The following is a 230,686-nucleotide window of genomic DNA, read 5'->3' as shown; positions in this document are numbered from 1 at the left end:
GATAGAAAAGGTGCGGCTAAATTAGGCAATAGTTTAGAAAATGCATTACAAGCATTAGGGCATTGCACGTTGTGTAATAACTTTTCTGAAACGCCTATCTGCCCTTTATGTGCCTCTGACAAACGTGAGCAATCGCAATTATGCGTGATTGAAATGCCTACTGATTTGATGATGATGGAACAAACGCACTCTTATAGCGGCATGTATTTTGTACTGATGGGTCGATTATCGCCATTGGATGGCATTGGTCCAAAAGAAATTAATTTGGATAAATTAATTAAACGCGCACAAGATGGTGTAATTAGCGAAGTGATTCTAGCGACAAATTACACGGTAGAAGGCGAGGCAACTGCGCATTATATTAGCGAGTTGCTTAAAACACGTGGCATTACAGTAAGCCGCATTGCGCGTGGCTTGCCAATGGGTGGTGAGATTGAATATGTAGATAGCGGAACGCTGTCGATGGCGCTACTTGGCAGAAAACAGCTTTAACTTAACACTTTTTTGTTCTTAAAATCTTTAATTCAAATAGTTAACCAGTTTTCTAGTTAACTATTTTTTAGTACAAACTTAACGTTAATGATGTAGTTTTAAACTAAAAACCAAGCTTAAGATTAATTTTGAATTAGCTTTAGATGACTTAAAGCTTAGCTTTCAAAAGCGATTAAGTCTAATAAATCCATAGGTTTACGCAACATCACATCCGCACCCCAATCTTGCGGTTTATCAGTCACATCGATATATCCAAACAAAGCAACCGCCGTTTGCATGCCAGCAGCTCTCCCCGCTTGAATGTCGCGCTCCGCATCGCCTATGTAAATACAATTTTCTGGATTAACATGCATCTGTTCACAAGCCATTAAAAGTGTCGCTGGAGATGGCTTTGGTTGCGGCGCATCATCTCCACTTACTACGCAAGCCGCCCGCTTATTCAAACCCATACTTTTAATTAAAGGCTGTGTAAATCGGCGCGGTTTATTCGTGACGATTCCCCATTTGATGGATTTATTTTCAATCACTTGCAATAAATCTGCAATGCCTTCTAAAAAAACAGGGCTACGCAAAAATACGCTGTCATAAATACTTAGATACTCATCACGCAATGCTAAAAAACAGCTATCAGCAGGCGTAATGCCGAAACCCAAACCAATCAACCCGCGTGAACCGTGTGATGCGAAAGGTCGAATGACTGTATCGCTTAAAGTTGATTTGCCATGTCTAGCAAGCTGAATGTTCAGCGCATGACCAAGGTCTGGTGCGGTATCGACAAGCGTACCGTCTAAATCAAACAAAACTGTGTGAATCAATTCAATAACCTATTTAGTTTTAATGGTGTACATCATGTAATTAACAGAAACATCATCATCTAACCAATAGCGTTTTGTGATGGGGTTATAACTCATGCCAATTTGGTGTTGCAACGTGAGATCCGTATTTCTAATATAGCCAGCCAGTTCAGAAGGCTTAAGAAATTTAGCATAATCATGCGTGCCTTTTGGTAACATATTCAACACATACTCTGCTCCAATAACAGCAAACACGTAGGCTTTTGCATTGCGGTTAATGGTAGAGAAAAACACATGTCCGCCAGGCTTAACCAGTTTTGCGCAGGCTTGCACAATACTGGCCGGGTTTGGCACGTGCTCCAACATTTCAAGGCAAGTAATCACATCAAAACTCGCAGGCACTTCTTCTGCCAATTGCTCAACCGCCACTAGTCTATAATTGACATTTATACCTGTTTCCAAGCTGTGCAATTGCGCGACTTTAAGCGCTTTTTCGCCTAAATCGATCCCAGTAACAATCGCGCCCTTTTCTGCCATTGATTCACTTAAGATACCGCCGCCACAACCTACATCCAATACTGTTTTTCCTGCTAAAGAAACCGCTTGGTCAACGTAGTTCAAACGTAAAGGGTTAATGTCGTGCAAAGGCTTAAACTCACTGGTCTTATCCCACCATTTATGGGCTAATTCACTAAATTTATTTAGTTCGGCAGTATCGTAATTAGACATAAAAATTCGCTTATTTAATTAATGACTCAAGATTAATGGACAGTTATGAGTTAAGTAAAGATTCTTGCGAAGTCGCTTTAAATTCTGCCACTTTGTTTTGCCACTTAGCAACAATCTCTATCAACTCTTGCGGCTCAGCGTGACTGTAGACACCTTCACTACTGTTCGGTTTGTAATACTTTAAATCGCCATTCACCCAAACGTGACTCACTTGTTCACGACCTGCCACATAAACTAAATGCGATATAGGGTCAAAGCATGGTTGCATGTTGATATCACTTAACTTCACCGCCGTTAAATCAGCCAGTTTACCAATCTCAATCGAGCCAATCTGTTCATCTAATCCCAATGCTTTTGCGCCATTAATGGTTGCCATTTCTAAAGCTTGATAAGCTGAAATAGCCGTCGCATCATGGTTAGAGCCTTTTGCCAGCAAAGCTGCAAGTCGCATCTCTGCAAACAGATCCAATCGATTATTGCTGGCTGCACTATCCGTGCCTAATCCAATGTTAATACCCTGCACTGCGCAATCGGCAATCGGTGCAATGCCAGAACCTAATTTGAGGTTTGAAGTAGGACAATGCGCAATACTGCAGCCATTTTCCGCCAATAATTGTATTTCAATATCGTTTAAATGCACACAATGAGCAAAAGTTGTTGCTGCATCTAACAGACCAAGCTTGGCCAAACGTGCTAACGGACGCATGCCGTAAGCTTGTTCACTTTGCGTAATTTCCGCTAAAGTTTCATGCAAATGTGTGTGCAACCCGATATTAAGCTGCGCACTTAAGGTATTAATTTGCTCGAATGTTGCGTCGCTTACCGTGTAAGGCGCATGTGGCGCAAAACTGAATGTAATAAGCGATTCATTTTTAAAAGAATCGCGCGCTTGTGTGCCTTTGTCTATATAACTTTCAGCACCATTCGCATATTTGGTAGCAAACTCCAGCACCACCAACCCCAAATTAGCACGCATGCCAATTTTAATACTTGCCTCTGCCGCCGCTTCTGGATAAAAATACATATCACTAAATGTTGTTATACCGCCACTTAGCATTTCCGCACATGCTAATAGCGTACCGTCGTAAACAAAACTGGCTGACAACAGCTTTTGTTCCGCAGGCCAAATATGCTGTTCTAGCCATGGCATTAACGGTAAATCATCGGCTAATCCACGCATTAAGTTCATTGCAGCATGCGCATGTAAATTGATCAAACCTGGCATCAATATATGTTCACCTAGTTGAACACGCTCTTGAGGTTCATATTGTTGATTAGCTTCATTAAAACCACAAATATCAATGATTTTTCCAGACAGGATTACTACAGCTTGATTTTCTAATAGCTTATTACGCGGAATAATTGGTAGCAACCAGCGTGCTTCAATAATTAAATCAACAGATTGTTTCATGCGACTATTATAACGACAAATTTTCCCGATAAATTGATCACATTAAATTAACTGACAACTAATGGCAGTCTATAAATATCAATTTTTTATAAATACTAAGCAATAATATCAGGCAATAAAAAGCCCCGCATTGCGGGGCTTTTTACTTAATTAAAATTTAATTAATGTGCTCTAAGTTTAAGAATTAAATCTTAGTTGCAACCAACTTCTTTTTTACCTTCAGCTTGAATCGTAACACGACGGTTAGGATTTAAGCAAGAAACTAAAGATTTAGTTTTCTTGTTGCCAACGCACTGAACAACTGGCTCTGACTCGCCTTTACCGATTGTTTGGATAATAGACTGATCAACACCTTGTGCAGTCAAGTATTCTTTAACTTGTGCAGCACGACGCTCTGATAGTTTTTGGTTGTAAGCATCTGTACCAATACGATCAGTGTGACCAGTTACAATCACTGCATTGATAACAGGGTTTGCTTTGATTTTTGCAGCAGCTTCATCTAAAGCAGCCTTGCCTTCATCATTGATATTTGCTTTATCAAAACCGAATAATTTTTCTGCTTCAACAGTAATTGTTTCAGTTTGTGGTACACAAGCTGCAACTGGTTCTGGTGCTGGTTCTGCTGCAGCAATTGGAGCTGGTTCTGGAGCTGCATCAGCAACAACTACTGCTGGAGCACCGAAACGGAAAATAGCACCTACGTTGAACAATGTGTTGCCAATTGTTTTGTCTGCATCAAAATTGTTTGTTGATGATTTAGCATCTAATCTGCTCCACTGATGACGTAAATCAGCCTGTAAACCAAACTTATCATTAAATAGATACTGAGCACCCAAACCCACATTAGCTAGTAAAGATGTTTTAGTTTTGTCGCCAATACCTACACCTGAGTAGTCTACGTTGTTACGAGCTGCGCCAACACCAGCAAGTAAGAATGGACGGAATTTTTCACGACTGAACATATACAATGCGTCTAAACCCAATGTAGTTTGTTTGTATTTACCGCTAGCACCAGCAATACCAGTATCTTCATCAGCACGGTTATAACCTAAACGACCTTGTAAATCCCAGCTTGGGCTTAATTCTTTACCAATGCTGATAAAGCCACCATGTACACCATTGTCGGCTTCTAAGTCGCTATCTGGGTGTAAATAAGTAACACCTGGTACTGCATACCAAGCACCACGGTATAAATCTTCTGCAGAAACTGCTAGAGCAGTTAAACTAAGTGTAGCTGCAACAGCTAGACCAACTAAATTCTTTTTCATTATTAAACTCCTAGTTAAAAACAAACATACTGACGTCCACACACGAACTATACTTAAACCACCTTAACTATGCAACGCTAAAGGCATGCTTAACTACACGCTAACTTTGATTTTGTTGTGTTCTTGCAACATTGCTTGCACATTTACTACTTTACTTTGCATTAAGCTGCTCTTTCGAACGCCTTCCGTGCATACGCCGCCTCTAAAACCAATATAGGATGGGCTGATAGTAGCCAAAGCTCCTACATGTTGTGGTTTTAATGATCCAGCTAAACCAGATTTTAAGTCATTTTTTTGACAAATTTGTGTAAACATTTGTAAAGTCGATAAAGTGCAAATTTCCAGCAAATTTTTCTGCTTTTCATGGGTGTCAATCATGGCGCCATAAAAGCCATGACTTTTTAGCTTTTCAAGCAAAGTTAAATCAATAGGCTGATCTGCGAAAAATACGGCTATAAACTTAACCTGTTTGGATGAAGTAATATTAGCCATTAGCTCAGCATCCAAAATAGAACCTACCTCACTCAATAAACTAGACACGGATATTTTAATAATATCGACGCCTATTTTGATTCTTGCATCAACGGCTTTTATCAGCTCTGTTATATTTGCATGTGATTCACCCACTGTGGCGCTGGTAAATGGCAAATTTTGTATGCGAGTTAACTGTTTAGATTGATGAATTTTTTGTAAAATTTCTCGACTAGTATTTATATCCAGCGCGCCTAAAGCGCCAATATTCGGATCTTTTAAATCAATAATATCCACGCCACACGCTAATGTAATTAAAGCCTCTTCAACATTCTTAACGCTAATCAGTAGCTGTGTCATTTGTCTTTTCTAGTATTTGACTGCGCGTAAAATTGGCTTACTTTCTCCACCAACCAACCCCAAGCCTGCAGTTCATTTTCACCTGCGGTTTTGTCGATTGCAATTTGCAGATATTGCATTTCGGCTTGTATTTTTACTGTTGGCAACATGTGCAAGCGGCTCACTAAAACCGCAAGCTCTATTACCGCTGCCTGCGCGCGATTAAAACCATTAAACACTTGATGATGTTGTGTGTATATTCTCTGCATCACCAGCTGCGGTCTAACAGCATCGTCACGCACTTCAATTAACGCCAACTCTACATGTTCAAGACAGTTTTTCAGTCTAAAACCATTCACCTTATTAGCAGGCAATAATTGCCAAGCTTGTCGATTAGTTAGCGCGGCAGCGAAAACGCGCACATCGTCGGTTAAATTCATTACAGCATGCTTAGTGGCTAATATATTGCTTAAAGTTGTCGATGGTTTGTAAGGGGAAATGACCACATTTTCGCCTTCATAGCGTACACCAAAAGGCGTCACATGCGGTTCCGCCTCTGGGTTAATCGTGGTGATAATGGTTTCGAAAATCATTATTTGGACTTTTTTGTTTTTCCTAGTATTTATTTTTATATTTTTTGTTGTAACTCTTTGTTGTCTTTTAATTTTTCTTGGCGTTTTTCTTTTAAAGAAGCTTCGCGGTGACTTTTTCTGTCATCTGCTTTTTCTACCAAACTCGAAATACCCCAATTAAGCGCTTCATCCTGCACATAACGCTTTTTCAATTGCCAAGCAATTTGCGCTCTTGCCAGTTCCACACCCAAATAAAATGCATGCGAGGCATCATTTTGCACGCCTAAATTAGGGTAAAACGCGAACGGGTCAATATCCTGCTGTAACCCATCGCGATTATAGACATGTACGCCCGCTTCACTCACCATAATCCTGAAACTAGGATCTTTGATTTGTGCAGCAATTTCGCCAATTTCTTCTTTATTATAAGGAAAAGGTTTTCTATCATGCAGTCCAAGCAAACCATTGCTGTAGCCACGCGGCAATCTGTCATCCAGTTTTGCGCGATACATCACGCGGCGCGCATTATCCGCTTCGGCAATTGCATTAACTGCATGCGCGCTCACAGAAGTAGCTAAAACCGCTTGAATATTCAATTCACTAATCAAGCCAAACAAAATCGCATTAATACCGGTGGTATCTGCGTCGGTTAATTCCGTTAAATTGCCAACGCCCATCATTATTTGAATGTGCGGATATTTTTTACGCAGTTTGTGATAGCGCACAATCGAATCAGCCAAGCCAAAATGAATGGGATCTAAAATCGCATCTGCAATAAACGGTTTATTGTGTTTAAGACAATGTTCAATCGCACGATAAAGCGACGCCATATTGCCCGGCTTGGCAGGAATCAGAATCGGTGTAGCCGCAACTTCATCGGCAATCCAAAGTGTGTGTTCAGTCAAACTTAACAGGTAATCTGCGCCAGATTTTCCAGCCAATAACAAATCATCGGCATGCATAGAATCAACACTCACTTTAAGTCCAACTGATTTAAGCGTTTGAATCGCATCTTTTAAATGCAGAAATGATTTGCCTGGCAAACAACCCAAATCAATCACATTCGCGCCCTGTGCTTGAAATCGCAGCGCTTTTTTTAATATCGCATCTACGCTTAAATCAGGCGCATCCACGATTTCGGCAAAAATTTGCACTGAATATTGAGTTAAGTCTGGTGCAATACCTTTGTTGCCAAAGTATTGCGGTAAATCTTTTAAATCCGCTGGTCCGCGCTCAATCGGCACGCCATATTGCGCTTGCAGTGCGGTCAAATCGCCTTGACATAATCCGGGCAAAATTACTTTGTCTGCATTACCAATATCTTTTAATCTGCGCGCGATTAAGTCTGGCGTCATCAAGGCAGCAACCGAAACGCCAATTTGCTCAATGCGATATTTGAATTGTGGCGTTTTGGTATCCGTTTGGATAGTTTGCAAGACTTTATTCAAGCTTTTTTCCGCCAGTTTTCCGGTGACAAAAAGTAGATTCTCTGGCTTGCTGGGTTTCATTTAAACGCTAGATTATTTGATTGAAACCGCATTCAAACGCTTATAAATAGACTCTTCAAGCGACTCAATGCTATCCACCACTTGTGTTAATTCAAATTGCGACAACTTGGCAACATTGTCTAAATCAATTTGACGTGGAAAAACTTTGACGATATTTTCGCGTGGTGCTTCAGATTCTATAAATGCATCACCTAGCGCTGGAATGGTATCGCAAGCAAACACAATACTCGTTACACGCGTTTTTCCCGCTTGCGCATATAGGTTCGTGACTAAACTATCGGAAAAACCATAGGCCATTTTGGCAACCGTATTAGATGTTGCTGGCGCAATCACGAGTGTGTGATATTGACCTTGATAGAAAAATTCAACGGGAATACTGCTAGCAGTTTTATCTTGAAAAACACGATGACCTGATGCTTCTAATTGCGTCTGAAAACCATATTGCTTAATAATTTCGGCAGCAGCTTTGCTTAAGAAAATATCAACAGGCGTTAAATTTTGATTTTTGAACGCCTGTAAAACATCTAAGCATTCCCGTAGATAATGACCAGAACCTGTAATCGCCCAAGCTAATCGCCTTATTTGCATTGATTAAGTTTGCATTTAGGCAAAAGGATGCTCAATAATAATCGTCTCATCGCGCTCTGGGCCTGTTGATACGATGGCAATCGGCACACCACATAAAGCTTCCAAGCGTTTAAGATAATGTTGCGCATTTTTAGGCAAGCCATCCCAAGTTTTGACGCCAAATGTATTGGCTTGCCAGCCATCAACTGTTTCATAAATCGGCTTGCAACGCGCGACATCATCTGCACCAACTGGCAGCATATCCACTAATTTTCCATCTAACTCATAGCCAGTACAAATATCTAAAGTTTCAATACCATCTAAAACATCCAGTTTGGTGATACATAAACCGGTTAAACCATTAATTCGCGCAGAACGACGCAGTGCCGCAGCGTCAAACCAGCCACAGCGACGTTTACGTTTAGTCACAGTGCCAATTTCTTGACCTTTATTGGACATTTGATAACCTGGTACACCTTCGGTTTCAATATCCAATTCACTTGGGAAAGGACCGCCACCCACACGTGTGGTGTAAGCTTTGGTGATGCCGAGCACATAATGCAACATATTAGCACCGACACCAGTACCCGCAGAAGCTTGTCCCGCAATACAGTTGCTTGAAGTTACATAAGGATAAGTGCCATGATCGATGTCAAGCAATGTGCCTTGCGCACCTTCAAATAGTAGATTTTCGCCTCTAGCATTTGCTGTGTATAGCTCAGCTGAAATATCTGCAATCATCGGTTTTAATGCAACCGCATGCGCCATACTTGCATCATATTGCTGATTAAAATCAACCGCTTGCGAACCAAGATAGTTGGTTAATACAAAGTTGTGGTAATCCATTACTTCGCGCAATTTTTCTGCAAAACGCTCTGGATAAAATAAATCATAAACGCGCAACGCACGGCGAGCTACTTTGTCTTCGTAAGTTGGGCCAATACCTTTGCCTGTTGTGCCGATTTTAATCGTACGTTTTGCTTCACGCGCTGTATCTAAAGCCACGTGATGACTTAAAATCAGCGGGCAGCCTGGACTAACTTTTAAGCGGCTTTTAACTTCTAAACCATCTTTTTCCAAGGCAACAATCTCGCTCAACAAATGTCCAGCATCCAACACAACGCCGTTGCCGATATAGCAGTTCACACCTGCACGTACGATGCCTGACGGCACAAGATTCAGTTTGTATACGCGTTGATCACTACCTTGTCCGACAACCAATGTATGGCCGGCATTATGTCCACCTTGAAAGCGCACTACGCCTTGCGCATGGTCAGTCAGCCAATCAACAATCTTACCTTTACCTTCATCGCCCCATTGTGTGCCGATCACAACCACGTTTTTTGCAGGATTTTTTACACTATTTTGCGCCATAACTTTAACTTAACTATTTTCTACTGAAATATGAATGAGGTAATTACTGTAAAGGCTGAACTTGTTTTAAGGGTTCAATTTGCCATTGATTACTGCTGTAAACCAACTGCTTATCGCAACTCATCTCAACAATATTACTGGTTGAATTTGGTAATGTCTGTATCACGATTTGACCGTCTGCACGCAATGTTTCAATCGCACTCAGCAACATTTTATCTTCGCCAGCTGGAGCAAGAATCGCTTTTGAGGTAACTGCGGGAGTTAATGCCGTGACCGCACCGCGCAAATCCAAACTAAAACCTGTCGCGGGACGAGCACGACCAAAAACCAGTCCGACTTCATCATAACGTCCGCCCAATGCAATCGGCCCTGTATAACCTTTTGCATAGGCCGCAAACACAATACCGCTGTGATAATGATAACCACGCAGCTCGCTTAAATCGAACGATACATTCACATTTAAATCATTTAATTGGCTTGCGACAATACGTAAATCTGCTAATGCTTTGCTTATCGCGGGCAATTTTGGCAATTGCTGTTCTGCTTTTTGCAGCACGCTCACATCACCATTCAAATCGGTTAAATCCATTAATGCCTGCTTGACTCTGCTATCTAAATTAACCGCTAACAACGCTACGCCGGCTTTGTCCTTACTTTGCAAAGCTGCATACAAAGCTTGCTCTAAATTGGCGTTTATATCTCCCGCTTTAACCAAGCTTTCAAATATCGCCACATGGCTAAAATCAATGTGCAGTTCTTTCAAACCTAATGTTTGTAAGGCTTTAATCATCAAGCGATGGATTTCGATATCGCTCTCAATGCCTGCATGACCAAACAGTTCCGCGCCTAATTGTAGTGGCTCACGCGTATGCGCCAAACCATCTGGTTTAGTGCGCAAAACCGTACCTGCATAACAAAGTCGAGAAACCCCTTGATGATTGAGCATATGTGCATCAATACGTGCAGCTTGCGGCGTCATATCTGCACGGATGCCCATTAGGCGACCAGTTAACTGATCCACTACTTTAAATGTCGCTAAATCCAGATCATGGCCCGTGCCAGTGATTAACGATTCTAAATATTCAAGAGTCGGCGGGATGATATATTGGTAACCGTGCACCTTGAATAAATCCAATAGTTGACGGCGTAAAGACTCTAATCGCGCTGCCTCAGCGGGCAACACATCTTCAATATATTCGGGGAGTAACCAATTTCGCATAGCTAATATTATACAAGATAAACGATTGAATTGATTTTGGACTTGGCAAATTGGGCTAAGAGACTAATTAAAAATCTAACTTATGTAGAAAAATTTAGCCGCTGAAAAACAAAAGCGATTAGCGACTTAAATAAATCAGCAACAATCCGCCCAAAATGGAAAACAAACCAATAAAACGCAGTTGACCATTATTAAACTCAATCATACGTTTAAAAGTTTCGCGCCAAGATTGTGGCGCTATTAAAGGCAACACACCTTCTAAAACCAGCATCAACCCTAGCGCCATCAATAAAGTTGTGTTCATTTAAGTGTTAACTTAACGCTAAAATTATAGTAATAATTAAATTGATAATTGATTTACTAATTGCCTGCTAATTATTTACCACCAGCACTGCGCATATATTTAAAGAAATCAGATTTAGGATCTAAGACCATGACATCTGATTTACTTTTGAAGCTGTTTTTGTAGGCTTCTTGGCTACGATAAAATGCATAGAATTCAGGATTTTTGCCATAAGCATTAGAGTAAATTTCTGCCGCTTTTGCATCGCCCTCACCTTTCATTTTCTGTGCATCTCTAAAGGCTTCCGCAATAATTACTTCACGTTGTTTATCTGCATCAGCACGAATTTTTTCAGATGCAGCAGAACCTTCAGAACGTAGCTGATTGGCAATACGTTTACGTTCTGCAATCATACGGTCGAACACAGATTTGCTGATTTCTTCAGAATAATCAACCCGTTTCAAACGCACATCGACCACTTCAATACCAATTTGACGCGCTTCGGCATCGGCACGTTTGCGCAAATTATCCATAATCGCAGTACGTTCGCCAGCAATCACATCATGCACGGTACGCTTACCAAATTCTGCACGAAATCCAGCATTAACGACTTTAGAAAGTCTATCTTCAGCAGCAGCTTCGCCACCTTCTTTGATAGAAACATAATATTTAGCTGGGTCAATAATGCGCCATTTCACAAATGAATCGACCATCATGTATTTGTTTTCGCTGGTATTGAATTTAGCAGGTTCTTCCCAATCCAAAGTGATGATGCGTTTATCAAATTTCTTCAAATCGTCAACAAGCGGCACTTTAAAATAAAGTCCTGGCTCTTTTTTAACCGACACGATTTCACCTAATCGGAAAACCAACGCATATTCACGTTGATCTACTGTAAAAAAAGACATGCTCAGTATGACCAGCGCTGCAAACAAGCCAATTAAAAATGTACCTATATTTTTCATCTTAATATTCTCTTAACTTTTAAATTTAATCATTCACGCGCTCTATCTAAACAATTGCGCATTTTTATTGATTAACGACCTTGACGATCGCGCGTTAATTCATGCGAGTCATCAACAACACTGGCTTGATTATCTTTAGTCTCCACATTAATTGTTACTGGAGTTGTTGCGGATGGCGCAGTAGTTGACATGAGTTTATCTAACGGCAAATACAATAAACTATTACCGCCTGGCTGATCCACAATCACTTTACTGGTGCTAGACATAATTTGCTCTTGCGCATCCAAATACAAACGCTGGCGCGTCACTTCTGGCGCTTTTGCGTATTGCGTTAAAATTTGTTCAAAACGGCTGGCATTACCGATTGCTTCATTTTGAACTTTTAATTGGTAACCAGCAGCTTCTGCACTTAAGCGCGACGCATTACCACGTGCCTTTGGAATCACATCATTTGCGTAAGCTTGGCCTTCGTTAATAAAACGCTGATAATCTTGATTGGCGCGGTTCACATCCTCAAATGCTTCTTGCACTTGCTCTGGCGGTTGCGCACTTTGTAAGGATACGCTGGTGATTTTTACGCCAGTTTGATAACTGTCTAAAATCGATTGCATACGTTCTGAAGTATCAGCCAAACCTTTTTGCAGCAAATCGTCCAACTTGTTTTTACCGACAACTTCGCGAATAGCCGTTTCTGCAGCAGACATTACCGCCGCATCTGTATCGCGATTATTGAATAGATAATCTTTGGCGTTTTTAAGGTTATATTGCACGGCAAATTGCAGATTAATAATATTTTCATCTTCGGTCAGCATCAAGGCTTCTTTAGGTTGCTTGGTTTTGCCACCAACACCTTCGCCATTGCTTCTATAACCCACTTCTAAACGACGCACTTGCTCCATGTTAACCACTGTAACCGACTCAAATGGATACGGCCAATGCCAGCGCGGACCAGTTTCCGTGGTTTCATTATATTTACCAAAACGTTGTACAACACCAAGTGAACCTTGATCGACAATGTAAAAACCAGTCGCTAACCAAATGGCAGCAATCACTGCGACGACTGGCAACACAGGGACATCAAAGTCTTTTTTTGTCGATGGCGTATTATTATTGCCGCTGCCTTTTTTACCAAAAAGATTACTTACTTTTTGGTTTAAATCACCCAATATCTTGTCTAAATCAGGCGGGCCTTCGTTATTATTTTGGCCAAATCCAGGAAACTTAATCATTCATTACTCCACATACATTTAAATATTATTGCAAAAGACAACATTGCATTTAGAAATACGAATACGCATTCACACTTATTAAAACTAGCGTTAAACGTAAGCACTTTCTTCTGTGCTCTGGCGCCTTAAACGTTGCTGATGCTCAGTTAATGCTAATTTCAAATAATCGATTCCAGCGCCGCTAAACGCTGAAATACTCACTTTTGAAATGTTACCATATTCATCGCGAATCAAATCTGCTGGCATATCTAGCTTATCGATTTGATTTAACACTAAAATTTGTGGCACTTTTGATGCGCCGATTTCTTGCAGAACTAAATTAACTTGTGCAATCTGCGCATCGCGATTCGTGCTGGCAACATCAACGATATGCAATAGCAAATCCGCTTGCACCGCTTCTTCTAAAGTTGCGCCGAATGCCTCAATCAGTGTCGTTGGTAAATGTTTGATAAAACCAACCGTATCGGAAATTACCAATGAGCCGCCACCTGAATGGTAATCTTCACCCAGATACATTTTGCGTGAAGTAGTATCCAACGTGGCAAACAACTGATCTGCCGCATAAACGCCAGATTGAGTTAACCGATTAAATAACGTAGATTTTCCTGCATTGGTATAACCGACTAACGAAACCGTCATTAAGCTAGAACGTTTACGTGCACGCCGTTGCATGCCACGTTGTAATTTGAGCTTATCCAGCTTTTCGCGCAATTGTTTAACGCGTACGCGTAACATACGACGATCTAACTCCAACTGTGTTTCACCAGGACCACCACGAACGCCAATCCCGCCTTTTTGCCGCTCTAAGTGCGTCCAGCCGCGTACAAGCCTAGTAGATAAATGCTCTAGTTGAGCAAGCTCAATCTGTAATTTACCTTCATGACTTTGCGCACGTTGCGCAAAAATATCTAGAATTAGACCCGTTCTATCAAGCACTTTGGCTTGCAATAAACGTTCTAAATTACGCTGTTGAGAAGGACTTAAATCATGATTAAAAGCCACCAAAGTTGTTTCACTGGCTTCTAATATCTGCTTTAATTCATCGGCTTTTCCGCTGCCAATAAACAATTTTGCATCGGGAATGCTGCGCTTGCCTTCAACCGTGGCGCGCACTTGCATTTTTGCAGAGACAACTAACTGACGCAGTTCATGCAAACTTTCTGCATAATCTGGTTCGCCGAAATCGATACTCACTAAAACAACGCCACCATCTGATGGCGCTGTTAGAGTCGTTGGATTTGCTAGGGTATTTTCGCCGTAACCGGAGGGTTTAATTGCCAAACTTTACTCTTCTGTCTGATCTGGTAGCGCCATGCTCACCGCACGTGCTGGTACAATCGTAGAGATTGCGTGTTTGTACACCATTTGGGTAACAGTGTTTTTTAATAGGATCACGTATTGGTCGAATGAATCTACTTGGCCTTGTAATTTAATACCATTTACCAAGTAAATTGAAACTTGTACATGCTCTTTTCTGAGGGCATTTAAAAATGGATCCTGCAGCATTTGTCCTTTGTTATTCATATTTTGCTCCTTTTAGTTGTAATAATGTGGAGTAGCTTTGAGAAAAAGCTAAAACTGCCATGCGTATGATTAGTATTGTGACTTTTTGTTCGCATTTCAATAGCAAAAACGCACAATTTTGCGTAAATCGTTAAAGCATTCATTTAATGCTACTTTAATAACGTTAACATTACTTTCAATGATTTAATTTAAAATGTTACTTATTCTAGCTAAGGTCTCTTTTTGGCCCAACAACGCCATTACTTGGTCAATACTTGGCGATTGTGCAATGCCCGTCAGCATTACACGCAATGGCATGGCTATTTTAGGAAACTTGAGTTGATTTTCGGTCACAACTTCATTAATCGCGTGATGAATCGCTTCCGCAGACCATTCGATTTTAGCCAACTTTTCAGCCAGTACTTTTAAGATAGGTTGAATCTCAAGCGTAATATGTTTTTCAACATCTGCTGCATTTGCTTGTGGTAGCACATAAAAATAAGCAATATCCGCAGCTAATTGATTCAAATTATTCGCGCGCTCACGATATAAGTTTAATACCGCTTTTAAATCTGGCGTTGCTAAAACATTAACATTTAGCTTTGCTAGCCGGGCTTTTATATCGACAGCAAGCGCACCTATATTAGACTCTTTAATGTAATGTGCATTTAACCAATTGAGTTTTTCGGTATTAAATTGCGCGGCAGATGGCGTAATGTGATCCAAATCAAACCATTCGCAAAATTGTTGCATATTGAATATTTCCGCATCGCCATGACTCCAACCAAGACGCGCCAGATAATTCAAAATCGCTTCTTTTAAATAGCCATCTTCATGGTATTGCATCACGCTCACTGCACCATGACGCTTAGAGAGTTTTTGGCCATCATCGCCCAATATCATCGACAAATGCGCATATTGCGGAACCGTTGCCCCTAAAGCATTCAGCATATTGATTTGACGCGGCGTATTGTTCACGTGGTCATCACCGCGAATCACTTGCGTGATACCCATTTCATAATCGTCTACCACTACGCAAAAATTATAGGTTGGCGTGCCATCGGCACGCGCAATAATCAAATCATCCAATTCACTATTGGCGATTTCAATTTTGCCTTTCACTAAATCGTCCCAAGCAACAACGCCTGTTTGCGGATTTTTAAAACGCACGACTGGTGGAATATTCGTTGGGATTGTAGGTAAATTTTTACCTCCTTCTGGCCGCCATTTACCATCATAACGCGGCTTTAAGCCTTGCTGCATTTGGCTTTCGCGTAAAACTTCCAACTCTTCTTTACTGCTATAACAGTAATAAGCAGTGCCTTTATCTAACATACTTTGAATCACTTTTTTATAAGTATCCATGCGTTGCATCTGATAAAAAGGACCTTCATCGTAATCTAAACCCAGCCAATGCATGCCATCTAAAATCGCTTGCACCGCTTCTGGCGTGCTGCGTTCTACATCCGTATCTTCAATACGTAAGATAAATTGGCCAGCATTTTTTTTAGCATAAGCCCAAGAAAATAGCGCAGTGCGCGCACCGCCAATATGTAAAAAACCAGTGGGGCTTGGGGCAAAACGAGTACGAACGTTCATGTGTTGAATTATTTGATTGAAAAACGCTATTCTATCATGCAACCAAGTTGCTCTTTTTAAAGGCTGTTTTTTGATTTTTATATTAGATTACTTTTTCACTAGTTTTTAATGGTTAACTTTTAAATAACTCTTGATTATTCAATGATTTATTATTATATTTTAATTAAATATATTAGAATAATGCTCTAAAGATACAATTAACACCTGCAAGCTAAATGAAAAATTTTATCGGACAATTATTTGGTAACGCCATTAGCAAAAAGCCCCAAGCACCATTTGCCTGGGTTGATGACCTTGCTGAAATGGAAGATATTGCCGCATTAAAGTTTAGCTATCAACAACTTGCAGTGATTATCGCGCAAATGCAATCCGATGAAACGATGGATTATGGCGCGCTACTCGATTTAATGATTACGCTTGAAGATGTTAATTTCGCGCGCTTGGAAAAGATATCGTCGCAATTTGTGCAGGTAGAGAATTTAAAGCCTGAACTGGAAGTCAATATTTCAGAAGCGTGCTACAGCTATTGCCGCCAATCCTATATTGCACATCTAAAAATCATAGAAAAAGTCATTAACCCCAGCAAGTTTAAGTTAGAAAATAATATGCCCGTGATCATCATCGGCAGAGCAATATTTGCTGCAATGAATATGATGAAATGGCGTATGTTGACGCAAGCAAATCCACCGACAAAAATGTGGATTCAGATTTACATGTTGTACCGGATTGCTAGTCAGCAAGCATTATTATATATTCCAGTTGCGCTATTTAAGCTATCACCTTCCACTACGTTGTCTGCGTATTTTGTACAAATATGCATGTTAGGGCAGCTGGTACAAACCAATCTAAATAAGCAGCAAGTGGATATTGCTTATCGCGTATTGGCGGCTTGGTTAACACGCGCGCATATCAGTAAAAACGATACGCCTGAACAATATTTATTTTATATCGACCTAGAAAAGGATGTCGCAGCCAAACGCATGCGTAACTTTGAAGCGAATGAACAATGTCGTTATTGGGAATTAGATGAGCTAGAAAAACAAATCACCACTGCGTTGACTGTGACTGATCGCGGTGAAATTCCAGATAGTTTAAAACTAGCAAAAATTGATCATGCGAAAAGATTGAATAGCACTTTAAACATTATATTTGCAGAGTGGACTAAAACACATTATGTGAGACAGCGGCGTAAAGAAGAACGGCAAGCGACATCAAAAACGGCTAAAGTCAATTCAGGCATTTTGAATATCTGCAATCAAGTATTGCAAGCTAATCAAATTAACAGCGGTTTACGTTTATCACGTGACGGGAAATCGTTTGATGAACGATTGCGTGGCCATACTGTTTTAACGCAATCTACTGGCTTAGGATTAAATAGTGGTTCGCTGGATACATGGATTGTGACGGATGAAAGTCCGCATGGTTTGGGCACAAGAGTGAATAAATATGCCAATATTTTAGCTAGACCAGACAAATTAATTGGCTTGCTGATGGATGATGATCCAAGCGAAATCGTCATCGGCATTATCAGGGGCGTAAAGCCAACAACTGGCAATCAGCTTAAAGTTGGCATCGAAATCATGTCACGCTACCCGAATTGGGTGCAATTACGACAGTTAAGCCCGGATGAATCTTTTTCAGATACCGTGTCAGAAATGATGACTGCAAAACAGTCAAGCCCAATCGACATCGGATTATTTTCAGGGATTTACTTGCCGATTGAAGCAGGATTATCCAGTATATCGACTTTGATATTGCCCAAAATCCACTATCGACCTAACACACCTTATGCGGTGAATATTTCTGGCTCACCTAAACATCTTAAATTAGGTGAGCCGATTGAATCACGCGACGATTGGGTAAAAGTCGCTTTCCCGTTTTAGCTTTGTCTTTACTGACTATTTAACCGTTTCAGCTGTATTAGCTGGTTTTGTAGTTGATTCTGCACTGGCATCTACTTGAGCATCACCGCGCCAATCGCCACCCAACACTTTAAATAATTCAACCGTTGCTAAACTACTCGCTTGTCTCGCTTGTACTTTTGCTAAAGCAGCATCATTGTGTACACGTTGCGCATCTAATACTTCTAAATAAGCAGAATAACCAGCTTTATAGCGATTTTCAGCGACAGTTAACGCTTTTTTTGCAGAAACTTCGCTTGCTGCCAAACTTTGCTCGCGTTCTACATTTAAGCGTCTTGTCACCAGCGCATCATTCACTTCTCTAAACGCATTTTGAATAGTTGTTTGATATTGCGCTAAAGCTTGTTTTTGAATCGCAGTCGCTTGATCAACACGGGCTCTACGTCTGCCAGCATCGAAAATAGGCAAATCTAATCCCAAACCAAGTGTCCAAATGCGTGCGCCTGATTTCAATATATCACCAAGCTCTAAACTTTCACCGCCGTAACTACCGGTTAAGCTAATACTTGGATACAAAGCTGCTTTGGCAACGCCAATTTGTGCATTTTGCGCAATTAATGTTTGCTCTGCCTGACGAATATCCGGACGATTTTCAAGCAATGCAGAAGGCAAACCTGCAGGCGGAACTGGTGGAATTGGTAACGCTAACACTGCAGTTTGATTAGTTTCATCCAATTTCAAATCCAACACACCAGTTAACACGGCTAATTGATGCAAAGTTAATGCACGTAAACGGTTCAATTCGATTAATTGTGCATCTAAATTCGTCACACCGACTTCTGCTTGGCTGACTTCTAAACTACTTGCAATACCACCAGCAAGGCGGCGCTGCGTTAAACTTAATGATTCAGTGCGACTACGTAAGCTATCTTTCGTCACTGCAATTTGCGCTTCGATACCGCGCAATTGCAAATAATTACTGCTCACTAAACCAATCAATGAAAGTTCAACAGTCTGTTTTGAATAGCGTGAAGCTAATGCAGCAGCAGTGGCTGACTCTTTTGCGCGCCGCACTTTTCCCCAAAAATCTATTTCATAATTGGTGCTTAATCCAACATTGTAATTGTTACGAATTGGCGAAATAAATACAGGGAAAGCACCTAATTCAGTTACTTTGCTACGTGTCGCTGCACCAGACAAATTCACTTCTGGAAATAACGATGCCCCTACTTCACGCATACTGGCATCGGCTTCTTCAATACGCGCAACGGCCAATTGAATATCCGTGTTGTTTTTTAAACTTAACTCCACTAATTCATTCAATTTTTCGTCTTGGTAATGTTTCCACCATTGTTTAATTTCTGCATTAGACGCATCAGCACTCGCGCCCGATTCTGTTTCACTAAATGTAGCAGGCAAATTCGTTTCGCTGCGTTTGTAGTCTGGCCCCAGCAATGCGCATGAAGACAATAGTAGTAATAACAATAAACTTAGTTTTTTCATACAGTTTTTACCTAATTTTTATACTTAATTGACAGAGCTTATTAACTAAGCCTTGCTGATGTTATTCGATTTTTTGTACTCATCACACGGTTTCCTTAGAGTGATCTACTAAGTTTTTGTCATGATGTTTTCTATCCACATGCGTATTACTTAACCATGTAAAGAATAGTGGAATAAATATTGTCGCCACAAACGTTGCTAACATCATGCCACCGAACACACCCGTACCCATACTGCGACGCGCTGCAGCACCTGCACCAGTAGCAATAACCAGCGGTACGATACCTAATACGAATGCCATCGATGTCATCACGATCGGTCTAAACCTTAAACGTGCGGCTTCAATCGCAGCTTGTGCCACAGGCATGCCCTCTTCCATTTTTTGGCTGGCAAATTCTACGATCAAAATCGCATTTTTCGCCGCCAATCCAACCAGCGTAATGAGTCCGATCTGGAAGTAAATGTCATTCGGCATACCTCGCACCAGCACAGCTAACAGCGCACCAGCCAAGGCAAATGGCACCGCCATAATCACAGCTAGAGGCAATGCCCAAGTTTCAAATTGCGCCGCAAGAATCAAGAACACCATAATGATGGCAAAGCCGAAAGCTAAAATCGCAGCTGAGCCAGTCCGTTTTTCTTGATATGCTTGGCCAGTCCATGCAATTTGATAGTTCTCAGGCAAGTTTTCCGCCGCGATTTTTTCCACCATTTTAATCGTGTCACCAGAACTCACGCCAGGCGCGCCACCACCCATCACTTTGGCAGAAAGCAACCCGTTGTAACGCTCTAGTTGTTCAGCGCCAACGATACTGCTCACTTTACTTAACGCTGATAAAGGTACCATTTTTCCTGTATTAGATCGCACATAGACTTTGCCTAAATCTTCGGCTTTCATGCGATATTCAGCCTCTGCTTGCAATTGCACGCGATAAGTACGACCAGACTTATTGAAGTCATTCACATATAAAGAACCCATCGTACTTTGCAGCGTTGCATAGATGTCTGCCACTGGCACGCCTTGCGAAATCGCTTTTGCTTCATCGACTTCTACAAATAACTGCGGCACAGTTGGGCGGAAAAATGAGTTAATGCCAGTTAATCGCGGCTCTTTACGCAAAGCGTCCATAAAGTTATTAACGACGGTTGATAGACGCAATGGATCGGAGTCACCACGACTTTGTAGGTATAACTCAAAACCACCAGAACTACCTAAACCACGAATTGCAGGCGGGTTAAACGCAATCGCCATACCATCTGGCTGTTGCATACCGATTCCAAATAATTTACCAACAATGTCATCCGCTGTAGTTGTGCGTTTATCCCAATCGGTCATACGCACAAACATCGTGGCTGCACTGGTTTTATTACCACCACCAATCAAGTCAAAACCATACACAGAAAATTCGTGTGCAGCCGCAGAGTCTTTATGAATTTCAGTACGCACTGCTTCCGTGGTTTTAGTGGTGCGACTCAAAGTTGCACCATCTGGCATAATCACCGCAGTAACGACATAACCTTGATCTTCTGCTGGTACAAAACTACCTGGTACGGATCTGAGCAGAATCGCCACGAGGGCAATGATGCCAACAAAAACAACTGTACCAATAATTTTGTGATGCAAAGTTAAGTTAACTGTACTCGTATAAAAATTCGTTAACTTCTCAAAACCACGATTAAACGGTCTGAAGAATTTAGATTCTTCATGTACAGATTTCAGTAAGATTGCACACAATGCAGGCGTTAATGTTAAGGCAACAATACCTGAAATGACCACAGCCACCGCGACAGTAACCGCGAACTGACGATACATTTCACCTGCAATACCGCCCAAGAAGGCCACGGGTACAAATACCGCACAAAGCACCAGCACGATTGCCACAACAGCGCCTGAAACCTGTTCCATGGATTTAACTGCCGCTTTAATCGGCGACAATTTCTCTTCTGACATCAGTCGCTCAACGTTTTCTAGCACTACAATCGCATCATCAACCACGATTCCGATGGAAAGTACCATCGCGAATAAGGTGAGAGTATTGATGGAGAATCCAAATATCCACAAACCAGCAAACGTTCCGACTAATGAAATCGGCACCGCAATTAACGGAATTAAAGTAGCACGCCAGCTTTGTAAAAATACAAACACTACAAGCACAACTAATACTAAGGCCTCAGCTAGCGTCTTAAGTACTTCCTTTATCGATGCTTTAACAAAGTCGCTAGTGTCATAAGGCGTTTCCCAATCTACACCTTCTGGAAAGCGTTGTTTTAGCTCATCCATTTTGTCTTTAACGGCTTGCGCAGTATCAAGTGCATTGGCACCTGTTTGCAAGAAGATAGGAATACCCACGCCTGGCAAGCCATCTAGCGCTGTACGCACGTTATAGGTTTGCGAACCCAACTCAATACGTGCAACATCTTTTAAGTAAAGCACACCACGTGGACCTTCAGCGCGAATAATAATGTTACCGAATTCACTTGGGTCAATTAAACGGCCTTTAGCCGTAACGGTATAAACCAACTGTTGCGAATCAGGTGACGGCTCTTGACCGATTTTACCTGCCGCGTACTGGGCATTTTGTGATTGTATAGCATTGGCAATATCCGTAGTCGTCACGCCCAACTGCGCCATGCGATCTGGTTTTAACCAAATACGCATAGAGTAATCTTGCGCACCGAAAATAATCGCGTCACCTACGCCGTTAATACGTTTAAGCTCATCTAATACATTAAGCGTAGCGTAGTTACTTAAATACAGTGGATCATATTTCTTCTGCTTATCGGTCAACATGACTACAAGCAAAATGTCGTTTGACCGTTTTTGTACGACTAAACCAGTACGACGCACTTCATCGGGCAAGCGCGGCAACGCAATATTCACACGATTGCTCACGTTAAATGTTGCCTGATTCACATCGGTGCCGATTTCAAAAGTAGCAGTAATCGTTAATGTACCGCTTGAGTCAGCACTAGAGTTAAAGTACAGCAAACCTTCAACTCCGCTTAATTGTTCTTCAATTGGTGCTGCAACGGTTTTAGATAATGTATCGGCACTGGCACCTGGGTAGGTTGCAGTAATCAACACAGTGGGCGGTGCAATCTGCGGGTATTGCGCAATCGGCAATTTAAGCGCTGCAGCTAAACCTGCCAACACAATGATGATGGACAGAACTGAGGCAAAAATAGGCCTTGTGATAAAAAATTTGGTCATGGTTTTATATGCTCAGATGAATGATTAGCCAATTTTTACTTTAGATTTAGCCGTAGACTTAGAGGTCGACTTATCTGTAGCGGAAGCAGGTTCTTGAGTTGATTGAGTAGGCTGAACAAAAACTTTCGGTTGCACTGCAGCTCCAGGGCGTAATTTAATCAAGTTATCAACAATGACTTTATCGTTAGCATTTAAGCCATCTAAGATAATCCAATCCTTACCATGCCACTCACCCACAACTACAGGTGTTGCTGTTGCTTCATTTTTGGCATTAATCACATATACAAACTTGCCTAAGTCGCCTGATAGTACAGAAGTTTGTGGCACCAAAAACACGCCTTCACGCTCACCAGTTGTTACGCGAGCGCGTACAAATTGGCCTGGCAATAAAGCTTTATCCTCATTATTAAAAGTCGCACGTAATTCTTGTGTACCTAAAGTTGGATCAATTGAATTTGCAGTAAAATTTAACTTACCTTTCTGTGCGTATTCAGTACCGTTAGGCAATATTAACGTGACATCCGTCACGCTATTAGAATTGACATGTCCACCCAAACTGGCAAGCTCTGTTGTAGACAAACTAAAACGCGCCCATATTGGTGACAACTGCACAATCGTAGTTAATAAACTAGTATTTGCAGTCACTAACGCACCTTCTGAAAACTGGAAACGACCAGCGATACCTGAAACAGGAGCGGTTACTTTCGTGTAAGAAAGATTCAGCTCTGCTTCTTTAATATTAGCTTGCGATTGCATCATGTCGGCTTGCGAAATGCTCACATCCGATGTTGCATTATCATATTCACGCTGACTCACCGACTGGGTTTCTAGCAACTCTTTTAAACGATTAGACTCACGTGAAGTTTGTGTAATACGCGCACCCTGACCCGCCGCTTGTGCTTTGGCTTGTGCTAATGCAATTTGGAATGGCTCAGGATCAATGATAAATAATACTTGACCGGCTTTTACTGACTCTCCCTCTTCAAACATTTTCTTCAGGATAATTCCGCCAACACGCGGCCTAACTTCAATTTCCCTAGCACCTTCAGTCTGCGCAACAGACTCTACGCTCATTGGTACATTGGTAGGTTGTACGCTTACATAACTAACCGGCATTGCTGGTGGCGCACTCGCTGCTGCATCTGGTTTTTTACCACAGCCCTGCAAAGTGATTGCGACGGTTGCGATGATAATTAGACCTGCGCTTGTCAGTTTTGATTTTTTAAAGTTACTTAATTTCAAGTCACTTTGTTTTAAATTACCTGTGTTTAAGCTACGTAGCTGCGACAAAAAATGCATGATTGAGAACCCTGTTTAAAGTATTTTTTTATCACAATTAATAATTAACCATGATGTCGATAATGATAATAGTTATTTATTTATCATTCTATTTGTTGTATATTATATACAAACAAGAATGTATGTAAACATTTTTTTGTTAAATCATGATGGATGTGAGTATTTAGTTTCGGTTTAGATATCTCAAATATACATCTATTATTAAATAAAATTTTAAATAAATGTTAGATTAAATTAAGCGCTTAAATTATGGTAAGAAAAACGAAAGAAGACGCAGAACTCACTCGGCAACGTATTATTGATGCTGCCAAAGAGGTTTTTTTAAAACGTGGCGTCAGTCGCTCTACACTTGAGCACATTGCGTTACAAGCAGATGTAACGCGTGGTGCTGTTTACTGGCATTTTAAAAATAAAACTGAAATTTTTCATGCCATCCGAGATCGGGTATTTTTACCTTTAATCGACCGCATGGACGACACACTTGCTACACCTAGCAAAACAGATGACCCGCTTACCCAGATTGAAAACACCTTGTGCGATACTATCAATGAACTCAATGAGAACATTGAAATGCGACAAATTTATGAAATTATGATGATTAAGTGCGAATATGTGGATGAATTTGCCACAGTGTTACAACAAACTTTAAGTAACTGTTCAAACATCACAGAGAAAATCCAATTTGCTTATGAACGTGCTAAAGAACAAAACCTTTTAGCTGTAACGCATACACCACATGCACTGGCACTTGATACACACTTATTTTTCAGCGGTTTACTACATATGTGGGTAAAAGATGCAGACGGCAGCCGGTTCCGATTCCAAGCCAAAGAACTAATTCAATCACATATTAATTTAAAACGTAAATTAAGTTAGATTTAAAACTTAAAGCTTTAAACTTAAAAAGCTTACGCCGTACTCACTTCGTCAATTGTTTAATTGCTTTTAGTTAAAGTTACTTGTACTATTATTTTAACCAATGTCTATAGCCCAATTGGAACAACCTTGCAGATATTTACAGGCGAAATTTACGGCAAACAAACCGCCGCTAAAGTAGTAATGTACAACGTATTAAAAGTGACTCCATCAAAGGGAGTTTCTGACGAAATCATCACCTTACAAAACATCGACAACCCATTAAGTTTGTTTGAAACTACAGCTCAAAAACTAGCCGCCTCAGGCTACATACGCATCAGCCAGACACCTTATATTGACTTAGAAGCTGCCACACCTAAACGCCGCAAAGCCGTTAAAAAGCCAATCCGTTGCCCGCTTACTTTTGATTTTTTGGAAGAGAGAGCTGATAGCCAAAGACCTGCCCCTATATTGCCTGATTTATTTAGTTAGTTAGTTAACCAGATCCTACTATTTAAAAAGATAAGCTAATTTGGCATATCGCAGATATTTAATAAAGAAAATGATGGTATTAATTAAATTAAATTTAATCGCAGACAAAATAAACATTTTTTTGTAGTAAAGATTTGCTACAGCGCTATTTGATTCTATTAACCTGCTGAATTTTCTACACAGTATCAACCAGTTTTTTTCAGATCGAGTCCAATTTCTACTTGTTAACTGATCCTTTCGATTATCTCTATTCCACACAGCGACATCTTGATCTACATGCACACATTTGTGTTTGCTAACTATTCTAAACATCAAATCAACATCTTCATAAGTAGTCATATTTAAATCAAATTTAATTTCTGTTAATACACTTCTTTTTATTAAAACAGCATTTAGATGAATGTATCTATTTAGCATTACAGAAGCAATTTCCGCCGGCCCTCTGCATACTCCAAGAGAAGTACCATTAAGCCCAATCATCCTTGTATTACCATAGACCATATCTATATCTTTGGATTGTTCAAATGCGTTCTTAAGAATACTTAATTTATCCTGCAGATAATAATCATCGTCGTCTAAAAAGCTAACATACTCACCTTTTGAGAGTTCGATACCACAGTTTCTTGTTGCAGAGGCGGATAAAAATTGATTGGTTCTGTGGATTTTTATTTCCACATTCTCAGGGATCGATATTTTCAGAGTTAGTGGTGTGAGCGACTGATTGTCAATGATAATAATTTCAAGCAACTCATATTGTTGAGACAATATACTTTGCATTGCTCTATTTAGCAGCTCCAGCCTATCTCGGGTGACGATGATGACTGAAATCATTTTGCTAGCATTATTCATAACCCCCTAACATTTAGCTAAATAGCTATATTTTTTACTACTACGTTGGTGGCCCGCCCCATAAATCATGTCCATCCGCACTATAAATCTCAACCTCTACAAAATCACCAGGTGTTAAACCTTCTGCATCTTCCAAATACACCACACCATCAATCTCTGGTGCATCTGCTTTTGTACGCCCTATCGCCTGAAAACTACCATCTTCCAGCTCGTTAATCTCATCGACTAATACGGTTTGCATGCTGCCAATCTTGGTCTGTAGTTTTGCAGCGCTAATGCGCTCTTGCACTTCCATAAACCGTGCTAGGCGCTCTTCTTTGACTTCTTGCGGCACGTGGTCTGGCAGGTCATTGGCTTTTGCACCATCTACTGCTGAATAGGTAAAGCAACCTACCCTATCCAATTGTGCTTCTTCTAAAAAGTCGAGTAGCATTTTGAAGTCATCTTCTGTTTCGCCCGGGAAACCTGCGATAAAGGTACTACGCACGGTAATATCTGGGCAGATTTCGCGCCATGCTTTAATACGCGCTAAATTGTTTTCAGCATGTGCTGGACGCTTCATGGCTTTTAAAATACGCGGGCTGGCGTGTTGAAATGGCACATCTAAGTACGGCAAAATCAAGCCATCAGCCATCAGCGGTATCACTTCATCCACATGTGGATACGGGTATACATAGTGCAAGCGCGTCCAAACACCCAACTCGCTTAAGCTTTGGCAAAGCTCAGTCATACGCGTTTTAACTGGACGACCATTCCAAAAGCCAGGGCGATACTTAACATCCACGCCATAAGCGCTGGTATCTTGTGAAATCACTAAAATCTCTGAAACACCTGCATTCACTAAATTTTCAGCTTCATTCAGCACTTCACCAATTGGGCGGCTGACTAAATCGCCACGCATGCTTGGAATAATGCAGAAACTGCATCGATGATTACAACCTTCTGAAATTTTCAGGTAAGCATAATGGCTAGGCGTTAAACGCACGCCTTGAGGCGGCACTAAATCCGTATATGGATCGTGCAATTTTGGTAAATTAGCATGCACATGCGTCATTACTTCTTCAAGTGCATGCGGGCCTGTGACGGCTAAAACACTTGGATGTGCGGCTTCTACCACGCCTTTTTTTGCGCCTAAACAGCCAGTGACAATCACTTTGCCATTTTTGTGAATCGCTTCACCAATTGCATCTAGCGACTCTTGCACGGCAGAATCAATAAAGCCGCAAGTATTCACCACCACTAAATCAGAGTCTTCATAACTTGCTGATATCTCATAACCTTCTGCGCGAAGTTGAGTGAGAATGCGTTCTGCGTCAGAGCCGGCTTTAGGACAACCAAGCGATACAAAGCCAACTTTTGGCGTAACGTTTAATGCAGATGTTTTCATACGTTTGTTTTCATCAATAGTTTTACTCTAAAAAATAACCGACTAGCCAAATCGATGCGACACCGCAAGTGATAAGGACAAGTTGAGAAATTGTGGCACGTAGTTCGGTACGCTTATGCAAGCTAGGAATTAAATCGGCAACCGCTACATAAAGCATGCTAGCAGCAGCCAATCCTAAAATGGTCGGAATCCAAGTTTGTATATGTGTTAAGGCAAAATAAGCGACAAAACCGCCAACAACGGTAGCTAAACTGGACACTAAGTTAAAAACAAAAGCCTGTTTTTTGCTATAGCCAGAATGCAACAGAATCAAAAAATCGCCCACTTCTTGCGGAATTTCATGCGCAATGATGGCTATTGCCGTGACAATACCAACTTTCACATCCACCATAAAAGCAGACGCAATTAAAATACCATCCACAAAGTTATGAAATGTATCGCCTATCATAATCATTAAACCGCTACGACCATGATCATGCTGCGCGTGATGATGGTGTGCTGTAATAGAGGGTTGCTTTATTGTGACCGTTTTATATTTTGTTGCTGGCGAGTTGCTTGCTAATGAACCATTTGCAAGCATAGTTTCAGTTTGTATTCCGGCATCGGGACAATCATCCGCAGTATGTACCGCATGCACTTCACAATGGTCACCATGACAATGCCGCCAAATAACTAACTTTTCTAAAGCAAAAAATAGCAATATACCCAACAAGACCGTCACCGTGATATGTTTGGGGCTAATGGCAACTTCAATCGCTTCTGGCAAAATCTCTAAAAACACTGCACCTAACATCGCGCCGATTGCATAACTAATCAACATAGGAACAGCGGTTTTACTGATGTTAAGCGCAACCAAAGCTGCACCAGCGACACTTAACATACCGCCAAGCAAGCTAAATAATAATATCCAAAGTAAAACGGAAAAGTCAGGAATGGTCATGCGAACTTATAGATTCAAGAATAAACGGTATTATAGCGTAAGACACTGTTTTAACTGTTATTCCGAAGTGCTCATTAATGCAACTTTATTGCATTAATCTAACTTAACGATAAAAATCAGTTAAATTTTTAAGTTAACCAAATCAGCGTTGCCATGCGCCCCGTCTGATTATCGCGCCGGAATGAGAAAAAGCGTTGCTCATCGGTAAATGTACAATACGCTTCTTGCTGACCGCCGCCATAAACCTGGTTAACGCCTGCACGATTAAGACGTTGATTAGCAAGCTTGTAAATATCCGCTAACCATTTTTCGCCGTTTTCATTGTTAATAAGCGGTTTAAAAGCAAATTCAGCTTGTGCATCTTTTGCAATAAATTGCGCTCTTACTTCACTTCCAACTTCAAACGCTTGTGGGCCAATCGCAGGGCCAAGCCAAGCCATTAATTGATTAGAATCCACTGGAATTTTTCGCACGGTTTCTTCTATCACACCATCACACAGACTTCGCCAACCCGCATGAACGCTCGAGACAGCGGTGCCGGCTTTATCGCACAACAAGATTGGCAAACAATCGGCTGTCATGACTACGCAAACGGTATTGTGGCGCGTGGTAAAACTGGCATCTGAGGCTGGTACGCAATCAGTATTGGCTGCATCTACCACATTAATACCATGAGTTTGATTCATCCAAACGGGCTCAGACGGCACAAATTGGCTCAATAATTGACGATTATGCGCAACATGCAAAGGATCATCCTGCACATGGCTACCTAAATTCAGATTGTTGTATGGCGCCAAACTGATGCCGCCATGTCGAGTGGTTTGCAAGGTATGCACATTGGCAGGTGCGGGCCAATCAGGAATAATAAAATCACTTTTTTTTAGCATATTTTAAATCCCAATTTTTTCATTTTTCTTTAAACCTACTTAATTATCTTCCAACTCGTCATCATCAAAATCTTCAAAGTCATCATCATCGGCCTCGCCTTCATAGTAATCACCGTCTTGATAGCTAAAGTCAAATGACTCTTCATCTTCTAGCGGCGCATCTTCATGCCGCATGGCTTCTAGCAGAACTTTCATATCATCTGCCAGCTCAATCTGCCACTCCATAAACGTCTCTGTTTTAGGATGGATTAAACCCAGCTTTACCGCATGCAAAGCTTGGCGACTAAAATCGCTCACTGCATCACGCAATGTTTGTGTCATCAATTTATGCGGAATGATATTGCCAATTCCGTAAACTGGATCGCCCAACATCGGCGCTTTTAAAAATTGCATGTGTACGCGAATTTGATGCGTGCGACCAGTTTCTAATTGACAGCGTAAGTAAGTGTGTACGCCAAAACGTTCCAGCACTTCATAATGTGTAATGGCTGGCTTGCCAGTACGTGAAATCGCCATTTTTGTACGCGCATGCGAATGGCGGCCAATCGGCTGATTAATGGTGCCATTGCGCCATAATTGTCCCCACACGATGGCTCTGTATTCACGTTTAACTGTTCGCGCCTGCAATTGCCGCACCAAGCTGGTTTGCGCCTCCAGCGTCTTTGCAACGACTAATAAACCACTAGTATCTTTGTCTAGACGATGCACAATGCCGGCACGCGGCACATCACTCAACTGCGGCAAATGGTACAACAGCGCATTCAAAAGCGTGCCACTCCAATTACCAGCCGCTGGGTGTACGACCAAACCAGCAGGCTTGTTAATCACCAAAATGGTGTCATCCTCATACACAATATCCAGCGGAATATTTTCAGGTAGAAAAGCTTGCTCTTGTGGATTAGCTTGCGCAGCAACGTTAACTTGCTCGCCGCCCCACACTTTAGTTTTAGAGGTGACTATTTCACCATTCAATGTCACTAAACCGGCTTTGATCCAAGTTTGTAAGCGAGAGCGCGAATGCGCTGGCAACATTTGTTGCAAAGCAATATCCAATCGCTCACCGCCCAAATTCATGGGAATACTCAGAATTTCGACAGAATTTTCTAAAGTTTGATTGGGCGTTTTTTGTTGTAACTCTTTTTTTGGCATCAGTTTTTACATCAGTTTATTAATGGCTTAAGTTATAATCAACTTAAGTTTATTGTAGGTTTTAAATTGTGAATCGTATTTTACCGCTTTTATGCAAAACCATTGCGGCTTTATTGCTGCCTTTAATACTAACCAGTTGCGCCATTTTTGGTGACCCAACCGAATTAGATGAAACAAAAGGTTGGCAAGCCGACCGCATCTATGCGGAAGGCGAACAAAAAATGATCGATAAAGATTATGATGCGGCCTTAAAGTATTTCCAGATTTTAGACTCTAGATTTCCAAATGGAAAATATGCGACACAAGCGCAATTAGAAATTGCTTACGCTTATTATAAAAAGCAAGATCCCGTTTCTACTGTAGCGGCGGCAGATCGCTTTATTAAACTGCATCCGAATCATCCAAATATTGATTATGCGTATTACATTAAAGGCCTAGCCAGTTTTAATGAGCGCGGGGTACTAGAGAAATATACCGCGCAAGAAATTAGTGATCGCGATCCAAAAACGCTTAAAGTGTCTTTTGCTGCATTAAAAGAATTAGTCGATCGCTATCCAAAAAGCCGTTATTACAATGATGCAACGCAACGGATGATTTATTTAGTTAACACATTGGCGCAACATGAATTGCACGTAGCGCGCTATTACATGAAGCGCACGGCTTACCTAGCAGCATTAAATCGCGCTAAATATGTACTGGAATACTACCCAAACTCTAGCTCGGTTGAAGAAGCATTAGTCATCAGTATTAGCGCTTACGACTACATGGATTTGAATGACTTAAAAGCGGATACCTTACGTATATTGCAAACCAACTATCCTCAAAACCCAATGGTATTAGGCAAAGTCAGTAACGATGAACGCGTTTGGTGGAAGTTTTGGGAAAGTCTTTACTAAGACAGTTAACCTTAAGAATAGTGACGAAAACTAATTTAATTAACTGGTTAATTTGTTATAAGCGCATTTGATCAATGTTGATCAAATGCGCTTAATAAATTACATTAGATTAATGTCTTAACGTTTTTTATCTTCTTCGTCTTTTTTCGCTTTTAATTCAGCACGTTGCGCCGTTTTACGGCGACGCATGCTCACAATACCTTCACCAGCTTTACGTTTCTCAGGCTCGGCAAATGGGTTATCACCTTGTTTAAACTGTACGCGTAATGGCGTGCCGGTTAACTGAAAAGTTTTACGATAAACACCTTCTAAATAGCGCTTATAGCTGTCTTTAATATCATCTACATGACTACCATGCACCACGACAATCGGTGGGTTCATACCGCCTTGGTGGGCGTATTTCAATTTTGGTCTGGTTCCACGGCTAATAGGTGGCTGGTGTTGCGCGATGGCGTCAATCAAAACCCTTGTCAGCTGTGGTGTGGCTAATTTAGCCATTGCCGCTTTGAACGCGCCATCCACGGATACAAATAATTCTGGTAAGCCCTTTTTGCGCAGCGCCGAAATGTAGTGGAATTTAGCAAAATCTAAAAACACCAATTTTCGATCAATTTCTTTTTTGATGAACTCGCGCTCATCTTCTGGCAAACCGTCCCATTTATTCACTGCAACCACTAATGCGCGACCAGCATCTAATATATAAGCGGCTACGTGAGCATCTTGTTCAGTAATGCCTTCTTGCGCATCTACGACTAAAATCGCCACATTAGCGTCTTCAATCGCTTGCATGGTTTTAACAACGGAGAATTTCTCAACTGCTTCAAATACGCGCCCGCGCTTACGAACGCCTGCTGTGTCAATAATGGTATAAGTTTTACCATTTTTTTCTAGGTCGATTTCAATTGAATCACGCGTCGTACCTGGCTCATCAAATGCAATGACGCGTTCTTCACCTAGCAATGCATTAACCAATGTTGATTTTCCTACATTTGGACGGCCAACAATCGCGATTTTAGGCTTTTTAAGATTGGTTCTTACTTCATCAAAATCATGTTCTGGAAAATTTTCTAAAGCCAACTCTACTAAATCTTTAACGCCCTCGCCATGCGCAGAAGAGATTGACAAAGGCTCACCTAAACCTAATTCATGAAAATCAGCCGAAACCACGGCTTTATTCATGCCTTCGGTTTTATTCACTGCTAGCAATACTGGACGTTGTGATTTACGTAATTTATCGGCAATAATAAACTCTTGCGGCGTCATGCCAGCGCGACCATCTACCAAGAAAATGACGACATCGGCTTCATCAATCGCCAACAAAGTTTGGCGCGCCATTTCTTTTAAAATACCACTCTCAGCAGTTGGTTCAAAACCGCCCGTATCAATCACCAAATAAGGCTTACTCGCGCCAATGCCGCGGCCATAATGCCTATCACGCGTTAGGCCTGGCAAATCCGCCACCAACGCGTCACGACTTTTCGTCATGCGATTAAAAAGGGTAGATTTGCCGACGTTAGGTCGGCCGACTAATACAATGGTAGGTAACATAGGTTAGAGCGACTATTTTACACTGATGGCGTAAACGCCACCGTCGCGTGTTTCTGCAATTAATTGCGAAGAGTTGGAACCGGGGATAAGCGACATAACAGCATTACCATCTACTTTGATGCGTGCAGAAAAGTTACCGTCATCGCGGCTTAAGAAATGGATATAGCCTTCTAAATCACCAACGGCAATTAAGTTACCCATCGGCAACGGTGCTGTCAGACGACGATTAGATAATGCGCCTTGCCGCCAAAAAGTCTTTCCATTGGTGTAATCGAGCGAATAAACTGAGCCTAAGGTATGTGAAACGAATATTTTTGCATCTTCCGCACTTAAGCCCGTGTAACTAGAAATATCACGATTCCATAGCACTTTGCCAGTTGCGCGGTCAACTGCTGCAATTTTGCCTTGATAAGCGACTGCGTAAACCATATTGCCATCAATAAAAGGTAAACTGGTTATGTCAGCAATACGCTCAATCTCTGTTACGCCTTTGGGCTGAGCAATAGTCGCTTCCCATATAATTTTGCCAGTATCTGCGCGTATAGCCACTAATTTACCACCCGCAAAACCTGCATACACCGCGCCAGCATCCACAACAAAACCTACACTGCTACGTAATGACAATGCTGGCGTAATGCGCTCATAAACCCATTTGCGGCTACCATCCGTAGCATCTAGGCCGTAGATATGATTATCACCAGATCGCACAATGACCATGCCATCGAAATAACGTGGCACACTCAAAATTTCGCTAGAAATCTTGGATTTCCATAAAAACTTGCCGGCAGTATCCACCGCGTGTACATAGCCCTTGTTACTGCCGACCATCACAATACCGCCGCCAATACCAACACCGCCACTAATAGGCTCGCCAATATTAATGCGCCACACTTCACGCCCGTTAACAGCATCTAGCTTGGTTAACTCACCTTTTGTATTGGCGACATAAACTGCATCTGAATCTTTTGCTGGCGTGTAGTCATATTTATCGGTTTTTCCCGCATTAGCCGACCAGTCAATTTTCGCCACATAAGTAGCTTTAAATTCCTCCAATTGAGCAGGTGGATTAGGCGGTTCACGGCCAAACAATTTGTCAGCAAGATCAGAACGAAACTCAGTTAACACACTGCAAGCGCTCAATAACGCTAAGCATGCAATCAAGGAATATTGAATAATTGGTTTACGCATTGTGTCAGTCAACCACTAAACGCCAAGTGATTCAAGTTTTTGACGTGTGTATTGCTGAAATTTTCCTAACGAATCTAGCTCAGTTAAGGCTGTTTGATACGCTTTTTTTGCCTCTGCTTTTTTACCTTGCGCCATATAGATGTCGCCTTTTAAATCTTCTTTCAAACCTGTAAAGCCTTTGTCATCATCACTTGATAACAATTTTAGCGCGGCATCGTAGCTTTTCTCTTCAAACAGAATACCTGCCAACTGCAGGCTGGCGATTGCTTTAGTCGTACTTTCTTTAGCATTTTTAGCTGCCCACTCTAAATGAATTTTGGCATTTTTATCATCTTTGGCATCAATATTGATTTTTGCTGCATAAATCGCTGCACGTCCCGCATAGGGTGTTCCCGCATAATCTGCAGTCAATTTTGTTGCTTTCGCTTGAATATCAGCCACTTTGCTTACATCGGTTGTCACTAAAGCTTGATACAAAATAGAGGCTTCAACCGATTTTTTGCCTTGAAAATATTGAAAACCTTGCCATGCGGCATAGGCTACTAACACAGCCAATATTAAGTTGGTAACTATCTTGCCATTCTTTTTCCACCAAGCTTTAAACTCATCTAACTGCTCTTGTTCTTCTAAATCGTATGCCATTACTATTTCTCTCTAAATAACTATTTATATAAAACTTAAGCTGCTTTTCGGCCAGGAATTGCACTTAATAATTGTTGTGTATACGGCTGCTGCGGTGCGTTGTAAATTTCTACTACATTGCCTTGTTCAACGATTCTACCTTTATGCATGACGACCATTTCTTCAGCAATATGCCGCACTACTCTTAAATCATGGCTAATGAACAGATAACTCAAGTTCATCTCGCGCTGTAATTCTTTTAACAACAACAAAATCTGCGCCTGTACTGATACATCAAGTGCAGAAACCGGCTCATCGCACACCACTACTTTTGGCTCTAACACTAGAGCACGTGCAATTCCGATGCGTTGGCGTTGGCCACCAGAGAACTGATGGGGATATTTAAGCGCATCATTTGCCTTTAGTCCAACACGTTCGAGCATTTGATACACTTTATTTTTTTGTGCATCCACACTCCCTAAACCATGAATCAGCAAACCCTCACCAACAATCTCACCAACACGCATGCGGGGATTAAGCGAGGCAAATGGATCTTGAAATACCATTTGCAGATTTTTGCGCTCTGTTCTAAGCGATTGCGCGTCTAATTTAGCTAAATTCTTCCCTTGAAACAGCACTTCACCGCTGTCCAAAGGTTGCAATTGTAACAGACAACGTGCCAAGGTGGATTTACCAGAACCAGATTCACCGACTATAGCTAATGTAGAGCCCGCTTTAAGCGCAATACTGACGTCATCTAGTGCTTTAATTTTTGTTTGCCCAAAACCAAAACGCCCACTGCTTTGGGAGTAGGTTTTAACCAAATGATTGGCCTGCAAAATAATGTTGCTGGCATCAATCTTGGTCATGCTGCAACCTTGCTATCTTTTAGCCAAGCGTAATCAATGGGCTTAAGCTGTTTTTTACCTTCATAATCAGGCACGCAGGCCAACAAAGCTTTGGTATAAGGATGCTGAGGTTTTTCTAGCACTTGTTTTTTTGTACCCGTTTCAACAATCTCGCCTCTAAACATCACGATCACATCATCTGCAATATCAGTTACAACGCCAAAATCGTGCGTAATAAATAACATTGCCATGTTCATGCGCGTTTTAAGCTCATCTAGTAATTGCAAAATTTGTGCTTGCACGGTCATATCCAGCGCTGTCGTTGGTTCATCTGCGATTAATAATGCTGGTTCGCAGGCAATACTCATTGCAATCATCACGCGTTGGCGCTGGCCGCCAGACAATTCATCTGGATAACTATTTGCGCGCTCCATTGGGATACCGACTTGCTGCAATAAGCTTTCAACGCGCAATTTCAAACCAGAACCTTTTAAGCCTAGATGTGCCGTGAGCGATTCACCAATTTGATAACCGACAGTTAAAACAGGGTTAAGTGAAGTCATCGGTTCTTGAAAAATCATGCCGATTTTAGCGCCGCGTATTTTCTGCAAAGCTTTATTATCTAGTTGAGCAATATTTTGACCTTTAAATATGACGCTGCCAGTTGATTGCAATTGTTTAGATAGCAAACCCATTATGCTGAGTGCCGTTAAGCTTTTTCCACTGCCAGATTCACCGACGATACAAGTCGTTTTGCCAGCGGATAAACTTAACGTTGCATCTTTGACCAAAAATCGATTCGGCTCGTTTTTTGGCGTGACGGTTAAATGGCTGATGTTTAGAATTTCGCTCATGGTTTACTCAATGTTGTAAACAATCGTCACCACAACGCGCGCAGTTTTATTGATGGTGGATTTGTCGTAAACGCCGCCATAGCTATCATCACCCGCATCGCCACCTACTGGTAAGATATAAAATGCACCTTGGCTGGCCGATTTCATCACACCTACTTTTACCCCATCTTGCTTAACAAATTCTGTCGCGCGACTGCGTGCATTTTTAGTGGCATCGGCAATTAAAGACATTTTGATGGCTTCTAGATTACCGACTAGATAATTAGGCGGCTGCGCGGATACTGGATGATTTTCTGCGCGTAATTGCAAAAATGCTTTATTTGCAGCGGTAATTTTAGTTAAATCTTGACTTGTGACACGGATATTTTGATAAGCATCAAAGCCATTTTGCACTTGGCGCGGCGTATCTTTTACAAATATCTCTTCATAATGCGGGCCAATCGTTTCAACATCTGCTGACCAAGTTTCATTGCCCAAACCTTGTTTAGTCAAAAACGCTTCGACTACTTTTCGCTCTTTTGCCAAACTTTCCAATGCGCTTGCTTGCGTCAGTTGTGATACACCAATAGTGATTGCCCATTCTGCGCTATCTGCCTTAATCGGCTTTTCGGCCAAACCTTTTACGGTAATCGATTGTTGTCCAGCAACCGCACGCTTAGCTTGTACGCCCAATATAAACGCTGCACTTGCCATGCCAATCGCCAATAATAAACCCAGCACGATAATGGCAGTTGAAAACTGTTTATTCTCTGTCTGTCTATTCTCGGACATATATTCCTCTGATTAGCTGCCGCGATTCACTAGCGACGCAATAAATTAACCACTTCGCTCAGTTTACAACGTTTTTGTTCGCCCGCTTGCAATAAGGGTTTTATGGATAGTTCATTTGCCGCTGCTTCATCATCACCGATAATCGCTGCAAAATGCGCGCCGCTTCTATCCGCTTTTTTCATTTGTGATTTAAAGCTGCCACCACCTGCATGCAATACGACACTTAAACCAAAACTGCGTAAGGCTTCTGCTGTCATAAACGCTTGTTTTTCAGCTAAATCGCCCACGTTAACCAAATAAATATCTGGTGAATTTGTAGCAATCACACCATACTCTTGCATCAATAAGAACACGCGCTCCAAACCAATACCAAAACCGCAGGCAGGCGTAGCGTTCCCACCCAAACGCTCTACTAAAGCGTCATAACGTCCACCACCTGCAATCGTTCCTTGCGCACCAAGCTTTGTCGTCACCCATTCGAACACGGTGCGATTGTAATAATCCAAACCACGCACTAGGCGATGATTAATCACAAAAGCAATGCCTGATCCATTCAGCAAGTGACAGAGCTTTTCAAAATGGGTTCGACTCGCCTCACCTAAACAATCCATCAATTTAGGTGCTGCTTCGCACAACTCCTGCATGCGCGGATTTTTTGTATCCAAGATACGCATCGGGTTTGTATGCAAACGGCGTTTTGCATCTTCATCCAGTAAATCCAAATGTTGCTCAAAATAATGGATTAAGTTTTGACGGTATTCCGCACGCTCACTTGCATCGCCAATACTATTGATCTGTAATTCAACATCCGTAATACCCAGTTCACGCCACAATCTCGCCAGCAAGACGATTTGTTCTGCATCCACATCTGGGCCATCAAAACCAAAGGCTTCTACACCAACTTGGTGAAACTGGCGCTGGCGTCCTTTTTGCACATTCTCATGCCTAAACATGGGCCCTGAATACCACAAACGTTGCGGGCCATTGTAAGTTAAATTATGTTCGACCACCGCCCGCACGCAGCCTGCCGTGCCTTCTGGGCGCAAAGTGAGTTTGTCACCATTCAGTTTGTCTTCCCACGCGTACATTTCTTTTTCCACGATATCGGTATGTTCACCCACCGAGCGTACAAACAAATCGGTCGGCTCTACAAGCGGCATGCGAATATTATTGTAGCCATATTGACCCAATATATGCCTTGCTGTGTCTTCTAGCTTAAACCATAGCGGTGTCGCTTCTGGCAAAATATCGTAGAAGCCTTTTATACTTTGAAATTTTGTATTACTGGATTTGGTATTAGACACGATTTATATTGGAACACGATTTATGTTAGAAATGGTACAGCCGTTATTTAGTTAATCGATTGAATTGGAATGGTTTTTTGCACTACTGCGACACGCAATTTACCGCCTTCGGCATAATTTCTTTGTACATACGCTTCTACAATCGCCTGAAATTCTTGCGCAATATAATCACCTTTTAAAGTGACCGTTTTTTCACCATCTACGAAAACGGGCGCAACCGGCGTTTCGCCTGTGCCAGGCAAACTAATGCCGATGTTGGCCAATTTAGATTCACCAGGCCCATTTACCACGCAACCCATCACAGCCACGCTCATATCTTCTACACCAGGATAAGCGCTGCGCCAAACTGGCATTTGTACGCGCAAATAGCTCTGGATTTGCATGGCCAACTCTTGAAAATAGGTTGAGGTGGTACGACCGCAACCAGGGCAAGCCGTGACTAACGGTGTGAATGAGCGAATACCCATTGTCTGTAAAATCTCTTGCGCAACAACTACTTCTTTTGTTCGAGATTCGTTTGGTTCTGGCGTTAAGCTCACGCGAATCGTGTCGCCAATGCCTTGTTGCAACAGTAATGACAATGCCGCAGTAGAAGCAACAATGCCTTTAGAACCCATACCTGCTTCAGTTAAGCCTAAATGTAACGGGTAATCACAACGATTAGCTAAATCCACATAGACCTTTACTAAGTCTTGCACATTGCTAACTTTGCAAGAAATGATAATTTGATTAGGGTCTAAACCAATATCAACCGCTTGTTGCGCGCTTTCTAAAGCGGATTGTATCAATGCTTCACGCATCAAGGCATCCGACGATAATGGCTCTACAAGCTTCGCATTATCATCCATCATCTGCGCCATTTTTGCTTGGTCTAAACTGCCCCAGTTAACACCTATGCGCACTGATTTTTTGTATTGAATCGCAGCTTCAATCATCGCCGCAAATTGCTCATCGCGCTTGCTGCCTTTGCCCACATTACCAGGGTTAATGCGATATTTAGCCAAACTTTTTGCACAATCAGGATAAGCCGCTAGTAATTTATGGCCGTTATAGTGAAAATCGCCGACCAAAGGAACATTGCAACCTAACGCATCTAAACCCGCGCGAATATTGCCTACTTGCGCGGCGGCTTCTGGTGAATTAACGGTAATGCGTACGACTTCACTACCCGCTTGCCACAACTCAAACACTTGTTGGATAGTGGCTTGCGCATCGGCGGTATCTGTATTCGTCATACTTTGCACCACGACAGGAGCATTAACAGTGCCATATAAGCCACCGCCTACTGGCACATTGCCTATCATGACTTGACGGGTAATTCTACGCATGAATAACGACTCTACAATTCCAATGATTCTAATTTAAGTTATTCTAACTTTAGTCGCGCAACATTCACGCGCGTATGCGGCGCCAAATCGACGGATTTTCCGTTCACCATTAAACTCGCGCCGGCGGCATTACCAAACACTAAATCCAAAGGCGGCTTGGCTTCTACTGTTTGACGACTGCCCGCAAAAATGATTTTATTGTAAATCTGTTTTCCGCTTGCATCTGTCACGCTCACCCATGTTTCTTGGCTAGCAGCGAACTCTAGGTGAATCAAACCGACATCAGCAACTGGCGCATTAACTGGCGTTGCGGGATTTAAAACTAGTTGTGCACTTGCAGTAGCAGAAGTATTGGCCACTGGTTGCGTTGGTGTTGGATTCGATGATGTTGTAGCAGGAGTTTGATTCACTCCTGAAACATCCCCAGACGCAGGCGGTGGAAGTGTAATTTCAGTAGATGGAGCAACGTCACCTGCAGGTGCAATTTCAGCGGGCTGCTCAGTCCGCTCCGCTGCTGGCAAAGCTTGCTGCGGCAACGATTCTAATTTATCAGCATTAGCAGTTGGTACAGTCGGACTTGGTTTTTCAATATAATGCTGATAAAAAAGCCATGCAGCTATTGCCAATATAAATAGTACAACTAATGCAATATATCGCCCTGTTTTGGGCTTTTTATAGCCTGTCACTTTCATGGTGCTGCTGGGTTTTAGCATAAAAGCCAAAGGCTGCTTACTTGGCACCAAAACATTGTAGGCATCTAACAACGGGTCTGCTTCTAGCTTAAGTAATTTGGCGTAGTTGCGAATGAATCCTCTCACAATTGTGGATTCTGGCAACGCTGAAAAATTATCCGCTTCAATCGCCTCAATCTGCTTATTGCTTATTTTAAGTTTGCTCGCCACATCATTTAACGACAAGCCTTGCTTTTCACGCGCGATACGCAAAGCGCCGCCGCAACGCGAACGTGAATAAGCATCCGACTGATTGGCATCAGTAGCTGAGGCGGTGATTGTATTCACATTTTCCAGTTCAACTGTTTTTTTCGCTTCATCATTATCGGTATTTTTACGTGCCATATTGTCGCCTTACGTTTAGCAAATGATTATTGACCGCTTATTAACCAGCCAGTTTGTTCAGATTTTGGATACTGCTGACGCAATTGCAGCGCATAGCTCGCCTCATTATCTCGCCCACCTAAAACACGCTCAATCTTAATAGCCAACCACAATGCCTCTGGGCTGGACGCAGCGATTAAAACATTTTGCAGACTAGTTTTTGCAGCGACTACCTCACCACGTTTAAATTGGATTTCTGCCAATTGATAAGCCGCTGAATACGTTAATGGCTGTAATTGCAGCGCTTTATTCAAATAGATTTCCGCATTTGCAGTATCGTTTTTACGTGCAGAACAAATCCCCGCATTGGCGTAGGCCAAATTTGGCGTCGCATAAAGCGGATTTTTTACCGCCTCTAAAAAATGCGTAATCGATTCATCATAGCGTTTTCTTGCACACAAAAAGCTACCGTAATTATTATGTGATTCCGAACTCTTAGGATCAGTCTGAATGGCTTTTTTAAAATTAGCATCCGCTTTAGCATCTTCACCCAAAGCCGCTTGTACCAATGCCAAACCATTATAGGCTGGCGAATAATTCGGGTCGATCTTCGTAGCGATAGTAAATTCATTTAATGCGATTTCATATTTACTCTGCTGCAAATAAGCTGCGGCTAAATCGCTATGTGCGCGTGCGCGTTCGGTATCAGCAGATTCGCCGTAAATACCCTGGCTACTACTTTGCGTGGTAGTTACGCAAGCTGCTAATGGCAAAGTTAACAACCCAAATGCCAGCATTTTTATTGATTTTACGTGTATCAATTTCCTTAAACTTGCTAAATCTACGCTTGTTAAACTTAACTTCATGCAACCGCCTCAATGGGAATACTTTTCTTAGCTTGGTTGAGCTGGCTACGTTTAGTTTTATCTAACACTTTGCCCGCCAATTGCCCACATGCCGCATCAATATCATCACCGCGCGTTTTACGCACAGTCACGATATAGCCTGCTTGCATTAAAATATCACGGAACACGCGAATATGGCTAGGCTTAGACGTTTCGTAACCGCTGTTAGGGAACGGATTAAATGGAATCAAATTCAGCTTGCATGGCACATTTTTAATCACATCCAACAACTGATGCGCATGTTCAACCGTATCATTTACGCCGTCCAGCATCACATATTCAAACGTCACAAAATCGCGCGGTGCTTTTTCTAAATAGCGATTACATGCTGCTATTAATTCTTTAATTGGATACTTTTTATTGATTGGCACAATTACATCGCGCAACGCATCATTCGGCGCATGCAGACTGACGGCCAATGCAACAGGACAGTCTTCTTTCAACCTATCCATCGCCGGCACAATGCCGCTGGTGGAAAGCGTGACACGACGACGGCTTAAACCATACGCGCTGTCATCCAGCATAATCTGCATGGCAGTCACGACATTATCGTAATTAGTTAACGGTTCGCCCATGCCCATCATCACCACATTTGAAATGATGCGGTCATTGGCAGAAAGCAGATCATAACCACTTTCTGAGCGTAACGATTTATTAGCGATCGCCAACTGCCCAATGATTTCTGACACACTTAAATTGCGGTTAAAACCCTGCGCGCCGGTACTACAAAATGTGCAAGCCAATGCACAACCCACTTGGCTGGAAATACACAAAGTACCACGGTCATCTTCTGGGATAAATACGGTTTCAATGCTACTGGCAGCACCAGTTTTAAGGTCATCTGTGCCGATTAACCATTTGCGCGTACCGTCATTAGATATTTGCTCTAACTGCACATTCGGCAAAGTAATTTCAGTACTTAATGCTAATTTTTCACGTAAATTTTTGGCAATATCTGTCATCTGCGCAAAATCGTGCACACCAAAATGATGCATCCAGCGCATCAATTGCTTGGCGCGAAAAGGCTTCTCACCGATACTTGCAAAGTAATCGGCGAGTTGTGGTTGATTGTAATTTAATAAATTAATCAAATACTTAACCTTTAAATAACATCAAAAAGTTAACGCTAAAATTAACCAAAGAAATATTTAATTTCAATCGCTGCGTTTTCAGCAGAATCACTACCATGCACAGCATTTGCATCGATACTTTCAGCAAAGTCTGCGCGAATCGTACCAGCAGCCGCATCTTTAGGGTTTGTTGCGCCCATCAAATCACGATTTTTCAACACAGCGCCTTCGCCTTCTAACGCTTGAATCATTACAGGGCCAGAAATCATGAATTTAACTAAATCGTTAAAAAACGGACGTGCTGCGTGCACAGCATAGAAACCTTCAGCCTCAGCTTTAGTCAATTGCGTCAATTTAGCTGCAACGATTTTTAAACCGGCGTTTTCAAAACGCGTATAAATTTGACCAATCACGTTTTTTGCCACTGCGTCAGGTTTGATAATGCTAAGGGTACGCTCTACTGCCATTTGAAACTCCACAAGATTTAAAATAAAAATAATTAAATGAACAACTTAGAAAGATGCAAATTCTAACATTTTTGATGGATTTGATAAACCATAAAAATTATTATTCCAATTGCATTACTTACAAGATAAATTTTGTTTATAGAAATTGCATAACCTAATTTTATCTTTCAAATTAATAAAAGACCTCATCAATTCCTACAAAAAAATCCGTATCTATCCTATACGTTAGGTAGATGATGTTCACTAATATTCGTATTACACCTCAGTTGTTAAAAACTGATTTCACCGCTTAATTTAGGAGAATGATATGAATACGATTAAAACTAATCCACTTTTTTCATTAAAGGCAGGCTTATTGATTGCAGCTAGCTGTTTTGCATTAAGCAACCCTGCTTTTGCAGATGAAGAATTTTACGGCACCGTTGAAAGCCGTCCGGCTGAAAATCCTGGCATTTGGGTCGTTAGTGGTCAACAGGTTGAAGTGACGGATAAAACGAAAATTGATAATGATCACGGCCCGTTAGTTGTGGGCTCATGTGTTGAAGTTGAGCACAAAAAAGGTGTAGTAAAAGAGCTTGAGTCTGCCAAGCCAGTTAAATGTGGTAAAAAATAATTAACTGAAGATTTTTGTTACAAAAAAAGAGGCTATAGCCTCTTTTTTCATTTATTCACTTTCACTCACTCAATTTAATTCTTGCGCTTTAAAGTTTTGAGTGATTTTCGAGCATCGTCTTTACTCGCATCAAAAATATGAACCGATAACGATATCTCGCGCAGAAAACAACCTAAGCCAACAATCAAGCTTGCCATGGTGACAATAAATAAAATTGAAACGATGCGCGATGGGTCAATATGGACCACTGCACCTACAAATAAAGCACCAATAACCAGTGAAACAAACAGTGCAGATGCGGTGCATAGCGTAATGGCCCAATGCACCCACGATGCGCGAACAGATAATATAGATAACTCGTTTAATTTATTTTGAGGCAATGCAATTTCCGTTTCGTTTAGCACTCTATAACGGTCAACTATTCGGCCAAGTCGGCCTGTAAGTACGCTTAAAATGGCGCCGATGCCGGTTAGCAAAAATACAGGTGCAACGGCTAATTGAATCACATGTGCGACGTTGGTTAAATTTTCGGTAATAATTTGCATATGCTTTTTGTATTCAAAATAATGGATTAAACCCATTTTAACGGTATCGCTTGAAAGTTAAAAGCATGAAAATCAAAAGCATGTCCGGCACGAATTGTGGCAAAATCTCATCATGGAAATAAAGCAAGATAACGTGAACACACAAGGTAATATGAAAACAATAGTCGCCACCTGCCCAGCTTGCGGTTTGTTGTGCGACGATGTACTCATTGAAAATAAACAATCACGCATCAAGGTTTTAAATACGGCCTGTCCAAAAAGCATCCAGTTTTTTGAGCAACCTTTAAGTGATGACTCACCAAAAATTAATGGTGAATCTGTTACTTTAAAACAAGCAATTTCACACGCTGCAGGTTTATTAAAAACCAGCAAAAAACCTTTATTTGCAGGCTTAAGTACGGATGTGCAAGGTTTTCGTGCCATTTATAATTTGGCGAATAAAACCAATGGCAGCTTACAACACATAAACGCGCAAAGCATGGCGCGTAATATGGCGGTACTACAAAGTTCTGGCTGGCAAACGACAACGCTGACTGAAGTAAAAAATCGTGCAGATGTGATTGTGTGTATTGGCACGGACATTGTTTCGCACAACACGCGATTTTTTGAGCGTTTTGTATGGTTAAGTAATCAACAATCTGACGCCATGTTTATAGATTCTAAGCAACGTGAAGTGATTTATATTGGCGAAAATCTCAACACCAAAGCAGGCGCTTCACCAGATGGCAAACAACCCACCTCACTCAATTGCAGCACAGCTGATTTATCTGAAATAATGGCGGTTTTACGTGCTTTAATCGCTGGAAAAATACTGAAAACACTAAGCGTGGCTGGTATTCAAATAAGTGATTTAATCGCAGTGGCTGACAAATTAAAAAAAGCCAAATATGCTGTGCTGGCTTGGATTGCAAAGGATCTAGATTTTCCACATGCAGAACTTACGATTCAAAGCATTACCGAAACAGTGGCTTTACTTAACCAAAATGATAACAACAGCACAGGCCGCGCGGCAGGCTTATCACTAGGTGGCAGCGATGGTGATACAACCGCCAATAACGCCAATACTTGGTTGAGTGGTTTTAGCCTTAATAATGAAAAAACTGACCATGATGCGATAGTTTGGGTAAATAGTTTTAATGCCAAAATATTGCCAACACAAACACCTCACCCATTGATTGTTTTAGGTAATGCCAATACAAAACTCGAACAAACGCCCGATGTATTTATCCCCATTGCCACACCCGGCTTAGATTGCGGCGGCACATTATTTAGAGTGGATTCAGCTGTGATTCTGCCATTAAAAAAAGTACGTGAAAATAATTTGCCGACATTAAGTGAAGTTGCGCGCCAGATTGAGGCTTTGCTTAAGTGATTACACATTTAAAAAATGGCAGAATTTACTGTCCAGTCATGGGTGCAGATGGTGTTGTACAGGATATTTATATTCGCGATGGTAAAATTATTGCCAAGCCAGCCAGCCATGAAAAAATAAGCCAAACTCTTGATTTAACTGGAAAAATTGTGATGGCTGGCGCGATTGATATGCACAGCCATATCGGTGGTGGCAAGGTAAATATCGCGCGCATGATGTTGCCCGAATTCCAAGAAAGCAAAAGCTATAGCGAACCAGAAGCGCATATTTGCACGCCGAATTGCAACCATCACGCAACGCCAAATACCAGCGATACCGGCTTTAGATATATTGAAATGGGTTATACCGCTGCTTTTGAGCCTGCGATTTTGCCGATTAATGCACGCCAGGCACATCTTGAAATGGCTGACACACCGATGATAGACAAAGGCGGCTACGCCATGCTCGGCAATGACGATTACTTTTTGCGCCTATTAAGTAGCAATGCAGACCAAAAAGTGATTAATGACTACGTTGCATGGACATTGCACGCGACACAAGCAATTGGCATTAAAGTGGTTAATCCTGGTGGCATTTCGGCATTTAAATTCAATCAACGCCGATTAGATTTAGACGAAAATCATAGTCATTACCAAATTTCACCACGCCAAATTCTAAAAAGTTTAAGTCGTGCAGTGCATGATTTAGGCATCGCCAAGCCTTTGCATGTACATTGCAACAATTTGGGCGCCGCAGGAAATTTTGAAACCACACTCAATACGATGGGTGCGTCTGACGGCGTACCCATGCATTTGACACATATTCAATTTCACAGTTACGGTGCAGAAGGCGACAAAAAATTCTCATCCGCCGCCGCTCAAATTTCAGAAGCATTAAATAAAAACAAACACATCACCGCCGATGTTGGGCAAATTCTGTTCGGACAAACTGTCACTGCTTCTGGCGATAGCATGATGCAGCACCTAAACGCCAAGCACGCCAATCCAAAAAAATCAGTGATTATGGATATTGAATGCGATGCGGGCTGTGGCGTGGTGCCGTTTAAATATCGTGATCAAAATTATGTAAACGCGCTGCAATGGGCGATTGGATTGGAAATTTTTCTGTCAGTTGAAGATCCGTGGCGCATATTTTTAACGACAGATCACCCAAATGGCGCGCCGTTTACAAGCTATCCACATTTGATTCGCTTGCTGATGGATAAAAATTTTAGAAATGAAGCGTTTGCCAAACTTAACCTAGACGCGCAAGCGATGAGCAACTTAACCAGTTTAGATCGCGAATATAGCTTATATGAAATCGCGATTATGACGCGTGCAGGCGCGGCTAAATTAATCGGCTTAAATGATCGCGGCTATTTAGGCGTTGGCGCAGCGGCAGATATTACAATTTACACAGATCAACCGAACCGTGAAGCCATGTTTGCCAAGCCTGATTACGTATTTAAAGATGGTGAATTGGTTGTAAAAGATGGCAAAGTAATCAAAGTGGTTTGGGGTAAAACGCATACGGCAAAACCTGCATTCGATATTGGTGTGGAACAAGGTTTGAAACAATATTTCGATAAATACCATACGATTCAATTAGATAACTTTAAAATATCGAATGATGAAATCGCCGAAGATGGCCGCGGTGGCATTATCACTCACACGAATCAACTTTAAAACCGCATGATTATCAACTCAATAAAAATCGATGACACATTCGCGGAAGCATTCAATATGCGCGGCACGCGCGTGATTATCACGGCACTCAACCATAAATGGGCTTATCACGCTGCAAACGCCATGACAGGTTTTGCTACCAGTGTGATTGGCTGTGGCGTTGAGGCAGGAATTGAGCGGGAGTTATCGGCAGATGAAACGCCAGATGGCAGACCAGGCATCAGTATTTTAATGTTTGCGATGGGCAGCAAAGTATTAATGCAACAGCTGGAAACCCGCATGGGGCAATGTATTCTAACCTGCCCTACCGCCGCTGCGTTTGCAGGCATTGAATCTGATGATCAAATCAGTTTAGGCAAACATTTGCGCTACTTTGGCGATGGTTATCAAACGTCTAAACTTATCCAAGATAGCAATGGAAAATCAAAGCGCTATTGGCGCATTCCTGTGATGGACGGCGAATTTCTCGTGCAGGAAACCACTGGAATGGTACGCGCGATTGGTGGTGGTAATTTTTTGATTTTAGCCACCTCGCAAACTGCCGCTTTGCACGCAGCAGAAACTGCGATTGAAGCCATGAAACAAGTGCCCAATGTCATCATGCCATTTCCAGGCGGCGTAGTGAGATCTGGCTCTAAAGTGGGCAGCAAATATCCGAAAATGTTCGCCTCAACCAATGATGCTTTTTGTCCAACATTAAAAGGTTTGGTGAATAGTGAGTTAAGTGACGAGATTGAAAGCGTGATGGAAATTGTGATTGATGGGCTGTCATTTGATGATATCGCAACATCCATACGCGTTGGCATTCAAGCCATTTGCGATTTAGGTGAAGTCAGCGGCGTAAGGCGTATTTCCGCAGGTAATTATGGCGGAAAATTGGGCCCACATCATTTTAAATTACATGAAATTATGGGTGTCGCTTCATCATGAGTGCGCTTACATTCACGCCTAAATCGGATTCGGCGTACAACATTGATTGCCGCCGCTTAACGCCTAACATTTTGGCTAACTTAACTGCCGCTCAAATCGAAAACTTAAGCTTACTTAACACTAAAAACTCACCAAAAATTACCGATTGCTTTGATATTTCAGGAACAGACGCCAATCATATTATTTTCAAAAACACGCATCATCAACTGGATTATATTGGCCATAAAATGTCGCACGGAACAATCACCATTGAAGGTGATTGCGGCGATTTTTTAGGTGCAAATATGCGTGGCGGCAATATCATTTGCCATGGCAATGCTAATGATCGTGTTGGTGATCAAATGCGGCGCGGCTTAATTTTAATCGCTGGCAACGCTGGCGACTATTGCGGCAGTCGCATGATTGCCGGCACAATCGGCATTTATGGCAACATAGGCAGCAATACTGGATTTGCCATGAAACGCGGCACGATCCTACTCACGCAAACACCTAAATTACATGCCACGATTCAAGATTGCGGCACACACACCTTGCCATTTTTAGCCTTACTTTTCAAATCGTTTAGTGCATTCAACACACCATTTAATGCACTTAAAAACTTACGTGTACAGCGTTATGCTGGCGATTTAGCATGTGATGGCAACGGCGAAATACTCATTTGCAATACCAATGTTTCTGCTTAATTATTGAAGGTGTTAAAATAGCTTTTTTAGTAATTGTTAAGTATCACCATGCCTGAAATAAAACCCAAGACCCAGCAAAAGTATCTAACAACCGCCCTATATAAATTCGTCAGCCTGCCTAATTACACTGACTTACAAGCGCCTATTCTTGCTGCCTGCGAAACGCATCATATTAAAGGCACGATATTACTGGCAAGTGAAGGTGTCAACGGCACTATTGCTGGCTTGTCTGACGATATTCAAAAAGTACTGCATTTTTTAAGATCTGAACCTATTTTTGAAGGCAAATTTGCGGATTTAGAACATAAAGAGTCGTTTGCTGATGAACACCCGTTTTACCGCATGAAAGTAAAACTAAAAAAAGAAATTGTGACGCTTGGCGTTGCAGGCGTTAGCCCAACCAAACTAGTCGGCACTTATGTAAAACCACAAGATTGGAATGCGTTAATTAGCGATCCTGATGTGATTTTGATTGATACACGCAACGATTACGAAGTAGATATTGGCACTTTTAAAGGTGCAATTGACCCCAAAACGACTACATTCCGCGAATTTCCAGAGTACGTGGCAAAAAACCTAGATAAAACCAAACACAAAAAAGTCGCCATGTTTTGTACGGGCGGAATTCGTTGCGAAAAAGCCAGCAGCTACATGATGGACCAAGGCTTTGAAGAGGTGTATCACCTGCAAGGCGGCATTTTAAAATATCTAGAAACGGTGGATGAAAAAGATAGTCTGTGGCAAGGCGAATGTTTTGTTTTTGACCAGCGCGTAGCGGTTAAACACAATTTAGAAGTGGGCGAATTTGATCAATGCTACGCCTGTCGTCATCCGCTCTCACCCGCTGAAATGCAAAGCCCCCAATACACTCCTGGCATTTCCTGCCCTTACTGCTACAACACGATTAGTGAGGAAAAGCGCGCGAGTTTAACCGAAAGGCAAAAGCAAGTAATTTTAGCCAATCAACGCGGAGAAGCGCATATTGGTGAAAAGCAAAAATAATAATAAAAAAGCCACTCAAAGAGTGGCTTTTTTATTATTGGTGGAGCTGGCGGGAATCGAACCCGCGTCCGCAAATCCTCCACAGACAGTTCTACATACTTAGCCTTGTTGTTTGATTTAATGTGCAACACACCAACAGACAAGCAGTTTGCACACGAGTCACCTTAAGGTTAATTTTACGCTAAGTAACCCAACGTAAAACGTATCCCGTGTATATGACGCTGCGATGGTTTTAAGGCCACCCACCCCACGGGAGAGATGGTGCAGCGTCTAGCAGAACTAAGCTGCTAGAGCGTAAGTTTCGTCGTTTGCGACTATACTTGTTTCAGCTGTATTTACGAGGTAATCTGAGCCTCGGTATGCCCTGCACTGCTTTGTAACCCACGTCGAAACCTGGTCAGCCCCAAAACAGAATTCAATTATACGCTAATTTATATAAGCAAATCTGGTTTGATTAGCCTTGCAACTTAATATTGAACAGTAATCTTATGATACTTAACCACTAAAATTGTTCAAAAAATTATTTGTTATGCGCGCGCATAATACGGCCTTTTTCGCGTTCCCAATCTCTGGCTTTTTCAGTATCACGTTTATCGTGTTGTTTTTTACCTTTTGCCAGACCAATTTGAATTTTTACGCGCCCTTTTGAAAAATGCATATCTAGCGGCACAATCGTATAACCTGCGCGGTCTACTTTTTCTATTAGTTTGATGATTTCTTCATTATGCAACAATAGCTTACGCGTTCTAATCGCATCTGGACGAACATGCGTAGAAGCTGCGCCTAATGGCGTGACATGGCAGCCGATGATGTAAATTTCGCCACGCTGAATGATGACGTAAGCTTCTTTCAGATTAACGCGATTATCACGAATGGCTTTTACTTCCCAGCCTTCCAGCACAATACCCGCTTCGTATTTATCTTCGATAAAGTAATCAAAAAAGGCTTTTTTATTTTGGGCGATGCTCATATTGCAAACATTTATTGGGTTTTAACTTAAAATAGCATTTTACGCTAATAAATATCCACATTCTTTTTATCAAACAAAAAATGATAGGAAGCACTTGTGAGCGAATGACTTAACGGAATAAGTTGACTCATCAAATTTAGCAAAGTCAGGTTTGATTGATAGAAAGAATGGATGAATAAGGTTGAAAAAACGGTTTTGGTCATGCACTCTGCCGCGCAAATGTATGCGTTAGTAGATGCAGTAGAAGATTATCCAAAATTCTTACCTTGGTGCGGCGGTGTTGATTTGCACGAACGCACTGAAACCTCCACCAGCGCGACTTTGCATATCAATTACCATGGATTAAAGCAAAAATTCACCACTCAAAACATCAAACAATTTCCACACCGCATGGAGATCAAGTTAAAAGATGGGCCATTTAAACAGTTGGATGGTCATTGGCATTTTATTGAGTTGCGACCTGATGCCTGCAAAATCGAATTTAGATTAAATTATGAATTCGCCAATAATCTTTTAGAGAAAATAATCGCGCCGGTATTCAGCCATATTGCTAATACATTTGTAGATGGCTTCGTTGCCAGAGCCGACAAGGTTTACGCTGAAAAATAGCGTATTCAGTACGCGTTGAATATGCATAAAGCATTGATTACAGTTGAAGTTGCTTATGCATTGCCAAATAAGCAATTAATCTTAACGGTAAAAATTTCACAAGAATCCACAGTTGAAACCGCGATTTACGCATCAGGTATTTTGCAACAATTTCCTGAGATTGATTTAAAGGTGAATAAAATTGGCATCTTTAGCAAGTTAACCAAGCTAAATGCAAGCTTACGGGATTTAGATAGAGTTGAAATCTACCGCGCATTAATTGTGGATCCAAAGGTAGTGCGCAGGCAACGCGCACAAAATGCAAATAAAGAAAATATAGCGAGGAAAAACAAGTAAAAAAGCAGTTAATAAAATATGCTATTAAAGAGCTTATTACTTTAAATACTTAACACTTAATTAGTTACAATATTTCGCCATTTCACCGCGCGCTTTATTAGCGCCCTGCTCTAAACCCGCATCGTCCATATATTCGCGCTCACCTTTTTCATTCATCTTGTAAATGCGCCCACCTTGTGCATACGACTCATAGTTAGCCTTTGCCGCTTTGCAGTTTTCTGCTTTTAATTTGGCTTGGGATTCTTTTTCCTGCTTGTTCTTTTTTTCTGCTTCCGCATTTTGTTGACGTATTTTTGCGGCAGCATCTTCTGGGTTTGCTGTTGACGTCGGTGGCTCAATAAAGGTGCGCGGAGCAGCTGCGGGCACTGCCTGCGGATTGGTAACCGTTGACAATGGCTCTTTACCTGTTGGGCTTAAGTTTTTTTTGCCTTTGAGATTTTCAAGTTTGATATTTGAAGGTGGCGGCGTATCGGTATATTGCATTTGCCCATTTTTATCTTTCCACTTGTAAAGCTCTGCGTAACTTAAACTTGGCAGCGCTATAAATACTGCTAACACTACAATCAAATGGTCAAATCTCATTTTTTTCCCAATATAGTTATCATTACTTAACGACAATACTTAGCGATAATATTTGCCGATAATTTTTATTATAATTAAAGTTTACTGAACGATTTTAAGTTTAGATTATGCAAACAACGGCATTGCTATGCATTAAGTTTACGTAACTATGCTTAATTTAGCTATGAGTGGATGATTTTTAACCGATTTCTTAACACAATTGATTGTTCAACTTTTAATAAGTGTTGCAAATCGGTATAATCTCGTTTTGGAAATAAGGATTACTCATGCGTTTGCTGCAACAAGCTCTTACTTTTGATGATGTTTTACTCGTTCCTGCGCACTCTGTGGTCATGCCACGCGAAGTTAACCTCAGCACACAACTCACCCGCAATATCAAACTCAACATCCCGCTGGTTTCTGCCGCGATGGATACCGTTACCGAAGCGCCATTAGCCATTGCGTTGGCGCAAGAAGGCGGCCTGGGCATCATCCACAAAAATATGACAGCCGCTGAACAAGCAGCGCATGTTTCGCGCGTGAAACGTTTTGAATCTGGCGTAGTGAATGATCCGGTAACTATCCAGCCACATATGACTGTGCGTGATGTTTTAGCATTGACACTCAAACACAAGATTTCTGGTTTACCAGTGGTCGATGGCAACAAAATAGTCGGCATTGTCACCAATCGTGATTTACGCTTTGAAACGAATTTAGATCAATCGATTAGCAATATTATGACGCCGCGTGCGCGTTTAATCACCGTGCGCGAAGGTGCGAGTAAAGAAGAAGTGATTCACTTGCTGCACCAGCATCGTCTAGAACGCGTGCTGGTGATTGATGAAATCGATACACTTAAAGGTTTAATTACTGTTAAAGATATTCAAAAATCGCACGATCATCCATTTGCTTGTAAAGACAGCAAAGGTAGATTGCGTGTTGGCGCAGCGGTTGGTGTTGGCGCTGAAACTGAAGAGCGCGTTGCCGCATTAGCTGCTGCTGGTGTCGATGTGATTGTTGTCGATACCGCGCATGGCCATTCGCAAGGCGTTTTAGACCGTGTCAACTGGGTAAAGAAAAATTACCCACATATTGAAGTCATCGGCGGCAATATTGCGACTGCAGATGCTGCAAAAGCGTTGGTTGATTCGGGTGCTGATGGCGTTAAAGTCGGCATTGGTCCAGGTTCAATTTGTACCACACGCATCGTTGCTGGCGTAGGTGTGCCGCAAATCTCAGCCATCAGCAACGTAGAAGAAGCGTTACGCGGCACTGGCGTGCCATTTATTGCAGATGGCGGCATTCGCTTCTCTGGCGACATTTCAAAAGCCATCGCAGCGGGCGCATACTCTGTGATGTTAGGCGGCATGTTTGCAGGCACTGAAGAAGCGCCTGGTGAAGTGGAGTTATTCCAAGGCCGTTCTTATAAATCTTACCGCGGCATGGGCTCAATCGGCGCGATGCAAAAAGGCTCTTCTGATAGGTATTTCCAAGATAACAATGGCAATGCAGACAAATTAGTGCCAGAAGGTATTGAAGGTCGCGTGCCTTACAAAGGTAGTGTGTTAGCGGTAATCCATCAGTTAATGGGTGGTTTACGTGCATCGATGGGCTACGTTGGCGCGGCGAATATTACCCAAATGCGTGAGAAAGCTGCATTTGTACAAATCACCAGTGCAGGCATGCGCGAAAGCCATGTACATGATGTACAGATTACCAAAGAAGCACCCAATTACAGAATCGACTAATTCACTTTTTGCTCATTAAATATGGGTTAACTCGCGATAAAGTTAATCTCCGTAATTGATTCATTTATTTAAATAAAGGCGACTGGTTTATCGATTAAATCAGTCGCCTCTAACTTTTAGCATTGATAAAAATGTCTCACTCAAAAATTCTCATTCTCGATTTCGGCTCACAAGTCACCCAATTAATCGCGCGTCGCGTGCGTGAAGCACATGTTTACTGTGAAATTCACCCTTGCGATGTTTCAGATGACTTTGTCAAAAGTTTTAATGCAGATGGCATTATTCTTTCTGGTAGTCATGCCAGCGTATATGAGGCGGAAACAGATAGCGCGCCTTCAGCTGTATTTGAAATTGGCGTGCCAGTTTTGGGTATTTGCTACGGCATGCAAACCATGGCGCAACAATTGGGCGGCAAAGTGGAAGCTGGTACTAAACGCGAATTTGGCCATGCTGAAATTCGCGCACGTGGTCATTCTGCACTATTCCGTGATATTCAAAATCGTAACAATGAACAAGGTCATGGTCTGATTGATGTATGGATGAGTCACGGTGATAAAGTCACGGAGTTGCCGCCAAATTTTAAAGTAATCGCCAGTAACGAAACGACACCGATTGCCGCTTTTGCAGATGAAGCGCGTAAATTTTACGGCGTACAGTTCCATCCAGAGGTCACGCATACCAAATTGGGCCAAGCCATGCTTGAGCGTTTTGTTTTAGAGATTTGCCAAGCAAAACCTGACTGGATTATGGGTGACTATATTCAAGAAGCGGTTGCCAAAATCAAAGCGCAAGTAGGCGATGAAGAAGTGATCTTAGGACTATCGGGCGGTGTCGATTCTTCAGTTGCCGCTGCGCTTATCCATCGTGCCATTGGCGACCAGCTTACTTGTGTGTTTGTAGACCACGGTTTATTGCGCTTAAATGAAGGCGACATGGTGATGGATATGTTTGCTGGCCGTTTGCATGTAAAAGTGATTCGCGTGGATGCCACTGCGCAATTTATGGGACATCTAAATGGTGTGAGCGAGCCTGAAGCTAAACGCAAAATTATTGGGCGCGAATTTGTTGAAGTATTTCAAACCGAAGCTAAAAAATTAAGTAATGCAAAATGGCTGGCGCAAGGTACCATTTATCCAGATGTGATTGAATCTGGCGGTGCAAAATCCAAAAAAGCCGTGACGATTAAAAGTCACCACAATGTTGGTGGTTTGCCTGAAACGCTAGGGCTAAAACTATTAGAACCATTACGCGATCTATTTAAAGATGAAGTGCGCGAATTAGGCGTGGCACTTGGTTTGCCGCACGATATGGTCTATCGCCACCCTTTCCCAGGCCCTGGTTTAGGCGTGCGCATTTTAGGTGAAGTTAAAACAGAATTCGCCGATTTATTGCGCCGTGCTGATGCTATTTTTATTGAAGAACTGCGCAATACCATTGATGAAAAAACAGGCCAAAGTTGGTATGCATTGACTAGCCAAGCTTTTGCAGTGTTTTTACCGGTTAAGTCGGTTGGCGTAATGGGCGATGGCCGTACTTATGATTATGTTGTGGCATTACGTGCCGTTGTCACTAGTGATTTTATGACCGCGCATTGGGCAGAACTGCCTTATGCTTTATTAGGAAAAGTGTCTAATCGCATTATCAATGAGGTTAGAGGCATTAACCGTGTGGTGTACGATATTTCTGGAAAACCACCTGCAACCATTGAGTGGGAATAAGCAATTTACTTAATTTTTTAGATTTATCAATAGGTTACGTTTTTTCATTATGATATGATGCGATGTAATTTTGAAAAGGACGCACAATGAAGCTAGCAAAATTTGTAATTTTTAGCATGTTACTGCTGACACTTGCTGCCTGTGCCACAGATAAACACGCTTACAATCAACAACCACAAAAGATTTTTGATGCTGTAAATGCTAAATACCCTGACGAAAAAAATACATTAGTGTTTATTGATGCGCCCAACGGATTTATTGCGCCGCATTTAGCCAATTGTGCGGTTGAAAAAGGTGTTAACAATGGCAAAGTAGTTGCTATTACAAGTAGCCTTGCGCTTAAAACCCGCACAGTAATTGTGGCAGGTGAGGATGAATCATTAACAGGAACTACGCTGGCAAAAGCGCTGACTAATAACAAAGAAAAAATAAGTGGCTCAAAAGTGATTGTAATTGGCGCAAAAGAAACGCGCCAAAAATTGACCGATTTAGCCGCATACAATGATGTGGCGATTGAATTTATTGATACGCCAATTTAATAATGGATTAAATTAAATTTAAAGCCTAAAAAGCCAAGCTTATTTTATTACGCTTGGCTTAAACTTTTTTATGAGCCGCGGATTTGTTAAAGAAGATGATTTAGAACATGCTGGTACCGATGTGCCAGAACGGCCTATCAGCCAGCATGCCAACTACGTCACAATAAATGGTTATAAACAGTTAGAAGATTTAGCAGAAGCACTGGAAAAGCAGCGTGTAGATTTAAGCAGTAAAAAAGATGACCAAACTGCAATGCAGCAATTAGCAGTCGTTAATCGCGATTTACGTTATGTAGCAGCGCGCTTAGAAAGCGCGCTTATTATCGGAGAAAATGCCACGCAAGCAAAGGCAGATAGCCAAACAGTGGTATTTGGCGCAGTAGTTACAGTTGAAGATGAAGCTGGTAACAACCATATTTATACGATTGTGGGCGAAGATGAAGCGGATATCAAAGCCAATAAAATCAGCTACACATCGCCGCTTGGCCAAGCTTTAATTGGGCATAAATTAGACGAAGCAGTTATTTGGTTGCGGCCTGCTGGTAACCAAGAGTTAACCATTACCGCAATACAGTATTCTTAAAATACTATTGACAATATTATTGATTTTTTGGGATTAAGCATTTTGAACGTTATTGAAGCCATACAAACTCGCCGCTCGATCAAACATTACGATACCAATCATAAAATGACACAGGCAGAAATTGAGTCATTGTTGTCGCTCGCCCTGTTATCGCCCACTGCATTTAATATTCAGCATTGGCGTTTTGTGGTGGTGACTGATCCTGTCCTGCGTCAGCAAATTCGTGCAGTCAGTTGGAATCAAGCACAAGTGGAAGAAGCCTCTTTACTCATTATATTAACCGCCGATTTACAAGCTTGGGCAAAACAACCAAGCCGTTATTGGGCCAATGCGCCACAAGTTGTGCAAGACCAATTAGTCCCTGCGATTAGCCATTATTACGAAAATAATGAGCGCGTACAACGCGATGAAGCGATGCGTTCATGTGGCATTGCCGCGCAAACTATTATGCTGGCGGCAAAAGAAATGGGTTACGACACTTGTCCAATGGATGGATTTGATTTTGATGCGGTAGCAAAATTAATCAACATACCAGCTGACCATGTTCCAGCCATGTTTATTACGGTTGGCAAGGCCATTAAACCCGCTATGCAACGCGCTGGGCAGTTAGATTTTAACGAAGTTGTTACTTACAATAAATTCTAATCACTATTTCTAAAAACAAATTCTAAAAGCGAAATTCTAAAATCAAAACTTCAGTATTTACGCTCAACTTATTCACCATTATTTTTAAGGTATCACTGTGTTAATTAGTAACAATATCACCATGCAATTTGGCGCAAAGCCACTGTTTGAAAACGTATCTGTCAAATTTGGCGATAGTAATCGCTATGGTTTAATCGGTGCCAATGGTTGTGGAAAATCCACCTATATGAAAGTGCTGGCTGGTGAGTTAACACCTACCGCAGGCAATATTTCAATCGATAGCCATGAACGTATGGCATTTCTTCGCCAGGATCAGTTTGCTTATGAAGATCAACGCGTACTAGACGTTGTAATGATGGGCCATGAGCAAATGTGGGCAGCCATGCAAGAGCGCGATGCCATTTACGCCAATTTAGAGGCGACAGAAGACGACTATATGCACGCTGCTGAACTAGAAGGCGTGTTTGCAGAGTTTGATGGTTATACCGCTGAAGCACGTGCTGGTGAGCTGTTATTAGGCGTAGGTATTCCTATCGAACAGCACAACGGACCAATGAGTGCTGTCGCACCAGGTTGGAAATTACGTGTTTTGTTAGTACAAGCGCTGTTTTCTAATCCAGATATTTTGCTGCTGGATGAGCCAACCAATAACTTGGACATCAACACCATTCGCTGGTTAGAAGACGTACTGAATAATCGTGATTGCACCATGGTCATTATTTCGCATGACCGTCACTTTTTAAACCAAGTATGTACGCACACTTGCGATATGGATTTTGGCAAAATTGCTATGTATCCAGGTAATTATGATGATTATATGGAAGCGAGCACTGCTGCACGCGCGCAAGCAACCAAAGATAATGACAAGGCCAAGCAGATGGTCGCCGAGTTACAAGATTTCGTGCGCCGCTTCTCTGCCAATGCTTCAAAAGCCAAGCAAGCAACCAGCCGCGCTAAAAAAATTGATAAAATTGAAATTAAAGAATTTAAGCCATCAAGCCGTCAATATCCGTTTATCCGCTTTGAATATGATGAGCGAGAGAAGCTGTACCGCAATGCGGTAGAGCTTAAAAAAGTCAGTCATGGCTTCGATAAAATATTATTCAATGATGTTGAGTTAATGTTTGAGGCTGGCGAAAAAGTGGCGATTATCGGCGAAAATGGTATTGGTAAAACGACTTTTTTACGCTGTCTGGCTAGAGATTTGCATCCTAACCATGGCGAAGTGAAATGGGCAGAAAAAGCTACCATTGGCTATTTTGCGCAAGATCACGAATACGAGTTTGAAAACGGCGAAGATTTGTTTGAATGGATGACGCTCTACCGCCAAGCAGGTGACGATGACCAAGTGGTACGCAGCATGCTTGGCCGCTTGTTATTTGGTGGAGACGATACCAAAAAATCTGTCAAAGTGTTATCTGGTGGTGAAAAAGGTCGTATGTTATACGGAAAAATGATGCTAGCACGCACCAACGTGATGCTGATGGATGAACCGACCAACCATATGGATATGGAATCGATTGAAGCATTAAATACCGCTTTGGATAAATACAAAGGTACGCTGTTCTTTGTCAGCCATGACCGTGAATTCGTTAGCTCAATCGCCACGCGAATCATTGAAATCAAGGCAGATGGCATTGTCGACTTCACGGGTAATTATGAAGATTATTTGGCAAGCCAAGGTGTTGAGTAAATCAGAGTGTTGAATAGTTAACCATTATTTTTAAACAAAAAAGCCAGCTTTCGCTGGCTTTTTTATTGCATCATTTAAAGTGTTAACTATTCTTTTGCAGAACGTTTACGCTCATGCTCAAGCAAGTAACGTTTACGAATACGGATTGTTTTTGGTGTAATTTCAACCAACTCATCATCATCAATAAACTCTACTGCTGATTCTAAGGTTAATGCGATTGGTGTAATCAAACGCACGGCTTCATCAGTACCAGATGAACGCACGTTGGTTAATTGTTTACCTTTAATCGGGTTAACAATTAAATCGTTATCGCGACTGTGAATACCAATCACCATGCCTTCGTACAATTTATCACCAGGAACAGCAAACATTTTTCCGCGATCTTGCAATTTCCATAACGCGTAAGCAACTGCTTCGCCCTGCTCAGAAGAAATCAATACACCATTACGACGACCTGGCATATCCGCTTTCACTGGCGCATATTCATCAAAAATATGTGCCATCAGGCCTGTACCGCGTGTTAATGTCAAAAACTCGCCTTGGAAACCGATTAAGCCACGCGCTGGAATTCTATACTCTAAACGTGTGCGACCATTACCGTCAGACTCCATATTGATCATATCACCACGGCGGCGGCCTAGTTCTTCCATCACAGCACCTTGGTTATCATCTTCTAAGTCTACCGTTAGAATTTCGTATGGCTCACATTTTTCACCGTTAATTTCGCGGAATACCACTTTTGGCTTACCTACTGCCATTTCGAAGCCTTCGCGACGCATATTCTCTAATAGAATCGTTAAATGCAGTTCGCCACGGCCAGAAACGCGGAAGATATCCGCATCGGCTGTTTCATCCACGCGTAAAGCCACATTCACTAAAAGCTCTTTTGTTAAACGGTCACGAATCTGACGTGAAGTAACGAATTTGCCTTCTGTACCTGCTAAAGGCGAGGTATTTACCATAAAGTCCATCGTCAGCGTTGGTTCATCCACACCTAGATGCGGTAAACCTTTTGGGTTTTCGCGATCGCAAATCGTAAAGCCAATACCAATTTCATCCAAGCCAGAAATAATCACGATATCGCCTGCTTCAGCTTCTTCAACTGGCACACGCTCAAGACCTTTAAAACCAAGCACTTGGTTAATTTTACCCGTCGAGACTTGTTTATCTTCGTTCATAATCGTCACAGCTTGACCTGTTTTGATTTTGCCGTTTGTGACACGACCAACGCCAAGGCGGCCAGTATATGTAGAATAATCTAAAGCTGAAATTTGCATTTGCAATGGCGCTGCAGGGTCACCCGCTGGTGGTGCAACATGGCTGATAATGGTTTCAAACAACGCGCGCATATTGTCAGACGGTGTTTTCATATCCAACATCGCAAAGCCATTTAAAGCTGAAGCGTAAACTACTGGAAAGTCTAATTGCTCATCGGTTGCACCTAAGTTAGCAAACAAATCAAAGGTATGATTAATTACCCAATCAGTTCGCGCACCAGGACGGTCTACTTTATTAATCACCACGATTGGTTTTAAACCAAGCGCTAACGCCTTTTTAGTGACGAAACGCGTTTGTGGCATTGGGCCTTCAACGGCATCCACTAACAAGACCACACCATCCACCATACCTAATACACGTTCAACTTCGCCGCCAAAGTCCGCATGGCCTGGCGTATCGACGATATTAATATGTGTGCCTTCGTAAACCAAGGCAGTATTTTTAGCCAAAATGGTAATGCCACGTTCTTTTTCAAGATCGTTGCTGTCCATCACCCGCTCAACCACTGCGTGGTGAGAAGCAAACGTACCAGCTTGTTGTAAAAGTTTATCTACCATGGTGGTTTTACCATGGTCAACGTGGGCAATAATAGCGACGTTGCGCAGATTTCGAGAATTAGGTGTAGACATAGATGAAGCCATTGGTTTGAAAGGGCGCGATTTTAACACATAAACAGCCATTAACTGCTGATTAAACCAGAATAAACCTTTGACAAAGTAAAATTAATGCTTATAATGCGCACAACTTAAAGCTAAGTTAGCAATAAAAGTTTAGTTTTAGACTCATTGCCCTGACCCAATTGTTGCTCGTGAAATGTTGAAGCAACTATCATATAGATTCTTTTATACAAGCAATCTATCTTTTACTGGTTAGCGGCTATGCCCGTGCGCTGGTAAAAAGCATTTAAAATATTGTTTTTATAAATATATGCTTTACGCGTTTTATGTTGAAAAATCATTCAACATAAATGTGATTGCTTGCGCCCTTTTTGTACTTATTAGAAAGGGACATTATTTTGTCTTTTGATTCATTAAATCTACACCCAACCATTCTACGTGCCGTGCTTGAAGCAGGCTATGAAACCCCAACTGCTGTACAAGCACAAGCGATTCCACCCGCTTTAGAAGGCCGTGACATCATGGCTTCTGCTCAAACTGGTACAGGTAAAACAGCGGCATTCACATTGCCAGCACTTAACTTATTGGCTACACCGCATGCACTAAGCAGCCGTGGCCCACGTATTTTAGTATTAACTCCAACACGCGAATTAGCGGCTCAAGTGAACGAAGCTGCACGTAAATATGGTAAATATATTCGCGCACGTACAGTCAGTATCGTCGGTGGTATGCCTTACCCATTGCAAAACAAATTACTTTCACAACCATTGGATATTTTAGTCGCCACACCAGGTCGTTTTATTGATCACATGGAACGCGGCCGTATTGATTTAAGCCGTTTGCAAATGTTGATTTTGGACGAAGCAGACCGTATGTTAGATATGGGCTTTATGCCAGATGTAGAACGCATCTGTGAGGCTTTGCCTAAAGAGCGTCAAACACTATTATTCTCAGCCACATTAGATGGCATCATGCATATTGGTAAACAATTCTTAACCAATCCAATCACACTTCAAGTTGCTGGCCAAAAAGAAAAACATGCCAATATTGAACAACGTATGCATTTTGTAGATGACATGACGCATAAAAACAAATTACTTGAGCATTTGTTGATCGCACCAGACATGAACCAAGCGATTATCTTCACTAGCACTAAGCGTCATGCCGATGTGTTGGCAGAAGACTTATATGCAGCTGGCCACAAAACAGCCGCGTTGCACGGTGATATGACACAAGGTGCGCGTAACCGTACTTTGACTAAATTACGTCAGGGCGATGTAAAAGTATTAGTTGCAACCGATGTTGCAGCGCGTGGTATCGACGTGCAAGGTATTAGCCACGTAATCAATTACGATTTACCAAAATTTGCGGAAGATTACGTACATCGTATCGGTCGTACTGGTCGCGCTGGTAAAACTGGTATCGCGATTTCATTTGCATCGAATATGGATAGGCATTTATTGCGCAAAATCGAGCAATATACTGGTCAAAAACTAGACGCAACTGTAGTTGAAGGCTTTGAACCAAAACGCAGCTTTAGCACTGGTTCTGGCAAAGATGGCGCAAGACGTGGCAATGGTGACCGCAGTGACCGTGGTGGCCGTAACGAACGTTCTGCACACAAACCAGGTGACCGTGGCGGTTACCAATCACGTGACAATAACCGCGGTAGTTTCGGCGATAGAATCATGGGCGAAAAACCAGCAGGTGAAAAAACCTATGGTGCACGTTCTGGCGGCTTTAACGACCGTAACAAAGAGCGCACACATGATGGCGCACGTCCTGCTCGCTCATTCGGCGACCGCCCTGCTTTTGGTGACAAACCTGCGTTTTCAAACTCAGAGCGTCCAGCACGTAACAGCGATCGTTTTGCTAATAGCAATGAAAACAACCGCTCAACTACTTCACGCGAAGTAGATGGCAATAGCCGTAGCTATACTAAAGATACCGATATGCAATTCGCACGCGAATTAAGCAAAGGTTTCGGCGGAAAAACAGGTGATAGAACTGGTGCTCCACGAACAACAGAAAACAGGCCTTATGCGCGTAAACCAGAAGGCAGTTTTGGTGACAGACCAAATCGCGAAGGTTCACGCTCAGCTCCGCGCGGCGATGCTCCACGCAGTGCAGCACCAAGAAATAACACCGGCGAAAAGTTTGGTAATCCACGTCCGCGTCCAACTAGCGACCGTCCAGCACGCAGTGGTGGAGATTCTGCACCACGTCGCCCACGTAGCTTTGTATAAGAAAACCAGTTAAATGGATACAACCACTGAACCCATTATGTTTGATGCACTAGGTCTCGCTGCACCGCTGTTAAAAGCGGTCAGCGAAACTGGTTACACAACGCCAACGCCTATTCAAGCCAAAGCCATTCCGTTGGCATTGCAAGGTTTGGATTTGATGGCTGGTGCACAAACAGGTACAGGTAAAACGGCAGCTTTTGCGCTGCCGATTTTGCAAAAATTATTGCCTTTTGCAAGCCCTAGCACTTCCCCCGCAAAACATCCTATACGTGCATTGGTGCTAACGCCAACGCGCGAATTGGCGATACAAGTGGAAGAAAGTATTAAGGTTTATGCTAAATATACACCGCTTAAAAGTTTAGTCGTGTTTGGTGGCGTGGATATTAAAACCCAAACACCGCACTTAAAAACTGGTATTGAAATCTTGGTGGCAACGCCAGGCCGTTTGCTGGACCATGTTGAGCAAAAAACACTGAATCTATCGCAAGTACAGATTTTAGTCTTAGATGAAGCGGACAGAATGTTAGACATGGGCTTTATGCCCGATTTGAAACGCATTTTGGCTTTACTGCCAAAACAGCGTCAAAACCTGATGTTTTCTGCTACGTTTTCTAATGAGATTAAAAAATTAGCCGATGACTTTTTAACGAACCCCACATTAATCGAAGTAGCTCGTAGCAATGCGACCAATGATAATGTTACTCAAAAAGTGTATTTGGTTGCGCAAAACGATAAACAAGCATTGTTAACGCATTTATTAAGTGAATCTAATAGTCAGCAGGTGATTATTTTCACCAAGACTAAAATCACTGCCAGCAAATTAAGCCGCGCTTTACAAAAAGAAGGCATTACTGCCGATGCGATTCATGGCGATAAAAGTCAAAAAGAACGCATTGAAGCTTTAGATGCGTTTAAAGCAGGCAAAATCACCGCTTTAGTGGCAACCGATGTAGCGGCACGTGGTTTAGATATTAGTGACTTACCGATGGTGATTAATTACGAAATACCGAGTGCGCCAGAAGATTATGTGCATCGCATTGGCCGCACAGGCCGTGCGGGTGCAAGTGGTGTGGCTATTTCTTTGGTCAGTGAAGATGAAGAAAAATATTTAGCAGAAATTGAAAAGCTGATTAAACGCAGTATTGAAAAAGTACAGGCAGATGCGACAGTTTTGGCAAAAGCGACACGCCAATCTAGCGCAACAAGCAGCAAGAAAACCAGCAGTTTACCGCAGCAAGATAACGACAAGCTTGATTCGAATCGCCATGCTGCTAAACCGCGCCAACACACACGTAAACCATCAAAAGATCCTTGGTTTGATAAACCTTATGAGCCAACTATTCAACAGACAACTAACAGCAATACGCGTTTTCCAGCAAATTCGCGCAAAACGCCTATAGCGGCTTTATTAGGTGGGTTAAAGTTAACTAATAGAACGATTCAAAAATAGTGAGATAAAAAGCGTTAAGCTTGTTGAATTTAAACGAGAAACTTAACGCTTTTTTATGGTTAACTTTTCAAAAATTGAATAATAATAAACTTGAAAGCTATTTTTTAAGCCAGGTTTCCATTTCTTTTGCTTCTAATGGCGGCGAATAGAAATAGCCTTGTACTTTTTTGCATCCGCTTGTAATTAGAATATCCGCTTGCTCTTGATTTTCTACTCCTTCTGCCACTAAATCCAAGCCCAGCGCATCACCGAGAGCAACAATCGCTTTAACAATGACGCGGTCTTCTTCACTATTGACCAAACCATCGACAAATGAACGGTCAATTTTCACTTCATCCACGGCCCAACGTTTAAGATATAACAGCGATGAATGCCCCATACCAAAATCATCTAGCGAAATATGAAAACCCAAATCTTTAATTAAGCGCATATTGTTTTTAACAACATCGACTTCTTCTAACAGCGCGTATTCGGTAATTTCAATACACAACATGGATGGCGTAATCGCATATTTTGCGGGTATAGCATTCAACATTTTGATTAAATTATCTGAACGTAAATGGCGCGCAGAAATATTAATCGACACGCGCGGCACGTTAAATTTTTTATCCAGCCATGCGCGCATTTGCTTACAAGTTGCCTCTAACACCCATTCGCCAATTTGATTGATCAGCGAAGATTGCTCTGCAATTTTAATGAATTCTAATGGCGGAATGAGGCCTCGCTCTGGATGTCGCCAGCGAATTAATGCTTCCATTCCAATCAATTGATTATGCGTATTTTCCAATTGCGGTTGATACATAATAAACAGCTGTTTTTCTTTCAGCGCATGGCGAATACCATGTTCCATTTCCAACCATTGATGCGCAATAAAATTAAGATTAGTAGTATAGAACTCAAAGTCATTTCGACCATTTTGTTTGGCGCGATACATCGCTAAATCGGCATAGACCAATAACGTTTGCGTATCAGTCGTGTCATCGGGATAAACGCTGACGCCTATACTGACCGTGCTATATACTTTTTGCTGATGCATCTCAAACGGGACGGAAAATGCCGCAATGATGTCACGCACTAAACGATGACCATCTTGCGGCGATGCGCCTTCCATAATCATCACAAACTCGTCACCGCCCAGCCTACATAACACATCCGTTGCGCGCACGCGTTCTGTGATGCGCTTAGTCGCCATAATCAATAGTTGGTCGCCCACTTCGTGACCAAGCGTATCGTTGACCATTTTAAAATGATCTAAATCAAAAAATAGTAATAGAACTTGATTACCAGTACGCGCCGCTTTTGTGACAGCATGTTCCAATCGCTGCCTGAACATGCTGCGATTCGGCAAACCAGTTAACTCATCATGCGATGCCAAAAACTCGACTTTGCGATTTAGCGCAATCGTTTCGCTCACGTCGCGACCTACGCCACGATAACCAACAAAATTGCCATTATTTGCAAATACAGGCTTGCCCGACACGCGCAAATAAACCAATTTTCCAGCTTCATCGGTAAAGTGCACGACATAATCCGAAAAGCGTTTATGCCCTTGCAAGGTTTTCAGCATTTCGTTAGAGCTGTGGCTATGAGAAGCTTCTGCCAAATCAGTCAGACTGTAAAAACTTAAGCCTTTTGGCCCGCCAGTCACCGCGAAAATTTTTAAGTACTCATCTGATTCCCAAAACCAATCTGCAGAGGCTTCGGCAAAATCTCTAAAACGCGCTTCACTGGCGATGAGTTTTTCTCTTTCTTCACTCAACTCAATTATTTTTTGATCTAGTTTGCTGCGTACGCGATCTGCATGCTGTTTATCCAGTTTAAGCGGGCTACCGCGATATAATCCGCGACTTCTGGGTAAGTCTGCTGGCCCATTTGAATTTAAAACTTCGTCGATAATATCCATTAACTCTGGCATTAACATAGGTTTGATTAAAAACTTAGTTGCGCCAAGTGATAAGGCAAATTTTTTGTCTTGCTCTGAGGTGTAAGTCGCGGTGTAAAAAATAAGTGGGATATGCTGCAGGTTTTGATTTTGTTTAACGGCACGACATAAGCCGTATCCATCCATTTCTGGCATCAAAATATCTGAAATAATCAGATTGACATCCTGGGTTTGTAGATGAGATAACGCTTTTAAACCATTATCAAAACTGGCGACTTCATAGCCTTTTGCCGTTAATACGGTTTCTAATAACTGCCTAGAGTTCTCATCATCTTCTACAACTAAAATTTTCACACAGCACCTCACCTTGTTATTTTTTTTGTTTTTTTAAGTTTATTTTTTGTTAATACTTATTTTGTTTGTTAATTACTAGCTCAATTTGTTGAATCACCGACATTGGATCAATCGGCTTTTCAATATAACTGGTACAACCTGCTGCCAACAGTCTTTCACGGTCGCCCGACATCGCATAAGAAGTCATTGCAATAATCGGCACTTGCTTACCTGCTGGATGCGCTCTAATGCGTTTTAGCACTTCCAAACCGTTAATATCAGGTAATTGTATATCTAAAATTATGAAATCTGGCGGAATTGTCGTTGCCTGTTTAACGCCTTCTAATCCAGTCATCGCAAAACGCGTTTTATAGTTCGCCTCTTCTAAAATAAATCGAATCAATTCCAGGTTATTTTCGTTATCTTCTATGATCAAAGCGACTGTCATGATTGGGATTTCCCTGATGGTGATTCGTCTAAAATAGAAGCCGTTTGTTCAAGCTCAGTTTCTGAAATTTTGGCAGGTATTTTAATCGTAAAAATACTGCCTTCATTCAGTTCGCTTTGCACCTGAACTGTTCCGCTGAGCAACTGTGCCAAGATTTTACGGGTTAAGTACAAGCCTAAACCAGTGCCCAACGTTTTGATTTTCAATGGCGAATCAATGCGTTCAAACGGTTTAAATAAGTGCGCTAAATCCGCTTCACCGATACCAATTCCCGTGTCTTGCACACTAATCGTCAGCCAATCATTTTCTAACTGTGCTTTAATATATATCGAACCTTTTACGGTATATTTAACCGCGTTGCTGGCTACATTAAGGATGACTTGATACAAACGCTTGCGGTCTGTTTCCAGCTGCAATCCATCAGCACAATCAATCGTCACCAGTAGATTTTTTTCAGTCACAATATGCTCAATCGCTTGCTCAACTTCAGTTAACAAAGGCATTAACTCAAACTGCTCAATATGCACTTGCAAAAAACCCGCTTCAATCTTAGAAATATCAATCACATCGGTAATCAGCGATAACAGATGTTTAGCAGAATGATAGGCGCGACTTAACTGATCTTTTTGCTTAAAATTCAGCTCGCCCGACATGCCTTGCAATACCACACCCAAAAAACCAATAATGGAATTTAATGGTGTACGTAACTCGTGTGACATAGAAGCCACAAACATGGATTTGATTCGATCAGCTGATTCAGCCGCTTCACGCGCTTTAATCAAGCTTGCTTGCAAGATTTTTTGCTGAGAGATATCTAGTGCGATTGCAACCAATTTCCCTTGGTCACCGACATTTTCGCCTACCGCGCCGATTGAGCATTGATATTCATATTTTTCGCCAGCTGCATTTTGCAGCAACAACTCAATGGCGCGAAAATCCTCGCCTTTCATGGCGCGCGCCGCAGCGGCTATGGCTTTTTTTCGTGATTCTTTTGCAACGATTAACTCAATGAAATTTTCACCAATCATTGTCGCTCTGTTATAACCTGCCGCAGAAATTGCTTCTGGATTGGCCTCGATAATCAAGCCTTTATTATCAATAATCAAAATGGGTAAAGGTGCATGCTCTACAACATAACTGTAGCGTTTTTCACTTTCTAGCAGTTTTTTAGCGTTAACTTCTAAAGCTCTTTGTTTGCTCATGTCCTGGCCGATAGAAATAATCACCGGATTATTGTCATCATCAAGCGCCATGCTACGTGAAATAGCTAAATCTGCCGTGCTGCCATCTGCGCAACGAATCGACAACTCTTGCCCCTGTATTTTCTCTCCATAAGCAATCTGTTTTTCTATCTGAAGCAATTGCTGTTTATTTTGTTTGGTCGCAAATAATTCTTGATAAGTTTTACCTATCGCAAATTCTCGGCTATAGCCTGATATACGTTCAGCCTCGGGATTCATTTCAATAATCTCATTGGCAATATTCATATATAAAATACTGACTGGCGCGCGTTCTACCAAAAATCGAAATAATTTGGCATTGTTTTCAATGGATGCAGTGCGTTTTTGAACGATGGTTTCCAGATGTTTTTGCTGATGCGATAAATCCGCCTCTACTTGCTGGCGTTTTTGTGCTTCTATCGTCAATCGCGCTAAATCGGTAATCGAGCCGACAAAGTTTTGCTCATCGATCGTCCACTCGCGTGGCCCGCCCACATGCTCGTGGCAAATCACACCAATCATCTCGTTATTTAACCAAATAGTGCCATCCAATATGGCGCCAATGTGATTGTCCTGTAAATACTCCTTGGTAAACTCGGCCGTTGCTGCATGATGACGCACATCATTCACGGCAATCACACGGTTTTGTTTAAGATGTTTGAAATACTCAGGTAATTGTTCGGTGATTAACGGCTGCGATACTGTGTGCAAATGTTGAGATCTAACATACAAGCTTAAACATTCAAGCTGTTTAAAATCGTCACTGAATCGCCATATACTCACGCGCTCTACGTCTAACGCTTCAGCTGAGACTTCGGCAATTTCTCTAAATATGGCTTCTGGATTTTGCCAATTACCCAATTGCATAGAGGCTAAATGCGCCAAACTGGCATTTTGACGCTGCAAACGGTGCTCACTTTGCAATAATTTGTCTTGTGCTATTTTTTTATCGACATTTTGTACATGCAGTTTATTAATCAGTTTTTCTAATTGCTGACTGCGTTTAAGGTTGCCAAATAGATAACCGCCATACAAAACAAATACAAAAAAGCCAGCACTAGCCCATTGCACAAAGCGTTGGTCTGCATAATATTGATAGGTAAAAACCAGATGTAAATACAGCACGACCAAGCCACTAACAAACAGCAGCCCGATCATCAAAATTCTTTTTGTGGGAAAAGAGATGCGTTTATAGAGTGTTTCTAAACCCTGATTTGGCGTTAGAAATTTTTGCTTGACCTGCGTTTTAATGCGCCAATTCAACCACCACAGGCTAAATAAAATAAGTGAAAGTATAAAAAACAGGACTAATGTTACTTCCAGTTTATAGGCGATTAACCAGTGCGCTTGAGACAAAAATGCTTGGCTGATGACTGCAAAAATAAACGGGGATTGTGATAAATCACTGATGCGATTTAAATCGGCTACTTGTGGTGAATAAACCGACTGTGAATAAGCCGGCTGTGAATAAACCAAAACGGGCAACAGTATGAAAAAAAACAAGCTCAAAAAGCCAGCAGCTTTTTTTGAGAGTCTGTTTTTAGGAAATCTGCTATTAGCCAAGCGAAACCCCTGACATTAACCGTTATTTTTAATGACTATAGCAGTAAGATTGTCTGTTAGCTAATTTTCAATGTTTTCAGTGCATTAACACACTAATTGCTGTATTTATTCAGCAATAATTATGGATTCACAGTGTTTTGATTTTTATTGTGGATTAAACTTTTTGAAGCGTTTATTAAGCCTCACGATTACGCATAAAATCTGCCACGCCGTACAATTGTTCAGCTAATTTTTGCATTAACAATTCATCCATTTTTAATGTTTGCATGGCCTTTATCATGCAATACATCCATTGGTCACGTTCATTTTCGCCGATACTAAACGGTAAGTGTCTACGGCGCAGAAATGGATTGCCGTAGCGCTCTATGTATAGTTGTGGCCCACCTGTCCAGCCGGTTAAAAACATAAATAATTTTTCACGCGAACCAGTTAATTCGGCTGGATGCATGGCACGAATTGTCGCTGCTTTAGGGTCGCTATCCATCACGTCATAAAACGTATCGACTAACTGGCGAACCGCAGCTGTGCCGCCCTGTTCGCCGCCCAATAAGGTATAAAACGTCGATTTACTGCTGCCAGCTTCTTGTATTTTGTCTAACATATAATTTAAAGTCTTTTACTTGGCCGAAATACTGGCTTGAAATACTTGGGTGAAATATTCGTGTTGAGATAATTTGGTTTCAGATAATTATGCTTTCGCAGCGCTTGGCTTTACCAAGCTGGCCGCTAATTTTGCACGTGTTCTAGCTTCATCTGTATCTTTACCGACTGCCAACGCTACACCCATTCGGCGGCGTGCAAAGGATTCTGGCTTGCCGAATAAGCGAACATCGCTCCCAGGTACGTTTAAAGCAGCTTCTAGCCCATCATATTGCAAGTTAACGCTATCAACACCGCCATAAATAACCGCGCTGGCGCCCGCTTCTTTCATGCTCACATCGACAGGTAAACCTAAAATGGCGCGCGCGTGTAATTCAAACTCGCTTAATCGTTGTGAACACATCGTGACCATGCCAGTGTCATGCGGACGTGGACTCACTTCGCTGAACCAAACTTGGTCATCTTTAACAAATAGCTCTACGCCGAACAGTCCAAGTCCGCCCAAGCTATCCGTAATCGTTTTAGCGATATGTTGTGCCGATTTAAGCGCATTGGTAGTCATTTTCTGTGGTTGCCAACTTTCAATATAATCACCATTTTTTTGCACATGGCCAATCGGCTCGCAGAAATAAGTTTGCGTTTCGCCCGATGCGTTTTTTGCACGTACCGTTAACAAGGTAATTTCATAATCAAAGTCAATTTGACCTTCTACAATCACCACACCTTGATTCACACGCCCGCCAGTTGCGGCATAATCCCAAGCGGCTTTTACCTCACTGGCTTGCGTGATGCGCGATTGGCCTTTGCCACTGGAGGACATAGTCGGCTTAATAAAGCACGGGTAGCCAATAGCGGTTTTGCTTATGTTACTTTTGCCATCAATCGCGGCTTGTAATTCGGTTTCGCTGCGCGCAAACGCATAAGGTGATACCGGTAATTGCAACTCTTCAGCCGCTAAGCGACGAATACCTTCACGGTTCATGGTTAATTGCACAGCTTTGACTGTTGGTATAACTGTCGCTGAGCCTTCATTTTCAATATCAGCCAAGGCATCTGTGTTCAATGCTTCGATCTCTGGCACGATAAAATGTGGACTCTCTTTTTTAATCAATGCTTTAAGTGCGGCAGCATCTGTCATATCGATGGTGTAAGCGCGATGTGCAACTTGATGGCCAGGCGCATTGGCGTAACGATCGACTGCAATGACTTCTACGCCAAAACGTTGCAATGCAATAATCACTTCTTTGCCAAGTTCGCCGCTACCCAGCAACATCACTTTGGTTGCTGAGGATGTAAGAGGAGTGCCTAGTTTCATAAAATTTTGCCCATGCGTTTGTATCTATTTCTACAGATTGAAAAATGATTAGAATAATACCATGCGGCAATATAGAAGTCGTACGCTTAACGATTTACTAAGCGCAGATTAAGAGTGAAAAACTTGAGGTAATTTGAGGGTTAAGTAATGGTTAACTAAGGTCAATTAACTAATAGCAGTAATTAAAAACTAATACCGTGTTTATCCATACGATAACGCATGGTCATACGCGTAATACCTAATTGGCGCGCGGCTTCAGATACATTGTTATGTGCAGATTCTAGCGCTTTTAACAGCATGGTTTTTTCGGCTGCGTCCAAAGTTACTTGAGATTGCTTACTACTGTCGTTAGCGACTTTATTTTTACTGTCATTTAGATTTAAATCGCTGGCACTAATCTGTGCTTGGCTACTTAACAATACTGCACGGCTAATTTGGTGACGTAATTCACGTACGTTGCCAGGCCATTTATAAGTCTGCATCGCATCGACAGCAGATTGACTAAACTGATGTTTAGTCAATCCATAGCGTTTTTCAGTTAACTGCATAAAATGTTTGGCAAGTTGCAATATGTCTCCGCCACGCTCTCGCAACGGCGCCAGTGAGATTGTCATCACATTTAATCGATAATATAAATCTGAGCGAAAACGTCCTGCCTGCGACATTTCATGCAAATTACGATTAGTTGCCGCGACAATACGCGCCGGCACAATACGCTCTTTGGTTGAACCTAAACGTCTTACACGGCGACGCTCTAACACGCTTAATAGCTTTGCTTGCAAGGCCAGAGGCAATTCGCCAATCTCGTCCAAAAATAGCGTACCGTCTTCTGCTGCTTCAATTAAACCAGGCCTTGAAGTGACCGCATTGGTAAACGCACCTTTTTCGTGACCGAACAATTCACTTTCAATCAGCTCATTAGGCAAAGAAGCGCAATCAACATGCACAAAAGGCTTTTCACTATTACTACCGGAAGCATGTAGCAAACGGGCGGCGACATCTTTACCCGTGCCCGTTTCACCTGTAATCAACACAGTTGGCGCGATTGAATCACCCAAATGCCCCAACTGCGCAATACGCGCAATTTGCATATGAATGCTTTGCGTAGCAGGACTATCGCCAATTAATGTTATACCGTCGCTAGAATGCGCATTACGTTGCCGCGCATAATCTAGACTCGTTTGTAATGCTGATGTTTTTTCGTTTTTTTGAACAATTAATAATAGCTCTTCTAAATCTATCGGCTTTTTTAAATAATCATTCGCGCCCAATTTCATTGCATTTACGGCATCACTCACTTCGCCGTAAGCGGTCATCACAATGGTTGTCATGTTTTTAGCAACGAACTCACTCAGTAAATCTAAGCCGTTGCCATCTGGCAAACGCATATCCAACAACACAAGATCAGCGTTGAACTGCTTAATGATTGCGCGCGCGTCAGCCAAGCTTTCAACATGTTCACACTCAAAACCCGCTTTTTGCAAACGCTTTTGTACCGCGCGTGCAAACAGAACCTCATCTTCAACAATCAATATTTTTTTTGATTGACTGAAATGTGTGGATTGTTCTAAATGCTCAGAATCTGCATTAGCGGGTTTCGGCTGAGTGTGTTGTGCTAGCAATTAAACTCCTGCGTTAATCATTAAATTACAGCAACTATTTTTTTGGTTTAGCGAACTCATAGCGGAAGCCCAACCATGCAGCACGTGGAGCACCTGGCAACAAACCTAACATTCTGGACTCTTCACCGAATACGCCGGCAGAGTTGAATGCGGTTTCAGCGAGGCGTCCGCTAATATAGTAATCGCGGTCAAAAATATTGGTTGCTTTAGCAAATGCTTTCCAGCCATTACCAATGTTGTATTGAGTATCCAAGTTAACAACAAAGTAACCGCTGATTTTGCCTTTACCGGTTGCGCAATCTTCACCATCATTACAATTAGCAGAGTTTGCTTTGTGTTTATTGTTTTCATTCCCCCACACATATTGGCTTGCATAACCGATTACGTTCGCACCGACTGTCCATGCAGGAGTGACTGCATATTGGCCGCGTAATTTGATCTGGTGTTTAGGAATAGTTGGTAAATAATCACCTTTAGTCGCAGTATAAATACCATCATCGCTAGATGAGTTTGACTGATTAGCAAATTCAACATCTGTGTCATAAGTAGCTCTTACATAACTATATGACGCACCCCATTTGAATTTTTCTAAATTACCGTTCAAACCAAAATCCAGCCCTTGACGTTTTGTTCTACCAATGTTTCTGTAATAACCTGCACCGGATAATTGGTTTGATGCAGTGAACTGAATGTCGTCGTGATTCACGGCATGGTAAATGCCAGCATTCCAGCTGATAGCGTCAGTTAATTTGCCACGACCACCAAACTCATAGGTTTTAGCAACCACTTGGTTAAGTGGAGGATCATCTGCCATTGCTGCTGGCAATAGACAAGGTGCATCTGGATTCGAACAGCCTAATTCAATTGCAGTTGGCGCACGACTCGATTCACTATAAGAGGTATAGAAAGTTAAGTCTTTAGATGGCGTGTGCGTTAAACCGATGGTTGGATTTAAGCGTGTGTAGCTATCTCTCGCTGTCAAACTATTAGGGTTTGTATCAGTTTTTGGGCCACGTAATGTATCCGTGTTATCGATACGCGTGAAATTCCAGCTTGCGCCTGCATTCAAATGCCATTGATCATTTAACGATAATGTGTCTGTTGCAAAGATACGAGCAGTGTATTGTTTACCGGTTAAACCAACGTTTTGACGTTTGGGAAGCAAGCCGGCGCCATCTTCAAATTCAGCGCCACCTATGATTGGTGCTCTTGACGGTGTCCATACATTTCCGCCTAGACCATCATCAAACACGTCATCTTCTTCACCAGCCACATTGATGTGCTCTGATTGTTTAAATCGAATGAGTGAATAGTCGTAACCTGCGCCAACGACAAATTGATTCTTTTTACTCATCCAATCCTGGTCAAAGCTCAATTGACCAGTCAAACCGTATGTGTCTTGAGTGGTCTTGGTCGTGTTCATGACAGCACCAAGATATTCTTCATCGTCGAACTCACCAGCATAGTCAGGATACAGCGCTGCTAGGCCTCCATCTTCATTGTCACCTTCCCACGCATCACCGTTTTTAGTGTGACGGTTTGATTTTTTATAATACACATTACCTGAGAACATCGTCTCTTCATTAAAGAAATGTGAACCATTTAACGCTAAAAAGTGAGAGTAGTTATTAGTAAAGTCTGGGCGCGTATGAATCTGGTCACGTTTGCCACTCAACAGAATTTCAGGTGTAAAGCCATTACCAATTAAATTATTATCTGTACCAATATAGGTAAGATCTAACTTGGTAGATTCATTTTGCCAGCCTGTTTTACCAAATAACTGATTCACATGTGATGGTGAATAATCTCTCCAACCATTCTCAGTAGTATGTTGATAGCCGAATAGATAATCGACAGAACCATCCTCTGAAACGCCACCGTATTCAATTAACGCACGTTGACGACCCCATGAACCAGCCTCGTATTCAACTGCAGCGCCTTGGTTATCGCGGCCACTTTTGGTTTGAACAACAATAGCGCCGCCTAAAGTATTTAAACCAAACAATGGATTGGATCCAGGAATCATTTGCATATTGCCGATAGCAAAACTAGGAATTTTGTCCCAGAGTGTCACATCGCCAAACGGCTCATTGACGCGCACGCCATCGATATAAGTAGAAAGGCCTTGTGCATTGCCTAATAACGGTGATGATGAGTAGCCACGGAAGTTAATTTCAGGCTGCCAAGGGTTGCCGCCCATTTCGGTAACAGAAACACCTTGCATATTGGCATTCATGTAATCAGCAATTGAAACGCCAGTTTGGTCATTGATTGCTTTGGGCGATGCGAACTGAATGTTCGCTGGGATTTTATAAAGTGGTAAGCCAATACCTTTTAAAGGTGTTGTAGACATCACTTCAATTTTTTCTACGCTCACATTTGTTGCGTCTTCTGCTTGTGCCAATTGTGGCAACGCACAGGAAATCAGCATAGAAATAAGAGTTAAGTTTGGCTTGGTTTGTAATTTGGTTTGCGGTTTCATTTTAGTTTTAAGCTCGCCTTGCATGTTGACTCCCTAGGATTAAATATACAACTCGCTTGTATATGCAAAATCCATTCCAAAACCTTTAATTTTAAAAAGCTCAATTAAATCAACAATGAAATTTAAGCGTTCAAATAAAAGGCTATTATAGATGGTTGTATTGGCTGTATACAACCACCAATGTTGGTTGTATACAGCCAATAACGTAATTACAAATATCGAGTTAAATACTGTTAAGTAATTGCTTAGGTGGGATGTTTAGATAACGTCGAATAACTAGCCAAGCGGCAAGAGGTATTAATATAAGCGTCAGCAAAAATACGCCGAAAGCTAGCACTACATTAAATTGGTAAGGAATATCCAGCACGAATCGACTTAAGTAATAACTGAGCCCCGTTGCCATGATAATGGCGACGCTTGCCGCGACCATGCCAATACTGGCAAACTCCGTCAATGTTGCAATCGTGGTTTGTGCGCGCGATGCACCTAACACGCGCAACAATGCAGATTCCTGCAAACGCGCATCTAGTGTGGCTATTAGCGCGGCATATAAAACCACCAAACCTGCCACTAAACAAAACATAAAGACAAAACCAATCGCCAGCGCTAATTTATTCATAATATCGCGCACTTGATTCATTAAGTTTGCCACATCGATCACCGTAAAATTAGGAAATTTTTGCACCATTTGGTTAAGCGCATTATCTTGATTTTTAGGCAAATAAAACGCGGTCATATAACTTGTGGGGAAGTTTTTAAGCGTATCCGCTGGCGTCACGGCGAAAAAGTTGGCGCGCATACTATCCCACTCCACTTTGCGAATGCTGGTGACCGTCAATGTGATTTTGCTGCCTGCGATATCGTAAGTTAACGCATCGCCAAGCTTAATGTTCAGTGCAGATGCGATATCTTCTTCTATGGATAAAAACGGCTTATCCGCTTCATTCGCTTGCCACCAACGACCTTGCAATAATTTATTATCCGTTTGCATTTGTGCTGCGCTAGATAAATTAAACTCGCGCGAAGAAAGGCGTTTGGCACGTTCATCATTATAAGAATTAGGCGCAACAGCTTGATCATTAATAGCCATTAACCTGCCGCGAATCATCGGAAATACTTGCGGTTTAGCAACGCCAATCGTTTGTAAAAACGCTTCTGTAGATGCCACTTGTTCTGGCTGAATATTAATAATAAAGCGATTTGGTGCATCGACAGGCAACGAAGCGCGCCATGATTGCATCAAATCAGTTTTAATCATTACTAATAACATCAACACCATTGCGCCCAAACTAAAGCCGATAATCTGCGCGATTGATAAACCTAACCGTCTGTTTAAATTGGCGAATCCAAGATTAATGGCATAATTTTTATTCGAATAATCAGTGGCTTGCTGGCTGATTTTTTTGAGCATCTTAGCCAAGCCATAAGCCAATAAACCAGCGACCAAACAAATACCTAAAATGCCTGCTAAAAATACAAAAGCCAGTTGCAAAGTCTTAGCCAACACAAACATCAGCAAGACCATCACAATGGCGATTGGGGCATATTTCAACCAAACCGAAACAGATTGCTCTGAAAAATCGTGTCTTAAAATACGCATGATAGGCACATTTTTTAAGGCGTGAATATGCGGCAACATAATGCTAAATAAAATCGCAAATGCCAGAATCAAGCCCATGAAAATCGGCATGACGTTTGGCGAGGGCAATGTTTCTAAAAACAATCTACCGGCAATATATGCCAAGCCATATTGCAGGATATAACCCAGCAAGCAACCCAACAAACCGCCGATTAAGGCCAAAAACGCGCTTTGTAACAGCATTAACTTTTGTATATTGGCTTTGCTGGCGCCAAAACAGCGCATCAAAGCAGCGGTATCTGTGCTGCGCGCAATAAAGGGAATGCTGGCCAGCAGCATAGCGACAATAGATAAAATCACACTGGCAAATGCACTTAAGCTTAAAAAAGTCTCCGCTTTATCTAAAGCGCTTTTGATCTCTGGACGTGCGGTTTTAACGTCTTCAACCCGCTCACCACGTTGCAATTTTGGCGTAACTTCACTGGAAAATTGCGCCACTTTATCTGCCGCGCCTGCCACTAGTAGTTGATATTTAAGTCGGCTGCCGAACTGCACTAATTGCGTTGCAGAAATGTCGTCTGCGTGCATCATTAAACGCGGCGCAAAACTAAACATATCGCCGCCGCGTGATGGTTCACGCGTTAAAATTCCCGCAATTTTAAATCGTGCTGCACCTAATTCAATGCTGTCACCAATCGCGAGCTTTAAGGTATTCACCAAACGCGGCTCTACCCAAACTTCGCCTTTATTCGGCGTGTTTTGCACGCTAGTTGGTGTTTGATTGCTGCTTAGCTGCACGCCAAAATCGCCACGCAGCGGAAAGCCATCCGATAAAGCTTTGATTTCAGCTAGCTGGTTACGCTCGCCTTTGATCACCATGCTAGGAAACTCTAAGGTAGTCGTACTTTTCAAGCCATATTGCTTGGCTAAATCGTAGTAGGATTGTGGAATCGCGTGGTCGGAAATAACCACTAAATCGCCGCCCAAAAGCAAGCCGCCTTGTGCATTAAGATGCAGCGCGATGCGATTAATAAAGAAATTAACGGCGGTGATTGAAGTGACTGCCAGCACCAAAGCCAACAACATCACGCGTAAATCGCCCGATTTCCACTGCGAAAATAATTGCTGCCAAGCGAGTTTTGCAATCATAACGATTCACTCAATCGGCCATTATTCAATGTTAATGAGCGTTGGCAGCGTTTAGCCAATTTCATATCATGCGTGACTAAAATAAGCGTGGTGCCAGCCGCTTGATTCAAATCAAATAGCAGCTCAATAATGCGTTCGCCCGTCGCTAGATCTAGATTGCCTGTTGGTTCATCGGCAAATAAGATAGCCGGTTGCGACGCAAAGGCACGTGCAATCGCGACACGTTGTTGCTCGCCGCCAGAAAGTTGCTTGGGATAATGCGTTAACCTTGCACCTAAGCCCACTTTTTCAAGCGTGGCAATCGCCACTTTTTTGGCATTGTCTTGATTCGCCAATTGCATCGGCAACATCACATTTTCTAACGCCGTCATGGTTGGCAATAATTGAAATGACTGGAACACAAAGCCCATATGTTTGCCACGAATAGCAGCGCGCGCATCTTCATCCAAGTCACTAAATGCCGCGCCTTTTACTGTCACGCTGCCACTGGTTGGCTGATCTAATCCTGCAAGCAAGCCAAGTAGTGTAGATTTACCAGAGCCGGAACTACCCACAATCGCCACACTCTCACCAAGCGCAACCTGTAACTGTAATTGTGAAAGAATGTTGATTTTATTGTCAGTATCGCCCACGCTTTTGCATAGATTAGTGGCTAAAATAGCAGGTGTAGACGGCTTTGTAGCTTGATACGTTGTGGGTTGATTCGTTGCAGTTTCATTCACTGATAATTGATGGATATTATTTGGGCTAGGCTCATTAGAAAGTAACATGTATGCGTTCTCGTTTATTTGGTTTTTATGCTGGCATTACTAAATTTAAAAACTCAAGTTTAAGTTTTCTTAAGATTATAAATCTAACCTTTAGTCTGATTGTGCTGAGTTTGGTTGCAACTAACGCGCAAGCAGCGCAAACAATCGTCGTTTTTGGCGATAGCTTATCCGCAGCTTATGGCATCCAACAAAATGAAGGTTGGGTCACACTGCTGCAAAACAAGCTTAAACAAGAAAACTTTGATTATAAAGTGGTTAATACCAGCATCAGTGGCGAAACCACTAGTGGCGGTTTAGGGCGCTTTAAAGCCATGTTAGCAACGCATAAACCGAATATCGTTGTCATTGAACTGGGTGCAAATGACGGTTTGCGCGGTTTAAGTGTCAAAGAAATGCACAGCAATCTGAATAACATGATTAACCAAGCCAAAGTCGCCAAAGCAGAAGTCATGTTGCTCGGCATGAGAATTCCACCTAACTATGGCATTCAATACACCCAACAATTCAGCGACACTTACGCTGATTTAGCCCAAAAATATGGCTTGAATTTAGTGCCGTTTTTTCTGGATGGCGTTGCAGGAAATCCAAGCCTAGTTCAAGACGATGGCTTGCATCCTAAAGCTGTAGCGCAAACTAAGTTATTAGAAAATGTTTGGCCGCAGCTTAAAAAGTTACTAAAATAAAATATTTAAATACAAATACTTAGCATATTAAATAAAACTTAACCCGTAAAAATGGTTAACTATTTTGTGAGTCAAATCACTTGTTTATATGCAAACTCACGAGCAAGCCCATTTCATCAGATGCAGCTTTAAACTTAGCATCAACCAAGTTGGTTTGTGGACTAGTTTCTGCGTCAACATTTGGAATCATCACTAAAGTTTCATCCATATAAATAAGTGGCAGTTGCTCACGTTGCCACGGTGGCACGCAAGACATTTGCAACAGCACTTTTAAACTACGGCTCGGGCGATTTAAATCTGGCTTAAAGCGCTCGCCACCAACTCGATTTTTAATCACTAACTGCTTATTATCTAAATACTTTATTGCAAAACCCTCACCCATTTTTTGGGTGAAAGTTAACGTATTTTGATTCGGCAAATGGACGACAGGCTCATTTTTCCAAGTGATATCAAGGAACAAATTATCGACAGTTTCTGCTATCAAATAAGCACGATTTTGATACCTTTTGAGTGTTAACTTAGCAGGATTTTCATCGTCAAAATCAGCATTTTCCTGCGTTATTTTTATATGAATCGCAGCATCCGATTTAGCCTGTAATAATTGCTCAGTAATCTGTTGCAACTGGCTAGTACTCGGCATCCGCACATGGCTTTGTGCTAGCCACCAACGTAATACATTGTTGATTCTAGGCTGACTTAAGCTGATTAATGGCGGCAGAAATAGCTGTGTAATTACCTGATTATTGGTAAAACATGCCTTTGCATCCTGTTCTGCCAAAACATCTAACAAACTGTTCGCTTCGGCTAAATGTGCTGCTGTACGCGCTAAACTTTGTTTGATTGTGGGATATTGTTGCTGCAAGGCGGGCAAAACCGAATGCCGCATAAAATTGCGATCAAACTGTTGATTCAAATTACTTTCATCATCCACCCAAACAAGCTGATGTAGTTTGGCATAATGTTCTAAATTTGCTCTGGAAATATTCAATAAAGGGCGAAGCAATTTTCTTTTGGTATCAATTGGCGCCATCGCAGCTAAGCCTTTGACACCTGCACCTCGTGCTAACTGCAAAAGCAAGGTTTCCGCTTGATCATCTTGATGATGCGCAGTGCAGATAAAGCCCGTACTTTTGCTCATCAACACTGAATAACGCGCTTTTCTAGCCGCGGCTTCAATGCCTAAACTGCTATTGGGATTAATATTGACTGTTGAAATAGTCAGTAGGATATTCAGTTGATTGCAAATTGTTTGGCAAAAATCTGCCCAATTATTTGCGTTAATACTTAAGCCATGATGCACATGATGTGCAGTGAGATGAAAGCCCGCACTTTGGCGAATAGTCGCTAAAACATGCAGCAACACACACGAATCAAGCCCGCCACTTAATGCAAGAGTGAGTGTGGGTTTAACCGCATTTTGGACAGAAAAAACTTCGCTTAAAAAAGTACTGACTTGCTGCGACAATAGATTGTCGCCTGCATTTATTTTTTTATTTTGGCGTTGTTTCTTTAAATTTTCCATAACTCATCAAACGGGCATAGCGTGCCGTTAATAGCTGTTCGGTATCTTTTTTCTGCAATGCAAGCAATTGATCTTTAAGCGTTTTACGCAATGATTGCATCACTAAAGGAATATCACGATGCGCGCCGCCTAATGGCTCACTGATGATAGTATCAACCAAGCCTAGCGACTTTAACCTATCGGCAGTAATGGCTAGTGTTTCTGCTGCTTCAGGCGCTTTGCTGGCGCTTTTCCATAAGATAGAAGCGCAACCTTCAGGTGAAATCACAGAGTAAGTCGAATATTGCAACATCAGCAAATGATCAACAACGCCCAAAGCCAATGCGCCGCCAGAGCCGCCTTCACCAATAATCACACCGATAATAGGCGTTTTAAGTTCAGCCATCACATATAGATTTTTAGCAATCGCCTCACTCTGTCCACGCTCTTCCGCACCAATACCTGGATAAGCACCCGGCGTATCAATTAGCGTGATAATCGGCAAATTAAATTTCTCTGCCAAACGATATAAGCGCAATGCTTTACGATAGCCTTCAGGTCGCGGCATACCAAAATTGCGGTATTGGCGTTCTTTTACATCACGGCCTTTTTGATGACCGATAACGACCACTGGAATACCTTCAAATCGACCTAATCCGCCAACAATCGCTGGGTCATCTGCATAAGCACGATCACCATGTAATTCTTCAAAATCGGTAAATATCTCACGAATATAATCCAGCGTGTAAGGTCTTTGCGGATGGCGTGCCACTTGCGAAATTTGCCAAGCGCTTAAATTTTGATAGGTTTCTTGCAGTAGCTTTTTTTGTTTTTTTTCTAACTGGTCTAGCTCTTTTGATATATCCAAAGCGTCATGCTCATCGTGCGACACTTGTAGCGCATCAATACGCCTCTCAAGCTCTGCAATCGGTTGCTCAAAATCTAAATAGCTTATTTTTGTATCTGTCGCGCGTCTTAATGTCATGAATTTATATTACCCAGCAGATTTATATTACTTAACAATGGCAAACGGTTTAATTATATAAGATTTTAACATTTTCTTTGGATAACCATGCGGTCAGATTTTGCAATAATTCGTCATGCAGCTCTACACGCCATGCATCACCCAGCATCATACTGGCTTGGCCTTGCGTATTGTGATATTCAATCTTAATCGGGCACAATTTTTTATCGGTTTCTGCTGCTTTTCTGCGATAAGGATTTAATATCGCCGTCAACTTTGCCGCATCTGATTGACCATTACACGAAATCTTTAACATGCTGGCATATTGGCTGCGCGCAGAGGCTAAATCATACAATTTACGCGCATTAACCCGTATTCCGCCTGAAAAATCATCATGGCTCACGCGCCCTTCTATAATCAGCAAGGCATCTTCTTTAATTAATTGCGCAGATTGATTGAGCATTTCGCTACCGACAACCACATCCACACGCGATATCGCATCATCAATCGTCACAATCGCCATTTTACCGCGCTGCGTCATACGGATGCGCACGCCCACAACAATGCCCGCCATCAGTTTTGGCTGTTCTTGAGGTGTTAAGTCTGCCAACGAACCACGCACAAATTGACTGACATCTTGCTTGGCGTTTAAAAATGGATGCCCACTTAAATAAAAACCCAAGGCGGCTTTTTCTTCAATCAACGCTTGTTGTGGTGACCAAGCTGCTACGTTTGGCAAATCGTGTTTGGTCTCGGATACATCACCGAATAGATTATCTTGCCCTGCATTGCTATTATTTTGCTCTGCTGCGGCAATCGCCATGCTAACAGCTGCCAACAACGCGGCGCGGTTCGGCTCTAATTTGTCAAATGCACCAACACGAATAAGCGACTCAATCACGCGTCGATTCACTTTACGTAAATCTAATCGGTTACAAAAATCGAATAAACTTTTAAACGGCCCACTCGCTTCTCGCGAAGCCATAATCAGCTCAATCGCAGCTAAGCCCGTGCCTTTTACCGCGCCTAAACCATACAACATTTGGCTGTTGTTTATTGGTAAGAATCGGTAGCCACTTTGATTGATATCAGGCGCCAACACTTCGACTTTATTCGGCGCGCAATCATCAAAGAAGCTATGAATATTATCGGTGTTATTCATATCTGCAGACATGGTCGCGGCCAAAAATGCAGCCGGATAATGCGCTTTTAAATAGGCGGTGTGATAAGCCACTAAAGCATAAGCCGCTGCATGCGATTTATTAAAACCATATCCAGCAAACTTTTCTAGCAAATCAAATAATTCAGTCGCCTGCTTTTCGTTAAGGCCATTTTTAAGCGAACCTTCTACAAAAATGGCGCGCTGCGCATCCATTTCCTCTTTTTTCTTCTTACCCATGGCGCGACGCAGCAAATCCGCACCACCCAAGCTGTAACCTGCCACCACTTGCGCAATTTGCATCACCTGCTCTTGATAAACCGCGATGCCGTAAGTTTCTTTAAGAATAGATTCTGTGGCTGGATGCGGATATTCCACGCGCTGCTGGCCATGTTTACGGCGGCAAAAATCCGGTATCAAATCCATCGGGCCAGGACGATACAATGCTACCAGCGCAATAATATCTTCAAAGCAATCTGGCTTTGCCTGCTTGAGCATATCTTTCATGCCGCGTGATTCCAGCTGGAATACGGCGGTAGTATTAGCCGTTTTGAGTAATTGGTAACTGGCTTTATCGTTAAGCGGCAAGGTTTCAAAACTGAGTGGCGACTCACCCGCAACAGCTCGCTGTTTATTGGCATTGACTAACGCCAATTCTAAAATCGTCAGCGTTCTTAATCCCAAAAAGTCAAACTTAACCAAGCCGACTGCTTCTACATCGTCTTTATCATACTGGCTGACTAAACTGCCACCATCAGGCTGACAATAAATCGGTGAGAAATCGGATATTTTGCTTGGGCTAATCAATACGCCACCTGCGTGCATGCCGACATTTCGCACTAAGCCTTCTAGTCTTAATGCTAACTCTAATAACTCGGCAACTTCTTCTTCTTTTTCGCGGCGCTCTTGTAATTGCGGTTCTTTTTCTAAGGCGCTGCTTAGCGTAATGCCTAATTCCAGTGGGATTAATTTCGCAATGCCATCCACAAAATTAAATGGCAGATCGAGCACGCGGCCAACATCGCGAATCACGGCTTTAGCCGCCATGGTACCGAAGGTGGCAATTTGCGATACCGCATCTAAGCCATATTTTTGCTTCACGTAATCAATCACGCGATCACGTCCATCCATGCAGAAGTCGATATCGAAGTCAGGCATGGAAACACGATCTGGATTTAAAAAACGTTCAAACAGCAAATTATATTGCAACGGATCTAAATCGGTAATGTTCAAACTGTACGCAACTAGAGAGCCAGCACCAGAACCCCTGCCTGGTCCAACAGGTACGCCATTATTTTTCGCCCAATTGATAAAGTCTGCAACGATTAAAAAGTAGCCCGCAAAACCCATTTGATTGATGATTTTGCACTCAAATTCAAGCCTATCTGCATACTCAGCCCGCTTGGCTTCACGCTTAACATCATCCGGATATAAACTGTTTAAACGCGCTGCCAAGCCGATATGCGATTGCGCAACCAAATAGGTATCTAAGCTAGATTGGTCTGGCGTGGGGAAATTCGGTAAATAGTTTTTGCCCAGCTCAATCACCAAATTACAGCGTTTAGCGACCTCAACTGTATTGGCTAAGGCTTCAGGAATATCCGCAAACAGTGCGCACATATCTGTCTGTGATTTGAAATATTGTTGCTCAGTGAAATTTTTCGGTCGACGTTTATCAGCCAACATATAGCCTTCTGCAATGCAGGTTCGGGCTTCATGTGCTTTAAAATCATCTGGCGTAGTAAATTGTATCGGGTGTGTGGCGATTACTGGTAACTCAGCAGCACTGGCTAAATCTAATATTTGTTGAATTAAAAATTCTTGCGCAGGACTATCTTTAGACTCAGAAACGCGCTGGATTTCTAGATAAAAGCGATTAGGAAACAGTTCAGACCAAGTGTTCGTTAATTGCGCGGCATGCGCGTTATTGCCCGCACTGAATGCGGCGCCAATATCACTTTGCACGCTGCCAGAAATCAGCAACAAACCTTCTGTATTCAGCAACCATTCTTGCTTGATTTCGGCGCGCCCGCGATACTGATTTTCAAGAAATGCGCGACTTAATAATCCACATAATTGACGATAACCGACTGCATTTTGCACCAACAATAATAAGCGATGTGCTTGATCACGATTTTTAGCATTTTCTAGCCAAATATCGCAGCCTAAAATGGGTTTAATGCCGCGACCACGTGCTGCTTTGTAAAACTTGATTGCACCAAATAAATTACTTAAATCGGTTAAAGCCACTGCTGGCATGGCGTCAGCACTGGCGGCTTGAATATAATCATCAATGCGTACTGTACCATCTACAATTGAATACTCGCTATGGCAACGCAAATGTACAAATCGTGGGCCTGACATTTGTGCCGTGTCTATTTGTATAGCGTCTGATTGAATATTGACTTCGTTTTGCATTGCGCTATTTTACCCGCACCTGCATCAGTATCACAAAACATATGTTGAAAATATTGACTTAAATAAATGCAAAAAACCGCTAGACTTAATTAAAAGTCTAGCGGTTTTTACGTGTTAACTAAGCTGTTAAATTAGTGTTTAGTTCGCTTTTTAGTCAGCAACTCATTGACCTTACTCATTAATTCCTCATCTTGCACAGGCTTACCAAAGAAAGCATCCACGCCAATTTCTTTCGCCAAATTCTGATGTTTATCTGCTGTACGTGAGCTAATCATAATCAACGGTGTTTTTGCGGTACGCGCATCATCTCGAATATTTCGTGCCAAACCAAAACCGTCCATACGCGGCATTTCGATGTCAGTTAAAATAATATCTGGTGTCGATTGTTGCAATACTTGCATAGCATCCATACCATCTTTCGCTATCAGCACTTCAAAACCTTCGCGCTCAAGCAACCGACCTAACACCTTGCGCATCGTCAGTGAATCATCCACTACCAAAGCGCGCGGTTTATTGATTACTTTAGCGGCTTTTTTGGCCGCTTTAACCACTACACTGCCGACCGCTAATATTTCACGATTAGCCAGTTGCACTGGATTAATAATCAACATGATCTTACCGTCACCCGCAACTGTCGCGCCAACAATGCCTGGTACACGTGCTAGTTGCGCGCCAATCGGCTTCATCACCGCCTCTTGATTGCCAATCACCTCATCAATATGCAGCGCAATGTTATACGAACCGCTGCGTAGCAATAATACAGAAGAATAATTATAGTCTTCTGGCTGATGCTCTTCGTGGTCTAATAATTTAGATAAATAATGAATCGGATATTGTTTGCCCGCCCAGTTGATTTCGCCTGTGCTGTAGGCGTTAACTAAATCTTGACGCTTGATTTTCTGCGCTTGCTCAATCATGCCGACTGGCAACGCATAAATCAAATCACCTGAGCGCACAGCAAGTACCTGCGCCACTGTTAACGTGACAGGTAAATGCACGTTAAATACCGTACCTTTACCAAACTCGCTATTTAAATCAACACGTCCGCCCAAGCCGCTAATATCATTGCGCACCACATCTAAGCCAACACCTCGACCAGAAATTTGCGACACTTTATCTGCCGTTGAAAAGCCTGATTCAAAAATAATCGACATCAATGACTGTTCTGTCATTTCAGCAGCTTCATCGATCAGTTTATTTTTAATGGCTTTTTCTTTTACGCGCTGCAAGTTTATACCTGCGCCATCATCGGTAACAGTAATATGAATTTCATCGTTCTCTTGGCGTATTTTCAGCTCAATCTTGCCAATTGGCGCTTTGCCTTGTTTTTTGCGTTCCGCTGGCGACTCTAATCCATGCGCGACGGCGTTACGCAGTAAATGCTCTAATGGCGCACCCAATTTATCCAACACGCTACGATCGATTTCTGTCGTTTCGCCAACAATCACTAAATCTGCCGACTTTTTAAGCTCACGTGCCGTTTGCCGCACGATACGCTGTAAACGCTCTGCAATTTGCTGGAATGGCAACATTCGTACACCTAGCAGCGTTTGTTGTAAATCACGGTTCATACGGTTTTGCTGTTGCAATGCCGCTTCAGATTGGCCTAAATGCGATAACAAACCATGCTGAATGGTCGCCACATCGTTCACGCTCTCAGCAATCATGCGTGTTAATTCTTGCAGGCGTGTAAATCGGTCAAACTCTAACGGGTCAAAATTCTCATTCGATTCCTGCAAAATATTCAAACGAGATTGCAGCTGTGTTTCCGCTTCGATTTCCAATTCACGTAAATAATTACGTAAACGTGTCACGCTCTCAGTTAAATCGTTTGAAGATTGTTTAACGCCGCTAATCTCTCTATCCATGCGCGAACGCGTGATTGAAATCTCACCCGCATCGTTAATCAATCGGTCCAGAGTATCTGCGCGCATACGCAAAAATTGCGCTTTACGATCCGTTACACGGCCTGATGGCGGCGCATCTTGCTGCTTAATTGCATTGATTGTTTCGGCTGGCGTACTTTCTAGTGCCTCTTCAAAATAACTACCGATTTTGTCTAAATCGACAAACATATTGTCAAAATCAATCTCGACCGTTTTACGTTTGAGTGAGCGAATCACCAAATCTTCCATCTCATGCACAGCATCGCCCAAGCCAGATTGACCTGCCATGCGCGCACTGCCTTTTAACGTGTGCAAAGCACGCTGTAACGCATCTGGATGTTCTGATTGTTTGGGGTTGGCACGCCAAGCGCGCAATTCCGACCCGATTTCAGGCAGAATTTCGCGCGCTTCTTCGATGAACATGGTGAGAAGCTCTTGATCAACCTGCGCTTTGTTCAAATCTATATTGCTATCATCAGCATTAATTGCTGTACTGCTATAAGCCTTACCTTCAGTGACTAATTTAACTTCATAATCGTCATGACTGACTTCTATTAAATCGTTGGCAGTTGTTTCAACTGGATTAACAACTATGTTTTCTGATGAGTCAACGCCTTGATTAAAGTTAGGCACGCTAACTTCAGTCAATATCTCAACACTAGGAACGTCAGTCTGAATTATTTCATTTGGTATTAAAACGTCTGGCAAGGTGAAAGTAATTTCTTCTACCGACTCCAGCACTTCATTGAATGTCACCGTTAAGGCTTTATTTTGTCGCGCTTGGTCGGTTGCTTCGTTAAGCACTTCAATCAATGCCCTGGCAGAACGTGGATTGCGCAACTCTGAAATTTTCACCCACATGGTAGAAAGAGATTTAACCGTGTTGCCAAATAAAGCAGTGTGTTGTGGCGTCCAAGTTTCAACTTCATTTAACCAAGCTTCCAATGCGCGGCCCAGTTCGCCCATTGGCTTAAATTCTGCCGCAAGTGCATTGCTAGCCAGCGTGTGAATCGCCACTTTTGCTGCTGGTGATGGTGTTAAGTTTGCATCTGCGATGAGTTTGGCAACGTCCTGTTCTAAGATGGTGATATTTTGCATACTTTCTTTAACAAAAATATCATAGAAAGCACGACTCATTTTTCGTGTACCGCCGATTAACACTTGAGGCTCTGTTTTCTTGGCTTTTTTAGGTGTTAAGTCTTTAACTGGTAGTTGCTCTGACTGTGCATTTTCCGCGTTAATAGTTTCAGATTGCTCTGCATCGGACTCTAATCCTGGGGAAGTTTGAACGTCTGCATCTTGAACAACATTGTTCTCAGTCGCTTGAGAAAGTGATGCCGCGCGGGCAGACCACGCTGTTTGATTGATTTCAACTTGCCCATTTGCGCGTAGCTCTGCTGCCCAATCAGCAAAAGCCGCACTCATTTGCTCTATCCCTGCAATTTGCGACGCTTCAAGCAACGATTTTTTATCTAAAACACCGTTTAAAAACTGCTCTACTTGGCCAGCAATATCACCCATCACAGTTAAACCAACGGTACGTCCACTGCCTTTTAACGTGTGATAACTACGCCTAACTTCAACCAATGCTTCACTATCTGTCACATTCACGCGCAACGCTTGGCAATTTTGAGCGATATGCGCCAGCACTTCCTCTGCTTCCGTCAGATAAATATCCAACAGTTCTGCATCAAAGGCTTGGTCAATCACCATGACGTCGCTAGCACTGGTGACTAATTTAGACGCTGAGTCTGTTGTTTTTTCTGATAGGTTCTGGTTTGAGTAATTAGAAGTTTCAGTAATCGAATCAAGCACAGCTTGGTCTGAGGTCTTGCTAATTGAATCACCTTCTTGTAAACCATCAACATTAAATTGAATACCCGCTTCTGCAAGAATATCTGTCAGACGCACGACAGCAGACTCAAGCGCCGATTCTGATTCAGGACGTATTTTTGGCATTTCATCGGCATAAATGCCAACCATACTCAAACTTTCTGCGACCAACTCAAAATGCTGTTGCTTTGGCACATAGTCTTCGGTTTGAAACTGTTCGACTAAACGATTACTCGCTTTCACGATAGCAGTCGGTGTGGCTAAACCTAACATATCAAAAACAGCCGCAACTTGTTTCAACGGTTTAGCGGTTAATGCAAGCGGTGATTTTTCCACTGGATTGCGGAAAAAGCTATCCAACGCTTGCTCCGTGGTTTTGAGTGATTCTTTAATCTGCGTAACCAGCGCTTTTATCGTGTCGCGATCAAGTTCGCCCGTTCTTTCACCATCTAATCGATCATAACTTTCACCAGATGAAATCGCTTCTAATCGATGCATTTCAGACAGTAATTTTTGTACGCGGTCTGCATCTAAATGCTGATAATGGTTCAGCGAAGTCTCTAACAAATTAAGTGCAGCGGCAACTTCAATCAAGGCAGCATGATTCACTTTAGTCGCATCATCGCGCAAAGTATTGCTGGCAAGTTGTAAAGCGGCGTACAAATCAATCACAACCACTTGGCTTAATTGCTGCGTGAATGCTTGGCTAACGGCCAGTGTGTCAGAAAACTTGGTGATTAACACATTATCCACGTCCACTTGCGCAAAACTGGCGGTGGCATCTACTTTGCTAAAATCAATGGTATTCGATACGTCATCCCACAATTCACGCAACGCTTCTAGCTGCGTAATTAACTCTTCTACAACCGTTAACTCAATTGCATCAATTGAGCTTGCATCAAAACTAACTGTGTTTTTCTTATCGACCAAAAGATTCAGTTCAAACACTTCCTTTACTTTTTGGACGTTATCTCTGTCTACATTGCTAATCGCCACATAATACAAAATATCGCGCAATAAGTTGCTGTGCGGTTTAGTTACGCCTTCAGCAAGATTGCGCAACTCTTGATCTAGCTTGCGGCATAGGCGTTTTGCACCAATATTTTCAGCAATTTCTTTTTGCTCTAACGATTCAGTAAATGCGCTCGCCGCCCACCATAAAGTTTTTTCGCTATTCTTTTTCTGCGCTTGGCTAACATTGCTCACCGCTTCCGTCATCAAATGCAGCGCATTACTTTGCTTTGTTTGTAGCCAGCCTAATAAAGATTTTTGATAGTTGATGCGCTGTTCGACAATAAATGCTGGATATTCTGCAGCTTCCAATTGTTTAGAAGGCAAGTCTTTCGGTGCGCTATTAGTGGTATCAGGGAAAAACAATTCGCTTTCATCCATCGTTTCGCCAAGTGCCAAGACGATAGGATTGATAATTGAATATAAGCGCAATGGAATATCAGGTGCGCCATTCAGTAAATCTTGCAGATAAGTTTGCAAAGCCTCAACTGCTTTCACAAATGCATCCATCAGTTCTGGCGTCGCATCCAGTGTTTTTTTGTCTAAACGACTCGCTAACTTTTCTAACTCAGTACAAAAACGTTTACATCCTTCCAAACCCACCATATCCAGCGCGCCAGATGCTTGGTATAAATGCGTTTGCGAAAAACGCATCGGGGCGGTGTCATGCAAATTGCCTTGTACTGATTTTAGATTATCTAAAACAGCAGCAAGTGATTGATCTATCTGGTCTTTAACCCAAGTTAAAGGGCCTATATCAAAATTTTCAGACACTTAAATTCGACTCCACGTTATAGTTAACTTAAGCCAATTTAAAGCCAGCTACTGATTCTCGCAACTCTTCTGCCAAGGTTGTTAATTGTCCGACTGATTCCGCCGTTTGTTTAGTACCTTCAGTGGTTTGCGATGTAATTTCCTGAATTTGCTGCATGTTTTTTGTCACGGTAGAAGCCACTTCAGTTTGCGCTTCTGTTGCGCTAGAAATCGACTGAATCAATCGTGCCAAGCTATTGGTAACGGTTTCAATCTCGGTCAGCGCTTGACCCGCCGCATCAGACAATCTTGCACCTTCTACCACACCCTCTGTACTTTTCTCCATCGCGGCAACTGCAGAGTTGGTATCGGTTTGAATAGTTTTTACAATCGCACCAATCTGCTTAGTCGCTTCAGATGAACGTTCCGCTAATCGTTGCACCTCTTCCGCAACCACTGTAAACCCGCGACCTGCTTCACCCGCAGAAGCCGCTTGAATCGCCGCGTTCAACGCCAAAATATTGGTTTGTTCAGTAATATCAGAAATCAGCTCCACGATCTCACCAATCTCCTGTGAGCTTTCACCCAAGCGCTTGATGCGTTTTGATGTTTCTTGAATTTGCTCACGAATACCATTCATACCTGCAATGGTATTTTGTACCGCTTGCGAACCTTGCGTAGCCGCTTGTAATGAGCGTTGCGCAACTTGTGACGCCTGACTAGCGTTGCTGGATACTTGCAAGATTGAACGCGTCATATTCGAAACCGCATCCGTTGTTTCTGTAATTTGTTTCGATTGTTTTTCTGCAGCAGACAACAAACCAACTGAAGTGGCTTGCGCTTGTCCTGTCGCGGTATTCACCTGCTCTGACGCACGGTTAATTCCCGTCACCAAATCACGCAAACTATCAATCGTGTAGTTAATGGAGTCAGCAATCGCGCCAGTAATATTCTCTTTTACCTCTGCGCGTACCGTTAAGTCACCGTCCGCCAAATCGCCCATTTCGTCTAGTAAGTTAAGCACCGCCATTTGGTTTTGTTGACCGTCATTTTCCAGCATCAACACCGCGCTTTCAATCTGTTTCACCTGACGCGAACCAAAATACGCAATCAAAAATACAATCAACACACCCAACAAAGCTAGCGCGATTAGAATGGTATTCACTAATTTATTACTGGATTCAGCAATATTTACAGATTCTTTTTGTACATCAGCATTCAATGCTAGAACTGTTTGCTTGTTAATTTCATAAGCACTAGCTAAATCACCCAATGGTTTTGCTGCGGCAATCGCACCTAATTTAATCGCTACTTCAAAGTCTTTATTATAAATGCGATAAAAGTTCTCGTTAGATTTAAGCACCGCTTGAAATGCGCCGCCCATCGTGTCTAAGTTAAGATTGCTTTTCCAGTACTCAACGCGTCTGTTGTATTCCGCTTCGGCCGCTTTTACTTCGGCTAGTTTTCTATCACGTTTTTGATAATCCGAGTTTGAAGTCGCCACATATGCTTCATTCACCGCCGCGAACGCATCCACTGCATAAAGTGGTGGCGGCAAAATATCCGCACGTAATGCATCGTTTGTTTTAATCTTATCGTAAACTGGACCACCAACGCGCACCTGGCTAATCACGTAGAAGGCCAAAATAATAAAAATAATCAAACCAATTACCGGTCCGATTACTTGCCCGTATCCTCGACCACCACCTTCAGCTGAGCTTTTGCTGAATATTTGCAGTAATTTTGCTGGAAACTCTTTGATTGCTTGCGTATTTAATGCCATGTTGATTCCTTTTAAGTCTTACTTAATCACTTCAAACAAACAATATTTGAATATTAAACTTAACCAATTAACGACTAAAACTAATTATCAAACCTACTTAACCATTTTTTTACTCTAAAAACCAACTAATCAAAAACACAATCACACCAAATGCAAGCCACACTTAGCTTGCATAATTAGGTTGCATAAGGTGTTGTAAAATCTTTCGAGCGCACTAATTTATCGCAATCCAATAAATACCAAAGGCGATTTTCATCGTCCTGATAAGTTTGGTTTTTCAAACAAATACTGTCATCGGCTAACGTTTCATTTAGCTTCATCTCATCTAGCTTACGCAAACCAATTAATTTATCGACTAAAAAAGCCACATTATTAGTGACTGAATCGCTGATCAGCAATAAACGCGCATTGGATGAAATATTAGTCAGTGTGTTTTCTAATAATTGCGCTAAATCGTTAATGGCGTACAACACGCCGCGCACATTTGCCACGCCTAAAAACCACGATTTAACCAGTGGAACGCGCTGAATATCCATGATTGGTAAGGTTTCGCTGATTTCCTGCAAATTTACCAATACGTTTTTTCCACCAATGACAACGCCTAAATAACCTGCTGGCGATTCAGCACCGGCTTTTTTAGCATTTTCTAATCTAGCTAAAATATTAGTTTGATACTCGCGTAATTGTGATTGTTTTGACATGGATTACGTCGTTCCTAGTTTTGCAAATTGTACGTATTAAATTGATGCGCCGATTTAATTATGCGCCTAGTTTTTCAATCAACGCTTTTAAATCACTTTTTTGAATAGGCTTTAATAAACAGCCTTTTGCGCCCATTTTTTCTGCCCATGCATGATCGGTTATCTGCAATTTTCCTGAACATAAAAAAACGGGGATTTTGGCGGTGGCAGCATCTTTTGTTAAGGATCTCGCAGCTTGAAAGCCAGTTAATCCAGTCATAATAATATCGATAATAACCAAGTCGGGCGCAATGCCAGCTGCGCGCTCCACGCAAGCCTCGCCACTTTCTAAAGCAACCACTTGATAACCTTCAGACTCTAACAACTCTGTTAGATAAAAACGATCCGTTGCTGAATCATCCACAATTAGAATTTTATTAATCGCCATTTTTATTCTCTCCCAGTTACTTAATTAGAGTTACTTATGATCAGTTATACATTACGCGCTCAATAATCAAATCGTTTATTTATAATCAATCTGACTAATCAACGATATTTTCTGTACTTTTTTTACTATTAAGATAAGCCTCGCTGGTGTACGTATTGATGGCATCAATTAAAGTATCTTGCGTAAAAGGCTTGGTTAAATACTGATCAGAACCCGCCATGCGACCGCGCGCGCGGTCAAACAGACCATCTTTGCTGGACAACATAATGACTGGAGTGGATTTAAAACGACTGTTACGTTTGATTAGCGCACAAGTTTGATAGCCATCTAAGCGCGGCATCATAATATCGACAAAGATAATTTGAGGATGTTGGTCGGCGATTTTTGCTAATGCATCAAAGCCATCTTCGGCCAGAATCACTTCACAACCAGCTGATTTAAGAAATATCTCAGCACTGCGCCGAATGGTATTGCTATCGTCAATGACCATTACTTTAGTACCAGCCAGATTTGCTTGGGCCACTTTAATACTCCCCTGCTATATAAAAGCGCGTTTATATAGCCAAATTATAAATACTCTATCTAAAAAAATGTTTTTACTTTATTCTTTTAACAACTCATTAACAACTTTAAGTTGAGCAACATTTGTTAGCACACACAAAATATTACATTTTTTCAATCAATTTGCAACACTTACATAATATTTGTAATAATATACTTTAACAATACTCTATAATTAATGTATAAATTACAATTATTTTTAGATGCTATAAAAAATAATTGCATGATGGGGAGCGAAGAATAATGCTTATAAGACAAGAATCTGTAGATTCCAAAATGGCGCTTAAAGATTTACCCAGCGCATCACCGCTGGCGAACGCTAATTTGGTTTTAGTATTTGGCTCTGTCAAAAGATTTAACGAAGGCAAATTACAAAGTTTTTTAAAGTCGCGCTACCCAACCGCGCAAGTGATCGGCTGTACCACTTCTGGTGAAATCAGCCCAAATGGCGTATTAGACGATAGCATTCAAATCACCGCGATTCAGTGGGAAAAAACTATTCAGCGCGTTGCTCAAACCAAAATGTCTGGCATGCAAAGCTCTTTTGAAGCCGCAGCTGGTTTAGCAAAACAATTAAAATCCGATAACTTACGCACTGTATTAGTCATCTCTGACGGCTTAAATGTGAATGGCTCAGAATTATTAAAAGGCTTTCAAAGTGTGTTGGGCGATATACCAATCGTTGGCGGGCTTGCGGGCGATGGCGGTGCATTTGTTAAAACCCTGCAGCTTTTTAACGATATCGTTTCAGATAATCTTGTGATTGCGGTTGGCTTATACGGCAACGCTTTAATCACTGCAAGTGGCGCATTAGGTGGCTGGAAACCTTATGGCCCACCGCGTACTGTCACCAAATCTGAAAAAAACGTGGTTTTCGAAATGGATGGCAAACCAGCGCTTCCACTCTATAGAATGTATATCGGTGAGGCATTCTCAAAAGGTCTACCAGGCACAGGTTTAAAATTTCCACTCGCAGTAATTGAAGAAGGTAAACGTGATGTAGAGAAAATCCGTACCTTATTAGCAGTTGATGCTAAAAATAATAGCTTAACATTTGCTGGCAATGTGGATGAAGGTGAAACCGTACGTCTGTGCCAAACCAATCATGATCGGCTGGTAGACGGCGCAGGTGCAGCTGCGAATTTAGTGATGGATGGCTTAAGCGCCAACAAAACCAACCAAACTGGTTTGGCAATTTGTGTTAGTTGCGTCGGCCGCAAAGGCGTAATGGCTGAACTGGTGGGCGATGAAATAAAACTAGTACAACAGATTCTAGGCCCTCAAACTAGTTTGACTGGCTTTTACTCATATGGCGAATTAGCGCCACGCCCTAATACAACAGATAGCGTGTTGCATAATCAAACCATGACAATTGGTTATTTAAGTGAGAATTTACTGGCTTAATTGATGATTAATGTCTGTTAACTTTTAATCTAATTTAAGCGTTAATTGCTGTAAATCGATAAGCACCTGTTTTAAACAGGTGCTTTTTGTTTTATCATAGTTACATTAATAAATGCGCTAATTCTAGGGCGCTTTATATCATTCAAAAAAGGAAAAAATCATGTCAAGCTCAGTCACCCTCAAAGGCAATCCAGTTGACGTTGCAGGTAATTTGCCAAAAGTTGGCAGTACTGCGCCTAATTTCACTTTAGTCGATAAGGCATTAGCAGACGTTACATTAGAAACGTACGCGGGCAAACGTAAAGTGCTCAATATTTTCCCAAGTGTAGATACACCAACTTGCGCGATGTCTGTGCGTGCTTTCAATAAACATGCTGCTGGTTTAACTAATACAGTGGTATTAAATATTTCTGCGGATTTGCCATTTGCGCAAACACGTTTCTGTGCAGCAGAAGGCATTGAAAATGTAGTGAATCTATCCACAATGCGTGGTCGTGATTTCTTGATGAATTACGGCGTGCTATTGTTCACTAGCAAACTAGCTGGTTTGGCTGCACGCTCAGTGATTGTGATTGATGAAAATAACGTCATTAAATATATTGAATTAGTGCCAGAAATCGCTAACGAACCAAATTATGATGCGGCTTTAGCTGTATTGAAATAAGCGCTTCGTTATATAAAGTGCGATAAAAAAGCCAGCTATGCTGGCTTTTTTATTTTGACTTAATGAATCAGAATTTAATTAAGAATCTAGGTGAAAATCGTAGGTACGTTAGAGATATTCTGTATATTTGGCATTACTACCTTTGGCTTTTTCCACCGGATATTTCAACGCATTTAAATCGATCTTTTTGTTGGCCGCATTGATTAAATCGATATTCAATACTTCCGCTATTCTTAATAAATACACAAAAGTATCGGCCAATTCATGGCTCACTGCCTCGCGTTTTTCAGGTGTTAATTGCTGGCTGTCTGCTGGCGTATCCCATTGAAAATGCTCAACTAACTCAGCCGCTTCCACAATCATTGCCATGGCTAGATTTTTAGGTGTATGAAACTGCGCCCAATCGCGCTCGTTAACAAAATCATTGAGGCGATTACGTAAATTTACTAATGAATCCTGATTTTGCATTATTCAGTTAACCTTAAATTAGCGATGATTTTTGACTGTTTTTTAGTGTTAAGTATCTTTATTCCGGTAACTTTATAAAGCTACTTTCTATTACTTCCAGCCACCATTTTAATTTCAAATAATCGACATTCCAACGGGCCATTAAATAAAGGCGTCCGTTTACTTGGCGTTAACCGCATGAGTTTTGGCAAACGTAAATCATTGGTTAAAAAGTAGGTATTCCAGCCCGCAAATTTACGTTTTAACGCTTCGCCCATTTTTGGATAAAGCAAAGCCAACTCCTCATCCTCGCCAATGCGCACGCCGTATGGCGGATTAGCGACTAGCACGCCGCTGTCTGCTGGCGGTACGACTTCAGTGATATTGTTTTGCGACAATTGCACCGCTTCATCCAAACCTGCCTCGGTTAAGTTTTGCTTGGCGATGCGAACTGCGCGCAAATCACTGTCAGAACCATATAGTTTTTGGAAAGTAGCCGGCTTTACATTTTTAAGCGCGGTATTTTTAATCTTTTTCCAAGTATCAGACTCGAAATTCTTGAGTCGTTCAAAACCAAAATCACGCTTTAATCCTGGCGCAATATGTAACGCCATCATCGCGGCTTCCAGCAAAAAAGTTCCGCTACCGCACATTGGGTCTAATAAAGGCTGCCCAACTTGCCAGCCTGATAATTGTAAGATTCCCGCTGCTAAATTTTCACGCAAAGGTGCTTCAATACTGGCTTTTCGGTTGCCGCGCTGATACAAAGCATCGCCAGAAGTATCGACATAATAAACGTAACTATCTGCGGTTAAGTAAGCGTGCACACGAACCGCTGGCGTTTTAGTATCAATATACGGACGCGAATTCACGACTTGTCTAAACTTATCGCAAATCGCATCTTTAATGCGCAAAGTGGCGAACTCCAAGCTTTTAAGTGGACATTTTACGCCCGTCACTTTCACCATAAAGTCGTGTTTTACATCAAACCAGTTTGGCCAATTAAGCTTATAAGCCGCTTGATACAAATCATCTTCTGTCGCGTACTTTCCCTGCGCTGCTTGCATCAGAATACGCGTGGCGATGCGTGAATGTAAGTTGGCGTGATAGCAAACGCTTAACTCTCCCGCAAAACCCACGCCGCCATCGGTCGGCTTGATGTCTTTTGCGTTACTTGCTTTTAGCTCGTTTACCAGCAAAGCTTCAAGTCCGCGTGGGCAAGTGGCAAAATATTGATTTATCATTGGTTAGTTGTCATTTCTTATTCAATTTAGCTAATTTTAATTAGCTGGTATTTTAATGATATTGATTTATTGTGACTTTAAACGGGTTAACTATCTTGATAATGATGATTATGTTCGCACAGTTTCTCAACAAAATTTAAAAACTCGATGTTATGCGTGGCTTGGAGCGTTTTTGCACGCTCTCTCAATTTTTTCTCATTCAACAACGTTGCGCGTTTAAAACCAAATACTACAATATTGCCGGGTTTTCCTGTCGGCAACATTAAGGTGTGATGATTAAAACTTTGCTCTATGCGCTGCAAGTAAACATCGAAATTTTTGTCACTTCCCCACAAGTTAATAGCAAAAATGCCGTTATTGGTTAAAGTCATTTCGCAGCTATCGAAAAAATCCTGGCTACAAAAGTTAGGCGGAATGCCGAAGCGATCAAACGCGTCAATCATCAAACAATCGGTACTGTTTTGATGATCAGCCAAGTAAGCAATGCCATCGCTTTCAATCACGTTAAATCTGTCGTCATTATCTGGCACAAAAAAATGGCTACGCGCGATGCTGATAATTTGCGGATTGATTTCTACAATCGTTTGCTTGATGTTCGGACAGTTAGCATAGATATATTTAGGCACAGATCCACCACCCAAACCGATGGTCAGCACTGTTTTGACTGATTCTGAAAAGAGTAAAAATCCCATCATGCCACGCGTGTAAGTGAGTTCTAACGCAAACGGATCTTTCACTTTCATGCTGCTTTGAATCGTCACCGAACCGAGATGCAACGAACGTATTCCGCTGGTTTCTGACACTTCAACTATATTGTCATCTTCCACACTTTTATGAATTTTTCGATTGAATCTCAGCATTTCGTATTAGCTCTCAGCATCTTCTTCAACCACAATCGCTAGCTCTGAATCTGATATGACCTCTTCATCAGGCGCTATTTCTAGAAATTCTACTTCTTGAGCAGTTGTTTCGACCGAATCTATATTGACCGCAATAACGGCTTTAAATTTACAGTTTAATTCCATTAATAAAGGATCAATATGTTTGATCTCCAAGCTGATTTTCGTGCCTACTTTTAGTTCTGAAGAGCCTGTCGCTGGAATGCTAGGCACTTTGGTAATAAAAAACATACCGTCGATACGCACTAAATTTTCGCGCCATATGGTGGCGGTCACTTCCGTCAGTTGTTCCTGAATCAAATATTGCAAGCACCAGTAACGTTCCATACGCGTTTGAAACTCACTGTATGCGCTGTAAGTTTGGTCAAAATTACGCATGATGACGTTTAGCTTTCCATCCGCGACATTGTACGGCGCAGGTTCACTCTTCAATAGAGCGATTAACTGGCGCTGATTGACTAAGTCCACCGCGCGACGTAATGGTGACGTGCTCCAAGCATATTGCGCTACGCCCAAACCTTGATGCGGTTCTGCGGTAGTTGTCATAAACACTTTGCCGCCAGTTTGCGCGCGATAAATACCCGCAAAACCAGCCTCTTTCAACAAACCGCCCCAATGACTATTGGCGTAAATCATTAACTCTGCCACTAATTTATCCATCGGCGAGCCACGTTCGCGCGCGACAATTTGTACGATTCCGTCATTCACATAAAAATTATAGTCAATTTGTGGCGCACGATTTGGGTCTGCTTTGCCACGTGCTATTTCTAGCTTTTCGGCCAGCGTAAACAGCAACTTAAGCTTTGTCCAATAAGCATGTCCGCTATCTGTTTCCAACGTGTTTTCATTAAAAAACGGCTCAATCTCATCGTGCCGCAAATTATCCGCAATCTTGATTTTTTCTAAACGTGTTTCATGCGCAACAATTTCAAAATCAGACGTCATGTCCAAATATAAACTCAACGCAGGTTTAGTTTCGCCCGCATCCAAACTAAATGGTTTAACGATACTTTCAGGCAACATAGTAATTTTGTTGCCGGGCATATAAACCGTAGACAATCGTGACAATACGATCGCATCCAAACTGGAATCGACTGGTACGCCCAAACTAGGTGCGGCGATATGAATGCCGACGCGCGTATTGCCGTTCGGCAACGTTTCTAAACTGAATGCATCATCGATTTCAGTGGTTGTAGCATCGTCTATACTGAAGCATTCAGCTGTCGCCAACGGCAATTCATCCAAAATTTCAACCTGCTCAAAAGCAGAGAAATCAGTTCCACTTTTGCCATCTTTATCTGGAAACATTTCGCGCAAAAATGCGCCTAAATGGTAATCATGCGCATTTTGAATCAAGCCACAATCTGCCATAACGGTTAGTGCTAATCGGCCAGAGGTTTGCGCGGCTTCATCAATGGCTTTCCATTCCATGCTGTTTTTATCAGGGTTGTAAATCAGCGTATCCGCTTTAGCGGCAAATCCTTCTGGCAATTGCTTATTGTTCAATTGCGTCACCCAAACCGCCATTTGTTCGGCCTGCAATTTTTTACGCTCTACTGCTGCCAACGCTAATTTAAGCGTATCCGCAGGCGCAGCTTTATAACGACCTTTGCCTTTGCGGTAAAAATACATCGGTGCGCTGTGCAGTTTTATTGCTGTTGCGGCTGCTTCGATTGGACTAGGTTTCTTGCCATAATATTCCGTAGCTAAATCCTCGAAAGCGAATTCTGGTTCACCGCAACATTCCCACAAGAAATCGATTTCTAAGCTTTCAGCTTCAGCAAGTGCTGCATCCATAAAGCTGGACAATGGCGCTTCAAATTGCATCAATACATTGCTGGTTTTGATTTTAGAACGTTTGCCAGAAACGGATTCCACCTGCAAAGCCGCTGGCGATTCTGACATGATAGAAGCAACTTTGAAGCTGCCTTCTTCTTCGTAAAACACATTCATTTAGTGAGTTTTTCTATTGGGGAAATTAATGTAAACAAAAAGTTAACCATTATTTTGAGGCAAATATTTTAAAAGCATAATTTTAAAGTGTTCTACACAATTAAGCTTGTTAAATTCCATTTTTAAGCTAGTTAACAGCTTAACTTGGTGAAATTTACTGTTGTTTCCATCATTAAAAATACGGTATATTCGTGCCATGAGCAAAGCCTTTGAGTTAATACAAGCGCAATCCCAAACGCCGACCAGCGCGCGGGTATTGGTGTTAGATACCTTATTAAATGCACCTTTACCGCTGTCGCATCCTGAAATTCAAAAGAAAATCGCAGAACCGATTGACCGTGTGACGATTTACAGAGTGTTGGATTGGTTAAGTACGCAAGGCTTTGTGCATAGCGTGATTAGCCCAGATAAAACACGGCGATTCAAGACCAATACACAGCCTAGCCAACATCAGCATGCGCATTTTGAATGTACTAATTGCGGACAAGTCTATTGTTTAGATAAAGTAGATGATGCCATCACGCAAAGTTTGCCTGAGCGATTCACTGTCAAAAATGTACATTTAAGCATTAATGGTATTTGCGCCAACTGCCAGCCTTAATTTTCATATCTAGTTTTTTATTTAGCTTTTTTCTAGCCTTTAAATCCTGATTCCCTACTTTTTCCTGTAATTTTTGCCTTAGTGTTTAAATGCAACTTTGTTGCATTAATTTTTCATTGTGGTTAACATGCCAGAAATTGCAACAATGTTGCACTTAATTCAATCGCAGTATAAATCTGTCATAGTTAATTAATGCGCGCATTAAAATCATGATGATGGATACCTGAAGGAATCGGCATGAAAAAACTTCCCGTCACGGTTTTATCTGGCTTTCTAGGCGCAGGCAAAACTACGTTACTCAATCACATTTTAAATAATCGAGAAGGAAAACGCGTCGCTGTTATCGTCAATGATATGAGCGAAATCAATATTGACGCACAATTGGTACGCAATGGCGGCGCTGAATTATCGCGTAGCGAAGAAAAATTAGTCGAAATGAGTAACGGCTGCATTTGCTGCACCTTGCGTGAAGATTTGCTCATCGAAATCACCCGCTTAGCCAAAGAAAAACGTTTTGATTATTTGTTAATTGAATCAACAGGCATTTCAGAACCATTGCCTGTGGCGGAAACGTTTACATTTCGCGGTGAAGATGGCTTGAGTTTATCCGACGTGGCGCAATTAGACACAATGGTCACAGTGGTCGATGGCTTTAACTTTTTAAAAGATTACAGCTCACGTGATTTGATTTCAGAACGTGGCGAAAGCATGGGCGATGAAGATGAGCGCACCGTGGTTGATTTGCTTGTTGAGCAAATTGAATTTTGCGATGTGTTGGTATTAAATAAAACCGATTTGTTAAATCACGATGAAATCGGCCAATTGGAAGGTATTTTAAAAACCTTTAATCCACGTGCAAAAATCGTGCACAGCCAATTTAGCAAAGTACCGCTGAACACGGTGATGAATACAGGCCTATTTAACTTTGAAGCCGCCGAAGATGCCACTGGTTGGTTGAAAAAATTACGTGGTGAACATGTGCCAGAAAGTGAAGAATATGGCATCAGTAGCTTTGTGTATAAAGCACGACGCCCTTTTCACCCGCAGCGATTCTATGATTATATCGGTCAAGAATGGCCATGCGTGATTCGCTCAAAAGGTAACTTTTGGATCGCATCCAGACCAGAGTTTTGCATCAGTTGGTCGCAAGCTGGTGCGATATCGCGCAATGAATTAGCAGGATTTTGGTGGACAGCCACACCTAAAGAATATTGGCCACAAGATACTGACCAATTGAAAGAGATTAAAAATCGCTGGCAAGAACCATTTGGCGACAGGCAACAAGAATTGGTATTGATCGGCATTGACATGGATAAAGCGGCATTAATCGCCGAATTCGACCGCTGTTTACTCACACCAACCGAAATGCTATTGGGTGACATGGGCGAGTATATGCAGAGCTGGAAAGCACTTAGCGACCCTTTTCCAATTTGGCATCAGCATAATGTAGAGTCAGATTTAGAAATTGCTTAAGCGACATTCAATCCGCATTTCAGCTAAAATCCATCTTTCAACTATTAATCAATATCAGCAAAAAAACATAATGGATAAACGCATTCCCGTCACCTTGCTCACTGGCTTTTTAGGCAGTGGGAAAACTACACTATTGAATAAATTACTGCATGACCCCGCCATGAAAGACACCGCCGTGATTATTAACGAGCTGGGTGATGCAGGTTTAGACCAAATATTTGCCAATAGCAATCTGGCAGAAAATATTGAGAACGAGCATATTACCGATAATACGGTTTTATTAAGTAGCGGCTGTTTATGTTGCACGCTTAAAAATGAGCTGGCAGATACCATGCGCGACTTATTTTTTAAACGCGCACTGCAAGCGATTCCAGAATTTAAACGTTTAGTTATCGAAACCACTGGCATGGCGGATCCTGGCCCGATTTTGGGCAATTTGATGAATGAGCCAGTAATTGAATCGACTTACAGGCTAGATGCAGTTGTCGTGACCATCGATGCAGTATATGGCTTACAGCAGATTGCGGATAACAATGAAGCGCTGAAACAAGTGGCAGTAGCTGATGTGTTATTGCTCACCAAAACCGATTTAGCCACGCTTGAGCAAATAGATCAGTTACAAGAAAAACTCATCGCAATCAATCCAGGCGCTACGCAACATCGCGTTTTAAATGGTGAGTTAGATCCGCAATTTGTGATTGATGTTGGTTTATTTGATGTTACGACCAAACAAGCAGAGCCACAACGTTGGTTACGCGCGCCGAACACAGCAAGACCAAAAGGCACTTTACCGCAAAAAGCACATGACGATGAAATCGTGAGCTTTACCGTGTTTATGCCAAAACCGCTTAATTGGCGCGATTTGAAACCAGTGATTCTAAACCTGTGTCAAACACACGGTAAAAACTTACTGCGCTTAAAAGGTATCATCCATGCCGAAGACCAACCCGCACCGTTAGCGATTCACGCCGTACATTTTACGCCCTACCCACCCACGCTGCTCGAGGGCTGGGATGAAGATGAACCGATTTCACGCATTGTGATTATTGGTAAGGGTTTAGACGAGTTAAGCATTAGGAAAACACTGATGCAGGTATAAACTTAAGACACCTGTTTAGAAAGCTACAATTATGCAACGCAAAAAAATAAGTATCCTTGTAATATCGTTAATCTGTGTAACAGCAGGCATTATCAGTGCTTGCGTGACTGCGCCAAAAGCTGCAAAACCAACACATTATGCATGCGATCGCGGTACTAGTTTTAGCGTCACGTATACAGAAAAAGGCTTTACTACGGTGCGTGGTGGTAGAAATAGCATGCCTAAATATGAAGTTAAAAATGTTGCCGCCAATGTTACATTGGCAGACGAAACATTAATCACTTTACCTGTGCAAAAAACAGCTTCTGGCTTTATGTATAGCAATGGCAGACACACGTTCAGAGGCGAAGGAAGTGAAGCGATGTGGTCTGTGGGCAGAATGCTTGCAGAGCGCTGTGAGATTAAAGCTAGTTAAGATTAAAAATTAGCTGAAGTTAAATATATATGAGATTACAAGTTAGCTTAAGTTAAAAATTAGGTTTATTTGAGTGTTAAGTATTGCGATGATTTAGTCAGCATTAATGCAGCAATTTTAGTGATATTTAAGTGTTAAGTTGATCTGATTTTGCTGAAAACTTAACCCACTATTTATGCTAAAAAAACATTTTTGCATTTAAAAAGCCGTCTTGTAATTATTTCCAAAAAATTCCAGCATCATAAACTCTTCTAGGCCAGCGTTGTCTTCTGGCCTTGCAGACATCACAATCGTGCGATTCATGCGATGTGATTCCCAGTTAAAATCGCCCTGATAATGTTGTCGAATCAGTGCAATCATTTTTTTGATCATCATCAAGCGCACGTCTTGGCCTGACTTTGCCTGTACTTCAAAAAACTCTTTTCTTGCACTACTAAAATTGTTTGTCCAACCGTTAAATGTAAATTTGGCGGTGCGTGATAATGTATTCATTTCGGTTATTTCAAAAATACCATTTACGCCTGTTTGAAAATTACGCTTTATATTCTCATCTCGTTTTTGCTCTGCAGTCGGACCTAATTCACGCGCCGTTGCTTCTGCATTCTGGCGCGCCGCGTCTGATTCTTGCGCCGCACGTTTTGAGCGTTGTTGATTCACATACGCCATCATATCCACTGGCGCCTCATCTGGTGGCGCTTCAGTTGGCGTCGATTCTTTCGGAATGCTCAAATTCGGTGGTACTTTTTCTGGCGCAGGTTCTTTTGTTGCTAAAACATCGGGCACTTTAAATGCGGGCTTTTTAACGGGTTTGTTCGCTTTTTGTGTGATGACTTTTGGCTTAGGTTTTGGCTCAGGTACCACTTCAACTGGCGTAGATGGCGTTTCTACTGGATTCTCAGCCACTTTTTTTTCTGGTGTCGGCGGTGCCAAGCTCACTTCTAACTCACGCGCTGGCAATTCTGCTTTTTCTGGCTCAAATTTCGGCATGGCGAAAAACGCGACAAACGCATGAATCAACAAAGAAATGATGACTGCAATAAGCGTGTTACGGCTAAATTGAATGCGAAAAACCTTGTCACCGCGCGGTTTTTGCAAAAAATCATCAATGCTATTGTCGAAATTATTATCTAAATTGTTCATTAACTAAATTGTTTAATTAAAAGCATCAGCCCATATCTGCCCAGATTTTATCTATCCGCTTAACTGAGATAGGCATTGGCGTTTTGAGTTCTTGCGCAAACAATGAAACACGCAACTCTTCTATTAACCAGCGAAAATCGTGTAAATCTTGTGATACTTCACGATTTTCCTGCTGATACTGATTTATTTTATCTTGCCACTTTTGCCAGATTAACCCCACGCTAGCGGCATTTTTACCATCGCGATCCGGCGCGGATGGCTGTTTTTCAATACGTAAGCGCAAGGCTTTTAAATAACGCGGCACGTGCTGCAAATACTCCCACGGCGTTTGGGTAAAAGTCTTTTTATAGACCAGTAAAGCCAACTGTTGTTCTAAATCGCGCTTTAATCGATTCACTGTTGTAGGCATTTTGGCCTGCGCAATGGTTAGCAGCTGATACTCAGTCGCAATTGCTTGCGCCTGCCTTGCAATCGCTTGCGTCACCGCTGGCAGACGTGTGCGGGCGCGTTGTTTCAGTGTCATAAAATCTGCATTGGTACGCGGCAAATCATCCTCGCCAATAAAAGCGCGGTCTGCAATGGCCGCTACCAACTCTTCACGCAACTCTTCGGGCGACATGATATTTCTTAAAGTAAGTGCATATTGGTTAAAATTGGGCAGGCTTTTTTCTAGCTGCTTAACCTGTTCTTTTAACTCAAAACGCATCAATCGGCAAATACCTTTACGGTGATTTACATGTGCTGCATATTCTGTATCAAACAACTTAACCGCAATACTATCGCCATTATCTTCAAGCGCAGGATAGCCAGTCACTTTCAGGCCATCGCGCTCGAAAGATAGTTTTTCAGGCAGATCGCCAAAATCCCACTGTTTTAAACCTGTTTTTTCAATATCAGGCAGCGTATTTCTAAAGGTTAATTGCGCGGCTGAACCCAATTGTTTTTTCAGCGCATTCCAATCGCGACCCATTGCCAATTCACGCCCTGCATCATCCACCACACTAAAATTCATCAATAGATGCGCTGGCGTTTCCTCGACCCAATCGTCAATACCAATCTTAAGTGTTGTCACATGCTGAATATGCGCGGCAAGCGCTTGCTTGATGGGTGCTTCGCCAATGTTATTTTTGTCTAAAAACACAGTCACAAATTCTGGCACTGGTACACAAACGCGGCGGAATGTTTTCGGTAACGCTTTAACCAAATAAGTCAGTTTTTCACGCAACATGCCTGGCACTAGCCATTCCGTTTGTGTTGGATTTAACTGATTCAGCAAGGCCAGCGGAATCGTGGCAGTTACGCCGTCCAAAATATGACTTGGTTCAAAGCGATATTTAAGCGTGATTTCCACACCGTCTAGCGTAATTTTTTCTGGAAATTGCACGGCAGTAATCGCATCCGCGCCGTGACGCATCAAATCATCACGGGTTAAATACAATAACTTGGGATTAAGCTTTTCTGCGCTCTCACGCCATTTTTCAAAAGTGGCTGCCTGAAAGATATCCGCAGGGATTTTTGCATCATAAAACGCAAATAGTTGATGCTCATCTACCAACACATCTTGGCGACGTGCTTTGTGTTCTAACTCTTCTACTTCTGCGATCAAACGCTCATTGGCTCTAAAGAATGCCGCTTTTGTATCAAACTCACCATTTGCCAACGCTTCACGAATAAATATCTCGCGCGATTCTGTCGCGTTAATCGGCCCATAATGCACGCGACGTTTCGGGATAATGGTTAAACCGTATAAAGAAACGCGTTCCCAAGCGTTAACCATGCCCGTTTTTCTATCCCAACGCGGGTCGGTATATTGGCTTTCGGTTAACCCTCTGGCTAGCGGCTCAATCCAATCTGGTTCTATTTTAGCCACGCAGCGCGCGTATAACTTGGTGGTATCCACCAACTCAGCCGCAATCACCCATTTCGGACGTGTCTTTTTAAGTGTAGAGCCTGGCGCAACATGGAAACGAATGCCACGCGCGCCTGAATAGGTGTCATTATCACCATCTTTAAAACCGATATTGCCTAATAAACCTGCCAATAACGATTTGTGAATCTGCTCAAACTTTTCTTTATCTTGGGCCTCTTTTTCATTAAGCTTAAAATCCATCTCAAGCACAATTTCCAATAGTTGCCTATGCAGTTCACGCCATTCTTTTAAACGTAGAAATGACAAGAAATTAGTGTGGCATTGATTAAGTAAATCTTTATTGGATTTTTTGTTTTTCAATGCGCTATCAAAGAAATCCCAAAGCTTGAGATAGCTCATAAAATCTGAGCCTTCACCAGCGAATTTGGCATGCGCATTATCTGCCGCTTCACGTTTATCCATCGGCCGTTCGCGTGGATCTTGAATACTTAACACACTGGCGATGATCAAAATCTCATTCAGGCATCCTTCTCGCTTGGCAGCTAAAATCATGCGGCCGACGCGCGGGTCGAGCGGTAATTTAGCTAGCTGCGTGCCGATTTCTGTGATTTGACGTCGCGCATCTACCGCGCCCAGTTCTTGCAATAATTGATAACCATCGGCAATTAAGCGCGAACTTGGTGCTTCAATAAACGGAAAATCCACTACATCGCCTAATCGCAGCGCGGCCATGCGCAAAATAACGCTGGCCAGCGAACTACGCAAAATCTCTGGTTCGGTAAATTCAGGGCGACCGTCAAAATCTTGCTCAGAATAAAGTCGCACGCAAATACCATTAGATACACGACCGCAACGCCCTGCGCGTTGTTTCGCTGCCGCTTGGCTAATCTTTTCGATTTGCAATTGTTCCACTTTTGCGCGCGAACTATATCGGCTCATCCGTGCTAAACCCGCATCAATCACATATTTAATGCCAGGCACTGTGAGTGAAGTTTCTGCCACATTGGTTGCCAATACGATTCTACGTGAACTATGGTTTTTGAATATCTTTTGCTGATCCTCGATACTTAACCGTGCAAATAAGGGCAAAACTTCGATATGTTTCAGTTTGGCAGAACGGCCTTGATATTTACGTAAATGTTCGGCAGTATCGCGAATCTCGCGTTCACCTGGTAAAAACACCAGAATATCGCCATCACCTTGCCGCAATAAATCATCTGCGGCATCTAAAATCGCTTCTTCAATCGCCTCTTCTTCGTCATCTTCTTCCAACCAACGCGCTTCGGTTTTGGCTTTACGTGGAATGCCTAATAAGTTTTCAGTTGTAAATCCGGCTTCATCATCTAAATCGAATGCATCATCTGCCTCGATTTCCTTCGCGCGAAAACCTGCTTTACCAAGTGGCCTGTAACGAATCTCAACTGGATAGGTGCGACCAGAAACCTCAATCACTGGTGCGCCATTAAAGTGGTTTGAAAATCTATCCGCATCAATCGTGGCAGAAGTGACGATGACTTTTAAATCGGGGCGTTTTGGTAATAACTGTTTCAGATAGCCCAGCAGAAAGTCAATATTCAAGCTACGCTCATGCGCCTCATCAATAATGATGGTGTCATAAGCGTTAAGAAAGCGGTCACCTTGCGTTTCAGCCAGCAGAATACCGTCCGTCATCAGCTTGATATAGCTAGACTCTGAAAGCTTATCGTTAAAGCGCACTTTATAGCCAACCACCTCGCCCAACGGACTTTGTAGTTCTTGTGCAATACGCGAAGCGACCGAACGTGCAGCAATACGCCGCGGTTGCGTATGACCAATTAAACCAGAAACACCGCGGCCGAGTTCTAAGCAGATTTTAGGCAATTGTGTGGTTTTACCAGAACCTGTTTCGCCACACACAATCACCACTTGATTGTTTTTAATGGCAGTTGCGATTTCATCGCGGCGTGATGAAATGGGTAGTTCAAGCGAGTATTCTGGCTTGGGTAAATTAGTTAAACGTAAAGCAAACTTAGCCTGTGAATGACGTATCTTGTGGGCAATCTCATTCAGCGCTTTTTCAGCGTTCTTGTTTTGTTGCAATAACGTTTTTGCTTGATTCAGACGATTTTTTAGAGAAAATCGATCTGCCAACATACAGCTATTTAACTGACTGACTAAATGGGTAATTAGGCTTTGTGGATTCTGCATTTTCGCCTATTTTACCACGCTAGCTATGCGTGGTTTAGCTCAAAGCCTATTCTTAAAGCGTTTTATGTACAAAAGCAGTATTAGAACTTGCATAAAAAAAGCGCGCTCCAATATTAATTGGAAACGCGCTAGAAGGGACAGCTAGAGAGTTCTTAAATAATCACTTTAATAATGTCTAGGACTTTTTGCGACGTGAAGCAGCCGCAATCAAACCTAAGCCTGCTAATAACATCGCATAAGATTCTGGTTCTGGAACAGGTGCGGCTACTAAATTGACGTTATCTAACCATAGTGCAGATGTCGCGTTGTAATCAGTTAAATCCACCACACCAAAAGCCAATGTAATGGATGATGCTGTGGCAAAAGTTTGGCTAAACAAACCTGCACCTGTTGATAATGCGTAAGGCACAGAAGCGATTGTTGCATTGGAAGCACTGGCTAATTTTGTTAATACGCCATTAACAGAAATAAAAGCATAATCGCTGCCTGCATTCGTTTCGTTGGTAAAGAAATTCCAGTTAAAGCTTAGTGTATCGCCCGCATTCACATTAAAAGTTTGTTTTAAAATTGAGCCTTCGTAAGCAAAATCTGGTGTATCTAATGCGCCAGCGCTTAAACCAGCAAACGCTTCGAATCCGCCAGCAGCAATATCGGCAGCCGCGTTACCAGATGCATTGAATGTACCAGCCGCTTCTGGAAAGTCATCTTCATAAAGCGTTGATGCGGTTGTCATTAAGATAGAACCCGATTGCACGGCAACATCACCCAACGTGCTCCAACCAGTTAATCCTTGGCTAAAACTACCATTTGTTACTGCTGCCATTGCGTTGCCTGCAAACACTAAACTTAATGCTGCTGCAATCAAGCTCGTTTTAATCATTTTTTGCACTTTCATTTGAAAAATCCTTTTTTAATTAATGAATTTATTACTGATATTTTTCTGGTATTTTTAAAGACCCAGATCACGTGCTGGTACGATTTGCTTAGCTGTTAAGCCTTTAAGTGTCACTAACGGGCGGAATGTTGCTGGGCCTGCCGTACCGTCTGTATCAATTTGCACACTGACACCACCAGACACATCTACTAAACGCACATAGCCATCCGCAACTGCTTGCGTTCCGTTGTAGCCAACGCTACTTAGCAAGGCATTTAATTTGATGGTGTCGGCATAAGGCGTAAAGTCGGTGATTACGTCGCCTGCATCGCGAATATTTTGGTATACGAATACATCGCCACCCGCGCCACCAGTTAAAGTATCAGCGCCTGCGCCGCCAATAATAATGTCATCGCCATTTGTACCAACCAAAACATCACGTCCAGCTGTGCCTGTTTTAGTGACCCCAGCGACTGCAACTACTGCTGCCGCCACATCAATCAAACGACCATGTAAATCGAACGCGTTTTCTATACCGTATAAGTTAGCAGTAATTTCGTCGCCATCGGCTGCATCCACACGACCTAAACCGCCAGCAGCTTTTGGTGTTTGAATATAATTAGCCAACGCTTCTTGATAAGTAATAGTGAATGGATTGTTTTCAAACAGCACGTTATTTGCTACAAACGGATAAGCATCGCCGCCCGCCGCAGTGAAATCGATGGTGGTAAATGAGAATGTGCGTGTTGTACTCACCACAGCACCGTTATCAATTAATACCGTGCCATCATCTAAAACTACGCGCAAGATTCGATTACCAGTGCCTAATGTCGTGCGTGCTGTGTTATTACTTTTGTAAGTAACTTTCATACCAGAAACTTGCGCATAACGGCCATTTGCCGCGCCAGACGGGCTTGTTGCACCATACGCATGTTCTAATACATCCTTAAGTTGCGTAGCGTTCATGCTTAACGCGACTTTTACCAAGTTGGTAAAAGGTAATACGTTAAATGTGTCGCCGACAGAAACATTGCCAGGGCCTGCGATATTGGTGCGGATACCGCCACCGTTTTGAATCGCCACATCGCTGCCGCCAGCAAAACGCATGGCATCAGCCACCAAATTGCCTAAACCTGTTTCAGCATTGCGCACACCAGCAATGTAGTTACCATTTGTGCCAGCAACGTGCGTTGGGCCATTTAAAGCAACTGCGGTTGTACCGATAATCTGTGCATTCAAAGCCGCAATGTAATCACGCACAGGCACAACCACTTGTGTGTTCAATGTTGCATCACCTGTTACTTTGTCTGCATCTGTTGCGGCACCTGTCACGCGAATCATGCGTGTCGAATCAATACTGGTTAATGCGCCTGTATTGTCATCAATGGTCAGATTCACTTCGCCCACATAACGGTTACCAAAGTGACCAGTTAAAATCGCCACTTGCTTTGCATCTGCGCTGGTTGCATAAATAGGATGCGTATTAAATGATGGTGCAACGCCGCCGTTAATCAATAAATCATCTGGATCAACCATTAACTCGTGACCGCCGCCAGAAATCACTAAATCTACGCCGGTTAAGCCTGGAATCATCAAGCTGCGTTCATTATTGGCGTTTTGCAGATGGCTCATCACAATCACAGTGTTTACATTTTGGTTGTTACGTAAATCGTCAATTTGCGCCTGAATTAACGGCAAAATAGCTTGAATATTTTGCGCTTCAGTATTGGCTGCGTTGTAATTCAGCATGCTATTTGGCGCAGGTGAAGAAATACTTGGCAATAAAGGCGTTGTCGCCCCCACGATGCCGATTTTTTTACCGCTTAAAGTGGTGATTACTTTAGAAGGTGCTACTTTTCCACTAGCCGCTAAGGCAGTGAACTCTGGCGTGGCATTAAAATTAAGGTTAGATGATAAATAAGTCGTGTTAGAAACTTCAGCAAAACGTGCCGCGACAGTAGAACCTAAATCGAACTCATGATTGCCAAAAACCGTGGCATCAAAACCAATCTTACGCATCGCAATCGTATCGTAGAAATCCTGACCGCCATCTGCATGTGCTGTGGCGAGGTTTTTAAAGCTGGCAGTTAAGCGTGGGCCTGGCAAAAAAGCATCGCCAGCATTCAGCGTAATCACTGTTTTACCTGCTGAAGCGGCAGCTGATTTAGCGTTTGCAATCACGGTTGCAAGTCGGTCGATACCGCCATAAAAAGAAATCGCTTGTGTGCTATCGTCGCGCAAATTGCCTTGCGCAGAAAGTAACCAACTTTCTTGGTCACCCACGTGCAAAACGGTTACATTTTCTGCATAAGCTGGTAATGCAAACAGTGCGGCCACCAGCAATGTGACCTGTTTTATTTTTAACATTATCTTTCCCTAAAGTTATTGATTAAATTGAATAAGCGTTACAGCGTGTTTTGCTTTTTTACTAACCCGTACTTTAGTGATGCAATATGGCGTGCCTAGTGTTTTGCATGGCCCATACGGACTAGATTAGCCGGCTTAAATATGACGCTTGAAATGAAAAAACCCTTGCTTTTGGCAAGGGCTTTTAAATATTGCGTTAATCAAATCATTAACACAGTGAATGACTTAAACAGATTGACGGCGACGTGCCATAAAACCGATCAAACCTAAACCTGCTAATAACATGGCAGCTGATTCTGGCTCTGGTACTGCCGCAACTGCTGCACCTGAAACCGTCACTGCATCAAAACGCCATGTACCGCCGGCGTAAGCACTGGTTGAGCGAGATGCTACGTAACTAGTCGTTGTTGGTGCAAATGTTGCCACTACTCGGAAAGCAAAACTGGCATTATTGTCTGCGCCAGCAATGGATGACAAATCAACTGAACGATTGAACCAAGTATCGCCGCCATTGCCATCGAATAATGCAAAGTCAATAAAATTGGTGCCATCTAAAGAATACTGAAATTGCTCATAGCGTGAGCTTGTATTGCTATGACGTAAATCGTAAGTCACGGTGATATCTTGAAAACCTACCGTACTTAAATTGTATTGCACACCTCTTAACTTATCTTGCGCACCTTGTGCAGCATAAGTTTCAGTCTGATAGCCGCTATTATTTGTTGCTAATGATGTATCGCTAGAACCAACGCCACTATTAAAACCTGGATTTGTTACACCATTTAAAAGGCTAATTGTGCCCGCACCGATGTTTGGTGCTGTAGTACCTGTACCAGTAGCAGCATCTGATGGCACAGAGTTAAAATTCCACTGTGTGATCGTGTCTGCGTTTGCAATGCCAGCAGCCATTAATGCTGCCGTTAATACTAATTGTTTCAATAACATTTATTTCTCCCTAATATTAAAATTAACTACTCAAAATTAAAACTAACCAAAACTTATTACCAGGCAAAATCTCTCACTACATCCAATTGATTGACGCTCAGATTTTTTAATAGAGCAATCGGGCGATAGGTTGCTGTTGCTGCACCGCTGCCATCCACATCAATCTGTACACTCACACCACCATTAATATTCACCAATTTGGCGTAACCATCAACAAATGGGTTGCTGCCTGTGTAGCCAACGCCTGCCAGTAAAGTGCTCAAATCGATACGGTCAGCATTTGGCGTAAAGTCATTCACCGTGTCCATCGCATCACGCATACTTTGATACACAATCACATCATTACCCGCACCTGTGGTAATCGTATCTGCGCCTTCACCTGCGTTAATTACATCATCACCAGCGGTGCCTGTAATCGTGTCGCGCGCCGGGCTACCGTTGATGGCTTTTTTCAGACTCAAACCAATGATGACAGGATCATGATCGGAAGCTTTATAAGGGCCATTCGTGTATAGATCTTGCGGTTTGAACTCTGTGTTGTAATCAATCACAAACGGCTCATCCGCATTGATATGCCATTGATTTGCATGAGTGATTTGCGCAGCCATACTTGCATTTGCCAAGGCATGGTCTAAATAACCAGATTCGCCATCAAACACGTACGAATAACCTTCATCACCATTAAAGCGTGCGATTTGGTCACTTAAGCCCTTGTCATTCAGCAAGGCAATCGGGTCTTCTTTACCATAAGAATTTAAATCACCAATCACCAACACGTCTGCATCATTTGCAGCAGCAATCACTTGTGGGATAAAGCCACTAGCTAAACGTATTGCCTGCTCTTGACGTTGTGCGTTGTAGCAACCTTGGCCGTCGTTTTGGTCAGCATCTACCCCACCAGCATCCCCGCAGCTTTTCGATTTAAAGTGATTCACTAGAACAGAGAATTTTTCACCATTCGCTGCAGCAAAAGTCTGCGCTAAAGTTGGGCGATTATTGATGCTGTTGGTATCTGATAATGCCGCGCCCACCAGACTTAGCTTGGCTGGTTTATAAATCATGGCAACTTTAATGGCATCAGTACCGGTGCCTGCAACTGGGTCATTTACACGCGAATATGTGCCTGCGCCCAATTTTGCATTTAAGCCATCAACCAAGTTTTGCACCGCTACTGCGCCATTACTCTGGATTTCCATTAGGCCAACTGCATCGGCATTAATAGCTGCAATCGCGTTAATGATTTTGTCGCGTTGACGCGTGAATTCAAGCGCATTATTCGCACCACGACAATTGCTGGCCGCAACGCTATTGCCCAACGAACAACCTTGGCCAGTTTGGCCGCTTGCCGTACTACCATTCACAAAAGTGGTGAAATAGTTCAGCACGTTAAAACTAGCCACCTTAATATTGCCGCCTACTGCATTTGGTACGGCAGTACGTGGATTTTCGCGACTAAACTCAGGGTTAATAGTTGGGTTAATCTTATAATCACGCGGACCTGTGCTACTGGCAGTGATTAATCCATGCTCAATCACACCTGTGACCGTCTGTACTACATCGCCTGCACGCAAGGTATTACCTTCACCAATAAACGGAATAGGATTTGGGTTTTGCGCACTGCTACCGTCATCTAAAGTAATGCGGCTACGGGCGTTTTGATCTGCTAGTTGCGCAGCTTCAAACGTATTTGGGCGGAAAATATTGCTCGGTTTTTTCAAACGACCACCTGCCGACAAACTAACTTGACCATAGCGACCTTGAAAGTAATTTTGCGAAACGGTTAATGGTGTTGTAATGCGCACCAACATACCTTCATACGCTTCCAAATCGCCTTCAGTCGTTTCTGGCAACGTAATATCAGTCGGTAACACTGGATTATTGCTGCTTAATATTTGAATATTGCTTGGGTTAACCAACTCAGTAATCGTATTAAACTCAGTCACATTGGCGTTTAAACGAATCTTGTCACCAACATTCACGCTGGCTAGCGCGCTGCTACCAAATACAAAAATACCATCTGAAGTTAATGGATTATTATCGCCAATTTCGTCTTGCAGATAGAAACCGCTTAAACCAGCAAACTTAGCTGTTACAACACCTTCAGTCGTCACGCTGCTACCGTTAAGTAGACTCACTGAAGCAACACCTAAATCGCTACCCTGAATCGTATAAATACGCGTAACGGCTGCAGCCGCCTGCACACTCACATTAACTGTGCAGCTAGCATTTTGCGCATCATTATTGGTAAAGTTAACCGTTACCGCATAGTTGCCAGCAGGCACATTTGGCGCAACGGTTAAGTTCAAACTAGCCGGTTGACCGATGGCGGAAGATTGGTTTAAAGCACTTAATTCTAAACCGGCCACTGCTGCGCTGGTCTGTGTCGCGCCATTTACAATGCCATCTGGGTCTGTTGCAGTTAAGGTTGTACTGCCGCCTGCGCCGATACTCACCGCTAAAGCAGGACAACTGGTTGTAATCGCTTGATTAACTGGATTACTACCGCCGCCGCAAACATTCAATGCAGAACTGGTATTGCGCGGCGCTGGTGCTAAAGCTGAAAAATCGCTGGCGTTATTGTTGCTATCGGTACAACCATTATTACTTCTAACCGCTGCTGTGCTGGTAGAAAGCACGCTTGCAGCCGCACCCTCAAAAAAATTCGCGTTGCCAAAGCCGATTAAATCAATGATTTTGGCTTGATCTGTTACTGAACATGCTGCAGAACCGCCATTGCAAGCCAAACCAGCCGTTGTGTTCACCAACACCACTTTGCCGTTGGTGCCAGACATGTTCACTGTGCCGCTGGCATCTGCCGTTGGCAATAAATTACCCGCTGCGCCGCCACTGGCCTGTTGCACCAAGAAATACTGACCGGCTTGCAAAGTGATATTTGGCAAGTTAATAATCGGGTTATTGCCAAAATTGCCTGTGCCTGTCGCGCTGGCATATTGCACGGAGAAGCCATTCAAGCTAATGGCTACATTACTCGCATTAAACAATTCAACGAAATCGTTGCGAAAAGGTGCGCCGGCATTACCGCCACTACCATATACTTGGCTAATCACAAGACCGTTATCAGATGCCGCCGCGGTTGCAGATGCTAACGCAATCGCCAAAGCCCCCAACGATTTATAACTGACCCATTTATATAAGTTTTTCACTATCATTTTTTCACAACGCCTGTTCTTTGATTAAAGTTGAAAAATAAGCAACATGCACAGAATGCACTTTTACGCGGCTACTTTAACAACTAAGAATGGGTGAAAAATTAAGATTAGCGCATGAGGCGTAGTCCGATTAGACTAGTTTGAAAACAGCAATTAACGAAAATTTAAGCAGAGAGTTAACACTTAAAACTAAAGCAAAAAACTTTTTAAACCTGCTTGAGTTACTTTGACTTTACTCGTTCCTGACCCTTAAAAAACTAGCAAATTTAGGCTTGCCATTTTTGGTGGTATCTTTAAAAGTATAAGTCACGGTACTGCCAATTTCGGGTGGATTTTCGCGTTGCGCGTCACTAAAACCTGTGCCCAATTTAAAGCGGATTCCTTGTGGCGTTTCGACTAGCAAGGCACCTAACTTTCCTGCATGTTTGCCTTTACCAGCCGTATGCCCAATCACTTTTGCTTCAGCGTCATATAAGGGCTTTAGTTTTAGTAATACATCACTTCGACCTGTTGTATAAACAGCATCGGCACGGTGCAGCATCAAACCTTCACCGCCATTTTTCACCACTTGTTTTAATCGCAGTTTTAGCGCACTTTCATCGTTTACGCGAAACTGGGCGACTGCATTGAGCTGCGGCAGATTGGCTTGTTTAACGATTTCTACAATCCGTTTGGCACGCGCTTCAAATGGTCCTTTTGCGTTTGGTAGTTCAAAAATTTGATAGCTGATATTTTTCCACTCCGCGTCAATCGGCTTATCTTTTCGCACTGCGCCAGAAAGTGCATCGAATTTGCCGCGCCCCATCCATAATTCGCCATCCAGCTGGATTTTAGGCAAGTCTTTGATAAACCATTCTGGCGCATTAATGATGTTGCCTTGTCGACTAATGAGTTGCTTTCCATCCCAAAAAGCGCGCACACCATCATACTTTTCGCTGATTAAATACTGTTTAACATCAACACCTTGCTGATAATTTTGCGCTAACAATAACGCAGGTATTTCTTGAGAAAACGCGTCATTAGAGAAAAACAGTGCGCATAAGAATAAGCGAAGGAGCAAATACCGACTTATTGTGCCTCGACTTAACACTTAATTTAGGCCAAAAACCGTGTTTGCAAATCTTGCAGATTAAACTCACTTAAAATCGCATTTAAGCGTTCTGTCGCATTTTTGCGTTTCTGACCCGTATATTTGGCGATAATCAACTCATTTTTCATGGAGTGTTCCCAACCAACTAATTCAGTCACCGTCACAGAATAACCTGCTGCTTCCAATTGCAAGCAACGCAGCACATTGGTGATTTGGCTGCCAAACTCGCGTGTATGGATTGGATGTCGCCAAATTTCAGAAAGTGGTGTTTTGCCAAAACTTTCATTTTTATGTTTACGCAACACCTCTGCCACTTCTGCCTGACAACATGGCACTAGCACCATATATTTAGCTTGTTTTTTTAAGCCAAACTGAATCGCATCATCAGTCGCGGTATTACAAGCGTGCAGTGCAGTCACAATATCCACAGTTTCTGGCAAGGCGTCAGAAGTGATGGATTGCTCTACGCTTAAATGCTGAAAATCCATGCGATCAAACCCGCAATCAGCCGCCAGAACTTTTGATTTTTCGACCAAATCGGCGCGCGTTTCTATACCAACCACTTGCCCTGCTGCATGCTGCTTTAACAATAAATCATACAAAATAAAACCTAAATAAGATTTGCCTGCGCCATGATCAACAATGGTGGGATTGGGATTGTTATCCAATATTTCACTCAATAATGGTGCAATAAAATTGATTAAGTGCGTCACTTGCTTGAGCTTGCGGCGACTGTCTTGATTTAGCTTACCGTCAACTGTGAGTATATGCAGCGCTTTTAGCAGCGTGATGGATTGATTAGGCTGCAGCAAGGATTTTAGATTGTCAGGATTTTGCATGCTGTCATTTTAATGCAAATGATTTGAATGACTAAATTAAATACTTAAAATTAGTTTGTTTGTAGACAATGTGTAGCTGACTGCGTTTTGATGAGTAAGGACATTAAAAAGCGCCAGATTAACGAACAATAAAACTAGTTTAATGAATGATAAAACAGATAAATACACGCATTTATGTGTAACTTTATACAATATAATTTTTATTAAATTTGATTAATTGGATTACTATTAGCAAACAATTATCGAGCAGTTGCAAAGCGTGGCCATCATTACAATGCAAACATTTTTAGCCAGTATTGAAGGCCGCGCGTTTTCGATGGCGCAATATGCCACGGGCAACCGCGAAGAAGCGCTGGATATTGTGCAGGATGCCATGATGAAGCTGGTGCAGAAATACGGCACGCATCCCGCAGAGCAATGGAAACCGCTGTTTTATAGCATATTGCAAACGCGTATTTTAGATTGGCACAGACGGCAAAGCGTGCGTAACCGTATGCGTAGCTGGCTGAATTGGGACGATGACGAAGAAGCAGAAGATATGCTGGAGCAGCAACCTGATACGCCAGCGACTTCGCCCGATGTGAAATTGCAGGATGCACAATTTATGCAAAGTTTGAATGTTGAATTAAGCGCGCTACCATTACGACAACAGCAAGTATTTTTGCTACGTGTGTGGGAAGGCATGGATATTGCCGAAACGGCGATTGCGATGCAATGTTCTGAAAGCAGTGTAAAAACACATTACGCGCGTGCGTTGAAAAAATTACGTCAACAATTGGATAATCATCATTAGATGTGAGGTCATTATCATGAATGAAAACAATTTTAATCAAAAAATTAGGCTTAACTTAGATCACAGTGTCGATTCGCTGGATTTAGATACGCGTCAGCAATTGGCTGATAGACGTAGACTTGCGTTAAATAGCCAATCGGTTAAAACAAACTGGATGTCTAGTCAATGGTTAACTAGTCAATCTTGGATGCCTGCAAGCGCATTGGCTTTTTGTGCCTTGGTCGCGGTTTTCGTGGTGATTAACCCGCAACAAACAGATAATACTGTTGGCCTTGCCAGCAATAATGTAGAAAATCCAGCGGCAGTTTTAGAAGTGCTGAATAATGCCGAAGACTTAGATGTGATTAGTGACCCAGATTTTTATGCTTGGGCAGAAGAAACATTGAATGCTGAAAAAGCGCCCAACCACAAAGATTCAGCTGATGCTGTTTAAGCGATATCCACTACTTAACCCTCAAAATTGCCTAAAAATGCCTTCTTTCAAAATTATGTTTAAAAGTTGTTTTGTTTTATGCGGTTTATTATTGAGCTTGATGCCAATAGCGCATGCCGAATCAGAATTTGCTAGATTTGAACGTTATTCGGTAGCTGCAAACGGTATCGGCTGGCAAGATTTAAGCAATGAGCAAAAAGAAACACTGGCACCATTAAGAGATCGCTGGGGCAATCTGCCCGCAGACCGACAAGAACGTTTGAGCAATGGTGCAAACAAGTGGCGTGAAATGGATCCACAACAACGCGAACGCGCGCGCGATAACATTCAACGCTATCAACAATTATCACCCAATGAAAGAGCACAAGCAAAAGACCGTTTACGCGAGTTTAAAAACCGCCCGCCAGAAGAACGAGAACAAGCGCGCGAAAAATGGCAAGAGCGGCAGCAAAATAATCAGCGTTCTAATCGCGGCAGAAATAATGATCGTGGGCGTAATAATTAAGTTTGAAATTTAAGTAAAGCTTAAAGGTGTTAAAATGCCGTTTTAAAGCGCAATTTAATGCCTAGAAAATTAAAAAAGTCTAAGCAAAACAAGGCGCGAAATTATTTTAAGCGCGTAGCATATGGTTTATATGTAAGCGATTAAAATAATTAAGCAACGCAGTGTTGCGACGAATTTTTTGATTTTAAAGGCATTAAATGGCAATTCAGTGGTATCCGGGGCATATGACCCAAGCCCGCAAAAAAGCGGAAGAAACCATGGAATTTACCGACATGGTGATTGAGGTGTTGGACGCACGTGTGCCAGAAGCCAGTCACAATCCTGTTATCAATGAAATGCGCTTGTTTCGCCAGCGGCCTAATCTTAAAATTTTAAATAAAGCGGATTTAGCTGACCCTAAAGCGACAGAAGCTTGGCTAAACTACTTTAACAATCTCCCCAATACCAAAGCCGTGGCTTTAAGCTGTAAAAAAGCCGGTGATGCAAAAAAAATACCTGCCGTTTGTCGCAAACTTACGCCGCATCGCGGTACACATTTAAAACCGTTGCGCGCATTGATTATGGGCATTCCAAACGTGGGAAAATCAACACTGATGAATGCGCTACTGAATCGCCGCGTGGCAAAAGTAGGTGATGAACCAGCAGTCACCAAAAGCCAACAGCGGTTTGAGCTGGATGCGACATTTAGTATCACAGATACGCCGGGCATGATGTGGCCAAAAATCGCTTATGAATCAGATGGCTACATGTTAGCGGCAAGCCATGCAATTGGCCGTAATGCGGTGATTGATGAAGATGTGGCAACTTTTTTAGCAGATAATTTATTGCAGACTTATCCAGACTTAATCAATGCGCGCTACAAATTAGATGCGATGAAAATAGATGTCGCGCAAATCGATGGCGTGGATTTATTAGAGGCAATTGCTAGGCGTCGCAGTTACAAGCGCCATGATGGTTTATGGGATATGGAAAAAACTGCAGTCGCGTTTCTGACAGATTATCGCAGTGGCGCAATTGGCCGTGTTAGTTTGGAAACGCCACAAAGTCGTTTATTGATGATGCAAGAAAACAGCGTGCCGAATAATAGTACGCCAAGCAATGCTGTTTCAGCAGATAGCGATTTAGATAATGCTGCAATCACAAACGAAATAGATAATAGTTAAGCGAATTTAAAGCTAAATACTAAGCGTTATATAAACCGAAACCCAACGCCAATCTCGGTGATTAAATGCTCTGGCTGTGCAGGATCATTTTCCAACTTTTGGCGTAGATGGCTCATGTAGATTCTGAGGTAATGCTCATTTTCCACATAAGCTGGCCCCCAAACTTCTTTCAATAATTGCCTTTGCGTAACCACTCTGCCGGCGTTTTTGACCAATTCAGTGAATAATCTGAATTCAATCGGTGTTAAATGCACGGGCTTACCAGCTTTTGTAACCAAGCGTTTGGGCAAATCGATACTGATATCGCCAAACATATAAACGCCTTCACTACTAGCCTCACTTAACATACTTCTACGGCGCAATTGCGCGCGCACTCTGGCTAACAGTTCAGGTGTACCAAATGGTTTAGATAAAAAATCATCCGCGCCAGCATCTAACGCCGCGACTTTTTCGGCTTCTTGCGTTCTTGCAGACAATACAATAATGGGAATATTGCTCCAAGTTCTGACATCTCGAATCACTACTAAACCATCGATATCGGGCAAGCCTAAATCTAAAATAACCGCATCTGGTTTTCTGGTACCAATCTCAATTAGTCCTTGCTTGCCCGTTTCTGCGCTAAATACTTGAAAATTTTCAATCTCAAGCGCAGCAGTGACGAAGCGCCGAATTTGCTGCTCATCTTCAATCAGTACTATATTAGCAAGTCCCATTAATTAGACGTATCCACTAATGATGCAAATCTTCATCATCAGGCAAGCTTGGTGGCGTGCCTAAAGGTAATGAGAAAGTAAAAATTGCGCCTGAAATATGGCTTTTTGTGGTTTGACTGATATTTTCAACTGCACTAGAACTTAACCTATTGTGCGCACTGATTTTTCCGCCATGCGCTTCAACAATGGCTTTGCAAATAGACAAGCCAAGCCCAACGCCAGCTTTGGCAGATTCTTTTTCACCACGTGTAAATTTTTCAAACATTTGATCTTCCACATTCGCTGGTAAACCTTGGCCTTCATCAGCCACAGAAACCAGCACATCTTGATGATTTGTTCTGGCACTGATAATGATTTTACTGCCTTCTGGCGCGTATTTGGCGGCGTTATCCAATAAATTACACAATACGCGATCGATTAACACCGCATCGAACTGTATTAAAGGTAAATCACCCGTAGAAGCATTCGTTAGATCAATCACAATATGGTGTTTTGCCAATGATTGTTTCATGGTGCGCAAAGCTGTGCCGACCACTTCTTCTATCGTTTGCCATTGTTTATTGAGCTTCACTTTTCCAGATTGTAATCTCGCCATATCCAGCAAGTTAACGACTAGATTTTTCATGCGTATCGATTGCTCATAAAGCATATCAACATATTCATTTCGTTCGCCTTCCTGTTTTTTTTGGTCTGCCGGGTTATTATTAGTTAATGATGGCATATTCAATTGCTGCTTAAGCAGGCCAGCCGTTGCTACAATCGTGGTTAACGGTGTGTTTAAATCATGTGAGATTGCACTTAATACAGAATTTCTTAACCGTTCCGATTCCATTGAAACCAAAGCGTTTTGCGCTATATCCACATAATGTACACGTTCAATCGCGATGGCGATTTGAGAGGCGAATGTATCTAATAATTGCCGTTGTTCTGGTAAAAAAATCAGGCGTTTGGACTTTGCAGAAACATTATCTTTATCGTTTTCGTCATTATTCGGCACAATCGCCAACACGCCTCGTGTGCGCATCGGTGCTTGCAAAGGAATATATAGAACAGGCGATGATGGCAAAGTATTGGTGCCGTAACCCGCTTGTTGTTGATTATCGTAAACCCACTGAGCTATACCTAAATCAACATTAAAACTCTGATCATTTAAAGTTGGCTGTACGATTTTCTCTTGTTTATCGGGCAGCAATATGGCCACTTTTGATTGGAAAATACCGGTTAAGTGATGCGTGCTGATTTCGATGATATGTTCTGCGGTCAATGATGATGCTAGCGACTTACCTAAATCATACAAAGCGCGACTGCGTTTTTCGCGCCGCATTGCAACCACCGCTTGATAACGCAAGTTCGAGGTTAAATTGCTGATCACTAATGCCACCACAAACATCACCGCAAAGGTCAGCAAATATTCGGTATCGGCGATAGAAAAAGAAAATCTTGGTGTGACAAAAAAGAAATCAAAACTAGCCACGCTGATAAAGGATGAAAAAATGCCTGGCCCTCTACCAAATTTGGATGAGACAAGTATGACGCCAAGCAAAAATACCATCACCAAATTGGATAATTCAAAATAAGGCAAAATCAATGCCGCCAATAACGAAGTGCCAGCGCATGCAGTCGCAGCCCAATAATAGCCATGCAGTTTGGGCTCATGATGTAATTGATGTGGATAATCGGCATGCAGACTATTAGATTGAATGTCTTGCGGAGTATCTTTGTGAGCACCTAAAGCTTGTACACCATTTTCTGCCAAGGTTTTTTCGCGTGAAACCACGTGAATATCAATATCAGTCGCCTGACTGGTTAAGTTGTCAATCACGCCAGGCATGATTAAGCGCGCAAATGTCGAACGTGTCGATTTACCTACTACCAACTTCGACACATTACGACTGCGGGCATAACTCAATACAACACTGGCGACATTAGTACCACTTAAAGTCGCCGTTTCTGCGCCTAAGGTTTCGGCTAGTTTTAAGGTTTTTAAAATGCTGTCGCGTGCTGCATTTGATAATCGCTGTAATTGTGGCGTTTCTACATAAACCGCCAACCAATCCGATTTTAAACTTTGCGCCAATCTAGCCGCCACCCTCACTAAACGCTCAGCCTCTGGCCCTGTACCTACACAAACCAACAACCTGTCTTTTGCCTGCCACACTTGTTGGATAGACGAATTAGTCCGGTATTCGCGCATTTGCGAATCGACGCGGTCAGCCGTGCGTCTTAGTGCCATTTCGCGTAGCGCAATTAAATTACCTTTGCGAAAAAAACTTTTGCTGGCGCGCTCTGCTTGTTGAGATTGATACACTTTGCCTTCTTGCAATCGCTGCAACAATTCATCTGCTGGCAAATCCACCAAGGTCACTTCATCCGCATCATCAAATACTTTATCGGGGACAGTTTCACTGACGCGAACACCTGTGATTTGACCAACAATGTCGTTAAGACTTTCTAGATGCTGCACATTCAGCGTGGTAAATACGTCGATTCCTGCGGCTAATAATTCTTCAACATCTTGCCAGCGCTTGGGGTGGCGCGAACCTTCCACATTAGAATGCGCAAGCTCATCCACCAAAATCAAATCGGGCTTGCGCGCTAATGCGGCATCTAAATCAAACTCTTTTAATTCACGCTCACGATAATGAAACGTTTTTAACGGCAATACCGTTAAACCTAACAGTTGTGCGGCCGTGCCAGCGCGACCATGCGTTTCTACAATACCCACAATCACGTCTACACTTTGTGACTGCTGGCTTTGTGATTGCTGGGGTTTTAATTGTAAGCTGTGCGCCGCATTGAGCATGGCGAAAGTTTTACCCACACCCGCGCACGCGCCAAAGAATATCTTTAAACGGCCGCGTTTTTCTTTTTCAGCTTCTTGATTAATCTTTTGCAGCAGCTGGTCTGGATTTGGGCGAAACTCTAAATTGGATTCTGATTCAGCCATGTCTATGTCTTATTGTAAGTTTGACTCTAGGGATTAATTAATAGGATTTAATTAAAAATGAATAGCTAAAAACAACATTGCTTACTATGGCTGAATAGCAGTTAATTTGTCCAATGCAATATTCAACTGCAATACATTCACACGTGACTCACCGAACACACCCCATTGCCGTCCCTTGGTGTTTTCTGCGATTAGTTTTTGCACCGTTTCCACCGTTAACTCTCTAGCTTTGGCGATTCTGTTCACTTGGTAATTCGCTGCTGCAGGGCTAATTTCTGGGTCTAATCCACTAGCGGATGCAGTAACTAAATCTACAGGGATTGGTAATGTATTATCTGGATCAGCCGCTTTTAACGCTACAACCCTGCCTTTAACGGCTTCTGCTAATGCAGGATTTAACGGCCCCTGATTTGAACCAGATGAAGCCGCGCCGTTGTTGGGATAAGGCCCAGTAGCAGATGGGCGCCCCCAAAAGTATTTAGCTTCAGTAAAGTTTTGGCCAATCAAGCTTGAGCCAATGACTTGATCGCCCTGCGTAATCAGCGAGCCATTGGCTTGCCCTGGCATGACCGATTGACCTACTGCTGTAGTGAGTAATGGATAAACGATACCTGTAATGATGCTTAGTATCACAAATAAAACCAATGCTGGCCTGACGCTTTGTAATGTTATATTTTTTAAACTATTTTCCATGATGAATCCTTTATTAAAATTCTTAGGCTATTTTTAAGCAAAACCAACGGAAGTCAGTACCAAATCAATTGCCTTGATACCGATAAACGGCACAATCAAACCACCAAGTCCGTAAATCAATAAGTTTCTGCGTAATAACTGTTGTGCGCCAACCGCCTTGTAAGCCACACCTTTTAAGGCCAGTGGTATTAATACAATAATAATCAGCGCATTAAATATCACCGCAGAAAGAATGGCCGAGTTTGGGCTGCCCAAATGCATCACATTTAAGGTGTTTAATGCTGGATAAGTGCTGGCAAATGCGGCGGGGATAATCGCAAAATATTTAGCCACATCATTGGCAATACTGAATGTAGTGAGCGAACCGCGCGTCATCAGCATTTGTTTACCAATCTCCACAATTTCAATCAATTTGGTCGGGTTAGAGTCTAAATCCACCATATTGCCCGCTTCTTTTGCGGCTTGAGTGCCAGTATTCATGGCGACTGCAACATCGGCCTGGGCTAAAGCTGGTGCGTCATTGGTACCGTCACCGGTCATGGCTACCAGTTTACCTTCCGCTTGATGTTCGCGAATCAGCTTTAATTTTGCCTCTGGAGTGGCTTCTGCTAAAAAGTCATCCACACCAGCTTCTGCGGCAATCGCAGCAGCGGTTAATCGGTTATCGCCGGTAATCATAATGGTTGTGATACCCATGCGACGTAGCTCGGCAAAGCGCTCTTTAATACCGCCTTTTACAATATCTTTAAGCTCAACCACGCCAAGCACTTTGTCACCATCTGAAACCACTAACGGCGTACTGCCGCGACGCGCTACTTCATCTACTTTTTGGCTCATTTCAGTTGAAAATACACCACCTAAAGCTTCAATGTGTAACTTGATTGCACTGGCCGCACCTTTACGGATTTGCCGACCGTGCTTATCAGAATCCAGCCCGTCGCCATCTTGCAAATCCACCCCACTCATTCTGGTTTGCGCGGTAAACGCAATAAATTTGGCATGAAGCGATGCAATATCCCGCTCACGAATGTTAAAGCGGTTTTTTGCCAACACCACAATGCTGCGGCCTTCTGGTGTCTCATCGGTCAGCGATGCCAATTGTGCTGCATCTGCCAACGCTTGCTCCGTTACACCATCTGCTGAAATAAACGCAGAAGCTTGGCGATTGCCCAAAGTAATCGTGCCTGTTTTATCCAATAGCAACACGTTTATATCGCCCGCCGCTTCTACTGCACGGCCAGAAGTCGCAATCACATTCGCTTGCATCATACGGCTCATACCCGCTACACCAATCGCAGACAACAAACCTGCAATAGTGGTTGGAATTAAACATACCAATAGTGAAACCAGCACGGTGATACTCGGTGGCGAACCTGCGCCACCTGATGCTGATACGCCAAAGATTGAGAACGGCAACAAAGTCACTGTCACCAATAAAAACACGATGGTTAATGCGACCAAAAGAATCGTTAATGCAATTTCATTGGGTGTTTTTTGGCGTTTTGCGCCTTCCACCATAGCAATCATGCGGTCCAAAAACGCTTCGCCCGGGTTCACTGTCACGCGCACCACTATCCAATCGGATAATACCTGCGTGCCGCCTGTTACTGCACCAAAGTCGCCACCAGATTCACGAATAACCGGTGCAGATTCACCAGTAATCGCCGCCTCATTCACTGAGGCGATACCATCAATCACTTCACCGTCGGCAGGAATCATATCGCCTGCTTCTATCAGTAAAATATCGCCTTTGCGCAAGCTGCTACTATCGGTCAGTGCTATTGCTGAATCGCGTGATGCCGATGCCAGTTTTTTAGCGACTACGTTTTTCTTGGCACTGCGTAATGAAGCCGCTTGTGCTTTGCTGCGCCCTTCTGCCATCGCCTCGGCAAAGTTGGCGAATAGCACAGTAAACCACAGCCATAAAGTCACTAGCGCAATAAAGCCTATTGGTGCATCTGCTTTGCTAAATAAAGCTTGCAGCAATATCAGCGTGGTTAAAATGCTACCCAAATACACCACAAACATGACGGGGTTACGCCACTGTGTTTGCGGCGCCAATTTTTTAAACGAATCGGCAATCGCTGGTTTGACTAAAGCTGGGTCAAACAGTGTTTTTAAACTTAACATTATTTTTTCCTCAATTTTTTCTATTTCGGCGATTAATGAACAGCAACCATCAGCAACTGCTCAACAATCGGCCCAAGTGCCAATGCGGGGATATAAGTCAATGCGCCTACCAGTATCACAGCACCAATCAACAACGTGACAAATAGCGGCCCGTGCGTAGGCATAGTGCCCAAACTCACTGGAATGCGTTTTTTAGCCACCATAGAACCTGCAATTGCCAACACTGGCAGAATGATGCCGAAACGACCTGCAAACATCGCGATGGCTAATAAGATGTTGTAAAACGGTGTATTGGCAGATAAGCCAGCAAATGCGCTACCGTTATTATTGGCAGCAGATGACAGTGCATATAAAATCTCGCTAAAGCCATGCGCGCCAGGATTTGCAATGCCGACAGTGCCAGAGGCGATACTGACTGCAAGCGCAGTGCCGATTAATACGATTAACGGTGTGACTAAGATAATGATCGCCGTCATCTTCATATCGAATATCTCAATCTTTTTGCCTAGATATTCAGGCGTGCGGCCAATCATCAAGCCAGCGATAAATACGGCTAAGACTGCATAAATCAGCATGGTGTAAAGCCCAGAGCCCACGCCGCCAAAAATCACTTCACCCAGTTGCATTAACCACATTGGCACTAAGCCGCCAATTGGCGTAAACGAATCGTGCATAGCGTTAACCGCGCCGCAAGATGCCGCGGTGGTCACGGTGGCAAATAAACTGGACGCTACAATGCCAAAACGCGTTTCTTTGCCTTCCATATTGCCGCCAGATTGCAATGGTGAGCCTGATGTCGAAGCGATGACGGATTGGTCAGCACCGCTATTTGTTAGCGCTGGATTACCTGCCTGTTCTGCCCAAATCGCTACGCCAACCATCACTACAAATACAATCGCCATGGCCGAAAATACTGCCCAACCTTGTCGTTTGTCGCCAACCATCAAGCCAAACGTAAAACATAAGCCTGCAGGGATTAAAAAGATTGCCAACATTTGCAAGAAATTAGAAAGTGGCGTTGGATTTTCAAACGGATGTGCAGAGTTGGCATTGAAAAATCCGCCGCCATTGGTACCGAGCATCTTAATCGCCTCTTGCGAAGCGACTGGGCCCATTGCTAATGTTTGCGTAGTGATAGTTTGAGCAACTTGCTCGCCAACTTCATTTGCGACTGAATAACTAGTTGGTTGCAAAGTCGTCACTTGCTTGTAGGCATCAAAGTTTTGAATCACACCTTGACTCATCAATACGATTGCAAAAATAAAAGACAGCGGTAACAAAATATACAAAGTAGAACGCGTGATATCCACCCAAAAATTACCGATAGTTTTTGCGTTATGGCGTGCGAAACCACGAATAAGCACGATGACTACAGCCAAACCTGTCGCCGCTGATAGAAAATTCTGCACCGTAAGCGCCAGCATTTGCGTCAAATAACTCATGGTCGATTCACCTGCGTAACCTTGCCAATTGGTATTCGTCACAAAGCTAACTGCGGTATTAAATGCTGAATCGACACTCACATTTGCAAATTGTTGTGGATTAAGTGGTAATGAAAATTGCAAGCGTTGTAGCAAATATACAAATGCAATGCCAACAACGTTGAATAGCATTAATGCGACTGCATAATGCTTCCAGTGCATTTCCTGCTCAGGCTTAACACCCAAACCACGGTAAATAAGTCGCTCAACTGGACCGCCAACTTTATTTGCGATAGCCGATTCGCCATGCATTACTTTGTAAATCCAAATACCCATCGGCTTAGTAATCAGCAGTAAAACCGTGAGATACAAACCCACTTGGACGATGACATTAGAAAAAAATCCAGCATTCGATAGCATCAAAAATTCTCCGGTTTAATTAATACATAAAACAAATAAACCAACATAAATAGCGCTAACGCGCCACTTAACCACATCATCACCGTCATTTTTTACCTTCCAGATTCACAAGTAGATCAAGCGTTAAAATGCATATCGCCATATAAGCCAATATCAAACAAATACTGAGAAGATCCATAGTCGCATTCAATTAATATTCGTTATTAACAAACGGCAATGTTAGGCCTAAGCAAATAAAAATGTCGTAATGACTGATACGGTAAGCGTAAAGAAAGTGTAAAAATGCTGTATTTTAGTGAAACGTTTTTGGCTGGGATAAATATCCAGTTAAGTAGATTTTTGAGCTAAATTTAGTGTTAAGTATCGGCAACTAAAATGCCCAATAAAATAGCTAAGTGCTTGCTATTAAATGTATTGTCAGCACGATTGAATCAATGTTATATTGCAGGCATGTTGCGCGTAAAAGCTAATTTTGTTGTGTATTTGATAGTGCTGTGTTTTGCACTACTGCAGGTTTTTACGCCTTTTATTCACGCGCATTTAAATGCTGAGCATCCCATTCAAAACACAGGTTTTCATGTCGGTGATGCACATGAAGAAATGGCGATTGAGCTAACGCATCTGCACTCAACAGATACTAGTTCTGAGCATTTAGATGCTAGTTTCTTATCTTCAATTCCGCATGCAACGCATACCATTTCAGTCGCATCCGGTATTACACAAGGTGTCGATTCAACTTTTTTGGTTGTTGCCAGCTTGCTTGTATTGTTTTTCCTGTGTTTTCCCTTTGCCTTAACCTCTGTTTTAAGGCAATTTTTCCTATTAAGTTTAACCCCTCTCCAACCGCTTAAGCGCCGCCTTCCCGCTTCGCGCGCACCACCGCAACTCTAATTTCAATCCTTTAATTTCCTACGTATGGCAATGCCATATCGCAGGTTTTATTTAAGTTTGTATTAGATTTCTGCAGGAGTGCGTTATGCAATTCCCATCACCAAAATGTCTACGATTCGGCATTCAAAACATATTGATATCGCTATTATTCATCGGCAATTCAACTGTCATTTTTGCTGATTCCTATGCGCCTGTACTGCAGTCAAGCATACCAGCGACGCAGTTAACCTTAAAAGATGCGTTAAATTTAGCCCTTAACGCCAACCCTGAAATTGCTGTCGCCATACGCGAGCGTGAGGCAATCGAAGGCATTAAGGCACAAGCCGCCACTAGGCCAAATCCATCACTATCCACTTCGATTCAAGATACGCGCAGCGCCAACAGGCAAACTTTTTTACAGTTTAACCAAGAGATTGAGCTTGGCAACAAACGGGAAGCGAGAATAGAAGCGGCTGACTCTTTTTATACCAAAGCTGAAGCGGAGTTAGCCAGTAAAAAAGCGGAGATCCACGCCAACGTTATCACGGCCTTTTATACGGTTTTAATCGCGCAGGAACGATTAACCTTGGCAAAGTCCTCACTCGATATTGCTGAACTAGCGCGCGATGCTGCCAGTAAGCGTGTAAAAGCTGGTAAGAGCTCACCAGTAGAAGAAACCAAGTCAAAAATCGCAGAAGCCAGTGCAAAAATTGAATTCAACCAAGCTAATACGCAATTAACCAACTCCCGCAAACGTTTAGCCACATTATGGGGCAGCGCACTGCCTGTATTTGAACGTGTCGAAGGCGATGTCACTTTCATTCCTAAAATGGCCGCTTTTAGTGCATTAACTAGCCAACTGGATAATGCACCAGCCGTAAAATTGGCAAATATTGAAATTGATTCGCGCAGTGCGCTGACAAAAGTTGAGCGTAGCAAAGGCACGCCGAATATCACCATTAGCGCTGGCGTCGTGAACAACCAAGAGCTTGGCGGCATCAATCAAGCTTTATTGGGCTTATCTATTCCTATCCCAGTCTTTGATCGCAACCAAGGCAATTTGCAGGAAGCGGTCAGTCGCCAATACAAGGCGCAAGACGAATTAGTCGCACTCAAAAACCAGCTCGAGGCGAATTTATCAGGCCAATACGAGCGATTAAATGCTGCCAGACAAGCGGCAGAATCACTCAAAGTCGACATATTGCCAAGCGCTCAAAGTGCTTTTGATGCGGCCAATAAAGGTTTTAACGCAGGTAAATTCAATTTTCTGGATGTACTGGACGCACAACGCACACTGGTTCAAGCCAAATCTCAATATATCAATTCACTATTAGATGCCCATGAAGCAGTGGCAGAAATAGAACGCATTTTGGGTGATGTTGTAGATCACCAATCAGAAAAGTCACAGGAGTAATCATGTCATTCAATCTTTATAAATCCAATAAACAATGGTTCGCCATCATTGTAGTTGTCGCTATTGGCATCATTCTGGCTGCATTTATCCTGCTTTCAGATAAGCCAAAACAATCTGAAGATACGCATGGTGAGGCAGAACATAGTGAAATGGAGCGGGCTGATGAACGGCCTAAACATGGCGAACCAGGACATGACCATGCAAAAGATCATTTACCTTCAGCACCTTCGTCTTTAATCAAGGATGCGCACATGGATGAGCACGTGCCGCAAACCAAAGAAATCATCAAAGGCCCGCATGGCGGCAAATTGTTTAGCCAAGATGATTACAGCGTTGAGGTGACTATCTTTGAGCAAAATACACCGCCCGAATTTCGGGTATATACCTATGAAAATAATCAACCGCTTAATCCCAAATTATCTCGCCTCAGTATCCAGTTAGAAAGATTAGGCAGAAAACCGCAATTGATTGATTTTGTACAGGAAAATGATTACTTGAAAGGCAATGCCATTATTGAAGAACCGCATTCATTCAAGGTGAAGATTAATGCTCAATATGCGGATAAAAGCCATCAGTTTGGCTATGAACAAATTGAAGCCAGAGTCAAATTGACCGATAAGCAACTGACAATTAATAGCATTGAAGTGTTAACTGCTGGCCCCGCAAAAATCAAAAGCACACTACTTTTACAAGGTGAGATTAAATTAAATGCCGATAAAAGCGTGCATATCGTACCGCGTGTTAGCGGTATTGTTGAATCGGTTAAAACAAATGCTGGCGACAAGGTACGCAAGGGGCAAGTGCTGGCAACTATTTCCAGCCAGCTAATCGCAGAGATGCGCAGTGATGCATTGGCCGCTCAAAAAAGAGTAGGCTTAGCACGCGCAACTTACCATCGTGAAAAGCAATTATGGGAAGAAAAAATTTCTGCTGAACAAGACTATTTACAAGCGAAATATAATTTGCAAGAAGCAGAAATCAACAGTCAACGCATTCAGCAAAAACTAGGTGCGATTGGTGCTGGTTCTAATACAAATGGCCTATCGCGTTATGAATTGCGTTCACCTATAGATGGCGTGGTGACCAATAAACAAATCAGTCTTGGTCAAATCGTCAGTGAAGCTGACAGCTTGTTTGAAATAGCAGATTTAAGCACCGTTTGGGCAGAAATGACCATTTATGCCAAAGACATTAATACGGTAAAAACGGGGCAAAAAGTCACTATTAAAGCCACGGCGTTTGATGCGCAAGCCATTGGCACAATTGCGTATGTGAGTGCGCTGGTTGGCGAACAGTCTCGCACTGCAATGGCACGAGTGGTGTTAAACAATCCGAATCAATCTTGGCTGCCTGGCTTGCCTGTGAATATTGAGTTGGTTGCAGATGAGGTAGAAGTACCGCTGGCTGTTTCTGCAGAAGGTATTCAAACGCTAAGAGATTGGACGGTGGTATTTGGTCGATATAGTGAATATTTTGAAGCAAGGCCGATTAAATTGGGTCGTCGTGATGCGCAAAATATTGAGGTAATTGAAGGGTTAAGTATTGGTGAAAAATATGCTGCAGGTAATAGCTTTTTAATCAAAGCGGATATTGGCAAGGCAGGAGCAAGTCATGACCATTAAATCTAGTCAGGTTAAATCTACTCAAGCAGAACCAAATCTAGCCAAATCTAAACTGGCTAGAAAATCGTCAAAGGAACAACAGCATGTTTGATCAACTGATTCGATTCTCTATTCATCAGCGTTGGTTGGTGATGTTGATTGTGCTTGGTGTCGCCGTACTTGGTATTTTCAGTTACCAGAAATTACCGATTGATGCCGTGCCAGATATTACTAATATTCAGGTGCAGATTAATACGGCTGCGCCTGGTTATGCGCCGCTGGAAACAGAACAACGTATCACTTACCCGATTGAAGTCGCCATGGCCGGCTTGCCTAAATTGGATCAAACCCGCTCAATCTCGCGCTATGGCTTGTCACAGGTGACCGTCGTTTTCAAAGAAGGGACGGATATTTACTTTGCACGGCAATTGGTGAATGAGCGCATCAATCAAGCAAAAGAACAATTGCCCGCAGGTATTCTGCCGAAACTGGGACCTACTTCTACAGGTTTGGGCGAGATTTTTATGTGGACAGTTGAGGCCAAAGAAGGTGCATTAAAAGCCGACGGCACGCCTTACAGTCCAATGGATTTGCGTGAAGTGCAAGATTGGATTGTCAAACCGCAATTGCGCAATGTGCCTGGTGTGAACGATATTAATACCGTTGGTGGTTACGTTAAGCAATATCAAGTAGCGCCGCAAACCGATAGTTTAATCGCTAGAGGCTTATCTTTAAATGACCTAGTTAATGCATTAGAAAAAAACAATGCCAATATTGGCGCTGGTTATATTGAAAAATCTGGCGAGCAATATTTGATTCGCGTGCCAGGGCAAGTCAACAATCTGGATGATATTGGCAATATTGTCGTCGATGCGAAATCTGGTGTGCCTGTGCGCGTGAAAGATGTAGCGGAAGTGATCATCGGTAATGAATCACGCGATGGTGCCGCCACTGAAAATGGGCAAGAAGTCGTTTTAGGCACGGTGTATATGCTCACAGGCGAAAATAGTCGCACGGTTTCTGCGGCGGTTGAGGCGCAATTACAAAAAATCAACCAGACCTTACCTACTGGCATTGTCGCCAAAACTGTTTATGACCGAACGACTTTAATCGACAAAGCCATCCATACGGTTAAAACCAATTTGCTGGAAGGCGCATTGCTGGTGATTGCCGTATTGTTTATCTTTTTAGGTAATATGCGTGCCGCCATCATTACCATGCTGGTGATTCCACTTTCCATGCTTTTCACGTTTTCTGGCATGTTAACTGGCAAAGTCAGTGCAAATTTAATGAGTTTAGGTGCTTTGGATTTTGGCATTATTATCGATGGCGCCGTTGTGATTGTAGAAAATTGTATGCGTCGCCTTGCACATGCCCAAACAAAACTGGGCCGAACACTGAGCCAATCCGAACGATTTGAGGAAATATTCACCGCTGCGCAGGAAGCGAAAAAACCGCTGATATTTGGGCAATTAATCATTATGGCCGTTTATCTGCCTATTTTTGCGTTAACCGGTGTGGAAGGCAAAATGTTTCACCCGATGGCATTTACTGTGGTGATTGCTTTGGTAGGCGCAATGTTGTTATCGGTGACTTTTATTCCTGCCGCAGTCGCCTTATTCATTAATGGCAAAGTAAAAGAAACAGAACAACCGTTAATAGGATGGGTAAAAAAAGCATACTCACCCATCTTGCAATGGGCAATGACGAATAAGGCATTAGTTATCACAATCGCTATTGTTTCTGTGCTATTAAGCGGTTTATTAGCCAGTCGCATGGGCAGCGAATTTGTGCCAAGCTTAAATGAAGGCGATATTGCGCTGCATGCATTACGAATTCCCGGCACCAGTTTGAGCCAAGCAGTGGAAATGCAAAAAGAGCTGGAACATACGATTAAAGGTTTTCCACAGGTAGACAGGATATTTGCCAAATTGGGCACCGCTGAAATTGCCAGCGACCCGATGCCGCCAAGCGTGGCAGATAATTTTGTGATGCTTAAACCCCGCGCTGAATGGCCGAATCCAAGCTTAACCAAAAATCAATTAGTCGCCCAGATGCAAAAAGCAGTTGCGCATGTGCCAGGCAATAATTACGAGTTTACGCAACCCATTCAAATGCGCTTTAATGAATTGATTTCAGGCGTGCGCAGTGATGTTGCCGTAAAAGTGTTTGGTGACGATATGGCAGTCATGCATGAATCGGCTGAAGAAATTGCAAAAGTGCTGGCTACTATTCAAGGCGGTGAAGACGTTAAGGTAGAACAAACGACTGGCTTGCCAATTTTAACTGTGAATATCGACCGCCAGAAAATAGCACGTTTAGGCGTAAATGTAGCTGATGTGCAAGATGCCATTTCTATCGCCATGAACGGACGCGAAACAGGCACTTTGTTTGAAGGCGACAAACGGTTTGATATCGTGGTGCGCCTGGATGATGAAACCAGAGCCGATATTGAAGCGTTCAAACGCTTGCCGATTAAAATCGCCAGCAATAGCAATGCACCTGTTTATTTACAATTGGGCGAAGTCGCCAGCATAGATATTGCACATGGCGCCAACCAATTTAGCCGCGAAAATGGCAAGCGCAATGTTGTGATTACCGCTAATGTACGCGACCGCGATATTGGCAGCTATGTAGCAGAAGCGCAAAAACGTATCGGCGAGGAAGTCAAAATACCCACTGGTTATTGGATAAATTGGGGCGGCATGTTTGAGCAATTACAATCTGCCAGCCAACGCTTGCAGCTAGTCGTACCATTGGCTTTATTGCTGGTATTTATATTGTTGTATGCCATGTTCAACAATATCAAAGACGGCTTAATTGTTTTTACAGGCATCCCGTTTGCGCTAACAGGTGGCTTGCTGATGTTGTGGCTGCGAGATTTACCTTTGTCGATTTCCGCAGGTGTCGGCTTTATCGCCTTATCTGGCGTGGCGGTGTTGAATGGTTTAGTGATGATCAGCTTTATTCGCCAGTTGATTGCGGATGGCAAGCCCATTGATGCGGCGATTCAGCAAGGCAGTATCAGTCGATTACGCCCTATTTTGATTACTGCGCTTGTGGCATCGTTAGGTTTTGTGCCAATGGCAATCGCTACAGGAACTGGCGCCGAAGTACAACGACCTTTGGCGACAGTGGTAATTGGCGGAATCTGGTCATCGACACTGTTAACTTTACTGGTATTACCAGTTTTATATCGATTGTTTTATCGAACTCAAGATTAGTAGCTCTGAAACTAGTTAACTCACAATTATCTGATGTATCGGATTCGATACATCAGATAAGCAAACGAATGATATTAATCTAATGACATTGATTCATCGTAATTTCTGCCTGCGTGCAAGCACGGTCTTGGCCTTGTTTAACGCTATCAGTAAAGGTTTTCCAGCCTGATTTTTGTGTAGTTGGCGTATCAACTGCGATTTGTGGTGCTGCCGCTTGTGCCACTGTATTGGACTGTTGTGCTTTATTACTATCTGGCGCGCTAAATTCTGAAGGCAATTCGTTCACTGACTTTTTAACTGATTTTTTGCTAGTGGATTTTTTAGCTATTTTTTTATCTGCTTTTTTATTATCCGGCAAAGTTTTATCAAGCTGAATTTCAGTTGGCTGGGTTATATCAATTTTTCTATCAGCAACTTTTTCGTCCAGTGATTTTTCAGCTTTACTTTTATCAACCGCGTAATTAGCTAACTGAATATTGCTATTAACAGGCTTTTTTACAAGCGTTTCATTTGGTGTTAAAAGTGTCGAACTCTGTTGAATTGGCGTTGCCACGGTCTGTGACTGTGCGGTCGATGCCGTAGATTTTTGCAAAGTAATCATTGGCTCTGAAGGCGATGCAGCGGACTTAATCACCAAAACCGAGGTCAATATCGCTGGCAAAGACAATGCCACATATTTCCAATTGATACGCTTGAAAAAATGCTGAATCGGTTCTAGATAACTCGTTGCCTTAAGGCTGACTGCTTTAATTGGTGTTACTTCGATTGGTGCAACTTCTTTCAATAATCGCACCGCATAAATCTCATGCTCTCGCATATGTTTGTCATTTTTAATGCCAGAATAATCAAACATCTGTGAAATTTCTTGCGTGAGACGCGAAGTGACATCGTAATAGGAACGCGAAACCACCACTTGATTAGGCTTGGCAAAGCTCATAATACGTTGCGCTACGTTGATGCCATCACCGATGATATTAGGCTGACCATTGATATCGCTGACCAAACGCACAGGGCCTAAATTAATGCCAAAGCGCACGTATAACGGCATAGAGCTTAAAATATTACTTTTCAAAACCTCATCGCGAATGCTCAGCGATACAAACAAAGCGTCTTCTGGTGAACCCATGTGCGCGATTGCCGCACCATCGCCAGTATCTAAAATAATCCGCTCATTCTCATCCACATCTTTCAGCGAGTGATTAATCAACTGATTAAATTGATTTTTAATGTCAATTTGCTCAGAAACAGACTTTTTTGAATAATCGATAATATCCAAAAAAACAATGCTGCAAATGGTGGTTTTATTCAGCTTTTCAATCATGGCGAGTTTTTAGTCATTAGTGTGAATTAATGATCTATCCTATTTTAGTTAAGCATTTAACGTTAAAGGAATAACAGCAATTTCTATACCAATTATTGTGTTAACTTTGAAAATTCCCCACTTAAAAATCGCTTGATTCTCTACTTAACTAAAGCCGTACTTAACACCTTAAAAAAACCAATTAATGTCGCACAAAAACCATTACAAACTTGAGTGCGAAACGACTCTATTTCTGCCTGCATTTTTAGCCGCATATAAAGACTCATCTGCGCCTGAAAACATGCGTTTAAATTCGCTGCCCAGTTGACTAGAATCGCACACACCCGCGCTGACAGTGCATTTAACCGACTTCCCGTCGAACATAATAGTCATACTCTCATATTTTTGACGGATGCGTTCTGCGACAATCAACGCCTCTTTTTCACTCGAATTTGGCATGATGATGCAGAATTCTTCGCCACCATAACGGCCCAATAAATCTTCATCGCGCATATTATCTTGCGCTAATCGAGCAAACGTTTGAATGACTTCATCGCCAAATAAATGGCCGTAAGTATCGTTAATCACTTTGAAGTGATCCAAATCCATTAACAACATGGCCTGCGTTTGTTTATATTTAACCGTTTTAAGTGTCAATAATTCCGCACATTTCTCTAAATTTCCACGATTCATCACACCAGTCAGCCAATCGTGTCCGGCCGTATGCGCAAGCAATTCTGCCAATTTTGCATTCACCATCGCAATAAAACCAAAGTTAATCGCCAACACACTTAACATACAACCCAAAAATGTCACTTGATTAAGCGTCCATTCAGTTAAATGCTCTACTGGCGCGGCGTTGTTAGCGCACAGTCTATAAAATCGAACCAGTGTAATGGCAGTGAAAATAATAAAGAAAGCGCCTGTGAAGCGATATTCGGCTGAATGATTCTGGCTGGAATATTTCAATAGATACAATGCACTAGCAGCGGTGAGCACCATACAAAGTGCCGTATCAAATACAACTAAGGCATATTCGTTTTGGGATAATAGCGTGATGCAAATTTTGACAAAAATGTAGGCTAATAACGCGTATCGAATGTTGCGCCAAGCGATTGGGCGCTTATCAAAGATGCGAATGGCAATGAAATATAAGCCTAAGCCTGCAACGATGAAAAATCCGCCAATCACCGCGCGAAAATTGAGCGGCAAGATAATAAGCGTGAAAGTGATGATGGCGCCGCCTATCAACAAATTGGCGCAAACCCACTCTTTTAAGCCTGTAAGAATGGCTGTACGCGAGTTGATCGCTAACAACAATAGTGATAATGCGACTGCGAGTAAGCCAGTCATGAATAACATGGTGCGAAATTCTAGCCATGCAAACATCATCGTTTGTCCCCCTTAATAATAGCTATAACAACAATAGCTATATATGCACATTCAAATATTAACTACTTGTAAAAAATTAGCACTTTATGTGCCAATCACTTACACCAGATGTGCTTAGTGCGAATTAATGATGACTGAACGACTGTTCATTAAACTTTTGTTAATGACTTTTACTTCTACTTTTTGCGAGTTGTTGATTAAACGCGACATCTATTTTACTCACGCGCTTGGGCGTTTGCGGGCCATAAGCATTTACAAAAATAACAAAATCATCCATCTGCATCGGCTCACATAAACGGCTTGGTTTATTGTTTGATGCGGCATTTTCAGCTCGATTGGCAACAGCCTCATCTGAGGCAGCAAGCACAAGACTAAATAATCCATTACTAGTCATCGCCATTGAATAATTATCGTTGCCACTGCGGCGTTTTAATCGGTCTATCGCAGCACTGGCTCTGGTTGATCGCATGTTTAGATATCTTCTCTTAAGTAATATTTTTCACACATTTTGTGCGTTAAGTTTTGTAAGTCAAAATGATAGGTAAAGTACAAAAGATATAAGTAAATATCAGCTCACTTGTTTATTACTCAGGTAATGTTGTCTGCGGCAATATTGTCTTTGCCAGCACTATCTCCAGAAACACTTTCTTTAACATGACTTTCTCTGCTAACACTGTCTCTTGTAATAGAGGTAAAACTGACTACTCTATTGCGACCACTATTTTTTGCGGTATATAACGCGCTATCTGCCGCGGCAACTAATCCTTTAAAATCATAGCCTGCACGTACAGAATCTGCCACGCCGATACTGACAGTGCCTTTAATGTTTTTATGGTGAATGGTGTGCAAGGATTTTTCCACACCAATACGAATACGTTCAGCCAAACCGGCGGCATCTTTCTCTGTGGTATTGGGTAAAAACACACAAAACTCTTCGCCGCCGTAGCGACCTAACACATCGCCTGAGCGCAAAATACCAGCAATAATTTTGGTTAACTGTCGCAGTACATCATCACCAAATAAATGCCCGTGTTTGTCGTTCACTTTTTTAAAATGATCCATATCAATCAGCAAAACGCCCATACTGAGATTGATTCGCTTACAGATACCTTGCATTTTTAACGCAGAATCTTCTAAACCGCGACGGTTTAATATGCCCGTTAAACCGTCTATCGTCGCAATGGACTCTAGATTCTGATTCAAGCGATAACTCAACATTAAAACAAATAAGCTGGAGATAAAAAACTGCGAAACCGCACCCAACATAAAGGTGTAGGCATTGACTGGCCAAATTGCATAGTTGTCGAACACCGCAACATCTGCTTTAACCGCAGCAAACGCGCGGCCCAGCATAAATAGCGCCATTAGCAGGAATAAGCTGGAGGCAATCCAAAATAGATTGCCGATAATGCCTTCATCGCGTGAGAAAGTTGAGCGTGCGCTAGCAAAGTAAATGCCTGCAAAAACCAGTGCACCTAATGACACTGCAACGCGTAAATTTTGTTGCAACACCACAAAAAAAACATCAATCACAACCAGTAAAATGAACAATGCTACTGGAATGCGATGATCGGGCGTTTTACCGACAAAAGCTTGAATGCCGTTTAAATAAAGCCCTAAACCCGCTCCTATTAATGCCAAACTAGGCAGGAAAAGTAATTTTGGTGTATCTAACTGAATCAGCACTAGCACCATGCCTAAACCAACGACCAAATTACCTACCGCCCAATAACCTGGGCCGCGTACTTCTTTGTGGTGATTACGTGTAATGGCCAACAACATGGACAACATGAAGGTAAGCAACATTGACATGAAGATAATGGTTTTTAAATCAAATTTAGGCATCAAAGTTAAGGTATTAAAATTATATTTATAGAATTAAACAGCGCTGACTTTTGATTTAACAGTTAAAATATTGTGTTGCGACAATACACACCAGTATAACCCCGCCCAATGCGTTTTTGAGCATTTTAGTCGTCTAAATTCACCTTTAACCCTGTTTAATCATGCTAAATAGTCTAAATTCACCACAACGCGAAGCTGTTAAATATCTTGATGGGCCTTTGCTGGTATTAGCTGGCGCTGGCAGCGGAAAAACCCGCGTCATTACGCAAAAAATCGGCTTTTTGATTGATGAAGCAGGTTATTCGCCTAAAGAAATCGCGGCGATTACTTTTACGAACAAAGCCGCGCGTGAGATGCAGGAGCGTGTGAGTAAATTAATGGCCGGCAAATCTACCAAAGGCTTAACCATTGCGACTTTCCATTCACTCGGACTGCAAATGCTGCGTGCAGAATCTGCGTTGTTGGGCTACAAACCCCAATTTTCTATTTTAGATTCCAGCGATAGTTTTAAAATCGTCGCGGACATTTTAGCCACCACAGACAAACAATTATTACGTAAAACACAATGGCAGATCTCTGCATGGAAAAACGCGTTTATTAATCCAGACCAAGCCGCAGCGACTGCAGATGAAGAACTGACGCACGCTGCCGCAAAGGTGTATCAACTATATCAGCAAACATTACGCGCCTATCAAGCAGTGGATTTTGATGATCTAATCAAACTACCAGTTGAGCTATTTGACCAGCACGAAGAAGCGTTAAACAAATGGCAGCGTAAGTTGCAATATTTATTGGTGGATGAATATCAAGATACCAATGCTTGCCAATATAAACTGGTGAAAATGCTCACTGGCGTGCGCGGACAATTTACTGCAGTGGGTGATGACGACCAGGCGATTTATGGCTGGCGTGGTGCGGATGTAGAAAATCTGCGTCAATTGACTACCGATTTTTCACGCTTAAAAGTGATTAAGTTAGAGCAGAATTATCGCTCTACCGTGCGCATCTTACGTGCCGCAAACCAAGTGATTAGCAACAATCCCAAGCTTTTTGAAAAGAAGCTGTGGAGTGAGCTGGGCACTGGCGACATGATTCAAGTTTCTGCTGCGCAAAGTGAAGAGCATGAAGCCGAATCGGTGATGATGAAACTACAGGCACACAAATTTGAGAACAGAACCAAGTTTCTGGATTACGCGATTTTGTATCGTGGTAATCATCAAGCGCGAATTTTTGAGCAGTATCTGCGCAACCAAAAAATCCCCTACACCATCTCTGGCGGGCAATCATTTTTCGACAAAGCTGAGATCAAAGATTTAGTCAGCTACTTACGCTTGGTCACGAATGAAGATGATGACCCAGCATTTATTCGAGCAGCGACTACGCCCAAGAAAGGTATTGGCAACACCACGCTTGAACGTTTGGGTGAATATGCCAGCGCGCATAAAATGTCACTGTTTGCCGCGGCTTTTGAAGGCGACTTTCAGCGTGACGTTGGTGCAAAACAATTAGATGATCTACTCAACTTCTGCCAATATATTCAAAAAATACAAAGCCGTGCCGTGCGCGACCCAGCCGGTGAAGTGTTAAACGATTTATTAAATACCATTCAATATGAAGCGTTTTTGTACGACACTGAAGAACCACGCGCAGCTGAAAGTAAATGGTCTAACGTAGTGGAATTTGTGGCTTGGTTAACTAAAAAAGGTGAAGCTAATACCGAGTTTGGCAATGAAACTGAAGGCAAAAACTTGCTGGAACTCACACAAATGGTTTCGTTGATCAGTATGCTTGAAGGTCGTGAAGATGGCGAACCAGATGCGGTTAAATTATCTACTTTACATGCAGCCAAAGGCTTGGAGTTTGGTCATGTGTTTTTAATCGGCGTAGAAGAAGGCATTTTGCCGCATCGCGAAAGTATCGATTTAGGCTTAGTTGACCCGACAAAAATCGAAGAAGAACGCCGCCTGATGTATGTAGGCATTACGCGCGCGCAAAAATCGCTGAATATCTCATGGTGCAAAAAACGTAAACGTGCGGGCGAGACTCAAATGTGCGAACCTAGCCGATTTATTGCCGAATTACCGACTGCCGATGTAAAGCATTTTGGTAATCCATTTAACGATCCAGTCGTCAGCAAAGAACACGGGAAATCGCGCTTGGCAAATATTCACGCCATGCTTGGGAAAAAACCTTCTAGCCTAAGTTAACGTAATATTTGATAAATTTCCAACAGCTTTGTAGGCTTTTTCTGACAAAAAAATCATCTTAATTTCGGCTTCGCAAAACCGATAAATTAAGTATAACTACACGTTAATATTGCAATTATTTTCCCTAGTTAATATTCTCCTGATGATTTAAATCAATTGGTTAATCCCACATCATTTAAAACTTTGAATAAATCCTTCACTAGTAAATTTAAACTAGCGAAATTAACTATGACGAAGTTAACGATTAAATTGCATCAAAATCTAAGAATAGCAAAGGTATTCAGTATGGTCGAAGAACCTCAAGCAGAAGCAATTAACCCTCAAACTGACACAACTATTGTGCAGGAAAATATCGCAAAGAAAAAATTCAGTTTCATTAGAGTATTGTTGTTATTACTGAGCATATTTGTAATTGCAATTGCTGTGTGTGAAGCGTTGGGATGGCCTTTTTTAAGAACGCCAGTTGAGCAATTCGCCAGTAAACAATTGGAGCGCACTGTTAGAATTGATGAGCCATTTCATCTTAAATTGATTGGCGGCGTTCAATTAAATGTAGGTGGTTTGTATATCTCAGCCCCTAAAACATTTGATGCCGCGCATTTTATTGAAACCAAAAATATTGCATTAAATCTACGCTACAGCGATTTACTCCAATTCAAAAACACCAACCAATTACGCATTAAGTCTTTGCGCGTCAATCAGATTGATGCCCAATTACTACGCAAACCAGATGGCAGTTCTACTTGGCAATTTAGTGACGACGAGAATAAGCCAGACAGCCCTTTTCCCATTATTGAAACCTTAATCGTACAAAACGGCTCTGCAAAAATAGTAGACCCGCAAAATCAAATCGATTTGGCTACAAAATTTAATACCGATGAAGGCGCTTCCAGTAAGTTAGTCGCATCAGCGATTGAGATTGAAGGGAAATTTACCAAAAAAGCCATTAAAGGCAAACTAACTACAGATGGCTTTTTGCCTATTGCCACGCATGATAAAGATTCTGCGCCAATTGCCTCAACTGCTTGGGTGGAATTTGGCGGGTTACGCGCCGATTTTTCTGGCACGGTTTCCGACTTATTTGGCAAGCATGATGTAAAAGGTAAGTTGTCCGTAAAAGGCCCTTCGCTCGCGGTATTGGGCAAATTAGTCAATGTGGTGTTGCCGACTACTGATAAATTCACGTTGAGTACGATGATTGAAAAATACGATAAAGTGTGGATTGCCAAAGCAGTAAATGCACACGTTGGCAAAAGTGATTTAAACGGAAATTTTACTTATGACCCCAAAACTAATAATACGGGACCCGTAAGACCATTATTAAAAGGCAATGTAGGCGGAAAACGTTTTTTTCTGGCGGATTTAGCCCCTGCATTTGGTACCAAAAACGCGGATGGTGTCGCTGTAACGCCAGCCGGGAATCGCGTGATTCCAGATCGTCCATTAGATTTACCTTCATTGAATAAAATGGATGCGCAAATTGATGTTAACTTAGCTTACGTGGATTTAGGTAACGCATTCTCTCGCCCTATTTCGCCATTAAAAGCCGATTTAGTGTTGGATAGCGGCAAACTATCACTTTCAAAAATTGACGCGCGCACTGCGGATGGAGGCATTTCTGGCATGATTTCCATTGATACGCATTTAGCAAATATTGTAGATAAAAATGTGTTAAGTAAAGAAAGCACTATTAAAACTGAATCTGATACCGCCAAAACTGCGCTTAATTCTGTTAAAGCTGTGCCACCGACTTGGAATATCAATCTACGTTGGAAAGATATTGATGTTGAAAAATGGTTAACTGTTTCTACCGAGCCAAAAAAACAAGCCGCAGCAAAGGGCAAAAAAGAAACGCCACCTTCTTATGTGACCGGCACGCTAAATGGCAAAACCAAACTGACCGGTCGCGGTAATTCAACCGCTGAAATGTTGAGTTCACTAGATGGCGATGTGTCTATTTTTATGCAAAAAGGCACGATTTCGCATCTGATTATAGAAGCCGTTGGTTTAGATATTGCGCAAGGATTGGGCATATTACTCACCAAAGATAATGCGCTACCGATGAACTGCGCAGTAATGGATTTAAGCGCAAAAAATGGTGTCGCAACGCCTAAAATCGCGTTGGTCGATACGCCTGTGACCTTGATTCTGATTGATGGTAATGTGAATATCGCCAAAGAATCGCTGGATTTGCGTATGGCGGCAAAACCTAAAAATATGTCGCCGTTTACCGTACGTTCACCGATTCATGTGAAAGGCTCATTTAAAAATCCCGATGTTTCAATTGAAAAAACACCGATTGTTGCACGCGTGTTGGGCAGTATCGCGTTAGCTTTTATCGCGCCGCCTGCGGCTATTTTGCCATTTTTAGATGTGGGTTCTGGAGATGAGTCGCCATGCAATAAGAGTTACGCTGAATTCAATCAAAAACCATAAAGTTAATCAAAATTAGCTCAATTAAATTAATCTTATCAAACCAATTGACCGCTGACTTAACACTCAAATAGGCCCAATATTTACACGGCGTAGATTTCTGCCGCCGTGTTAAAATAGCGGCTATGCCATATATCACCTTAGACCAAGCCAGCCTCGCTTACGGGCACCATCCATTACTCGACCATGCAGATTTCCAGTTAGATTCCGGAGAGCGCGTTGGTCTTATCGGCCGAAATGGCGCGGGTAAATCCAGCTTATTAAAAGCCATCGCTGGCGCCATTAAATTAGACGAAGGCAGTGTTTGGCGTGCACCGAATGTGCGCGTCGTCTATGTTCCACAAGAACCTGAGTTGGACACGACTCACACCGTATTTGAAGCAGTGGCGGAAGGTTTAGGCACGCTGCAACAAACGATTATCGACTATCACGCGGTTACGCATGATATGGGCATGCCAGATGCAGATATTGATGCGCTGATGACCAAGATGCAGGCTTTGCAACATGACTTAGATACGCAAAATGGCTGGGCAGCACAATCGCGGGTTGAAACGGTGTTAAGTCGTTTGAAACTGGATGCAGATGCATTGGTTTCTACACTATCTGGCGGCTGGCGCAAACGAGTGGCATTAGGCCGCGCTTTAGTCGCCGAACCAGAAGTTTTATTATTGGACGAACCGACCAACCATTTGGATTTAGAAGCGATTGAATGGCTAGAAGATTTACTATTAAGCTTTCAAGGCAGCGTATTATTTATTACCCATGATCGCCGCTTTTTAGACCGTTTAGCGACGCGCATCACGGAATTAGACCGTGGAAAACTGACCGACTTTATCGGCAATTTCACACAATATCAAATTAAAAAAGAAGAATTAATCGCGGTGGAAGAAACGCATGCGGCTAAATTCGATAAATTCTTAGCGCAAGAAGAAGTGTGGATTCGCCAAGGAATAAAAGCGCGCCGCACACGTAACGAAGGCCGCGTACGCAGATTAGAAGCGTTACGTTTAGACCGCGCTGCAAGACGCGAACGCCAAGGCAATGTGAAACTGAATCTGGATGCGGGCGAACGTAGTGGTAAGTTAGTGGCTGAACTAGAAAACGTCGTCAAAGCCTACGGTGGCAGAACGCTGATTAACGGTTTTAGCACACGTATTTTACGTGGCGACAAGATTGGTTTGCTTGGCCCTAACGGCATTGGAAAAACGACATTATTAAAATTAATCTTAGGTGATATTGAAGCAGACAGCGGCGATATTCAACGCGGCACAAAAATCAACGTGGCGTATTTCGACCAGATGCGCGAACAATTAGATGAAGAAGCAACGCTGGCCGACACGATTAGTCCAGGTTCTGATTTTATCGAAATCGGCAATGAACGTAAGCATGTCATCAGTTATTTGGAAGACTTTTTGTTTCCACCACAACGTTCACGCTCACCCGTCAAATCACTCTCTGGTGGCGAACGTAACCGTTTGTTATTGGCAAGACTATTTGCCCGCCCTGCCAATGTTTTAGTGCTAGATGAGCCAACGAACGACTTGGATATCGATACATTAGAACTATTAGAAAGTCTGTTGCAAGAATTTGCTGGTACGCTATTCTTGGTCAGTCATGATCGCGCATTTTTAGAAAACACCGTGACACAAGTAATTGCGTTTGAAGGCAACGCGGTGTTGACCGAGTTTGGCGGCGGTTATGATGACTGGCAACGCTTTACACAACAGCGTTTAGACGATAAAAAAGCCGATTTAGCGAGTGCGACAAAAGCAAACAATAAACAAAACACTGTCAGCACCAAACAAAGTAAACCGACCAATAAATTAAGCTTTAAGGAACAACAAGAGCTAGACGGCATTCCAGCGCAAATTGAGCAACTGGAAACTGAACAAAGCAACATCAACACGCAACTCGCGGATGGCGAACTGTATGTCACGCAAGCAGCGTTGGTCAAAACCCTGCAAGCGAGATTAAGCGAAATTGAAAGCTCACTAGAAAAGCTGTTAGCACGCTGGGAAACGTTAGATAGCAAAACGCTGGATAGTAAGTAAATTGATTTAGTTTATCTGACCAAATCTCTAATAACTACAATTAAACATGCTTTCTCGTGAACAAAAAAGCCAAAACCAGCAAAGGCACTATTTAAGAATTGCTATCCGGTTTTTTACCTATTTACTGGGGTTTACTTTAGCGGCTATTGCTTATTGGGTGACTTCTAACTTTGGTCAAGCATCATTAGAGCAAGTGTTGTATCACGCGCAATTTGGCATGGAAGGCTTAGTAACGACTGATGTCGGCATTGTCAGAAGCTTTATTCTGACCTGCATAGCATTGCCGATAAGTATTACTTTGTTGCTACTGTTTGTTGAATATTCGACTGCCATGTATGTGATTTACAACTCTAAACATTGGTTTGCAAAACCCATGCAAATCTTCAATGTGCATGGGTTAAAAGTCATTTATTGGTTCATTAGTCATCGCGCACCGGTATATACACTAATTGCCTGTTCAATCTACTTTGCCTTTCAATTTTCAATCAGCGCATTCGTGCACAATCAATTTGGACAGGATTACTTTGGCAAACATTATGTTTATCCAAGTACAGTTAAGATTGAGCCAGTAAAAGCTAACGTAAAACCTAAGAATTTAGTGCTTATTTATGTGGAATCTTTAGAGGACACTTATAAAGATAAAACCAAATTCGGCAGAAATCTACTTCACAGTTTAGATGAGATAAAAGGTGTTAGTTTTAACCATTATCAACAAGTAATGGGTACACATTGGACGATTGCAGGCATCACCGCAACACAATGCGGTTTACCGCTCAAAAATGTCAGCTTGTACGGCGGTAATGACCAAGGTGAAAAAATTAAATCTTTTTTACCCAATGCGGTTTGTTTGGGTGATATTTTGCACGATGCTGGTTATCACAACGTTTATATGGGTGGTGATGCGCTAACATTCTCAGGTAAAGGTAAGTTTTTCCAAGATCATCATTACGACGAAGTGTATGGCAGAGAAGAGCTTAAAAAAAATCTAACGGCCAACCAAATGAATTTCTGGGGACTTTATGATGACGATTTATTTGTCTTGGTTAAGGCAAAACTCAAAGCCTTACATGCGCAATCACAGCCATTTAATCTCACATTTACCACCATAGACACGCATGGACCTGATGGTTATTTTTCAGCATACTGTAAACGTATTGGCGTTAAAGAGTTTAAGGGCCTTGTGGAATGCACTGCGAATCAAGTGTCTGATTTTATAAAGTTTATGAAGGCGAATGGCTATCTTAAAGATACCAATGTCGTCATTATCGGCGACCATCTTGCGATGTATAATCCAATGTATAAAGCGTTAGATAGCACTAAAAAACGCTATATTTATAATCGGTTTATCTCAGATAAACCAATCACTAAAAATCGTGAAAATATTCTGCATTTTGATTTATTTCCGACCATATTAGACTTCATCGGATTTCAGGTACAAGGCGGCAAACTCGCTTTAGGTTTCGATGCTATCTCAGCAAATACGCCGTTGCCACCTGTAACCGTTTATGAAGATATGCAAGAAGACTTATTGAATAACTCAGACAAATATCTAGCGCTCTGGCATGAAAAAAACCAGTTAAGCAAATAACTAGTTAGCAAATATTAGTTAACCATATAAAAAACTTAAAATTTGCAGCTTTAAAAGCTGCAAATCTCAGTACCTATCTGACTTAACCACTTACAACCCCCAATAAATCAAACGTTTAATATAGCCTTATCTTGAACGTCTGAACTCTCTTTCTCCGTCGTTTGCGCCAGAATCTGACAAGCAAGCGCGCTAAAGTAAGGCAACGATTGTAAAGCCAATAACGCTACCCACAGTTGAGCATCAAGGTTTTGTATGCCTCTTGTTACAATCATCGCAACTGCAGAAATCACCAAGGCTGATAACAAAAAGACTTCTTCCATAATCGGGTTTAAAACGGATAGTTTTTTAGTGTTAACTTTGCCTTTGGATGTCACTTTAAATACGCCATTTTTTTGAATAATACCCGCGATAATGCCGCGCGCGATGGCATGAGATAAACCTAAACTTGCGAGTGATGCGCCAAAAATATCCCTCCATTTGCAGCTCATGGTTTTGCGATACAAGATTGGGCCAAGCGCCGCTTTAATAAACAAAAAGCACACAATTGGCGCAATCATAATACTCACTGGCAATGAGAATTCTTTAGGAAAAGCAATCATCGCGACACTCCAACCAATAGAACCAATGGTAAAAATCAGCTGTAATGCATCACCCAACCAGCTGAACCATCCGGTTAAAAAGTGGTAACGCTGCCCAAAAGTTAATGTCGATTTTCCCAGTAATTTTGGCATATGATGTTTTAAAATCTGCATCGCACCAAATGCCCATCTTGAGCGTTGTGATTTAAGCGCTTTAAAATCAGATGGTGTTAAACCACGGCCAAAGGTGTCATCTACATAGCGCAACTCATATCCATCTTCCAGCAGCCTTAAACCTAATTCTGTGTCCTCACAAATACACCATTCAGACCACGAACCACTTTTTACTAAAGCCTCATGGCGTATTAACGTCATCGTACCGTGTTGAATGAGCGCATTACGTTCGTGCCGATGATGCATGCCTATACGGAAAAATCCTTCAAACTCCCAATTGCTCATGCGACGGAAAAAGTTGTTTTCCCATTCTCTGTGCGCTTGTGGCGCCTGCACAACGGCAACACCCGTTTCTTTAAAATGCGGCACTAAGTCTGATAGCCAATCGGTTGTGACGACATAATCGGCATCCACCACACCAACTACTTCTGCGGCAGGATTTGTTTTGCTCAACGCAAAATTGAGCGCACCGGCTTTAAAACCTGGCCATGTTGGCAAATGGTAAAAATGGAAATTGCTTGGCATGGTGGCCATATATTGCTCAATTGGCCTCCACTTAGCTTCGTCTTTGGTATTGTTATCGACAACGATAACTTCGAATTTTGTGTAGTTTAATTTCAGTAAACTTTCAATGGTTTGAATCACCATCTCTGGCGGCTCGTTGTAGCAAGCCAGATGAATCGAAACAAATAACTCTTCATCACTGCTTAACGGCTTGGCGCGGCTATAGATTTTCCAACCACGTTTTTTAAACATCACCTCGCTAAACTCTACGCCATAAATCATTAATACGGCGGAGGTCATAAACATGCCCATGATCAACGCGATCAATATATTAAAGTCCGTCAACGTATAGTAATAATCCCCTGGCAGATTCCAGGCGATGACTAAAATAGTCACACAGGCTTGCAATAAAACTGCCATTGAGATTCTTCCGCCCAATCCCCAATTTCTAAATCGATAAGCAATAAATAAAATTGGGAAAAAAGCGATCAATGTCGCCCAAGTGGCTTTGGTTATCCAACGCACATCTTTAGGCACTGCACCTTGTAATGAGTATTTAAGCGTACGGTCTGCACTGAACATCCCCCAATAAGCGCCCGCCCAGCCTTCCAGATTTTTCTTCCACGGTTGGTCAAATGCTTCCATCAAATAGTAGTCGTAATTTTTGTAGGCAGTTTTGGCGATAAACTCGCGTACAAAATGCGCCTGATTGATTTTTGAAGCGACCGAAGAACCAATTGCTGGGCCTTCGCTAGGCCAGCCAATCTCTGTAATCACGATTTTTTTTCTGGGAAAAGCGGTCATCAACTCTTGATATTTCAATAAAGAATAATCAACTGCCTGCTCTACATTCAAACCTTCGTGATAAGGCAATAAGTGAACCGCAATGTAATCGACATGCTTAACTAAATCTGGATTTTTTAACCAAACATGCCACGGTTCCGCGGTAGAAATCGGCAAATCAGTGGTTTCGCGTACATCGTCAAGGTAATCAAACAATGCTTGATTAGTCATGTCTTTACGCAATAAAACCTCATTGCCAACTATTGCACGTTCAATATTAGAATAAGTTCTGATTTGCGCTTTTAATGCACTAATCTCGCGCGCATTGGCATTTCTATCGGCACCCAGCCAAGCACCTGCGGAAATTTTAAATCCTAAACTAGACGCAAGCGGCGTCACTTCACTATTCTCTAGTGCGCCATAGATACGAATATGATTAGTTAACGACTTAAGTAGCTTTAAATCTGCCAATAATTCGGCCGTGCTAGGATAGTTTTTTTCTAATGGACTTTGACCTTGTTGGAAGCCACTATAAGCAAATCCATTCACAACTTGCGGCGCATTAATTAAGGTTATTGTGCGATTAAATAATGCCCAAGCGCCAAAATGAATAGCTGCAACAATCAGCGTGAACAATAATGGGGTAAAAATACGTTTGTTAAAAAAATTCATTCAATCCATGCTTTTTCAAAATGATTAGTAGAATACAGACGCTAGTTAACGCTATTTTTAAAGTAAAAAAATTCAGATCTAAAGAAGTAAGTGTGTTTAAAACAAAATAGATTCAAACTAAATTCAATAGTTATTTCTAAAATCGTCAGCATCAAGTTACAATCTAAACCGCTTAACACTGATCATTTAATATGAAAAAAATACTCTTCACACTGCTTTTCGCCGCCACAACTAATGTCTTATGTACAACAAATGCCATTGCTGCAAAACCAGCCACAGCCGCAAAATTCACTGGAACAGATTATAGTGGAGTCTACTCATGCACGGGAAACAATGCAAAAATAGGCAGCTATAAACTGTTAGTCACTTTCTTAATGAACAAATCGCATAGCCATGGCAAATTAGGTCGATATGATTTAACCATAGAAACAGAAAACGCAACGACTTACGGTGGTCAAGCCATCGTCAATGGTAATAACATGGCGTTAACCATTGAAATCGTCGATGGCAACGCCATCATTTTTAGCACTGGTATCGCGCAGCTAAAACAGCTTAAAAACAAGCGTTACAGCTATATCAATCATTATTACGAATCTAAGCAGATTACTAATACTTCAGGCGCCAATAATACGGGCAATGATGGATCTGAAGATTGTGTGATGCAAAAGTTAACACCTAAAACTAGTTAAGTTTAAGTTAGCTATTCGGCTTGTTCATTAATAAAATGGCAAGCGCGGAAAAGCGCTAAGCGCTATACAAAACCCCGTCAATTGGCGCCCCCGACACGAATCGAACGTGTGACCCTCCCCTTAGGAGGGGGATGCTCTATCCACTGAGCTACGGGGGCGAATCTGCAAGTTAGCATTTTCTCACAATTCAATCCTTATCGTGCACTGGTAACATAAAGTTATTCCAGTGTTAACATAAACTTATTGTCGATTTTGCACACAAACACTTATTAAATATTCAAACAAATACCATGATGCTTAAATTACTCTTTTATACGGCAGTGTTGATATTGGCATTTTTTGGCTATCGCCATTATTCAAACGCATCTAACAATTTGAAAGTTGGTGACACTGCGCCTAGCTTCACCTTAAATGATGCAGAGGGTAAAACGCATCATTTATCTGATTACGCCGGGCAATATTTAGTGCTGTATTTTTATCCTAAAGATGACACCCCAGGTTGCACCAAAGAGGCTTGTGAATTTAGAGATGATTTACCTAAACTAGAAAAACTAGGGGCAAAAGTGGTCGGCATTAGCGTTGATGATGGTCGTAGCCACGCAGAGTTTGCAAAAAAATATCACCTGCCATTTCCGCTACTGAGCGATGAAAATGGCAATGTAGCCGAAGCCTACAATGCACTCACCAATTTAGGATTTATTAAAATTGCCAAACGCTATACCTTTCTAATTAATCCAGCTGGAAAATTAGAAAAAATCTATTTAAACGTTGATACCTCAAAACACTCTCAAGAAATTATTGATGATTTAACGAAACTAAAATAACTTAAATCTAAAATAGATTAAATAACGTATAACTTTATATTGAGCTATATTTTTTGGATATTTTAGGAGCAACAAAGATGATAAGAAAAAATTTAGTAAATGCTAGCTTAGTAGCTGTAGGATTGTTATTGCTGGCAGGCTGCGCGCAAAATCCTAAAGTAGCTAATTTAGACTCTTACGAATGGACAACGCTCACCTGTAGTGGATTTTCTACTTGGAATGAATGTAGACAAGAAGCGCTGGCAATTTGTCCAAAAGGATTCTACATATCTGACCAATTAGAAAATTATACGATTCAACGCCGCGAAGTCAGCGTGGCTTGCAAAGCTTAAAGATAATTTTTATGTGAGATTATCGACTTAAGTTAATGCCCTAAAAACGGGGAAATTTAAATCGAAATTTGTTGTGAATTTAAAGCTGGTGCCCGGAGCCGGAATCGAACCGGCACGACCGTAAAGTCGAGAGATTTTAAGTCTCTTGTGTCTACCAATTTCACCACCCGGGCGGATGATTACTACTGAATTTGTTGCGGAGCGTATTCTAACATCGTTAGGCTAATTTTGACTAAACTTTGTCAAAATAATTTGAATATAATCGCTTCAAATCCAGTTAAATCTATACAAAACCGGGTTGGTTAAAAACTGCTGCCTACTTGCAGCCAAAGTTGATGCTTGCTGTCTTCACCTTCAGTGTCGTTTCCATTGCTATCTAAACCACGATTACCTGTAATTTGACGGCCATAACTTAATTTTGCATCAAGATATTGGTTGGTGTAGCCGAACCCGAAACCCACACTTGCCAATTGATAGCAATTTTTAAATTTTGGATTGCCTGCATCAAAACCTGCGAAAGTATTTTTAAACTGACAGACACCACCAGCATCACCCAATAAACTGGCGCTAAATTGCGGTGTAATTGCATACTTGGTTTCTAGATTAACCATCCAACCTTGGTCTGCTGCTGCTTCACCCACTGTAAATCCAGCCAAGCCCACTGGGCCACCGAGTGAGAACTTCTCATATCCACCCAAATTAGCATCGGCTAGTTGACCAGAAAATAACGCTTTTGCAGTGAGCTTTTCACCCAATATTTGCTGACGGCCAAGATAGAAATTAAATTTATTGTAATGTCCGTCCGATTTTCGGGTTAATCTGTCCGCAGCTAATTCAGCGCGATTGCCTGATAAATCTAAATCACCTGCGGTCAAACTTACGCCGCCCCAAAACGTACCACCCAAGCCGAAGCTATCGCTGTGATCACCTCTTAAACCAACTGTAAGTGCACGATAGTCTTTATCAGAAACCTCTAAACCCAGTACATCATCTTTACTGCTAAAGGATTCTGCAGTGCCTTGAATAGCGAGATTGCTGTAGCGGCTGCGAAGCAATGGATGTTTGACCGTTGCGCGATAAGAGTAAGACTCGCCTTCTGGGCTAAGTGCGCTTAAACCGCCACCACTCACTTCATAGTTAGAAACCGAACCCGCTAATTGAACGCGCGTACCTGCATAACCCACTGGAAATTCATATGCGCCTTGAACGTATTCAACGCCCTTGCTCGCTAGGGCATTCACCATTAATTGATCACCCCAACCAGTTAAGTTGTTAAAACTGACCAAACCGTTTAGACGTGCTTTACCTAATAATCTTGAACCGTAATTATCTGCCCAAACACGTGCGTTAAATAGTGGCGTATCTACCAAGTTAACTGTCACATCGGTTTCACTCGTTTGTGCGCCTGATGATAATGTCGCTTGTGCGCTAAACCCTGGCGTGTCGTTAATCAACAACAAGGCACGCTCTAACGCCTGACTACTTAAGGGCTCACCTTTTCGCTGAACGTTTGCTACCATGCCAGTAGCCAATTTTGGGTTTAAGCGTGATGTAGCATCGCTATTAGTACGCACTTCGCCCAGCTTAGCTTCATTAATCTCAATAGTCACCAAGCCGTTTTGAATATCTTGCGGTGGTAAATATACTTTAGCCAACCAACCATTTTGCTGATACAACTGACTGATTCTTTGTGCGACTTTGGTTAATGCGTCGTAGTCTAAAGTTTGTCCAATATACGATTGCACTTCCGCTTGCAAAACGCTATCTGGCAACAGCTTAGCACCCACGAATTGAAAGCCAGTCACTTTTACTGAAATTGCAGTATCAGATTTTGGTGTAGCCTGGATTGGCTCCGCAGTTGGTGGCGGTGGCGGCAAATTTGGGCTATTTAAATTTTTAATATCACGTTGTATGCTGCCAGAGTCAATCGCTGGTGCAGCATACAGCTGATTTGTTTGAAAAATAGTTAATAATAAAGCACTTAAAATGAGCGGTTTAAATGATGCTTTGTGACTTTTAGTTATATTTTTCATAAATTAGAACTATGAGCATGATGACCCCACTAGTGCATTTGCCACCACGCCACCTACTGTAGGTTGGCTGATTGATGGCTGGTAGTCTACCTCATCTACACCAAAGGCATCAAGCCCGTTTATCATTGCTGTGCCACCGCCAGTTTGACCGCAAATTTGTACGACTTGCTCTGGGCGAGTGGTAGCATTATTGAACACGCTGATATTGCCACTAAAAGCCTCTGAAATAACAGGCTCCGCAAACGCAGTAACCACTAATACGCCATCCACAAAGCTGATACTATAATTATCAGCAGTCACTCCAAATGGTGTAACAGCGTAAGTTCCAGTTGGAAAAGCAGCGTCTGCAAGTGTTGTATAGTCTAATGTTCCATTCAACACCGCACTTGTTTCGCCCCCCACAAAACCTGCAAAGCTACTACTAAAGGCGGGATTAATATCACCTTGTACTTTGGTCGAATTATTGGCTGTAATACTCAAAGCCGCTGGTGTAATCGTGCCTTGTTCAGCGCTAGTGGTGATGCTGTAATTATTGCCGTTATTTCCATCGTTAACAGTGTAGCCTGCATTTATACTGAGAGTGCTACCGTTAATGCCCAACACGTTTTTACTTGAGAAACTTTGAGTTAGGCCAGTTACAGCATCGCCAGTCACCAAGCCATTTATAGTCACTGCCCCACCAGAAGCTGTATTTCCATCATAGATTTTTGTATCGGTTACGGCATTCAGGCTAAGTGTAGCTGCCGTGATGGTTCCAGTAGCTGTGGCAACAACCACTTCATAATTACCGCCGTTATTACCATCATCAATTACATAACTTGCATTCACATTTAACGTGCTGCCGCCTGAGCCCAATACATTTTTACTGGCATAACTTTGACTTAAACTGGCAATCGTATCACCTCCTACTAAGCCAACAGTCGCTACCGATCCACTTGAGTAAGTATTACCATCATAAGTTTTGGCATCTGTTACTGCATTAAGGTTAAGTGCAGCCTTGGTAATTGTGCCCGTGTGTGTGCCTGTTACTAAGGTGTAGTTTGAAGCCAGACCATTACTACTATCAGCAAGTGCTAGACTATCTAAATCCAATGTCTGGACTCCGACATTTTTACTGGCGACAGAGCCTGTGCCAGTTAAATTCAGCGTTTCCCCATTAACTCCATTCAATGTGCCAAATGCGCTAACATCAAAATCTGTCGTGGCATCATAAACACGCGTGCCAGCTAAGTTGATCACAGCTGCATTTACCGTTAAATTACCCGTGCTCGACTTAACCAGCGTGTATCCATTTGTGGCCGTAATCGGTGTAACATTAATTGCAGAAACACCCACATTGCTTTCAATTGCTGAACCTGCAGAAGTAGCGGAACCGGTGAGCGAATTAGCCACAGTATCTTGCGTGAACACATTGCCATAAGCTGCTGCATCAATAAAACCAGCGGTTGTATAAGCATTAGCAACTAAGGCTGCAGCATCTTGGCCATAAGTTTTAGTTTGATCTGTTGAGGTAATATCTAAAGTTGGGCTTTGTACGAACACATAGCGATTACCAGTTTCAGCGGTCGCCACTCCCAACGTACGCCCATATATTGCTTGATTACCACTATTTAATGAACCGAAAGTATTATTATCAAGCGCGCTTGTATGAACAACCCAGCGACCTGCTATTGCCGTTAGTGCGTTTGCACCAGCACCATTAGTGAATGTATCACTGGTTAATAGAATATCACCCGTTGTACTAGTAATCGTGCCATTTACGGTAATATTATTAGCAGCAGTCGCTGTTAGGTTGCCTGTCAAATTAGATCCTACAGCTGAAAAACTCATACTATTTACATCGCGCAAAGTCACATCTTTTGCGCTGGTGATTTTGACGATATCCAAATCATTGGTTGCATTAGTTGCAAGCACACTGCCTGCTCCAATAACTTCCAATGTGTTATTAACGGCTGAAGTTAATACGCCATTGATGGTTAAAGTGGACGCAGCAGATGTTGTGCCAATTTTGCTATTGTTGCCTGCAGACACATTGCCAGTAACTATTGCTGCATCAGTGCCTGTCAATGCCGCTGTATTGGCTAAAGTAATTGCTTCTGCCGCTAAAGTCACATTATTCACATTAAGTACTGCGCCACTGGCAACACTGGTGCCGCCTGTTGTAGCACCCAACGCGTTTGCGTGCGCTGCAGTCAAAGTACCACCTTGCACATTGGTCACGCCAGTGTAAGTATTATTGCCGCTTAAGGTTAGTGTGCCTGTGCCTGTTTTATTAAAATTACCAGCCGTGCCGCTTATTACGCCAGAAAATGTAGTAGATGTATTATTGCCGCCAGAGGTTAAGGTGGCGGTACCCATCACAATATTGCCCATACCTGCAATTGCTCCCACAATTTCGCTTTGATTATTTAAATCTAAGGTTGCGCCAGATGAAATATTCACCGTGCTAACATTACTGATAGCGCTACTACTCTTTAATGTACCCGCCTTAATATTAGTGTCACCTTCATTGGTATTGCTACCAGTCAATGAAAATACACCAGTACCATCTTTTTCTACAGCACCAGTACCACTAATGACACCGCCATAACTATGTACGTCAGTCCGGTTAAATACTACAGTCGCATTATTGACAATACCGCCATCAGTCACTAGAGACCCACTCGTTGCGCCATTACCTACTTGAAAAATACCTGCATTAACAACTGTGCCACCTGTGTAAGTATTATCTCCAGCGTATATTAGTGTCCCAGCGCCCGCTTTAGTCACTGAGGTACCTGTGCCAGAAATTACACCGCTGACAGTTAGTGTGTCCGTATTATTGATAGTGATTGCGCCAAGATTGTTTGCGTTGATTGATGCAACAGTTGAGTTACCACTACCTATTGTGTTGATATTGACATTGCCACCCGCACCATTCGTGCCAGGTGAAGTATCTATAGCGGCTGTAGTTATACTAGTTCCGCCCAAAGTGATACTACCTGCCAAGCCACCAGCGCCGGTACCAGTTGCATTGCCTGTGTGCGCACTTATAGCTGCAGTAGCAAGTGTTCCTGTTCCGGTAATAGAAACAACACCGGCATTACCACCTGCTTGATTTGAACCAACTGACAAACTTCCATTCGCTGTTATTGCACCACTAACAACACGATTTACCCCTACAATCGTGATATTACCTGCATTGCTGCCCGGCTTTGTGCCTGGAGAGTTCGCTGGACTGGTATCAATAGTGCCATTTACCGTGACATCCCCCGCAGAGGCGATATTGATATTGCCACTATTGGTTGTTTGAAGTCCTTTAGTATCTAAATTTACAGTAGTAATACTTCCTAGATTTGCTTGATTACTGATTGAGATATTACTAGCGTTTCCACCAATACCTGAGCCAGAAGCCCTGCCTGCACTAATCTTTAATGTACCATCTATCGATATATTATTAGTAGCCGCACTTGCTCCATTTTGATTGGCAATAACAATCGTACCTGAGCGACCTCCATTGCCATTCGTGTTAGATGCATCTCCACCAATAGCAGTGATAGATTTAGTCGTTATGCCTTTATTGGCGACAATATTGACAATGCCAGCATTACCACCGTTTTGATTGGCAGCACCGCCATTGCTACCATTGGCTGTAATAGCATCTACAGTAACAGTATTGCCAGCAGTCAGCGTCACATTACCCGCACTGCCCCCTGCAACGCCTGCCAATGGTGCACCACCTGAAGTGGTAATAGCGCCTAAAAGATTAATCGCAGCTGTTGCGGCGATGCTAACATTGCCGCCATTTCCACCTGCAACGCCAGTTGTATTAATCGTGCCCGCTGCTGTACTGCTAACATTTGCACCAGACAAACTTACGCCGCCACTATTGGTCATAATTGCCGCATTTATGGCTAAATTACCTACACCACTATTATCCGCATCGGCTCTTAAAGTTAATGCGCCTGTGCCATCTAAAGTTAACGCCGCATTTACATTAATATTATTGTTGGCTTCTAACACTAGGCTATTATTAGCTGAACCTGTAGCTGTAGCGACATTAAAAACATCTGCAACAGTAATATCATTGGTGGCTTGCAAGGTAATCGTGCTACCCGCTGTGATGCCTGAAAAGCTACCATTTGCGCGGACATCAAAAATGCTATTTAAGCCATTATCGTCAGCGAAAGCTTCTGTATTGTCGACGTTTGGATTGAAACCCGCTGTATTTTCAAAGTCAGCATTGCTAAGCGTAATGTTAGTTGGGTCTAGCAACAAATTGCCACCCACGCCATTCGCAGCACTTAAATCCACATTACCGAAAAAGTTAAGCAAACGTTTGCCAGAAATTTCAACGAAACCGCCGCTGCCTGAAACCACACCGCCTTTTGCCGAAACGCTACCGTAGTAACGGGTAATGTCATTTGCCCATACAATCACTTTGCCGCCATCACCGTTTTCGGTGGCATCAGCGATTAATTGCGCATCTTTATGCACAAACGTTTTAGTCGCATTTTGGATATTGGCGTTTTTACCTTGGTAATCGCCGCCCACTAAAATCGTACCGCCGCCTGTTTTACCTGAGACATTCACGCTGCTTGTGTTAAACATACCAACATTGTCACCCAGCAAATGTACTGTACCGCCTTTTTGAGTAGCAGAAGTTGCCGAAATCTCGCCACTATTGATGACAGTTTTAGCGCCCGTTAAACGAATCACACCGCCATCGCTTACCATGCTATTCGCTTCAATTTTGCCGGTATTGTTAATCACTGAGGTGATTAACCCATCGGCCGCTTTTGTGCTCATCAGCACCTGTCCGTTGCCCACTTGAATCAAATGCTTATTCTCAACCAGTGTATTCACACTGGCGCTATCCACTTGCACATTAATCAAACCATTACCGTTAAAATCTAGCGTTATTGCATTACCGGCGGCCATTGCAACCGTGCCTTGCATGGCTGAGATGACACCTTCATTGCGTACTTCTGGCGCTAGCATAGCCACGTAACCGCCACTGTTGGCAACGATATTGCCCATATTGATGATGCTGCCAGCATTACCGGTAAACTGATATTTGCCATTTAAAAAATCATCATCCGCAATATTTAAAGTGGTTGCGACAATACCGCCCACATTCACTTGCGCATTTTTGCCAAATAGCACGCCGTTAGGGTTAATCAACCATACTTGACCATTGGCATTTAACTTACCAAAAATCTCACTTGGATTATTTGATACGACACGATTCAATGAAATAGCGTTGGCATTTGGCTGCACATAAGTCACTTGCGCATTGGCGCCAATGTTATAAGTATTCCAATTGATAATCGATTTTTGCGTACCTTGTACAATGTTTAATTGATTACCGTTTAGCGTAATCGCAGATTGCCCTGAAATCACCTGCCCACCAGTCGGCAACGCGTTTAATGCTGGGTCGGCCCAAGCGCTCATATTCGGCAATAAACTGAATAGTGGCAACAACACAACAGCGGCTGATTTGCTGTGTGACTTGGCAATTTCAGATACTACTTGCCATACTTGAGATGACTTATTAAACACTAAACGATAGCAATGATTCATAGCAAAAACCTCAATAAAATTCTTATTAACAACAAAAAACAAACAGTTAACTGTCTGAAAACTGTCACTCTGCTGGCATATATGCAAATTACATGCCACTGCTGATCAATACTTAACCAATAAAAAAAGCACATTACCTTGATAGGTAATGTGCTTTTTTAAACAGACGAATAATTATGTATTAATTTTAATCAAGTTACTTAATTCACCAGCTCACGCACAATTTGATATTGACTACCCACTTTTTCAAATTGCAGCTCTTTATTCACTTTGTCGCTAAAGCTTTTATTTGCTATCCGTTTTGCATCGCAAACCTGGCAACTTGAGCTACTTTTTGGTTTTTGTAATTGATAAGTTGTCACGCTGTAATCTTGATCAAACTTGGCAACGGCTTTATCGCCATCACAACTCACTTGCACATTAGTCAAATCAAGATTGATTTTGCCTAGAATCGATAAGCGCTCTTTGCGTTGTTTAGCCCATTCATCCCGAGTTAACGGTGGTTCTGGTGCAAACTTATCTGCATAGAATTTGCTATAACGATCATAATCTTTCTGACGCCAAGATTTGGCCCAATCATTCACGCGGCCAGTAATCACCTCGGTGCTACAGCTTAATGCTGATTTCGATATTACTGGCTTAATCAACTGCGCGCTGACTGTCAAAGGTTTCGCATCAGCCAGCAACGCCACTTTATCCACCGTTACTTGTGCTGGCGCAATGGCTTCACAAATATTGGCAGCATCCATATAAGCTTCGCGCGTCACCTCTGGTAAACCTTGGCGTGCTGAACCAATCTTATTCAACAACTCACCTTGGCTGGCATACAAACGCGCATAAGCGGTTTGCACGTCATAATCGGCATTCGCATAACTGCGTCTGGCTTGAAAATATTCATTTTCTGTATCTAGCAAATCCAGCAAAGTGCGTTGACCAATATCAAACTGTTTACGATAGGCTTCGCGCGCCATTTCAATCGATTTCTGATGTATATCGCGATAAGTTAACTGCTCTTTTAGTTGATTAATATCGTTATAAGCAATCGTCACTAATTGACGTGTATCCACACAGGCTTTATCGCGAAAATCATTTGCGGTATTGAGTTTTTCAATAGTTTGACTAACCGATGCTTTATCTGAAAAACCATTAAATAAGTTAAAGTTCATGGTTAATTCCAGCACATCTGCTGCGTTCGTACTATTACGACCATCCGAACTGGTGCCTAAATTTTTACGCGCTTGTAAATCTAAACGCGGCAAAAATTTACCTTCTTTAGTTTTTACTTCATCTTTGGTCGCTTGAATATCTTCAATCGTTGAAAGTAGGTTGGGATTCTGCAAATAAGCAACACGCAGCGCTTCAACTGGTGTTGCCTGTTTACCCGTCGAATAAAAATCTGGCTGCTCTAATGTTTCAGGTGGCAATTCGCCCAACAAGCGTTGTACGCGTGCAGTCACATCATGTAAATTCGTCATTTCTGTCAGCAAATTGGCTTCTGCTAATGCTAAACGACCCGTTGCCTGCTCTAAATCGACACGACGCGCCACACCTGCATCGACACGTTCTTTAATCTTGTCAAACAACTGCTTATGCGTCACATAATTGGTTTTGGCATATTCAGCTAACTGGCGAAAACGTAAAGTATCAATGTAAGCACGCATAAATTCCAGCGTCGTATCTTGCATTGAAGCTTGTAACTCATAATAGCGCACACGTTTTGCATGGCCCAAACGATTCACTTCACTTGGCGTAGCAAATCCGTCAAAAATCATTTGACGCAATACTAACTCATTGTTCCAACGGGGAATTTCAGTACCAGTTGCACTACGGATACTATTGATATCTTCTTGCCTGCGATAAGTCGATTGAATATCCACCTTAGGTAGAAAGCCGCCTTTTACCACATCAGTTTCGTAGCCTGCGCCAAGATAAGCGTGATATCTAGATTGTACTTCTGGGTTAGATGAAATGGTTTTCTCAACCATTTGCTTTAACGTACCGACTTGCTCTGTACCTGTTGCTGAAGATATGAGTAAGGTATTAACTACTGTAACCATCAACAAACTTTTTAATAACATCTTGTTTTTTACTATTATTTTACCTACATGCGAGCCTGCTTGCATGCTCAAAGCATTGGTCGTATTCAAAATTCAAGCCTTTAAGTCAATTTGTTATTGTTATATTTAAAAAATTTCATAAAGTTACATGATATTAAGTTACGAAATTGTAACAAAAATGTAACTACCAAGCCATACATTAATATGCGTCGCTACGTTGTCAGGATTATAGGCAAAAAATAAGCCAAGTCCGCAGGACTGGCTTATTCAAGCTTTATATATTTACATTTATTTACAACCAACTGTTGATTTAATGATCACCACTCATAACATTAACCGTATTTTTATACTGAAAAATAGATAACAACTATTTGTAATATATGCAATAGATCTTAATAACCTAGAATCTAAATCCAATCAAAATCGCCGACTACTCAACACTATGTACACAAAATCAACAAAAAAGCCTCTTGCTACATCAGCAAGAGGCTTCAATTGACATAACTTTTAGATTTAAGAATTAGCTCATTTTAATTAATCCGTAACAAGCTTCTGCTTAGAGAGCAGGTCAGCGATAACTTGCTGATCGTTAGTGAATGAGCCAATCAGGTCGACATTCTGCAATGTGACTATCTGAACGTCGTTAGCACTATTAAAGCCTCCGGCATAAGCCCCACTGTCGCTAATATGCACGATGGTATTGGCGCCGGATTTTTCAAAGTGCAGGTAATTCGTCAAGTTTCCAGTACCTGTCGTATGGTTCTCTCCCGTCAGGATATCTCGCAAATCCAATACATCGCCACCTGCAATCCTAGACGCCACATCAAAATCAGTCACGATATCAGCTGCTGGAGTACCAACTGCACCTTTGTCGGCCAACTCCCACTTGAAGACATCCGCACCTAAGCCACCTGTCATGGTATCGTTACCGGCGCCACCAATTAGCGTATCGTTGCCAGCACCTCCGTTTAACGTATCGTTACCTGACCCGCCCATTAGGAGGTCGTTACCAAGACCTCCACTCAAATTATCGTTGCCAGCACCGCCAGACAGTATGTCGTTTCCGCTACCTCCGTCTATAGTATCATTGCCGCCCAGACCGTCTATCAGGTCATTAGCGGCACTGCCAGTCAAAGTATTACCAGTCTGCGTACCCATAATATTTATAGTTGTTGCAGCAACTTCAATAGATATATTTTGTGTAGCAGTAGCATCTATGCCATTTTCTGTTCCAACCGCTGAAACAGTGAGGTTCATCGTTCCAACATAATCTGGCGGTGTTAATAATTGCAGACTGCTCAGCTGAGACTCAGTAAAGCTCCATGAGCCACCTCCCAGATTAGTTCCAACAGCATCGCCATTTGAGCCAATGAAACTGAACCCTACACCGCTCAATGGCAGGCCGGAGATAGTAATCAGGCCGATAGTTTCGTCGCCCACAGGCAACACATTAATTGGGAATGTGATTGGTGCACCATAACTGTTCCCATTATAGGAAATTTTAGGTGCCCCAACTGAAAGCTGAGAGTCATTATTACCATCAATCGCATTAAGTACCAGCCACGAGAATTGATACTGCCCCGTAATTGCAGGAGTGTAATTAACTGTGCCGGTCGCATCTACTGTGGCGCCGTTCACATTGATACCGGTCTGCTCTGATGATGAGAGTAGCTGATAGGTAACCACACCATTTGGATCAGTAATGACCAGTACCGCGACATCGTTATATCCATTATTAATCTCACTAAGCACAAGCTCGCCATTGAAGAAGCTCCAGTCGAATGCAACTTGAGTACCCGCAGCAAGGGTGATTGCGTAATTAGTATAGGCGCCATCAAATACATCTACGGTTCCCGGGTCATTCGCTCCACCAACTGGTGGATCAAAACGGTTATCCAGAGAACCGGCTGGCAATCCCAATGCAGCCTCTATATTGGCTTGTGTAATTGCAGTAGTTGTATTGATAGCCGCAGTTGGTGTGCCAGCGTGGATACTGAACAACGATGTTGGCATGATTATTTGCGGCGCATCAGTCACTGATGTAATTGTAATATTGACAGTATCTACATCGATGAGTGCACCACCAGTACCCGTATTACCATTGTCGCTGGTCGTCATGGTGAGAGTATCATTACCGTAATAGTTAGGTGCTGACAGATAAGTCACATTCGATGCCAAAGTCGCATTAATTGCTGCCACAGCTCCTGTCAAGGTAACTGTTCCCGTACCGCTACCCGTAATGGTGGCACTGCCGCCAGTGACAGTCAGCGTACCGTTAGTAACCGACAGAGTCACTGTCATGCTGCTGCTACTAGCATCCACATCGCTGATACTAAGGCCGACAATGGCCTTGCTAATATCCTCGGCGGTAGTTTGTGCACTTGGAACGGTGTTAACTGGCGCATCATTCACGGCTGTCACCGCAATCGTTGTGATAGCGGTATTGCTGTTACTTGTTCCATCGGTCACTACCACATTAATAATACGCGGGGTGGTATTTGGGTTTTCGGTAGAGTTTGCATAGGTAATAGCTCGTATCGCAACTTGATAGTTCGCAAGTGAGCTTACACCACTTAAAGTCACTACATTACCAACAACGCTTGAGCTAATACCACCAGGCAGTATGCCAGCAGACAATACATCCCCTGCTTGTGCGTTAGTGAGTGTAATGGTGGCACCAGTAACATTGGCTGAGTCAACATCGGTAATGCTGATATCCGTATCAGCAATCGATACTGCTGCACCATTCTCAGTGTAAGTCGTAGTAAAACCAGTACCAGCGTTGGATGCATCCAAATCAATCACTGGTGCATTCAGCAAAGACACTGCTACAGTAGTAGTCGCCGTATTGCTATTATTTGCGCCATCAGTCACCACTACATCAATGCTACGCGATGCCGTATTTGTGCTAGTTGTACTGAATGTAATCGCACGAATTGCCGTTTGGTAATTGGCAAGGGTAGCCGAACCTGTCAAGGTCACTACATTGCCGACAATAGAGGCAGTAATACCACCGGGCAGCGTACCGGCGGCCAATACATCGCCGGCTTGTGCATTGGTCAATGTAATAGTGGCCTTGGTAATATTGGCAGAGTCAGCATCAGTAATACTGATATCGGTATCCGCAATCGATACTGCTGCCCCACCTTGCGTAAATGCAGTAGCAAAACCATTACCTACGCCTGAAGCATCAAGGTCGATCACTGGTGCAATGCCAGGATTAATTGTCAATGTTGCGGATGAAGTACTACCATCGGCATCAGTAAGCGTGTAGATAAAGATGTTGGACGTGGTCATAGCAACTGGTGTAACAGTGAGACCATCAATACGGAAATTACTTCCCGTAGAAGACAGTACCAAATATGCAAAAGGAGACGTTGTTGTAATTGTCGCGCTCACAATAGTGTTAAGAAGAGGGCCACCATTAATCGTACCCGTAGCGCCGCTGATAAAACTGCCATCAGCTGCATAAGCTCGCCATGTGGCAGTTTCAAGAAGAGCTAGGTCAGTCAAAGTTATTGTTGCTGACTGTGAAGATAAACCTATATCTATAAGTAGATGCTCATTACTCTCAATTTTGTTGTTGGCAGAATTCCCGACCACACTTTCTACACCGAGACCATCATCACCAGTACCGCCATTATTTCGATACCGAACATACCCAGCTTGGATAGCAGTCATTGAAGTAAAGTTAATGCCATTTGCAGGAGTGCCACCAACGAACGGGCTGTTATATATCCCGGCAGCGACAGGGGTATCGTAACCATAAGTATTAAATCCGGCCGCAGTCCAGACTGATTGAGTAGCAGTATTTGTTCCGGCAGCTACACTTTTATCCGTCGCTTTAGTATAAGTATAACTACCATCATCCTGATCAATGACCAATGTGCCATTAGTAGTGACTATAGTGCGGACATTACCTGCACCAACAGTATTGGAAACCACAGTACCTTGCGTCACACTTACATTGGTTATCGAAACCGCGTCAGCACCCAACACATCCGCCCCACCGACAGCTATGTTACCAGTGCCCGTGATTACATTGCCAGAAATAGAGCCACCACCACTCAGGCTAGCGGTGTCACTATAAGCTACAGGTCCTGTATCTGTCAGATTGATTGAAACAGTCGTCCAGTCAGATGTTGCCGTCCCATCAGAAGCGCGATATACAAAGCTATCAGTATCAGGGGTTGCATCACTGTGATTTCTGAATGCAGGCGCAGTATAGGTAAAGGTACCATTTGCATTCATTACTACAGTGCCGCCAAGAGTGGTAGTGATGGAATTTATGCCATTAGCAGCCTGTGCCCCAGTGCCGGAAACGTTAATAGCAAACTGTCCTACAGTCAGGGATGGGCTATCAACATCCGTATCGTTGGCTAATACATTACCTAATATAGCCGTGGCACCCTCGGTCACAACAAAGCTTTCTACAACGCCTACCGGTGCATCGTTCACTGAGGCGATGTTGATAATACTGGTGTCGGTGTCGCTTAAGGCACCGCCGCTACCGGTGTTGCCGCCATCGTTGGTGACCATGGTTAAGGTGACCGGACCATTAGCATTGAGGACCGGGTTATAGGTCGGTTGGTTGGCAACAGTTATCAGGTAGGTGTTTATGTTGGCGACTGTGCCGGCCAAGACGATGCTGCCGGTACCAGTGCCGGTGACAGTGACGCCGCCTGCATTGGCCGCGGTTAAGGTACCGCTGGCAACACCTAAGGTGACCGTTACCGGTGAAGCTGCCGCATCGACGTCACTGATGCTTAAGCCGCTGAGTTTAAGTGCGGTGTCTTCAGTGGCTGCATAGCTGGCCGGGAGTGTGTTGACTGGCGCGTCGTTGACCGGGGTCACGGTTAAGGTGATGGTGTTCGGGCTTGGGTCTAGATCAATTCCGCTATTAGCCGTACCGCCGTTGTCGCGGACTTGGAAGGTGAAGCTGGTACTGGCGGTGCTGTTGGCCGCCGGGGTGTACACCAAGTTAGGGATGTTGGCTAGGCTGATCTCTTGTCCAGCGGTGACGGCGACGCCGCTTAATCTTAAGCTGCTGCCAGCCGGTATGCTGGTGATCACCACCGATTGCAGGCTGTTGGCTGGATTGTCTGTCGGGTCCGTGAAGCCAAAGTCGCCGGCGCTAAAGCTGTAGCCTGTGTCTTCTAAGGTGCTGATGGTTTTATCCGTGCCAGCCGGCGCGTCGTTGACCGAATTGACTGTCACGTTAACTGTCGCCGTCTCTGTCGCGCCACCTGAAGTTACAGTATAAGTAAAACTGTCGCCGCCAAAATAATCTGGATTAGGCGTATAAGTTATATTACCGTTTGCTAGAAAGCTGACTGTACCATTAGTGCCTTGAGTAACACTGGTAATGGCACGAGCTGAATTTTCAAATGTATCAGGCGTTGCGCCATTAGTGCCTGTAATTGCATTAAATGTAATGGGTGTATCTTCATAGGTTGTCACCGTGTCGTTGGTAATATCGGTCACTGCAGTTACATTTAATGTGAACGTATTAGGTGTGGCATCGAACCCTCCAGCATTATCTTGTACACTAAATGTAAAGCTGGCATAAGACGCGCCGTTGGCATCGCTCACAGGCACAAATCTAAGCTGTCCTGCGTTTAATTGAATAATACTGATTACAGCACCAGTACTAATCGGGGAACCATTCAACATTAATGTGCCATTTAGTGGCAAGGCATCAATACGAATACCATTAAAACTCTGTCCGGCATCAACATCATTAAATCCAAAATCATTCGCCTGAAATATATAAAGCGCATCTTCATTGATAGTGACCACATTATCTGCTCCAGTAGGAGGCGTATTATTACCAACGTTGACAGTAAGCGTTGCTGTATCGCTCAAGCCTGCTGGATCAGTTAATGTGTAGGTAATTTCAACAGAACCAAATACATTAAACGCTGGCTCGAAATGAAGCGTGCCATCGAGATTAACTGAAACCGTGCCTTGTGCGGAATTAGTCAAAATTGGATTCGATACAGTCAATTGAGCAGTTGTATTGTCAACATCAATATCATTCGCTTTAACATTAATATCAATTGGGGTATTAATACTGGTCGTTGCAACATCATCCATTGCAACTGGCGCATCGTTAATGGGATTAACAGTGATACTCAGAGTACCGATGTCAGTCAATGTGCCGTCGGTGACGGTGTAGTTTACCGTGTCGACACCATTAAAGTTAAGTAGTGGCGTGTAAGTATAACTACCGTCCGCAGCAATGGTGATGCTGCCACCTTGTGTAGTTGCATAAGTGCCAGCCACTGCAGTCAATATCGGATTATCGACATCGGTATCATTGGCAATCAAACTCACCGCGCTGGTGTAAGGCGTATCTTCGTCAATCGTGATGCTGTCATTTACCGCAATCGGTGCATCGTTAACTGGATTGACTGTAATGCTCAGAGTACCGATATCAGTCAATGTGCCGCCGGTGACGGTGTAGTTTACCGTGTCGATACCATTAAAGTTAAGTAGTGGCGTGTAGGTATAACTGCCGTCCGCGGCAATCGTAATGCTGCCACCTTGTGTCGTTGTATAAGTGCCAGCCACTGCAGTTAATACCGGATGATCTACATCGGTATCATTGGCAATCAAACTCACCACACTAGTGTAAGATGTATCTTCGTCAATTGTGATGCTGTCATTTACCGCAATCGGTGCATCGTTAACTGGTGTAATCGGGCCTAAATTCAAACTACCTGTAGCAGTTAAACTGCCATCTGAAACCGTGTAAATAACTGGTGGAACTGGTCCGGCATAATTAGGTGCTGGCGTAAAAGTGAAGTCGCCATTCGCGTTAATGACAATAGTACCAACACCAATAATCGTCGCAGTGGTGCCAGTCACAAAAACTTCTGGAGAACCATTGCCATCGATATCAACGGTAAATTGTGTGACAGATAATGGATTACCATCGACATCAGTATCATTCGCTAACACATTGCCCGTCGCTGGCGTATCTTCAGTTACGCCAATATTTTCATCATTGATTGCAGGCGCATCATTGACTGCTGCAACGGCAATCGTTGCCGTAGCGGTGGCACTATTCAAACCTAAATTGTCTGTGACAATATAGGCAAAACTCGCGTTGCCATTAGAGTTGGCATCTGGTACAAAATAGAAAGTGGCAGAACTGCCTAAATAAGTAGCACCCGCAACAACAAGCGTGGCCAGTGCCGCATCCACATAAAGTAACCCATTGGCAGGCAAGGTATTCACCGTGATGCTGGCAATCGTGCCGTCAACATCAGTGCCGCTTAAAGTGATGGCGATTGAAGTAGCATCCTCTAAACCATTTGCTGTCACATTTACGGCTGTTGGCGCATTGTTCACAGGCGAAATAACACCTGGCGTTTGCGGATTGTCAATGAGCAATCCTGAATAGGTAATATCGTCGCCGTCTACCACTGGACTAGTGTCAACTCTTTGGCCTATCTGATAATCGAACGCAAAATTGAAAGCATTTAAGATGTCTGTGATTTTAAATAAATCCACAAAATTAAAGCCATAACTATTGTATTGACCCGATTGACCTGCGGCTGTTTCTTCTAACACCGCATTAATATCTTTGCCCTCTTCAATGGCTTTAATAACCGTTTCAATCGTCGCAAGATTCACAGCACTATCAACATTGCTCGGCTCAATAGCCGCTGTCAGTTCCTCAGTAAATTGAACCAACTGTTCAGAATGAATATTGATCAATCGACCAGTAGTGAGTTCTAATTCAACCTCCACACCGCGTGGTGTTTGAATGGCATCGCCTGTTTGCACTTGGTCACCCAACTTTAACTCACGTCTCTCGCCATTTTCTGCTACCAGATATGCGATGCCCGTAATTGATACAACTGTGCCGACTAATGCCATGATCGTTTCCTAAAATTCATCTATTAATAGTGCGCTTGTCATAATACGTTTGAAATCGCGCATTAAAGCTTTTTTCACAGCCACATTAAATACTTATATTCGCAACAAATATACTGTACCAAAGGACAATATAGAAGCTTAAATCTTCCACTTTTACGCTAAGAAAAAACTGACTTAACCCTTAAAAAACCAGTATTTAAATTTAAAAATAAAACGCCTAAATGTTTAAGTGACAACACTATCAGTTATGATGACTGTCAATACGGCAATCAATAGTTTGCGTATCTTTGCCATGCTACAAGATCAAGCTTTGGAGCAAAGATGATTTTGAGACTAAAAAAATACAAATAACTGTCAAACAAGTCAATAAACTCATTCCTGCACTTTTGCTGGTCGTCGTTGGGCTGTCTAGCATTTACGCATCTGATTATGATTTCAGCAAACTAGTCACGCTTGCCAGTGAAAGATATGGGCCAGAAGCGCGTCAAGATGTTGTAGAACTGAATCAGTTAATTCAAAAATTACGTTCAGCTTCAGAACTTGAAAAATTAAAACAAGTTAACGATTTTTTTAACCATAAAATTAGTTTCACAGATGATTTTCCCCTATGGGGACAATCCGATTATTGGGCTACGCCTTTAGAATCCCTTGGACGACAGGCTGGCGATTGCGAAGACTTTAGTATCGCAAAATATGTATTCTTAAAAGTGTTAAACGTTGATAACAATCGCCTACGGCTCACTTATGTCAGAGCTGAAATCATTCACGATGGCATAAGGTCTTTGCAAGCGCACATGGTGCTTAGTTATTATGAGACACCGCAATCTGAACCATTAATCTTAGATAATCTAATATCCGAAATCCTGCCCGCCTCTAGCAGAAAAGATTTATCTCCCATTTTTAGCTTTAACGATAAAGGTTTGTGGGTAGGCTCAAGCAGTAAACCAAAGGGAGAAGCGCAATCTAATTTATCTAGATGGCGAGATGTTTTATCCCGAATTCGAGCAGATGGAATAAAATAATTAAAGTGAGGAATAGAAAGTGTCACTGAATAAAAAACTTTGGTTAGCGATTATCTACATACTGATTTTGTCATCAGGTGGTAGTTTTGTGCTGAGTACGTTATTCAGCAAATACTATCTTGAAGAGCAATTACAGGTCAAAAATATTGATAATGCCAACTCGCTAGCACTGTCAATGTCGCAGCTGCCAAAAGATTCAGCTACGATAGATTTGTTGATTTCAGCTCAATTTGATGCGGGCCATTATGAATATATTGGCTTGTTTAATCCATTGGGCGAATTATTGACTGAGCGCGTCAATACACAAAGTCAAACTAAAGCACCCGCATGGTTTACACGTATTTTCACCATTAAAATCCAAACTGGTGTTGCCGAAGTACAAGACGGTTGGTCGCAATATGGAACGCTGAAAGTAAGAAGTAATTTAAATTTTGCGTACGATAAACTTTGGGAATCTACGCTATTCATCGCACTTTGGTCTCTGGTCATCGGCTTGTTCAGTTGTTATGTTGGCAGCCAAACGCTGCGAAAAATCCTTGATCCACTTAAAGATATTGTGAATCAGGCCACCGCAATCGGTGAAAACCGTTTCATTACAATTGAAGAGCCAAAAACGACTGAATTTAAAGCCGTTGTCAGTGCGATGAATACGCTTTCCAATCGTATCAAAAACAATGTTCAAGATGAATCATTGCGATTGGAAAAATTGCGTTATCAAGCCAATTTTGACCAAATTACTGGGTTAATGAATCACCATTATTTTATTAAAAGTATGGATTCGAATATTGCTCATGAGGAACATTTCAATCAAGGCGTGCTAATCATATCAAGGCTAACCAATCTGCATTTGATCGATCAAAGTATGGGCTATGAAGAAACCAATGCTTTTCTTAAATTGATTGGCGAGACATTAGAAAACGCCTGTAAAAGCCAGCCATCGCTATTTGCAGGACGCCTTAACGGAACAGATTTTGCACTATTCTCGACGACTGCGCTCGACCCGTATGCGCTTGGCAATCAGATAAAAAGTCTTTTAGAAAAATTACATATCCCTAGCCATAGTGAATTAGATGCACGTTTTATTTCAGCAGCGACTCAAGTCACAAAATCAGATATCGCCACAAAATTAGTAGCGCGCTTAGATAGCGCGCTGGATGAAATTGATGTAAGCGTAAGTGAACATATTTTGCATATAATCAATGAAGACGCCATTCCAAGCGATCTAGAGCTAAGCCGAATTGAATGGGAAATTTTACTGAATAGTGCGTTCACCAATAAACGCATCAAATTTCAGCATTACCCAGTCGTTAATCAAATGGGTGAACTGATTCATTTCGAGAGTCCGGTCAGGCTTCAATTGCAGAAAAATGCAAATTGGTTATGCGCAGGCGAGTTTCTTGTGTGGGCGCATCAACTTAATTTAATGAGCCGTCTAGATGAGTTAGTGGTTGAAACCGCCATAGAATCACTGTCAATTGGCGCACATCCCATTGGTTTGAATGTATCTGCAGAAGCCTTATGCGATGCAAATTTCACTGAAAAAGTGGTTAAGTTGATCGAACCCAATTTAAGTATTGCGCATCTACTCTATTTTGAAGTGCCAGAAAAAGGCGTTTTTGATCATTTTTCAGCGTTTAAGCGTTTTTGCACCACACTAAAAAGTTTAGGTTGCAAAATAGGCATTGAGCATGTCGGCTCTCGCATTTCCAGTCTAGGTGAATTGCATGATGTCGGTTTAGATTACATCAAAATCGATGCGTCACTCATCCGTGATATTCATCAAAATGAAGCCAATAAAACTTTATTAGGCGGCTTATGCATGATCGCCCACTCGATTGGTGTGCTTGCGATTGCGGAAGGTGTGCAAACAATCAGCGAAATAGAAGCATTAAAACTAATCGGCATTGATGGTATGACTGGACCGGGAATTAAGTTTAGCTAACATTACTTAACCTAATATTTATAGCAAAAAATAATGTGCCTGATTAAAGCTAAGACTTTTTAAAATTCCCGTTCAGCATTAACGCTAACTGAAGCCTGTCTTTTGCCCCCAAGCGCTCAAATATCGCGGCTAAATGTGCCTTAATCGTGCGTTCAGTGATACTTAACACTCTGGCAATCTCTTTATTACTTAACCCTTTTGCTGCTTCAGCCGCCACTTCTTTTTCACGTTTTGTCAGCTTTGCTAATAAGCTTTCAACGTATTCTGGCTGATTTTCAACTAACTTGATTGAAGCTTCGATTAAGCGCTGTAGAAATTCTTGCCCTAACCAAATGCCGCCATTCACAATCACGGTTTTAATTTCGTTCAATACATTAGGTGCTGAAAAAGCATGGCAATATCCTCTCGCACCTAAATTCAATGCATAAAGCGATTCAGTGTGATTTGGCTTGTTCGCTAAAATGACAATCTTGGCATTTTTATAATCTTGCAGAATAGTCGCAATGGTCTTTGTCATCCAATGCTGTCTATCTTCATCTATATGCAGCCAAAAAATAGTTTCTTGGTCTTTTTTTCTGGTGGAGTTTGGTAAATCGGCTGAAATAGAAGCAGATGGAAACGCTTCAGACCAGCTGCTCATCGCCACTGGTAATGGACTAATAAAGATATGTTGCATTCCCTACGATTATCTTTCGGTAAGCGCGTACGATTTTGCTTTAAGCACAGGTTTAAGTAAGTAAGAAAGAATGGTTTTTTTGCCAGTCAAAATATCCACTTGCGCGATCATGCCAGGAATAATCGGCAAACCTTTACCTAAGCTGGTTTTATCTGTACGCACACGCACCACATAATACGCATTGCCTTTTTCATCGACAGTTGAGTTGGCAGCGATACTTTCCACTTTCGCATCCAGCGTGCCGTAAATGGTGTAATCGTAAGCGGTTAACTTAACAATTGCTGGTTGATTAGGGCGCAAAAATGCAATATCTTTGATTTCAACTTTGGTTTCTAATACTAACGCATCATCGCTTGGTACAACCTCTAATACTTCTTTACCTGGCTGAATCACACCACCAACCGTATTATAAAATAATCGGCTTATCCTGCCGTTAACTGGCGACTTCAATGTGGCTTGTTTCACCCTATCGGTTAAGCCGACACCCGTTTCAGAGATACTGTTCAACTTGGCGCTGGTTTCATTTAGCTCTGTGCGTACTTTGCTGCGAAAATTTTGTTCTGCCTCAGTTATCTTGCGTCTGGCTTCAGAAATAGATACTTGAATACGGCTAATTTGCGCGCCTGATTGATCAATTTCACCACGCGCACGCGTTGCTTCACGCTCTAATTTTAAAATATCAATTTCTGAAACCGCACCGCTGGCTAATAATGGTCTATTAGCAGCCAATTCTTTAGCGGCTGATTCATAAGTTTTTTCAGCAACGTCACGTTTATATTGCACTTCAATCAACTCTTTTTCACGTTGTGACATTTGATCTCGCGCAATATTCACAATCGAATTTAACTCATCTTGGCTGGCATTGTATAAAGATTTTTCTTGTTCATATACTTGCGGATCTGCCGCTTTCACTTCTGGTGGCGGATTAAAAGCAATGCCGTTTGCCAGCGCTTCTAATCGCGACTCTTTAGCCAACAGCGCTAAATACTGGCCTTTATTTTCACGCAAAGAGGATACCGCACGCGTTTCATCAATCTTAATCAAAGCCATTCCTGCTTTAACTAAATCACCTTCCCTCACCAAAATTTCAGACACAATCCCGCCATCTAAAGATTGAATCACTTGTACTTGGCGTGATGGAATCACCCTGCCCTCGCCACGCGTTACTTCATCTACTTTGGCAAAAAAAGCCCAAGTGATGACGACAAATAGAATAGCCAAAATGCCATAAAGTAGCTTTCGGGCTTTAAGCGGTTTTTGTTCCATAATCGCTAGTTCGGCTTCTTCTTCCCAAGCCAAATTATCCCGTGTTTCGGTAGGCACAACGCGATTCACCATCCAATAGATGGGTGCAGTTATCCAGGATTGTTTGTTTAAAAATGCGTTAAGCGCACCGATGATTCTAAATAATCCCTGACTCATCGAATCGTCCTAAATAATAGATACTTAGGTACGTGATTTTTAACTATAGGACTTAAAATCAGCATACTTAACACCTGACTTAACCTTATTTTTAAGGGCATATTAATTGTCATATCGTGTTTCAAAGCGCCTTACCAATCTTACCAGCACGCAAGGCTTCGATGATTTGCGCTTTAGCGCCATCTGCCACCACACGGCCAGAATCAATCACGATAATGCGGTCAGCTAAATCAAACAAACCAGTACGATGAGAAATCAATAATAAGGTTTTGCCAACCGCCGCATCCATCAAGCGTTTTTTTACGGCATCTTCCGCAGAATGATCCATCGCGCTGGTCGGCTCATCCAACAAAATAATAGACGGCTTACCGATTAACGCCCGCGCAATGCCAACACCTTGTTTTTGCCCGCCAGAAAGCGTTTCACCACGTTCGCCCACACTTAGATCAAAGCCTTTAGGATGCGCGTTGATAAACTCATCAATACCGCCGGCATGCGCCGCCGCTAAAACAGTTGCATCATCGGCATGCGGCATCGTGACAGTTAAGTTGTCACGCATAGTACCGTAAAATAAATGCGTTTCTTGCTGCACATATCCCACACAACGGCGTAGTTCAGCCGGGTCTATTTGGCGCGCATCGATACCATCAATCAAAATAGCGCCTTCAGTCGGTTGATATAAACCCAAAATTAACTTATGAATAGTCGTTTTGCCAGAACCCATGCGGCCCAATAAAGCCACACGTTCACCGGCTTTTATTTTGAACGAAACTTTGGTCAGCGCGCTTTCTTCAGCACCAGGATAATCAAAACTCACTTCTCTAAATTCAATATCACCTTTAAAACTTTTGCGCGATAAGAAATTAGAATCCAGCGGACGTTCCACTGGCTTATTCATAATGTCATCTAACGATTGCAAAGAGGTGGACGCGGTATGGTATTGCGTCAGCAAGCCTGCTGTTTGCGAAATCGGCACTAAAGCGCGTGATGCCAGCATGGTCGAAGCAATTAAACCGCCCATGGTTAAATCGCCTTTGGTCACCAAATACACGCCCAATAACATCAAACTGACCGTAATTAATTGCTGGATGGCACTAGAGCCATTTTGGATTGACGAAGATAATAAGCGTAATTTGCTACCCACTTCGGTTAAGTAAGTCGCGCTATGTTCCCATTTGCGCTGCATGCCGCCTTCTACCCCTAACGCTTTGATGGTTTCTAAACCCACCAAACTTTCGATTAACGTGGCATTGCGCAAAGCACTCGCGCGGTACATGGTTTCAGAAAGTGCTTGCATTTTACTTTGTACACTAAACGCATAAACCAGCATGACGATTGCGCCAACAATCACCGGAACCACCATTAATGGCGCAATCCAAGCCATCACGATGATAAAAATAATACCAAAAGGCACATCAATTAAGGTGGTAATCGTGGCAGAAGTAATAAAATCGCGCACACTTTCAAACGAGCGTAAATTACTGGCGAATGAACCAACAGAATTAGGCCGTTGCTCCATACGCAAACCAAGCACCTGCTCCATAATGCGCGAACTGAGTTTGATATCGATACGCGTGCTGGCCCAATCTAAAAAATAGCCGCGCATGGTGCGTAAAATAAAATCACCCAGCACAATCACTGAAACACCAATTGCTAACACCCACAAAGTTTCTATTGAACGATTCGGCACAACGCGATCGTAAACATTCATGGTGAAAAGCGGCATGGCTAATGCAAAAATATTCACTACAAATGCCGCCACCATCACATCGCGGTAAATGTTCTTATTTTCAGCCAAAGTGCCCCAAAACCAATGCCTTAAACGCACTATGCCGACAATCGGCGCACGTTTATCAAACACGTATTTAGGCTTAGTGACGATGCAATACCCAGAATATTGGGCAGCAATTTCATCTAAAGCAACCAGCACCTCAGCGTCGCCAAGTTCCGGATAAATCACACGTACTTGATTGGTTTTTGCATCAAAACCAATCAACTTGCACGCTTCATCGTTTTGCAATAAAAGTGTGACTGGTAAAAACTCAGTACGGATTTTGTTGACTGGTTTTTTTAGAATAGTGACCGATAAATTAACGCGCTCTGCTGCGCGCTTAAATAAAGCAGGCGTCATTTTGCCGTTACGCAACGGCAATCCTGCGATTAAAGCGTCTTTAGTTGTGACTATTTGGTGTGCGCGGCAAGCCAATAGCAAACAATTCAGCAGCGAATCGCTACCGTTCACTTGGTCCTGTATCAAAGCATCCAAGTTAACATCTACAGATTGTTTAACGCTAGCTGGCTCAGCCGAATTGCTTTGCAGGCTGATTGATTTTGCGGCGGGCTGATTTGCATCGCTTGGATTGACAACGTTTGGATTATTTGTGTCCTGACTTTTGTTGTCTAGACTCATCATTTCAACCCGTTAAATTATGTACTTAAAGTAATGTATCAACATTTGCATAATACTACAATTGTACAAAGTATTAATCTTTGATTATCTGCAACGAGTGCGCAAGATTTAATACAATTTAACAAATTTATTAACGTTTATAGAGATTGTTGGGGATGTTGGAGGGCGAGCCTCTGTCGAATCATGGCTTGTAAGATAATAGAATATAGGACTTATAAATTACCAATATAATTTATACCCCTATTTGTACCCCCAAATAAGTTTGCTTAATGTAAGTGAATTGCATTCTTGAAAATTGAGATTACTTTAAATTTTCACTGGCACGCCTATTGGCAGTTTCTGAGTAATCCAATTAGTAGCCGCTAGTAATCTTTGACCTTCGTTATAAACATTAGGATTATCATTTAATGATCTTAAAGTGATTATGATATTGACCCTAAGTGGAGTTGCTAGTGTGGGTTCATTTGCACGTCGCAACATCGTTGCTTGCAATGCCCAATTATCAGCTTTAACTCCTTTAGGCATTGACCTCCGGTAAATTTTAATTGGTGACCATTTTCCTCCGTATTCAATTTGGGCTTGCTCAAATCCGGTGGTACCTATTTCTCCATCCGCAGGTACCTGGCCAGTAAATTTGACTTTACCATCATCGGTTGTTTGCAAAAACCCAAACCCAACATCAACATTTACTCTGACATATTCAGTCCCTGCAGAAGAATCAATAGGCGGGGCATAAGCAGCAGTAATAATAATTTCACACGATAATTTTCCATCAATTATCAAAGAAGGAGGAATTGGAAATGGTGATTTTCGCCATTTAACTCCATCTGCAAGATCAACTTCGAACATTGCTGTAAAACTAGATTCAGAGTCAAAGAGTACAGACATGGGATCTACTGGCAATCCAGAACCATAATATCTACGTTCATTTGAGTCACGTTCTGGGGAAGAAATAGCAGCACTATGGACTAATAAAGCTTTGACCATCGAAGGTGTAACAACTAATGGAATATTTCGGTTCGGTATGTCCAGAGATTGCCAAGTATGTGCAGCAAGTGCAGCAGCGATAGGAGCAGCAAAGCTGGTGCCACACGAACAAACTAAAGTGCCATCAGGAATCATTACATTAATTCCAATAGCTTTAGATTTTAGGCTTCCATCCGCATTACCTCCAAGATGTACGATGTCTGGCTTAGGGGTAAATACTGGTCCGGGGCCTCTTCTAGAATATGGTGCTGGTTCGCCTATTTTAACTAAACTGTTCTCATCTTCTAAATGTGCTATAGAGCCAATAGTTATCGCACGTATTGAATCACCAGGTTCAGATATTCTATCTGGAAATAATCCAGCTCCGACCGGCCAACCCCTTCTGGGCTCCCCTATATAATTTCCTGCAGCTACTACAAACAATACATTATATGCATCACTTAGTTGATCCAACTCTTTACCAAATTCACTAAATTCGTCGTCAGATATTTCAGCACCCCCCAAAGACAAATTCCAGACTTTAATTTTATTATTTTTTGCTAGAGCAGCTCGTAACCTTATTATTAAATCCCCAATTCCAGACCCAGAAGATTCAAGTGCGCATACGTCATAAATATTACAAGGTAGGTTTGGAATTTGTGTGTGATTCGCATTCAGCCCATGCGCATTTATTAATAAAGAACTTACTTGTGTACCATGAACAAAATTTGTGTCTGGCGGGAGTACATAAATATCTCTTCCAACTACCCAAGGATTGATTTGTAAGTTACCTGGATCAACTCCTGTGTCAAATACAGCAACTGTGGGATAGTTTTCTGAAGGAAAACTGAATTGTGGAGCCATTTCTTCATTATCAGCATGCATTAATTGATCTGTTGTTACTTGAGGCTCTGGCATTAGATATTTCAAGCCAGGAAAATTTACTATTTTTGAAAATACTTCTAGTGACAATCCTTTATTTTCTAGCAGAATGATTGCACCCCCCGTTTTTTGCTCTAAAACAGTAAAGTGAAGTTGTCCCCTTTTCAAAAGATCTATAAATGAATTGAAAATTAAATTTGATACACTTTTTGTACGATGTGTAAAAAGCCTTAAAAATAATCGATCGCCCATCAATTCTAGAAGGTTAAAAATTTGTGCTACATCTATTCCTCTTAAATATTTTGGCAGCCTTTTGTTTAATCCCCATGCTTCGAATTTTTCAACTGTGCTTAGATTAGCCCTAATCTTCAAAATATTTCGTTCATTAACCACTCTTTCCAATTCTGCCAAGCCATCTAAACTGGCAGAAACTAGCATTTCGTTCGCAGTACCATGTCCGGCTGTAGACATTCCCGCCTCATAAATCATTTCAAGGGGTCTATGACTTTTTGCAATTGCGTTTTCTCTCAAATTGACAACTAAAACGCTTGGAATTTCAGGATATTGATTAGTTTCTAGAGCAACAATTTGAACGACTTCTCTCAAATCTTCAGTCAATTTTTGCCGTAACTCTTGTGTTACAGGAACAAATTCAGTGTTGCCACCACCACCTCCTTCGATTCCAGATAAATCACGTGCTTCAAAAACTACATGCGCAATAGGATTTCCACTATTTGGAACTCTATTAGCTGGCTGCCCCTTTTTCATCAATGTCCCCTTTAATAAATTGCGTTATTTTTCTTGTCGAAATTCCATATAGGCGCGACAGCTCTCTAATTGAAAACTGTTTTTCATCCCACTCTCTTAGCCATTTAACTTCCTGATTCACTGTAGAAAATACGAGGCGATTTAAAATGGCATATGATAATGAAAGACGTCTGTAAAGTTCTGAAATATCCACTTTAGCGCTGCCTTGCATAATGGCTGAACGCTTTGCATCTAAAGAAACTTGTTCTATTAAAGAACCTGAAATAGCGTTTGAACGGGCGGCTAAATATTTCCAGTCGAGATTATCAGGGGCATAAGAGCCTAACATTGCTTTCCAAAGTTCAATTCTAAGAACTACATCTGGAAGGGGTAATGGGACCAAAAATGGAAATCTTCTCCAAATTGCTGGATCAAGTAATTTTTCGTGATTTGAAGCCGCAACAATAATTGTGTTTTCTCCTAAGGCATCAATATTTTGCAACAAGGATATAACTACCCTCTGCAATTCACCTACATCACGCTCGTTACCTCTAGCTGTTGCTAATGCATCCATTTCATCCAAGAATAATATGCATGGACGTTGCTCAACATAATCAAATACTTTTCGAATGTTTTTGCTTGTTTGGCCTAATAAGCTACTTATTAAAGTATCGCAACGAACTGTTAAGAGTGGAAGATCTAATTCCTGCGATATCCACTTTGCTGTTTGTGTTTTACCTGTACCTGGTGGACCATATAAAAATACCCGCAATGGACTTGAAGCATTGGCTAATTTAAGAGCATCATAATTCTGGCAAGATTTGATGAACTCTTCGATACGGATCCTTGTAGCACTTGGCAAATATAATTGAATAGGAGTAGTTGAAGGAATGTTCACATCTATCGTATTCAATCTACTTTCATTGTCAATTGGAAGGCCTTCTGAAAGTCTTGATGAATCTTGAGCATGAGCGATTGCAGATGAAACTCTAGATAGTCTCTCTCTAATTCTTACAGAAACTTCTCTTTGGCCATCCTTTTCCAGCTTGTCAGCCAGTAGACCGGCGTAATTTATTGCCATGGAAGAATTTGATTTTAATGCACCGTCCAAAATCTTCAAAACTTCAGACAAATGGGGAAAGCTCATGTTACGTTTAATCCTAAAATTGATACAAAATTTTAGATATCGTAACGGAAAACAAATAATTTGTGTCGTTTAAATTAAATTTTGAGCTAATAATTGAATTTGTTTATACATATACTAGAAAATAACAACATTTTAATTTCGTAGCGAAGTTATTTATTATTAATCATAGCAATAATTTTTAACACTGCTTTTCGACCCCCCCCCTTTCTAAATTTTCCTCTCAGGGTAAATTCCACGAAGCAGACGGTCTAGATATGTTTTGCTGTGAACTTTTGACCCGCCCCCATCCATGTAGCAACGAGAATTTTTATAGCATTTCGTTTTCTTTAGCCATCAACTTCATAAATAAAACATCCGAAATTAATTCGCTGATGGCCTTTTGTAAACCCTATTTACACGCTTTTAAATTTAACTAATGATTTTTTGAGTTCAGACAGTTAAGACAGTTCAGACACGGCTTATCTATTGACTTGAAGCTGTCTTAACCTTTTTATACAAGTTAAGACAGTTCAGACAAGTCGTCCTAAGCCATCCTATACAGTCAGCTTTATGCATCATTTTCAGCTAACAAGCCAAAAACTTTCACGTTGATTTTATAAATATCCTGTTTACCTTCGCCTGGTAATCGCTCGTTGCGAGTGTACGCCTTGCCCGTTTTCGGTCTAACTAGCGCACCGTGTTTGTCTAATAATTTTTGCACAACTTTATAATCGTAACCAGCACATATTTCAGATCGAAACGTCTCGGTAAATACATAATATTCTGTATCGTGGGCTTTCTTTTCATCGCCTTGGGCGTATGTTTCACCTGTGTAAATAGGCTCGCCAGCATCATCTTTAGCATCGATGTGTTTGCGATAGCCTGCTTTATTCAGCGTTTTGGGCGCGTGTTGCGATGTATCGCTGGCTGGCCTATCCCAATCTGCAAAGCGGCTTTCACCATGTTGCTCAAAGAATCGTTGCACTTGGGCGAGCATTGCCCTTTCTTCGGCATTGCCTGTACCGCCACGTTGATGCAGCCACGCCTTGAAACATGTATCAGCAGATTGTATAGCCTCTCCACTAGCCCAGCCTGTAATGCCCCACACGGTAGCAATCTCACCCGCTGCAGCGATCAACGCAAAGCGTAAAGCTGCCCTGCTTGCCTGACCACCTGAATCACTAGCCAAGTGCTTTTCGGTGAACTGTTTTTGCAGAGCCTTAACATGTGTACTGATTTTATCCAGGTTAAGCACTAGCTTATTTAAGAATGCGATCGATGCAACGCCATAGTTTTTAGCGACTGCATCATTTAATGCTTTACTAAACGCCGCACCGCCAATGTGATCATTCAGCGTGTCGAATATACCGAAGCCCTTGCCCGCGTCCGCAGGTATATCAAGTAAACGGATCTCTTGCCCCGCTTTTGGTTTACGACCTGCAATCGCCATATGTTCAGTAAGCCCAGCCTCGCCACTTGATAAAAACAATAGTCGCCATGTTGAAGTTTTGCTATTGCCTCCTGTTTTAGAGCCTCTTATCTTACCGCTACCATTAGCCAGCATATAAGCAACCTCGCCAGCTGATTTAGGATCTACTTGTGATAATTCATCAAGCACTAGCAAACAATCTGAATGCTGTGATGAAAGGCCTTCTAAGCCATTATCTGTAGCACGCCAGCGCTGCATGTAATCCAGCCCGCCCCATACCGATGATGCAACACGTAAAGCAGTCGTTTTTCCAGTGCTAGAATCACCGCGGAAATGCACGCCCCCGCTTTCCATACCAGTCACTTCAAGTAACGGACTGGCAAAGGCGGCGCTAATCGCAAATACCAAGCGTGAGTTACCTGCACAAGGTTTAGCAATAGCCTCTTGCCAGGCGGCTAATGATCCCTTTTGTTTGAACGTGCTTTGAGCGTTGCTGGCTGATTGAAAAATGATCTTTTCTTGTTGGCTACCAATCGTTTTATTCGGCATGACAAAGATGCCATCATGCCAGCCTGTACGCTCCACACAACGCGCCCTTGCCTCGATCTTTACAGTCTGAATATATTGCGTTAACAAGTTACGTGCTTTTGGCATGGTGGATAACTGCAAGCCCATCGCTAGCAGCGTACTGCGATACTCGTTGCCCATGCCACTTAATAGATCCATTGGCATTGCCCATGCATGATGCACACCATCTAAATCATCAAATTCAAGTAATCGTCCCCATGCCTCGTTTTTAGCATCTCGCGTCACGGCTGTGACTTCAAGTTTTGAGCATATCCACAAAGGTGGCGCATCATTGCCAGCGTCGCTTTTACCAAAATAATATAAGCCACCATCATTCAAATGAAAGCGGCTTTCTTGATTATGGCTGTGATCATTATCGCTAGTAGCTTCTATCGTATCAGTGACCTTTTGCACTGCGAAAAAATCATCACGATTGCTTAACTCATCCATTGCATGATCAGTCAAGCCACTAGCTAACAGATCTGCAGCATCGCCTTTATCAGGCAAACCGCTAAATGCTTTAAGATTGATTGTTTTAACGCTCGCAGCTGCAGCTATCTTCAACAGATTTGCAATGGCGATCATGCACTTTTTACCAGCATCGTCATTGTCTGGCCATAACCAAACATTACGGCCTTTCAATACAGCCCAATTCGATTTATTCGGGCTTTGAGCACCGTTAAGCATGGTGGTAATAATTGCGTTCGGTAGCAGAATGGCTGCAGCATCGGCGGCTTTTTCACCCTCGCAAACCACCACTAGCAGATTAGGCTGATTAATAATCTTATCAAGGTTGTAAAGCGGCCTAGGATCAGCCAAACCCTGCCAGCGCCATTCACGCTTTTTGCTAGTGGTATGTTCGCAATATGTCAGGGGTGCAAACTGCTTACGTTCCCCTTCGGTTTTCGCATCGAAACGGTACACATAACAAGCTATGCCATCAGGCAAACTATAAGTCCATTGCATCGATGGCTTGCCGTTTTTAAAATGCGCTGCAGGCGGTGCTGGTGCTTTAGCGGGAACAGGCAAGACTGCTACCCACGCGCTAACGTCTTTTTGGGTTGATGAACTAGCCTTGCCCGCTTTGTTTTGCGAGCTTGTAGCGCTTTTCTGTGTATCATTATTTTGGTAGGGCATGCCAATAAACGCGCCTAGCTGTTTTGCTGCTTCAAATTGGGTTAAGTCATCTAAATATGCAACTAAAGCAACAAGATCGCCTCCGCTTTTATCCACTGCAAAATCAGACCAAGCACCAGTATTGAGATTAACTTTAAAGCTGCCTAACGTGCTATCGGCGCGTTTATGGTTAAGCGCCACATACTCATGACTTTCACGTTTACCACCTGGGCACCAATGCCTTAATACGCTATCGATTGAAGCTAGCGCAGCGGCCGCAACTTGCTTAATGTAGTTGGCCATCAAACGCCCTTTTTAAGTTTTAGAGAAATTGCATATCGCAGATCCTCTAAGGTCTTACCATACGTTGAAATACCCAACTCTTTCGCCTTATCCATAGCGGCATCTTGACTTTGCATCCAAAAATCATCATCAGAACTAGCTTCATAATTGTCAGTATTTTTAGGCTTCATAATGTAGCCTCTTTACGCTGCTTAACTAGATCTGCAACGAGCTCACGTATTTCATCATTAGATTTACCCGCTAGGCGTGCACGGTTGATCGCGTCAATTTCATGAAGTGGATAGGCAACTGAGTTTTCGCCTAGTATTACTGGGGGCGGCAAAATGCCATCTTTAATTCTTAGATGGAAGGTTGAATGTGAAGTGGCCGTTAATTTCAATGCTTCGGGCTTTTTAATAAGCCTGATGATTTCAGGAAGTGGCATTTATTGGAATCCTTTCGTATGTTATGAAAGACTAAGTTTGTCTTTTATGACACTTTAGGATTGCCACTTCCTGTCAGTCACCACTCTTGACAGGGATTTTTATATTTAACCTTTCAAAGGAACGCCTGATCGTTGATTCTTTGGCGGTAATTTTCTTCAAATCTTTGTCGATCACATTATTTTTATCAAAATATTGCGTTGTCTTTTTTAACGTCTTAACTTGAGTGTGGCATTCTTTAAGGCATTCGTAATACTTATCAACAATTATGCGTGCTCTACAAATCGCATTTTCAGACTGTTTCTTTGCATTTAGCTTTACTGCCGTGCTGGTTTTATGGGCTGATTCTAAATATGGAAGAAGAGGTGAAAATTTGCTTGAGTACTTATTAAAATTTATGTTTTCTACGATTACCATCGCCCGCAGCGACTCAATTTTCAACTCAGGCAAAACCTTTTTTAGCTGCCTTGAATTGGTTATTTGAGATAGTATTTGATGCAAATCCTGAATAATATAAAGATACTGATCTAATGTAGTGAAGGTGCTGACTGTCACTCCATTCAAACGGTTTTGTTCGGCTCTTTGATTTTCCAGCAAGTGAATAATTTTGTCACATCTAGATAAAAATTGATGAGTGAAGTTTTTAACAGAATTGTTGTCACGCTCACTTAATAAGCCATCAAAACAAAAAAATGCAAACTCTTGTTCAGTAAAGTTTTCAAACACCTCGCACCTTTCATGCACTCTTAAAGGAGTTACACCAGCATAGTTAAGAGTCCTATGTTTTTGCATGGGATATTTATGCCCTGCTAGGCGCAGCGTAACGATTAATACTTAACTTAAAACTTAATATAACCTAATTTTTGCTAGTGAAGAATCGGCAGCGTGAAGTGGCCTAGCGAAAATATTTGCTATTATGCGAACGGCTATGCACGCCTTAGGACGACTTGTCAGAACTGTCTTAACTTGTATAAAAAACGTTAAGACAGCTACAAGCCAATAAATATGCCATGTCTGAACTGTCTTAACTGTCTGAACTCAAAAAAATCATTAGTGAAATTAAATTTTAAAAATGACTTACCGCTTCAATGTAATTTATTTTTTCGGTTTCAACTAAATTCATTAAGTTTTTAGCCTTGGTCATCCCTGCAATAAAAGCAAAGTTGAATCGCATTGCTTTATCTGTAATTTCTTTAGGATATCCCTTATATTCCTGCATGTTGATTCGCATTGTTCTCAATAACGTTATTTTGCAGTGGTGATAATCCAGTCTACCAAAATACAACCAATCGACTGAAACATTGAGGGTAATACAGGCCTCTATGCCTCGCCTTAATATTGTCCTGTGATTACCCTCAAGCATTCGTTTAGCAATAGGCGCAGAAACTCCCATTAGTTTAGCCAGGTGAAAGTGCATTTCATTCTCAGCTACACCGTCATAAAAAAGCACGGCTTTAAGTCTTTTTTGTATGGAAGCAATGCCTACTGAATCTATCATGTGTTAACCAACTTATTAACGCGAACAAGCTTAAGAGGTAAAATGTTAATAACCATGATTAAAACTCCTTTTTAGTTTTGATAGTGGTCAGGCCACGCTGCTAGCTTTTCGAAGGGATACTAGTGTTGCCGCTTTACTCACGAAGCATGAGTGACGGTAAAACTCTTTTTTTTTATGCTTGCTTGATATTCACAATCTTTGCACCAGCTTTAATTTCATCTAGATAATCAGCCCAGGACTGCATCATTTCCTTACGTTTTGGCAAATGCTCGGCATAGTTATAGGCAGCACTCACTTTATTCCGTTCGGCATGCGCAAGTTGCCTTTCAATTGCTTCATGCGGCCAGCCTTGTTCATGTAAGATCGTGCTGGCCATACTTCTAAAACCGTGCCCAGTCATTTCGCCTTTTTCGTATCCAAGCTTTCTAAGTGCAGCATTCACAGTGTTTTCACTCATAGGCCGATCTGCAGATCGAAGGCCAGGGAAAACATACTTCCCATCACCAGTATAGGTATGCAGTACACGGAAAATTTGGATTGCCTGGTTAGAAAGCGGCACGAGATGCACAGCTTTCATTTTCATTTTGTACGCAGCAATACGCCACTCTGCTTTATCAAAATCAATTTCAGACCATTCAGCATTTCGCAGCTCGCCAGGGCGAACAAATACTAATGGCGCAAGTTTGAGTGCTTGAGCTGTTAAAACAGATCCTTGATACACTTCTAATGAACGTAATAAATCAGCAACGCCTTTAGGATCGGTGATACTTGCATGATGTTTTTCTTGAATGGGTGCTAGTGCACCCTTTAACACCAAACTTAAATCAGCCTGTGCCCTTTCTGTTGCGATGGCATAACGGAATATTTCACCACATAGTTGCAAAGCCCTATGAGCGCTATCGATCTTGCCCCTTTTTTCAATCTTTTGCAGCGCAGCTAATAAATCTTTTGGTTTAACCAACTCAATGGGAATTTTGCCAATTTCAGGGAATATATTGATTTCTAGAATACGCAGATTGCGGATCAGCGTTTTTTTTACTAGCTTGAGGGATTTTTTTAGATGCCATTCACGTGCGACTAATTCGAATGTATTTGCTGCTTGGTGTTTAGCTTCTGCTTTTAAACTCTGCTTCACTTCATTTGGATCTTTACCACTAGCAAGCAATTTTTTTGCTGCATCGCGGCTTGATCTAGCTTCAGATAATGTTACTTGGGGATAAATGCCAATAGCCAGCACTTTCTCTTTACCCAAAAAGCGGTATTTCTGTCGCCAATACTTAGATCCATTAGGGTGAATTAATAAGTAAAGGCCTCCAGCATCAGAAAGCTTTTGGACTTTGTCTGTTGGCTTTGCATTTCTTGCAGCAATATCACTTAGCGCCATGTGGGGGTATCCAAATTCGTAAGAATCAAATATCCCCTCATTTATACCACCTAATTATATTGGATGCAATAGGATTGGTTAAGACTGATTAACACATGTAAACCCTGTATTTACTTGCGTTACAAGGTTAGTTTGGACTTGTTAGGACGGGGTAAAATAAGAGGGTGGAGGCGCGAGCCGGAGTCGAACCGGCCTAAACGGCTTTGCAGGCCGCGGCATAACCGCTTTGCTATCGCGCCATTATTGTTTAACTCAACAAAGAACTTGTTCAATTAAATATATCATTTTCAATTCTGACCAAACTAAATAGTTAACAACTTTAAAACACTTAAAAAGATAGTTAAAACTTTAGTACTTGAAACTTAAAAATGACCACTTAAAACCAAAACGGCGAAAGCATGCATGCATTCGCCGTATCAGTTATTATTTGGAGCGGGAAACGAGACTCGAACTCGCGACCTATACCTTGGCAAGGTATCGCTCTACCAGCTGAGCTATTCCCGCGTCGTTAAGACAGCCAGCATTATAGCGGTTTTCGGCCTTAGGTCAACACTCAAATCGCTATTTTATAATTAAATTGCGTGATTAATTTTCCAGACGCAAAGCTTAATGAATAGACTTTTTAAGTTGCGGCCATGCAGCTTTTATATAATAAGCCATTGATAATAATGTTAAAAAAGCCGCAAAAATAATCAATATTTGCCCTGCAAATTTGGTATTAAAATGCCCCAAAAATCCCAGATTTAAGTTGTCATAATAAAGTAATAATAATATTGCGATCATTTGTGCCGCAGTTTTTACTTTACCAATGGTCGCAACGGCCACATTACCATTACTGCCAGTGCCCGCCATCCATTCACGCAACGCACTAATTGCAATCTCGCGGCCAATGATAATCAAGGCAATCACCGCACCGATACGCTCAAATTCCACCAGTACAATTAATGCGGCAGCCACCATCAGCTTATCGGCAACTGGGTCTAAAAAAGCGCCAAATTTTGAAGTTTGATTAAACTTGCGCGCCCAAAAACCATCCAGCCAGTCAGTAAATGCTGCCAGCGCAAAAACCCATGCGGCGGTCACGTTAACCCAATGTGCGGGAATCGCCCCCAAGCTGGCTTGGTCATTTGGCAAATAAAAAATCCCCACAAATACAGGGATCAGCGCGATGCGCAACACGGTTAAGATATTGGGGATTGTCCACAACATATGTTTTTATAACACTTTATTTTTTATAAAAATTTGGGTTAATGAAGTTGTTCGTAAATCTTTTCTGCAAGCGATTGGCTAATTCCTTCAACCAGTGCCAATTCATCCATACTAGCACTTTTCACCCCGTCTAATCCACCAAAGCGCGTTAACAAAGCTTTGCGGCGTTTTGCGCCAACGCCTTCAATATCTTCTAAACTTGAGGTGATACGCGCTTTCGCACGTTTGGCGCGATGACCCGTAATCGCAAAACGGTGCGCTTCATCGCGAATTTGTTGCAGCAAATGCAAACCTTGATTATCTTTTTCCAGATTCAGCATCTCACCTGTATCAGAAAATATCATCGTTTCCAAACCTGGTCTGCGCTCTTCACCTTTGGCAATACCGATTAGCAAAATGTCTTCCAAACCGACTTCCTGCATTACTTCTATCGCAATACCCAATTGACCTTTGCCACCATCGATAAATACTAAATCAGGTCGTACACCCTCACCTGCCGCCACTTTTTTGTAACGCCGCGTCAGCACATCGCGCATCGCCGCATAATCATCGCCTGGCGTAATGCCAGTGACGTTATAGCGCCTATATTCACTATTCTGCAAATTACCTTTATCAAAAACCACGCAGCTCCCCACTGTCGCCTCACCCATGGTGTGGCTGATATCAAAACATTCAATGCGCTCTGTGGATTCTGGCAGATTCAACGCCTCACGCAGCGCAATCAAACGCGCCTCCTGATTGCTTGCTGCTGCTTGTTTTTGTGTTAATGCCAACTCTGCGTTGGTTTGTGCCATTTTTAACCACACGCGCTTATCGCCGATGGCGTTGGTGATGATTTTTATTTTGCGTTCTGATTGTTCGCTAAAGGCCAATTCAAAGGTTTTGGTATCCACTTCCACACCACACACAATCATTGGCGGCGTATTCTGCGCCACATAATGTTGGGTTAAAAAGGCCTCTACTGTTTCCACCACATCTGCATCTTGCGCATTTTTTGGCATAAAACTTTTATCACCCAAATGACGCCCGCCACGAATCATCACCAAGTTAATGCAATGCTGACCTTGAACATTCGCACAAGCAATCACATCGGCATCAGAAACACTGAAATCGCTGACGAATTGCTTGGCCTGCACTTGGCGCAAAGCCTGCATACGGTCACGAAAAATCACCGCCATTTCATATTCCTGATTCGCCGCCGCCGTATTCATTTTGTCGCCCAAGGCATTAATCACTTCGTTAGTTTTTCCCTCTAAAAACAACGCAGCCATATTCACATCATTGGCATAGTTTTCAGGCGCGATGTAATCGACACAGGGCGCTGTACAGCGCTCGATTTGATATTGCAAACACGGGCGGCTACGATTAGCAAATACCGTATTTTCACAAGTGCGCAACTTAAAGACTTTTTGCAAAAGCTGAATACTTTCGCGAACTGCGACCGAGTTTGGGAACGGCCCGAAATAACGACTACCTTTACGCTGCGCACCACGATGAAAAGCCAAACGCGAAAACTTGTCACCTGTCAGCGTGATGTATGGATAAGACTTATCATCGCGAAACAGTACGTTGTAACGCGGCATTAAGCCTTTAATCAGGTTGTTCTCTAACAGTAACGCTTCGGCTTCACTACGCGTGACAGTGGTTTCTATTTTGACAATATTACTCACCATCAAACGCGTGCGTGGACTGACTAAGTTTTTATTAAAATAGCTAGAAACCCGCTTTTTTATGTCCTTGGCTTTGCCGACATAAATCACTTCATCTGCAACGTTAATCATGCGATACACGCCAGGCAGATTAGGCAGGTTTTTTAAGATGGGTTTGGGGTCGAACATACTACTATTTTAACATTACTGTTGTGATTCATTAGCAGGCTAAGATTTAACTATTCATCAAACTTTACACTGTACTATTGCAGCAAAATAACGACAGGCTTAGATTGCTTATTTTAAGGGCTATTCATCCAACAATTGTCCACCAATTGCCCAATCTTCATAAGCGACTTCTTCAAACGTAATGTAAGTATAAGACTTTGGCTTATGCGCAACGCGCTCTAAGGTTTCGGTAATTTCTTTGGCGATTTGTGCTTTTTGCTCGCGGGTCACTTCGCCTGCTAATTTAATATTCACATAAGGCATTCAAATACTCCTTTAAATTAAGTGTTAACTACTTAAGTCTGACATTATTTAATGATGATGATCATGTGACGAGTTACTTTTAGCAACGCCATACTTTAATGTGAGGCGAATATCATTCGCCAATTTCAATGTCACCGCAAATATCAATGCGGAAATAAATAGCGATAAAATAGGATCTGCCGCTAACCAACCTGTGAAATAAATCACCGCACCAGCCAGTAGCGCGGCGACTGAACCTAGCAAATCGCCCAACACGTGCAATAAAGCGGCGCGATGATTTAAATTATCTTTACCGCCATGATGATTCGCTTGGTGGTGCAATCGCTGCGCGACCACGACGTTTACTACCAAACCAACAAATGCAATCAGCATGACGTAACCGCCAGCAATACTAGGTGGATTTTTTAAGCGCTGAATAGCCTCAAATACAATCCAAATAACTACCGCAAACATCAGCGCCACATTAATAATGGACGCGCGAATCTCAATATGACTTTGCCCAGAAGCATGTTTTTTTGACTGGATTTTTTGCGCTTGTGTTGAGGCATACCAGGCCAGCGCCAACGCAAACACATCAGAAAACATATGCCACGCATCGCCCAAAAGCGCTAATGATTGCGTCCAAACTCCACCGGCAAATTCAATGACGGCAAAAGCTAGAATCAAAAAAAATGGAATGGCGAATGGATTGCCGTGAGAATGATTGTGGTCGTCTGGTTGCGGATTATTCAATTCATTACCTTTAGTTATGTACAGTTAACGCGTTAAATTAGCTTAAATATTTTATGGAATCATACAAGAAATCGCCGCTTTGCCTCTATAATTTTGGCATGCAAAATACAGCAATATTTAGTCGCTTAAATTTTCAAATAAATTTATGTTAAGTTACCGCCACGCCTTTCACGCAGGCAATCATGCCGATGTATTGAAACACTATGTTTTAAGCCTTGTACTGGAATATTTTAATCAAAAATCTGCGCCCTATTCATATATTGATACGCACGCAGGCGCAGGTTTGTATGGCTTAAAAGATACATTTGCACAAAAAAATGGTGAATTTGAAACAGGTATTGCACGATTAATCGATATAAAAAACTTGCCACTAACATTAAGTCATTTTATTGAATGCATTCAATCGTTTAATGCGAAAAACTCTCTAGATTTTTACCCAGGCTCACCCAAAATAGCAGCACAATATTTGCGCGCAGATGACAAAATGCGATTATTTGAATTGCATCCAAAAGATTATCAATTGTTGCTTGAAAATTTTGGCGAATCTAAAAGTAGGCAAACTAAAGTTTCCATGCAAAATGGTTTTGATGGCATTAAAGCCTCTTTGCCGCCACCATCGCGGCGCGCGGTTGTGTTAATCGATCCGCCTTATGAAATTAAAGATGATTACGCATTTGTCGTTGATTGTATTAAAGATAGTTTAAAGCGCTTTGCTACTGGCACTTATCTGATTTGGTATCCACTTTTAAAGCGCCCAGAACCAGCACAAATGTGTCAAGAATTGGCAGAACTTAACCCTCAAAATTGGTTAAATATTCAATTAACGGTACAAGCGCCCAGCGAAAATGGTTACGGCATGCATGGTAGCGGCGTATTTGTTATCAATCCACCCTATGTTTTACCAGCCTTGCTCAATGAATCGATGCCGCTTTTAACTGATTTATTAAGCTTAGATGAAACAGCAAATTATCAACTCACAAGCCGCATCACATAAGGTAAAATACGGCCTGTTATTTTAAGTCAAATCGTTTTTAAGTCTAACTCCGAGAATTCCATGCAAAGTAAAATCAAACCTACGTCCGGCGAATACAAACAAGGCAATATCATGTCGAATATTTTATTTGGCAGCCGCTGGCTACAATTACCACTTTATTTAGGATTAATTATCGCGCAGGCGGTTTACGTATTTTTCTTTGGTGTGGAGCTAGTGCATTTAGTACAAAAAGCCACGCACCTTGTAGAAGCCGATATCATGTTGATTGTATTAGGTTTAATTGACGTGGTGATGATTTCGAACTTGCTGATTATGGTGATTGTGGGCGGCTACGAAACCTTTGTATCGCGTTTGAATTTGGCTGGCCATCCGGACGAACCAGATTGGCTTTCTCACGTAAATGCTAATTTGCTTAAAGTAAAACTGGCAACTGCGATTATTGGTATTTCATCGATTCATTTGCTTAAAACGTTTATCAATGCAGAAAACCTAACGGATAAAGTGTTGATTTGGCAGACCATTATTCACATGACTTTTGTATTGTCTGCAGTTGCAATTGCCTATATTGATAAACTAATGGCACATAGCGACGTTAAGCATTAAGACTTACATATCTAAATTTAAACATTTAGACTTAACCATTAAAAACGCGCAATAATTAAACTGCTACTCATTAAATGGCTAATATAGCAGCAGAATAGTTGGCGCGTTTTCTGTGTTAAGTTTGACTGAAAAGTTATGCACCGCAATGGTTTTTTCATTCTCAGTCTTAATAATCACGCGCCAATCACCCGCAACAGGGTTACTTTTATAGGTGTAACCTCTAAAGCCATTGTAACGACCGCCACTCACTATAAAACTGGCGCGCGACTGTAAAACCCAGCCGTTTTTTGTATGTAACTGCCAATCGTGAAACAGCTTGGTTTTTAAGCCTGCTGGCGCGAAAATCGTAGAAAAACAATATATTCTTTGCCCATTAGTTATTTCCAAATCATCGCTGGTTTTACGCCAAAATTTCCACAATGGCGATTTAGCCTGACTTAACTGATACTTTCCGTCCACTTTCTCGATTGCATACGCCATGGCAATATCGCGTTTTACCAGCGGCACTGGCGGAATCATATCCGCCGCATAAGCCAACATGAGTAAACCTGCAATGACTGGAACGGGCCAAATATTGCCTAAATGATTCGGCGTTTCTATGTACAACCAATAGGCAAGAATTGCACCTAATAATGTACTTAAGTAAAACCAGATACTCAGCACACTGCCCAGCAAAAACGGTAGCGCAAAGTTAAATAGCAACATGGCGCACAAACCAAACAGTGCCCAGCTAATGGTATAACGCCGATATTGATTTTCTAAAAACTCATTAGCGATTAATAAGCCAGCCAATAATAAAGACATCAGCCAAGCCAGCCAATGGCTAGAACTTTTAAAATACAAGATAAACAGCGCGCTTAACAAACTGCCAAATAAGAATTGCAGTAAAAAATATGGTAAGCGCGAAGTAACGATTGCATATAAGCGCGTCGGCACTTTTGCTGTATCTTGAACTTCATCCTGGGCTTCATTTGGCGAAATAAAATTTGGGCGGCTGATACAAAAAAGAATCAATGCGGCAGCCAATAAATAGCCCGCAAATATGATTAAGTCAGTCGCAGCTACATTGCGGCCGATAGTGAGCGCGTCCCAAACGAATCCCGCAAAAAAGAAAACCGCTGGCAGATAACTGCTAGCGGTTTTTGATGCTTGTTTGACGCGCTCTAACAATTGAACGGTGACTTAAAGTTTACGGCGACTTAAATTTTAAAGTGCAACTTCAGCAATCGGAATCACTTTTTTGCCGCTGCTTAAAGTGTCTAATGCGGCTTTGTACTCCGTCATTTGATCAAAATTTAAATATTTATAAATTTCAGCCGTATTTTGTAATTTACTACCAATCGTTTCCATATATTCAGCATGGCTTGGCATACGACCTAATTTAGCACACACAGCAGCCAATTCAGCTGAACCCAAATAAACGCGGGCATCGCGACCCATACGATTATCAAAGTTGCGCGTAGATGTTGAAAATACCGTTGCTTTATCCGCCACGCGGGCTTGGTTGCCCATGCACAAACTGCAACCTGGTATTTCAGTGCGCGCGCCGGCAATACCAAACACAGAATAAACGCCTTCGTCACGTAATTGTGCTTCATCCATGCGGGTTGGTGGCGCAATCCATAAGCGCGTAGGAATGTTACCTGTGCCTTCTAGCACTTTGGCCGCAGCGCGATAATGGCCGATATTGGTCATGCAACTGCCGATAAATACTTCATCGATTTTATCGCCAACCACCGCTGACATTGGTTTGATGTCATCAGGATCATTCGGACAAGCAACTAATGGCTCTTTAATCGTCGCTAAATCGATTTCAATCACATGCGCATATTCCGCATCGGCATCTGGCTGCAACAACTCTGGTTTTGCTAACCAAGCTTGCATATTCTCAATGCGGCGTTGCAAGGTGCGTGCATCTTCGTAGCCGTTTTCAATCATATTTTGCATCAGCACAATGTTGGATTTTAAAAACTCAATCACTGGTGCTTCAGATAGTAATACCGTACAGCCGTTGGCAGAACGCTCTGCAGAAGCATCGGCAAACTCAAATGCTTGCTCAACTTTTAAATCCGGCAAGCCTTCAATTTCTAAAATACGACCATTAAATACGTTCTGTTTATTGGTTTTTCCAACGGTTAATGTGCCTTCTTGAATCGCCGCGTAAGGAATCGCATTCACCAAATCGCGCAAGGTAATACCAGGTTGCATTTCACCTTTAAAGCGCACCAATACTGATTCTGGCATATCCAGCGGCATTGCACCTGTGGCAGCAGCAAATGCGACCAAACCAGAACCTGCAGGGAATGAGATGCCAATTGGAAAACGCGTATGTGAGTCGCCGCCCGTACCAACAGTATCGGGCAAAATCAAACGATTTAACCATGAGTGAATCACACCGTCACCGGGACGCAACGAAACACCACCGCGGCTACTCATAAATTCTGGCAAACTGTGTTGTAGCTTAATATCCACTGGTTTTGGATAAGCAGCTGTGTGACAAAAACTTTGCATGACTAAATCACTGCTAAAACCCAAACAAGCCAACTCTTTTAGCTCATCACGCGTCATACCGCCAGTGGTGTCTTGCGAACCAACAGTAGTCGCTTTCGGCTCGCAATAAGTATTCGGGCGTACGCCAATACCTTCTGGCAAACCGCAAGCACGGCCGACCATTTTTTGCGCCAATGTATAGCCTTTGGTTGAAACTATCGCTGGCGTTGCTTTAATGAAAATTTCCGTTTCTGGTAAATTTAAAGCTTTACGCGCATTGGCAGTTAAACCGCGGCCAATAATCAATGGAATACGGCCACCCGCGCGCACTTCGTCTGGCAACGTGACTGGATTCAGCTCAAACGTAGAAATCACCTCACCTGTTTCATTCAGCACTTTTCCTTCATACGGAAAAATAGTGATTTCATCGCCAGTTTGCATTTTTGATACATCGCACTGAATCGGCAACGCGCCAGAATCTTCTGCTGTGTTGAAGAAAATAGGCGCGATTTTTGCACCTAAAATCACGCCGCCTGTGCGCTTGTTCGGAATATTCGGGATATCGTTACCCATAAACCATTGCACAGAGTTAATGGCTGATTTGCGTGAAGACCCTGTACCGACTACATCGCCGACATAAACCAGCGGCAAGCCTTTTTGTTTTAAGCTTTCAATCTTGTTTAAGCCATCTGGCATTTTATTCACTAGCATCGCTTTGGCATGCAAAGGAATGTCCGGGCGACTCCAAGCGTCTTGGGCTGGACTCAAATCATCGGTATTGGTTTCGCCATCCACTTTAAAAACAACCATTTTCAGTTGGTCTGCTAATACAGGTTTACTGGTAAACCATTCGGCATTTGCCCAAGATTCCATCAGTTTTTTGGCGTGCGCATTACCATTTTTCATCAACAGATCAACATCATGAAATGCATCAAACATTAGAATAGTATTTCTTAAAGCCGTTACTGCATGCGCGGCCATAGGCGTAGAAAGAAGCTCAACCAACGCTTGCACGTTATAACCACCTAACATCGTGCCCAATAATTGCACCGCTTTTTCTGGCGTAATAAGGGGCGAAGTTGCAACACCTTTGGCAATATCGGCCAAAAATGCGGCTTTAACATAGGCAGCAGTATCCACACCAGCGGGCGTTTGATTTTCAAGTAAATCTAACAATAAAGCTTCATCAGATTTTGCAGGATTTTTTAACAGTTCGACCAACGTAGCAACTTGCTCTGCAGATAATGGCAATGGTGGAAGTTGGATGGCCGCACGTTCTAACACATGCGCTTGATAGGCTTTTAACATAATAATTTAAGGCTCGTTTTAGTCAATAATCGTATTATAAACCAGCCCAAACCTACAGTCGTTTCACATTTGTAAAACGCTAAAAATTTAAGCCTAGTTTGTTTTATTCGTGTAATTTTTATCAGTCACTAATTCTTTAGCGAATGGCGTACTGCAACTTTTACCGCTGGCAGATGCTTCCCATTTGTCTAATAAATCTTTTTGGTAATCTTTACCGTGTTTTAACACTAAAAAAGCGCGCACTTCAAATACATCTGCAAAGCCATTTTTATCGCTGTCCATCGCCAATATATTGTCTTCGACCGTTGGCCCAGTGTATTTACCATCTTTATCGGTTAGATAATCCAATACGCTAGCGTTTTCAGTGCTGATATTATCTGCACTCTTCAATAGCTCGGCCGCATTTGCAACTGGCGTGACAATCAGTAGGCTCGCAAATAAAAAACCAATAGCTGTAGTAGCTTGCAGCAATTTTCCTAACGGCTTACCTAGCAATTTAGTCATCGTCATTTTGTGCACTCTCATCATTAAAACCTTGATTATTATGACCCATAATAATCAGAAAGTTTAATGCAAAAATCGCATTGCAATCTGTGACTAATGGCACTGAACTGAACTTACATGCTTAACCTATATTCTTAACCCATATTTAAGGTTAAGTTAATGCGCTTTTTTAAGTTAACGCCATTATTTCAATGACTTTATGCTTCGCAATTTTATCTTGCCAAATCGCTGGCCCTGTTTGATGTACAGATTCGCCTGTTGCGCTCACGGCAACGGTTACAGGCATATCAACCACATCAAACTCATAAATCGCTTCCATGCCTAAATCGGCAAAAGCCACCACACGCGATTTCTTAATCGCTTTGCTTACTAAAAAAGCGGCGCCGCCGACGGCCATTAAATACACAGATTTATATTTTTTAATCACACTTAGCGCTTCATCGCCGCGCTCTGCCTTACCAATGGAACCCAATAAATTGAGTTTGCCCAACATTAGCTCGGTATAATCATCCATACGCGTGGCCGTGGTTGGGCCTGCTGGGCCAACCGCTTCATCACCCACCGCATCTACTGGACCAACGTAATAAATAAAACGATTGGTAAAGTCCACTGGCAATGTTTCATTTTTTGCCAGCATCGCTGCGATGCGTTTATGTGCAGCATCGCGCCCTGTTAAGATTTTTCCTGTTAACAACAGCGTTTCGCCAGCCTGCCAATCAGCAATATCTGCTTTAGTTAAGGTATCAACATTCACTCTTTTTGCTTGCGCGCTTGGCGCCCAATGTACGTCTGGATAACTGCTCAAATCGGGCGGAGTCAGTTCTGCCGCACCGCTACCATCCAGCACAAAATGTACATGTCGCGTAGCTGCGCAGTTTGGAATAATCGCCACAGGCAAGCTGGCTGCGTGCGTTGGATAATCCAGAATCTTCACATCTAACACAGTCGCTAAGCCACCCAAACCTTGAGCGCCAATACCTAAATTGTTTACTTTTTCAAAAATCTCTAAACGCAACGCTTCAATCCTACTAAGACTTTGCTTATCTGTTAAATTTAATGCGCGCAATTTCAGCTCATGCATATCAATTGGCGACATCAGTGACTCTTTTGCCAACAACACTGCTTTTTCTGCACTGCCGCCAATACCAATGCCCAACATGCCCGGCGGGCACCAACCAGCACCCATTTGGGGCACAACTTCTAATATCCAGTCTACAATTGAATCATTCGGATTCAACATGGCAAGCTTGGCTTTATTCTCTGAACCACCGCCTTTTGCGGCGATACTTACTTCAACTTTATCGCCAGCTACCAATGAAACATGCACGACTGCAGGCGTATTATCTTTAGTATTGACACGCTTTCCAGCGGGGTCAGTCACTATCGAAGCACGTAATTTATTTTTTGGCAGCAAGTACGCGCGGCGCACACCTTCGTTTACCATTTGTTCAATATCTAGCTGCTCTATTTCGCCTTGGGCATCCCATTTCACCTGCATACCTACTTTAACAAAAGCAACAACAATGCCAGTATCTTGGCAAATTGGGCGTTTGCCTTCTGCACACATTCTGGAATTAGTGAGTATCTGCGCAATCGCATCTTTAGCCGCAGGCGATTCTTCTAACTTATACGCTGCTCCCAACGCCTGAATATAGTCAGTCGGATGGTAGTACGAAATATATTGCAGAGCATCAGCGATGCTTTGAATAAAATCGGCTTGTTTAATAATGGTCATTTAATAAGGCTACTATCTTGATGATTTTGCAGTGGCAATCATTGGGCGAATGTCTTTACGCAAGATTTTACCATTTTTGGTGCGTGGGAAATCGTTAGCCAAATATACTGTTTTAGGTGTTTTATAAGCAGCCAGATGTTGTTTACCAAACGCCACTAATTCATCTGGGCTGCTAACCGCATCAGGTTTTAAGATCACATAAATCACTACCAATAGTTTATCTTTTTCAATTTCCTCACCCACCGCTGCGCAATCCGCTACGTCTGGATGACCTTTGTACACTCGTTCTATTTCGTAAGGTGAAACGCGGTAACCGAAGCTTTTAATGATGTCATCTTTACGACCTAAGAACCAAATATAACCATCCGCATCATATTTTGCATAATCTCCTGTGAAAAAGTAGCCATCATGCTTATATTTTGCCGTTTCTTCAGCCAAATTCCAATAGTTTAAAAACACACCTGGATCATCTAATGGCACGCAAATCATGCCCTCTTCACCTGTTGGCACTTCCTCTAACGTTTCTGGATTCAACAACTTGATATGGTGACCTGGTTGTGGAAATCCAGCTGAACCAGGACGAATCGACCTAAATTGACTTTGACTTAAGTAATAAGAAAACTCACTCATACCAACAGCTTCATAAATATCTAAACCAAATCGTGCATGCCATTGACTAAGCACTTCATCAGACAAATGCTCACCGGCACTCATGTAATGGCGCAAATTGGGTAAATCGTCTTTTGTCGCCGTGGTTTTTTGCAGAATTTGTCTGTATATCGTTGGCACGCCAATAAAAATCGTGGCTTGATGTTTTTGAATCAGATTTAACCACACCAATGCATCATTTTTGCCTTCATGCACGATGACGGTTTTGCCTAAATATAGCGGATCCATTAACCCGGAGCCTAATACATAAGTCCAATTAAACTTGCCGGAATGCATGATGCGGTCATTCAAATTGCCATCAGAATCTTGCGCATAATTAAACCAATACTGCGCCGCTGGCTGGCGGCCAAGCAACGCGCGGTGCGCATGCAATACGCCTTTTGGATAACCAGTCGTGCCAGAGGTATAAACTAAATAAGCTGCATCATCTGCTTTGGTTTGATAAGCTGGCTCGCAATCTTGCACTGCGTTTAAACCAGCTTCTAAACTCAATACATTTAATTTGGCATGCAGATGATGTTCAGCCGTTTGTGAAAGCAACACATGCGCGAGATTCGGCATGCTTTTTAAATCAGCCGCTAATTGCGACTCCATCGAGCGCCAAGCTTGCGCATCAGTCACCAGCACTGCCGCACCTGAATCTTTAGCTAAATAGGCAATTTCTTCTGCTGTTAATAAAGTGGAAGTGGGCACTGAAATCGCCCCTATTTTCATAGCACCTAAAAATGCGATGGGGTATTCCAAACTGTTGGGCAAACGAATCAACACGCGATCACCCGCTTTTACGCCTAGACTTCTTAACAGCTGGGCAAATTGATCCGTTTTACGCGCCAGTTCAGCAAAGGTGATCGTCGCTGTTCCTAACAAATCGTCTTCTACGATCATGGCAATATTGTCGGCTTGCGGCGTACCCAAATGCTGATCTGTGCAAGCAACACCAATATTAAAATAGCTGGGGATTTGCCATTGCCATTCTGGAAACTGTTCAAACGCCATCTTAAATAGCCTTAAAAAAATGTAAATTATTCAATACTTAACACTCAAAATAGCTCAATATTTACAGCAATACACCATACGGCCAGTTTTGACGTACCACTTGCGCGGGTAACTGTTCTAACACGTGAATAGCAAATTCTTTGTCTGATGTTTTCAATGCGCGTAAGGCATGCGCGCGCAACAGTGTTTGCAATGCTTTACCAAACATCGGCGGATCCAGCATTTCGCCTTCAAACTTAATCGCGCCACCCAGCAAAGCATCGGCATCAATTGCTGCTTTTAAAATTGCCACTTTTTGCGCAACATCGGTAGGCGATGGCGTGTAGGCGGTTTTACAGAGATGAATATGGCCAGGATGTATGACCTGCTTGCCTGTCAGCCCCATCGCCGCTTCTTGGCATGCATGTTTGTAGACAATGCGTGATTCATTATCGCCATGTAAATCCAGCCAGCGGCGTACATCGTGCGGTTCTAAGAACTTTTCTGGCATGATATTTTGACCAATTAATGTTTCAACGCCGCCAATCACACCTTTACCGGCAATCCGCGCCTCAAACATCAATTGATTCATGTAAAACTGCAGCTCTTCTATCCAGCCTTCTGGCGTGATGTGAATACCCATAGCTTTTGAAAAGTCATGGATACCGAATACCACATGCTTAACCGTGTTGTACTGCATTAAGTCTGGCGCAATTTTAAGCGATTTCGGGTGTTCGATAATCGGCTGAATCGTCATATGAGGATTCACATTCAAGAGCAAACTGGATAAGTCACGCACTTCTGCCGCGCCATAAACCTCGCCCGCTTTAGCCAGCATGACGACATCGATATAATCGCCCATATCGCGTACCAACTGCATATCCTGCTCATATTCGTCGGTACGAAATGAATTGCAACGAATAGCAATCGTGACGCGTTCATTCACTTTGCGCAGTGCTGGTAATTCTTTGCGCAATAAATCTCGACTCATTTCTTTTTGACGGCAACCATCTTCCAAGTCAAAAACCAAGGTATGCGCAATGGTGTTGTGCGCATGTTTTTTCATGCGCGCCGCGGCCTGATCCATATCCTCATAAATACCCAAACTTGGGGCATATTTTACAGGTGGATAGTACAACTGAATGCCCGGCCAATAATCGCCTAATGGGTTACATGCTTGTGTTGTTTCAGTCATCGCTTTGCTTTCTAATTTTGTTCGCTGCTGATTTTGCTATCTGTCGACTTTTCTAACTGCCGATTTTTCTAACTCTTAGTGGTTTGAATCTTTATAGCGTTTTGTTTAACGCTCTGATTTTATTCACAACATTTACTGTATCTATATTTTTTGGTTTGATATTATCGCTGGAAACCAAAGCCCAAAAATCATTATCGGGCAGCTCAAGCAGATCATCAAACGCCTTTAATTGCGCCAATGTTAAGCCATCAAAATACTGCGTAATAAAACGTTGCAATATGATATCCAGCTCTAGCATGCCGCGCCTGCAACGCCATGCCAAACGACGTAACTCTGCATCTTTCATGTTTTCTGCATTTAACATTTCGGCTTAACCTTATAGAGTTAACTTGGTAGTTCTAGCCCAGCGTAATACCAAATATTTTTTTAGCTGGCTTGCTGTCTGACTTCTTATTACTCTGGTCTTTCGCCCGTTCGATTTTTAAATCTTTAATATTTGCGATCGCCGCGTTTGGATTTAATTTTTTAGGGCAAACTTCCACGCAGTTCATGATGTTATGGCAACGATACAAACGATATGGGTCTTCCAGATTTTCTAAACGCTCTTCTGTCGCTTGGTCGCGGCTATCCATAATAAAACGGTTGGCTTGCATCAATCCTGCTGGGCCAACGAACTTATCAGGATTCCACCAAAAGCTAGGGCAAGATGTGGTACAAGCGCCACACAAAATACATTCATACATACCATCTAATTTGGCGCGGTCCGCAGGCGATTGCAAACGCTCAGTTTCGGGTAAGGGGTCATCATTAATCAAGTAAGGTTTAACCGAGTTGTAATGCTCAAAAAATTGCGTCATGTCGACGACCAAATCACGTATCACAGGCAATCCCGGCATAGGACGCAGCACAATCGGTTGCTCTAAATCACTTAACTTGGTGATGCAGGCAAGTCCATTTTTGCCATTGATATTCATGCTGTCACTGCCGCAAACGCCTTCACGACACGATTTACGTAAACTTAGTGTATCGTCATGCTGCTTGATGCGAATCAGCGCATCCAATAACATCTGGTCTTCATCCTCCAGCGCGATATCGTAATCCTGCATATAAGGCTTTTTATCCACATCTGGATTGTAGCGATACACCGAAAATTTCATTTGTTTAGCCATGAGTAATCAACCTTAATACACGCGTGCTTTGGGCTCAAAAGATGCAACAGTCTGTGGTTTTAAGCGCACTGGTTTGTAACTTAACACTTTATTTTTCTTAAAAAACAGTGAATGTTTCAGCCAACTTTCATCATCACGTGCGGCAAAATCCTCACGCGCATGTGCGCCACGGCTCTCTGTGCGATTATTCGCCGCATGCATAGTCGCTACAGCCACTTCAATCAAGTTATCCAGCTCTAACGCTTCCACTCTTGCGGTATTGAATACTTGGCTTTTATCTTTAATCGTCAGATTCGGTATACGTTTTTCGACCACGTCAATTTCGCGCACACCTTCTGCCAATAAATCAGGAAAGCGGAATACGCCGCAATGCGTTTGCATGGTCTTGCGCATCGCATCGCCTACTTCGGTCACATTTTCGCCTTGTGTATTTTCTAGGCGATTGACGCGCTGCAAAGTCTTATCTGCTGCATCTGCTGGCAAGGTTTTATGCGTATTGTTTGATTTGATAGTGGCGGTCATATGGTCACCAGCGGCTTTACCAAACACTACTAAATCCAGTAAAGAGTTAGAGCCCAAACGATTGGCACCATGCACAGAAACACAGGCGCATTCACCGACGGCATAAAGACCGTTCACCACTTTTTCACCTGACTTTTCATCAGCCACAACCACTTGACCATCTAAATTGGTGGGGATACCACCCATCATGTAATGGCAGGTCGGCACTATTGGGATTGGGTCTTTAATTGGGTCAACATTGGCAAACGTTTTAGCGATTTCGCGTATACCTGGCAGGCTTTTGTTGATGCGCTCTTCGCCCAAATGGTCTAGCTTTAGGTACACCGCATCTTTATTTTTGCCAACGCCACGGCCTTGTTTAATCTCCGTTGAAATCGCACGCGAAATCACATCGCGGCTGGCTAAATCTTTGGCATGTGGCGCGTAACGTTCCATAAAACGTTCGCCCTCAGAATTCACCAAATAACCGCCCTCGCCGCGAACACCTTCGGTAATCAATACACCCGCATGCAATACGCCGGTGGGGTGAAATTGCCAGAATTCCATATCCTGCAAAGGCAATCCAGCGCGTGCTGCCATCCCTAAGCCATCGCCTGTATTAATAAAGGCATTGGTGCTGGCCTGGAATATACGGCCTGCACCACCTGTGGCCAGCAATGTAGTTTTGGCTTGCATGATATGAATCTGACCGGTTTCAATTTCCAGCGCAATCACGCCCAGCACATCACCTTCGCTATCGCGAATCAAATCTAGCGCAAACCATTCCACAAAAAACTTTGTGTTGGCGCGGATATTGCGCTGATAAAGCGTGTGCAGCATGGCATGGCCAGTTCTGTCGGCCACCGCACAGGTGCGCGAAATTGGACTTTCCCCAAAATTTTGCGTCATGCCGCCAAATGGGCGTTGGTATATTTTGCCAGACTCTAATCGGTCAAACGGCATGCCAAAATGTTCCAGCTCAATAATGGCTTTTGCGGCGTTTTTGCACATAAATTCAATGGCATCTTGATCACCCAAATAATCAGAGCCCTTGATGGTGTCGTACATATGCCACAGCCATTTGTCTTCAGCCACATTGCCCAACGCCGCCGCAATGCCGCCTTGCGCTGCAACTGTGTGTGAGCGGGTTGGGAAGACTTTTGACAGCACAGCGACCTTAACGCCTGATTCCGCCAACTGCAAAGCTGCGCGCAAACCTGCACCGCCGCCGCCAACGATGACTGCGTCAAATTGATGTCTGCCGATATTATTTGTGTCTATTGCCATTCTTTACACATTCCACAAAATATAAACCAACCAAAATAAGTAAACCACCAGCGCAATATCCACCGCCATTTGCATGTAAGCGCGTAGCGTTTTATTAAATACGTAATCTTTCAGCACATCTGCTACGCCCAGCCATGCGTGCATTAACAAACACATAAAAAATACTAATGTCGATAACCTAAACCAAACTGGTGATGCAAATGCATACCAAGCAGCATAGCTTTCTTGCCAAGTTGCATATCCGAAAGGCTGTGTTATTAATAGCAAAATTATCAGCGAAACAATATAAATCGCCATGACCACCGCAGTTAAACGCTGCGATAACCATAAGCGCATGCCAGGATATTTATGGGTTAATAGTTGTATAAACATACTGAACGACCTATTAACCTACCAAATAATCCATGCAAAAACACACACCGAAAATCCCACCAACCACAACACAAAACGGCTTGAAAAACGCGCTTTTTGTAAACTCGTCATCCAATGAATATCCTGCAATAAATGTCTGATACCTGCAAAAAAGTGATGAAAAAAAGCCCAAGAAAGTGCAATTAACATTAATTTTATGTACCAAGTATTCAATATATTCGACAATAAAAAATAATGGTTTGGTGAATCCAGCGAAGTTTTAAACGCCAATATAAACAGCGGCAAAGCCAAAAACAAACCCACGCCAGAAGCGCGATGCAAAATAGACACCACGGCGTTAATCGGCAAACGGATGGTGAATAAGTTTAGGTTCTTCGGCCTAAGCTTCTTTTTATCGCCCAGTTTTTTATCACCAAGTTTTATCATGTAGGTTTCTTATTATTAAGTCGATTATTAGGCGTTATTTTTTGCATGTTTTGAAGTGTTAACTTTATTCCCGCGCAGCTTTTGCTACCGCACCTGAAACACGCTCTAACAGGCGTGCATCAAATGGTTTAGGGATAATGTACTCTTTGCCAAATTTCAGTTCAGTCAAGTTGTAAGCTTTTAAAACTTCAGCTGGCACTGGCTCGCGCGCCAACTCACTTAATGCTTTTGCCGCGGCAATTTTCATATTTTCGGTAATTTTGGTGGCTTTTGCATCCAGCGCACCGCGAAACAAATAAGGAAAACACAGCGCGTTATTCACTTGATTCGGAAAATCGCTACGTCCAGTCGCCATCAAAATATCATCACGTACCGCATGCGCGATGCTAGGCAATATTTCCGGATCTGGATTCGCTAAAGCAAAGATAATCGGATTCTTTGCCATGCCTTTAATCAACTCGGCATCCAATGCATTTTTGGCAGAAACGCCAATAAACACATCCGCTTGTGGCATCACATCGGCTAAAGCCGAGGCGCCTGTAGGTGCAATGGCTAAATCGCGATTGTTATCATGCAAATCTTCACGATTCGTATCCAATACGCCGCTTCTATCTACCATTGTAATATTGGTAGCGCCCATTAATTTAAGCAATTTCGCACAAGAACAGCCTGCAGCACCTGCGCCTAAAAATACGATTTTTGCGGTTGGTAAAGTTTTGCCTTGTAGTTCTAAAGCATTCAACAAAGCAGCCGCCACAATCACCGCTGTGCCATGTTGGTCATCATGAAAAACCGGGATATCTAAACGCCGTTTAAGCTCATTTTCAATATAAAAACAGTGTGGCGCAGCAATATCTTCTAAGTTGATACCACCAAATGTCGGTGAAATATTCACCACTGTTTGAATAAATTCATCAGGCGTCGCTGCATTAATCTCGATATCAAACACATCAATACCCGCAAAACGTTTGAACAATACCGCTTTCCCTTCCATGACCGGCTTGCTAGCCAACGCGCCCATATTGCCCAAACCTAAAACCGCCGTGCCATCAGTGATCACCGCAATCAAATTACCTTTGTTGGTATATTTATAAGCATTTGCAGGGTCAGCATGAATTTCGCGCACGGGCTCGGCCACACCTGGCGTGTAGGCAAGCGATAAATCATCTTGCGTGGCACAAGGTTTGGATGAATCGACACTCAATTTTCCTGGTTTTGGAAATTGGTGATAATCCAGCGCGCGTTTTTTCAAGTCATCCATTTATTCTAACTCGCTCATATAGTGATGATCATCAGTGAGGCAAAGGCCTAATCGCCATTCCATCGGCTTATCGCCATAGGTATAAGAAACTCGCTCAATACTTAATAAAGGCGAACCCAACTGTAGATTCAAGGCTTCTGCAACATCTTTATTCGCCGCCACAGCCGTCAGCCGCTCTTCTGCGCGAATCATCCGAATACCATATTCAGTTTCATACATGCTGTACATAGAACCTTGATTTTCCTCTACCCGCGTTGCATTAAGCCCTTTAAAAGGCGCGGCGGGAATCACGATATGATCATAAATGAGTGGTCTGCCGGAAAAAGTTAACAACCTTTTTACTTCAATTAATGCAGCGCCCGCTTTAATTTCTAAAATACTCGCCATGCGGTTATCTGCTTTGGTTTTGCTGCAATTTAACAGTTCATTTTGCAGCGCTTCCTTTTGACCATTTGCGGCAGTTAAGCGCAAAAATCGTAACTTGATGCCTTCTTCATTATGCGTCGCTACAAACGTGCCTTTGCCTTGGCGGCGGATTAGAATATTTTCGCCTGCAAGCGTATCAATGGCTTTTCGTACCGTGCCTTGAGATACTTTATAACGCGAAGCCAAATCGATTTCGCTAGGAATCATTTCGCCCGGTCGCCATTCTCCGCCGATTAAACTTTGCGTCAGCAGCACTTTAATTTGGTCATACAAAGGTTTGTAGCTAGGTGAATTGCTGGCTTTATCTATCATAACAAGCTCAAATGAATGAAGTTGCTACAATTAAATCATACACATTCAAAATAGTCTACTGTTTTATATCTTATATAAGACATAAGATATTTGTTGACATTAAAACTAAGCACTCTATATAATCAATTTAATTATTATCCATCAGCTAAAAACGGGCTATTAATTTGACCTGCAACCCCTGATGGAATCTATACCAAATATATGGAGCACCCTAATAATGGAACCAACTATATGGAATTAGGCTTCCGTCCTCGCCGCTCAATGCTATATGTGCCAGGCTGTAACCTGCACTATTTAGATCGCGCACGCACGTTAGCGGCCGACTCTGTCATTCTGGATTTAGGCGATCCGATATTGGTCGACTGTAAAATCCAATCGCGTGAAAATATTGTAGCCGCTGTAAAACAAGGCGGTTATGGCTCACGCGAAGTGGTTGTACGTGTGAATAACTTAGACTCTATTTGGGGTCACGATGACATTAAAGCGGTTGCAAACATTGGCGCAGACGCCATTCTTTTCCCGAATATAGAGTCTGCTGACGATGTACATACCGCTTTAAAATGGCTGGACGAAGCTGGTGGTAGCCATATGCCGATTATGGTAATGATAGAAAGCCCGATAGCCGTATTAAATGCCAAAGAAATTGCAGCAGCGAGCGATCGTATCGCTTGCATTGTGATGGCAACATCCGATTTGATTTCACAACTGCATGCACGTGTCACGCATGAGCGCAGTGCAATATTAACCTCACTTTCGCTGGTGATTTTAGCCGCACGCGCCTATGGCCGCTGTGTGGTGGATGGCATCTCAAGTGACTTTAAAAATATGCACTCATTTGAATACGCCTGTCGATTAGGTCGCGATATGGGATTTGATGGCAAATCGCTAGTACATCCTGCTCAAATTGCCTATAGCAACGATGCTTACACGCCGAAATCGAGTGAAATACAAAATGCACGCACGATTATTCAAGCCTTAAAAGAAGCCAATGATTCCGGTCGTGGCACTGTGGTGGTGGATGATAAGTTGGTTGAACATCATCATGTTAAAGCTGCGCAAAGACTATTAAAACTGCACGAGATGATTGCCGAATTAGAAGAAGAATTTATTTAAAAAGTGATGAGCATGCAATCTACCAAAACCCATAACGGCCGATTTTTTGAAGACTTCACATTGAATGAAGTGATTCAACACGCCACACCACGCACGATTTCAGCGGGCGATTGCTCAATCTATATTGCACTTTATGGTTCACGCAATCCCTTGTTTTGTAGCGAACCGTTTGCTCAAAGCTTGGGCTACAAAACCGCACCTGTAGATGACTTACTAGCTTTTCATATTGCTTTTGGCAAAACAGTGCCTGATATTTCCGTGAATGCGGTAGCCAACTTAGGCTATGCCGATGTGCGCTTTATTCAACCCGTTTTTGTAGGCGATACGCTTTCAACATCCAGTCAGGTGATTGGCTTAAAACAAAACTCCAATGGAAAAAGCGGCGTAGTTTGGGTGCGTTCTACCGCACATAATCAACATAACCATCCCGTTTTAAGCTGGGTGCGCTGGGTGATGGTGCATAAAAATAATCTAGATTTACCTGCGCCTGAAACGACAACTCCAGAATTACCGACCTTTGTCGCGCCTGAAAATTTAAGCTTACCTAGCAGAGTTTCAGCCAAAAACTTTGATTCAAAAATCACTGGTGGGCAATATTATTGGGAAGATTATCAAGTAGGCGAACGCATTAACCATGCGGCTGGCTTAACAATTAATGATAGCGACCACTCGCTTGCGACGCATCTTTATCAAAATAATGCGCGTCTACATTTTGATGACTTTCTAATGAAAAATTCAAACTATGGCAAACGCTTGGTTTATGGCGGCGTGGCGATTTCAATGTGTCGCTCTTTAAGTTTTGATGGACTTGAAAATGCAATATCGGTGCTAGCAATTAATGCGGGCACTCACGCAAATCCCACATTTGCTGGCGACACTATTTACTGCGCAACCGAAGTATTGGATACATGGCAATTAACCAGTAGCGATTTTGGTGCATTAAGGCTGCGCATGGTTGGCATTAAAAACATGTCGGCAAGTGATGTAACAGAGATTAAAACAGATAAAGGCTACCACCCAAATGTGGTGCTCGATTTAGATTACACGGTCGCGATACCTAAAAAAGGAAATCATTAACATGGCAGCAGTACATCCAAATGAAGCTTTATTCGGCGGTGAAAAATCGTTTCCGCTGATTCCTGCTTGTGAACATTTTGCTGGTAGCGAAAAACTTATTTTAAAAGCACTTGGCCTGCAAGACAGCATTGGTCCATTATTTGATATTACTTGCGATTGTGAAGATGGCGCGGCTAGCGGACAAGAGCGCGAACATGCCGAAATGATTGTACGTGTGCTGAATTCTGAAGCGAATAAACACAAAATGGCGGGTGTACGCATTCATGATTACACGCACCCAGCCTGGAAATTAGATATTGATATTCTGGTTGCTGGCGCTGGTAAGCTATTGAGTTATATCACTATTCCGAAGTGCACCAGCTTGTCGCAAGCCAATGAAATGATCGTATATATTCAAAAAACGGCTACTTTTAATGGCATCGAACGTTTGATTCCAGTACATCTTCTGATTGAAACGCATGGCGCGTTAAACCAAGTGCATGAAATCGCCAAATTACCTTGGATTCAAGTGCTGGATTTCGGCTTAATGGATTTTGTCAGCGCGCATCATGGCGCCATTCCAGCCAGTGCGATGCGTAGCCCGGGGCAATTTGAGCATCGCTTATTAGCGCGCGCAAAAGTAGAGGTCGTTTCAGCCGCTTTAGCAAACGGAATCGTGCCGGCACATAACGTGACGCTGGATTTAAAAAATGTAGAAACCACTTATTCTGATGCCAGTCGTGCCCGTAATGAGTTTGGATTTATGCGCATGTGGAGTATTTATCCCACGCAAATTGAAGCGATTGTAGATGCAATGAAACCCAACTTTGATGAGGTGTCGGATGCGGCCAATATTCTGCTGACTGCGCAAGCCGCCAATTGGGGGCCGATTCAATATGCGGGCGAGTTGCATGACAGAGCGACTTATCGTTATTTCTGGGAAGTGTTGCAAAAGGCCAAATTGACCGGCGTGGCGATTTCAGATGAATCGAATCAAGCTTTTTTTAGTTAAGCTGCTAATTTAATCAAAAAATTAGCTAACAAGTTAAATAGTTAACCCATAAATTAGAGTAAAAAATGACTCAACCAACCACTGCAGGTGCGCGTTTTCGTGCTGCATTAAAAGCCGAAAAACCATTACAAATTATTGGCGCAATCAGCGCCTATCACGCCATGCTCGCTACTCAAAGCGGCTTTAAAGCCATTTATTTATCGGGTGGCGGTGTTGCCGCTGGCTCATTGGGTTTGCCAGATTTAGGCATTTCTACTTTAGAAGATGTATTAATTGATGTGCGCCGTATTACCGATGCTGTAGATACGCCATTACTGGTGGATATCGATACTGGCTGGGGCGGCGCTTTTAATATTGCACGTTCTGTGAAATCAATCGCAAAAGCAGGTGCAGCGGCAGTGCATATTGAGGATCAGGTTTCGGCTAAACGTTGCGGCCATCGCCCCAATAAAGCCATTGTCAGCTTGGATGAAATGGTTGACCGCATAAAAGCCGCCGTTGATGCAAAACCCTATGATGACTTTGTTATTATGGCGCGCACCGATGCACTGGCGGTTGAAGGTTTGCAATCTGCCATCGACCGCGCCAGCGCATGTGTTGAAGCAGGCGCAGACATGATCTTTCCTGAAGCGATTACGGAATTAAGTATGTATAAACAGTTCGCGGCGGCCGTAAATGTGCCCGTATTAGCCAATATTACTGAATTTGGCAGCACGCCATTATTCACTGTGGATGAATTACGGTCAGCAGATGTGAGCATGGTTTTATATCCGCTTTCCGCTTTCCGCGCCATGAATCAAGCGGCACTTAACGTGTATCAAGCGGTAAAAAATGATGGGACGCAGGCAAATGTGGTCAACTTAATGCAAACGCGCGCAGATTTATATGAACACTTGGGCTATCACGCGTTTGAACAAAAATTAGACGCATTATTTAAACAAGAAAAATAATCCACACCAAAAGTAAACAAAAAAATTGGCATAGGTAAAAATTGGGGAGATTGATGCATGGAAACAGTAACCGAACCTAAAAAGAAAAAAGGTGTAGCGCTTGCAGGCGTGAATGCTGGCAGTACAGCAATCTGTACCGTCGGCCATACTGGCAACGATTTACACTATCGCGGTTACGATATTATCGAGCTAGCCAAACAAGCAACGTTTGAAGAAGTCGCCTACTTATTAATACACGGCGAACTGCCGAATCAAACGCAACTTACTGCTTATCATGCAAAACTAAAAAAATTACGCACATTGCCAGCAGCACTTAAAACGGTGCTTGAGCAAATTCCACAACATGCACACCCGATGGATGTGATGCGCACGGCTTGCGCGATGCTAGGCACGCTAGAGCCAGAGGCGGCTGATCGAAACACGCAAGCTGCGCAAGATTTAGGCGACAGACTGATTGCCTGCTTTGGTTCAATTCTGCTGTATTGGTATCACTTTAGCCACAACGGCAAACGCGTTGATGTGAATACAGATGATGATAGTATTGCTGCGCACTTTTTACATGTGCTGCATGGTAAAGCGCCTGACCAATTGCACATCGACGCCATGAATACGTCTCTGGTGCTTTACGCAGAACATGAATTTAACGCCTCCACTTTCACAGCCCGCGTTATTGCCGGCACGCTATCTGATATGTATAGCTGTGTCACCGGCGCAATCGGCGCGTTGCGCGGTGCTAAACATGGCGGCGCCAATGAGGCCGCAATGGAAATCATTGAGCGTTATAAAAATGCCGATGAAGCCGAAGCCGATATTTTGGCACGCATGGCGCGTAAAGAAATCATCATTGGTTTTGGGCATCCGGTTTACACAATCGCCGACCCAAGAAATGAATCAATCAAAGAAGTTAGCCGCAAGTTATGTGAAAATAACGGCAATATGACGTTATTTGATGTTTCTTCACGCATTGAAGAAGTGATGTGGCGCGAAAAGAAAATGTTCCCAAACTTGGATTGGTATAGCGCATCCAGCTATCACATGATGGGCATTCCAACTGGTATGTTCACACCAATATTTGTGATTTCCCGCACGACTGGCTGGGTAGCGCACGTGATTGAGCAACGTATTGATAACAAAATCATTCGACCTAATGCTGAATATATAGGGCCTGATAATCGGCCTTATGTTCCTCTAAAAAATCGTTAATTAGCAAAGTTATTTTATTTAGAAAGTACTAAATGTCTGCCCATATTTCAAACGTTCGCCCTGCCCCTGACCAAGTTATTGTAGATATTGCCAACTATGTTGCTGATTTTGAGATTAAATCTGATGAAGCATTTGATACCGCCCGTAATTGTTTAATGGATACGCTAGGCTGCGGCTTTGAAGCATTGGACTACCCAGCTTGTACTAAATTATTAGGTCCAGTAATTGCTGGCACCGTGGTACCAAATGGCGCAAAAGTACCAGGCACATCATATCAATTAGACCCAATTTTGGCGGCATTCAATATCGGCGCGATGATTCGCTGGCTAGATTTTAATGATACGTGGCTGGCTGCGGAATGGGGCCATCCTTCTGACAACTTGGGCGGAATTTTAGCCGTAGCTGATTATATTTCACGCAAAAATATCAATGAAGGCAAAGCACCGTTAACAGTTAAAGACGTATTGACTGCCATGATTAAGGCGCATGAAATTCAAGGTGTTCTAGCACTTGAAAATAGCTTCAATCGCGTCGGTTTAGACCATGTAATTTTAGTCAAAATCGCCTCAACTGCGGTAGTAACCAAATTACTAGGCGGCAATAAAGAAGACATTATCAATGCAGTTTCTAATGCGTTTGTGGATGGTCAAAGCTTACGGACTTACAGACACAGCCCCAATACTGGCTCACGCAAATCATGGGCCGCAGGCGATGCAACAAGCCGCGCAGTGAGACTGGCGTGGATGACGATGCAAGGCGAAATGGGCTACCCAAGTGCATTAACTGCAAAAACTTGGGGCTTTTACGATGTGCTTTTTAATGGCAATGCCTTTAAATTTCAGCGTGACTATGGCTCTTATGTGATGGAACAAGTGCTATTTAAAATCTCTTTCCCTGCCGAGTTCCATGCACAAACAGCAGTGGAATGCGCGATTCAATTAAATACGCAAGTAGGCAAAGAGTTGCAAACTTTAGAACAAATCGCGCAAATCGATAAGATCGTCATCACAACCCATGAATCAGCGATTCGCATTATTGATAAAACAGGGCCGCTAGACAACCCTGCAGACCGTGACCATTGCATTCAATATATGGCTGCTATTGGCCTGCTTAAAGGCAATTTAACCGCGCAAGATTATGAAGATACCGCCGCAGCTGACCCACGCATTGATGCGATTCGCAGCAAAATGGTTTGCGTAGAAAAATCAGAATACACAAAGGATTATCATGATCCAGAAAAACGCTCAATCGCTAACGCGCTTCAAGTGTTTTTTAAAGATGGGACGCAATCTGACAACATCGCGGTGGAATACCCAATCGGCCATCGCCGCCGCCGTAGTGAAGGAATTCCAGAGTTAGTGAAGAAATTTCAAGTGAATTTAGCACGCCGATTTAATGTTAAAAAACAGGCGGATATTCTTGCGCTTTGTTTAGACCAAGCTAAATTAGAAGCAACTTCAGTCAATGCTTTTGTAGATATGTTGGTTGTTTAAATAGATTCTAAAAGTAAGCGGCTCAGCAGCTCCCAAAATTAACTAGGGCAAAATTAGGGTAAAATAGCGGTTTATTGAACCGCCGTTTGAAAGCTTAGACCTATGTTAGAAAAGCAGTCGCTTACCACCCTCAATGCGCTATCTCCACTTGATGGCCGCTACCAAACCAAACTAGACGCTTTACGCCCTTACTTTAGCGAATTTGCACTGATTAAACATCGCGCATGGGTAGAAGTAGAATGGCTTAAAGCGCTATCAGCCGCCAAAGAATTGACTGAAATTGCTGCTTTTAGTGCAGAAACAATTCAAGAGCTAGATGCAGCAATCATCAACTTTTCTGAGGCCGATGCTGCACAGGTAAAAGCGATTGAAGCGCGTACCAATCACGATGTAAAAGCGCTGGAATACTGGCTTAAAGAAAAGTTCGACATTAATCCAGAGATTAAAAAAGCCAGTGAGTTTATTCACTTCGCTTGTACTTCGGAAGATATCAACAACTTATCGCATGGCTTAATGCTAAAAAGTGCGCGCGATGCTGTGATGTTGCCATTTTTGGCTGATTTAATTGCGCGATTAAGTGAGTTATCACATAAACTTGCTAATCAACCGATGTTGTCACGCACGCACGGCCAAACGGCTTCGCCAACCACTATGGGTAAAGAGTTAGCCAATGTTGTGTATCGCTTACAACGTCAACAAAAACAATTAGTTAACAACGAAATTCTAGGGAAAATCAACGGTGCAGTTGGCAACTTTAATGCACATTTATCCGCTTACCCAACATTTGATTGGGAAAGTTTTGCGCAAAAATTTGTACAAAATTTAGGGTTAACTTACAATCCAATGACCATTCAGATTGAGCCGCATGATTATATGGCCGAACTTTATGACACTTTAGCGCGTATTAACACGATTTTAATCGACTTAAATCGCGACATTTGGGGCTACATTTCAGTTGGCTATTTCAAACAAAAAGTAAAAGCAGGCGAAATCGGCTCCTCTACCATGCCGCATAAAGTCAACCCGATTGACTTTGAAAATTCAGAAGGCAACTTGGGCTTAGCCAATGCCGTGTTGCGCCACATGGCTGAAAAGCTACCGATTTCTCGCTGGCAACGTGATTTAACCGATTCAACCGTGCTCAGAAATATGGGCGTGGCATTCGGCTACACATTATTGGGTTACGATTCTTGTTTGCGCGGCTTGAATAAACTAGAAATCAACGCCGCAAAATTGGCGGAAGATTTAGATAATAGCTGGGAGGTATTAGCAGAGCCAATCCAAACCGTGATGCGTCGCTACGGCATTGAAAACCCGTATGAACAATTGAAAGAATTAACACGCGGCAAAGGCGGTATCAATAAAGTTTCATTGCATACGTTTATTGGTGGCTTAAATATTCCTGCAGAAGCGAAACAATTACTGCTTGAAATGACACCAGCTAGCTATATTGGTAAAGCAACCGAATTGGTAAAGCATATCTAAAATGGCTATCAACGCTGAAAGCAATTCCTCTCTTGCAGTGCTCATTGATGCTGACAATGCACAGGCATCCATCATAGAAGGATTGCTTTCTGAAGTCGCGAAATTTGGTGTCGCTAGTGTTAAAAGAATCTACGGTGACTGGACGACACCCAATCTAGGTCAATGGAAAACAGTGCTTTTAGAACACTCCATTCAACCTATTCAACAGTTTCGCTATACCACTGGCAAAAATGCGACTGATAGCGCGATGATCATTGACGCGATGGATTTACTCTATACTGGGACTTTCGATGGCTTCTGTATCGTTTCTAGTGATAGTGATTTCACTAGATTGGCATCTCGTATTCGTGAGTCTGGTAAACGCGTATATGGATTTGGTGAGAAAAAAACTCCGCAGCCATTTGTAGCAGCATGTGACCGTTTTGTATATACGGAAATATTCTCGCTTAAAGCCGATACGCAGGAAGCGCAACTGAAAGTACCTCCAAATAAACTAAGGCAAGACACAAAACTCATTAATCTTTTTAGGTCAGCAGTTGAAGCTGCTTCAAATGAAGATGGATGGGCGAATCTAGGTGGCGTTGGCAGTAATCTTATTAAAAATGCACCGGACTTTGACCCTCGTAATTATGGCTATGCAAAACTAGGTGATTTAGCGATTGCTACCGATTTATTTGATGTTGAAAAACATCAAACCCACTTATTACTCAGAATCAAACAAAAGAAATGAGCGAAATCTTAGTCCTTTACTATTCTCAAGGTGGCGCCGTACGCAAAATGGCGCAACTAATTGCGCGTGGAGTTGAATCAGTTAGCGGTGCAAAGGCGCGCGTACGCACTGTGCCAAAAGTATCTGCAAATTGCGAAGCAACGGAATCAGATATTCCTAGCAGTGGCGACCCGTATGTTGAATTGAGCGATTTAGAAGAATGTATCGGCTTAGCGCTCGGCAGCCCTACTCGCTTTGGCAATATGGCGGCGCCAATGAAGTATTTTTTGGATAGCACAGCGGGTTTATGGTTAAAAGGCACGCTAATTGGTAAACCCGCGGCAGTATTTACCAGCACTGGTTCACTGCACGGCGGCAACGAAACTACGTTATTAACTATGATGTTGCCACTCATGCATCACGGCATGCTAATGGTCGGCTTGCCTTATTCTGAGCCTGAATTATCTAGCACACAATCGGGCGGCACACCTTATGGTGCAAGCCATATTGGCGGCACGATGGATGATAAAAAAATCACCGAAGACGAAAAAAAACTCTGCTTGGCATTAGGTAAACGCTTAGCTGAAACCGCGTTAAAGTTGGCTAGTTAATATGCTTTCAACATTAAGAATTGGCGCTGGCATTAGCCTGATTGCTTTGATTTTTTTGTGTTTGGCATGGGAAAGCGTACTTGCGCCATTGAAACCGGGTGGCTCTTTGCTGATGTTAAAAGCCTTGCCTTTATTATTACCACTTTTTGGCATATTAAAAGGTCGCCGCTACACTTACCAATGGGCTGGCATGCTGATTTTGCTGTATTTTACTGAGGGCGCAGTACGGGCATGGTCTGACAGTGGTGTTTCTAGCCAATTAGCGCTGATTGAAGTGCTGTTATCGCTGATATTTTTTCTGTGCGCAATATTTTATGCAAAACTCACGCGAAACAGTGCATTAAAAGCGCCTGCGTAATTTATAATTAAAGCCTTAAGCTATACTTAACACTAAAAATAGCGCAATAAATTGTGCCGCTTTATAAAGTTAAGCACACAAAAGCAGGCTTTTAACCACCGATGAAAATACGCACTATTAATCACACTGTCAGCCACGAATGAAAATACTCATATCAAATGACGATGGCTATTTTGCGCCAGGCCTAAACATTCTAGCCGGTCATCTCGCAAAATTTGCGGATATTACCGTTGTTGCGCCTGAGCGTAATCGCAGTGGCGCAAGTAATTCGCTCACTTTAGATAGACCACTTAGCGTTAAAAAGGCGGCAAATGGCTTTTTTTACGTCAACGGCACGCCGACAGATTGCGTACATATCGCGCTGACTGGTTTAATGGACACGATGCCAGATATGGTAATCTCGGGCATTAATGATGGCGCGAACATGGGTGATGACACTATTTATTCTGGCACGGTTGCTGCCGCAACAGAAGGTTTTTTGCTCGGCATTCCTTCTATCGCTATTTCCATGTCGCAACACAACCCTACACATTTTGAAACTGCTGCGCGGGTAGCAGTAGAGTTGATTCAACAGCATATCAAACATGGTTTTACGTCAGCTACTTTGCTCAATGTGAACGTGCCGGATGTTCCTTATGAAGAATTAGCTGGCAGAACGGTGACACGCTTAGGCAAACGCCATAAGGCCGAACCAGTGATTCAGCTTAAAACACCTAGAAATGAAACCGTGTATTGGGTTGGTGCTGCTGGCACACCAAATGACGGCGGCGAAGGAACAGATTTTTATGCAGTCGCTAATAATCAAGTGTCGATTTCGCCGATTCAAGTGGATTTAACCAAACATTCACAGCTGGCAGAACTACAAACCTGGCTGAATAAATAACAGATATGGCTTTATTAAAATCTACTACAAAAACTGGCATCGGCATGACCTCACTGCGCACGCGCGATCGTATGTTAGTGCGTTTGCGCGAGCAAGGCATTCAAGATGAAGTCGTGCTATCTGCAATCGGTGAGATTCCACGGCATATTTTTGTCGATGAAGCTTTAAGTATTCGTGCATATGAAGATGTTTCGTTGCCAATCGGTTTTGGACAAACGATTTCGCAACCGTATATTGTCGCTCGTATGACAGAGATTTTGCGCAACGGCGCTCAGTTAAATAAAGTATTAGAGATTGGCACAGGCTGCGGTTATCAAACAGCGGTGTTATCAAAAGTATGCAAAGAAGTATTATCGGTAGAGCGTATTCGCCCATTGGTGATGAAAGCCAGAAGCCATTTGCGCACGCTTAAATGCAACAATGTGAAGCTGGACCATGCAGATGGCAGCGTTGGATTAGAGTCATTTGCACCGTTTGATGGCATTATCGTCACCGCCGCTGCCAGCCACGTGCCGCAAGAGTTATTGGCGCAATTAGCTATTGGCGGACGTATGATTATTCCAATCGGTACATCGACACAAACTTTAGTATTAATTGAACGAAAAGCCAAAGAATACGTACAAACCAAGCTGGAAGCAGTGAAATTTGTACCTTTGTTAGGCGGGATTAGTTAATGTTTCAACTCGTATTAATCACATTATTTGCACTTTTTTTAACTGCTTGTGAAAGCAATCCACCCGCCCCCGTTGTTGATCGCTTACCGCAATCGTCTAAACCAGCGACAGTTACTAAAGGTGGCGCTAAACCAAATCAAGTTAGCAATAGCACAACTAGAAATGATGGGCGACCGAATAGTCACACTGTTAAAAAAGGTGATACTTTATTTAGTATTGGTTTGGAATATGGGCTTGAATACAAAGAAATTGCCGCCGCCAACAACATAACTCCGCCCTACACGATTGAAATTGGTCAAAAACTAAATTTGCCTATCGTAGAAGCAAAGTCTGATGCCGCGAACAGCAACGCATCAGCACAAGTGACAACAGAAGATGGCGTCGTTATTACGCCGATTAAAACTGACTCTACGGCAATTGAAACAACTGTGTCAGAAACCAAAGCCTCGCCGACTACTGAAACTAAGCCAGCGCAATCGGCTGCATCTGGATTATTAAATGAGCCAAAAGCCATGCGCGAACCTTATAGCTTAGAAGCTTTTAACAGAACCACGCCAGTTAAAACAACCGAAACCAAAGTAGCTGTGGGCAAAACCGTTGGAACTACGGTTGAAACCAAAGTTAACGATGTTAAAGCTGGCGAAATTAAGCCCGCTGAAAACAAAACTGCTGATCCCAAATCAAGCCAAACTCAGCCGCCTGATGATGAAGCCATTAAATGGAGCTGGCCAACACAAGGTAAAGTGGTGGCGAGTTTTAATGAAGCCACGAATAAAGGGATTGATATTGCTGGCAGCACTGGGCAAGCCATTAATGCAGCCAGTAGCGGCAAAGTGATTTACAGCGGCTCAGATTTACGCGGCTATGGTAAATTAGTGATTATTAAACACAATAAAACCTATTTATCGGTCTATGCGCACAACAGCAAAATAATCGTCAAAGAAGGTCAAGTGGTCGGTGTAGGACAAAAAATTGCCGAGATGGGTAATACCGATTCTAATTCAGTAAAATTACATTTTGAAATCCGGCGTTTGGGTAAATCAGTTGATCCTGCCAAATATTTAAACCAGAATTAGCCTGATATTTAAACAAAATTAACCACAAAAATTAGCCAACTTTTCAATCGCACTTACAATCATACTCGTCCGTTTTAGGAGATTATCGTGGCCGCACCGCAGAAAAAAGATCCCAATAAATATAGCAAAAATGCGGACATTAAAGCCGATACCTTACTTAAGACGCTCATGTCTTTGGGCGGCATCCTTTTAGTTATTATCGGATTAATCGGCATTGCAATGGAGTTTTTTAAAGATGGCGGCTGGTTAAAAACAGCGTTCAGTTGGCTCTTCGATTCCACCACGCACATGATGTTTATTCCGGTGATTATTTTTGTATTGTGGTTATTGAACCGTTGGATGTCATCTGCCGCGAAAAGCGAAAAGAAAAAGAGCGGCGATTTGCCCATGTATATCATGATGGCAATGGGTGCTTTTTATATCTTTCGATTAGCCACAACAGGTAGTTTTTAATCGCAGGATTGGTGAAGCTTTATCTATAAGTTAACACTTTTTTAATGCAATTTCTACGTTAACATTTAAACTTAAACTAACAAAAAAGCCGACAACTAGTCGGCTTTTTTGTTAGTTAATTTCTGTTAGCTCACTCCACTAATGAGGCTTAACTAAATTTTAGCATTAGTGCTTTGCTGGCTTTTTAACCGCTTGTTGCGCCGCTTCATTGTTGTAATATTCATGCACGGTAGACATATCATAATCGCGCGCCCATTTGATGATTTCATCAAATGCTGGTGCGCCGATTTCACCGACTTGCGCATGAATACCTGCTTGGTCACGAATCACCAAAATACCTGGAATTTGATTGACTTGAAAATAGTCCCCGATTTCAGGATCCGTTTCAGTGTTGACCAAGCCAAAGACAATGTCGGCATTTTTTGCTGCAGCCGCTTCAAACGTTGGCGTAAAAGCCACACATGGTTCACACCAAGGCGCCCAAAAATCCACAATCACGAATGGATTGCTTTCAATCGTTTGTTTAAAGTTTGCTTTAGTTAATTTGACTACTGCCATCATTTTGCCTTAAATTTTATAAACTGCTGTCGAATAAACCAGCAGTTTAGCAGACCATCTACGTTAAGTTAAGCTACATGTAAAAGCGGCTTAAAAACTTAAATTAAAACACTTAAACTAAATCGATTTATTCCAAGCAGAATCAAAAAACAATTCCGCCAATGGCTTGCGTTTACGCTCTGCGATTTCGCGCGTTAATGCTTCGCCAATCACGGTTTTAATATCCGCGGCATAACCAACCGCAACCATTGCCATTAACGTAAATTGTTCTGGAATATCAAATGCACTGCGCGCAGCATCCGCATTAAAACCGCCCATTTGGTGCGCCATTAGTCCTAAATCTTGTGCTTGTAAGCATAAATTTTCAGCCGCTGCACCACTATCATATTGTGCAAAGCGATTCGGTTTTTGATTATGCCCAAACAGAGTATCCGCACAAACCAGCAATAATAATGGCGCATCTTTCACCCATTCTTGATTGCCTGGTACTAAACAATCAAAAGCCTGCTGCCAACTGGCTTTATTGGTGTTTTTATTCCACACAATAAAACGCCACGGCTCATCACCAAAGCAAGATGGTGCCCAACGCGCAGCTTCACACAAGCTAATAATCTGCGCGTTTGAAACCGCTTTATTGGCATCATAAGCCCTACCACTCCAGCGATTAGCAATCACTTCATTAATGGGCACTTGGGTTGTGGCAGGTTTTTGCATCGTTCAATCCTTAGAGTTAATTTAAACAGTTAATCTGAAAACTTAAGCGGATAAAGTTGGGTAATCAGTGTAGCCTTTTTCTGATCCGCCGTAGAATGTTTCACTGTCCGCTTTATTCAATGGCGCATCAGTTTTATAACGCTCAACTAAATCTGGATTAGCGAGAAACGGCACGCCATAAGCAATCACATCAGCATGCCCGCTTGCAATCGCCGCATTGCCGCGCGCTTTGTCGTAACCAAAATTGGCCATATAGCTGCCTTTAAATTGCTTACGTAACTCTGCAAAATCAAAGTTTTCTGTATCGCCGCCCATGCCACCTTCTACCACATGCAAATAAGCTAAGTTAAATTGATTAAGTGCATCTGCCACATAATTGAATAACGCTTGCGGATTGCTATCTTGCATATCGTTAAATGGATTTACCGGTGATAAACGCAAACCTGTTTTATCTGCGCCTGCAACGGCTATCACTGCCTTGGTCACTTCTAACAATAAGCGTGTGCGATTTTCAAAACTACCGCCATAATTATCAGTACGTTTGTTGCTGCCATCACGTAAAAACTGGTCCAACAAATACCCATTAGCGGCGTGAATCTCTACGCCATCAAAACCTGCTGCTAATGCGCATTTAGTCGCATGTACATATTCTTGTACGATTGCGGGCAATTCGCTAGCCTCTAAGGCGCGTGGTTCTACAAAATCCACTAAACCTTCATAGGTATAAGCTTGACCAGCAGGTTTAATTGCCGAAGGCGCAACGGGAAGCGCACCATTTAATAAGCTTGGGTGAGAAATACGACCTACATGCCATAATTGCAACACGATTTTTCCGCCTTTTGCATGCACCGCTTCAGTCACTTTTTTCCAACCAGCCACTTGCGCATCGGTATAAATACCTGGCAATAGAATATAGCCATGACCCATCGCTGAAATCGGCGTCGCTTCCGTCACAATCAGACCAGCGGTTGCGCGTTGTTCATAATAAGCAACGTTTAATGCTTGTGGTACACCAGTGCCTTTTGGTGCGCGACTTCTGGTTAATGGTGCCATTACCATACGATTTTTTAAAGCAATTGAACCCAGTTTTGCTGGGCTAAATAAATCTAATGCCATTTGTTGCTCCGTCTCAATATTGATGTTTATTAGGTGTTAAGTGATTGGATTGTTTATTGTGATGAATAAGCTATTTAATCGGTTTTTCGGCAGGTAATTTAACGCCTTCGATTAACAGTGTGATTTCAATATCGTCGCCCACTGGCGCATTGGCTTTAAGTGGCCAGGTAAAACCAAAATCACTAGCTTTTAATGTGGTGTGTGCTTCTAAACCTAAACGATAGCCGCCCCAAGGATCTGTGCCAAAACCTAACACTTTAAATGGAATGCTAAGTTTTTTTGCCACGCCGTGCAGGGTAAATGTGCCAGTAATCACGCCTTCGGTATTATTTTTTGCTTCGATTTTGCTGCTGACAAAAGTGATCTCACTGAATTTTCCAGCATCTAGATATTCTTCTTTTTTGATATGTTCATCACGTTTTGCGTTGCTACTATTAATGCTTAATACATTAATTTTGGCATCGACTGAAGAGTTCGCCAGATTATCGCGATCAATCAGAATATTGCCTTTTATATCGCTAAAAGTACCGGATGTTTTTGAAGCCACATGGCGGATGCTCCAATTGGCAAAGCTGTGGCTGTCATCGATGCGATAAGCTTCCTGATCCGCCATCACTAAGCCAGATGTCAAGCTTAAGGCAACTGCCGCAGCGAACGTCTTTAATGTAGTGAAAGTGTTTAGTTTGTTATTAATCATGTTCAATTCCTTTTATTATGTTGTGCTTAAATTCAATTTCTAAAGGGTTAACCTTAAAATATGTTTAAAAATATTTAGTATTCCAAATTTTATAATCACTTAACCGCGTAAGCGTTTAGCGATCGTCGCAACGCGTTCACCTAAATGTTCAGCTGTTAGCAAATCACTCTGTAACGGCGCGACATCTGGACCTTGGTCGCTATTAGCTTGTGCCATTGCACCCAAAAATCCACCTAGGCGATTCAAATCATTGACAGATCCTGTGCTGCTGTTATTGCCCGGCAATAAATCTTGCCCTACCCAAATCATGCCATGTTGCGCTGCAAATACGGCTAGTTGAATTAGCGTATTGAGTTTGTCACCACTCTGGCTGGCGGAAGTTGTAAATCCCGCAGCGACTTTATCTTTCCAATCGCGCGTGTACCACAACGTAGAGCTCGCTTCCATAAATGCTTTTAATTGCGCCGATGCGCTGCCCATGTAAGTCGGGCTGCCGAAAATAATGGCATCCGCATCTGCTAAAAGTTCCCATTTTTGGGCTTCATCTGCGGTTAACAATGTCACTTCTGTATCAGCAACCTTGCCTGCTCCGCGTGCTACAGCTTGTGCTTGCGCGCCAGTATGGCCATACCCACTGTGATAAACCACTGCGATTTTTGTCATGTCAATACTCCTAAATTAAATTTAAAATTTAAACCTTTGTTATGACCTTAATATTAAGCTTACTGCTTAGTAAGTGGCTTGTCTGCTGGCAAATCAATCGTTTGCTGAATGTTGTATTGATAGCCGATCCTCTTCAAAATATATTCAATAAAGTTGAATCCACTTTTTTGCTTACATTGCTATGTTATGCTGATTAATTACGCACTAATAGCAAATTAATTTGCATCATTCATTCAATAATTTTGATGTAATATTGCTTTTAAAATACTTAACCTAAAAAAATGAGCATAAAACTTTCTTTAGAATCGCTTGAAGTACTGGATGCTATTGCGCGAAAAGGCAGTTTTGCAGCTGCGGCAGAATCCTTATTTCGCGTGCCTTCCGCGCTGACTTACACGGTGCGCAAGCTGGAAGAAGATTTGGGTGTGAGCTTATTCAACCGTAGCGGCCATCGTGCAGAGTTAACTGAAGCAGGTGCCGAATTGTTGCGTGAAGGCAGAAACTTACTCAACGCCGCTTCTGAACTTGAAAACCGCGTTAAGCGCATTGCCAGCGGCGTTGAAACCGAACTCACCATTGCGGTAAGCGACCTTTTTAATATCTCGGCTATTTACCCGCTACTCAATCGATTTTACGCGCAGAATTTTGGCACACGCTTAAGAATATTACGCGAAGTTTACGGCGGCAGCTGGGATGCGCTGATTAGCGGCCGCGCGGATATTTCCTTAGGCGCTCCCGGTGATGGCCCGTCCGGCGGCGGTTACACCACAAAACGCATGGGCGCATTAGAATTTCATTATGCAGTGGCGGCGCATCATCCGCTTGCTAAGTTGCCAGAGCCATTGCAAAATCTGGATATCATGCGTTATCGTGCGATTTCCGGCGCAGACAGCTCGCGTAATCTGCCGCCACGCACTTCTGGTATTTTAACTGGGCAAGATGTGTTAACCGTGCCCGATATACACAGCAAATTAAAAGCACAAATCGCTGGGCTTGGCGTCGGTTATTTGCCAAAAAAACTTGCTGAAAAACATGCCGCCACGGGCGAATTGGTGATTAAATTAGTGGCTGAACCAAAACCTGAAACAGCCATCTTTTTAGCTTGGTGCACAAAAGGCGGCAAAGCCCAACAGTGGTTATTGAAAGAACTACAATTGCTCGAACTAGATGAGTTACTTAACTAGACGAATTGCTCAATTAAACGGGTGACTAAATTAAATAGCTCACTGAATATAAATTAAAAAAGGCATCAAAAATGACTCAAGACCAACTGCCAGAAGAGTTTGCACCGCTGAATAGATTCGCCATCAGAGCCATGCTTTGGCTCAATGGCTTTGCACATATTGTGATTGGATTGGCGTTGGCCACTTCAGTCATTATGTTCACTTGGCTATTTTTCAATGATGTGAAAGAAGCCGCTTATGCACATAATCTGGTACATGGATTTTTGCATGCGCTTGGCACGCTGATGTTGCTGTGGTCAATCTCTGCGCTCATTTCGGCAGAGATACGCTATTTAAATGGCAGCAAATTGTTAGTCGAAACGTTCGTCGAAGTGGTGCTGGTGTTATTTTTGCGCAAACTCATCGTCATGCCAGTGCAAGATGCTTCGCCAACCATGCAAGAAGTAGGCATGTGGGTAGGCGGCGCATTTGTGCTTGGGCT

Annotated in this window: 180 protein-coding genes, 4 tRNA genes and 1 other RNA gene (2 of these 185 only partly in view); 63 read left to right on the top strand and 122 right to left on the bottom strand. The window is 42.4% G+C overall.

Going from position 1 to position 230,686, the window contains the following annotated elements:
• Positions 1–492: the 3' portion of a recombination mediator RecR gene (gene recR / locus METVE_RS0109215; protein ID WP_020168188.1), read on the top strand. The gene continues 105 nt to the left of window position 1, outside the view; 492 of the gene's 597 nt are visible here — the last part of the coding sequence; its start codon lies off the left edge, out of view; its stop codon occupies positions 490–492.
• Between the two features lie 155 nt (positions 493–647).
• Here recR and METVE_RS0109210 read toward each other — a convergent pair whose 3' ends face one another.
• The 16 genes from METVE_RS0109210 to gltX all read right to left on the bottom strand — a co-directional run bounded on the left by METVE_RS0109210 (position 648) and on the right by gltX (position 16,323).
• On the bottom strand, positions 648–1,307 hold the full coding sequence (locus tag METVE_RS0109210) for an HAD family hydrolase (RefSeq protein ID WP_020168187.1): 660 nt from the start codon (positions 1,305–1,307) through the stop codon (positions 648–650).
• 9 nt (positions 1,308–1,316) lie between these two features.
• Positions 1,317–2,015 carry a bifunctional 2-polyprenyl-6-hydroxyphenol methylase/3-demethylubiquinol 3-O-methyltransferase UbiG gene (ubiG, locus tag METVE_RS0109205; RefSeq protein ID WP_020168186.1) on the bottom strand — a complete coding sequence of 233 codons (699 nt, stop codon included), beginning with the start codon at positions 2,013–2,015 and terminating at the stop codon, positions 1,317–1,319.
• A gap of 43 nt (positions 2,016–2,058) precedes the next feature.
• Positions 2,059–3,426: a TRZ/ATZ family hydrolase gene (locus tag METVE_RS0109200; protein ID WP_020168185.1), complete on the bottom strand. Its 1,368-nt coding sequence runs from the start codon at positions 3,424–3,426 to the stop codon at positions 2,059–2,061.
• Between the two features lie 191 nt (positions 3,427–3,617).
• Positions 3,618–4,694: an OmpA family protein gene (locus METVE_RS0109195; protein ID WP_020168184.1), complete on the bottom strand. Its 1,077-nt coding sequence runs from the start codon at positions 4,692–4,694 to the stop codon at positions 3,618–3,620.
• A gap of 93 nt (positions 4,695–4,787) precedes the next feature.
• Complete coding sequence (locus METVE_RS0109190; RefSeq protein ID WP_020168183.1) at positions 4,788–5,525, bottom strand: (5-formylfuran-3-yl)methyl phosphate synthase; 738 nt, start codon at positions 5,523–5,525, stop codon at positions 4,788–4,790.
• On the bottom strand, positions 5,522–6,097 hold the full coding sequence (locus tag METVE_RS0109185; RefSeq protein ID WP_020168182.1) for a DUF447 domain-containing protein: 576 nt from the start codon (positions 6,095–6,097) through the stop codon (positions 5,522–5,524). Before METVE_RS0109185 ends, METVE_RS0109190 begins: the two co-directional genes overlap by 4 nt.
• A gap of 35 nt (positions 6,098–6,132) precedes the next feature.
• Positions 6,133–7,584 (bottom strand): DUF6513 domain-containing protein, encoded by a 1,452-nt coding sequence (locus METVE_RS0109180; RefSeq protein WP_020168181.1) that lies wholly within the window; start codon positions 7,582–7,584, stop codon positions 6,133–6,135.
• A 12-nt stretch (positions 7,585–7,596) separates the two neighbouring features.
• Positions 7,597–8,172, bottom strand: coding sequence for a flavoprotein (locus tag METVE_RS0109175; RefSeq protein WP_020168180.1), 576 nt, complete (start codon positions 8,170–8,172; stop codon positions 7,597–7,599).
• Positions 8,173–8,187: 15 nt separating this feature from the next.
• Entirely contained in the window at positions 8,188–9,525 is a 1,338-nt protein-coding gene (locus METVE_RS0109170) for an adenylosuccinate synthase (protein ID WP_020168179.1), read from the bottom strand.
• A gap of 43 nt (positions 9,526–9,568) precedes the next feature.
• The gene (locus METVE_RS0109165) at positions 9,569–10,744 is read right to left on the bottom strand and encodes an ATP phosphoribosyltransferase regulatory subunit (RefSeq protein WP_020168178.1); all 1,176 of its coding nucleotides are present in this window, start codon (positions 10,742–10,744) and stop codon (positions 9,569–9,571) included.
• 118 nt (positions 10,745–10,862) lie between these two features.
• A complete protein-coding gene (locus METVE_RS0109160) occupies positions 10,863–11,048 on the bottom strand; it encodes a DUF2065 domain-containing protein (RefSeq protein WP_020168177.1) in 186 nt (61 codons plus the stop codon).
• A 71-nt stretch (positions 11,049–11,119) separates the two neighbouring features.
• Positions 11,120–11,992, bottom strand: coding sequence for a protease modulator HflC (gene hflC / locus METVE_RS0109155; protein WP_020168176.1), 873 nt, complete (start codon positions 11,990–11,992; stop codon positions 11,120–11,122).
• A gap of 71 nt (positions 11,993–12,063) precedes the next feature.
• Positions 12,064–13,221, bottom strand: a complete 1,158-nt coding sequence (gene hflK, locus METVE_RS0109150; protein WP_020168175.1) for an FtsH protease activity modulator HflK — start codon at positions 13,219–13,221, stop codon at positions 12,064–12,066.
• A 90-nt stretch (positions 13,222–13,311) separates the two neighbouring features.
• Positions 13,312–14,496 (bottom strand): GTPase HflX, encoded by a 1,185-nt coding sequence (hflX, locus tag METVE_RS0109145; protein ID WP_051085513.1) that lies wholly within the window; start codon positions 14,494–14,496, stop codon positions 13,312–13,314.
• A gap of 9 nt (positions 14,497–14,505) precedes the next feature.
• On the bottom strand, positions 14,506–14,745 hold the full coding sequence (gene hfq / locus METVE_RS0109140) for an RNA chaperone Hfq (protein ID WP_020168173.1): 240 nt from the start codon (positions 14,743–14,745) through the stop codon (positions 14,506–14,508).
• Positions 14,746–14,928: 183 nt separating this feature from the next.
• Complete coding sequence (gltX, locus tag METVE_RS0109135; RefSeq protein ID WP_020168172.1) at positions 14,929–16,323, bottom strand: glutamate--tRNA ligase; 1,395 nt, start codon at positions 16,321–16,323, stop codon at positions 14,929–14,931.
• A gap of 215 nt (positions 16,324–16,538) precedes the next feature.
• Between gltX and METVE_RS0109130 the strand changes: the two genes are divergently transcribed.
• Positions 16,539–18,206, top strand: coding sequence for a hypothetical protein (locus METVE_RS0109130; protein ID WP_020168171.1), 1,668 nt, complete (start codon positions 16,539–16,541; stop codon positions 18,204–18,206).
• A gap of 15 nt (positions 18,207–18,221) precedes the next feature.
• Here METVE_RS0109130 and METVE_RS0109125 read toward each other — a convergent pair whose 3' ends face one another.
• The 3 genes from METVE_RS0109125 to METVE_RS0109115 all read right to left on the bottom strand — a co-directional run bounded on the left by METVE_RS0109125 (position 18,222) and on the right by METVE_RS0109115 (position 24,198).
• Positions 18,222–19,688, bottom strand: coding sequence for an efflux transporter outer membrane subunit (locus tag METVE_RS0109125; protein ID WP_020168170.1), 1,467 nt, complete (start codon positions 19,686–19,688; stop codon positions 18,222–18,224).
• 82 nt (positions 19,689–19,770) lie between these two features.
• Complete coding sequence (locus METVE_RS0109120) at positions 19,771–22,899, bottom strand: efflux RND transporter permease subunit (RefSeq protein WP_020168169.1); 3,129 nt, start codon at positions 22,897–22,899, stop codon at positions 19,771–19,773.
• 24 nt (positions 22,900–22,923) lie between these two features.
• Positions 22,924–24,198, bottom strand: a complete 1,275-nt coding sequence (locus METVE_RS0109115) for an efflux RND transporter periplasmic adaptor subunit (protein ID WP_020168168.1) — start codon at positions 24,196–24,198, stop codon at positions 22,924–22,926.
• 249 nt (positions 24,199–24,447) lie between these two features.
• Between METVE_RS0109115 and METVE_RS0109110 the strand changes: the two genes are divergently transcribed.
• The gene (locus METVE_RS0109110) at positions 24,448–25,074 is read left to right on the top strand and encodes a TetR family transcriptional regulator (protein WP_020168167.1); all 627 of its coding nucleotides are present in this window, start codon (positions 24,448–24,450) and stop codon (positions 25,072–25,074) included.
• A 129-nt stretch (positions 25,075–25,203) separates the two neighbouring features.
• Positions 25,204–25,545, top strand: a complete 342-nt coding sequence (locus METVE_RS0109105) for a hypothetical protein (RefSeq protein ID WP_020184108.1) — start codon at positions 25,204–25,206, stop codon at positions 25,543–25,545.
• A gap of 18 nt (positions 25,546–25,563) precedes the next feature.
• Here the strand turns inward: METVE_RS0109105 and METVE_RS0109100 are convergent, their stop codons facing one another.
• From METVE_RS0109100 to rluD, 5 genes are all read right to left on the bottom strand, one after another.
• On the bottom strand, positions 25,564–26,394 hold the full coding sequence (locus METVE_RS0109100) for a glycosyltransferase (protein ID WP_020168165.1): 831 nt from the start codon (positions 26,392–26,394) through the stop codon (positions 25,564–25,566).
• Positions 26,395–26,434: 40 nt separating this feature from the next.
• Entirely contained in the window at positions 26,435–27,781 is a 1,347-nt protein-coding gene (gene rimO, locus METVE_RS0109095) for a 30S ribosomal protein S12 methylthiotransferase RimO (RefSeq protein WP_020168164.1), read from the bottom strand.
• Between the two features lie 22 nt (positions 27,782–27,803).
• The gene (locus METVE_RS0109090) at positions 27,804–28,721 is read right to left on the bottom strand and encodes a ZIP family metal transporter (RefSeq protein ID WP_020168163.1); all 918 of its coding nucleotides are present in this window, start codon (positions 28,719–28,721) and stop codon (positions 27,804–27,806) included.
• A gap of 128 nt (positions 28,722–28,849) precedes the next feature.
• Positions 28,850–29,608: a peptidoglycan editing factor PgeF gene (gene pgeF / locus METVE_RS0109085; protein ID WP_020168162.1), complete on the bottom strand. Its 759-nt coding sequence runs from the start codon at positions 29,606–29,608 to the stop codon at positions 28,850–28,852.
• 39 nt (positions 29,609–29,647) lie between these two features.
• The gene (rluD, locus tag METVE_RS0109080; RefSeq protein WP_020168161.1) at positions 29,648–30,757 is read right to left on the bottom strand and encodes a 23S rRNA pseudouridine(1911/1915/1917) synthase RluD; all 1,110 of its coding nucleotides are present in this window, start codon (positions 30,755–30,757) and stop codon (positions 29,648–29,650) included.
• Between the two features lie 68 nt (positions 30,758–30,825).
• Here rluD and METVE_RS0109075 point away from each other — a divergent pair, with 68 nt between their 5' ends.
• The gene (locus tag METVE_RS0109075) at positions 30,826–31,653 is read left to right on the top strand and encodes an outer membrane protein assembly factor BamD (protein WP_020168160.1); all 828 of its coding nucleotides are present in this window, start codon (positions 30,826–30,828) and stop codon (positions 31,651–31,653) included.
• 117 nt (positions 31,654–31,770) lie between these two features.
• Here METVE_RS0109075 and der read toward each other — a convergent pair whose 3' ends face one another.
• Genes der through ndk form a run of 12 tightly spaced genes read right to left on the bottom strand, consistent with a single transcriptional unit; the run spans position 31,771 to position 43,612 of the window.
• Complete coding sequence (gene der, locus METVE_RS0109070; protein WP_020168159.1) at positions 31,771–33,201, bottom strand: ribosome biogenesis GTPase Der; 1,431 nt, start codon at positions 33,199–33,201, stop codon at positions 31,771–31,773.
• A 12-nt stretch (positions 33,202–33,213) separates the two neighbouring features.
• On the bottom strand, positions 33,214–34,389 hold the full coding sequence (gene bamB / locus METVE_RS0109065; protein WP_020168158.1) for an outer membrane protein assembly factor BamB: 1,176 nt from the start codon (positions 34,387–34,389) through the stop codon (positions 33,214–33,216).
• A 15-nt stretch (positions 34,390–34,404) separates the two neighbouring features.
• Positions 34,405–35,031 (bottom strand): YfgM family protein, encoded by a 627-nt coding sequence (locus tag METVE_RS0109060; RefSeq protein ID WP_020168157.1) that lies wholly within the window; start codon positions 35,029–35,031, stop codon positions 34,405–34,407.
• Positions 35,032–35,066: 35 nt separating this feature from the next.
• Complete coding sequence (locus METVE_RS12710; RefSeq protein WP_020168156.1) at positions 35,067–35,879, bottom strand: ATP-binding cassette domain-containing protein; 813 nt, start codon at positions 35,877–35,879, stop codon at positions 35,067–35,069.
• A complete protein-coding gene (locus METVE_RS12705) occupies positions 35,876–36,712 on the bottom strand; it encodes an ATP-binding cassette domain-containing protein (protein WP_020168155.1) in 837 nt (278 codons plus the stop codon). The genes METVE_RS12710 and METVE_RS12705 overlap by 4 nt, the downstream gene beginning before the upstream one ends.
• 3 nt (positions 36,713–36,715) lie before the next feature.
• Positions 36,716–37,483, bottom strand: coding sequence for an SIMPL domain-containing protein (locus METVE_RS0109050; protein WP_020168154.1), 768 nt, complete (start codon positions 37,481–37,483; stop codon positions 36,716–36,718).
• Between the two features lie 29 nt (positions 37,484–37,512).
• Positions 37,513–38,787: a histidine--tRNA ligase gene (hisS, locus tag METVE_RS0109045; RefSeq protein WP_020168153.1), complete on the bottom strand. Its 1,275-nt coding sequence runs from the start codon at positions 38,785–38,787 to the stop codon at positions 37,513–37,515.
• Positions 38,788–38,834: 47 nt separating this feature from the next.
• On the bottom strand, positions 38,835–40,115 hold the full coding sequence (gene ispG, locus METVE_RS0109040) for a flavodoxin-dependent (E)-4-hydroxy-3-methylbut-2-enyl-diphosphate synthase (protein ID WP_020168152.1): 1,281 nt from the start codon (positions 40,113–40,115) through the stop codon (positions 38,835–38,837).
• A 38-nt stretch (positions 40,116–40,153) separates the two neighbouring features.
• Positions 40,154–41,191 carry a RodZ domain-containing protein gene (locus METVE_RS0109035; RefSeq protein ID WP_020168151.1) on the bottom strand — a complete coding sequence of 346 codons (1,038 nt, stop codon included), beginning with the start codon at positions 41,189–41,191 and terminating at the stop codon, positions 40,154–40,156.
• 26 nt (positions 41,192–41,217) lie between these two features.
• On the bottom strand, positions 41,218–42,036 hold the full coding sequence (gene pilW / locus METVE_RS0109030; RefSeq protein ID WP_020168150.1) for a type IV pilus biogenesis/stability protein PilW: 819 nt from the start codon (positions 42,034–42,036) through the stop codon (positions 41,218–41,220).
• Positions 42,033–43,166, bottom strand: a complete 1,134-nt coding sequence (gene rlmN / locus METVE_RS0109025) for a 23S rRNA (adenine(2503)-C(2))-methyltransferase RlmN (RefSeq protein WP_020168149.1) — start codon at positions 43,164–43,166, stop codon at positions 42,033–42,035. Before rlmN ends, pilW begins: the two co-directional genes overlap by 4 nt.
• A gap of 41 nt (positions 43,167–43,207) precedes the next feature.
• Positions 43,208–43,612 carry a nucleoside-diphosphate kinase gene (gene ndk / locus METVE_RS0109020; RefSeq protein WP_020168148.1) on the bottom strand — a complete coding sequence of 135 codons (405 nt, stop codon included), beginning with the start codon at positions 43,610–43,612 and terminating at the stop codon, positions 43,208–43,210.
• Between the two features lie 307 nt (positions 43,613–43,919).
• Here ndk and METVE_RS0109015 point away from each other — a divergent pair, with 307 nt between their 5' ends.
• Positions 43,920–44,225 carry a DUF5666 domain-containing protein gene (locus METVE_RS0109015; protein WP_020168147.1) on the top strand — a complete coding sequence of 102 codons (306 nt, stop codon included), beginning with the start codon at positions 43,920–43,922 and terminating at the stop codon, positions 44,223–44,225.
• A 74-nt stretch (positions 44,226–44,299) separates the two neighbouring features.
• Here METVE_RS0109015 and METVE_RS0109010 read toward each other — a convergent pair whose 3' ends face one another.
• A complete protein-coding gene (locus tag METVE_RS0109010; protein WP_332309917.1) occupies positions 44,300–44,770 on the bottom strand; it encodes a DUF2721 domain-containing protein in 471 nt (156 codons plus the stop codon).
• A gap of 112 nt (positions 44,771–44,882) precedes the next feature.
• Between METVE_RS0109010 and METVE_RS0109005 the strand changes: the two genes are divergently transcribed.
• From METVE_RS0109005 to trhO, 5 genes are read left to right on the top strand one after another with little or no spacing between them, the layout of a single operon-like run.
• The gene (locus METVE_RS0109005; RefSeq protein WP_232415300.1) at positions 44,883–46,142 is read left to right on the top strand and encodes a formylmethanofuran dehydrogenase; all 1,260 of its coding nucleotides are present in this window, start codon (positions 44,883–44,885) and stop codon (positions 46,140–46,142) included.
• The gene (locus tag METVE_RS0109000; protein ID WP_020168144.1) at positions 46,139–47,806 is read left to right on the top strand and encodes a formylmethanofuran dehydrogenase subunit A; all 1,668 of its coding nucleotides are present in this window, start codon (positions 46,139–46,141) and stop codon (positions 47,804–47,806) included. The genes METVE_RS0109005 and METVE_RS0109000 overlap by 4 nt, the downstream gene beginning before the upstream one ends.
• A 6-nt stretch (positions 47,807–47,812) precedes the next feature.
• Positions 47,813–48,736, top strand: a complete 924-nt coding sequence (gene fhcD / locus METVE_RS0108995; RefSeq protein ID WP_020168143.1) for a formylmethanofuran--tetrahydromethanopterin N-formyltransferase — start codon at positions 47,813–47,815, stop codon at positions 48,734–48,736.
• Entirely contained in the window at positions 48,733–49,419 is a 687-nt protein-coding gene (locus METVE_RS0108990) for a formylmethanofuran dehydrogenase subunit C (protein ID WP_020168142.1), read from the top strand. The genes fhcD and METVE_RS0108990 overlap by 4 nt, the downstream gene beginning before the upstream one ends.
• A 48-nt stretch (positions 49,420–49,467) precedes the next feature.
• Complete coding sequence (trhO, locus tag METVE_RS0108985; protein ID WP_020168141.1) at positions 49,468–50,421, top strand: oxygen-dependent tRNA uridine(34) hydroxylase TrhO; 954 nt, start codon at positions 49,468–49,470, stop codon at positions 50,419–50,421.
• 38 nt (positions 50,422–50,459) lie between these two features.
• On the opposite strand, the gene ssrA is transcribed toward trhO, so the two are convergent.
• Positions 50,460–50,826: a transfer-messenger RNA gene (gene ssrA / locus METVE_RS12700) on the bottom strand.
• A 115-nt stretch (positions 50,827–50,941) separates the two neighbouring features.
• Entirely contained in the window at positions 50,942–51,391 is a 450-nt protein-coding gene (smpB, locus tag METVE_RS0108980) for an SsrA-binding protein SmpB (protein WP_020168140.1), read from the bottom strand.
• Between the two features lie 171 nt (positions 51,392–51,562).
• Between smpB and METVE_RS0108975 the strand changes: the two genes are divergently transcribed.
• Entirely contained in the window at positions 51,563–52,000 is a 438-nt protein-coding gene (locus METVE_RS0108975; RefSeq protein ID WP_020168139.1) for a type II toxin-antitoxin system RatA family toxin, read from the top strand.
• A gap of 21 nt (positions 52,001–52,021) precedes the next feature.
• On the top strand, positions 52,022–52,336 hold the full coding sequence (locus tag METVE_RS0108970; RefSeq protein WP_020168138.1) for an RnfH family protein: 315 nt from the start codon (positions 52,022–52,024) through the stop codon (positions 52,334–52,336).
• 60 nt (positions 52,337–52,396) lie between these two features.
• On the opposite strand, the gene METVE_RS0108965 is transcribed toward METVE_RS0108970, so the two are convergent.
• Positions 52,397–52,918 (bottom strand): DUF4124 domain-containing protein, encoded by a 522-nt coding sequence (locus METVE_RS0108965; RefSeq protein ID WP_020168137.1) that lies wholly within the window; start codon positions 52,916–52,918, stop codon positions 52,397–52,399.
• Between the two features lie 266 nt (positions 52,919–53,184).
• Between METVE_RS0108965 and guaB the strand changes: the two genes are divergently transcribed.
• The 6 genes from guaB (at position 53,185) to METVE_RS0108935 (ending at position 59,823) form a co-directional block, all read left to right on the top strand.
• Entirely contained in the window at positions 53,185–54,645 is a 1,461-nt protein-coding gene (gene guaB / locus METVE_RS0108960; RefSeq protein ID WP_020168136.1) for an IMP dehydrogenase, read from the top strand.
• A gap of 131 nt (positions 54,646–54,776) precedes the next feature.
• Positions 54,777–56,363 carry a glutamine-hydrolyzing GMP synthase gene (gene guaA, locus METVE_RS0108955; RefSeq protein WP_020168135.1) on the top strand — a complete coding sequence of 529 codons (1,587 nt, stop codon included), beginning with the start codon at positions 54,777–54,779 and terminating at the stop codon, positions 56,361–56,363.
• 86 nt (positions 56,364–56,449) lie between these two features.
• Positions 56,450–56,902: a hypothetical protein gene (locus METVE_RS0108950; protein ID WP_020168134.1), complete on the top strand. Its 453-nt coding sequence runs from the start codon at positions 56,450–56,452 to the stop codon at positions 56,900–56,902.
• A 70-nt stretch (positions 56,903–56,972) separates the two neighbouring features.
• Positions 56,973–57,485 carry a GreA/GreB family elongation factor gene (locus tag METVE_RS0108945; RefSeq protein WP_020168133.1) on the top strand — a complete coding sequence of 171 codons (513 nt, stop codon included), beginning with the start codon at positions 56,973–56,975 and terminating at the stop codon, positions 57,483–57,485.
• A gap of 42 nt (positions 57,486–57,527) precedes the next feature.
• On the top strand, positions 57,528–58,130 hold the full coding sequence (locus METVE_RS0108940) for a nitroreductase family protein (protein WP_026362088.1): 603 nt from the start codon (positions 57,528–57,530) through the stop codon (positions 58,128–58,130).
• Between the two features lie 97 nt (positions 58,131–58,227).
• Positions 58,228–59,823 (top strand): ABC-F family ATPase, encoded by a 1,596-nt coding sequence (locus METVE_RS0108935; protein ID WP_020168131.1) that lies wholly within the window; start codon positions 58,228–58,230, stop codon positions 59,821–59,823.
• Positions 59,824–59,909: 86 nt separating this feature from the next.
• On the opposite strand, the gene typA is transcribed toward METVE_RS0108935, so the two are convergent.
• Positions 59,910–61,730, bottom strand: a complete 1,821-nt coding sequence (gene typA, locus METVE_RS0108930) for a translational GTPase TypA (RefSeq protein ID WP_036297948.1) — start codon at positions 61,728–61,730, stop codon at positions 59,910–59,912.
• A gap of 386 nt (positions 61,731–62,116) precedes the next feature.
• Here typA and METVE_RS0108920 point away from each other — a divergent pair, with 386 nt between their 5' ends.
• Positions 62,117–63,964 (top strand): DEAD/DEAH box helicase, encoded by a 1,848-nt coding sequence (locus METVE_RS0108920; protein ID WP_020184106.1) that lies wholly within the window; start codon positions 62,117–62,119, stop codon positions 63,962–63,964.
• A 37-nt stretch (positions 63,965–64,001) separates the two neighbouring features.
• Positions 64,002–65,414 carry a DEAD/DEAH box helicase gene (locus METVE_RS0108915; RefSeq protein ID WP_020168127.1) on the top strand — a complete coding sequence of 471 codons (1,413 nt, stop codon included), beginning with the start codon at positions 64,002–64,004 and terminating at the stop codon, positions 65,412–65,414.
• 97 nt (positions 65,415–65,511) lie between these two features.
• Here METVE_RS0108915 and METVE_RS0108910 read toward each other — a convergent pair whose 3' ends face one another.
• The 9 genes from METVE_RS0108910 to METVE_RS0108865 form a co-directional block, all read right to left on the bottom strand.
• Positions 65,512–67,650: a two-component system response regulator gene (locus METVE_RS0108910; RefSeq protein ID WP_020168126.1), complete on the bottom strand. Its 2,139-nt coding sequence runs from the start codon at positions 67,648–67,650 to the stop codon at positions 65,512–65,514.
• A gap of 49 nt (positions 67,651–67,699) precedes the next feature.
• A complete protein-coding gene (locus METVE_RS0108905) occupies positions 67,700–68,077 on the bottom strand; it encodes a response regulator (protein ID WP_020168125.1) in 378 nt (125 codons plus the stop codon).
• Entirely contained in the window at positions 68,074–70,860 is a 2,787-nt protein-coding gene (locus METVE_RS0108900) for a sensor histidine kinase (RefSeq protein ID WP_020168124.1), read from the bottom strand. The genes METVE_RS0108905 and METVE_RS0108900 overlap by 4 nt, the downstream gene beginning before the upstream one ends.
• Positions 70,861–71,035: 175 nt before the next feature.
• Positions 71,036–71,461: a group II truncated hemoglobin gene (locus tag METVE_RS0108895; protein ID WP_020168123.1), complete on the bottom strand. Its 426-nt coding sequence runs from the start codon at positions 71,459–71,461 to the stop codon at positions 71,036–71,038.
• Positions 71,462–71,548: 87 nt separating this feature from the next.
• On the bottom strand, positions 71,549–72,775 hold the full coding sequence (gene purT, locus METVE_RS0108890; protein WP_020168122.1) for a formate-dependent phosphoribosylglycinamide formyltransferase: 1,227 nt from the start codon (positions 72,773–72,775) through the stop codon (positions 71,549–71,551).
• 182 nt (positions 72,776–72,957) lie between these two features.
• Positions 72,958–74,397 (bottom strand): sigma-54-dependent transcriptional regulator, encoded by a 1,440-nt coding sequence (locus tag METVE_RS0108885; RefSeq protein WP_020168121.1) that lies wholly within the window; start codon positions 74,395–74,397, stop codon positions 72,958–72,960.
• 34 nt (positions 74,398–74,431) lie between these two features.
• Complete coding sequence (locus tag METVE_RS0108880) at positions 74,432–76,903, bottom strand: TonB-dependent receptor (RefSeq protein WP_020168120.1); 2,472 nt, start codon at positions 76,901–76,903, stop codon at positions 74,432–74,434.
• A 199-nt stretch (positions 76,904–77,102) separates the two neighbouring features.
• Positions 77,103–79,607, bottom strand: coding sequence for an ABC transporter permease (locus tag METVE_RS0108870; protein WP_020168118.1), 2,505 nt, complete (start codon positions 79,605–79,607; stop codon positions 77,103–77,105).
• Positions 79,604–80,377 (bottom strand): ABC transporter ATP-binding protein, encoded by a 774-nt coding sequence (locus METVE_RS0108865; protein ID WP_020168117.1) that lies wholly within the window; start codon positions 80,375–80,377, stop codon positions 79,604–79,606. The genes METVE_RS0108870 and METVE_RS0108865 overlap by 4 nt, the downstream gene beginning before the upstream one ends.
• Positions 80,378–80,379: 2 nt before the next feature.
• On the opposite strand from METVE_RS0108865, the gene METVE_RS0108860 reads away from it, so the two are divergent.
• Positions 80,380–81,060, top strand: a complete 681-nt coding sequence (locus METVE_RS0108860; RefSeq protein ID WP_020168116.1) for an arylesterase — start codon at positions 80,380–80,382, stop codon at positions 81,058–81,060.
• A gap of 76 nt (positions 81,061–81,136) precedes the next feature.
• On the opposite strand, the gene tilS is transcribed toward METVE_RS0108860, so the two are convergent.
• The 8 genes from tilS to METVE_RS0108815 form a co-directional block, all read right to left on the bottom strand.
• On the bottom strand, positions 81,137–82,582 hold the full coding sequence (gene tilS, locus METVE_RS0108855; RefSeq protein WP_020168115.1) for a tRNA lysidine(34) synthetase TilS: 1,446 nt from the start codon (positions 82,580–82,582) through the stop codon (positions 81,137–81,139).
• The gene (locus METVE_RS0108850) at positions 82,551–83,546 is read right to left on the bottom strand and encodes an acetyl-CoA carboxylase carboxyltransferase subunit alpha (RefSeq protein ID WP_020168114.1); all 996 of its coding nucleotides are present in this window, start codon (positions 83,544–83,546) and stop codon (positions 82,551–82,553) included. Before METVE_RS0108850 ends, tilS begins: the two co-directional genes overlap by 32 nt.
• Positions 83,547–83,595: 49 nt before the next feature.
• Positions 83,596–87,102 (bottom strand): DNA polymerase III subunit alpha, encoded by a 3,507-nt coding sequence (gene dnaE, locus METVE_RS0108845; RefSeq protein ID WP_020168113.1) that lies wholly within the window; start codon positions 87,100–87,102, stop codon positions 83,596–83,598.
• 131 nt (positions 87,103–87,233) lie between these two features.
• Positions 87,234–92,606 (bottom strand): hybrid sensor histidine kinase/response regulator, encoded by a 5,373-nt coding sequence (locus tag METVE_RS0108840; protein ID WP_020168112.1) that lies wholly within the window; start codon positions 92,604–92,606, stop codon positions 87,234–87,236.
• Positions 92,607–92,634: 28 nt separating this feature from the next.
• On the bottom strand, positions 92,635–94,368 hold the full coding sequence (locus METVE_RS0108835; protein ID WP_020168111.1) for a methyl-accepting chemotaxis protein: 1,734 nt from the start codon (positions 94,366–94,368) through the stop codon (positions 92,635–92,637).
• 176 nt (positions 94,369–94,544) lie between these two features.
• A complete protein-coding gene (locus METVE_RS0108825; RefSeq protein ID WP_020168109.1) occupies positions 94,545–95,069 on the bottom strand; it encodes a chemotaxis protein CheW in 525 nt (174 codons plus the stop codon).
• A 58-nt stretch (positions 95,070–95,127) separates the two neighbouring features.
• On the bottom strand, positions 95,128–95,496 hold the full coding sequence (locus tag METVE_RS0108820; RefSeq protein ID WP_020168108.1) for a response regulator: 369 nt from the start codon (positions 95,494–95,496) through the stop codon (positions 95,128–95,130).
• Positions 95,497–95,590: 94 nt separating this feature from the next.
• The gene (locus METVE_RS0108815; protein ID WP_198290325.1) at positions 95,591–95,986 is read right to left on the bottom strand and encodes a response regulator; all 396 of its coding nucleotides are present in this window, start codon (positions 95,984–95,986) and stop codon (positions 95,591–95,593) included.
• Positions 95,987–96,300: 314 nt separating this feature from the next.
• Here METVE_RS0108815 and METVE_RS0108810 point away from each other — a divergent pair, with 314 nt between their 5' ends.
• The gene (locus METVE_RS0108810) at positions 96,301–97,461 is read left to right on the top strand and encodes an FIST signal transduction protein (protein ID WP_020168106.1); all 1,161 of its coding nucleotides are present in this window, start codon (positions 96,301–96,303) and stop codon (positions 97,459–97,461) included.
• A 160-nt stretch (positions 97,462–97,621) separates the two neighbouring features.
• A complete protein-coding gene (gene tpx / locus METVE_RS0108805; protein WP_020168105.1) occupies positions 97,622–98,125 on the top strand; it encodes a thiol peroxidase in 504 nt (167 codons plus the stop codon).
• A 108-nt stretch (positions 98,126–98,233) separates the two neighbouring features.
• Here the strand turns inward: tpx and METVE_RS0108800 are convergent, their stop codons facing one another.
• The 4 genes from METVE_RS0108800 to METVE_RS0108785 form a co-directional block, all read right to left on the bottom strand.
• Positions 98,234–98,593, bottom strand: coding sequence for a nucleotide pyrophosphohydrolase (locus METVE_RS0108800; RefSeq protein ID WP_020168104.1), 360 nt, complete (start codon positions 98,591–98,593; stop codon positions 98,234–98,236).
• Between the two features lie 80 nt (positions 98,594–98,673).
• Positions 98,674–99,816 (bottom strand): THUMP domain-containing class I SAM-dependent RNA methyltransferase, encoded by a 1,143-nt coding sequence (locus tag METVE_RS0108795; protein ID WP_020168103.1) that lies wholly within the window; start codon positions 99,814–99,816, stop codon positions 98,674–98,676.
• 86 nt (positions 99,817–99,902) lie between these two features.
• Positions 99,903–100,676, bottom strand: coding sequence for a polyamine aminopropyltransferase (locus METVE_RS0108790; protein ID WP_020168102.1), 774 nt, complete (start codon positions 100,674–100,676; stop codon positions 99,903–99,905).
• 6 nt (positions 100,677–100,682) lie between these two features.
• Positions 100,683–102,668, bottom strand: coding sequence for a ribonuclease catalytic domain-containing protein (locus METVE_RS0108785; protein ID WP_020168101.1), 1,986 nt, complete (start codon positions 102,666–102,668; stop codon positions 100,683–100,685).
• Positions 102,669–102,864: 196 nt separating this feature from the next.
• Here METVE_RS0108785 and METVE_RS0108775 point away from each other — a divergent pair, with 196 nt between their 5' ends.
• The 4 genes from METVE_RS0108775 (at position 102,865) to METVE_RS0108760 (ending at position 106,256) form a co-directional block, all read left to right on the top strand.
• Positions 102,865–103,269, top strand: a complete 405-nt coding sequence (locus METVE_RS0108775) for a Fur family transcriptional regulator (protein WP_020168099.1) — start codon at positions 102,865–102,867, stop codon at positions 103,267–103,269.
• A gap of 237 nt (positions 103,270–103,506) precedes the next feature.
• Positions 103,507–104,742 carry a zinc metallochaperone GTPase ZigA gene (zigA, locus tag METVE_RS0108770; protein ID WP_020168098.1) on the top strand — a complete coding sequence of 412 codons (1,236 nt, stop codon included), beginning with the start codon at positions 103,507–103,509 and terminating at the stop codon, positions 104,740–104,742.
• A 70-nt stretch (positions 104,743–104,812) separates the two neighbouring features.
• Entirely contained in the window at positions 104,813–105,841 is a 1,029-nt protein-coding gene (locus tag METVE_RS0108765; RefSeq protein ID WP_020168097.1) for a CobW family GTP-binding protein, read from the top strand.
• A 31-nt stretch (positions 105,842–105,872) separates the two neighbouring features.
• Positions 105,873–106,256, top strand: coding sequence for an MliC family protein (locus METVE_RS0108760; protein ID WP_020168096.1), 384 nt, complete (start codon positions 105,873–105,875; stop codon positions 106,254–106,256).
• A 198-nt stretch (positions 106,257–106,454) separates the two neighbouring features.
• Here METVE_RS0108760 and METVE_RS0108755 read toward each other — a convergent pair whose 3' ends face one another.
• From METVE_RS0108755 to METVE_RS0108720, 8 genes are all read right to left on the bottom strand, one after another.
• Positions 106,455–107,396, bottom strand: a complete 942-nt coding sequence (locus tag METVE_RS0108755) for a hypothetical protein (RefSeq protein ID WP_020168095.1) — start codon at positions 107,394–107,396, stop codon at positions 106,455–106,457.
• Between the two features lie 25 nt (positions 107,397–107,421).
• Positions 107,422–111,399, bottom strand: coding sequence for an ATP-dependent RNA helicase HrpA (hrpA, locus tag METVE_RS0108750; protein WP_020184104.1), 3,978 nt, complete (start codon positions 111,397–111,399; stop codon positions 107,422–107,424).
• Positions 111,400–111,628: 229 nt separating this feature from the next.
• A complete protein-coding gene (locus METVE_RS0108745; protein ID WP_020168093.1) occupies positions 111,629–112,348 on the bottom strand; it encodes a PEP-CTERM sorting domain-containing protein in 720 nt (239 codons plus the stop codon).
• Positions 112,349–112,402: 54 nt separating this feature from the next.
• Positions 112,403–114,694, bottom strand: coding sequence for a 5'-nucleotidase C-terminal domain-containing protein (locus tag METVE_RS0108740; RefSeq protein WP_020168092.1), 2,292 nt, complete (start codon positions 114,692–114,694; stop codon positions 112,403–112,405).
• A 225-nt stretch (positions 114,695–114,919) separates the two neighbouring features.
• Positions 114,920–115,639, bottom strand: coding sequence for a PEP-CTERM sorting domain-containing protein (locus tag METVE_RS0108735; protein ID WP_020168091.1), 720 nt, complete (start codon positions 115,637–115,639; stop codon positions 114,920–114,922).
• A gap of 56 nt (positions 115,640–115,695) precedes the next feature.
• Positions 115,696–118,809: an ExeM/NucH family extracellular endonuclease gene (locus METVE_RS0108730; protein ID WP_020168090.1), complete on the bottom strand. Its 3,114-nt coding sequence runs from the start codon at positions 118,807–118,809 to the stop codon at positions 115,696–115,698.
• Positions 118,810–119,041: 232 nt separating this feature from the next.
• Positions 119,042–119,869 (bottom strand): DNA ligase, encoded by an 828-nt coding sequence (locus METVE_RS0108725; RefSeq protein ID WP_020168089.1) that lies wholly within the window; start codon positions 119,867–119,869, stop codon positions 119,042–119,044.
• A 35-nt stretch (positions 119,870–119,904) separates the two neighbouring features.
• Positions 119,905–120,738, bottom strand: coding sequence for a class I SAM-dependent methyltransferase (locus tag METVE_RS0108720; RefSeq protein WP_020168088.1), 834 nt, complete (start codon positions 120,736–120,738; stop codon positions 119,905–119,907).
• A 274-nt stretch (positions 120,739–121,012) separates the two neighbouring features.
• Between METVE_RS0108720 and METVE_RS0108715 the strand changes: the two genes are divergently transcribed.
• The 4 genes from METVE_RS0108715 (at position 121,013) to ylqF (ending at position 123,632) form a co-directional block, all read left to right on the top strand.
• Complete coding sequence (locus tag METVE_RS0108715) at positions 121,013–121,531, top strand: RNA polymerase sigma factor (RefSeq protein ID WP_232415299.1); 519 nt, start codon at positions 121,013–121,015, stop codon at positions 121,529–121,531.
• A gap of 16 nt (positions 121,532–121,547) precedes the next feature.
• On the top strand, positions 121,548–121,964 hold the full coding sequence (locus tag METVE_RS0108710) for a DUF3619 family protein (protein WP_020168086.1): 417 nt from the start codon (positions 121,548–121,550) through the stop codon (positions 121,962–121,964).
• Positions 121,965–122,064: 100 nt separating this feature from the next.
• On the top strand, positions 122,065–122,469 hold the full coding sequence (locus METVE_RS0108705) for a DUF3106 domain-containing protein (RefSeq protein ID WP_232415298.1): 405 nt from the start codon (positions 122,065–122,067) through the stop codon (positions 122,467–122,469).
• Positions 122,470–122,666: 197 nt separating this feature from the next.
• Positions 122,667–123,632, top strand: a complete 966-nt coding sequence (ylqF, locus tag METVE_RS0108700; protein ID WP_020168084.1) for a ribosome biogenesis GTPase YlqF — start codon at positions 122,667–122,669, stop codon at positions 123,630–123,632.
• Between the two features lie 26 nt (positions 123,633–123,658).
• Here the strand turns inward: ylqF and kdpE are convergent, their stop codons facing one another.
• From kdpE to kdpF, 6 genes are all read right to left on the bottom strand, one after another.
• Entirely contained in the window at positions 123,659–124,345 is a 687-nt protein-coding gene (gene kdpE, locus METVE_RS0108695; protein ID WP_020168083.1) for a two-component system response regulator KdpE, read from the bottom strand.
• 16 nt (positions 124,346–124,361) lie between these two features.
• Positions 124,362–127,292 carry a DUF4118 domain-containing protein gene (locus METVE_RS0108690; protein WP_020168082.1) on the bottom strand — a complete coding sequence of 977 codons (2,931 nt, stop codon included), beginning with the start codon at positions 127,290–127,292 and terminating at the stop codon, positions 124,362–124,364.
• A gap of 84 nt (positions 127,293–127,376) precedes the next feature.
• Complete coding sequence (gene kdpC, locus METVE_RS0108685) at positions 127,377–127,985, bottom strand: potassium-transporting ATPase subunit KdpC (RefSeq protein ID WP_020168081.1); 609 nt, start codon at positions 127,983–127,985, stop codon at positions 127,377–127,379.
• A gap of 33 nt (positions 127,986–128,018) precedes the next feature.
• On the bottom strand, positions 128,019–130,115 hold the full coding sequence (gene kdpB / locus METVE_RS0108680) for a potassium-transporting ATPase subunit KdpB (RefSeq protein WP_020168080.1): 2,097 nt from the start codon (positions 130,113–130,115) through the stop codon (positions 128,019–128,021).
• Positions 130,116–130,147: 32 nt separating this feature from the next.
• Positions 130,148–131,956 carry a potassium-transporting ATPase subunit KdpA gene (gene kdpA, locus METVE_RS0108675; RefSeq protein WP_020168079.1) on the bottom strand — a complete coding sequence of 603 codons (1,809 nt, stop codon included), beginning with the start codon at positions 131,954–131,956 and terminating at the stop codon, positions 130,148–130,150.
• Positions 131,956–132,033: a K(+)-transporting ATPase subunit F gene (gene kdpF / locus METVE_RS12905; RefSeq protein WP_255349064.1), complete on the bottom strand. Its 78-nt coding sequence runs from the start codon at positions 132,031–132,033 to the stop codon at positions 131,956–131,958. The genes kdpA and kdpF overlap by 1 nt, the downstream gene beginning before the upstream one ends.
• A gap of 298 nt (positions 132,034–132,331) precedes the next feature.
• Here kdpF and METVE_RS0108665 point away from each other — a divergent pair, with 298 nt between their 5' ends.
• The 4 genes from METVE_RS0108665 (at position 132,332) to METVE_RS0108645 (ending at position 139,065) form a co-directional block, all read left to right on the top strand.
• Complete coding sequence (locus METVE_RS0108665; protein ID WP_020168077.1) at positions 132,332–132,847, top strand: hypothetical protein; 516 nt, start codon at positions 132,332–132,334, stop codon at positions 132,845–132,847.
• 85 nt (positions 132,848–132,932) lie between these two features.
• Complete coding sequence (locus tag METVE_RS0108660; protein WP_020168076.1) at positions 132,933–134,240, top strand: TolC family protein; 1,308 nt, start codon at positions 132,933–132,935, stop codon at positions 134,238–134,240.
• A 2-nt stretch (positions 134,241–134,242) separates the two neighbouring features.
• Entirely contained in the window at positions 134,243–135,862 is a 1,620-nt protein-coding gene (locus METVE_RS0108655; protein WP_020168075.1) for an efflux RND transporter periplasmic adaptor subunit, read from the top strand.
• Between the two features lie 83 nt (positions 135,863–135,945).
• Positions 135,946–139,065 carry an efflux RND transporter permease subunit gene (locus METVE_RS0108645; protein ID WP_020168073.1) on the top strand — a complete coding sequence of 1,040 codons (3,120 nt, stop codon included), beginning with the start codon at positions 135,946–135,948 and terminating at the stop codon, positions 139,063–139,065.
• A 79-nt stretch (positions 139,066–139,144) separates the two neighbouring features.
• Here the strand turns inward: METVE_RS0108645 and METVE_RS0108640 are convergent, their stop codons facing one another.
• The 4 genes from METVE_RS0108640 to METVE_RS0108625 all read right to left on the bottom strand — a co-directional run bounded on the left by METVE_RS0108640 (position 139,145) and on the right by METVE_RS0108625 (position 143,563).
• Complete coding sequence (locus tag METVE_RS0108640; protein WP_020168072.1) at positions 139,145–140,386, bottom strand: adenylate/guanylate cyclase domain-containing protein; 1,242 nt, start codon at positions 140,384–140,386, stop codon at positions 139,145–139,147.
• A gap of 201 nt (positions 140,387–140,587) precedes the next feature.
• Positions 140,588–141,757, bottom strand: a complete 1,170-nt coding sequence (locus METVE_RS12955) for a GGDEF domain-containing protein (protein ID WP_020168071.1) — start codon at positions 141,755–141,757, stop codon at positions 140,588–140,590.
• Positions 141,758–141,917: 160 nt separating this feature from the next.
• Positions 141,918–142,226 (bottom strand): hypothetical protein, encoded by a 309-nt coding sequence (locus METVE_RS0108630; protein ID WP_020168070.1) that lies wholly within the window; start codon positions 142,224–142,226, stop codon positions 141,918–141,920.
• 119 nt (positions 142,227–142,345) lie between these two features.
• Positions 142,346–143,563 carry a GGDEF domain-containing protein gene (locus METVE_RS0108625; RefSeq protein ID WP_232496449.1) on the bottom strand — a complete coding sequence of 406 codons (1,218 nt, stop codon included), beginning with the start codon at positions 143,561–143,563 and terminating at the stop codon, positions 142,346–142,348.
• A gap of 200 nt (positions 143,564–143,763) precedes the next feature.
• On the opposite strand from METVE_RS0108625, the gene METVE_RS0108620 reads away from it, so the two are divergent.
• The 4 genes from METVE_RS0108620 to METVE_RS0108605 all read left to right on the top strand — a co-directional run bounded on the left by METVE_RS0108620 (position 143,764) and on the right by METVE_RS0108605 (position 151,881).
• Positions 143,764–145,809 (top strand): UvrD-helicase domain-containing protein, encoded by a 2,046-nt coding sequence (locus METVE_RS0108620; RefSeq protein ID WP_020168068.1) that lies wholly within the window; start codon positions 143,764–143,766, stop codon positions 145,807–145,809.
• Positions 145,810–146,094: 285 nt separating this feature from the next.
• Complete coding sequence (locus tag METVE_RS0108615; protein WP_232415296.1) at positions 146,095–148,245, top strand: AsmA family protein; 2,151 nt, start codon at positions 146,095–146,097, stop codon at positions 148,243–148,245.
• 122 nt (positions 148,246–148,367) lie between these two features.
• Complete coding sequence (locus tag METVE_RS0108610; protein WP_020168066.1) at positions 148,368–150,293, top strand: ATP-binding cassette domain-containing protein; 1,926 nt, start codon at positions 148,368–148,370, stop codon at positions 150,291–150,293.
• A gap of 46 nt (positions 150,294–150,339) precedes the next feature.
• Positions 150,340–151,881, top strand: a complete 1,542-nt coding sequence (locus METVE_RS0108605) for a sulfatase-like hydrolase/transferase (protein WP_020168065.1) — start codon at positions 150,340–150,342, stop codon at positions 151,879–151,881.
• A gap of 107 nt (positions 151,882–151,988) precedes the next feature.
• Here METVE_RS0108605 and METVE_RS0108600 read toward each other — a convergent pair whose 3' ends face one another.
• The gene (locus METVE_RS0108600) at positions 151,989–154,592 is read right to left on the bottom strand and encodes a glycosyltransferase (RefSeq protein WP_020168064.1); all 2,604 of its coding nucleotides are present in this window, start codon (positions 154,590–154,592) and stop codon (positions 151,989–151,991) included.
• A gap of 191 nt (positions 154,593–154,783) precedes the next feature.
• On the opposite strand from METVE_RS0108600, the gene METVE_RS0108595 reads away from it, so the two are divergent.
• Entirely contained in the window at positions 154,784–155,281 is a 498-nt protein-coding gene (locus METVE_RS0108595; RefSeq protein ID WP_020168063.1) for a hypothetical protein, read from the top strand.
• Between the two features lie 82 nt (positions 155,282–155,363).
• Here METVE_RS0108595 and METVE_RS0108590 read toward each other — a convergent pair.
• A tRNA-Arg gene (locus METVE_RS0108590) sits at positions 155,364–155,439 on the bottom strand.
• A 132-nt stretch (positions 155,440–155,571) separates the two neighbouring features.
• On the opposite strand from METVE_RS0108590, the gene METVE_RS0108585 reads away from it, so the two are divergent.
• Together METVE_RS0108585 and METVE_RS0108580 are read left to right on the top strand one after the other, a co-directional pair.
• Positions 155,572–156,105, top strand: a complete 534-nt coding sequence (locus METVE_RS0108585; protein WP_020168062.1) for a peroxiredoxin — start codon at positions 155,572–155,574, stop codon at positions 156,103–156,105.
• 77 nt (positions 156,106–156,182) lie between these two features.
• Complete coding sequence (locus tag METVE_RS0108580) at positions 156,183–156,437, top strand: hypothetical protein (RefSeq protein ID WP_020168061.1); 255 nt, start codon at positions 156,183–156,185, stop codon at positions 156,435–156,437.
• Positions 156,438–156,523: 86 nt separating this feature from the next.
• Here METVE_RS0108580 and METVE_RS0108575 read toward each other — a convergent pair.
• From METVE_RS0108575 to METVE_RS0108555, 5 genes are all read right to left on the bottom strand, one after another.
• A tRNA-Leu gene (locus METVE_RS0108575) sits at positions 156,524–156,610 on the bottom strand.
• Between the two features lie 129 nt (positions 156,611–156,739).
• Positions 156,740–158,470 (bottom strand): ShlB/FhaC/HecB family hemolysin secretion/activation protein, encoded by a 1,731-nt coding sequence (locus METVE_RS0108570; RefSeq protein WP_020168060.1) that lies wholly within the window; start codon positions 158,468–158,470, stop codon positions 156,740–156,742.
• 9 nt (positions 158,471–158,479) lie between these two features.
• On the bottom strand, positions 158,480–164,032 hold the full coding sequence (locus METVE_RS0108565) for a two-partner secretion domain-containing protein (protein WP_020184102.1): 5,553 nt from the start codon (positions 164,030–164,032) through the stop codon (positions 158,480–158,482).
• A 200-nt stretch (positions 164,033–164,232) separates the two neighbouring features.
• Complete coding sequence (locus METVE_RS0108560; RefSeq protein ID WP_020168058.1) at positions 164,233–166,179, bottom strand: TolC family outer membrane protein; 1,947 nt, start codon at positions 166,177–166,179, stop codon at positions 164,233–164,235.
• A gap of 444 nt (positions 166,180–166,623) precedes the next feature.
• On the bottom strand, positions 166,624–173,976 hold the full coding sequence (locus tag METVE_RS0108555; protein WP_020168057.1) for a retention module-containing protein: 7,353 nt from the start codon (positions 173,974–173,976) through the stop codon (positions 166,624–166,626).
• Positions 173,977–174,263: 287 nt separating this feature from the next.
• Here METVE_RS0108555 and METVE_RS0108550 point away from each other — a divergent pair, with 287 nt between their 5' ends.
• Together METVE_RS0108550 and METVE_RS0108545 are read left to right on the top strand one after the other, a co-directional pair.
• Complete coding sequence (locus METVE_RS0108550; RefSeq protein WP_020168056.1) at positions 174,264–174,998, top strand: transglutaminase-like cysteine peptidase; 735 nt, start codon at positions 174,264–174,266, stop codon at positions 174,996–174,998.
• 19 nt (positions 174,999–175,017) lie between these two features.
• A complete protein-coding gene (locus METVE_RS0108545) occupies positions 175,018–176,940 on the top strand; it encodes a bifunctional diguanylate cyclase/phosphodiesterase (protein ID WP_020168055.1) in 1,923 nt (640 codons plus the stop codon).
• A 49-nt stretch (positions 176,941–176,989) separates the two neighbouring features.
• Here the strand turns inward: METVE_RS0108545 and METVE_RS0108540 are convergent, their stop codons facing one another.
• The 17 genes from METVE_RS0108540 to METVE_RS0108460 all read right to left on the bottom strand — a co-directional run bounded on the left by METVE_RS0108540 (position 176,990) and on the right by METVE_RS0108460 (position 195,970).
• Positions 176,990–177,616, bottom strand: coding sequence for a response regulator transcription factor (locus METVE_RS0108540; RefSeq protein ID WP_020168054.1), 627 nt, complete (start codon positions 177,614–177,616; stop codon positions 176,990–176,992).
• Positions 177,617–177,625: 9 nt separating this feature from the next.
• Positions 177,626–179,038 carry an HlyD family type I secretion periplasmic adaptor subunit gene (locus tag METVE_RS0108535; protein WP_020168053.1) on the bottom strand — a complete coding sequence of 471 codons (1,413 nt, stop codon included), beginning with the start codon at positions 179,036–179,038 and terminating at the stop codon, positions 177,626–177,628.
• A gap of 121 nt (positions 179,039–179,159) precedes the next feature.
• Positions 179,160–181,448: a type I secretion system permease/ATPase gene (locus METVE_RS0108530; protein WP_020168052.1), complete on the bottom strand. Its 2,289-nt coding sequence runs from the start codon at positions 181,446–181,448 to the stop codon at positions 179,160–179,162.
• A 306-nt stretch (positions 181,449–181,754) separates the two neighbouring features.
• The gene (iteS, locus tag METVE_RS0108525) at positions 181,755–184,064 is read right to left on the bottom strand and encodes a S8 family anti-phage peptidase IteS (protein ID WP_020168051.1); all 2,310 of its coding nucleotides are present in this window, start codon (positions 184,062–184,064) and stop codon (positions 181,755–181,757) included.
• Positions 184,042–185,190, bottom strand: a complete 1,149-nt coding sequence (gene iteA, locus METVE_RS0108520; RefSeq protein ID WP_020168050.1) for an anti-phage ATPase IteA — start codon at positions 185,188–185,190, stop codon at positions 184,042–184,044. The genes iteS and iteA overlap by 23 nt, the downstream gene beginning before the upstream one ends.
• A 547-nt stretch (positions 185,191–185,737) precedes the next feature.
• Positions 185,738–188,584 carry a DUF927 domain-containing protein gene (locus tag METVE_RS0108515; RefSeq protein ID WP_020168049.1) on the bottom strand — a complete coding sequence of 949 codons (2,847 nt, stop codon included), beginning with the start codon at positions 188,582–188,584 and terminating at the stop codon, positions 185,738–185,740.
• Complete coding sequence (locus tag METVE_RS12805; RefSeq protein ID WP_020168048.1) at positions 188,584–188,754, bottom strand: hypothetical protein; 171 nt, start codon at positions 188,752–188,754, stop codon at positions 188,584–188,586. The genes METVE_RS0108515 and METVE_RS12805 overlap by 1 nt, the downstream gene beginning before the upstream one ends.
• Positions 188,751–189,008 carry a helix-turn-helix transcriptional regulator gene (locus METVE_RS0108505; RefSeq protein ID WP_020168047.1) on the bottom strand — a complete coding sequence of 86 codons (258 nt, stop codon included), beginning with the start codon at positions 189,006–189,008 and terminating at the stop codon, positions 188,751–188,753. Before METVE_RS0108505 ends, METVE_RS12805 begins: the two co-directional genes overlap by 4 nt.
• 73 nt (positions 189,009–189,081) lie before the next feature.
• Positions 189,082–189,798, bottom strand: a complete 717-nt coding sequence (locus tag METVE_RS0108500) for a hypothetical protein (RefSeq protein WP_020168046.1) — start codon at positions 189,796–189,798, stop codon at positions 189,082–189,084.
• Positions 189,799–190,072: 274 nt separating this feature from the next.
• Positions 190,073–190,504 carry a hypothetical protein gene (locus METVE_RS0108495; protein WP_020168045.1) on the bottom strand — a complete coding sequence of 144 codons (432 nt, stop codon included), beginning with the start codon at positions 190,502–190,504 and terminating at the stop codon, positions 190,073–190,075.
• 172 nt (positions 190,505–190,676) lie between these two features.
• Positions 190,677–191,888, bottom strand: a complete 1,212-nt coding sequence (locus METVE_RS0108490) for a tyrosine-type recombinase/integrase (protein WP_020168044.1) — start codon at positions 191,886–191,888, stop codon at positions 190,677–190,679.
• A gap of 165 nt (positions 191,889–192,053) precedes the next feature.
• A tRNA-Cys gene (locus METVE_RS0108485) sits at positions 192,054–192,127 on the bottom strand.
• 189 nt (positions 192,128–192,316) lie between these two features.
• Positions 192,317–192,392: transfer RNA gene (locus METVE_RS0108480), tRNA-Gly, on the bottom strand.
• 102 nt (positions 192,393–192,494) lie between these two features.
• Positions 192,495–193,097: a CDP-diacylglycerol--glycerol-3-phosphate 3-phosphatidyltransferase gene (gene pgsA / locus METVE_RS0108475; protein ID WP_020168043.1), complete on the bottom strand. Its 603-nt coding sequence runs from the start codon at positions 193,095–193,097 to the stop codon at positions 192,495–192,497.
• Positions 193,098–193,135: 38 nt separating this feature from the next.
• Positions 193,136–194,935, bottom strand: coding sequence for an excinuclease ABC subunit UvrC (gene uvrC / locus METVE_RS0108470; RefSeq protein ID WP_020168042.1), 1,800 nt, complete (start codon positions 194,933–194,935; stop codon positions 193,136–193,138).
• Positions 194,936–195,055: 120 nt separating this feature from the next.
• Positions 195,056–195,238, bottom strand: a complete 183-nt coding sequence (locus tag METVE_RS0108465; protein WP_020168041.1) for a tautomerase family protein — start codon at positions 195,236–195,238, stop codon at positions 195,056–195,058.
• Between the two features lie 48 nt (positions 195,239–195,286).
• The gene (locus METVE_RS0108460; protein WP_020168040.1) at positions 195,287–195,970 is read right to left on the bottom strand and encodes a cation diffusion facilitator family transporter; all 684 of its coding nucleotides are present in this window, start codon (positions 195,968–195,970) and stop codon (positions 195,287–195,289) included.
• A 145-nt stretch (positions 195,971–196,115) separates the two neighbouring features.
• Between METVE_RS0108460 and METVE_RS0108455 the strand changes: the two genes are divergently transcribed.
• Together METVE_RS0108455 and METVE_RS0108450 are read left to right on the top strand one after the other, a co-directional pair.
• Positions 196,116–196,964: a 23S rRNA (adenine(2030)-N(6))-methyltransferase RlmJ gene (locus METVE_RS0108455; protein WP_020168039.1), complete on the top strand. Its 849-nt coding sequence runs from the start codon at positions 196,116–196,118 to the stop codon at positions 196,962–196,964.
• Between the two features lie 60 nt (positions 196,965–197,024).
• Positions 197,025–197,567, top strand: coding sequence for a TIGR00645 family protein (locus METVE_RS0108450; protein ID WP_020168038.1), 543 nt, complete (start codon positions 197,025–197,027; stop codon positions 197,565–197,567).
• 78 nt (positions 197,568–197,645) lie between these two features.
• Here METVE_RS0108450 and METVE_RS0108445 read toward each other — a convergent pair whose 3' ends face one another.
• The 13 genes from METVE_RS0108445 to METVE_RS0108380 form a co-directional block, all read right to left on the bottom strand.
• Positions 197,646–198,737: a DUF2914 domain-containing protein gene (locus METVE_RS0108445; protein ID WP_020168037.1), complete on the bottom strand. Its 1,092-nt coding sequence runs from the start codon at positions 198,735–198,737 to the stop codon at positions 197,646–197,648.
• Between the two features lie 36 nt (positions 198,738–198,773).
• Positions 198,774–201,365, bottom strand: a complete 2,592-nt coding sequence (gene acnB / locus METVE_RS12595) for a bifunctional aconitate hydratase 2/2-methylisocitrate dehydratase (protein WP_020168036.1) — start codon at positions 201,363–201,365, stop codon at positions 198,774–198,776.
• Positions 201,366–201,458: 93 nt separating this feature from the next.
• Positions 201,459–201,875 carry a hypothetical protein gene (locus tag METVE_RS0108435; RefSeq protein WP_420038362.1) on the bottom strand — a complete coding sequence of 139 codons (417 nt, stop codon included), beginning with the start codon at positions 201,873–201,875 and terminating at the stop codon, positions 201,459–201,461.
• A 163-nt stretch (positions 201,876–202,038) separates the two neighbouring features.
• Entirely contained in the window at positions 202,039–203,604 is a 1,566-nt protein-coding gene (locus tag METVE_RS0108425; protein ID WP_020168033.1) for a fumarate hydratase, read from the bottom strand.
• 12 nt (positions 203,605–203,616) lie between these two features.
• Positions 203,617–205,269 carry an acyl-CoA synthetase gene (locus METVE_RS0108420; RefSeq protein WP_020168032.1) on the bottom strand — a complete coding sequence of 551 codons (1,653 nt, stop codon included), beginning with the start codon at positions 205,267–205,269 and terminating at the stop codon, positions 203,617–203,619.
• A gap of 61 nt (positions 205,270–205,330) precedes the next feature.
• Positions 205,331–206,443 (bottom strand): HpcH/HpaI aldolase/citrate lyase family protein, encoded by a 1,113-nt coding sequence (locus METVE_RS0108415; RefSeq protein ID WP_020168031.1) that lies wholly within the window; start codon positions 206,441–206,443, stop codon positions 205,331–205,333.
• A 91-nt stretch (positions 206,444–206,534) separates the two neighbouring features.
• The gene (locus tag METVE_RS0108410; protein ID WP_020168030.1) at positions 206,535–206,807 is read right to left on the bottom strand and encodes an FAD assembly factor SdhE; all 273 of its coding nucleotides are present in this window, start codon (positions 206,805–206,807) and stop codon (positions 206,535–206,537) included.
• Positions 206,808–206,841: 34 nt separating this feature from the next.
• Entirely contained in the window at positions 206,842–207,600 is a 759-nt protein-coding gene (locus tag METVE_RS0108405) for a succinate dehydrogenase iron-sulfur subunit (protein ID WP_026362079.1), read from the bottom strand.
• Between the two features lie 24 nt (positions 207,601–207,624).
• Entirely contained in the window at positions 207,625–209,400 is a 1,776-nt protein-coding gene (gene sdhA / locus METVE_RS0108400; RefSeq protein ID WP_020168028.1) for a succinate dehydrogenase flavoprotein subunit, read from the bottom strand.
• Between the two features lie 3 nt (positions 209,401–209,403).
• Positions 209,404–209,772 (bottom strand): succinate dehydrogenase, hydrophobic membrane anchor protein, encoded by a 369-nt coding sequence (gene sdhD / locus METVE_RS0108395; protein ID WP_020168027.1) that lies wholly within the window; start codon positions 209,770–209,772, stop codon positions 209,404–209,406.
• An 18-nt stretch (positions 209,773–209,790) separates the two neighbouring features.
• Complete coding sequence (gene sdhC, locus METVE_RS0108390) at positions 209,791–210,198, bottom strand: succinate dehydrogenase, cytochrome b556 subunit (RefSeq protein WP_020168026.1); 408 nt, start codon at positions 210,196–210,198, stop codon at positions 209,791–209,793.
• A 64-nt stretch (positions 210,199–210,262) separates the two neighbouring features.
• Positions 210,263–211,459, bottom strand: a complete 1,197-nt coding sequence (locus METVE_RS0108385) for a malic enzyme-like NAD(P)-binding protein (protein ID WP_020168025.1) — start codon at positions 211,457–211,459, stop codon at positions 210,263–210,265.
• Positions 211,460–212,194 (bottom strand): GntR family transcriptional regulator, encoded by a 735-nt coding sequence (locus METVE_RS0108380; protein WP_026362077.1) that lies wholly within the window; start codon positions 212,192–212,194, stop codon positions 211,460–211,462.
• Between the two features lie 234 nt (positions 212,195–212,428).
• Here METVE_RS0108380 and METVE_RS0108375 point away from each other — a divergent pair, with 234 nt between their 5' ends.
• The 14 genes from METVE_RS0108375 (at position 212,429) to METVE_RS0108310 (ending at position 225,273) form a co-directional block, all read left to right on the top strand.
• The gene (locus METVE_RS0108375; RefSeq protein WP_026362076.1) at positions 212,429–213,310 is read left to right on the top strand and encodes an HpcH/HpaI aldolase/citrate lyase family protein; all 882 of its coding nucleotides are present in this window, start codon (positions 212,429–212,431) and stop codon (positions 213,308–213,310) included.
• Positions 213,311–213,322: 12 nt separating this feature from the next.
• Positions 213,323–214,387 carry a MaoC family dehydratase gene (locus METVE_RS0108370; RefSeq protein ID WP_020168022.1) on the top strand — a complete coding sequence of 355 codons (1,065 nt, stop codon included), beginning with the start codon at positions 213,323–213,325 and terminating at the stop codon, positions 214,385–214,387.
• Between the two features lies 1 nt (position 214,388).
• The gene (locus METVE_RS0108365; RefSeq protein WP_020168021.1) at positions 214,389–215,378 is read left to right on the top strand and encodes an HpcH/HpaI aldolase/citrate lyase family protein; all 990 of its coding nucleotides are present in this window, start codon (positions 214,389–214,391) and stop codon (positions 215,376–215,378) included.
• Positions 215,379–215,443: 65 nt separating this feature from the next.
• Positions 215,444–216,328, top strand: coding sequence for a methylisocitrate lyase (gene prpB, locus METVE_RS0108360; RefSeq protein ID WP_020168020.1), 885 nt, complete (start codon positions 215,444–215,446; stop codon positions 216,326–216,328).
• A 57-nt stretch (positions 216,329–216,385) separates the two neighbouring features.
• Positions 216,386–217,531 (top strand): bifunctional 2-methylcitrate synthase/citrate synthase, encoded by a 1,146-nt coding sequence (gene prpC, locus METVE_RS0108355; RefSeq protein ID WP_020168019.1) that lies wholly within the window; start codon positions 216,386–216,388, stop codon positions 217,529–217,531.
• A 32-nt stretch (positions 217,532–217,563) separates the two neighbouring features.
• Entirely contained in the window at positions 217,564–219,024 is a 1,461-nt protein-coding gene (locus tag METVE_RS0108350) for a bifunctional 2-methylcitrate dehydratase/aconitate hydratase (RefSeq protein WP_020168018.1), read from the top strand.
• A 102-nt stretch (positions 219,025–219,126) separates the two neighbouring features.
• Complete coding sequence (purB, locus tag METVE_RS0108345) at positions 219,127–220,509, top strand: adenylosuccinate lyase (RefSeq protein WP_020168017.1); 1,383 nt, start codon at positions 219,127–219,129, stop codon at positions 220,507–220,509.
• 1 nt (position 220,510) lies between these two features.
• Positions 220,511–221,239, top strand: a complete 729-nt coding sequence (locus METVE_RS0108340) for an NYN domain-containing protein (RefSeq protein ID WP_020168016.1) — start codon at positions 220,511–220,513, stop codon at positions 221,237–221,239.
• Positions 221,236–221,829, top strand: a complete 594-nt coding sequence (wrbA, locus tag METVE_RS0108335; RefSeq protein WP_020168015.1) for an NAD(P)H:quinone oxidoreductase — start codon at positions 221,236–221,238, stop codon at positions 221,827–221,829. The genes METVE_RS0108340 and wrbA overlap by 4 nt, the downstream gene beginning before the upstream one ends.
• 1 nt (position 221,830) lies before the next feature.
• Positions 221,831–222,187, top strand: a complete 357-nt coding sequence (locus METVE_RS0108330) for a DUF2069 domain-containing protein (protein WP_020168014.1) — start codon at positions 221,831–221,833, stop codon at positions 222,185–222,187.
• Between the two features lie 139 nt (positions 222,188–222,326).
• A complete protein-coding gene (gene surE, locus METVE_RS0108325; protein WP_020168013.1) occupies positions 222,327–223,070 on the top strand; it encodes a 5'/3'-nucleotidase SurE in 744 nt (247 codons plus the stop codon).
• A 5-nt stretch (positions 223,071–223,075) separates the two neighbouring features.
• Positions 223,076–223,744: a protein-L-isoaspartate(D-aspartate) O-methyltransferase gene (locus METVE_RS0108320; protein WP_020168012.1), complete on the top strand. Its 669-nt coding sequence runs from the start codon at positions 223,076–223,078 to the stop codon at positions 223,742–223,744.
• Entirely contained in the window at positions 223,744–224,820 is a 1,077-nt protein-coding gene (locus METVE_RS0108315) for a peptidoglycan DD-metalloendopeptidase family protein (protein ID WP_020168011.1), read from the top strand. Before METVE_RS0108320 ends, METVE_RS0108315 begins: the two co-directional genes overlap by 1 nt.
• Positions 224,821–224,907: 87 nt before the next feature.
• On the top strand, positions 224,908–225,273 hold the full coding sequence (locus METVE_RS0108310; protein WP_020168010.1) for a hypothetical protein: 366 nt from the start codon (positions 224,908–224,910) through the stop codon (positions 225,271–225,273).
• A 165-nt stretch (positions 225,274–225,438) separates the two neighbouring features.
• Here METVE_RS0108310 and METVE_RS0108305 read toward each other — a convergent pair whose 3' ends face one another.
• The 5 genes from METVE_RS0108305 to METVE_RS0108285 all read right to left on the bottom strand — a co-directional run bounded on the left by METVE_RS0108305 (position 225,439) and on the right by METVE_RS0108285 (position 229,021).
• A complete protein-coding gene (locus tag METVE_RS0108305; protein WP_020168009.1) occupies positions 225,439–225,831 on the bottom strand; it encodes a thioredoxin family protein in 393 nt (130 codons plus the stop codon).
• A 117-nt stretch (positions 225,832–225,948) separates the two neighbouring features.
• Positions 225,949–226,545 (bottom strand): nitroreductase family protein, encoded by a 597-nt coding sequence (locus METVE_RS0108300; RefSeq protein ID WP_020168008.1) that lies wholly within the window; start codon positions 226,543–226,545, stop codon positions 225,949–225,951.
• Positions 226,546–226,587: 42 nt separating this feature from the next.
• A complete protein-coding gene (locus tag METVE_RS0108295) occupies positions 226,588–227,661 on the bottom strand; it encodes an alkene reductase (RefSeq protein WP_020168007.1) in 1,074 nt (357 codons plus the stop codon).
• A 70-nt stretch (positions 227,662–227,731) separates the two neighbouring features.
• Entirely contained in the window at positions 227,732–228,358 is a 627-nt protein-coding gene (locus tag METVE_RS0108290) for a YceI family protein (protein ID WP_020168006.1), read from the bottom strand.
• Positions 228,359–228,457: 99 nt separating this feature from the next.
• Positions 228,458–229,021, bottom strand: a complete 564-nt coding sequence (locus tag METVE_RS0108285) for a flavodoxin family protein (RefSeq protein WP_020168005.1) — start codon at positions 229,019–229,021, stop codon at positions 228,458–228,460.
• A gap of 281 nt (positions 229,022–229,302) precedes the next feature.
• Here METVE_RS0108285 and METVE_RS0108280 point away from each other — a divergent pair, with 281 nt between their 5' ends.
• Positions 229,303–230,205: a LysR substrate-binding domain-containing protein gene (locus METVE_RS0108280; protein ID WP_020168004.1), complete on the top strand. Its 903-nt coding sequence runs from the start codon at positions 229,303–229,305 to the stop codon at positions 230,203–230,205.
• Positions 230,206–230,276: 71 nt separating this feature from the next.
• On the top strand, positions 230,277–230,686 hold the 5' portion of the coding sequence (locus METVE_RS0108275; protein WP_020168003.1) for a phosphate-starvation-inducible PsiE family protein. Its footprint extends 46 nt past the window's final position; only the first 410 of its 456 coding nucleotides appear in the window; the start codon lies at positions 230,277–230,279; its stop codon lies off the right edge, out of view.

This window comes from Methylotenera versatilis 79 (genome assembly GCF_000384375.1).
Classification (GTDB): domain Bacteria; phylum Pseudomonadota; class Gammaproteobacteria; order Burkholderiales; family Methylophilaceae; genus Methylotenera_A; species Methylotenera_A versatilis_B.
The sequence above is the reverse complement of the archived record's forward strand: the minus strand, read 5'-3'. Positions and strand labels throughout refer to the sequence as shown.

What these genes read in the sequence shown, in the direction of transcription:
- METVE_RS0108705 (WP_232415298.1), top strand. Translation starts at nt 122,065, where the DNA reads ATGCCAATAGCGCATGCCGAATCAGAATTTGCTAGATTTGAACGTTAT.
- METVE_RS0108835 (WP_020168111.1), bottom strand. Translation starts at nt 94,368, where the DNA reads ATGGCATTAAATACGCAAGCAATCAAAGAGTTTCCAGCAAAATTACTG.
- METVE_RS0109200 (WP_020168185.1), bottom strand. Translation starts at nt 3,426, where the DNA reads ATGAAACAATCTGTTGATTTAATTATTGAAGCACGCTGGTTGCTACCA.
- METVE_RS0108740 (WP_020168092.1), bottom strand. Translation starts at nt 114,694, where the DNA reads ATGTTAAAAATAAAACAGGTCACATTGCTGGTGGCCGCACTGTTTGCA.
- METVE_RS0108505 (WP_020168047.1), bottom strand. Translation starts at nt 189,008, where the DNA reads ATGCCACTTCCTGAAATCATCAGGCTTATTAAAAAGCCCGAAGCATTG.
- METVE_RS0108655 (WP_020168075.1), top strand. Translation starts at nt 134,243, where the DNA reads ATGTCATTCAATCTTTATAAATCCAATAAACAATGGTTCGCCATCATT.
- kdpE (WP_020168083.1), bottom strand. Translation starts at nt 124,345, where the DNA reads ATGGGACTTGCTAATATAGTACTGATTGAAGATGAGCAGCAAATTCGG.
- purT (WP_020168122.1), bottom strand. Translation starts at nt 72,775, where the DNA reads ATGAAACTAGGCACTCCTCTTACATCCTCAGCAACCAAAGTGATGTTG.
- METVE_RS0108950 (WP_020168134.1), top strand. Translation starts at nt 56,450, where the DNA reads ATGAAGCTAGCAAAATTTGTAATTTTTAGCATGTTACTGCTGACACTT.
- guaB (WP_020168136.1), top strand. Translation starts at nt 53,185, where the DNA reads ATGCGTTTGCTGCAACAAGCTCTTACTTTTGATGATGTTTTACTCGTT.
- METVE_RS0108420 (WP_020168032.1), bottom strand. Translation starts at nt 205,269, where the DNA reads ATGGCGTTTGAACAGTTTCCAGAATGGCAATGGCAAATCCCCAGCTAT.
- METVE_RS0109110 (WP_020168167.1), top strand. Translation starts at nt 24,448, where the DNA reads ATGGTAAGAAAAACGAAAGAAGACGCAGAACTCACTCGGCAACGTATT.
- METVE_RS0108640 (WP_020168072.1), bottom strand. Translation starts at nt 140,386, where the DNA reads ATGATTGAAAAGCTGAATAAAACCACCATTTGCAGCATTGTTTTTTTG.
- METVE_RS0108990 (WP_020168142.1), top strand. Translation starts at nt 48,733, where the DNA reads ATGAGTGCGCTTACATTCACGCCTAAATCGGATTCGGCGTACAACATT.
- METVE_RS0109175 (WP_020168180.1), bottom strand. Translation starts at nt 8,172, where the DNA reads ATGCAAATAAGGCGATTAGCTTGGGCGATTACAGGTTCTGGTCATTAT.
- METVE_RS0108600 (WP_020168064.1), bottom strand. Translation starts at nt 154,592, where the DNA reads ATGAATTTTTTTAACAAACGTATTTTTACCCCATTATTGTTCACGCTG.
- METVE_RS0108500 (WP_020168046.1), bottom strand. Translation starts at nt 189,798, where the DNA reads ATGCAAAAACATAGGACTCTTAACTATGCTGGTGTAACTCCTTTAAGA.
- METVE_RS0108745 (WP_020168093.1), bottom strand. Translation starts at nt 112,348, where the DNA reads ATGAAAGTGCAAAAAATGATTAAAACGAGCTTGATTGCAGCAGCATTA.
- kdpA (WP_020168079.1), bottom strand. Translation starts at nt 131,956, where the DNA reads ATGCTATCGAATGCTGGATTTTTTTCTAATGTCATCGTCCAAGTGGGT.
- METVE_RS0108330 (WP_020168014.1), top strand. Translation starts at nt 221,831, where the DNA reads ATGCTTTCAACATTAAGAATTGGCGCTGGCATTAGCCTGATTGCTTTG.
- METVE_RS0108370 (WP_020168022.1), top strand. Translation starts at nt 213,323, where the DNA reads ATGCAATCTACCAAAACCCATAACGGCCGATTTTTTGAAGACTTCACA.
- METVE_RS0108405 (WP_026362079.1), bottom strand. Translation starts at nt 207,600, where the DNA reads ATGAAATTTTCGGTGTATCGCTACAATCCAGATGTGGATAAAAAGCCT.
- METVE_RS0108865 (WP_020168117.1), bottom strand. Translation starts at nt 80,377, where the DNA reads ATGTTACTTTCTAATGAGCCTAGCCCAAATAATATCCATCAATTATCA.
- METVE_RS0109185 (WP_020168182.1), bottom strand. Translation starts at nt 6,097, where the DNA reads ATGATTTTCGAAACCATTATCACCACGATTAACCCAGAGGCGGAACCG.
- METVE_RS12955 (WP_020168071.1), bottom strand. Translation starts at nt 141,757, where the DNA reads ATGATGTTTGCATGGCTAGAATTTCGCACCATGTTATTCATGACTGGC.
- METVE_RS0108735 (WP_020168091.1), bottom strand. Translation starts at nt 115,639, where the DNA reads ATGTTATTGAAACAATTAGTATTAACGGCAGCATTAATGGCTGCTGGC.
- METVE_RS0108610 (WP_020168066.1), top strand. Translation starts at nt 148,368, where the DNA reads ATGCCATATATCACCTTAGACCAAGCCAGCCTCGCTTACGGGCACCAT.
- METVE_RS0108915 (WP_020168127.1), top strand. Translation starts at nt 64,002, where the DNA reads ATGTTTGATGCACTAGGTCTCGCTGCACCGCTGTTAAAAGCGGTCAGC.
- METVE_RS0108340 (WP_020168016.1), top strand. Translation starts at nt 220,511, where the DNA reads ATGGCTATCAACGCTGAAAGCAATTCCTCTCTTGCAGTGCTCATTGAT.
- METVE_RS0108305 (WP_020168009.1), bottom strand. Translation starts at nt 225,831, where the DNA reads ATGGCAGTAGTCAAATTAACTAAAGCAAACTTTAAACAAACGATTGAA.
- tpx (WP_020168105.1), top strand. Translation starts at nt 97,622, where the DNA reads ATGTCAAGCTCAGTCACCCTCAAAGGCAATCCAGTTGACGTTGCAGGT.
- METVE_RS0108290 (WP_020168006.1), bottom strand. Translation starts at nt 228,358, where the DNA reads ATGATTAATAACAAACTAAACACTTTCACTACATTAAAGACGTTCGCT.
- hrpA (WP_020184104.1), bottom strand. Translation starts at nt 111,399, where the DNA reads ATGTTGGCAGATCGATTTTCTCTAAAAAATCGTCTGAATCAAGCAAAA.
- METVE_RS0108280 (WP_020168004.1), top strand. Translation starts at nt 229,303, where the DNA reads ATGAGCATAAAACTTTCTTTAGAATCGCTTGAAGTACTGGATGCTATT.
- METVE_RS0108870 (WP_020168118.1), bottom strand. Translation starts at nt 79,607, where the DNA reads ATGATTGCAAAACTCGCTTGGCAGCAATTATTTTCGCAGTGGAAATCG.
- METVE_RS0108425 (WP_020168033.1), bottom strand. Translation starts at nt 203,604, where the DNA reads ATGACCATTATTAAACAAGCCGATTTTATTCAAAGCATCGCTGATGCT.
- zigA (WP_020168098.1), top strand. Translation starts at nt 103,507, where the DNA reads ATGAAAAAACTTCCCGTCACGGTTTTATCTGGCTTTCTAGGCGCAGGC.
- METVE_RS0108880 (WP_020168120.1), bottom strand. Translation starts at nt 76,903, where the DNA reads ATGCAAGGCGAGCTTAAAACTAAAATGAAACCGCAAACCAAATTACAA.
- prpB (WP_020168020.1), top strand. Translation starts at nt 215,444, where the DNA reads ATGACTCAACCAACCACTGCAGGTGCGCGTTTTCGTGCTGCATTAAAA.
- METVE_RS0108825 (WP_020168109.1), bottom strand. Translation starts at nt 95,069, where the DNA reads ATGTCAAAACAATCACAATTACGCGAGTATCAAACTAATATTTTAGCT.
- METVE_RS0108710 (WP_020168086.1), top strand. Translation starts at nt 121,548, where the DNA reads ATGAATGAAAACAATTTTAATCAAAAAATTAGGCTTAACTTAGATCAC.
- METVE_RS12705 (WP_020168155.1), bottom strand. Translation starts at nt 36,712, where the DNA reads ATGAGCGAAATTCTAAACATCAGCCATTTAACCGTCACGCCAAAAAAC.
- METVE_RS0108365 (WP_020168021.1), top strand. Translation starts at nt 214,389, where the DNA reads ATGGCAGCAGTACATCCAAATGAAGCTTTATTCGGCGGTGAAAAATCG.
- gltX (WP_020168172.1), bottom strand. Translation starts at nt 16,323, where the DNA reads ATGAACGTTCGTACTCGTTTTGCCCCAAGCCCCACTGGTTTTTTACAT.
- pgeF (WP_020168162.1), bottom strand. Translation starts at nt 29,608, where the DNA reads ATGCTAAAAAAAAGTGATTTTATTATTCCTGATTGGCCCGCACCTGCC.
- METVE_RS0109120 (WP_020168169.1), bottom strand. Translation starts at nt 22,899, where the DNA reads ATGACCAAATTTTTTATCACAAGGCCTATTTTTGCCTCAGTTCTGTCC.
- METVE_RS0109125 (WP_020168170.1), bottom strand. Translation starts at nt 19,688, where the DNA reads ATGAAAAAACTAAGTTTATTGTTATTACTACTATTGTCTTCATGCGCA.
- ubiG (WP_020168186.1), bottom strand. Translation starts at nt 2,015, where the DNA reads ATGTCTAATTACGATACTGCCGAACTAAATAAATTTAGTGAATTAGCC.
- purB (WP_020168017.1), top strand. Translation starts at nt 219,127, where the DNA reads ATGTTAGAAAAGCAGTCGCTTACCACCCTCAATGCGCTATCTCCACTT.
- METVE_RS0109010 (WP_332309917.1), bottom strand. Translation starts at nt 44,770, where the DNA reads ATGCAAATTATTACCGAAAATTTAACCAACGTCGCACATGTGATTCAA.
- METVE_RS0108495 (WP_020168045.1), bottom strand. Translation starts at nt 190,504, where the DNA reads ATGATAGATTCAGTAGGCATTGCTTCCATACAAAAAAGACTTAAAGCC.
- METVE_RS0108385 (WP_020168025.1), bottom strand. Translation starts at nt 211,459, where the DNA reads ATGGATGACTTGAAAAAACGCGCGCTGGATTATCACCAATTTCCAAAA.
- METVE_RS0108565 (WP_020184102.1), bottom strand. Translation starts at nt 164,032, where the DNA reads ATGAATCATTGCTATCGTTTAGTGTTTAATAAGTCATCTCAAGTATGG.
- METVE_RS0108970 (WP_020168138.1), top strand. Translation starts at nt 52,022, where the DNA reads ATGCATAAAGCATTGATTACAGTTGAAGTTGCTTATGCATTGCCAAAT.
- METVE_RS0108895 (WP_020168123.1), bottom strand. Translation starts at nt 71,461, where the DNA reads ATGTTAGACAAAATACAAGAAGCTGGCAGCAGTAAATCGACGTTTTAT.
- METVE_RS0108850 (WP_020168114.1), bottom strand. Translation starts at nt 83,546, where the DNA reads ATGACATTAAGACGCGCGACAGATACAAAAATAAGCTATTTAGATTTT.
- METVE_RS0108800 (WP_020168104.1), bottom strand. Translation starts at nt 98,593, where the DNA reads ATGCAAAATCAGGATTCATTAGTAAATTTACGTAATCGCCTCAATGAT.
- METVE_RS0108350 (WP_020168018.1), top strand. Translation starts at nt 217,564, where the DNA reads ATGTCTGCCCATATTTCAAACGTTCGCCCTGCCCCTGACCAAGTTATT.
- uvrC (WP_020168042.1), bottom strand. Translation starts at nt 194,935, where the DNA reads ATGTTCGACCCCAAACCCATCTTAAAAAACCTGCCTAATCTGCCTGGC.
- METVE_RS0108570 (WP_020168060.1), bottom strand. Translation starts at nt 158,470, where the DNA reads ATGAAAAATATAACTAAAAGTCACAAAGCATCATTTAAACCGCTCATT.
- METVE_RS0109180 (WP_020168181.1), bottom strand. Translation starts at nt 7,584, where the DNA reads ATGAAACCCAGCAAGCCAGAGAATCTACTTTTTGTCACCGGAAAACTG.
- METVE_RS0108285 (WP_020168005.1), bottom strand. Translation starts at nt 229,021, where the DNA reads ATGACAAAAATCGCAGTGGTTTATCACAGTGGGTATGGCCATACTGGC.
- METVE_RS0109100 (WP_020168165.1), bottom strand. Translation starts at nt 26,394, where the DNA reads ATGAATAATGCTAGCAAAATGATTTCAGTCATCATCGTCACCCGAGAT.
- METVE_RS0108730 (WP_020168090.1), bottom strand. Translation starts at nt 118,809, where the DNA reads ATGATAGTGAAAAACTTATATAAATGGGTCAGTTATAAATCGTTGGGG.
- kdpB (WP_020168080.1), bottom strand. Translation starts at nt 130,115, where the DNA reads ATGTTAAGTTTAAAAACACTGTTTGACCCAGCTTTAGTCAAACCAGCG.
- METVE_RS0108530 (WP_020168052.1), bottom strand. Translation starts at nt 181,448, where the DNA reads ATGAGTCTAGACAACAAAAGTCAGGACACAAATAATCCAAACGTTGTC.
- ylqF (WP_020168084.1), top strand. Translation starts at nt 122,667, where the DNA reads ATGGCAATTCAGTGGTATCCGGGGCATATGACCCAAGCCCGCAAAAAA.
- METVE_RS0108755 (WP_020168095.1), bottom strand. Translation starts at nt 107,396, where the DNA reads ATGAACAATTTAGATAATAATTTCGACAATAGCATTGATGATTTTTTG.
- kdpF (WP_255349064.1), bottom strand. Translation starts at nt 132,033, where the DNA reads ATGTGGTTAAGTGGCGCGTTAGCGCTATTTATGTTGGTTTATTTGTTT.
- METVE_RS0109165 (WP_020168178.1), bottom strand. Translation starts at nt 10,744, where the DNA reads ATGCGAAATTGGTTACTCCCCGAATATATTGAAGATGTGTTGCCCGCT.
- METVE_RS0109060 (WP_020168157.1), bottom strand. Translation starts at nt 35,031, where the DNA reads ATGGCATACGATTTAGAAGAACAAGAGCAGTTAGATGAGTTTAAAGCT.
- ndk (WP_020168148.1), bottom strand. Translation starts at nt 43,612, where the DNA reads ATGGCAGTAGAGCGTACCCTTAGCATTATCAAACCTGACGCAGTGGCA.
- METVE_RS0108860 (WP_020168116.1), top strand. Translation starts at nt 80,380, where the DNA reads ATGCGTTCTCGTTTATTTGGTTTTTATGCTGGCATTACTAAATTTAAA.
- METVE_RS0108465 (WP_020168041.1), bottom strand. Translation starts at nt 195,238, where the DNA reads ATGCCTTATGTGAATATTAAATTAGCAGGCGAAGTGACCCGCGAGCAA.
- kdpC (WP_020168081.1), bottom strand. Translation starts at nt 127,985, where the DNA reads ATGGAAAATAGTTTAAAAAATATAACATTACAAAGCGTCAGGCCAGCA.
- sdhA (WP_020168028.1), bottom strand. Translation starts at nt 209,400, where the DNA reads ATGGCAATAGACACAAATAATATCGGCAGACATCAATTTGACGCAGTC.
- METVE_RS0108315 (WP_020168011.1), top strand. Translation starts at nt 223,744, where the DNA reads ATGTTTCAACTCGTATTAATCACATTATTTGCACTTTTTTTAACTGCT.
- prpC (WP_020168019.1), top strand. Translation starts at nt 216,386, where the DNA reads ATGGAAACAGTAACCGAACCTAAAAAGAAAAAAGGTGTAGCGCTTGCA.
- typA (WP_036297948.1), bottom strand. Translation starts at nt 61,730, where the DNA reads ATGTCTACACCTAATTCTCGAAATCTGCGCAACGTCGCTATTATTGCC.
- METVE_RS0108965 (WP_020168137.1), bottom strand. Translation starts at nt 52,918, where the DNA reads ATGAGATTTGACCATTTGATTGTAGTGTTAGCAGTATTTATAGCGCTG.
- METVE_RS0108775 (WP_020168099.1), top strand. Translation starts at nt 102,865, where the DNA reads ATGAGCAAAGCCTTTGAGTTAATACAAGCGCAATCCCAAACGCCGACC.
- METVE_RS0108665 (WP_020168077.1), top strand. Translation starts at nt 132,332, where the DNA reads ATGCCCAATAAAATAGCTAAGTGCTTGCTATTAAATGTATTGTCAGCA.
- METVE_RS0108715 (WP_232415299.1), top strand. Translation starts at nt 121,013, where the DNA reads ATGCAAACATTTTTAGCCAGTATTGAAGGCCGCGCGTTTTCGATGGCG.
- pilW (WP_020168150.1), bottom strand. Translation starts at nt 42,036, where the DNA reads ATGAAGTTAAGTTTAACAAGCGTAGATTTAGCAAGTTTAAGGAAATTG.
- METVE_RS0108690 (WP_020168082.1), bottom strand. Translation starts at nt 127,292, where the DNA reads ATGGCTGAATCAGAATCCAATTTAGAGTTTCGCCCAAATCCAGACCAG.
- sdhC (WP_020168026.1), bottom strand. Translation starts at nt 210,198, where the DNA reads ATGATAAAACTTGGTGATAAAAAACTGGGCGATAAAAAGAAGCTTAGG.
- METVE_RS0109160 (WP_020168177.1), bottom strand. Translation starts at nt 11,048, where the DNA reads ATGAACACAACTTTATTGATGGCGCTAGGGTTGATGCTGGTTTTAGAA.
- METVE_RS0108540 (WP_020168054.1), bottom strand. Translation starts at nt 177,616, where the DNA reads ATGCAACATATCTTTATTAGTCCATTACCAGTGGCGATGAGCAGCTGG.
- ispG (WP_020168152.1), bottom strand. Translation starts at nt 40,115, where the DNA reads ATGCGTAGAATTACCCGTCAAGTCATGATAGGCAATGTGCCAGTAGGC.
- acnB (WP_020168036.1), bottom strand. Translation starts at nt 201,365, where the DNA reads ATGTTAAAAGCCTATCAAGCGCATGTGTTAGAACGTGCGGCCATCCAA.
- guaA (WP_020168135.1), top strand. Translation starts at nt 54,777, where the DNA reads ATGTCTCACTCAAAAATTCTCATTCTCGATTTCGGCTCACAAGTCACC.
- METVE_RS0108450 (WP_020168038.1), top strand. Translation starts at nt 197,025, where the DNA reads ATGCAAAGTAAAATCAAACCTACGTCCGGCGAATACAAACAAGGCAAT.
- bamB (WP_020168158.1), bottom strand. Translation starts at nt 34,389, where the DNA reads ATGCGTAAACCAATTATTCAATATTCCTTGATTGCATGCTTAGCGTTA.
- hflK (WP_020168175.1), bottom strand. Translation starts at nt 13,221, where the DNA reads ATGATTAAGTTTCCTGGATTTGGCCAAAATAATAACGAAGGCCCGCCT.
- METVE_RS0108295 (WP_020168007.1), bottom strand. Translation starts at nt 227,661, where the DNA reads ATGGCATTAGATTTATTTAGCCCAGCAAAACTGGGTTCAATTGCTTTA.
- trhO (WP_020168141.1), top strand. Translation starts at nt 49,468, where the DNA reads ATGCCTGAAATAAAACCCAAGACCCAGCAAAAGTATCTAACAACCGCC.
- METVE_RS0108660 (WP_020168076.1), top strand. Translation starts at nt 132,933, where the DNA reads ATGCAATTCCCATCACCAAAATGTCTACGATTCGGCATTCAAAACATA.
- METVE_RS0108645 (WP_020168073.1), top strand. Translation starts at nt 135,946, where the DNA reads ATGTTTGATCAACTGATTCGATTCTCTATTCATCAGCGTTGGTTGGTG.
- der (WP_020168159.1), bottom strand. Translation starts at nt 33,201, where the DNA reads ATGTTACCTACCATTGTATTAGTCGGCCGACCTAACGTCGGCAAATCT.
- METVE_RS0108535 (WP_020168053.1), bottom strand. Translation starts at nt 179,038, where the DNA reads ATGAGTCAGGGATTATTTAGAATCATCGGTGCGCTTAACGCATTTTTA.
- METVE_RS0108435 (WP_420038362.1), bottom strand. Translation starts at nt 201,875, where the DNA reads ATGACGATGACTAAATTGCTAGGTAAGCCGTTAGGAAAATTGCTGCAA.
- METVE_RS12805 (WP_020168048.1), bottom strand. Translation starts at nt 188,754, where the DNA reads ATGAAGCCTAAAAATACTGACAATTATGAAGCTAGTTCTGATGATGAT.
- METVE_RS0108415 (WP_020168031.1), bottom strand. Translation starts at nt 206,443, where the DNA reads ATGACTGAAACAACACAAGCATGTAACCCATTAGGCGATTATTGGCCG.
- METVE_RS0108815 (WP_198290325.1), bottom strand. Translation starts at nt 95,986, where the DNA reads ATGGTCATTGACGATAGCAATACCATTCGGCGCAGTGCTGAGATATTT.
- tilS (WP_020168115.1), bottom strand. Translation starts at nt 82,582, where the DNA reads ATGGAAAATTTAAAGAAACAACGCCAAAATAAAAAAATAAATGCAGGC.
- METVE_RS0108905 (WP_020168125.1), bottom strand. Translation starts at nt 68,077, where the DNA reads ATGACAGTCGCTTTGATCATAGAAGATAACGAAAATAACCTGGAATTG.
- fhcD (WP_020168143.1), top strand. Translation starts at nt 47,813, where the DNA reads ATGATTATCAACTCAATAAAAATCGATGACACATTCGCGGAAGCATTC.
- METVE_RS0108760 (WP_020168096.1), top strand. Translation starts at nt 105,873, where the DNA reads ATGCAACGCAAAAAAATAAGTATCCTTGTAATATCGTTAATCTGTGTA.
- iteS (WP_020168051.1), bottom strand. Translation starts at nt 184,064, where the DNA reads ATGAAAAAGGGGCAGCCAGCTAATAGAGTTCCAAATAGTGGAAATCCT.
- METVE_RS0109035 (WP_020168151.1), bottom strand. Translation starts at nt 41,191, where the DNA reads ATGGCACGTAAAAATACCGATAATGATGAAGCGAAAAAAACAGTTGAA.
- METVE_RS0108620 (WP_020168068.1), top strand. Translation starts at nt 143,764, where the DNA reads ATGCTAAATAGTCTAAATTCACCACAACGCGAAGCTGTTAAATATCTT.
- METVE_RS0108615 (WP_232415296.1), top strand. Translation starts at nt 146,095, where the DNA reads ATGGTCGAAGAACCTCAAGCAGAAGCAATTAACCCTCAAACTGACACA.
- smpB (WP_020168140.1), bottom strand. Translation starts at nt 51,391, where the DNA reads ATGAGCATCGCCCAAAATAAAAAAGCCTTTTTTGATTACTTTATCGAA.
- rimO (WP_020168164.1), bottom strand. Translation starts at nt 27,781, where the DNA reads ATGAAAACATCTGCATTAAACGTTACGCCAAAAGTTGGCTTTGTATCG.
- METVE_RS0108945 (WP_020168133.1), top strand. Translation starts at nt 56,973, where the DNA reads ATGAGCCGCGGATTTGTTAAAGAAGATGATTTAGAACATGCTGGTACC.
- METVE_RS12710 (WP_020168156.1), bottom strand. Translation starts at nt 35,879, where the DNA reads ATGACCAAGATTGATGCCAGCAACATTATTTTGCAGGCCAATCATTTG.
- METVE_RS0109130 (WP_020168171.1), top strand. Translation starts at nt 16,539, where the DNA reads ATGAAAAATTTTATCGGACAATTATTTGGTAACGCCATTAGCAAAAAG.
- iteA (WP_020168050.1), bottom strand. Translation starts at nt 185,190, where the DNA reads ATGAGCTTTCCCCATTTGTCTGAAGTTTTGAAGATTTTGGACGGTGCA.
- METVE_RS0109190 (WP_020168183.1), bottom strand. Translation starts at nt 5,525, where the DNA reads ATGACACAGCTACTGATTAGCGTTAAGAATGTTGAAGAGGCTTTAATT.
- dnaE (WP_020168113.1), bottom strand. Translation starts at nt 87,102, where the DNA reads ATGCAAAACGAAGTCAATATTCAATCAGACGCTATACAAATAGACACG.
- METVE_RS0108585 (WP_020168062.1), top strand. Translation starts at nt 155,572, where the DNA reads ATGATGCTTAAATTACTCTTTTATACGGCAGTGTTGATATTGGCATTT.
- METVE_RS0108555 (WP_020168057.1), bottom strand. Translation starts at nt 173,976, where the DNA reads ATGGCATTAGTCGGCACAGTTGTATCAATTACGGGCATCGCATATCTG.
- METVE_RS0108605 (WP_020168065.1), top strand. Translation starts at nt 150,340, where the DNA reads ATGCTTTCTCGTGAACAAAAAAGCCAAAACCAGCAAAGGCACTATTTA.
- METVE_RS0108810 (WP_020168106.1), top strand. Translation starts at nt 96,301, where the DNA reads ATGCTTATAAGACAAGAATCTGTAGATTCCAAAATGGCGCTTAAAGAT.
- METVE_RS0108490 (WP_020168044.1), bottom strand. Translation starts at nt 191,888, where the DNA reads ATGGCGCTAAGTGATATTGCTGCAAGAAATGCAAAGCCAACAGACAAA.
- METVE_RS0109015 (WP_020168147.1), top strand. Translation starts at nt 43,920, where the DNA reads ATGAATACGATTAAAACTAATCCACTTTTTTCATTAAAGGCAGGCTTA.
- METVE_RS0108820 (WP_020168108.1), bottom strand. Translation starts at nt 95,496, where the DNA reads ATGGCGATTAATAAAATTCTAATTGTGGATGATTCAGCAACGGATCGT.
- METVE_RS0109195 (WP_020168184.1), bottom strand. Translation starts at nt 4,694, where the DNA reads ATGAAAAAGAATTTAGTTGGTCTAGCTGTTGCAGCTACACTTAGTTTA.
- wrbA (WP_020168015.1), top strand. Translation starts at nt 221,236, where the DNA reads ATGAGCGAAATCTTAGTCCTTTACTATTCTCAAGGTGGCGCCGTACGC.
- sdhD (WP_020168027.1), bottom strand. Translation starts at nt 209,772, where the DNA reads ATGTTTATACAACTATTAACCCATAAATATCCTGGCATGCGCTTATGG.
- surE (WP_020168013.1), top strand. Translation starts at nt 222,327, where the DNA reads ATGAAAATACTCATATCAAATGACGATGGCTATTTTGCGCCAGGCCTA.
- METVE_RS0109170 (WP_020168179.1), bottom strand. Translation starts at nt 9,525, where the DNA reads ATGGCGCAAAATAGTGTAAAAAATCCTGCAAAAAACGTGGTTGTGATC.
- METVE_RS0108375 (WP_026362076.1), top strand. Translation starts at nt 212,429, where the DNA reads ATGGAATTAGGCTTCCGTCCTCGCCGCTCAATGCTATATGTGCCAGGC.
- hfq (WP_020168173.1), bottom strand. Translation starts at nt 14,745, where the DNA reads ATGAATAACAAAGGACAAATGCTGCAGGATCCATTTTTAAATGCCCTC.
- METVE_RS0108580 (WP_020168061.1), top strand. Translation starts at nt 156,183, where the DNA reads ATGATAAGAAAAAATTTAGTAAATGCTAGCTTAGTAGCTGTAGGATTG.
- METVE_RS0109115 (WP_020168168.1), bottom strand. Translation starts at nt 24,198, where the DNA reads ATGCATTTTTTGTCGCAGCTACGTAGCTTAAACACAGGTAATTTAAAA.
- METVE_RS0108790 (WP_020168102.1), bottom strand. Translation starts at nt 100,676, where the DNA reads ATGCTGAGATTCAATCGAAAAATTCATAAAAGTGTGGAAGATGACAAT.
- METVE_RS0109050 (WP_020168154.1), bottom strand. Translation starts at nt 37,483, where the DNA reads ATGTCCGAGAATAGACAGACAGAGAATAAACAGTTTTCAACTGCCATT.
- hflC (WP_020168176.1), bottom strand. Translation starts at nt 11,992, where the DNA reads ATGAAAAATATAGGTACATTTTTAATTGGCTTGTTTGCAGCGCTGGTC.
- METVE_RS0108795 (WP_020168103.1), bottom strand. Translation starts at nt 99,816, where the DNA reads ATGATAAATCAATATTTTGCCACTTGCCCACGCGGACTTGAAGCTTTG.
- METVE_RS0108625 (WP_232496449.1), bottom strand. Translation starts at nt 143,563, where the DNA reads ATGTTGCTTACCTTCATGTTGTCCATGTTGTTGGCCATTACACGTAAT.
- rluD (WP_020168161.1), bottom strand. Translation starts at nt 30,757, where the DNA reads ATGCCAAAAAAAGAGTTACAACAAAAAACGCCCAATCAAACTTTAGAA.
- METVE_RS0108515 (WP_020168049.1), bottom strand. Translation starts at nt 188,584, where the DNA reads ATGGCCAACTACATTAAGCAAGTTGCGGCCGCTGCGCTAGCTTCAATC.
- METVE_RS0108720 (WP_020168088.1), bottom strand. Translation starts at nt 120,738, where the DNA reads ATGCAAAATCCTGACAATCTAAAATCCTTGCTGCAGCCTAATCAATCC.
- METVE_RS0109005 (WP_232415300.1), top strand. Translation starts at nt 44,883, where the DNA reads ATGGAAATAAAGCAAGATAACGTGAACACACAAGGTAATATGAAAACA.
- METVE_RS0108595 (WP_020168063.1), top strand. Translation starts at nt 154,784, where the DNA reads ATGAAAAAAATACTCTTCACACTGCTTTTCGCCGCCACAACTAATGTC.
- pgsA (WP_020168043.1), bottom strand. Translation starts at nt 193,097, where the DNA reads ATGTTGTGGACAATCCCCAATATCTTAACCGTGTTGCGCATCGCGCTG.
- METVE_RS0108975 (WP_020168139.1), top strand. Translation starts at nt 51,563, where the DNA reads ATGAATAAGGTTGAAAAAACGGTTTTGGTCATGCACTCTGCCGCGCAA.
- METVE_RS0108300 (WP_020168008.1), bottom strand. Translation starts at nt 226,545, where the DNA reads ATGCAAAAACCTGCCACAACCCAAGTGCCCATTAATGAAGTGATTGCT.
- METVE_RS0108320 (WP_020168012.1), top strand. Translation starts at nt 223,076, where the DNA reads ATGGCTTTATTAAAATCTACTACAAAAACTGGCATCGGCATGACCTCA.
- METVE_RS0108765 (WP_020168097.1), top strand. Translation starts at nt 104,813, where the DNA reads ATGGATAAACGCATTCCCGTCACCTTGCTCACTGGCTTTTTAGGCAGT.
- METVE_RS0108785 (WP_020168101.1), bottom strand. Translation starts at nt 102,668, where the DNA reads ATGAATGTGTTTTACGAAGAAGAAGGCAGCTTCAAAGTTGCTTCTATC.
- METVE_RS0108630 (WP_020168070.1), bottom strand. Translation starts at nt 142,226, where the DNA reads ATGCGATCAACCAGAGCCAGTGCTGCGATAGACCGATTAAAACGCCGC.
- METVE_RS0109090 (WP_020168163.1), bottom strand. Translation starts at nt 28,721, where the DNA reads ATGACCATTCCTGACTTTTCCGTTTTACTTTGGATATTATTATTTAGC.
- METVE_RS0108455 (WP_020168039.1), top strand. Translation starts at nt 196,116, where the DNA reads ATGTTAAGTTACCGCCACGCCTTTCACGCAGGCAATCATGCCGATGTA.
- METVE_RS0108410 (WP_020168030.1), bottom strand. Translation starts at nt 206,807, where the DNA reads ATGTTAAATGCAGAAAACATGAAAGATGCAGAGTTACGTCGTTTGGCA.